Genomic DNA, 165,777 nt, shown 5'->3' on the forward strand with positions numbered 1-165,777 from the left:
CACCGCGCTACGACATGCGATCCTCGCCACATGACGAGACACTAGTATTGGCGGCGGAGATTGCTCGGGAGGATGCCTAGCTCTTCGCGGTATTTGGCTACGGTACGGCGGGCGATCTTGAGATCCTTTTCCTTGAGGCGGGTGACGATTTCCTGGTCGCTGAGTGGCTTTGCGGTGTCTTCGGCCGCCACGAGCTGCTGGATCATGTCCTTGACGCTGGTGTTTGAAACGGCTTCGCCATCGGCGCCTTTGTAGCCCGGCGTGAAGAAGAACTTCATCTCGAAGATCCCGTGCGGGGTCTGCATGTATTTGTTGGCTATGGCTCGAGAGACGGTGGTTTCGTGGACGCCGACGATCTCGGCGACCTGGGTCATAGTGCAGGGACGGAGTTTGGAAACGCCTTCTTCGAAAAAGTCGCCTTGAATCTTTATGATCTCGTTGGCGATTCGCTCGATGGTTTGCTGGCGTTGTTCGATGGAGTTGATGAGGAATTTTCCGGACCGCATCTTTTCCTGGATATACTCCTTCTCCTTTTTCGAGACTGAGCCTTTTGCGATCATTTCCTTGTAGGTGGGGCTGATGCGGAGGCGTGGAATGTAGTCGGAGTTGAGGGTGACTTTCCATTTGTCCTCGTCCCATTCGACGATGACGTCCGGCATGATTGAGCGGTTTGTGTCCTCGGCGAAGCGTCGTCCTGGCGCTGGATCGAGGAGGGAGATTTCCTCGATGGCTTCTTGTACCTCCTCGACGGAGATGCTCATGCGGCGAGCGATGTCGGGAATTCGTCGGCGTGAGAGCAGCTTGAAGTGCTCTTGGATGATTTCGTATGCGTGCGATCTGCGGCGGCCTTTGGCTTCAAGCTGCATGGAGAGGCAGTCTTGCACGTCGAAGGCGGCGATCCCTGCCGGGTCGAATGATCGGAGGATGCGGTGTGCGTCCTGCATTTCTCCGAGGGAGAGGCCGGAAAGCAGGGCGAGATCGGAAAGGGAGGTGGAGAGGAAGCCGCTATTATCGATACTGCCGACGAGGTATTCGATGGCTTGGCGTTCGTTTGGCTCGAGATCTGCGAGGGATGCTTGGTCGAGGAGGTGTTCCTGTAGGGAGGTCTCGGATACGAGGGAGTTGAAGAAGTGCTCTCTTTTTTCCGCGTCCTCGCTGGTGTAGGTCTGGGCTCCTCCGACTTGGGACATGTAGTCCTTCCAGTCTTCGTCGAGTTTGTTGAGGATTTCGAAGTTTTCGCCGAACTCGAGTTCCTCGCTTTGGGAGCTGGAGTCGTCGCTGCTGTTTTCGGAATCGCTTGGCGCTGGCTCGTCGAGGCTGGGCGTGTCCATCGACATCTCCTCGAGGGAGGGGTTGGTTTGAAGTTCTTCGAGGATTTCCGTCCGCAGATCCATCTGGGCGACTTGCAGGATCTTGAGCGATTGACGGAGTTGGGGCGCGAGTACGAGCGTCTGTGTCTGCTTTTGTCGTAACTCTTGGTTGAAACCTTGCGCGGCCATAAATTCTAGTGTCTGTTGTTTGAGATAGGTTCTTTGATGGATTCGAGAAGGCTCGCATAGCCAAATCGGCTCGAATCGATAGCAGTGAAAGAGTTTATTTTGGGAAATGCAAGCCGCTTGAGCATGTTGAGCATGATTTATGCTGTAGCTTCACTGTCTGATTAGCTTCGCGTGATCCGGGATGGATTGACAGGGGCTGAGGACTGGCTAGAGGATCGTGGGATGATTACACTTACACCAAGGGCAGCGACTAAGATTCAGGAACTTCAGGCTGACGCAGAGGAGGGGCAGCTGCTTCGCGTATTTGTAGAGTCCGGCGGTTGTTCTGGATTTCAGTACGGCATGTCTTTCGACATGGCCAAGGACGAGGACAAGCAAATCGAGAGCGAGGGTGTGACCATCTTGATGGATGATTCGAGCCTCGCGTACATGGATGGCAGCACCATCGACTTTGACGACGGTTTGCAGGGCAAGGGATTCGAGATTCAGAATCCGAATGCAGAAAGCACCTGCGGCTGCGGAAAGTCGTTCAGCTAGATAAGGAATCTAGAGTTCTTTTGAGGCGAAATTTGGTTAATTGGCCGATTTCGCCTTTTTTGTACCCTGCTGACATAGGGTTGTCAGTTGAGTGGGGTAGTCTGCATTCGTCCCCTGCGAAGTGTCGGGGCGAAAATGCTAATCCAAAAACTGAATACCCAACCAAATGAGTGAACCAACTGTGAATTTCTCTCTTACCGTCAAAGACGGTAACAAGGCCTTGGACTTTTATGCCAAAGCTTTTGGAGCCAAGGAGCTCTATCGCATGCCGACCCCCGCGGGTGGCGTGGCTCATGCCGAGTTTCAGATCGGCAACTCGAAGATCTATCTTTCGGACGAGTCTGAAGACTGGCACGCTTTTGCGATGCCCGAAGGGGCTAAGGCTTCTTGTTTGTTTTCGATTGCGGTAGAGGGATGTGATGAGGCTTTTAGGAAAGCGATCGATGTGGGGGCCGAAGCTCTCAATGAGCCGGCTGATATGTTTTGGGGAGCTCGGTATGCGATGGTGAGAGATCCATTCGGCTATCGGTGGGCGTTGACGCAAGTTGTTGAAGAGCTGACCCCGGAGGAGATGGATCGACGAGCGAAGGAAGCGATGGGCGTGGTTTAAGGGTAAGGTGGTCTCGCCGAGACCGCCGAATTCAAATTTACTTTCTGCGGCTGCCTCGGCGAGGCAGCCCTACCTTTTCGCTATGTGGAGGGCGACCATGCCGCAGGTCATGGGGATGGCTTGGATGTCGGTGAAGCCGGCTCGCTCGAGTTCGGCGGTTATGCCTTCGCGGGGAGGGAAGGCTTCGATGGAGTCGCTGAGGTATTGGTAAGCGCTGACGTCCCCGGTGAGAGCCCCGGCAATGTTAGGCAGAAGCGTTTTTAGGTAGAAATAGTAGAGGGGGCGAATCGCTTTTGTTGGTTGGGAGAACTCTAATATATATAGGTAGCCATTTTCGGGGCGGAGGATTCGCTTCATTTCGAGCAGGCCTTTATGGCGATCGCCGAGATTGCGGTAGCCGAATGAAATCGTGACTGCATCGGTGCTGGCGTCCTCGAGTGGAAGGTCGAGGCAGTCGCCGACTTCGAAGCTCATGTTGGTGAAGCCGGCTTTGTTTTGCTTCTTTCGAGCTTCGACCAGCATTGGCTCGCAGAAGTCGAGCCCGTCGATCCGGATGTCGGGATCGAATTCTTTGCGAAGCTCGAAAGCCACGTCGCCGCTGCCAGTTGCAAGATCGGTGATGTTGGCCGGATTTCGCAGCCAGACCTCGTCGACCAGGCGGTCGCGCCAAATCGTATCGATACCAAGGCTGAGGGCCCGGTTGGCGAGATCGTACTTGGCCGCGATGCGGCTGAACATGGAGTTTACTTTGTCGGGATCTGGCATGAGGGAGACGGAAAATGGCCGCTGGGGACAGCGGCCGCTACCTTTTTATTCGCTATCTTCTTTATTATAGCTGGCGACCACCCAATTGGAGAGGGCTTTTTCGGCGTCTAGGATCACGTCTGCATCCACGGTGAAACTCTTCTGGCCGGTGTTGCGGCTAATCAGAGTGAGGCCATGGTTGAAGTCTTGGAATTTGCGTTCGCAGAGGCCGCGGATCGTTTTGTCGGTCTCGAGAGATTCTTCGATGAGGGCATCGATTGCGTCATCTGTGAAATCGAGTGTGAAGCCGTACTGGGCTTCGAAGCGACCGGTGTACTCCTGTATCTCTATTTTCAATACTTCGTGTTGATCGTGGAGGTTTTCGCGGAGGAGTTCCTTGAGATGTGTATCGGGATCTTCGATGGTCTCCTTGTTTACCTGCAGGCTTTTGATGCTGGTGGAGGGGAGTTCGAATTTGAATCCGCGGAAGGCCCGCTCGAGGATTGTCATCAAGCCGCGAGCTCCTGTCTTCTCCTTGTAGGCTCGTTCGGAGACTTCTTGGAGAGACTCGTTGTCCATCTCGAGCGATATGCCGTAGCCTTCGAAGTCGGAGATGTACTGGCGGAGAACGCTGCCTTCGGACGTTGTCATGATCTCGAAGAGATCGTTTGGTTTCAGTGGCTGGCAGGCGACTCGAACGGGAAGGCGGCCAACGAACTCGGGCTCGAAGCCGTAGTCGATGAAGTCTTTTGTCTCGGTTTGATCGAGGAAGTTCTCGTCTTCTTCATCGTCGGCTTGAACGGCGCCGAAGCCCATTGATGTGTTGCGGAGGCGTTTTTTGATTGCCTCGTCCATTTGGTCGAAAGCACCGCTAACGATGAAGAGTATGTGCTTGGTGGATACTGTGCGTTTGCGTTTTTTACCGCGTTGTAGATCCATCATCGCCTGCATTTGCCCCATCATGTCGGTCTGGCTCTGCAGGTTGACCTCGGTGTCCTCCATGAGTTTGAGGAGGTTTATCTGTACCCCACGGCCGGATACGTCGCGACCGCCTGCTCCAGTGGTCTTGTTGGCGATCTTGTCGATTTCGTCGATGTAGACGATTCCGTACTGGGCGAGTTCGGTGTCGCCGTTGGCCACTTTAACCAGGTCGCGGACGAGATCTTCCACATCGCCGCCGATGTAACCGGTTTCGGAAAACTTGGTGGCGTCGGCTTTTACGAAGGGGACGCCGACGAGTTTTGCCACGTTCCGCATCAAGTAGGTTTTTCCGACGCCGGTTGGGCCGAGTAGGATGATGTTTTGCTTGGCGTAATCCTGGTCGGCGAGGTCAGGACGCTCGAGACAGCGGCGCACGTGGTTGAAATGATCGCAGATCGCGACGGAGATGACTTTTTTCGCTTCGTTTTGCTGAATGACGAAACGGTCGAGGTAGTCGCGAATTTCGCGGGGCTTGAGGTTGAAGGCCTCGATTCGCTTGAGGGCTTCAGCTCTTTCTTTGGCTTCTTCGTCCTCTTCCTGTGGTGGTTGGGTGCCGGTTTGAGCAGTCGCGCCGCTTTCGCCCCCCATGGGGCCGCCAAAGGGCATGAATGCCTTACCTTGTTTGAACAGATCCTGCAGATTCTTCTGCAATTCTTCCATCGGATCTTTCGGTTTGTCGTCTTTGCTCATTGTGTGCGGATATTTGATGGCTTTGGGGTTGACGCAACCTAAAGTGTGGAAGTACCTTACCCTCAACTATGTAACGAGTTTTAACTCCAATTGCCGCCATGTCCAACAACCTAACAAAACGCGATATCGTTCTCCGCATATTCGAAAAGACGAAGGACGTCCCTCAAAGCAAAATTCAGGATACTGTCCAGATGACTCTGGATATCATTTTGGACGCGTTGGCAGAGGGTAGAAATGTTGAGCTTCGCAACTTCGGCGTGTTCGAGGTGCAAAAGCGTAAAGCTCGTGTAGGCCGTAACCCTAATCGCCCTGAAACAGACGTCGTAATCCCGACTCGTGCTGTTGTTAAGTTCAAGGCCGGTAAGGTGCTTAAGGCGAAAATCAAGGATATCGACCTCGAGCAACTGTAGTTGTCAGCGATTCCAAGTGATCTATTTCGAAAACGGTTCCCGGATGGGGAGCCGTTTTTTTTATGTGAGAGAGGAGGGCGGCGCTCCGTCGTTGCCTTATCGATCAGGTTGTTGGCAATGACGGAGCATTGCCCTCCTTTTGTGTATTGCTTTCGGCGGCTGGGCTTGGGCATAGTCGCCGGCTTTAATTTTCGTAGACATGGCCAGCTTTAAGACATTGCCCGGATTTCGTGAATTCTACCCTGAGGATTATGCTCAGCGTAAGCACATCTTTCAGATTTGGAGGCAGGTGGCGCGTCGCTTCGCGTTTCAGGAGTTTGACGGCCCCGTGCTCGAGTCGCTCGAGCTTTTTACGACCAAGTCTGGTCCGGAAATCGAGAGCCAGTTGTTCTGCTTCGAAGATAAGGGCGGACGTCAGGTGTCACTGCGTCCGGAGCTCACCCCATCGCTCGCTCGTATGGTTGCGGCGCGTGCGAATGGTCTGAAGCGTCCGATCAAGTGGTTCAGCATCGGCGATAATTTCCGTTACGAGCGCCAGCAGAAGGGGCGTCTTCGTTGCTTCACTCAGCTGAATGTCGATTTGCTTGGTGAGGCTGGTCCGAGTGCGGAGATCGAGTTGATCGCTTTGCTCGTCCAGAGCTTGCTTGGATTTGGGCTGACTGAAGAGGATTTCTACGTGCGTCTGAGCGACCGCAATCTGTGGATGCTTTATCTCGCTACGCTTGGCTATGATGAGGATGCGATCGGCGGGATTCTTGGCGTTGTCGATAAGTGGGAGCGCATGCCAGAGGAGAAATTGATTGCCCAGTTGCAAGAGGTGGCAGGCGAGAAGGCTGCGGAATTGAAGGCATCGGTAGATGCGTTTTTGAAGCTCGATTCGGTTGATGCGATCCGCGAGTGCTTTGCCGGAGTCGAATCGTCTGACGAGGCGAAGGCCGAACTCGATGCTCGTTTGTCTGATTGGCAAACCTTGCTCGATGGTCTCGGTGCGATGGGGCTGACTGGCTTTATTAAGATCGATTTGAGCATCGTGCGTGGCTTGGCGTACTACACTGGATTCGTTTTCGAAGCCTTTGATAAGAAGGGCGAGTTCCGCGCTCTAGCGGGTGGAGGTCGTTACGACGCTCTCGTTAAGAAAATGGGTGGTCCTGACATGCCGGCGGTAGGTTTTGGAATGGGGGATGTGGTCCTTGGCGAGCTTTTGAAGGCTCGCGGCAAGATGCCTCAGTTCGTGGAGTCACTCGACTTTTTCATCGTGAGCGGAGGCGACGCGGAGAAGCTCACGGCTCTTTCTGATGTGGCTTTGCTCCGTCAAGCAGGCTACTCGGTCGAGTATCAGCTAAAGCCGCAAGCGTTCGGAAAGCAGTTCAAGGCGGCAACCGGCTCTGGGGCTCGTTTCGCCCTTATCTATGGCTCCGAGGAACTTGAGAAGGGTGTCGTGAAATTGCGTAATTTGGCGGATCGCTCTGAGCAGGATCTGCCGCGTGACCGTTTGTTGGAAGCGGTTCGCGAACTTGTATAGTTACTTGCGGAATGGCCTTCGAACGAGATAGGGAGCGTCGCGGAGGTTTGAATACCATCTTGGTATTGGTGTCGGTCTGCGTTCTCTTTTTCTATCTGTTCGCTAACGTCGTCGTGAAGCAGAATCTGTTTGTGCCGGGACCGGCGAGTTACGAGCTCGAGGAGGGAATCCGCATGGTTCAGGTCGATGACGAGGTGGAGGTTGCGGTGTTTTGGGGCGCGACTCCGGGAGCGAAAAAGACGGTTTTCTACTTCCACGGTAACGCGGAAGACATTGGGGACGTCGCTTTTATCCTTAACAGTTACAGACTGCAGGGAGTGAACGTTCTTTGTTTCGATTACCGTGGCTACGGGCTTTCTGGAGGAACTGCGACGGAGAGAAATTCGATCGCGGATGCGAATGCTGTTCTTGACTACGCGATTTCGAACTTGGGCGTGGATCCCGATCAAGTTGTGTTTCACGGCCGTTCCCTTGGGGGAGGCCTAGCCGCTGATCTTGCAGTTGAGCGAGGGGCGGCCGGTTTGATCCTGGAATCTACTTTTTTGAGCGTCTACCGTCTCTACCTCCCGATGGAATGGCTTCCAGGGGATAAGTTTACCAATTACAAGAAGGTTTCGGATCTCGAGTGCCCAACATTCATTCTGCACGGGAGAGAGGATCAGGTCGTCCCGTTTCAGCAGGGAGAGACGTTGGCTGAACTTGTCCCCGGTGAACTGCTGAAGGTGCATTGGTTTGATGGAGTAGGGCACAACGATCTGGTACATCGAGAAGGTTCAACCTATTGGGCGGCGATTCGGGCTTTCTTGGCTGAATTGTAGGCCCCGAAATCTAGGGAGAATACCCTTGTGATCGCAGGTATTAGAACCTGCTCCATTCTATATTTGCTTTTTAGAAGTCATCACTTTTGATGGGGCCTCTTTTTTTCAGATGAAAATCCTAGTAGCAGATAAAATCTCGTCGATTGGTGTCGACTTCCTGAAGCAGCAGGAGGGGTTCGAAGTTGTAGAGGCATACGGTCTTTACAAGGAGGACTACTCCAAGTTCCTGGAATTAGCGAAGGGCTCCTCCGCTATTATCGTGCGATCCGACTCCAAGGTTACTAGGGAAGTAATCGAAACAGCGGCTCCCGAGCTGAAGGCGATTGGCCGTGCCGGTGTTGGTGTCGACAACATCGATGCTGAGGCGGCGACTGACTACGGTGTGGTTGTTATGAACACGCCTGGCGGAAACACGATCGCGACTGCCGAACTCACTTTCACGCACATGCTCTGTGGTGCGCGTCCAGTTCCTCAAGGTGCTCAGTCCATGCGCGAAGGCCGCTGGGATCGTAAGATCCTCGGTGGTAGCGAGCTCTTCAAGAAGACTCTCGGTGTTTGCGGCATGGGCCGTATCGGCGCTGAGGTTGCGAAGCGTGCAAAGGCATTCGGGATGGAAATCCTCGCTTACGATCCATACCTCTCTGCTAACAAGGCGGAAGCGTTGGGCGTAGAAGCTGTCGAGCTGGAAGAGCTATTCGCCAACTCGGACTACATCACCGTCCACATGCCTTTGACCGACGCGACTCGCGGAATGATCAATGCGGAGTCTATTGCGACTATGAAGGACGGCGTTCGTCTCTTCAACTGTGCGCGTGGCGGTATTATTAATGAAGAGGATCTCCTCGCAGCTCTCGAAAGCGGCAAGGTTGCAGCAGCAGGTCTCGATGTTTACGCGTCTGAGCCGCTTGCAGAAGATCACCCATTCCGTTCTGCTAAGAACCTCAACCTCACTCCTCACTTGGGTGCTTCTACAGAAGAAGCGCAGGAGAGTGTTGGTCTCGAGATCGCGGAAAGCGTAACTAGCGTTATCCGTGGTGGCGGTATCCGCAACGCGATCAACATGCCATCTCTCGACGAGCAAACTCTCAAGACTGTTGGTCCATACCTCGATCTTTGCTCCGCTCTTGGTTCTCTCGTTCAGCAGCTCGCTCTTGAGAAGATCGAAAAGCTCAAGATCACATACTCCGGCAAGATCGTTGACCTCGATGCGAATTCTCTGACTCGCGGCATCATCAAGGGCTTCCTCAAGGACATCAGCAGCAACGCGAATTTCGTAAACGCTCTGGTCATCATGGAGCGTCTCGGCCTCAACGTCGACGTTCTCAAGTCGTCCGAAGAAACCGACTACACTGAGCTCATCAAGGTTGAAGCTGAGTGCGCGAACGGCGAAAACGTTTCCGCTGAAGGTACTCTCATCGGCAAGGGCAACTCTCCACGTGTTGTTGCGATCAATGGTCGCGAAGTGGAAGTTGAGCCACACGGCTGCATGCTCGTCATCGCTAACAGCGACGAACTCGGCATTGTTGGTAAGATCGGAAGCATCATCGGCAAGGACGGCGTTAACATCGCTGCAATGTCCCTCAGCCGTAACGAAGTTGGCGGCGTCGCTCTTAACATCGCGTCTCTCGATAGCGATCTCAGTGACGCAGCCATGGACGAGATCAAGTCCATCGAAGCAATCAAGCAGGCGAAGGTCGTTCACCTGTAATTGCTTTTCGGATATAGCGAATGTCCTTCGATCCCATAGTTGCAATCGCTGCCGCAGGAGCAGGGTACCTTATCGGTTCCCTGCCTTTTGGCTATTTGGTGGCGAAGGCTAATGGCGTCGATATCTTCAGCGTTGGCAGCAAAAATCCAGGTGCGACCAACGTTAAACGCTGCGTGGGCAAGAAGGCGGGCAATATCGTCTTTTTGCTTGATGCGGTTAAGGGATTCATCGCCACCGGTTGGCCGATGATTCTAGAAGGACAATCAATCTACTATGGATTGATCGGCCTTGTATTCGCGGTGGTAGGACATTCGTTTTCGCTCTTCATGAAATTTCGTGGAGGGAAGGGCGTGGCAACTATGCTGGGAGGCGTAGTTGCTCTCATGTGGCCGGCGGCACTCGTCGGCGTACTTGTGTGGCTCGCTGTATTTTACTCCTCCCGTTATGTGTCTTTGGCGTCGATCTGTTTGGCTATTAGCCTGCCGATTACCAACTTGATAATTGGTGAACCTGCGATTCTGACGTGGGTTTCGCTAGCTCTCGGTTTGCTCGTGGTCGTGCGGCACAAAGATAACATCGTCCGCCTGATGAAAGGCACGGAAAACAAGTTTGCTAAGAAATAGATGAGCGATCGCGTGATAAAGGTAGGCCTCTGCGGCTTTGGTGTCGTGGGGCAAGGGGTGTTCAATCACCTGCAGAAACGTGAGAACGACTTGAGTGACCAGCTTGGCGCGAAAGTCGAAGTGGCTCGTATTGCAGTGCGTGATACAAGCAAGAAGCGTGATTTTGATTTCGATTCTTCAATCTTGACGACCGATCCCCTTTCGATTGCGAGCGATCCAGAGATTGACGTTGTTTGTGAGTTGATGGGCGGAACCGGTATCGCACTCGATGTGACGCTCGAAGCACTCAAGGCAGGCAAGGTTGTGGTCACTGCCAACAAAGCTCTCATTTGCGACCACGGTGAAGCCGTGTTTGCGGCAGCGGAGCAGGGTGGAGGACAGATCTTGTTCGAAGCGAGTGTGGCAGGTGGTATTCCAGTGATCAAAGCGATCAAGGATGGTCTCGTAATCAATCGCTTCAGCTCGATCTACGGTATCCTCAACGGTACTTGTAATTACATCCTAACTCGCATGACCAACGAAGGGGCTTCCTATCAGGATATCCTTGTTGAGGCGAAGGAGCTTGGTTACGCCGAGGCAGACGAGTCTCTCGATGTGGATGGTATCGACACAGCCCATAAGGCTGTTGTTCTAGCTTACCTCGCGTATGGCCGTTGGGTTCCTTACAAGGATATCCTTGTTCAAGGCATTGCTGAAGTGACACAAGAGGACATCGCGTTCGCGAAGGAGAATGACTACGCGATCAAGCTGCTGGCGACGATGGATGTGGCTCATGCTTCGGGTAAGCTCTACATCTCTATTCTTCCAACACTCGTATCCAAGAAGTATGTGCTTGGTAGCGTGGACGGCGTTTTCAACGCGGTTTCGATTCACGGAGATGTGGTTGGAGAAACCGTTTACATTGGTCCAGGTGCCGGACGCGATGCGACTGCTAGTGCGGTGATCGCTGATGTGGTTGATGCAGCAAAGTTACTCGTCGCAGGTGGAAGCCAGTTTGTTGATCCAGCCCCACGAGGTGGAGAACGGATCGAGTTGGCTGAGCCGGAAGAGATCAAGTCACGCTACTACGTGCGTCTGCAAGTTGCTGACAAGCCGGGCGTGATGGCAGAGGTAACTTCTTTGCTCGCGAAGAATGAAGTTAGCCTTGCCAGTGTTACGCAGAAGGAAGTCGAAGAGAACGCGGCGAGCGCGACCTTGATCATGACTACTCACATGACGACAGAACAAGCGATCCTCGATGCGGTGAGAGCCCTCGAAGAAAGCTCCAGCGTGGAAGGTAAGCCTTTCACCATGCCTATCAGCAGCTTCGAAAGCTAAGCTGTATTCAATTTTTAGAACCGTATCCTAATGGCTCGTATAGTTAAAAAATTCGGTGGCACTTCCGTAGGAGATGTAGACCGCATTAAGAATGTGGCGAACATCATTAAGGAAGATGTCGAAAAGGGACACCAAGTTGCGGTGGTCGTATCCGCTCGCTCTGGTGTTACCAACGAATTGATTGCCCGCGCAAAGGCGATCAATGAGCAGCCAGATGAGCGCGAGATGGACGTGCTATTGGCTGTGGGAGAGCAAGAGACCATCGCGTTGACCGCTATGGCTTTGCATGCTCTCGATATCGAGGCCATTTCCATGACCGGTGCCCAAGCCGGTATTAAGACCGACCCAGCTCACACGCGTGCTCGTATCAAGAGCATGAATTGCGAGAAAATAGTTACGCATCTCGAAAAGGGTAGCGTTGTGATCGTAGCTGGGTTCCAAGGCGTAAACGACGAAGGAACTACCACCACTCTCGGTCGTGGCGGCTCTGACCTTTCGGCTATTGCCCTCGCAAGCGGTCTCAACGCTGACCTTTGCCAAATCTATACTGACGTCGATGGCGTCTACACCGCTGATCCTCGAATCGTTCCTAATGCGAGCAAGATCCAGGAAATCAGCTATGAAGAAATGCTCGAGATGGCGAGTCTCGGCACCAAGGTGATGCAGGCCCGTTCGGTTGAATTCGCCAACAAGTATAATGTCGTATTCGAAGTACGATCCAGTTTTGACACCTCAATCCCAGGCACAATCGTGAAACAGGAAGTAAGCTCAATGGAAGACGTCGTGGTACGCGGCGTAGCGCTCGACAGAAACCAGGCCAAGATCATGGTCAGCAACATCCCGGACAAACCTGGCTCTGCAGCTCAGATCTTCGAGGTTCTCGGTTCGTCGAATGTTGTAGTGGATATGATCGTACAAAACATCGGTCGTAACGGTGTGGCGAACATGACCTTCACCGTTCCGCGCGATGATTCACAGCGTGCTCTCGATGCGGTTGAGAAGGTTCTCAACGAGCTTGGTGGTGGTGAGGTTTCCGTGTTTGGTGACATCGTAAAGCTCTCCGTGGTCGGTATCGGTATGCGTAGCCACTCCGGTGTCGCGAGCCAGCTCTTTGCTGCGTTGGCAAATGCGAAGTCCAATATCCAGATTATCAGCACTTCCGAAATCAAGATCTCTGTAGTAATCGATGAAGAAGGCGCGGATGAAGCAGTACGTCTCGTTCACACTGCCTTCGGTCTAGATAAATCTGAGGGCTAAATCTCGTGAAATTCGTTAGCACTAGAGGCCAGACTGAACCGCACAGCTTTTCTGAGGCGGTTAAGATCGGACTTGCTCCTGATAAGGGCTTGTTCGTTCCGGAAAAGATGCCGGACCTCAGCGAGGAGATTCCTACCTGGGAAGGTCTCTCGTATCCGGAGGTGTGCTACGAATTTTTCAAGCACTTCGCCACGGACATTCCTGGTGATGAATTGAAAGCTCTGATCGAGAAGGCGTACAGCCGTTTCGATCATGAAGAGCACGCTCCGCTCATTAAGCTGAGCGACAAACTTTACGTCCAGGAGCTCTTCCACGGTCCAACGCTCGCGTTCAAGGATTTCGCTCTGCAGTTGCTCGGTTGTTTGTACGAGCGTCAGGTTGCGAATACTGGCGAAAGCATCAACGTACTCGGAGCTACTTCCGGTGATACAGGTGCTGCAGCGATAAACGGCCTGCTCGGGAAGAAGGGCGTTAACATTTTTATCCTGTATCCAGATGGTCGTGTGTCTCCGCTGCAGGAGCGTCAGATGACGTGCTTGGAAGAGGATAACGTTTTCCCGCTCTGTATCGAAGGAAGCTTCGATGATGCCCAAGCGGCGTTGAAGGATGTGTTTGGCGATAAGGAGTTCAGTGAAGAGGTTCACCTCTCGGCGGTTAACTCCATCAATCTCGCCCGTATCCTCGCCCAGTGCGTGTATTACATCTACGCATACTTAAAGCTGCCAGCTGAGCGTCGTGAGCGTGCGACATTCGTAGTTCCAACCGGCAACTTCGGCAACGTACTCGCAGGGTGGATGGCTTCGCGAATGGGGATGATCGTTGATGGGTTCCGCGTGGCGACGAATCAGAACGACATTTTGCACCGTTTCTTTGCTGAGGGAGATTACTCGGTTGGAGACGTTTTGCCAAGCCACGCTCCGTCGATGGACATCCAAGTGGCGTCTAATTTCGAGCGCTTCTTGTATTTCTCCTTGGGCGGAAATGCTCAAATGACGCGTGAGATCATGGAGAGTTTCAAGAAGGATGGAAACTTCCAGGTCGGAGGAATGGCGATCACTGAGTTCATGACGAGTACTCGCATGGACGACGCTGAGATCGCTGAAGTCATTTCTAAGGTGTATCGCGAGCACGACTACGTTGCTGATCCGCATACAGCATGTGGTTTCAAGGATCTTGATCATCTCGAAACTGCGATTATCCTTTCTACAGCACATCCAGCCAAGTTCCCGGATGTCGTTGAAAAGTGCACCGGCAAGGAGCCGACGCACGAAAGCTTGGAAGCCCTAAAATCGAAGGAGATTCGCAAATTCTCCGTCGCACCAGATGAAGCGTCGATCAAGGCCTTCATCCGTTCCAAGCAATAGATTTATCCCAATTTACCTAATCCAAGAGGTTTTATTATGAGCAAGCCAACCATATTGATGTACGATACCACGTTGCGAGACGGCACCCAAGGCGAGGGCGTCTCCTTTTCTGTGACGGACAAACTCCGAATTGCGGAGAAGTTCGACCAGTTTGGTATTGATTATATTGAAGGTGGTTGGCCTGGCTCCAACCCGCGTGACATGGCCTTCTTCGAAGAAGCGAAGAAGCTGAACCTGAAGCACTCTAAAATTGCTGCCTTCGGCTCTACTCGTCGTGCAAACCTCACTGCGGAAGAAGACCCACAGCTTAAGACTTTGATCGATGCTGGGACTCCAGTTGTTACCATCTTCGGTAAGACTTGGTTGTTGCACGTGACTGAAGTCATCCGCGTGAAGCCGGAAGAGAATCTGGCGATGATTGAGGACAGTGTTCGTTTCCTCAAGTCACACGGCCGCGAAGTCATCTACGACGCGGAGCATTTCTACGACGGTTACGTAGACAGCCCGGAGTACGCGATGCAGACTCTCGAGGCTGCGGTACGCGGTGGTGCGGACAATCTCTCCCTTTGTGACACCAATGGCGGCAAGCTGGTTAGCGAACTGCAGGAAATCACAAAGGCGGTCGTGGAGCGTTTCCCAGAAGTTTCCGTGGGCGTTCACTGTCACAATGACTCTGGTCTTGGCGTTGCTCTTTCCCTCGGTGGTGTAGACGCAGGCGCGACTCTTGTTCAAGGTACTTTCAATGGTTATGGTGAGCGTGTTGGTAATGCGAATCTCACTACGATCATCCCAAACATCGCTCTTAAGATGGGGTATCCGCTCAATTGTACGGACCATCTCAAGAGCACGCGTGAACTCTCAATGTTCATCGCGGATCTCGCGAATTTGGAGCACGACAATAAAGCGCCATTCGTTGGTTTGTCTGCTTTTACTCACAAGGGTGGGGCACACGCGGACGCTACCAAGAAGGTGAGCTATAGCTACGAGCATGTTGACCCAACTAAGGTCGGAAATCGTCAGCGGGTACTCGTATCCGATATGGCAGGACGTAGTAGCCTGTTGATGAAGGCTCAGGAGCTTGGATTCGATATCGATCGTAACTCTCCTGAAACAAAGGTGATCATCGATAAACTCAAGGAGCTCGAGTATAATGGTTATGAGTTCGAGTCGGCAGACGGATCGCTCCGTCTTTTGCTCGATCGTTTGACCAACAAGCACAAGTCGCACTTCGAGTTCGAAGGGTACCGCGTGATTGTTGAAAAGCGTTCGAAGGACGAGAAGCCAGTTTCGGAAGCGACCATCAAGGTGAAGGTTGACGGTGAACCGCGTTACGTGGTGGCTGAAGATCCAGGCCCTGTTGGTGCTTTGGACAAAGCTTTGCGTGTCGCTCTGGGCGATGCATTCCCGAACCTCAAGAAACTTGCTCTAAAGGACTATAAAGTTCGTATCCTCGACTCCAAGGAAGGTGCGGAAGCAAAGACTCGTGTCCTGATCGAGTCTAGTGACGAGCATGAGCTTTGGGGTACTGTTGGCGCTTCGAACAACATCATCGAGGCCAGTTGGCAGGCTATCCGCGATGCAGTCGAGTACAAGATTCTGCTCGACGATAAGGATAAGGAATAGGCCTGCTTCCTACAGCAACGGTGCGATTAAGCGACTGAGGTCTTCTGCGAGACCTTTTAAGTAACGCTGACGCACTAGATCCTCTTTTTTAAGCTGGGTACAGCGTGATGAAACGTCCTGTATCCAGCTTTTTACTTCATCGATATCTTGCGGCGAGTAGAAGAATGCGGCGACTTCGAAGTTAACAAACAGACTGCGTAGGTCCATGTTGGCGGATCCTGTCATCGCCATTTTCTCGTCAACTAGCATCGCCTTGCCGTGTAGCATTTCTGGTTCGTATGCTAGGATTTGAACTCCTGCTCCGGCGAGTTCATGGAGGAAGTGTTTGCGGGCGAGGTCTGTGATGCGGTGGTTCGATTTCTTTGGTACGATCAATCTGACTGCTTTTCCGCTTCGCGCTTTCACGCTGAGGGTGCGCAGAAGAACTTCGTCTGGTATGAAATAGGGGGTGACAATTGTGACCGAGTGCTCTGCGTCTTGGATGCTAGCTAGGACTTTCTCGTAAAGCGGATCGTCTGGAGTATCGGGACCGCTTGCCATAATTTCGATTGTGGAGGTACCTCCTTCGACGGGGGGTAATGTTGGTTGCTGAATTGCTTTGTATCCACGTTTTCGCGACGCGAAAGCCCAGTCTTCTTCGAATATTGTATTGAGTGCCGTCACTGCGGGGCCAGTGATTGAGACTCCGAAATCGGTCCAGCGGCGTCTGGATTGAGTGGGGCCCATGTATTCACGACCGATATTTCGCCCGCCAATGATTGCGGTTGATTTGTCGAAGATGGCTATTTTGCGATGGTTGCGAAGGTTGCTCGCTCCAGGGAATGCGATGGGAAACACTGGCATGAATCGCTCGATACGTCCGCCGGCTTTTTCGAGGTCTAAAATGTAGAGGGTCTTTTTTCCCCAAGAGCCAAGGGCGTCGAGTAGCAGTCGAACGTGCACTCCTTCTTTCGCTTTTTTCGAGAGTTCTTTTACGACGCGGCGCCCGACGGCATCGTGGCTGAGGATGAAGGTTGTTATGTCGATTGAGGACTTTGCGTTTTGTATCGAATCGATGAGTACGTTGTAGGCGTCTGTCGCGTTAGGAATGAACTTTGTGCTATTTCCTTGGGCGACTACGCCGAATGGAGAGATTGTGAGTGAGTCATCCTTAGGCGTGAGTTGATGGAGTCTTAGGGATTTCTTGTCGCGACTTAGCTTCTGAATCTTTCGCCCGCCGATTAGCAAGAAGAGGGGAACTCCGATATAAGGGGCTAGAATGATTATAAGTAGCCAAGCGAAGGTGTTGCTGGGACGTCGCTTTTCGCGCATGAGGCGAGCGATCAAAATGATACCGAGACCGAGGCCGATGATGGCGCCGAGGTGGGGGAGGATGGTATCGAGCAGGATTTGAGGGCTCACGCTAGGTTGGTTTATCCGAGTGGTAGGGCGATTCCTTCGTGTTCGAGCATCCACTGCTTTCGCCAGACTCCGCAAGCGAAACCGACGAGGTTGTTGTTGGTGCCGATAACGCGGTGGCAAGGGACGACGATGGGGATGGGATTTCGGTTGTTGGCTCCGCCTACGGCTCTGGATGCGGTGGGTTGCCCGAGCTCAAGGGCGATTTGGCCGTAAGTCTTGGTGGAGCCGAATGGAATCTTAGATAAGCGATCCCAAACTCTTTTTTGGAATTCGGTGCCTTCGGGAGCGATGGGCACCCTAAAAATCTTCAGTTGCCTTTTGAAGTAGGCGTCTAATTCCGTAGCGAGAGCTGTTAGGTGGGGATTGCTGTTCGAAACGTTTGGGTTCTCTCTTTTCGTTTCGTCGAGAAACTGGATGCGGCTGATACCAGCATCCGTTGCGGTAAGGCGCAGCAGGCCGATTGGGCTTTTGAAGAGAATCTCGTCCACTCTGCCCAGCACATTGCTAGGTTTTGCCGTAGACGCAAACTTTAGTCTGACAAGGGGCGCGACTAGTAGGCGCTCTTAGGAGGGAAGATAACAGCCTTTGCGGTACGGATCACAATCTTGAGATCGAGCATGAAAGACCACGTATTGATATACTTGATATCGTGGGCTATGCGTTGCTTGAGGTGCTCGGGCTCGTTGATTTCTCCTCGGAGACCAAGTGATTGGGCAAGTCCCGTAATTCCTGGTTTTACGAAATGGCGAGTGTAGTAGACCTGGAGCTTTTCGGAGAACTCGCGATCGTGGTCGATCAAGTGTGGTCTTGGACCGGATACGCTCATCTCTCCTAGCAGTACGTTGATAAACTGTGGAAGTTCGTCGAGGGAGGTCTTTCTGAGGAGGGCCCCGAAGGCGTAGATGCGGGAGTCGCCACGAGTCGCTTGCTTCGCTACGTTCTTCGCGTTTGCATCTGAGACGTGCATGGTCCGGTACTTGATAATATGGAACGTCCGCTTGGTCATTCCGGTACGCGGCTGAGCGTAGAAGATGGGGCCGGGGGACTGTTTCCTTTGGAGAGCCCAGACGATAAGGGTGAGCGGCGGGAGCACGAACGCGACGATCGGGAGCGATATGGCGATGTCGAAGCAGCGTTTCAGCACGCGGTTGATAGGATTTTCCAGCGGTTCGTCCTCGTAGGTGAGGAATGTGTAGTCTCCTTCGTGCTCGACGATGATGCGCTGTTGGAAATCGGCCTGCCAGTTGTTGTAGATGCGAACGCGGCAGCCTGCCTTCTGGCTGATGGCCATGGCGCGCTGGGCGCTTTGCGCGGAGAGGGCGCGATCAACCACCACGACTTGTGAGATCTGCTTTTCCTCGAGGGTATCGGCTAGCTGGTCGATGGTGCCGAGGCAAGGGATGGGCTGTTCGCTTTCTGGCGGGCAAGGATTCTCGCCCACGTAGCCGACGAGCTCGATGCCGTAGTTGGCTTTGTTTGTGATCCAGTTGTCGAGGCTGGCGAGCGATTCGGTTGATCCGACGATGATGGTGGGGATTACCTGTGTCTTGAAGCTGAGTCGGCAAAGGTGCTTGGGCAGGATCTTGTTCATTGCGAACAAGAGGATGAATGATCCTGCGAAGTAGGAGCTCAGGAAGAGTCGGCTAACCTCAGTGTCTTTCAGGGCAAATACGACCGCGAGCTGGAGCAGCATAATTCGGATTAGCTGCTGGAAGGTGAGCCGGAACGTCTTGTACCAGCCGAGACTGACGAAATCTTCCGCGTAGCTTTTAAGCAGGCGCATGTTCACGAACGACCCGATCACGATTCCCGCCATGTACAGATTGAAATGATCCAGTCTGAGGCGGTAGCCGAAATATTCGAAAAGGTGTCGGGTGAAAAGGAACAGGAAGAGCAGGCAGGCGGTTTGCCAGAGGCCGTGCAGATTGAGTATTCCTTCTTGGCGGTTCTTGAGCATGGTAACGTCAGGCGTAAAAAAGACGTTATCAGACTCTTAAGTATTAGGCGCTAGCGCAATTGAAAATGTGAGTGTTGCCTAGTTGTGCATGGGGCGGATTACTCTGGATTCAGGGGAACCCTGATAGAGTATTCAGAATGGGCGCCTAGTGTGGGGCGTCAGGTTACAATAGGGTGACGGCCGCTCCTCGAGCGGAAGTCAAATGGTAACGGGACTTTTTCTGCTGCTGTCCGGAAGGGCAGCTAGAGGGCCTTTTTGTAGTTTCGTCCGTCCGCTGTACGGAAAACGAGGTCGGTTTCGGTGAACCCGACGAGTCGGAGATCGTGCTCGAGATCGATAACGTCCCCGATGCGACGAATTTTGCCGTTTAGGAATACGCGCGTGTCTTTGCCTGCCTTGCGAATGCCTTGGATTGAGTAGGCGTCGACGATGTCCTGAATTTGGGAGATTGTGGAGAGCTTGGCCTGCGTGTCCGCTGGTGGTTGCTCTTGGGTTTCGGGGGCTGCAGTTGCCGGGGCGGTGCTCTCCGAAGCGGATCGTTTTTCTCGTTCCGCAAGCATTTGCTGTACGGTGGAAAGCTCTTCTTGTGTCAGGCTGGTGAGGATGCTTTCCCTGGGGTCTTCCTGTTCGGCAGGGGCGCTAGGGCTTGGGGCGGGTGCGCTTGCCAGGCTGGTTTGAGCGGGGGCTTCGGAGCGAGCTAGGTCTTGGTTTCCTTGTTCAAGGAACCCGTTTCCGAAGTAGAATATGGCGGTGACGGAGGCGGCAAGCAGCATGCCCATTCCGGTGAAACCGATCAGCAGAACGGCTAGATTGCTGTTTTGTCTGCGGTGAGCGAACTGAGCGACCATGGGAGCTTGTGGCGTGTTTGCTCCTTGGCGTTTTTGTTGTTCGAGCTTAAGGGCTTGATTGATGAGGCTCATGGTTCCGTCTCGGTTTGGTTGATTCGTTAGCTAACTAGCTAAGAAACGGCTTCCGAGACGCTTTATTAAGCTCAGGCCCTTCTGGCGCTGGGAAAATCGGACTGAAATGAGCGAATTGCTCGGTGAGAGCTACTTGAAATCGAGAGTTTTGATTTCTTTGAGCGCGGCCCGGACATCCTTCCAAGTGACGACTTCGCTGCTTCTGATATAGGAGGAGAGCAGGGATTTATCGCAGATGTTGTTCACTATTCTAGGTACGCCCTTGGATTTCCAGCTGATCCAGCGCACGGCCCAGCTCGTGAAGAAGGGGATGCCTTGTCCTCCGGCCATAGCGATGCGGTGGTGGATGTATTGTTCGACTTGCAGTCGATTGAGGGGGCGAAGTTCGGTGTGGACCAGGATGCGTTGGCGGAGTTGGCGGAGTCGCTCTTCGGCGAGGATCTCTTTGAACTCCGGCTGCCCCATAAGGATGATCTGAAGGAGCTTTTGCTTGTCGGTCTCGAGATTGGAGAGGAGTCGAAGTTGCTCGAGCAGTTCGAAGGTCAGGTTTTGAGCTTCGTCGATGATGAGCAGGATGTCTTTGCCGGCTTGGATCTTCTCGAGCAGCAGGTCGTTTACCTGCTGGACAAGCCCGCCGCGGCTGCGGCTCATGGTACCGGTTGCCCCGAGCTCGGTCAGGATCGTTTTGAGGAGCTGAGTTTCTGTGATACGGGGATTTAGGATCAAGGCGATCTCGTGTTTCTCCTCGTCGATCTCGTTTATGAAGTGGCGGCAAAGGGTTGTTTTTCCGCAGCCGACCTCTCCTGTTAGTACGATGAAGCCCTTCCGTTCTGCCACTCCGTACTTGAGATGTTGGAGCGCTTCTTGGTGCGTTGGGCTTAGGTACAGGAAGTTGGGATCGGGAGTGATATTGAAGGGCATCTCCCTGAGACCGTAGAAACTTTGGTACATTGCGGGAAAATTTCCGTGAATTGCCTAGGCCTTACAATTATTTTTTTGCAATAAATCGCTGGTTCCCTGTAGTTACGGACTGATTCAAGAGATGAGAGCCAGTCGATTTACAAATATCCTTTTTGCGTTCCTGTTTGTAGGGGCGGGTGTGTTTGCGGCGGTTTTCTTGTATCGAGATTACCAACACTTCGATAATCTGCGTTCGGAGAACGTGCAACTTTCGAGTCGCCACGCTGCATTGGCAGAGGAATCTGCCAAAAGGGAAGGCCAACTGGACAAGTTGCAGGGGGACAAGGAGTATATCGAGTCGGTTATCCGTACTAAGCTCAACTACGCGAAGGAAGGTGAAGTGATCTTCCGCTTCGAGCGCTAAGGCGTATTCGGGGATCTTGGCGCGTTTTTGTGATTAGAAGATTGTTGCCATTTCAGTTCCGGACTGAGAAGCATGCTGCCTTAGTAGCATTGAATTATGGATAATAAGCAGCGATTTGAGTCTCAGGGACAAGGTCAGGTTTTCCGTTTTTGGGACGGATTAAGCGAAGAGGAGAAAGCGAACCTGGATTCGCAGGCGTCCGAGATCGATATCGAGGAGCTGGACCGTTTGGTCGCGACTCTCGTTAAGTCGGAGGAAAAGGAAGAGGGGATCGATTTCTCCGCTCTTGAGCCAGCTCCTTATGTGTCGATTCCGGCTGATCTGGATGAGGACGAAGAGTGGCAAGAAGCCAAGCGGATTGGCGAGGAAGCTCTCCGAGCTGGCAAGGTAGCGGCGTTTACCGTTGCCGGCGGTCAAGGAACGCGACTTGGATACAATGGACCGAAGGGCACGTATCCAGTCACTCCTGTCAAAAACAAGACGCTTTTCCAGGTATTCGCGGAAAAGATACAAGCGGCTCGGGTCGCCTACAGCTGCAAGCTGCCTTGGTTTGTGATGACCAGCGATATCAACCACGAGGCGACAGTTTCGTTTTTCGAGAAAAACAAGTATTTCGGTCTAGCTGAGGGCTCGGTGACCTTCTTCCGCCAAGGCCGTATGCCGGCGGTGGATAGCGAGGGTAAGATCATCCTCGAAGCGAAAGGGAGCATTGCCATGAGCCCGGATGGGCATGGCGGGGCGCTTCGTGCTTTGGATCGCAGCGGTTCTTTTCAGGCTATGGTAGACGATGGTATCGAGGTGCTCAGCTACTTTCAGGTGGATAATCCGTTGGTGCAGCCGGTTGACCCGTACTTTATCGGTTTTCACATCAAGTCCGGTTCGACGCTTTCTAGCAAGATGCTGCCAAAAGCGTACGAAAAGGAGAAATTGGGTCACTTCTGCGTACTCGATGGCGTAAGCCAAGTTGTCGAGTACAGCGATATGCCGGATGAGCTCTGCGCGCTTCGGGATGCGGATGGTCAGCTTTCGTTCCGTGCGGGAAGTATCGCAATTCACATCATATCGGTAGATTTTGCGCGTTCCCTTGTCGCTCCAGGTAGCACAGTGGCGCTTCCGTTCCACCGAGCGGACAAGAAGATCCCGTTCGTGGATGCCGATGGCAACACCCAGAAGCCGGATACGCCAAATGGTATCAAGTTTGAGATGTTCATTTTCGACTCGATCCCATTTGCGGAAAAGCCGTTGGTGATTGAGACGACCCGTTTGGCGGATTTCAGCCCTGTGAAGAACGCGGAAGGCGTCGATTCTCCAGAAAGCTGCAAGGGTGACCAGATGACGCTTTTCCGCCAGTGGTTTGATGCAGCGGGGATCGAGTTGCCGGCCGATTTCGACCAATCGATAGAGGTTTCACCTCTATTCGCTACCGACGAGGCCGGGTTTGTTGCGGCTTGGAAGGAAAACCCGACCGCTCTGGATCTTTCCGCTCCGATCTACATCGGCTAGAGCAACGAATTGATAGTAAAGCTCTTTCCCATTTGCCCCGGAATCTTCCGGGGCTTTTTTGTCTAAAAATTGATGAGAGATGAGGAGGTTCGGCTTGCGGTTGGAGCGTTGAGTTGGTTGGGTCCGAGTCTACCCATTCAACCTCCCTGCCTTTTTAATGTCCTTATCCTCGATTACCTGTTTGGTAGTTGAATCAGATTCGCAACGAGCGGAACAGATCCTCGATCACCTAAAGTTTTCGGATAGCGTAGAATTTCTTTGCTATCACGCGGCTAACTTGCGCGAAGCGAAACGCTCTCTCGTTCGGACGAAGGCGGATTTGGTGATTTCGAAGGGTGTTTTGCCGGAAGCGGACCATTTGGATATCTTGTCTCGGTTTCGATTTGGAGATGCAGAACCTTTGGTGATTTGCCTTCTGGAGGACGAGGAGCAGTCGGTCATTCTAGATGCTTCGAAGAATGGGGCGGACGACTATCTCTTCTACAAGGATTTGAACGAGGCGAGTCTCTTGGAGTCGATCACCCATGCCTTTGAACGGCGAGAGTTGTTGGACGAGTTGAAGTCTGTTCAATCTGGTCCGGGAGAGGGGAAGGCTGTTTATCGCGGCCTGCTGCATTGTTTGGATGTCGCCTTGTTTGTGGTTTCGCGTCCGGACGGAGAACTATTGTTCAACAACAAGGTTGCTGACGCTTGGTTTGGCGAATCGAAGTCGTCGACCTTGATGGAGCTGTTCGACTACGGCATTTTAGAAGCGGACGCGATTGAGGTGGAGGTCGCGACTGAAGCGGTCGCGGTGCCCAACGCGGAATTGCGAGCGGTTCAGCTGGAATGGAAGGGGCGGGATTGTTCGCTGGTGACGCTGCGGAATATTTCTAAGCGAAAACGTGCCGAAGAGGCGTATCGTTCCAGCCAGCGGCGATTGGATCTGGCGATCAAGGCTTCGAACCTCGGGTTATGGTCATGGAACCTGCGGGAAAACCAGCTGCATTTCAGCGAGCAGTGGAAAGGGCAGCTCGGTTATTCTGGTAGTGAGTTTCCAAGTACGGTTTCGACTTTCAGGGAGCATCTTCATCCGTCGGATGCCGAGGAAGTGGAGACGGTTTTTTCGCAAGTGCTCAGGTGTGAGATTTCTGAGGTCGAGCTGAAGTATAGGATGCGTTGTAAGGATGGCGGCTATCGTCGTTTTCTTTGTCGGGCGGAGTGTTTTCCTGATGACTCTGGGAGACTTTCTAGTCTCGTTGGATCGCACGTTGACATCACGGAGGCTGCGGGAGCGAGTTTTGAGACTTCGTTGAGTGGCAAGCTGAGTGTGCGTATGGAACGGATCGCGGCGGAGATTGAAGATAATGCGAGGCAGCTTAAGGAGAACTTTCGTGGTGACTCAGCAATCGTGGAACGTATCCAGGAATTGGAGAGGTTGTCCTCGAGCTTTACCTGCCTCAATGAAGTGCTGCAGTTGGATGCCCCCAATAGTGATCATGCTTTGGAGCCGATCGATTTAAGCTCGGAACTGGAGGAGCTTTATCGAGCTCAATCGAGTTTATTGCCTGCAAAAACGGAAATCGTGCTCGCCGAGCAGGAGGAAATTCATGTCCATGGCATGTCTCGCCGGAACTTGCTTTTCGCTCTAACCGAGGCGTTGGTTTGTGTGCGGGACGCGGTTAATCCTGATTTTCGGAGCCGTATCCGCGTATCAACTTTTCATGACGCTGGAAAGGGAGGCTGTGCGTGCGTGCAATTGCGCTACATGGGCAACGCCATCAGTAATGCCGAGTTGCTAGCCCTCTCGAAAACTCCACTTGTTTCGGTGTCCAGTTCGGTTGGTACTTCGACTGCTGAGCTTAGAGTGTACTTCGGCTCTGAGGATAAACCGAGAAATGAAGCGGACAAAGAGCGCTCGCTTGCTTTGCTCGCTGAAGATGAAGGTGTATTGAGGTTGGCGATACGTACCATGTTGGAGTCTTTGGGCTACGAGGTCGTGATCGCTAAGGATGGCGAGGAGGCGGTGGAAGAGTATGCTCGTCTGAAGACGGAGCTCGATCTTGTCTTGGTTGATATGCAGATGCCTTATGTGGACGGATATGGAGTTGTTTCTTCGATTCGCGCGACGGACGAGGAGCTGCCGATAATCCGAATGAGCGGAGATACGAATGACGAGTACGCTGATCGCCTTCCGCTTGATGATGATTTTAGCACGTTCTTGTCCAAGCCGTTTGGGATTTCGGATCTCAAGAACGCGGTCGATACAATCGCCAAAAGGGCGATCGTTTAGGTACGAAAAAGCCTCACGCGTTTGGGCGTGAGGCTTGATTGAAACTGTTTGCTGCTCCGTCGCCTTTAGATGAGCGAAAGGGCAGGTGTTTCGAGCAAGGTCTTGAGGGCTTGGAGGTACTCCGCACCGACTGCTCCATCAACTGCACGGTGGTCGCAGCTAACGCCGATTGTCATGATCTGGCCAGGAACGATCTCGCCGGCTTCGTTGACGATTGGCTTGGTCTGTGTGGCACCGACTGAGAGGATGCCGGCGTTTGGCGTGTTGATGATGCCGTAGAAGCTGCTGATACCGTACATGCCGAGGTTTGTGACAGTGAAGGTGCTGTCGGACATTTCCGCTGGGCTGAGCTTCTTGTTGCGAGCCTTGCCGATGAGTTCCTTGGCTTCGATGGCGATCTGCTTGAGTGTCTTGCTTTCCGCGTTGCGGATAACGGGAGTGAGCAGGCCGTCTTCGATAGCGACGCCGAAGGCGAGGTTAACCGATCCGTTTTGGCGGATGGTGTTGCCTTGCCACGCGCGATTCATGGTTGGAACGCGGCGGAGGGCTTCGGCTGATGCCTTAAGGATGAAGTCGTTAACGGTGAGCTTGATGCCGCCGCCGTGCTCGGCGGGAACGTTGGCGAGGTCGGCGTTGATCTTGGCCCGAGTTGCTAGGAGGTTCGCTGCATTGACTTCTATCTGAAGGTAGAAGTGAGGAGCGTTGACCTTAGACTCTACGAGGCGAGTAGCGATAACGCCGCGCATTGTAGAGACGGGAAGATCTGCGTCTTCGGCGATCGCGAGTCCAGGTAGTGTAACCGGCGCAGCGGCTACAGGTGCTGGGGCTGCTACAGGAGCGGCAGCTCCGCCAGACTTAGCGTCGATAACGTCCTGCTTTACGATACGGCCGTTTGGTCCGGAACCGATGATGCCAGCGAGGTCGATGCCTTCTGCCTTTGCGAGCTTCTTGGCAAGCGGGGAAGCCTTGATGCGGCTATCGCTTGAAGGGGTAGAAGCAGGTGAAGAGGGAGAAGTAGAAGAAGATGCTGCGGGAGCGGCTGCTTCTGCGGGAGCTTCTTCGCCAGCGGCTGCAGGAGCAGCGGCTGCAGGAGCAGCGGCTGCATCTGGAACTTCAACTTCTTCTCCTTCTTCGCCGATAGCGGCGATAGGAGCGCCGATTGCGACTTGGTCGCCGGCCTTCGCGATTTGCTTGAGGAGGATGCCGTCTTCGAAGGCTTCCAGTTCCATGGTTGCCTTGTCGGTTTCGATTTCAGCAATCACGTCGCCGGACTCGATGGCGTCGCCTTCGTTTTTGAGCCAGTTTGCCACTGTTCCGACCGTCATTGTGTCGGAGAGCTTCGGCATGTCGATGAATGTAGCCATTGTCTAAAGTAAGGATTAAGAATTAAGAGCGAAGAGGTGATTACATGATGCCGAGGACCTTTTCTACGACCGTAGATGCCTTGGGGAGCTGTTCGGGCTCGAGGGCTGGGCTGTAGATGGCGGGAGCATCGATGGTGGAGATACGCTGGATCGGCGCGTCGAGGTAGTCGAAGGCCTTGTTCTGGATGGTGTAGGCGATTTGAGCGTCTACGCCACAGAATGGGCGATTCTCTTCCACGAGAACTGCGCGGTTGGTCTTCTTGACCGACTCGAGAATGGTTTCCTCGTCGAGTGGGCGGATGGAGCGGAGGTCAACGACTTCAGCACTGATGTTGTGTTCTTCCTCGAGGACCTGGGCTGCGGTGAGAGCGACAGGAACGGATGGGCCGTGGCAAACGATGGTGACGTCGGTACCTTCCTTCTTGATGTCGGCCTTGCCGAGTGGAATGACGTACTCTTCTTCCGGTACTTCGCCGGTGGTTCCGTAGAGGAGGGTGGACTCCATCACGTAAACTGGGTCGTTGTCGCGGATCGCAGCCTTCATGAGCCCCTTGGCGTCGTAAGGTGTCGCTGGGCAAACCACCTTGAGACCGGGCATGTTGGCGATAAGGTTCTCCGGAGTGTGGGAGTGAGTCGCACCAACGTTGGTGCCGCCGTTGGCAGGACCGCGGATAACGATCGGTACGTTGATCAGGCCACCTGACATGTAGCGTACGCAGCCGGCGTTGTTGATCATTTGATCCCACGCAACGTATGCGAAGCTCCAGAACATGAGCTCCATAACGGGGCGAACGCCGAGCATGGAGGCGCCGATACCCATGCCGATGAAGCCGGCTTCGGAAATCGGAGCGTCAACGATGCGCTTCGGGCCGTAGCGCTCGAGGAGACCTTCGGTCACCTTGTAAGCGCCGTTGTACTGGGCTACTTCTTCGCCGATGATAACGACGTTTTCGTCGCGCTCGATTTCTTCGGCGAGCGCGTCCTTGATTGCCTGTCTGTAAGAGATCTCTGGCATTTTAAATCGTGTCCTGTGTGAAAATTAGTCGTTGAAGAAGAGGCGACCTTCGGAGGTGCGCTTGTCTGGATTGTCCGCTTCCCAGTATACGTCCTCGGTGATGGACTCGACTGGTGGGAATGGGCTCTCGTCTGCGAATTGGGCTGCTACTTCAGCTTCTTGCTTCGCTTCGGAGTCGATCACCTTCATCTCGTCCTCGGACATGATCTTGGAGTCGAGGAGGTAGAGGCGGTAGACGTTGAGCGGATCGTGATTCTTGCGGTAGTCGTCGATCTCTTCCTTGGTGCGGTACTTCTTGGCGTTCGCGTCGGCGACGGAGTGGCCTTGGTAGCGGTAAGTGTGGATCTCGAGGATGGTTGGCTTGGATTCTTCGTGAGCCCGCTTGATGGCGCGGCCGACACCGTCGCGGATCGCGAAGATGGATTCGCCGTTGATGTTTTCCCAGGCCATGTTGTAGCCCTCGGCACGAGCGGCGAGACCCTCCTTCGGGTGTGAGGAGGAACGCTCTTGGGACGTACCCATGGAGTAGCCGTTGTTCTCGATGATGAAGATTGCTGGAAGATCCCAGAGCGCCGCGATGTTGTAGGCTTCGTGCACGGCGCCTTGGTTGATCGCTCCATCGCCCATGAATGCCATGGCGGAACCGATGTTGCCCTTATACTTTACGCCGTAAGCGAGGCCAACTCCGAGAGGGATCTGGCCGCCGACGATTCCGTGGCCGCCCCAGTAGTTCTTGTCGGGAGCGAAATAGTGCATGGAGCCGCCCTTGCCCTTGGAGCATCCGGTCGCCTTGCCGAGTAGCTCGGCCATGCACTCGTTCATGTTCATGCCAACTGCGAGGCCGTGACCGTGGTTGCGGTAGGCGGTGATCATGTGATCGTGGTCGCCCATGAGGGAGGCGCAGCCAACTGCGATGGACTCTTGTCCAATGTAAAGGTGGAGGAAGCCGCCGATCTTTCCTTGCTGGTAGACGCGGAGCGAACGCTCTTCGAAGCGACGGATGCGAACCATGTCGCGGTAGAACCCGAGGAGCTCATCCTTTGAGAGGTCCTTGTTGATAGGCAGTTTCGCTTCTTTAGCCAGATTTGAACTCTCTGGCTTTACGCGTTTCTTTGGCGTGGTTTTTGCGCTCACTTTTCTGTTTCTAATTCTCTGTGTTGGAGAAGGAAGTTCTCGGAAAAACTGGGGATTGAAGGTGTTGGCCGCTTCGAGACAACAACAAAGCTTCTTATTGAAGAGGGATTATTTGGTAGGAAACGCTCACGATTAGTCGTTTTGCGGCATTTCATGAACGGAATTGTCGGAAGGGATAAGGCCTTCGATCTCGAATTCCAGAGGTTTGCCCGGTTGACAGTCGACCTTGAGAGCCACGAATCGGTCATGGAAACGGTCATAAATTTCCCATAGCCCCTGGCGGTCGGTTTCGGGGATGGCGAGCGAGTCAATTTCTTCGCGCGTGTAGAACGCGAATGCGCCTTCGTCGATCTGTTCGGGCAGGGTGTCGAGCGCTTTTGAGCAGTCGAACAAGAACATAAGCCAGTGGCCTTTGCCTTCGTAGGCTTTTTCCGCGGCCATGCAAAACAGGTGTAAGTCCTTCTCTGTGAGTTCGATGCCGGTCTCCTCTTTCGCTTCACGAATGGCGCACTCGAAGGGGGACTCGCCGGTGGGCATCTCGAGTTTGCCGCCGATCGGGCTCCAAAGGCCTTTGTTCGGTTCCTTTGCTCTTTGGAGCATCAGGAAGCGGCCGGTCTTGTCCTTGAGGAAAATGAGAACGCTGATCTTATATTGCATTTGTCGCTAGGCGAGGGGAGTAGGGGCGAGGCGCGAGTTGGGCAAGTTGAATTGGGGAAACTCCCGCAAGAATTGAGATTCGCTTGATCTCTGAGGGATATGCAGGGATTGGTTTGTCGATGATGCGGTTTGTTTGTGCCTTTCTTTTACTGCTGATTGGAAGCTGGCCGGCCTTGGCGAGGGCGGCGGAAGTCGAGCTGGTGAAGCTGGATTTCGATCTGGTTGAAGCGCCTGGTGGGCGTGACCCTTGGTATCAGATCGCCTTGACGCTGAGCGTCGAACGCGGCGAGCGCGCTAGTGGAGCGAATCCGCGATTTATGGACGATTTGGAGGTTCGCTTTTCGTTTGCGACATCAGCTGAGACTCAGGCTGGATTACGCTATCGTTTTTATTCTGCTGCGGCTGAATATCCAACTCTAGAGGTGGGGCGGCATGTGGTGCGGTATTATTTGCCCCCAGAGCTCGTCAAGCGCGATCGCGTGCGTGGTGAGCCGTTTGCGTTTGTCGCTGAAGTGCTTGCCGGAGAGGATGTTGTAGAATCGGTTTTGTCGGACAATCTGAAGGATCGTTCGAACTTGGCTAACTTCAGGGAGCGTTTGAGATCAGGCGAGAATTCGGTTTTGAGGTTGCAGGACGAGACTCCTTTCGCTTGGTCGAGCCCCCGGGACACTCCGGTTGCGAAGCGACGTCAATTTTAGGGCTTGAATTTTCGCCCTGTTTATCGCCTAGGGCAAAGTCTGTAGCCTGTTTGGCGCTTAATTGTAAGTCCCTATTATTTAACGATTTTAGCTTGTAATGGCTAGTTGTTAAAAAAGAATGAAGTCTCGTAGTCGACTCCCTCTATCCGCATGCCAAGTCCACACTTCCTAGCGATCAGCCTTGGGGCTAATCATCTCTGCTCGGTTCATCTGAAGATGAATCCTAGCGGTCGCTGCGAGCTGTTGGACTACCAGATCGACGCGGTGGAGTTTTCGTCGCATGACCCGCTGCTCTGGCTGAAGGCCACTTCTTCGCATCTTGACGCGGTTGCATTGAGATTTCGCGGCGAGTTGTCTGCAGGGTTTTCGATCCCTGGCCATGTGGCTTTGTGTAAGTATCTCAAGATCCCTCAGGTCGCATCCAGCAAGCGCTCGAAGATTGTAGCGTTTGAGGCGAAGCAGAATATTCCTTATCCGATCGAGGAGGTCACTTGGGGGCATGAGGTTATTGAGGAGGACGACTTGGACTTCGATGCAGTGATCGGGGCCTCGCGTACCGAGATTGTGGAGACAATCGCCCGTTACAGCAAAGACTCTGAAATCAACCTGCGAGGGATCGAGCCTTCCGCCACGTCGCTTGTGAATGTCTTTCGCTACAATCACGCGGAGGAAAAGGGGTGTTTCTTGATGGTGTCTGTTGGAGCGAAGTCGACGGACTTGGTCTATGTTGACGGAACGCGATACCATAGCCGAAATGTTCCGTTTGGGGGGCAGTCTATCAGCAACGAGATCGCCGAGCTTCTAGGGGTAGGCGTGAGCGAGGCTGAGCGTATTAAGATATCGGCTACAAGATCGGAGGTCCTCTCTTCAGATGAGTACACCGCTTTTGAAAATGCTAAGCGAAATTTCGAAACGCGATTGGGGACGGAGATCGTTCGGACGTCGGCTGTTTTAAAGCGGCAAGGGTTCTCTTTTGTTCCAGAGGGAATATTTCTGGTAGGAGGTGGCTCGGCGTTGCCAGGTCTCGATTCGCTTTTGGAGAAGAAGGTAGGAGTGTCTGTCAGGCCTTTGGATGCTCTGCGGCGGATAGCGGTTTCTGAAGAACTGTCGGCCGAAGAGCTAGAGCGGGATTCGATATTTTTGTCAGATGCAATCGGCATGGGGGTTGGGCGGTTTATGCCTGATGGCGCTTCGCTAGACTTGACGCCCCGTAGCCTCGTTTGGCAACGCAAGTTCCGACGCCAGCAGCCTTTCTATATTTTGGCAGGGCTGGTTGCTTGTGGCGCAGTGGGGCTTCCTATCTTGAATACGGCTCTTGAGTTGAGAGCGTATGAGCAGGAGTTGCAGAACTTGGATGTGCAGATTCAGCCGTTGCGTCAGATCAACCAAAAGATCTACGACAAGACAGAGCAGATTAAGCAGATACGCAGTGTTGTGGAAAAAGCCTCCACTATCGCGGAGGCTCGATCGACTTGGCAGAAGGTATTGAACGATCTGCAATCGCGACTCGCGGCGGTGGAGGATGTCTGGTTGGACAATCTGAGATTGGAGCGTCCTGGCAATGTGCAATCCAGCGGTCGCGGGGTGGCGCGTATCCAGAATAAGGATGCGAACACAAGGATTCAATTGGTCGGGCGCTTGATTGATGTCTACAATCCCGTCTCAAGTGTCAGTCCGCACTCGTATGAGCGTGTGAAGAACTTGCTGGAGAGCTTTAGAAGCTCGGATTTTGTGGCAGCCCTTGAGGATGAGGACTTCGATTATTCGGTTCCTGGGATACTCAAATTTGATTTCACGCTGGTGGTAAAGGAGGAGGTCCCGCTTTGAGGGAATCGCTGTTATGAGTTTCTTCCGGAAAAATCCCATCTTTTACACTGTGCTCCTGTTGCTGTCGGGGGCTTGTATGGCGGGCTTGTGGTACTTGGCGACTTTGAGGGGCGACCTTGCTGGGTTTAAGGCTTCGTATGCGACTAAGGCGTCGCAGTATGATCGCTATCTCGCAGCTCGTCCATCTCCCACGCGTTCAAACCTGGAAGCGCTGGAGGAGAACTACCGCGAGTTGTATGAAGTCTTCGAGCGGACAATGGGTAGTTTGAATTTGAATACTTTCGATGAAGCTGGATTTTACGGGAGTACTCCAGTGTCGAGGGCTGACTGGTCTTTCGAACTGCACAAGTACAAGGAGAACGCTCGCTATGCTGCTTTGAGTAACTCGATCGAGTTGTCGGAAGAGGTCGATTTTGGTTTTGACGATTACGCGGCAGGTGGACCGCCACCGGAAAATGGCAAGGAAGTGCATGAGCAGATTGTGATCGCTTCTAACTTGCTGGAGACTCTGTTTGATTCGGGAATCAGATCTTTCGTGAAGGTTCAGCGCGGGATAAAGCCAAACAGCGGTGCTGGGGCTTCGGTGGGAGGACGTCCGGCTGATCGCTTGTTTGGAGACGGGGAGAAATTCGCAGTCGTGCCAGGTCAGAGTTTGAGCATACCGGGGACTATTGATAGCTACGTTTTCAGGCTGGTTTTTCGGGGACAATCGATTGCTTTGCGTGGTTTTTTAAATCGCATCGCTAATTCGCCCCTTCCGTTTGTTGTGCGTGGAGTTGAAGCGGGTCTGGCTAGCGAGGGGGGCGAGAAGGTCGGACTGGAGACTTTGGCTGAGAACCCGTTTGCTCAAGATGCTTCCGGAATCGCTAGCCAAGTAGCAGGGGTTCCGATCATCTCAGACAATACCTCGTTGTTCGTGGTGACAGTGGAGTTTTTGCAGTTGTCTGTTGAGGTGCCAGCTCCTGATTCTGAGGAGGGGAATAACAATGCCTAGGCTTAGAGTGACAGAGTTTCTAGACAAAATCGTGCTTCTGGTTGCGATGATCGTTTTTACTTGGGTAGGAACCCGAGCGATCATCGAGGTTCGAGAATTGGACGGGATTGCAGGGCAAGGGCGTGAGCTACTCTCGGAGCAAAAGGTTAATGCTCCGACATACGAGCTAGCTGCTCCGGATGGGAGCGGCGTCAATTGGCGACCTGCGGAGAGTCAGAGCAGGGGTGATGATTGGTTGTTTGATGTTTTTACCCCGCCGGTGATTTACTATGATCCGAACTCTCGGGAATTCGCCGTGACCCCTCCGAGTATACAGACTGTTGATACAGGAGAGAATCTTTGGGCTGCGTTTGATGTTGAGCTTCTGGAGGTTCGTCAGCGCCCATATAAGTTGCAGCTCGTCGGCTATGCTGGCTCCCAAGGGAGCTACATTGCTTATTTTGAGAATACGGAAACGGGTGCTCTCGTCTATTTGAAAGAAGGACAGGAAGAGCCGGAGCTAGGGGTTCGCTTGACCGCTTTTCAGGAGCAGCAAATCGAAATTAAGAAAGAGGATGACACGCCGGTGGTTGAAAATGTCGGTGTTGCTCGAATTGCGGATTACGCGAGTGGCCAGGAAGTTAGCCTCACCAATATGGAGACGAAGATGTTTTCGGATCTTGAGGCCAAAATCAGATTGTTGCCGGGAGGAGTTGTTCGCTATGTGCAAATCGGCAGTAGGCTGGAGCTCGAGTCGGGCGACTACATTGTGGAGGATCTGTCCGCCCAGCCACCCGAAGCCATGATCACCAAAATTTCCAAGGACGGAGCCCGGCGCTTTTCGCGTACGTTAACCCCTGCGGCTCCCACTGAACTAAAACCCAGAGGGAGTCGCCAAAAAGAAATTCCTCAAAGCCCTTTCGCGATTAGGCCGCGATCCCAGAGCAAGAAAACGAATGGATAATCGTTTGCTCAACGGCCGTTGCAAAATCCCACCAGCCACATGATTAAGAAAACTCCTATACTCAGAACCTTCGCGCGTTTCCTATGCAGCTTTGTCGTGCTCCTGTTCGCGAGCAGCGTGTATGCGGACGATGATACGGAAATGAAGATCAAGCTTATGACGGAGGCGTTGCAAGCTCGTGATTCGGGGAACTTGCTCCTTGCCAAAGCGAAGCTGGAGCAGCTCGTCGAGATCGCTCCCAATGACGCATCCGTAAAGCGGATACTCGCAGGTGTCGAAAACATGATCGCCAACGATGGTGCTAGCGGGGATCAAGGGGTGTCGGCTCAGGAGGATCGGCATGCGGCGTTGCAGCGTGAAGCTGAATACCTCGCCAGTTTGGAGTCCGAGCGAATCGAGAAATCCATGCAAAGCTCTCGCGAGATGCGCGAGGTGGCTCGTCGTCAAGCGAACCGTGGGGAATACGATGCTGCGCTTCGCACTATCGGGATCGCTATTTCGGGACTCGACCCAAATCCTATGACTCAGGTGTTGATTGAGGAGCTCAAGCGCGACGAGAGGGAGTTTCTGCGTCAGCGTTCACAGTATTCCGCAACGACGGCCAATGGTTCCCCAGACTCGATCTCCCTGCACGAGGCGAGCCCTGATTTCGTGAAGCTGCAACAGCAAATCGAGGTGCTCAATCTCCGTGGCCGTAGCCAATTCTTCGCTGGGGATATCGAAGGGGCTGAGGCTACGTTTAAGCAGATTGAAGCGCTTGATCCGAACAATTCGATGGCGAAGGATTTCCTGATCAAAATTGCCCGCGAGCGGCAGGAAATGGGGCACTTGAATAAGTTGAAGACTCGAGAGCAGTTATTGCAGGAGGTTTCGAACTCTTGGCAGCGCCCGAGTATCTATGAGGAGCGCCCTGGTATCGAGACTGTAGATACGGTAGTACTTCCGTTGACGGAAAAGTTGAATCGTATCATTATCCCAAGCGTGAATTTCACGGAGGTGGAATTGAGTAAGGTCGTTAATACACTGAGTGCGATTTCAGAGCAATTCGATGCGACCGGATTAGGTGTGAAGGGAGTGAATCTCGTATTGATCGACCCGGAACGCGCGGATCCCACTGTAAATATCACGCTTCGTAATCTCTCGTTGAAGCGAATCTTGGACTTTATCGTGGATTCGGTTGGCTTCCAATATGAGGTGGAGGCGGATGCGGTTGTAGTGCGTCCTGGCGGAGAGAACACAAATCTGGATACGGAGTTTTTCCCAATCTCACGCTCGACGGTTATTCGCATGACTGGAGGGTCCTCCGGTGGCGGTGTTTTTGATGATCCATTTTTCAACGACGACGGTTCTCGCGTTCGTGAACAGGGAGTCGCAAATGATGCTCAGACGATTCGAGGCTTCTTGCAGCAGGCTGGTGTGGACTTCTCGGGTATCGAAGGGTCGACTCTTGCTTACGATGGTTCGGCGATGATCGTGACTCAAACGCGTCGAAATTTAGAGCGTATCCGAAATATCCTTAACCGCTACACTGATGTGAAGCAGGTTGAGATCGAAGCTAAGTTCTTGGAAATTCAGGAGGGCACTCTGGAAGAGCTCGGCTTTGACTGGATTGTGGACGAGCGTGGTTCTCCTGGGGATCCGCAGTACGAAACGGGTGAGGTTTATCAGACTTCATTTCGGACGCTCGCGGAGGCAGCATCGCCAACGAATGCGAGCAGCGCGATCATCGTGAACGATGAGGTGATCGATAATATTTCTCCCCCGGAGTTGCCTGGTTCGAAGTTGTTGGGAGCTGGCACTGTGCCTTTCACCAGCGTAATTGGAAGTATTGATGGGGTGGATTTGAATGTAACGATCCGCGCTCTTTCTCAGCAGTCTGGCTCGGACCTTTTGAGCGCGCCTAAGGTAACGGTACTTTCTGGCAATGAGGCGAAAATCAACGTGAGCCAGGAGTTTCGTTACCCAACGAGATTCTCAGATACTGAGAGTGATGTGGGGAGTACGCGTGGCGATTCTGGTAGCGCGGGTGTGACGATTACACCTGGGACGCCGGAAGATTTCGAAACTCGAAACATCGGGGTCGAGTTGGCGGTGACGCCTATTGTTGAGGAAGACGATTACAGCATCACGCTTGACCTGAATCCGCGCGTTACTGAATTCGAAGGTTTTGTCGAGTATGGCGGGCCGAGTATCGCGATGACTCAGGATCGTGTCGTTAAGACTCCGTCTGGCTTCTATCAGCCGATTTTTGCAGTTCGCGAGGTTGATACTAAGGTTACGATCTGGGATGGAGCGACTGTTGTTATGGGCGGGATGACGCGCGAGGATGTTGTTTCCGTCAGTGACAAGGTTCCGTTCCTTGGGGATATTCCGTTCATGGGAAGACTGTTCCGTTCGGAGGGAGAGAGCTCGGCGAAGCGGAACTTGTTGATCTTTGTGACGGCGAATCTGGTAAGCCCTGGCGGATCTCCAAAGCGTCAGACGCTAAGGGGCGTGCAGCCTGGGTCTCTATTTCAGAATCCGACGCTTGTTACTCCAGGAGGCAGCGAGTCCCGCAGCCAGTAGATTTTTCAAGCCCGGCCTAAAGTGGTCGGGCTTTTTTGTGATTTGAGTTTGAGTCGGAGTGTCGGCTCGCTTGAGCTGCGTCATGGCGAAATACCTTTTAGTAGATGGCTTCAACATGGCGTTCCGCGCTTTCTATGCGGTTAAAGAACTTCGCCGTTCTGATGGTTTTCCTACCAATGCTTTGTATGGTTGGGTACGTTCGATGTGGAAGCTTCTCGATGATCAGAAAGCAGACCACGTCACGGTGTTCTTTGATCTAGGAGGGGCTCAAGAGAAGTTGGAGCTGTTGCCTGAGTATAAGGCGAACCGTGGGGAGACCCCTGAGGAATTCGAGCAGCAGGTGCCGATAATCAAGGAACTGACTCGAGCTATGGGATTTGGCCTTGTGGAAGAAAATGGAGTGGAGTCTGACGACCTTTTGGCGGCGTATGCAGTTCGCTTGGTAGAGAGCGACCCGCAGGCGACTGTGCAAATTGTAAGTGCCGATAAGGATTTTGCCCAGTCCGTTACCGAGCGTATCCATCTTTTGCTACCACCACCGACTGCTAATCCTCGACTCGGCTGGCGGGAACTCGATCCTGATGGCGTAGAGGCGAAGTGGGGTCTGCGTCCCGAGAAGATGGTCGATTACTTATCCTTGATAGGTGACACGTCCGATAATATTCCTGGAGTTCAAGGGTGCGGTCCGAAAACTGCAGTGAAGTGGTTGACTGAATACGGTGATATTGACGGGGTGATGGCAGCTGCAGCTGATATCAAGCCACCTCGATTCCGCGAACTACTTCCAACGCTTCAGGAGCGAATGGATATAAACCGAAAGATTATCGGTTTTAACCTAAGTCATCACGAAGGTCGTGAGCTCGATACCGGGAATCTAGACGTTGATTCGCTATGCCGTATTCTCCAAGAGATGGAAATGAAGAGCCACCACAAGGAGGCTCTTGAGCGTTACTCCCAGGGCGAGCTCTTTTAGTACGAAAGAGTATCTGAGCCTGGCGTGTAGCTGGCCAGGAACTGTGACATCTCGTCGACTGTTGCTTTGGCTGTCAGGACGAAAAGGTGGTCATTGTCCTTCCATTTGCTCATGGTCCAGCCGTTGTCCTTGGAAGCGTATCCAATTTGTTCTGACGCTTCGAAGCTTGGGAAATCCTGCTCTTTCGCGATGAAGAGATGATAGACCGTGTCGGCATTGAAGCACATGAGCGCGACACGTTCGTCTGACCAGTCGAGCGGGCGGCAGCCAATCCCTTCTTGGGCCAATAGCTTAGGCGGAAGGTTCTCAGGTAGGTTAAATCCGTTTTCGGTAAGCCAGCTTTTTAGATTACTCGTGTCCTTATCGAAATAGGATAGCCAAGGACCATCGACTGAATATTCGAACGCACGTTGGGCGAGTGGGCCGGTGTAGTCGTCGCTGCGATCGATGCCGTATTGGAAGTAAATTCCGAAGCCGAGTACGAAAACCGCGGCAATCGAGAACCATCTTCTAGCGGCTCGGAAGCGGATACGCTTCTTCTCCTGATCCGCCATCGTCATCTTTAACGCAGAATGGAGATCGGCTGGTACTTCGAAGCTCTTGAGCGAATCGCTCATGGCTTTGTCAGTCTCTTTCTGGTTTTTCCACCAGTTTGCTAGCTCCTGGTCTTTGGCTAGGAGTTCTTTTGCGGCGTTGAAGCGTTCGTCACCTACTGGCTCTTCACCGAGTGTGTGGCTGCTTAGAATCAGTTTTGCTTCCTGCTTATCCATTTGAAGACTTTCTCTTTGTGTCGGAGAAGGGGACGACTTTTTCGTTCTTTTTCGGTTTCGTGAGTTGAGCGCGGAGCATTTCCTTTCCGCGTGCGAGCCGTGACATCACGGTGCCGATTGGGATTTCTAGGATGTTGGCAATTTCTTTGTACGAGTAGGATTCCAGGTAATAGAGGGAAACTACTTGTCTGTAGCCGTCTTTCAGCTCGAGCAGGCACTCCATTACATCTCGGGCCTCGGCTGCTCTGACTTGGTCGCTGCTTTCGTTTTCTACGACTTCGGGCGGAGCGGTTTCTTCCCATGAGTCGAAGCGATTGCCGCGTTTGGCAATTCGAAGGAACTCGCGGTAGAGAGTCGTGTAGAGCCAGGACTTGATTGCGGCAGTGGAACGGATGGAGGCACGCTTTTTGGCGAGTCGCAAAAACGCTTCCTGCGTGAGGTCCCAGGCGTCATCGCTCGAGCGCGTCAAGCTCATGGCGAAGCGGTATAGGTTCTGGTAGTGGTCGTCGACGACCGATTGGAGTTCTGGCGGCATGTTGTTCGCGTCTGTTTAGGGAGAAGCCCTTTTATGTGACTGAGAACGTTGGGAAGGGTGATTTATTCCGTAGTTTTTTGCGAGAATGGAAATTGGTGTGCCTGGGGCGTGTTTTTATTCGATTGCCTAGGGCAAGCCTGTTGGTATCAGCGTCTTCTGAAATGAGTAAGCCGCCGATTCACACTGTAGATATTGTGCTTCCGCTCGAGCAGTCGGAGGACGTCGAGGTGTGGAAGAAAAAGGCGGGCCGAAAGCTCAAGATTCATCCCAAGTCGATCGAGGATATACGCCTTCGTAAGCACTCGATCGATGCTCGTAAGTCTCCGGTCAAGATTCAGCTGCGATTGGAGGTTTCCACTAGTGGGCCATTGCCGGAGGATCCCGTTCTGACTCCGAACTACGAGACGATCGGGGCAAATGCTCGCAAACTCGTCATTGTAGGAAGTGGACCTGCGGGCATGTTCGCTGCTTTGCGAGCGATTGAATTGGGTTGGAAACCGATTTTGCTCGAACGAGGGAAGGATGCGATCAAGCGCAGATTCGATCTCGCCCCAATCCTACGCGAGGGGCGGGTGATCGAGGATTCAAATTACTGTTTTGGCGAAGGCGGGGCGGGTACGTTCTCAGATGGGAAGCTCTACACCCGTGCGACGAAGCGAGGACCGGTTCGATTCGTGTACGAGACCTTGGTTGCCCATGGAGCTCCTCCCAGAATTCTGACCGATGCCCACCCGCATATCGGGTCTAATCTCCTGCCGAATGTGGTGCGGGCGATGCGAGAGTCCATCATTGCAGCTGGCGGAGAGGTTCACTTTGAGACGAAGGTCAGCGGACTGCTCAAATCAGCTGATCGAAAGCGTATTCGGGGAGTCGTTTCCACGGATGGGCGTGAGTTTACTGGCGAAGGAGTGATTCTAGCGACGGGGCACAGCGCCCGAGATATCTATCGTTTACTCCATCAAGAAGGTGTTCGTCTGGAGCAAAAGCCGTTTGCGGTAGGAGTGCGGATCGAGCATCCGCAGCCTTTGATCGACAGTATCCAGTATCACTACGAGCGCGGGACGGAGCGTCCTCGGATTCTGCCTGCTGCCAAATACCGACTTGCGACGAAGATTGAAGATCGCGGGGTTCACTCTTTTTGCATGTGTCCTGGTGGATTTATCGTGCCGTCGGCGACTGAGAACGACGAAGTCGTGGTGAATGGAATGTCGCTAGCTCGCCGAGATTCTCCATTCGCAAATTCTGGTCTGGTTGTGACGGTAGAGCCGGAAGATACGAAGGAGTTCGTACCTGAGCATGGAGTTTTGGCAGGAATCGCATTTCAAAAGGAAATGGAAGTTGTCGCTTCGAAGGCTGGGGGCGGCGTGCAAAAGGCTCCTGGGCAGCGAGTGACGGATTTCCTTAAAGGGAAGGTCTCTGGAAGTTTGCCAAAGACCAGCTACTTTCCAGGACTAACGAGTGCGCCTCTTCACGAACTGATGCCGCAGTTTGTGGCGTGGCGGATGAAGGAAGGCTTGGAGCAGTTTGGAGCTTCGATGAAGGGATACATTACAGAGGAGTGTGGACTGCTTGGTTTTGAGACGCGTACGAGCTCTCCGGTGAGAATCCCGCGGGATGAAGGCAACCTGCAGCATCCGGAGCTCTCCGGTTTTTATCCATGTGGCGAGGGTGCGGGATTTGCAGGTGGCATTGTGTCGGCAGCTTTGGATGGAGTTCGGTGTGCGGAATCGGCTTGTTCCGTGGGCACCAAATAAGAGAATGGACATCGCTCAGGAGTTGCCATGGTCGAGGGGAGTGAGGCTGCTCAAGTCGGATCCGAATGGGCTGCTGGCAGTTGAGAAGCCTGCGGGAGTTCTTTCGCATCCGAACAGGAAAGGCGACGCTGGAAGGGCTTTGCTCGACGCTCGCTACGATGAGAAGAGGCAAGCATTTGTCTTATCGGGTGATGAAGGGCGTGGAGAGCGGTTGGTTTATCTCTTGAACCGTCTCGATTCGGCGACCTCTGGGATTGTACTTCTGGCGTTAGGAGAGGGAACGGCTCAGGCGGTGCTAAAGGCGTTTGAGGCGAAGCGAGTGAAGAAGACTTATCAAGCGCTTGTGTTCGGAATGCCGCGCGGAGGACCTCCGATCTGGCGAGATCGATTGTCGGTGAAAAAGGCGCAAGGCGGAGTTCGGGCGAGTGTGGGCGGCGGATTGAGTGCCGAAACCAAACTCGTGAAAGTTGAGACAATGCCGGGAATGCCGCCGATGTCCCGATTGACCTTGATGCCGATCACAGGGAGAACGCATCAGTTGCGTATTCAAACTTCTAAACGGCATGTCCCAATTGTGGGTGACCGAACGTATGGTGATTTTCAAAAGAACAAGCTCGCGGCGAAGAAAGGGCTTAAACGACTTTGCCTGCACTGCGTGAAAACTGAGTTGGACTATCAGCTTTCGGGGCGAAGCTATAACTTCAGAGTGTCTTCTACGGTGCCCTTTTAGCTCTCCATTTGCGGACTCGGTTTAGTGTGGAGCTAGGATCGTTGACGAACCAACCGTATCCGTTTCGGCGTTCTTCAGAGATTGCTTTCAAGCTCGTGTGAATGGATCCATCGCGGTCGCCAAAGAGGGGTTCATTTGTTTCGAGGTCATAGAAACGAGCCCAAAGTGGAGAAGCTGTTTCCGAAGGTAACAGAGCTTTCTGCCCATTTTCGTCTTCGCCAAACGTGTATCCATTAATTTGGGAAGCCTGTAGCCAACCCACTGCCGAATCGATAGCTGCAACTATCTCGGGGCTTGGCTCATCTATGGTCATGAGAAAGTCGATGAGTTTGGCCGTTTCCCTAGAGCTTATTGCCTTCATCTCGTAAGCTCGCGCTCGAGCTGGGGTCAGTGTTCGGGCATGGTATTGCTGAGCCCAGCCTAATTTCGTTCCGTCCCGCCTGATTTGGGCATCCAGAACGCAACTGATTCCGCGCTTGAATGTTTCCGCTAATGATTGTCTCTCCTCTTCGGGCAGCCATTCGAAGTCAGGGTGATTCTCTTTGATGTCCGATAGGAGGTGTAGAATGTGGGCGGTGGTATTGTCGTTGAAGGTGATATGGTCGTGATACCTGCCGATGAGTGGATAGATCTGTGGCCAACCTCCGTTGGGGTATTGGGAATCTTGGATAAAGTATAGCCCGTTTAGGACAGCCTCCCTGTCGGCCTTGAGCTCCATGTGTTTGTAAGCTCGGGCGAGAAGGCGGATTTGAGGAATGGTAGCATTGTTGTCGAAAGTGGATACGTAGCGAGGTTCGGGACCGAATGCTTGGCCCGTTTTTCTCACATCACCTTTGTAGTCTATGCTCTTGGACCAACCACCAGAAGGGCATTGGTAGCTTCTGACTGTGGAAAGGTAGGCGTGCGAATTATCCAGCTCGAACCAATGTTCGTCCACAATCTTGAGGCTCACAAAGCCGTCGCCTTTGGGGGCTGGAAGTTGTTCGATGAGGCCTGCTTCTTTCAGTTCGCTCTCTATCGTCTTCTCTAGTTGCAAGCGGTAGGTTTGGGATCGCAGTTCGTAAACATGCCAGTCGTCGTCCAGATTCAGGCTCTGTCCAAAAAGCAGGTTTCCCAGAGAGGAGAACAAAGCTAATTGTAGAACTTGGAGTCGGGGGATTATCACGATCAAACGTTAAAGCGATTCGTTTTTTAATTGCAACCCAACTGGTGTTGGATTTTGTCGAAAAACCCCTCAGAAATACTTTTTGAACGACACCCAATGGACCGAAAATCCTTATCATTTCTCGCTGTCGGATTCCTATTCGGAGTTTTTGTGAGCAGCGTTGTCTTTGCGTATGTGAGCTCGAGTAGGGCGGGCGGATCCGATGTCCGTCTTTTGAAACTTGCTCATGGCTTGGATACTTCACATCCGGTTCATCTCGGCATGGTCGAGATGAAAGAGCGGCTCGAGGATCTATCTGGAGGCAAGATGACGATCGATATTTACCCGAGTGGTGTGCTGGGCTCTGAGGTGCAATGCATCGAGCAACTGCAGGGCGGAGTGCTCGCGATGACTAAGACCTCAACTGCCGCAATGGAATCATTTCTCCCAGAGTTGGGTGTCTTTGGAGTTCCTTATCTCTTTAATAATCATGATGTTTATTGGGATGTCTTGGATGGGGATATCGGGCGTGAGCTTCTGGCGGTTGGCGAGCGGATCGGGTTGAGAGGGCTTTGCTACTATGATTCGGGGAGTCGAAATTTTTATAGCACGAAAAAGCCGATCCGCAGCCCAGATGATTTGAAGGGGATGAAGATTCGCGTGCAGAACAGTCGAATGGCGATTGCGATGATCGAAGCGATGGGTGGTTCGCCAACGCCGATTGCCTGGGGGGAGCTCTATTCAGCCTTGTCCCAGGGGGTCGTAGATGGCGCTGAAAACAATCCGCCGAGCTTCGATTCGAGTCGCCACTACGAGGTGAGCAAGTATTTCACGCCCGACGCTCACACACGTGTGCCGGATTTGTTGATGATAAGCGCCAAGGTTTGGCAGTCGCTCAGTAAGCAAGAGCAAGAGTGGCTGCAGGAGGCTGCGGATGAATCGTCCCTCTTTCAGCGAAAGCTATGGGAGGAAAAGACTAAGGAGTCGCTAGCCAAGGTAGTGGAGCATGGCGTCGAGATTGTGGAGTGTGATCCATCTGAGTTTCAGGCAGCATGTGCTGGAATCGCGGATACACTGAAGGGAACGCCTGTTGAGGCTTGGCTCGAACGTATAAAAGCAGCCCAATCACAATGAGTGCGTCAGAGAATCAGATCCTGTCGGCTGCGGTGAGTGTTCGGAGGGGGCTCACGCGGATCCTTCAATGGGTGGTCATCGTTTTGATGGCTGTGTTGGTGTTGGATGTCATCTGGGGGGTGATTTCTCGGTATGCATTTGGTCAGCAGGCTAAGTGGAGTGAGGAGCTCGCTCGCCTGCTGCTTGTTTGGGTTTCGCTCTTTGGTGCGAGTGTTGCTTTCTCGATGAAAGCACACCTCGGGCTCGATTACTTTGCGGAGAAGCTTCATCCGGACGCAAAGAAGCTAAACGCCATTTTGGGAGCTGGGATCGCCCTCGCTTTCGCGATCATAGTATTTCTGATCGGTGGTTGGACTTTGATGCAGAAGACGCTGGCGAGTGGGCAGCAGATGGTTGCGTTGCCGTTTCCTATGTGGGTGAAGTACGCGGCGCTTCCCTTGAGTGGCGTTTTTATGGTGGTCTTTCTCTTGGAGCAATTACTCGAGCGCTGTTTCGAACCGGCCGTTTCGAGTGACGAGGAAGGGGGCTTTCGTGCTTGAGGTTATCCTAATTCTTGTAGTCGTTTTTTCGGTACTGCTGTTCATGAATGTACCGATCGCGGTGGCGATCGCGTTTGCGTCACTGTTGGCGATGTTGATAGACGGGCATGACCCGAGTTTGATGGTCGCCTCGAAGATGGCGAACGGGATCGATAGTTTTGCTCTTCTCGCCATTCCTTTCTTTGTTCTCTCTGGGCTGTTGATGGGGAAGGGTGGAATGGCTCGGCGATTGATGGATTTCGCCGCGGCAGTGATGGGGCGTTTCCCAGGTGGTCTTGGCTATGTGAATACGCTTACCTGTATGCTCTTTGGTTCCATTTCCGGGTCAGCAGCGGCTGCGGTGACTTCTATCGGAGGTTTCATGCTGCCTGAAATGCGGAAGAAAGGTTATAACAACGAGTTTAGCGTGGCGATCACTACGACTGCGGCAACGACTGGATTATTGATTCCTCCGAGCAATATCATGATCGTTTACGCTGTGGCGTCGGGATCGGTATCTATTGCCGCGATGTTCATGGCGGGAGTGGTTCCGGGAATCGTCGTTGGGCTTCTGTTGATGCTCGTTTGCTATATCGTGGCCAAGACGAAGGGGCTAGGACGCGGCGAAAGCTCAAGCATAGAGCAGGTGTTTAAGGCGTTTGGCCGAGCGATCCTGAGTATGCTTTTGCTGGTGATTGTCATTGGCGGAATTCTGGCGGGTGTGTTTACGGCAACCGAGGCTTCGGCCATCGCGGTGGCGTACTCGTTTTTGCTTTCGGTAGTTGTGTACCGGGAAGTTAAGTTATCTGAGCTCCCTGACATTCTTTTGCAGGCGGGGGTGACCACCGCGGTGATCATGCTCTTGATTGGAGCAAGTGCGGGTATGTCTTGGATCATGACGATTGCGAACATACCACAGACGGTATCTGCGGCACTGTTACAGGTTTCTGAGAATCCTCTGGTAGTGATGCTTCTGATCAACCTGCTGCTATTGTTCGTGGGGACCTTCATGGATATGACTCCAGCTGTACTGATCTTCACGCCAATCTTTCTGCCGGTAGCGAATGAGCTAGGAGTGAGCGATACTCAGTTTGGCATCATCATCATCGCGAATCTTTGTATTGGGCTTTGCACTCCACCGGTCGGAACCTGTCTGTTTTTGGGTTGCGGTGTGGGGAATACAACCATCGCTAAGGTAACGCCGTTCATGATCCCATTCTTCATCGCGATGTTCATTGGATTGCTCTTAATCACATACGTGCCGCAAATTTCCTTGTGGCTGCCGGGAATTCTTGGTCTTTAGGCCTTTTGAAGAATTCTAGATATGGCGGACGCAAAAGACGAAGAGAGCAATATTAGATCAGTTGGGGACTTTGCGAAGTACCTCGGGCTTTCGCGTTGGACTGTATCTCGAATCCTGAACGACCATCCGGGGGTACACGAAGATACGCGAAAGCGCGTCATCGAGGAGATGAACCGGATCGGATTTCAGCCGAACATGATGGCTCGTAGTCTTAAGGGGGCGAAAACGGGATTGGTTGGGGTCTGTTTCCAGGAGATCGAGTCGCCGCTCTTGGCGAGAAAGATTTCAATCCTCCAGGAGAGTTTGAGAAGCCGAGGCCTTAGGGCCGTGATGGAGATCACCTCCGGTATGGTGGAAGCGGAGAGGGACATTATCAGCCACTTCTTTTCCTTGCGTGTGGATGGCGTTATCCTGGTAGGGTCGGAGCTCCAGTCGGATGATGCTATATTTGCCCGTCTCTCTCGCGAATCGATTCCAGTTGTTACAGTCGACCCGGTGAATGATATCCCTTTGCCAAAAGTCGAGTTGGATCGTCACCAAGCTATGCACCTGACTTTAAGGCATTTGCACCAGAGGGGACACCGTAAGTTTGGTATTCTTGGCTTGGAGAGTGATCCCGTATATGGAGCCCGCCGAATGGAGGGGCTTCAACAAGCTGCCGAAAAGTTGGGGCTTGATTGGGAGTCTTCGTTTTTGGCACTCAAGAAGGAAAACTGCACCGACTGGTCATATCAATACGGCTACGATCTCGCTCAAGATTTGTTGCAACATGAGGACGCTCCGAGGGCGTTAATCGCAATGAATGATCGGGTTGCGATTGGGGCAATGAAGGCCATTCGTGAATGGGGATTCGAGGTCGTGAAGGATTTCTCGGTCATCGGATTCGACAATCTTGAGATTGGGCAGTGGTCAGAACCAGCTCTCACGACAGTAGGGCAAAACGTTAACGTTTTGATCAAGGACGCGGTCGAGCTGATTCAGGAAATGATCGATGGTGGAGTCGCCGCGAACGGTGAGATCTCAAGGATCGTTCAGCCTAAATTAATCGTCCGCAGCTCGAGCTAGGAAAACATGGATCTGTAGAAAATGCTCTTAATTTGTCAAAAACCCAACACGAGTAAGATTTTGTTTGATTTTGTGTGCTCTAGTGGATTTAGGAATCAGTCAACGTTAGATGCGAAGTGCATCGTCGCTTTTAAAAACACCTCATTTTATTACGCATGAAGACTCGAATTCTTCTTACTACCACCTCTTATCAGGACATTCCCGGTCCCCATCATCAGATGTTGGAAGACTCCGGATTTGAAATAATCCGCGAGCGTGGCCCTCTCTCCGAGGAGCGCATGATCGAGCTCGTGGGGGATATCGATGGTATGATCTGCGGTGACGATGCGATCACATCTAAGGTGATCGATGCAGCTTTGCCTCGTCTCAAAGTAATTTCTAAATACGGCATTGGCCTCGACAAGATTGATACTGGCTATGTCGAAGAGAAGGGGATCCCTCTCACGTTTTGCCCGGGCGTAAATCACACGACGGTTGCCGAGCACACTTTTGGCCTGATGCTATCGCTCTTCCGTCACATTGTCGAAGAAGCGAACTACACGCGGAGCGGTAGTTGGACGCGTCTCTCAGGCCATGAGATCATGGGTAAGACTATTGGTATTGTAGGTTTGGGGCGTATCGGCCGCGAAGTGGCGATTCGCGCGAAAGCCTTCGGTCTCAGCGTGGTTGGTTACGATATCTACTGGCCGGAAGAGTTTGCGAATGAGTTGGGAATCAAACGCGTCGACAGTATTGCTGAGGTTTTCAAGGAAGCGGAGATTCTTAGTCTGCACACCAATCTGACAGATGAGACGGAGAACATGGTTTGCGCGGAGAGTATCGCGACTATGAAGGATGGCGTTGTTATTCTCAACTGTGCTCGTGGTGAGCTCGTGAATACGCAGGACATGGCTGCGGCCCTCGAATCTGGGAAAGTCGGCGGCTATGGTGCGGACGTACTCGATGTTGAGCCACCTCCAGTGGATCACATTTTGCTTAGCGCCCCTAACTGCGTGATCACACCGCATATCGGCTCTCGCACCCATGAGTCGGTCCAACGCCAAGCGGGCATGGCGACTCGCAATCTGTTGAATTTCTTCGCGGGAAAACCAGCGGAAGCTCAAGCAAACAAGGCACCTTGGCCAAACGCATAAACGTTAATTTGATTTAGCAATGTCAGAAGAATTTAGAGTAGTACCTGTAGAAACGCATAACGCACTTGTAGAAGCTGCGTACAAGCATCGCGGATACACGCAGGAAGAGTCAGCTTACGCGGCCAAGTTTGCGGCCTATGCTTCTCAGCATGGGATCCGTACGCACAACGCGCTCAAGGCTCTGCACCTTGACCATCTCTTTGGCTCTGGATCCCAGGGGTGTGTTCCTGCGGCAGAAATCGAAAAGCTGGATACGAAGTTTGAGGCCAGCCAGATCTGGAATGCGAATCGCAAGCTTGGGCAAGCGACTGCTTACGAGGCTCTCGAAACCTGTATTGAGATGGCTGACAAGTACGGCGTGGCTCAAGTGTCCGTCGACAACGCTTTCCATTATCTTTGGGGCGGTGGCTATGTGATGGAGGCTGCTAAGCGTGGGTACATCGCTTACACAAACTGTACAGCGGCGCTCGCGGAAGTCGTACCTTTTGGTGGAAAATTCCCGACGCTCGGTACAAACCCACACAGTTGGGGATTCCCAACAACGGATGCAGTTGGGTTCCCGATCGTGATTGATTGGGCGACTTCAGTAATCGCGATGGGACGTGTGCAGCAGCTTGCTCGCGAAGGAGCCACGCTTCCTCCTAATGCGGCGGTGGATAAGGATGGAAATCCAACCACTGATCCGAAAGAAGCTTCTGCCTTGATCCCATTCGGGGCTCACAAGGGGTATGGTTTGAGCCTGATTAACGAGATTGTGGCCGGATTCATTGGTGGATCTCTGCCCACGGTTCGTAATCGCGCTTGGGAGCAGGAAGAAGAAAAGCACACCGCTTGTTTCTATTTCCAAGTCATTCATCCTGATGCTCTTAGTGCAGGTGCCTTCGCGAAGGGGCGTGATCAGTCAACCAATGTAAAGGCGGTTATCGATGACATTTTGGGACATGGTAACGAGAATTGTCTCCTTCCTGGTCAAATCGAAGCCGGGGCAGCCCAACGAAGTGAAAAGAATGGCGGTCTGCTTTTCAGCGAAGCTGAGATTGACGCTTTCAATGAACTCGCAAATGAATGTTGCGCGCAATCTTGGGATGTCTCGAGCTTTGAGATAGCCAAGTAGGAAGCACATTTAACACCTATTACTAAAAATCACCCATCATACCATGAGCATCGAAATCAAATCTGCTGAGTCTTGCAAATACGACATCGTCTCCCTTGGCGAGGTCATGCTTCGCCTGGATCCAGGCGAAGGTCGCGTACGTACCGCACGTCAATTCCGCGCCTGGGAAGGTGGCGGAGAGTACAACGTAGCGCGTGGCATGCGTAAGTGCTTCGGCCTGCGTGCCGGCGTTGTAACTGCATTTGCGGATAACGAAGTTGGACACTTGGTCGAAGACTTCATCATGCAAGGAGGAGTCGATACTTCTTGGATACAATGGAAGCCATACGACGGCTTGGGGCGTGAAGTACGCAATGGATTGAACTTCACTGAACGCGGATTTGGTATCCGTGGTGCAGTAGGCGTTCCCGACCGTGGTCTTACGGCTGCGAGCCAAATGAAGGCTGGCGATATCGATTGGGAAAAGCTCTTCGGCGAGGAAGGCGTACGCTGGTTCCACACTGGTGGTATTTACGCGGCTCTTTCCGACACGACTCCAGAGGTCGTGATCGAAGCGGTTAAGATCGCTAAGAAGCATGGAACGATCGTGTCTTACGATCTCAACTACCGTCCTTCTCTCTGGAAGAGCATCGGTGGTCACGCTAAGGCCCAGGAAGTAAACCGTGAAATCGCGAAGTACGTCGACGTGATGATCGGAAACGAGGAAGACTTCACAGCTTGTCTCGGTTTCGAAGTCGAGGGTGTGGACGAGAACATCTCCAAAATCGAAATCGATGCCTTCAAGTCGATGATTGAGAAGGCTGTTTCTGAGTTCCCGAACTTCAAGGCGACTGCGACTACGCTTCGTGCGGTTAAGACTGCTACCATCAATGATTGGGGGGCGATTTGCTGGCATGATGGTGAGTTCCATCAGTCGAAGGCGTATCCAGAGCTCGAGATCATGGACCGAGTTGGTGGAGGCGACAGCTTCGCTTCTGGCCTCATCTACGGTTTCCTCACGACTAATGATCCAGCCCAAGCGGTTAACTACGGTGCGGCACACGGAGCTTTAGCGATGACGACTCCGGGCGACACTACAATGGCTACTGTGAAGGAAGTCGAAAAGATCATGGGCGGGGGTGGTGCCCGCGTTGATCGCTAAGTTTTAAGAACGAATCTACAAGTCGCGGGCCTCGGCCCGCGCATTTTATTTTATGAGCGACTATCTAAACTCTCTTTTTGGTTTGAACGGCAAAGTGGCTGTCGTGATCGGCGGCACTGGCGAGCTCTGCGGAGCGATGGCGGAAGGTCTTGCAAAGGCTGGAGCTAAGGTGGTGCTGGTGGGACGAAGCCTAGAAAAGGCTGAAGCTCGAATTGCCCGAATTGAAGAAGCTGGCGGTTCCGCAGTTTTTGAGAGTGCAGATCTTGGCTCTAAGGCAGCTATTGCGGAAATGCTTGATCGCATTGTGGCGAGTCAAGGTGGTGTAGATATCCTGATCAATGGAGCAGGCGCTAACTCGCCAACGCCTTTCCTTGAGATCCCGGAGGACGAGTACGATCGTATATTCGAAATCAATATGAAGGCCGTTTTCCTCGCTTGTCAGGTGTTTGGTGACTACTTCCTCAAAAAGGGCGAGGGTGGTTCAATTATCAATGTCGGTTCAATGTCCGGCTTGATTCCACTGTCTCGCGTCTTCACTTACTCGGCGACCAAAGCAGCCGTTCATAATCTTTCGAAGAACCTGGCTCGCGAATGGGCTCCTCACAACATTCGCGTCAACACCATCGTTCCTGGCTTCTTCCCAGCGGAGCAGAATAAGAAGGTTCTAACTGAGGAGCGTGTATCGCAAATCATGGGACACACACCAATGAAGCGTTTTGGTGAAGCGAAAGAGCTGGTTGGAGCGACTCTACTTCTCGCTTCGCAGGGTGCGGGTTCTTTCATCACTGGCACTGAAATGGTGGTCGACGGCGGATACGCTGCCATGACCATCTAATTTAGGAGAGCCTCCAATAAATCCATTCCTTCGTAGCCTTGTATTTTTTACGCTCAAAACACGTTGTCTCACCTAACAATACCCTCCGGGTATTGCGCGGATCGAAAGCCGCATTTTGACCTGTAAATACTACATCGCCTACTCGAAAGCGACTTACTGGAAACTCTCCAATAACTTCAAAATTTAGATTTAGATGTCCTTCATCCACGACGACTTTCTTCTTCAATCAGATTCTGCTCGCGAGCTGTACCACAACTACGCGAAGGACGAGCCTATTCATGACTACCACTGCCACTTGCCGCCGCAAGATGTGGCAACGAATCGTCGCTTTGGAGATCTCGCGGAAATCTGGCTGGAAGGGGACCACTACAAGTGGCGTGCCATGCGTAGTAATGGAGTGGCGGAAGAATTGTGCACAGGGGATGCGGATCCGTATGACAAGTTTCTCGCTTGGTGTCGTACCGTTCCGAATACACTCCGCAATCCACTTTATCACTGGAGTCATTTGGAGCTGAAGCGTTACTTCGATATCGATACCTTAATCAGCGAGGATACTGCAAAGGAGATTTGGGAAGCGGCGAATGAGAAACTGAAGTCGGAAGAGTTCAGTGCTCACGGTATTCTCAAGAATTTCAAAGTGAAGGTCGTTGGGACTACGGATGACCCGATCGATTCTCTCGAGCATCACAAAACGATCCGTGGCCAAGGTTTGGATACGGCAGTGGTTCCAACGTTCCGGCCAGATAAGGCTTTGAACGTTGATCAAGCCGAAGCGTTTAACGCTTGGGTCGATAAGCTGGCAGAGACTGTTGGTAGCTCGGTTTCAAGTTTGAGCGAACTTCTAACGGTATTGAAATCGCGTCACTATTTCTTCCACGAAATGGGTGGGCGTTTGTCCGACCATGGATTGGAGCGCTGTTTCTTCGCGGAAACCAGCGAATCAGAGGTGGCGGCGATTTTCGATAAGGCGCGTGGCGGTACAAACGCGAGTGAGGCGGAAAAGGAAGCCTTCGCGTTTTACGTGATGCGTGAAGTCGGTCGTTGGAATGCGGAAAAGGGCTGGACGATGCAGCTGCATGTCGGGGCGATCCGGAACAACAACTCGCGAATGTTCCGTAATATCGGCCCGGATACTGGCTTTGATTCCATTGGCGATTTTCCGCAGGTCCGTACGATGAGTCGTTTCCTCGATAGTCTGGACAGCACGAATCAGTTGCCGAAGACGGTTATCTACAATCTCAATTGGTCGGATAATTACGCCATGGCGACCATGCTGGGGAATTTCCAGGATGGAAGTGTCCCGGGTAAGATTCAGCTGGGAAGCGGCTGGTGGTTCCTCGATCAGAAGGAGGGGATGGAAGCTCAGATCAACGCTCTCTCGAACCTAGGCCTACTCTCGCGGTTCGTGGGCATGTTGACGGATTCACGCTCTTTCCTTTCGTACCCTCGCCACGAGTACTTCCGGCGTATTCTGTGTGATATGCTCGGCAATGATATCGAGAAGGGTGAACTCCCTAGGGATTTCGATCTCGTTGGCGGCATGGTGAAGAATATCTGTTTCGCCAATGCGGAACGATTCTTTGGCGTGCAATTGCCTTAGGAAATCCGCTTGTTTCCGCTGCCGACTCCTGGGGTTGGCTTTAGTCGTAAGAATATACAGGGATTTCTTCTAATCTCGGTGGCTGGAATCGAATTCCTGGTTATGGGTTAGGGGCGTTCTCGGTTTGGTTGATTCGCCCTAAGTAGTTCGGACGGAAGTGGGGCGGGCTGAGTGGCGTGCAAACGATTTTAGCGGAGCAAGACAGTCGGCATGAGAAAGCAGGAGACGATAAGGACGGGGAGTGTCAATTTTGAGATTGGCCAAAAGAAGATTCTTCTGGTCGAGGACAACGAGTCCGATGCGCGTCTAGTGGAGGTGATGCTGGAGCGTACTGCAGAGGCGGGATTGTTTCAGATGGTCAGAGCTCGAACGCTTCGGGAGGCTCGGGCCTTGTGCGGGGAGCATTGTTTCACTGTTGTGCTTTTGGATCTTGGATTGAGCGATTCCTTTGGTATCGAGACTCTGGAGGCTATCCTGCCTGTCGCGAAGTGCGCGGTGATCGTGTTGAGCGGGATGAATGATGAGGAGTTGGCGATCAACGCTCTGAATTGCGGAGCCCAGGACTATCTGATGAAGGACGAGCTGCGTGAGCGTTCTATCAGTCGTTCGATTCGTTATGCGATCGAGCGTTACCGGCTGAGTCAGGAACTGGAGCGTGAGAAGAGGAAGGCTGAGGCGGCGAGTCGCGCGAAGAGCGAGTTTCTTGCGGTCATGAGCCATGAGTTTCGCACGCCTATGAATGGGATTATCGGGGGCCTGGAGATTCTGAAGTCCAACAAGGGTGCTGGGGCGTCGGAAGAGATTGTGGAGATGATGGGCGAGTGCGCCTTTAATCAGCTCGAACTGATCAACGATGTACTGGATCTGAGCAAGATCGAGTCGAACAGTCTAGAGCTCGATATGGGGCCAGTGTGCCTTTCGGATGTTATCCAGTCCACTTTGAGCACCTTGAGCTTTAAGGCTTCTAGCAAGTCGATTGGCTTGGACACTGAAGTGGATGACGATGTCCCGGCGGTTTTTCGTTCGGATGCCCGCCGGGTCCGTCAGATTTTGCTCAATCTGGTAGGTAATGCAGTGAAGTTCACGGACGAAGGACGGGTGTTGCTGCGGGTCCAGGTAGACACCGGGGGAAAGGTTCATTTTTCAGTTTCCGATACGGGGATCGGGATAGAGCGCTCGCTTTTGAGTTCGATATTCGAGCCGTTCGTGCAAGCAGAGTCATCGAAAGACCGGAAATATCAGGGAACAGGCTTGGGCTTGGCTATCTGCCGTCGCTTGTGCGGGATTTTGGGTGGAGATATTTGGGTGGAGAGCGAAGAGGGAGTTGGCTCGACCTTTCACTTTACGGTCAAGGTGGAGACTTTGGATTTGGAACGTGACGTTGAAGAGAGTTCCAATCAGGTCGTAGCTGGTGGCGACCGAACTTTGGCTGAGGTTTGTCCGTTGCGTGTTTTGGTGGTGGACGACAATGATTCGAGTCGTTTCGTGCTGGAGAAGGCGTTTGCTCGATTGGGGTACCATCCGGAGTTTGCGGGGGATGGGAAAGAGGCGATTTCGAAAGCGACGCAAGGAACCTTTGATCTCATTTTGATGGATTTGCAGCTTCCCAAGATCGATGGGTTCGAGGCGACTCATCGGATCTTTGAAATCGCTGAGATGGCTCGTTCGAAGCCGTTTATTTCTGCGATGAAGTCCTCCGCCTTGCAGCGGGCGAATAATGAGGAGATGGCCGAAGATTGGGATGGGATGATGACCAAGCCGATTTTGGATTCCGAGTTGGAGAGCATGATCAAGTCCGTCTATGCCAAGCGTGCGTATTCGGCCTGAGGGAATTTCATTGTATTTCGTTCTCCCATCGCGGGTTTGACAGTGCTGACATCGAGGGACAATGTATCGGCTTCTCTTGCCTGTTCATCGTATAACGACAGTGGATACGTAGATGGTCGTCCGCCATATTCAAAATCGCATTTCGCTTAAGTTGGCCTTCGCTTCATTCGTGGCGATCGTACTTTCGTTTTTGATTGGCTTGGAAATCGCCCGTCGGATATCGGAGGCTGATTTGGAGAAGGAGGACAAGCTGATCGCTCAGCTTGCGTTGCACGTGGTTGAGTCTCCCAAGCGTGCCATGCGGATGGTGGCTCTCCAGGAGAGTCTTTCAAGTTGGAGGGGAAGGCCTGAACTCCTTGCTTTGTCCGGATCGAAACCGGAGCTTGTGGAAGGACAGGGACGACTCTTGCCAGGTGGGAATTGGAAGGATGTGAGTGATTTGCCGAGCGTGGACTTGTCATTGGCTGTGGAAATGGCAGGTGGGTTTCATCGCGTTGCGGAAGATGCATTTACCTATCAGTATTTTGCGATCGATTCTGATGTCGCCGATAACTGGATACTCGTGGTTGTGCGTCGCCAGATTTCTAGGGATTGGTTGTACGAACTGGAGCGCTACCGGTCGTTTCTTTTGTTGGGGTTCGGAGTTTTTGTAGCGTTTGTTCTCTACACGTATCGTGAGCACGGTCGCATTGTGTTCCGTCCGCTTTCTCGATTGGCGGAGGAGATGGAGAGTCGGATTAACAAAGTTTCGGGTGAGGGAACGGACTTCAAGGCGGAGGGGGATGAGATCCAGTTGCTGACTGCTCGTTATACCGAGCTCGTCTCGCTTGTGGATGCGCAACGTCGGGAGCTGAAAAAGAGTAGCGAAGAATTAAGGAATCTGCTGGATACGCTTCCTGCCTACATTTGGTACAAGGATGACAAGAACAACATCCTGCGGGTGAATAAGTCTGGTGCGGAATCGGTAGGAATGAGTATCGAGGAGCTGGAGGGGAAGGCGGTGAGGGAGGTTTTTCCCGAAGATGCTGAGGATTATTACAAGGATGATTTGGAAGTGATCCAGAGTGGGCAACCAAAACTTGGATACATCGAGAGTTACTCCCCTCAGAATGGGCCCGCTCGCACGATTCGTACGGACAAGATCCCTTACGTCAATTCGAATGGGAAGGTGACGGGGGTTGTGGCTTTAGTGACTGATATCACGGAGTTGGTCGACTTGCAGGAGGCTAGGCAGGCGAGTGAGCGATTGATGAAGCGTTTGTTGGAAATCGGTAATTGGGAGGCGACCGATTTTGAGGAGCGGATACTGGCGGCGCTGAAGGATACTTGCGAGGTCTTGGGGTTGAGAACGGGGGTGCTTTCAAGAATCGAGGGGACTTCTTACCGTATCGAGCAGGTTTTCGATACAACTGGGAACTTTAATGCGGGAGAGTCGTTTCCGCTCGAGGATGTCTACTGCAATATTGTGGTTATGACCGGGCGTAGCATCGCTACGACCCATATGGGCGGGACCAGTTGGCGAGATCTGAAGTGTTATGCGAATGTACAGCTCGAGAGCTATATCGCCGCGCCGATTCGACTCGGGGGAGAGATTGTGGGAACGATCAATTTTAGCGCTCCGGAAGCGAGGAGGAAGCAGTTTTCTCAATTCGAGATCGATAGCGTGCGAATGATGGCTCGCTGGGTCGAGGGGTTGATGCGGCGCGAGCGAATGCTGAACCAGTTAAACAGGCAGACGGATGAACTGCGTTTAATTTTGGATACAACGCCGGCGTATATCTGGTTCAAAAACGACCAGAACGTTATTTTAAGAGCGAATCGTGCGGCTGCGGATTCGGTGAATATGAGTGTGGATCAGATTGAAGGGATGGAGGTTAAGGAGCTCTTTCCCGAGGATGCTGACCAATTCTATGAGGACGATCTCGCTGTAATGGAAAGCGGTGTCCCGAAGCTAGGTTATATTCAACCGTTCACGTCTCGAGAGGGGCAACAGCGTTGGTCAAGTGTGGATAAGCTGCCTTATGAGTTGTCGAATCGGCAGCGTGGCGTGATCGCGGTGGTGACGGATATTACGGAGCTGGTGGAGGTTCAGAATGCGTTGAAAAAGGCGGAGCAGGAGTTTCGTACGGCTGTTGAAGCGGCTCCGATTGGAATGGTGATTGTTGGGAGCGATGTTTGTGTCCAATTGATGAATACGGAGGCGGAACGTATTTTTGGATACGGGAGAAGCGAGTTGATCGGCGCTTCGTTTGAGCGATTCTTGGAGGATGCACAGTTGTCTGCCTTGCGGGAAATGTTCAAGAACGAGATGGCGAGAGGGGCTGAGCTGCAGTTTGGCTCTGATGGAAGTTTGTTGGCTAAGCGTCCGGACGAGAGAGTTGTGCCGATCGAGATTGTGTTCAAGGGATTGGATCTCGCGTCAGGTCCTTGCGTCATGGTTTCTGTCGCTGATATCTCGTCTCGCCTCGCGTCGCAGCAGGCGCTTAAGGATAGCCAGGAGCGTTTTCAGTTGGCGGCCCAGGGCGCGAGCGTCGGAATTTGGGACTGGTATGACATTGCAGGACAGAAGGCTTGGTGGTCTCCGAAGTATTTTGAGTTGTTGGGGTACAAGCCTGACGAGATCGAATCGAGTCTGTCGACCTTCGAGAAACTGATTCACCCGGATGACAAGGAAGCCACTTTGGATCGGGCGATGGCGAGTCTGCATGAAGGGGGCATCTTTTCCTCGGATTACCGGCTTCGGTGTAAGGATGGGGTGTATCGTTGGTTTTCGGGTAGTGGGATGGTGCTATTGGATGAAGAGGGGAACGTTCGGAGGATGACGGGCACGATTCAGGATATAGACGATCGGAAGCGGGCGGAGGAAGAGCTCTCGGATGCGGTGATCGAGTTGAAATCCGCGAACGAAGAGCTATCGAATTTCGCTTATCTGAGTTCTCATGATCTTCAGGAGCCTTTGCGTACGATTTCGAGTTTTATCAGTCTCCTGAAGGAACAGTATGGTCCGCAGCTGGACGAGGAGGCGAACGAGTACATGGACTTCACGTTGGTTGGGGTCACGCGTTTGCAGAATATGATTCGGAGCCTGCTTCGCTACAGCCGGCTGAGTTCGAAGCTTAAGAGTTCGGCTGAGGTTCAGCTGCGTGAGGCGGTGGAGATGGCGCTTTCGGATCTGAAGACTCGGATCGAGGAAACGGGAGCCGTATTCAAACTGGATGACGCGATGCCGTCTGTGACAGGTGATTTGAATCAGGTATCGTTGGTGTTCCAGAATTTGTTTAGCAACGCGATCAAGTTCAATCGTACCTCGACTCCAGAGGTTTCGGTATCGAGCTCCTTTATGGACTCTGGCGCTTTGGGAGTGGAAGAGGCGAAGAGTGGAGCGTATGTTGTGGTGGAGGTGGGCGACAATGGGATTGGAATCAAGGAAAAGTACCAGAGGCGGATCTTTTCGATTTTCCAGAAATTGCATCCTTCTGGGGAATACGAAGGGAGCGGAATCGGTCTTTCCATGGTACAGAAAATCATGCAGAGCCACGGCGGCTACGTATGGCTGGAATCTGAGGAAGGCGAGGGAAGCCGCTTCTTTTTGGCCTTTCCGATTAACGGTTCGAATTAGCGTTTTTTGAAAAAGCTGCTATTGGTTTGTAAACAGCTTCAAACCCTTGACTTAGACCCCTTAGAAGAGAAAAAGCGAAGTATGACTGAGAATGCCCGCCCGATCGAGATGTTGCTCGTGGAAGATAACGAAGCCGATATCCGGCTGACCCAAATCGCGTTGAAACAAGCGAAGCTGGCCAACTCCCTAAACGTGGTTAGGGATGGCGAAGAAGCGTTGTCCTATTTGAAAGCAGAGGGGGAGTATGCCGGACGCACGCGCCCTGATCTGGTATTGTTGGATCTAAATTTGCCTAAGCTGAATGGGGCGGAGGTGTTGAAGGAGATTCGCGAGATGGATGAGTTTAAGTCGCTGCCGGTGGTTATTTTGACGACCTCGGATGCGGATCAGGACATTTTCAAGAGCTACGAGCTGCACGCGAATTGTTACATCACAAAACCTGTGGATCTGCGAAAGTTCATGGGGGTGGTAGAAATGATCGAGGACTTTTGGGTGCGGGTGGTTACCTTGCCTCCTTCCGACTCGGAAGAGGAGTAGTTGATAGAGTTTAAGACATGAAATAGGGATGGCCGAAGCGGACCATCCCTTTTCTTTTTCTCGATTCGAGGTGTTGTTCTAGAGCTCTTTGATTTTGGCTCGAACTTCTGCGGCTTCTTGATCGCGACCGAGCTTGTCGAGGATCTTGGCCTTCAGCTCATAGGTTTCTGGGAGTTTACGTCCCACCCAAGGACGGTTGATGGCGACGTCTGCCCACTCGAGAGCGAGTTCAAGTTCCAGCTCGTTGGCCAAAAGGTAGTTGGCGGCATCCATCACATTCTGGTAGCGGAAGCCGACTGCGTTGCTCATTTCAGCTTTGAGTGACTCGACCATGATCGCGTCCGTATCGACGGAAACGTTGATCGGGATTTGCTTCTTTTCCCAGTTCAGGGAGAGGATGGCGGAGTTTTTACCGACTTTGGAGAAGCTGTAGGTGAGTTGCTCGGTATGTTCGGCGGCGGTGGCTTTGACCTTGGCGCGCAAGGCGTCGTTCTCGGGATTGTAGAAATAGCTGCCCCAGGCTTGATAGTCTTTCGAGAGGATTACGGTGACGTCATCGTTTTCCTCGACGATCAGATGCAGTCCATAGCTGCCGGCCGGGATGTTCTTCCCCTCGATTTGAGCGTCGTGAGCGATGGTGAGCACGGTGTTTTGATTGGCTCCGGCCCGCCACGGAGCGGAAGTGGCTCCCGCCCATCCTAGATTGCTGAGGCCGTAGGGGACGAGCTTGCCCCAGATTGGGCGACCGTTGACGCTGGGGCGACTGTAGTCGACCGTGAACTTGGTAATGCCGACTGTCTGGCTGACGCTGGCTGCGGGACTGACTTGTGGTACCGTGGTCATCTGGGCGTCTGCCGTCAGGACGCCGAGGAGAGTGGCGGCGAGGAGGCTTAAGGAAGAACGGTAAAGGTTCTTTATAGAGCGAAGGATCATGGTTATTAGGGGTTCAAGATTTTTAGGAATTCCTCAAGAGGGGTAGGAAGGTGTACACCATCCCTCTGTATTTCCCTGTTGAAATACCAACGAATAAGTCTGTCTTCAATTGCATTCTGATGAAACACCTACCAGCCAAAGATCGATATCAGCAAATTGAATACAATCGCTGTGGACGCAGCGGTCTTAAACTTCCTCTCATTTCGCTGGGGCTTTGGCATAACTTTGGCAGCGAGGACGATTATGCCAATGCTCGGAAGCTCGCTCTCTTTGCATTTGACAAGGGGATTACCCACTTCGATTTGGCGAATAACTATGGTCCGCTGCCCGGGTCGGCGGAAAGCAATTTCGGCAAGATCCTCAAGGAGGATCTGGCGTCCTATCGCGATGAGCTGATCATCTCTTCGAAGGCGGGCTATACGATGTGGGAGGGGCCGTATGGAGACTGGGGATCGAAGAAGTACATGGTTGCCAGTCTGGACCAGAGTCTTCAGCGTCTTGGAGTGGAGTATCTCGATATCTTTTACTCGCATCGGGCGGATCCTGAGACGCCGATCGAGGAGACGGTGGATGCTCTTGAATACGCAGTCCGTTCCGGAAAAGCCTTGTACGTGGGTTTGTCGAAATACGATCCAGAGCAAACGAGGTTGGCTTACGAGGAGCTTGGGCGTCGTGGAATTCGTTGTCTGATTCACCAGCCGCGATACAATATGATTGATCGGGGGCCGGAGGGCGGATTGTTCGATTGCCTGGAGGCGCTCGAAATGGGGGCGATCGTATTCAGTCCCTTGGAGCAAGGGATTTTGGGTGGGAGGTATTTGGATGGGATTCCATCCAAGTCTCGTGCGACAAGAGGGCATTTCTTGACCGAAGAGAGGGCCTTGAATTGGCAGAGGCTTTCTCGAGCTCTCAATGAAATTGCCGGTGAGCGTGGCCAATCGCTCGCCCAGATGGCGATTGCGTGGGTTTTGAGAAAGCGGGTCGTGACTTCAGCCCTGATTGGGGCGAGTTCGACGGAGCAGATTGCCCAGAACGTCGCGGCTACGGAGAAGCTTTCGTTTTCGGAGCAGGAGCTTGCCCGTATCGATCAAATTGTTACAGAGCTCGCCTAGGACGCTGTGCTAGGCTTCCGCTTCGGCGTCGCCGAGTTGTTCGAGCAGGTGCTTTGTTAGCTTGATGTAATCTTCGGCGAGGTTGATCGAAGCGTCTTGCTTTGACATGAGTACGGTTGGAATACCGAGCATTACGGCACGTCCTACCGTTACCGAATGTCTGACAAGGTCTGGGTAGATGTGAGTCTTTTCCGAGACCTTGCCTTGGGTCTTGAAGCGGTCGATTTGGGAGTTGAAGCGTTCGAGTGGCACGTGGATTTTGGTGCCCGGTTTCACTGCATTGAGGGCGATGCCCACGATTTCGGGTGATGGGGATCCTGCTGAAAGGCGTTGCGTCTCGGTGTCGGTCTTGAAGCGAGCGAGTTTGTCCACGAGGAGGTGAAATCCGATGATGCTCAGCGCGTCAGGATTGGATGGCACGAGTACGTGGTCGGATGCGAATAGGGCGCATTGGGTGGTGTAGAAGAAGTTTGGGGGGCAATCGAAGAGGATGAAGTCGTAGTCGTCCTCGACCTCGCTCAAGGCTTCGTAGAAACGGCGATAGAAGGGTTTATTCTCGATTTGCGGCACCTCGTGCTCGAGGTCCATGAGTGTGAAGGAGGCTGGTGCAAGGTCGAGGCGTGGGAGCATCTCATCTCCGTCTGTATCGCGGATGGGACTACGTTGAATGCAGTCGGACATCTTGGCGGACGGGTCCTTGAAAAGATTGAGCAGAAATTTCTCAGGGGTTTTATTTAAGCCATTCCAACGATCGAGTCGCATGAGCCAGATGCTCGCGTTGCTTTGAGCGTCGAAGTCGACGATCAGGACGCGTCGTCCCATATAAGCGAGGCAGGCTCCCATATTCACGAGGAGAGATGTTTTTCCTACGCCGCCCTTGATGTTCAGAAAGCTTATTTTCTGTGCCATGTCTAATTTCGTATGTGTGACAGTCCGCTCGAAGTGGAGTCGAGAACTGCGTTGCTCGCAAAATAAAATGCTGTCTCGCTTGGCTTTAACAATTCTTTAATCGAGGTGGTGGCGATCAAGTGTTTACAGATTGGCCGCCTCATCTACACTGATTTTGTTTTCTTGATGGCAGACTCGAATACAGACGGATCCATTTTCACTGAAATGGCGGCGCGCAGAAGCCGCTCGGACGAATTGCAAGCTAAAGCGATTGAGCAAGGGCTAGTTGTGGAGCAGGTAGTGACTGCGGCCCCGGAGGAATTGAGCGTTGAAGCCGAGCCCGATATGAAGCCGGCGTTTGATATGGAGAGTTTCGAGTCTTCGCTAGTATCTGAAAACGAATTACAGCCAGTTGAGACTGAAGAGACGCCGGAGTCGTTACTTGAGATTCCCGCGGATCCTGTTTCCGAGACTTTGACGGAGGCCGAAGAGCCTATCCGGAGTTTGGATACGGAGCCAGGTGAGCATTTGCCGACTGAGGTTGAAGCGACACCTGAGGCTGAGGTGACTGAAGAGTTCGAAGCTTCGGATGGGGAAGCCGATGTAGATGAACCCATTTTGGCTGAGGTCGAAGCTGAAGTCGATGTTGACTCTTCGTCTGAAGTGGAGCTGGAGGCGGAGGAAGAGCCAGTATCTCAATCTGCAGAAGAAACCGTTGCCGCCAAGGAGGTCGTGGAATCGCCTGAGGGAGTTGAAGCCGGTGAGATTTCTGAAGAATTGCCAGAAGAGGAAGGATCTGCTTCTCAAGAAGATCTGATCGAGCAAAGCGGCGATTTGCTAGGTGAAGCTCCGGAGCCTATCTCGGATGCGGAGGTGATCATGGCTGCGGAGGAATTGGTCGATAGAATCGGTTCGGTGGTTGATATTCAGAGTTTGCCAAAGACGCAGCCGTCTCGGGTTCTTTCGAAAGTCGCTAAGTCTGAGGAAAACGAGGAAAAGAAAGCGGAACCGGAGGCGATCCGATTACCCGAAGAAAACGAAGCTCCGAAGTCGGTGGAGAGTGCTGCAGAGCCGGAGCCGAGCCCGACGAAACCGAAGAAGAAAAAGAAGAAGGTATCGCTTCTAGATAGCTACTTCAAGGGGCTGTAAGCGAAAGGCGAACTCTCCTGTCTACATTTTCAAGGTCGCCTAGTACTTGAGTTCTTGCTCAAGAAAGTTTCGCAGCTCTGGCGTGTTTGGTGTATCGAAGATGTCTGAGCTGGAACCGTATTCGGCGACTTCGCCGTTTGTGATAAAGGCGATGGAATCGCTCACGCGTTTTGCGAAGCTCATCTGGTGGGTTACGACGATGCAGTCTGTGCCATCCTGTATTAGCTCTTCAATTACGTCGAGGACCTCCGCGCTCATGTTGGGGTCGAGGGCGGAAGTGGGTTCGTCGAAGAGTAGAAGGGCAGGGTCGTGGGCTAGGGCTCTCGCGATTGCGACGCGTTGATTTTGACCGCCGGAAAGCTCGGACGGCTTCTTGTGGCTGTGTTCTGAGAGCTGGAGGCGGTCGAGTAGTTCGTTTGCTCGTGATTGGGCGGCTGTTTTGTTGAAACCGTGGACTTTCTCGAGGGGGAGGGTTATGTTGGTAAGGGCGTCGAGATGAGGGAACAGGTTGTATGCTTGGAAGACTACGCCGATCGATTTGCGGTATTCTAGGAGCTTTCGTTCATCGTTTGCTAGGAGTTGGCCGTTTAGGGAGATTTGTCCGCTATCTGCTTTTTCCAAACCGGCGATCAGGCGAAGCGTGGTGGATTTCCCTCCTCCAGAGGGGCCGATGAGGGTGAGGCAACGGCTTGAGTCGAGTTCAAGGTTTAGTCCCTTCAACGCGGAAAACTCGCCGTAGCGTTTGCTGACATTTTTAAGCGAGAGGTTCATGAATCGAATGCGAGCTGCTTTTCGAGGCGTCGAGACAGGTGGAAGATGGGAAGCGTCAGAATGAGGTAGCCTATGGCTAGGGGGAAAAAGCTCTCAAAGGCGCTTAGAGTCGAGGTGTTCACCTCTTGAGCGTTTAGCGTGAACTCGCTGATGGCTATGATGGAGAGGAGCGAGGAGTCCTTGATCAGGTTTGCGAATTGTCCAGCGAGAGCTGGAAGGCTGCGCCTGAGGGCTTGCGGAAATACGACGTAGCGGAAGGTTTGGTAGGGGGTGAAGCCGATGGATTTTGCCGAAAGGAGTTGAGAGCTGCCAACGGATTCGATGCCGGCTCGAAATATTTCGGAGACATAGGCTCCGCTAAAAAGAGAGAGAATGAGAATGCCGACGATGTAGCGATTTTCGAGATGTATCGCATCGGCGAATACGTAGAAAATCATGAGCATCTGAACGAGCAGGGGCGTTCCACGGGTAACTTCTACATAGATTTTAAACAAGTAGCGTAGGGGAAGAAAACGAGAACGCGTGGCAAGAGCGGAGATTCCTCCAATCAGGCAGCTCGTGATCAATGCGGCTGCGGACACGCCAACTGTTACCAGCCAACCTTCAATGAATTTTGTCCGATACTTGTAGACGGAGCTCCAGTTCCAGTTGTAATCAAGAGAGGCAAACGCTGCGAAAGCGAGAAGGCAGAGAAATGAAAGGGCTAGCGCAAAGCTGAGCACTACGCCCAGATTGCGTGTCGGTTGGTTGGGTTGATCCCCTTCCTGAATCAGGAGTCCTTTCACCGGCTAGAATAGGAAGGGATAACCGAGCTCCTTGAAAGCTTTCTTTTCCTCGGAGAGGTAGCGGTCGCCTAATTCTTCGAAGCCGCCGTCCGCTTTGAATTTCGTGAGAAAGGCGTTCACCGAGTTTACGAGCTCTTGGTTGCCTTTGCGGATTCCGATGGCCCAGTGTTCCGTTTTGAAAGGCTTTAGAATCGGGCGTGTCGTGTCCGGATGCCGTTTCCAATTTCTGAACGTGGACATCTGGTCGTAGATGAAAGCGTCGGCCTTGCCTTGGGTGACCTCGACGACTGCGCTTGTTTCTTTTTCGAGGGGGAGCACTGTCGCGTGCTTTACGTGGTCGATCGCGTAGAGGTGTCCGGTCGTTCCTTGTTTTACAGCAATGGCGTTTCCGCTTTTGTCAGCGTCCACGATCGAATTTATGTCAGATTGTTTGGATACGAGTAGACAGAGGCCTGTCTCTAGATAAGGAGTCGAGAAATCGATCGATTGGGCTCGCTCCTCGGTCGCGGTCATGGAGGAGATGATGAGGTCGATCTTGCCGGTTTTTAGTGACGAGATGAGTCCGGCGAAAGCGATGTTTTCGATTCTGACGGGGCGACCGAGATGTTTGCCGAGTTCCTTCGCGAGATCGACGCTCACTCCGGCTGGTTCGTTATTCTCGTCAGACATTTCGAATGGAGGGTAGGACAGTTCCATACCGACGACCAAGGTATTGTCCTCCGGGCCTGAAGAACAGGAAGTGAGGAAAAGGCTGAGAAGAGCGAGGAGGAGGACGTTTTTCATTTGATGAATGCCTAGCGTTTTCGCCAGAGAGTCGCTTGGGCGATGCTGTATTGGTTTTTTCGGGAATGCTCGCGGATCAGAAAGGGCATGTCGAGGGCTTCGAGTTCATCGAATTGATTCGATAGGATCTGTTGCAAGGTTTCGTAACTCCTCACGGCTTTTCCGTCTTCTCGGAAACCTCCAAGCCACTTTTCTTTTTGGGTGTACTCTTCGAGCCAGGTGTAGGGAGAGGTGATGGCGAGAATTCCGCCCGCGTTGAGGTGTGTGCTGATCATGTTGAGGCACCTTGCTGGATCTGGGAGCCGATCGATCAGATTGGCCATTAAGATAAAGTCGAAAGCCCCAAGCTGGGGCGGGAGGTTCATGGCGTCCCCTTGTTGGAAGCTCAGTCGTTCCGGGCGAGTTGATTGGGGGCGGGCGAGTGTCACGGTCTCGCTCAAATCTCCTTCGATGGTGATTTGAGCTTCGATCGAGGTGCCATTGCTGATGCGTTCTGCCGCTTCGATGAGGCCGTGAGAGAAGTCGATGCCGATGGTCTCTTCAAAAAGAGCCGAGAGTTCGCAAGCGCTTCGACCTACCGCGCAGCCTAGGTCGAGAGCCCGGCTGTGTTTGACCGGGTGGCGGTTTGCCAGTTGAGCGCAACGTTTTGCGAAGTCTAGCGATTCGCTTGGTCCGTTGAAGTATTCAGGAGATCCGTAATGGAAAAGCAGATACTCTGAAATGGCTTTATCGGTTTCGTAGAAGCTGTCGGTGGTAGGCATGCGTGAGTAGTTTGGCCCGAAGGCTAGGTTTTTACGCGAGGTAACGGTTCGTGGTTAGAACGAAGTCAGGCTTGCTGGGATTGCGGACTGAGAAATTGAAATAATTGGCAAAAAGTCGAAATCAAAGGATCTTCTGCTTGCTATCTTTATCGTTGCTCAACTCGTTGATTCTAAAGACGATTTGTACCTCAGATCCCATGAGTCTACCCGATATACCAGACGAGGAGCTAAATCAGCTCACTTCCACCGCGCTCTCTAACGTTTTTGAGACGATGCTCAGCAGCGAGGTCCAGTTTCAAGGAGCTTCGGACCATTCTGGAGTGAAAGCTCCTTTCCCGAATCTGGGTGGTGCCGAAATGAGCATGATCTTTGTGGGCTCCGTTGGGTTTGTGGGAACGGTCAATGGCGTGATCTATCTTTACATGAAGTCGCATTTTGCTGAGGCGGCAGCGAAGAAGATCACCGGCCTGGACGATGACGATCTCGATTTCGAAATCATCTCCGACGTTTGTGGAGAGCTGACTAACGTTTTTGCGGGCGGATTCAAAAACGCATTGGCGGACCGGGACTATAATTCGGTACTGACGATCCCCACGGTTTTGAGTGGGGACGAGCTCTACATATCGACCTTGGGTGTCGTGAAGCACCTACGGCACAATTTTCTTTCCGAAGGAGACGAGATAGTGGCCGATCTCGTACTTGCGGAAAACTAGGACGCTTTCAGTCGTGTCTGGAGGGCAACGCTCTGTCGTTGCCGTGGAAGCTTAAACAAACCGGTTGTTGGCAACGACGGAGCAACTGTGTCTCATGCAAGCTGTAAGTTGAGTTTTTGTCATGGCTTGGGGATTGTCAGGGTCTCGCTTTGCTCGACGTAGGGTTCGTTGCACGAACGAAGGATCTGACGGACCTAATGCCGAAGGCACCTGTTCAACGGAGGTGACCTGACAAGCTTGTTTCTGTTGGTTCGGGTTGTAGGCAACGACGGAGCGTTGCCCTCCGGACACAATAGCAAAGGGCCTTCGCTACTAGTTCGACTGGCTGGGGACGGGCACGCCTTTGAGGGTGCTCGAAATGAATGGGATGAGCTGCTTCTTGCGGCTGACGACGCCTTGGAGATCGTAGATCGCCCCCTTCTCGACGGCGGGGTAGGAGATCCGCTCGATGAACTCGTTGTCTCCGGATATGAGGAGGAGGGAGTTGTGGCGGTTGATGTCGGTTACCAGCATGCAGGCGAAGGCGACGTCCTCGTTTGATGCGAACTTGCGTAGGGCCGCCGAAAGCTCCTCGGATTTTTCCCAGAAATTTTGGAAGCCAAGCTCTTCTATTTGAGCGACGGAGAAGCGCACGCCTCCTTCTTCGTAGAACTTTTGGTCTGCGATCACGACTTCTTCTGGTTCGACCGACTTGATGACTGAGCCGCTTGAGAATAGCTCGTGGGCGAGTTCGGCGGCTTTTATCCCGGCGATCTGCTCGAGCCAATCCACTATGTCCGCGTCTTTTTCGGTGGCGGTTGGACCTTTAAGGTTGAGCGTGTCGGTGATGATTCCGCTCATCATTATGCCAGCGATTTCGGGCGTGGGCTCGAGGTTGTGGCGTCTGAAGAGGTCGGCCACGATGGTGCAGGTGGAGCCGACGGGTTCGTTGATGAAAAGGATGGGCTGTTGAGTGTTGAGGGATCCGAGGCGGTGGTGGTCGATGATCTCGGTGATGTTCACCTCTGCGGCTCCTGGGACCGCTTGGGTCATCTCGTTGTGGTCGACCAGTACGAGGTTTGTGCTCTTGGGCTTGAGGATGTCCGTTTTGGTGAAGAGTCCGGCGAGCTTGCCGTCGTCCTCGGTTACGAAGAAGGCTGGCGCGTTGGCGCTGGCGATACGGCGGCTGACGCGAGCGATGCGATCGGAGGGGGAGAAGGTGTTAAACTTTGTGTCTACCAGGTTCTTGATTTTGGTAGCGGTACGGATTGTCCAAGCGGTAGTGGCAGAATCGTAAGGGCTGATGATGAGGGAGACTCCGTTGGCTCGGGCTTGTTCGACGACTTCCTCATCGACGCCGAGTCCACCCGTGATGACGAGGAGGCGAACCCCTATTTGGATGGAGCGTTGCTGGATGTCCCAACGGTCGCCGACGATGATGATGGATTGGTCGGCTGGGATGACGTCTGAGCCTGACATCTTCCCGAAGGAACGAATGTCCATGGCCCCGATCTTCACGTACATGTCTTCCAGCGAGTCTCCGTCGCGTAGGTTTTTGACATCGGCTTGGAGGGCGTGCGCGACGTCGGAGATGCTGGTGAAAACGTGGCGCATGGAGCGCGGCTCACTGAATTTCGGCACGAAGTAGTCGCCCATCTGGAAAATGGAGATGGAGCCTTTGAGTATGTCCTCGCTGTCGACGACGGGCAGCACGCGCACGTCGTGCTCGTCGATAAGCTGGAGCGCTTCGGACATGGTGGCGTCTTCGTGGACCTTGACGACGTTGCTCACCATGATGTCCCTGACGCGAGGCGATACGTCGCCGAGGAAGAGGGGAGTGGGCTGATTGAACTTCGCTAGGATGGTGTCGATACGGGCGTTGGTGTTGCCGCATCTGGCGGGGATGTATCCTTTTTGCCCGCTCAATATTTTGAAATTGGCGTAGGCGATTGCGGAGCAAACTGCGTCCGCGTCGGGATTCTTGTGGCCGATGACGTAAGTAACTTCCTGTTGTTCAGATCTGGGCATAGCTTGTAGGCTCGCTGGAAACATGCTCCCTTCCGTCGTCCATTCAATGCCCAAATGTGGATTTTGCGGACGCAAAGCCGCATATAGCGGAATTTTTCACTTTCGCGCCCCTAGAGTCGCCGAAAGAGATTGAAGCCGAGCGAGCTTGGGAATCTATTGGGCGCCGATGAATCAGGATCTTATCGCGAAAGTTACGTCACTTGAAGAGAGCGGAGGATTGTTGTCCTCGGCTGCCGAGAATATGAAGACTTGGCTAGCGGGAGGTTTCCTGTCCGAGATTTCCGTGGCGAGTATTGGCGAGTTGCTCGATTCCGGTAATGCGGACGAGCTAAACAACCGCTTCTACCGTGAAATCGCTTTTGGGACGGGAGGCATGCGCGGCCGCACGATCGGCTTGACTGCCACGACTCTCGAGAAGGGAGATATGGATACAAGCGGTAGTCCCGCTCATCCAGGCGTGGGCTCCAACATGCTGAACGAGTACACTGTTGTTCGAGCGACTCTCGGCCTTTTCGCTTACGCTAAAGCGTATCACGATCGCGAAGGCATCAGTACGCCGCCGAAGTTCGTGATCGCTCATGATGTGCGTCATTTCTCGCGTTTCTTCTGCGAGCTTGCGGCATCTGTTTGGGCGAAGAAGGGGGGCGAAGCTTTCATTTACGAAGGTCCGCGCTCCACGCCTCAGCTTAGTTTTACGGTTCGTCACACGGGCGCTACTTGCGGTGTGGTGATCACTGCGAGCCACAACCCGCCGCACGACAATGGTTTTAAGGCGTACTTCTCGGATGGCGGACAAGTGGTTCCGCCAAACGATACTGGAATCATCGACCAGGTAAACGCGATGCCGCTCGATGGCTTGCAGGAATACATCGGGATCGATCTTTCGAAGGTGACCGTGCTCGGCCCAGAGCTCGATGAAGCGTACGCGCAGTGCGTGGCGAATTGCGTCATCGATCAGGACGTATTCAAAAAGGCGGACTTCAAGGCGGTGTTCACGCCGATCCACGGAACGGGTGCTGTCGCTACCTTGCCTGCTCTCAAGAAACTAGGTTTGGAAGCGCTCGTTGTGGAAGAGCAACGCGAATTCGATTCCAATTTCCCTACTGTAAAGTCGCCAAACCCGGAGAACTCAGAAGCGCTTGCGCTCGCCACGAAGCTCGCTGAAGAAAACGGTTGTGACGTGCTCATGGCGACCGATCCGGATGCGGACCGCATGGGTGTAGCCGTGAAGGGGCCGGATGGAAAGATGGTTTTACTCACCGGCAACCAGATCGGTTCCATCATGGCGGAATACCGTATCTCCAAGCTAAAGGAAATGGGCTGGATCCCGCAGAATGGCGGAGATAACTGCGCTCTCGTTAAGACCTTCGTCACCTCGCCACTGCAGGATACCATTGCGAAGAATCATGGTATCAAGGTTGTTAATACGCTAACTGGCTTCAAGTGGATCGGGGAAAAACTTCGTATCTACCAGGATGAAGCGTGTGAAAAGGGCGGGGTTGCCGATTACGACTCTCTCTCCTTGAAGGAGCGAGCTGACCTTCTGCAGAAGCACAGTACTTTCTACGTCTTTGGAGGTGAAGAAAGCTACGGCTATCTTCCAAACGATACTGTTCGTGATAAGGATGCCAATGCAGCGTGTGCGCTGTTCTGCGAAATCGCAGCGAGTTTGAAGCTGCAGGGAACTTCGATGCTCGAGTACCTCGACGCGATTTACCTGAAGAACGGTTACTTCTTGGAAGGGCTCGGCCAGCTCGTCTATGAAGGCGCTGCAGGTGCGGCGAAGATCGCTCGTATCCTCGAAACCTACCGTGCGGCGCCTCCATCGGAGTTCTTGGGGAGCAAGGTTGCCAAGTTTACAGACTTTGGTGTTGAGGATGTCTTCGATCCCGATGGCAAGGAGATTCCAAAGCAGGACCTCTACTTCGTTGAATTGGAAAATGGATACCGCTACGCAGTTCGTGGAAGTGGTACGGAGCCGAAGATCAAGTTCTACATTTTCGCGAAGGAAGACGTTTCTGGCGCGGATGAGCTCGAAGCGACCAAGGGAAAAACCAAGGCGACTTTGGAGGAGCTGAAGGAAGCCATCCTCGCTGATGCTAGCGAGCGTGCCGAAAGCTAGAGCTTTCTGGTTCTGATTCTCATTTTTAAAGACCGCTTCCGATGGGAGGCGGTCTTTTTTTACCGAAACCCTCAGGGGGTCTTTTTTGAGGTCGTCTTTCCTCTTTGCCAGGAAGGGGCGATCAATAGGGCTCGAGGATCGGCTTGCAGACCGGTTTCGCCGCGGTGGATCATGCCGACAAGTGTGTCGACCGCGGCTTCGCCGGTATGGTCGTTGTGTTGGCGCATGCCGCTCCAATCAGGATCGCTCTTACGCCATTCGAGTTGGATGAGGCCAATGTCTTCGGGGGCTTTGAGTTTTAGCTTTTCAAGCCAATGGGAGACGTCGTTGTAGAGGGTGAAGATGACATCTGGTTTCTGCTCTTCCATCCACTTCGAGAAGGCGGGGAAATCGTCATCCTCGGGGCCGTTTTGATAGAACGGCTCGAGGCGGGCATCTCGGTCGAGCCGCATTTGCCCGTAGAGGTAGCCGGAGCTAAAACGTCCTTCGACGAGTCGGTCGATGGTTTCGTCGAGCACTAGCCCTGGGCGTTTGTAGCCGAGTCGAAGCGCGTTTTCCACTGCTTGCAAGGCAAGTCCATGGTGGTCGACGGAAACGTAGGGCAGGGTCGGGTTGCGTGTGCGCACTCCAGTTACCACTAGTGGGAGGGCGTCAGCGACTGGAAGAAGCTTTTCTGGGAACTGGCAATCGTGCATGAGTCCCACGGCGAGTGCCCCTTTGATTCCTCGAGCGAGCATGATCGATTTTAATCGACGTGCCTTGAGGTCCGGATCGTTCATCCAGAAATAGTCGATTCGGTAGCCCAATGAGTCTGCTCGCTGCTCGATGCCTTCCACGTACTCCGGAATGGTGGGGTGGTTTTTCAGAGAATCAGCTTCGGAGTGCGCGTTTACGAGGGCTATGGTAGCGCGGTAACTATCTCGATTTCGAATCTGCGACAGCAATTGGCCGAGGGCTGGATTCAATTGATAGCCAAGGCGATCCGCAGTGGCACGGATTTTCTCCTTCATCGCAGTCGAGACTTCGGGACTGTTACGAAGGGCGAGCGACACGGTCGCTTTGGAGACTCCTACCTCCGCGGCGATGGTGCTCATCGAGACTTTTGAGGGCATTTCTGACAAGGGGCTTGAGTTAAGCGCTGCTCATGGGGCAGCCGCTACACGAGAACGGTTTAACGGTTAAGGAATCGGTATCTTTTGCAACCCAAATGAAGCGAGTAAACCTCTTTTCATGAAGTTTTCTATTGGCCTCGATTTTGGAACGAACTCAGTGCGCTGTTTGATTGTGAGAACGGACGGTGAGGGTGAAGTTTCCTCAGCTGTTGTTAATTACCCCTCTGGTCACCAAGGTATCCTTTTAGATTCGAGCGACCACCATCTCGCTCGCCAAAGTCCTGCGGATTACTTGAGCTCGCTTGAGAAGGCGACGATTGATGCGATTGCGGCCGCTCGTGAGACTTATCCGGATTTTGATCCAGCGAATGTGATCGGTATCGGAGTTGACACTACTGGATCGAGTCCAATGCCGGTGGACGAAAAGAATCAGGCCTTGGCTGAGTATCCAAAATGGAAGGACAATCTCGCTGCTCAATGTTGGCTGTGGAAGGATCACACATCGTACGAAGAAGCGGCAAAAATTACAGAGATAGCGGGCAAGGAGCGTCCTCAGTATCTGGCAAAGTGTGGCGACACCTATTCTTCTGAGTGGTGGTGGAGTAAGATCTGGCATTGTTTGAACGTGGCTCCGGAGGTGTTCGATGCTGCTTACTCTTGGGTCGAAATCGCGGATTGGATTCCCTCGCAACTCGCCGGGGTGAGTGATCCGAAGCAAGTTAAGCGTGGTGTTTGCGCGGCTGGACATAAGGCGTTTTACGCGGATGAATGGGGCGGACTGCCGGACAAGGAGTTTCTTGCAATGCTTGACCCAAAGATCGCGGATCTGAGTGACCGGCTGTATGCAAAAGCTCATGACGCGTCTGAAACTGCGGGAACGCTTTCGGCAGAGTGGGCGACGCGTCTTGGTTTGCCAGAGGGCATACCGCTGGCAATCGGAGAGTTCGATGTTCACTACGGCGCGATCGGCTGTGGCGTAGAAGAGGGTACTTTGGTTAAGGTTATCGGAACTTCGACTTGCGACTGCGCGGTTGTGAAGGCGAGTGGCGATGTGCCGGACGTCCCCGGGATTTGCGGCATTGTTCGCGGTTCGATTTTGCCAGGTTACTTCGGTGTCGAAGCTGGACAGTCTGCGGTGGGCGATCTTTTCAAGTGGTGGGTAGAGGGCGTGTGCCAAGGTGATGATGCGACGCATATTGAACTCACCGAGGAGGCCGCTAAGCTTTCTCCCGGGCAGAGTGGCTTGCTCGCCCTCGACTGGAACAACGGAAACCGAACGATCCTTGTTGACCAGCGACTCACTGGCTTGGTGCTTGGTCAGACTCTTCACACGAGCCGTGCCGAAATCTACCGTGCTTTGATTGAAGCCACCGCGTTTGGCGCTCGTATGATCCTTGAGCGTATCAGCGAATATGGAATTGCGGTAGACAAAATCGTTTGTGCCGGCGGTATTGCGGAAAAGAACGCGATGCTGATGCAGATCTACGCTGACATTACGGGTCGCGAAATGCGTGTGTCGGCTTCCTCGCAAGCGTGCGCCCTTGGAGCCGCGATCGGTGCGGCAGTTGTCGCGGGAGCCGAGGCCGGCGGGTTCGACGACTTTGAATCGGCTCAAAGCGCTATGGTTGGCGTTAAACCTGATTGCTACAAGCCAGACCCAGAACGCCATGCTCAGTACAACAGACTTTTTGCCTTGTATAAGAAAGTTCACGACAACTTTGGCGGCGTTGAAGCCGTGGACCTTGCCCCGGTAATGAAGGAGTTGCTGGATATCAAAGAAGGCAAATAAGCGAAAATCCTATCTCCTCAATACCCTCAGAAATAGTAAATGAAATCAGCATTTGAGACAAAAGAAGTCTGGTTGGTTGTTGGTAGCCAGCACCTTTATGGACCAGAAACACTTAAGCAGGTCGAAGCCGACTCTAAGGTCGTAGCCGAGTCTCTCGATTCGGACGCGAATGTCCCTGTTAAGGTTGTTTTTAAGGCACTGGTAACTACTCCAGATGAGATCAAGAAGGTTTGCTTGGAGGCCAACAACGCTTCTCAGTGCGTAGGCCTCACCCTTTGGATGCATACGTTTTCTCCATCCAAGATGTGGATACGCGGGTTGAATGCTCTCAAGAAACCGTTCTGTCATCTTCACACCCAGTACGCTCGCGACTTGCCATGGTCGTCGATCGATATGGACTATATGAACTTGCACCAGTCCGCGCACGGTGGTCGTGAGTTCGGGCACATTTGCGCTCGTCTTCAAAAGGAGCGTGCGGTGATCGTAGGTCACTGGGAAGATCCGAACGTGCGTGCAAAATTCGCTCGCTGGACTCGTGTCGCAGGAGCTTGGGCTGCTAGTCAGGAGCTGAAGGTTGTTCGTTTTGGCGACAACATGCGCCAAGTCGCGGTGACCGATGGTGACAAGGTTGAAGCTGAATCAGTATTTGGATACAGCGTAAACACGCACGGTGTGGGCGATCTCGTCGAAGTGATCAACGGAATCGGCGATGCGGAGATCGACGCCCTTTGCGGGCAGTACGCTGATGAGTACGAGCTTTCTTCTAAATTGGTTGATGGCGGTGAGTTACGCGCTTCGCTTCGTGAGTCTGCTCGTATCGAGCTTGGTCTGCGTTCCTTTTTGGAGGCGGGTGATTTCGGCGCGTTTACGGACACGTTTGAAGACTTGCACGGCATGGTGCAGTTGCCGGGCCTTCCTGTTCAGCGTTTGATGGCTGATGGTTATGGTTTCGGTGGTGAAGGCGATTGGAAGACTGCTGCTCTGGTTCGTACGATGAAGGTGATGGCTAGCGGAGCGGATGAGGGAACTTCCTTCATGGAAGACTACACCTATCACTTCAATCCAGCCGGTAACCGTTGCCTGGGCGCTCACATGCTTGAGATCTGCCCATCGATTGCAGATGCTAAGCCTTCTTGTGAGATTCACCCGCTTGGTATCGGTGGAAAAGCTGATCCTGTGCGTCTCGTTTTTAATGGTAAGTCGGGGCCTGCAATCAACGCATCGGTGGTGGATATGGGGAACCGTTTCCGTCTGCTCGTGAACAAGGTGAACGCGATGCCGCCTGAGCAAGACCTTCCGAAGCTCCCTGTGGCACGTGTCCTCTGGGAAGTGCTGCCGAATCTTGAGGATGGCGCTGCTGCTTGGATCTACGCTGGGGGCGCTCACCACACCGGTTTTAGCTACACGGTGAATGCGAACGATATGGAGATGTTTGCGGCTATGGCAGGTATTGAATATTTGCTGATCGACGAAGATACCAAGCTTCGTGAGTTTAAGAACGAGATTCGCTGGAACAATGCGGCTTACGGTCTTAAAGGTCTGTAATTGCTTATGAATTACAAAGACATCAGGGAAGAGTGCGTTGCGGCGAACAAGGAGCTGCAATCACTTGGACTTATCGATATCACTTTCGGAAACGTTAGCGTGCTGGATCCAGCCGCTGGCGTTTTCGCCATTAAACCGAGCGGCGTTCCGTACGACGCTTTGACTCCTGAGCAGATGGTCTTGCTCGATCTCGAGGGTAAGGTAGTGGAGGGCGATCTTCGCCCATCTTCGGATGAGCCGACGCATCGGCGTCTTTTCATCGAGCTGGGCGATAAAGGAATTACTTCCGTGGTGCATACGCATTCTCGCAATGCGGTCGGATTCGCTCAGGCGGAGCGGAGTATCCCTTGTTTGGGTACGACTCATTGCGACTACTTTCGCGGTCCCGTTCCGGTGACTCGTGCGATGACTGTGGAAGAGGTGGAAGGAGCTTACGAGTGGGAAACTGGAAACGTGATTGTCGAGTTGTTTTCTGAAGTGAATCCCCTGGAGGTTACCGCAGCTCTGGTTCGCAACCACGGTCCCTTCGTTTGGGGCAAGAACGGGGCCAAGGCAGTTGAGACCGCGTTTGCTCTAGAGATCGTAGCCGATATGGCGGCGAAGACTCTGGCCCTTAATCCCGAAGCGGCAGGAGCTCCCGCTCATTTGTTGAAAAAGCACTACGACCGCAAGCACGGTCCGGGCGCTTATTACGGGCAGAAATAGTTTGTCTGCCTTCGAATCCCTGTACCCCTAAAATGAAAATAGCTAAATCTGTTCTATTGGTATTGGTGGCGACTTGTATCGCCGCTCTGACAAAAGCTGAAACCGAAAAGGGTTCTATCAGCTTCGCTCCATACGGGAAGGTAGATGGTAAGGATGTTAACCTCTACACGCTCAGTTATGGCGACCTGACGGTCGATATCACAAACTACGGTGGCATCATTACCCGTATCCTCGTTCCGGATCGGAATGGGGCGATGGGTGATGTGGCCCTTGGTTACAACTCTGTCTACGAGTACATCGAGGAGACTCCGTATTTTGGGGCCCTGATCGGTCGTTACGGGAATCGTATCGCGAATGGCCAGTTTAAGCTGAACGGAAAAACCTACAAGTTGGCGAAGAACAATAACCCAGGTGGGATTGGCTGCAATCTTCACGGGGGCGATAAGGGCTTTGACAAGGTGGTTTGGGAGGCGGAAACCTACTTCGAAGGCGGATTGCCAAGCTTGAAGCTTAGCTACTTGAGTGTCGACGGGGAGGAAGGGTTTCCTGGAAACTTGAAGGTCGAAGTTACGTATTCGCTAACCAAGGACGCTGGAATCCAGATGGATTATTCTGCCACTACGGATAAGGCGACGCCGGTGAATCTGACCAACCACAACTACTTCAATCTCCGTGGCGAAGGGGCGGGTTCGATCAATGGTCACGTGATGCAGATTTATGCGTCAAACTACACTCCGGTTGGCGCTGACTTAATTCCAACGGGAGATATTGCCTCTGTTGCTGGTACGCCATTCGACTTTACCAGTCCTGTGGCGATTGGCGAGCGTGTGGAGGATGAGCATGAGCAGTTGGCTTTTGGCGGCGGGTACGACCATAATTGGGTGCTCGATAACCAAGATGGCGATATGGCCTTGGCCGCAAGTGTCTACGAGCCGAGCTCGGGGCGAGTGCTGGAGGTTTGGACCGAAGAGCCAGGGCTACAGTTTTACGGTGGTAACTTCCTCGATGGAAGCATTGTAGGGAAGAGTGGTCGCGCGTACGAACATCGCGATGGCTTCTGTTTAGAGTCTCAGCATTATCCGGATTCGCCTAACCAGAAGAACTTTCCAAGTACGATCTTGAAGCCGGGTGAGGTTTACGAGACGTCGACCGTTTACAAGTTCAAGACGAGGTAGCGTTTGAGGAGGCGTGGGACGGTGCCCACGCTCTACCTCTAAAAAGTAGGAGTTACTTTTTCTCCCAAACGGTTACTTCAGCTACGTTGTGGTCGAAGGTGCGAGCCGTTTTGCGGAGCACGTATTCGACATCTCGGGAGTTTCCGAGTTGTTTGAAGTTGGCTGAAAGGATGCGGTCAAACGCGTCGCGGGTCGTGACGTTTTCGCCATCGACTTTGAACCCTCCGAGCCAGTTCTCTTGCTCTGTGATGTTCGTTTGCCAGTCGTAGGTCGAAGAGATCACGAGGAGACCTTTTTCGTTGAGGCGGTCATGTACCGACTTCAGGAACTTCTCCGGGCTGTAGGTCCTCTCGAGCAGTGTATCGAGTAGGATCAGATCGTAGCCGGAGTATATCTCTTTTAGGTTGGAGAGGTCGCCCTGCATGAAGTCGACGTTGTCTCGGACGCAGTCTAGACCAAGCTCCTGTAGGTTGGCTTGGTGGAATGAGACGATCTCACCTTCCTCTGGCAGGACGTACTGGGTGTAGCCTTTGTCTTTCATCTGCACGCCGATACGGATCATGCGAGCGGTGAAGTCGATGCCAGTGACGTGTTCGTATCCAGCGGCGAGTTCGAAGGCGGAGCGACCTGTTTTGCAGCCGAGAGCGAGGGCTTTCCCGCGTGTGCGTTTGGTGGCGAGATCGAGGCAGATTTGGGCGATCTTTTCGGGATAGTTGGCGACTCCGAAGTACTCTTTTCCGTAATTGAATTCGCAGTACGGAATGACTTCAGGGTCTGTTTCCCAGGAATCGTCTGGGATTTCGACTGGAGCTTCGCTCACGATGTAGCGGAAGCCGGCGTGCTGATAAAAGTGACGACGGAACGCGTAGCGCGAATCGCGCATTAATTCGTTGCCGGTAGATATCCAGGAGCCGCCTTTGATCATGTTGTGTTTTGTGTCGAAGGTCGGAGTTGAGAAATCGTCGTAGAGCGGGTGGATCTCGAATCCAGCGTATCCGCGAATGGGTGTCTCAGTGTGCTGCCAGACGTTGCCAACAACATCATAGAAACCGTGCTTAAATTCATGAGTGTCGACAGGAACGGAAGACGCAGGTCCTTCTAAATTGAGATTGCCGGGGACTTGTTCCCATTCTGGAGCGTCAGGGAGTGCGACGTAGTCTAGGAGTCGATACCATTCTTCTTCCGTGGGAAGGCGAACTGGTTGGCCGGTTTTTTCCGCTTTCCAATTACAGAAAGCTTTCGCCTCTAAGTAGTTTGTTTCTGCAGGCCACGACCAAGGCATGTCGATTTGATCGAGCATGGTGCGGAATTTATAGGATCCATCCTCTTGGGGGAGCCAGAAGCGAGGGCAGGTTGCCTTTTCGTAGCTTACCCAGTTCCAGCCTTCTTCGGTCCAATAGCTTTGAGTGGAGTAGCCTCCGTCTTCGACGAACTCTAGAAACTCTTTGTTGGATACGAGGTACTTGCTTGCGGAGAAATGTGTGATGTCTTTCGAGTAGCTTCCGTATTCGTTATCCCAGCCGTAGTACGCGTCTTCACGGGATTTGCCGAGCTTTACTTCTCCGGCGGGAACTTCGATCAAGCTGTTTGAAACGGGTGAGGTGTCTTCGGAGCTCGGCTGCCAAAGCGGATGTTGACTGTCCAGCTGCTCGAGCGGTAATTGGCGAATCAATACGGAGCTGGTTTCGAGGTGAATTCGTTCGTGCTCTATCCCCATCATGATTGGCCAGAATGGGCTCTCCCAGCTGATCGGCAGATTGACAGGAAGTTCGGTAATGAGGTTGTCGATACAGTCTCGGACTTGGCTGCGATATTCGCGAACTGCTTCAGGATCGGGCCATTCGTAGTGCGCCTCATTGAGATCGTCCCATGACATCTCGTCGACGCCGATGGCGAATATGGATTCGAATTTGGGGTTGATGCGGTCGACTAGCTTGGCGAGGACCAGCTTGTTCATGAAGAAGGTAGCGGTGTGGCCGTAATAGAAAATGAGCGGGTGGCGCAGGGCGTCGGCTCGGGTGGTATAGGCTACCTTTTTTATCATTGGCTCGAAGAGAGCCTCGTAGGCATCGTATGTTTGGTGAAAGTAGCGGCGGATTTCTTCGCGTTTTTCTTCAGGGTCTCCCTCGGAAAGGTTGAGGGTGTAAGGTGTTTTGATCTCCGAGGTAAGTGAGTCAGTTATCATAGGGTTCTGCTGGTTGGAGTTGTCCTAGGGGTACGAGCAAGGGAGGCGAGTGGCTGCACGCGAATAGTGCTGGCACCGAATTGTGACAGACGGGAGTGCCTAGCTTAGGCAGCTTTGGTCGCGATACAAGGTCGCGCCCCACATTCTATAATTGGGAATGGGGAGGATTAGAAATCGCTTTCGATTTCGGGGATCTTGTTGTCGGTGCGCAGGACGGTGACGGGAACCTTGTTCTTGATGGCAAGGTTTTGCTCCTTGAGGAAGCGGGCTCCCACGGCTTCGCAGGCTTCGCCTACTGTCTTGCAGGGGTGCTTGCGGCCTTTTTTGGAAATGTTGTATTCGTAAGTGGCGCGGATGAGGCGATCCATGGTTTCGCCTACCGGATCGTCTTCAGGGATCTGGGCGACCCAGCCGACGTAGTCTTCGTCGGGGATGGTGCCTCGTGGGTCGGATACGACGATGACGAACTGCTTTTTGACTGTCGGCTCCTTGTTAGCCTTTTCCGCTTCTGCCTCTGCCGCAGCCTGCTCCTCGATTTGCTTGAGCACGGTTTGAATCATGTCGGGCTCGAAGTTGTTATTGGAGAGGACTTCGTGAATCAGTTCTACGGAAACTTTTGGCATGGTAGGAATTGGGATTTTTTTTACTCGTATCGTGGTACGCGCTCTGCTGGCGTTTGAGCGGACAAGCTTCTCAGATTCCTCCTCCTCCCACACCATGCAAGAAGATATTTTCGACATCGTTGATGAAAACGATCAAGTCGTAGGCCAAGCGACGCGTTCCGAGGCTCACGCTAAAAAGCTGCGGCACCGAGCGGTGCATGTGCTCATCTTTAATGAAGAAGGGGAGATCTTCCTCCAAAAACGGTCGAAGAACAAGGACACTTGGCCGGGGGCTTGGGACTCGTCTTGCTCGGGGCACGTGGACGCGGGCGAGGATTATTTGACTGCGGCTCACAGGGAGCTCGAAGAGGAGCTCGGCTACAAGCCGGAGAACGAGTTGGAGATGCTATTCAAGTTGCTGCCTTGCGAGGATACTGGGGAGGAGTTTATCCACGTTTATCGCGTTAGCGGGAACGGACCCTTTCGTTTGAACCACGATGAAATCGAGATCGGGGAGTGGAAGCCGATTTCGAAGTTACTGGAGGGGGTCGACTTCACTCCCATGCGCTACTCGAGCGCTCTCCGTTTGATTTTGGTGCGGCTGCAGGCCTTGCAGCTGCTTCCTGCGAACAGTTTGAACCAATAATCGAAGAATGGCTGATATCCATCCGACTGCTATTGTTTCCTCCGAGGCGAAGATCGCTCCAGACGTCGTTATCGGCGCCTACGCAATTGTTGAGGGTTCCGTTGAAATCGGAGCTGGTTCGCGCCTCGAGTCGCATTCCATCGTCAAAGAAGGGGCTAGATTGGGAGAGGGCGTTACGATCGGAAACTTCGCGGTGATCTCGGGGTTGCCTCAGGACCTGAGCTTTGACGCCTCTACCCCTACGATTGCCCGAATAGGAAAGGGGACCACGGTGCGGGAAGGCGTGACGGTCAACCGAGCCACCAAGGAAGGGAAAGAGACGGTGGTCGGTGAGGATTGCTTTTTGATGGCGGAGGCTCACGTGGGCCATGATTGCCAGGTCGGCTCGAATGTGGTGATTGGCAATTCCAGCTTGTTGGGCGGACATGTTTTCGTGGGTGATCGCACTTTCATCGGTGGAGGCGCGGCTGTGCACCAGTTTTGCAGAGTAGGAGAGGGCGTGATGTTTGGCGGCCAGTCGACGACGACGATGGACGTGGCTCCGTTTACCATGTTCGCCGAGCGTAACGCTTTGTTTGGGCTGAATCTGGTAGGATTGCGCAGGCGAGGATTCTCTCGCGATACGATAGCGATGCTGCAACGTTGCTACCGTAGTGTTTTTATGGGGACCGGGAACGTGCGCCGCTTGGCTGAGGAGCTACTGGCCGGGGAGTATGGCGAACGAGAGGAGACGCGTCGCTTTTTGGAGTTTTTCGCAGGCGGAAGCCGAGGTTTCGCTAAACCTGGGCGTGGCGCCTAGAAGGGGCTTTCGATGAAGCGAATCGCGATTTGTTGTGGCGATCCTTCGGGCTTGGGGCCGGAGTTGATCGAAAGGTGTTTGCTCGAGAAACGTTATCCGGATGCGGCGTTCACTGCGTTTGGTCCAGCCCGCTGGGGTGCGCGGCTTGCGGCCAGCACGTTAAATGCGGTGGAGGCGGTGGCGCTTTCCGAGAAGGATTTCGAAGCTGGGAAACCTTGTCCGGAAGGGGCGCGGCTAGCGATCGCGGCTATGGAGGCCGCTGCTGCTTCGTGCGTCGGGGGGCGTGCCGATGCGGTGGTGACTGGACCGATTTCCAAGGCCTTGTGCGCGGATGTTGGATACGAATTTCCCGGCCAGACTGAGTTTTTCGCTGATCGTTGGGGAGGGGAGCCGACGATGGCATTTGTTGGCGAGCGCCTTAAGGTGTGTTTGGCCACCTGGCATATCCCGCTCGCTTCGGTGCCGGAAGCTTTGGATGAGCGGAGTTTCAAGCGAGGGATCCGCTCTGCAGCGCGTTTGGCTCAGCGTCTTGGGAATTGTTCCCCGCGTGTTCTTGTGTGCGGCTTGAATCCGCACGCGGGCGAGGGGGGCATTCTTGGTACGGAAGAGCGGGAGCGGCTGAACCCTTGGATTGAGGAGTTGCGAGACGAGCTTCCAGGCCGCATCGAGGATTGTATTCCAGGAGACACCGCTTTTGCCCGGGCGATGAAGGGAGAAGGCGATGTGGTGGTCGCTATGTATCATGACCAGGGCTTGGCTCCGTTTAAGGCGGTCGATTTTGACAGCGGCGTGAACGTGACTCTCGGGCTCAAGCATTTACGTGTTAGCCCGGACCACGGAACAGGATTCGAGATTGCAGGCACAGGCGTCGCAAGCCCCGGCAGCACTCACCATGCGATCCGACTTGCAAGTGAGATGAAGGGGGAGTCGGACTTGATTTTAGGCTGAGACCTGTCGATATTTCCGGACGTGTCTGAAGAAACAGCAGTTCAATTGCCCGAGGGAGTGCGGATTGGCGATGATCGTTTGATCTATTTGAGTGATCCGGCCGTGAAGAAGGTTTGCAAGCTCGCCGCCAAGGAAGATGGAAAGCCTTTCCTCCGAGTTGGGATAGCTGGCGGAGGCTGCAATGGCTTGTCGTACAAGATGAGGTTCGTCGAGAAGGCGAAAAAGGGCGATATCTTGGTTCCTTTTGGCGAGGCCAAGGTGATTGTCGACAGCAAGAGCGCTCTTTATCTTAAGGGAACGCAGCTTGATTATTCGGATGCCCTTATTTCTGGCGGTTTCAAGTTCAGCAATCCGAACGCCAGTTCTAGCTGTTCTTGCGGCGAGAGCTTCAGCGTCTAGTGGTATCTGCGGATTGTTGTCCGCTCAAAAACGTTTTGCTGCTTGGATTTCAAGAGTTTAGGCGTGAATATTGTTGAACATCTTGGGAAAGCCGCGATTAGATGGCTGCTCAAGTCGTTTTAATCGAAGAAATTATTTAATGCCAAAGCCAAGAGGTAGACGTAGACCCCCACGTAAATTAGACCCATTCGCCCAAATTCGGCGAAATCACCGTATCCGGGTGCCAAAGATCCGTGTCGTTGGACCGGACGGAAAACAGTACGGAGTCATGGATACGAAAGAGGCTTTGGAAGTGGCTCAAGGAGCGGGACTTGATCTCGTGGAAGTGGCTGCCCAAGCGAAGCCCCCTGTTTGCCGTATTATGGACTTCGGCAAGTATGTCTACGAGCAGCAGAAGAAGTCTAAGGACAACAAGTCGACCTCGAGCAAGGTGAAGGAAGTAAAGTTCCGTCCTCGCGTTGAGCAGCACGACTATGAGACCAAGCTTCGTCGGGCAGAGCTCTTCCTCTCGAAGGGCAATAAGCTCAAGCTCACTCTCTCTTTCCGTGGTCGTGAAATGTCTCACACGGAGATTGGCTTCGAGACGATTCGTCGAGCTATCGCTGATCTAGAGACGATGGGCCATGCGGACAATACGCCTAAGCTCGTTGGAAGAAACATCAACGTAATGGTCTCTCCACTACCGGCGAACAAGCGTAAGCCGAAGTTCCTTCGTGAAGATGACGACCACGATGAAATCGAAGCGACCGAGCACCACGACGAAGATCATGGTGACGAGGAGGAGTCTCACGATTAATCAGAGCGAAGCGAGGAGTAACCAAGCGCGTATATTTATAGATCAAGATTCTGATGCGAATTTTTAATCGAAGCGGCACGCTCTTCATTGGAGGCGTTGCCGCTTCTTTGTTTTTGATAGGCTGCCAATCTACGCAATCCTCTCGAGTGGAGGAGGTCGAGGAAGCCCCTGTGGCTTCGCCGCCGGTAGAGGTCGTGACTGAAGTTCCGAGCGAGCAGGATATCGTCCGTTCTGGCGATGCCGAGATGCGGGAACTTGAGGAGGACCTATTGCTGAGGAAGAAAACCGGGGACGAGAAGGCGCGATCTTTGAAGGCCATTGCCAAGCGTCTGAATGCGAAGTTGGAACGATTTCCGGAAGAGAAAGAGTGGAAGCTGAGCAAAGAGGGGCGGACTCTCGTTTTGAAGGAGAATAGCCGGATCGCTTTTCTAGATGGCATAAAGGTGTTTCTGGATCGGAGTTTAAAAAAATCCGGTGCCTATTGGAGTTTGGGAGAAAGCGATGAAAAGATCATTCTGGAGCCTGTTTTCGGAGTGTCTGCGACCGTTTCGCAAGTCAGCACTGTTGTAATCGATCCCGGACATGGAGGGTCGCAGGATGGAACCAAGAACGAGTCTCTTGGCGTTTTAGAGAAGGAGATGACTTTGGATGTTTCGCTGCGTCTGAGTGAGCACTTGGAAAAGGCGGGCTTCAAGGTTGTGCTAACGCGCTACGATGACCGGCTTGTGGGCTTGGACGATCGTGCAAAGATGGCGAACGGCCTGAAGGCGGATCTTTTTGTGAGCGTGCATTTTAACGCGGCGCTAAACAAGGAGGCGAAAGGGCTGGAAACGTATTTGCTGACTCCAGCCGGTGAGCCTTCGAGCTCGAGTAGTGAGCCGGGCGGCGACGTTGTGGCCTATCCTGGAAACCGCTTTGATGCGGCGAACTTCGAGTTGGCCTATCGTATTCAGAGTTCGCTTCTGGAGCGCTTAGGGAGGGAAGACCGCGGAGTGAAGAAAGCTCGTTTCCGAGTGTTGAAGTCCCTCGATTGCCCGGGAGTGTTGGCTGAGTGTGGCTTTGTTTCGAATCGAGACGAGGGCCTGCTGGTGAGCACCGCTGGCTACCGGGAGAGAGTGGCTCAAGCTCTGGCAGACGCCATTCTAGAATACGCTAAATCGAGCAAGGAGGAATCCTAGTCGTGGAGCTCAAATCGATCCTGTACGTCGGGCTTGGAAGTTTCGTGGGCGGGAGCCTGCGTTATGCAACGATCTGGTGGATCGACAAGAAGGCGTCAGGCGACTTTCCCTTGAGCGTATTGGCTGCTAATGTGGTTGGCTCGTTTCTGATCGGCCTTCTTCTTCCGATGTATTCGAAATTCGGATGGGGGCGGGATGCGGCAGTGCCTTTGTTTCTGTCCGTTGGGATGCTTGGCGGCTACACGACGTTTTCCACGTTTTCGTTACAGACGCTTCGCTTGCTGCAGAGTAGTCATTATGCCTTAGCTGGGTTGAATGCGGCAGCGAGCTTTGTCGCCTGCTTGCTCGCGGTCTTTTGTGGTTGGAAGTTGGGGCAGGCGATTTGGGGGTAGTGCGGTGCTTTAGCTCGCGTAAACGTGGTGTTGATCTTGCATCAAGTACGCGGGCTAAAGCACCGCGCTACGAAAAAGCCGCGTCCCAGAAACTGGATACGCGGCTTAGAGAAAGTGAAAGTCTGCTAGACTAGATCGAATCGATAATCTTATCGGCTAGACCGTACTCGATGGCTTCTTCAGCGCTCATGTAGAAGTCTCGATCCGTGTCGGTTTGGATCTTGTCGAGTGGCTGGCCGGATGCTTCGGAGAGGATGCGGTTGAGCTCTTCGCGAGTCTTTTCCATGTCTTGCGCGAAGATATGGATATCTACCGCAGGGCCTTGGAACTGACCGCCGATGAGTGGCTGGTGGATTAGTACCTTAGCGTGCGGATAGAGGAGACGGTTGCCCTTCTTTGGAGCTGAGAGGAGGATCGAGCCCATAGAGGCAGCGAGGCCGGTTACCACGACCGTGACTTCCGAGGAAATCAACTTGATTGTGTCGTAGATCGCGAGTCCAGCTGTCACAGAGCCGCCTGGAGTGTTGATGTAGAAAGTGATGTCCTTACCAGGGGCGTCTGCCTCGAGGTAGAGGAGCTTCTCGGTTACGTCCTTAGCGGATTCGTCGGAAACTTGACCCCAAAGGAAGATCTTACGCTCCTCGAGAAACTTCTTTTGAATCTGTGGGCCTACTGGGGAATCTTGTGTTTTGTCGTCTTTTTCGGGCATTTGATAAAATTGATATGTAGTTGTTGGTAGCCAACAAGCTGCGATTGGCAAGGAATTCGACGCGAAAGGCGAGAACTGAAGCTTCTGAAAGCACGTCTGCCAAAACAAAAAGACTGCAACAGCTTCTCGGAGGTTCCGGGGAAGCGGTTGCAGTCGAGAGTGTACGTAGATCGCGTAGCCTAGACCAAGCCGAGGATCATGCGACCTTCCTCGCTGATCATGCTCTGATCCCAAGCCGGTTCCCAGACGAGATCGACTTCAGCTTCGTCCACGCCCGGAACGAGCATAACTTTGCTGCGTGCGTCTTCTGCGATTGCGGGTCCCATGCCACAGCCAGGAGCTGTGAGAGTCATTGAAACAGTGACTTTGTTGGCACTGTTCTCCGTCGCCCCAACGACCATGGAGTAAACGAGTCCGAGATCCACGATGTTGACCGGGATTTCCGGGTCGTAGACATTGCGGAGCTGTTGCCAGATCGCTTCCTCGTCCGGAGTTTCGCCCGATGGTTCAGCAGCTTTGCTTTGCTGGGCGGCTTCTTCGGCTGCTGCGGCTTCAGCGGCGATATCGGAGCCGAGGGCATCCGCATCGCGACCATCGATACGGGCAAGCCCGTAGTCGGTCATCACTGTATAGCTGCCACCCAATTGCTGGGTGATATGCACCTTGGCGAGTGCGGGGAGCTGAATTGGCTCGCCGCTTGGGATTTGTACCGCCTCAACCTCGCGAGTGAGGCTGCGTTGCTGCTGGTCTTCAGTTTGCATGCTCATTTGTGACTAGTGATTCTCGTTGGGTCAGGCAATAACGAGATTACTTGGTCTGGCGCTTCTTGAATTTGCTCTGGATGATTTGACGGGCGTTTTCCGCAACTGTTTCACAGGAAATGCGCTCGAGGATTTCTTCGAAGAAACCGTAGACGATGAGTTCTTCTGCTTTCGCACGAGGGATACCGCGAGCGAGCATGTAGAAGATTTCGTCGTCTTCGATCTGGGATGTAGTGGCGCCGTGGCTACACTTTACATCATTGGCATCGATTTCGAGACCTGGAAGTGAGTTCGCTTCCGCTGTTCCGCTCAAGAGTAGATTGCGGTTGGTCTGGTAGGCGTCGGTTTGCTGAGCACCTGGATCAACCTTGATCAGTCCGGAGAAGATCGTGCGAGCGTTGTCGATGAGCGCGTTTTTGAAGAGCAAATCCGAAACCGCGTGAGGTGCGGAGTGCGTCTGCAGTGTACGCTGGTCGATTTCTTGCTCGTTGTCGGCAACGGCGAGAGAGAGCATTTCTACCTTTGAACCGGAACCCTTGATTTGGCCGTGGGTTTCGGAGCGGTAGCGACGGCAGCCAACATTCACGCTGATGGTCTTAACGTTGGAGTCCTTGCCAGCAATGTTGGAGTTGATCTGGAAGCCGAGAGTTTGCTCGTTGAAGTTTTGGAGCAAGGTGTAGTCGACGGTGGATCCGACGCCGGCGAAGATGTGGTTTACGCCACAAGAGAATGCAGCAGTGTCCTCCGTCGCTGAAAGGTTCGCTTCGACGAGCTTCACTTTTGCGAAATCCTCGGTGATGACGAGGGTGTGCGGGAAGATGGCTGAGCCGGCGTTGATGCTCCAGTTGTAGACGACGAACGCGTCTTCGATTTCTACGCCCTTAGGAACGTAGAGGAGGGCGCCGTTTTCCATGAAGGCTTGGTGGAGAGCAGCGAACTTCTCGGAACCAAGATCGGCCTCCTGCTTCATGAAGTAATCCTTCAGGAGGTCGCCATGTTTGGCTACCGCTTCCTTCAGGGGGGCCCAAATAACGCCCTTTTCCTCGAGCTCTGGAGAGAGTCGGTCAGCTTGGAGTGTTTGGTCGTCACCGAATACGAAGCGCCCTGAGAACTTTTCGATGAAGTTTGAGCGTTCTACGAGTGCAGCTGCATCACTGATGCTAGGCAGGGCTGCGAATCTCACGTCAGCCAACTCGAGTCCCTTGATCGTGGCGAAGCGCCACTCTTCGTCACGACGGGTCGGGTTGGCGAGGCTTTCGAACTTCTCGTAAGACTCTGTCTTGGCGTTCTTCCACCAAAAGGGAGCTGTATCCAAATCTTCGATATGACGAGCGAATGCTTCTCTAATCGGATTCTCCGCGTGGCTGCTTTCGCTCATAGGAGTGTTTTCTGTTAGTGAACTCACTTACTTTAGGTAAATAGATGTTAGGTATTTAGTCATTTAGGACTTATTGCTGCGTTATCCGACGGAGCCTTCCATTTCTAGTTCGATGAGGCGCTTGAGCTCGACGCTGTATTCCATCGGGAATTGGCGGGTGAGATCATTGACGAATCCGTTTACGCTCAAGCTCATTGCTTCACCTTCGCTTAGGCCGCGCTGCTGCATGTAGAAGATCTGTTCCGCGGAAACTTTGGATACGGATGCTTCGTGCTGCACAGCGTTCTTATTACCGCGAACGGTGATGGCTGGGTAAGTGTCGGTGCGGGAGTTCTCATTGATGAGAAGCGCGTCACACTCGGTGTTGTTCTTACAGCCTTTGAGATTCTTCGGCATGTGGACTTGGCCGCGGTAAGTAGAGCGACCTTCGCCAACGCTGATGGACTTGGAGATGATGTTGCTGGTGGTATTGTCCGCAGCGTGGATCATCTTGGCTCCGGTGTCTTGGTGTTGGCCATCGTTAGCGAGAGCGATGGAGAGAACTTCACCGCGAGCTTCCTTGCCCTTCAGGACAACGCCTGGGTATTTCATGGTGAGACGGCTGCCGATGTTGCAGTCGATCCACTTGACGGTAGCTCCTTCGTGAGCGATGGCACGCTTTGTAACGAGGTTGTATACGTTTGATGCCCAGTTCTGGACGGTAACGTACTCGATCTTGGCACCCGGCATCGCGACGAGCTCAACCACCGCAGAGTGGAGGGTGGCAGTGTCGAACTTCGGAGCGGTGCAACCTTCCATGTAGGTGACCTCGGAGCCTTCGTCAGCGATTATGAGAGTACGCTCGAACTGGCCGAAGTTTTCCGCGTTGATACGGAAGTAGGCTTGAAGTGGGTGGCTAACTTTTACGCCTGGTGGAACATAGATGAAGGAACCGCCAGAGAAACAAGCACTGTTGAGAGCGGAGAACTTGTTGTCGCCAGTTGGGATAACCTTGCCGAACCACTTCTTGAAAAGCTCTGGGTGTTTCATGAGACCCTCAGTAGAACCCATGAAGATGACGCCCTGCTTGCCGACGCTTTCCTTGATATTTGAGTACGCGGCTTCGGAGTCGAATTGAGCTTCAACACCAGCGAGGAACTTACGTTCGTTCTCTGGAATGCCGAGACGCTCAAACGTTTCCTTTACGTCGTCGGGTACGTCGTCCCAGCTCTTCTTCGCACGGTTGTCGCCGGCGAGGTAGTAGCGGATGACGTCGAAGTCGATGTTGTCGAGGTCCTTGGTTGCCCAATTGGTAGGCATTGGCTTGGACTCGAATACTTTGAGCGCACGCTTACGGAAATCGCGGATCCAGTCTGGTTCGCCTTTGACGTCGCAAATGTAATCAATTGTCTTCTCGGTGAGGCCAACACCTGCGTCGTACTTGTGCTCCTCTTGAAAGCGGAAATTCCCTTTCTCGCGATCGACTTCGATCTCTTCGTTTGGTGTAACCATGATTTGGGTACTTGGTTGAAGGTTTTAGGTACTGGGTGTTAGGAGGCGGCGACTTCGCCTGCTAGTTCCTTGACCCACTCGTAACCCTTGCTTTCGAGTTCGAGTGCGAGTTCCTTTGGACCGCTCTTTACGATGCGGCCGTCGTACATGACGTGAACGACGTCGGGTACGATGTAGTCGAGGAGGCGTTGGTAGTGAGTGATAACGAGTGCCCCGAGGTTTTCGCCACGCATAGAGTTAACGCCTTCAGCGACGATCTTGAGGGCGTCGATGTCGAGACCGGAGTCTGTTTCGTCGAGAACCGCGTACTTAGGCTCGAGCATTGCCATTTGAAGGATTTCGCAGCGCTTCTTTTCGCCGCCGGAGAAACCGTCGTTTACGGAGCGGGAGGTGAACTTGCGGTCGATCTTGAGCATGTCCATCTTCGCGTAGAGCGCCTTGTAGTAATCAGGAGCATTGAGCTCTTCGTCGTCTGGAAGGCGGGCATTGAGAGCGGCGCGGATGAAATTGGCGATAGTGACGCCTGGTATTTCCATCGGGTACTGGAAAGCGAGGAAGAGGCCTTCGCGAGAACGCTCGTCGGCTTCGAGTTCCATGATGTTTTCGCCGTCGATAATAACCTCACCGCTGGTGACTTCGTAGTCAGGGTGGCCAGCCATCGCTTTTGCGAGCGTGCTCTTACCGGTGCCGTTCGGACCCATGATAGCGTGTACTTCGCCCTTCGGTACAGTGAGGGAGAAGTCCTTTAGGATCTGCTTGTCGCCGATGCTTACGTTGAGGTTCTTGATTTCGAGTGTATTGCTCATGGCTTTTAAAATGATGAAAAAATTAGTGCTTATGAAGATTGTGCGGCTTTTCCGCGGAAGGTGATATCGATGGAGCTAACGTCGAATCCTTCTGGGAGAAGGTGAGTCAGCTTTGAGATGGTTTCAGGATCGAGTTGCACATCGTAGATGGTGCCGGACTCGTTGTCGTGAAAGTGAGCGTGCTCCGTTAGGTTAGGGCAGTAGCGAGTCGATTCGCGCTCGAGATGGACCTGTTTGACGAGGTCGCATTGTACGAGGGTATCGAGGCAGTTGTATACTGTTGCGAGTGAGATGGTAGGCATCTCGCTCTTCGCTCGGGCGAAGATTTCGTCAGCTGTCGGGTGATCACGCTTCGAGAGAATAGCATCGTAGACGATCTCACGTTGTCGCGTGGAACGAAGACCCGAAGCGGCTAGCTTCTGGTGTAGGATCTCTGCTCTGGCTTCGTTGTTCATGCGAAATAGGTTTCGTGTCTTCAGTCAGAAGGACGATTCAGCCCGTCTTCTTATTTAGAATAAATCTAAGTCGCAGTATCGAAATGGAATAATTCTAAATATCAAGTGAAAATTGGAATCGTTCCAAATAAAGGAGAAAAGGGTAATTGGTTCTCTTTGGTTACGCCAGTGGAGGACGGCGTTTAGCGATCCATTTGGAAAAAGGGCCGCCCCGTTTGAAAAATGGAATAAACAGGTTATACCTGTTTATTATGTCACCACAGTTTGAATTGAGCGAAGCGACGCTAGGTGAGTTGGAATCTCGCTTGGACGCTGAACACCCGACGATCGAGTCTGTTATCGAGGGATTGCTTGCAACCTCGGGAGGCCAGCTCGTTGGTGATCCATTTTATGCCTTCACTCAATCGAAGGTTTTCAGGGCCTTGAATACCGATGCTGATCGCTATTTAGCTCTTCTCTCCAAGTTGCATGAGATGCACGGACCAGATTTCCGCGATTTCATTGCGGCACAGAACTTAAAGCGTCGCTACTTTGGCAATTCCAAGGAAGAGGTCTGCTCAGCGTCTCAATACAATCAGGCCCGTGAAATTCCGAACTCCAAGTACTGGGCAATTATGAATATCGACAAGTCGACCAAGCGTCGATTTCTCAGGCGGCTGTTGATCTACATCGGTTATGAGGACGCGATGGTCGCTCACGTGCAGGAACTGATCAGCGGGCGTTGATGTTCGGCTCGCGAAAGGAGTTCTTATTGCAGGTTTTCTAGTTGCCTAGAGTTTTCTAATTGAATCGTTGAGTGAGGCCTCGCCGGCTTGTACGACTTGGCAGAGGACTCCCCGCAGTCGGTGCGGCTTGTTTTCGGGGAGATTGATCCATTTGATCGAATCTTTGCCGTGTCGCTCGTTCCACTTAGAGCAAGCGGTGTTGAAGACATCGGAAACTTCGAGGATCGCAGTGCCGACTTGGAGACGTTGGCCAACCGGCATGTTGGCTTCGGAGAAATCCATGTCGGCGACGATGTTATCGCCAGGGTAGGTCATACCGTCGGGATCGCGGCGGATAAGCTGGAGTACACGAGAACCGAGGATGCAAACCTGGATACGCGGATCGGGCTTGCCATCGTCGGTGTAGATCCAGGTCTTTCGTATCCAACGGTCACCTACGACACCTTTCTCGGGATCGAAACTAATCGTGGATACAAACTCACGCTCGCCCTCGTTCGGTCTAACGCATAGCGTGAGTATGGGGGCGTCGTTCTTAGGGGCGGCGAGGACCCAGTCTCGGCGGGCGTTTAGGAATTCGAGGGTGGCGTGTTGTGACATGCTTAATCGCGGCACAAGGCCGCTTCCCACAAAATTAGAGGCTGTGAATGGCGGCCCCGTCTACGGCGAGGCCGGCTTCCTTGATGGCTTCAGAAATGGTTGGGTGGGCGTGGACGGTGCGACCGAGGTCTTCCGCACTGCCACCGTACTCCATGTGGGTGACGATCTCAGAGATCATTTCACTGGCGCCTTTGGCCACGATGTGGCCACCGAGGATCTTGTCAGTTTCGGCACAGGCGATGATCTTAACAACGCCGTCGGTTGCATCAGACGCGATAGCACGACCGTTGGCCTGCAGTGGGAATTTACCTACCTTTATTGCGATGCCTTTTTCCTTGGCTTGAGCTTCGGTGAGACCGACTCCAGCTACTTCAGGTTCGGTGTAGATAACATTTGGAATAACGTCGTAATTCACGTGCCCTGCTTTACCGGCGATCATTTCAGCGAGGGCGACGCCTTCTTCTTCGGCCTTGTGCGCGAGCATTGGGCCACGAACGATGTCGCCGATCGCGAAGATACCGGCTGCTGAAGTTTTGAAGTGGTCGTCGATTTCGATGAAACCGCGTTGGTCTGGAGTAATGCCAACGGTCTCGAGTCCAAGCCCATCTGTGTACGGTTTGCGGCCGACTGCGACGAGGACCTTGTCTGCTGGAACGGCAATTTCCTTGCCCTTCTTTTCGGCGATGACGTTGAGCTTGCCGTCGATTTCCTTAGCCCCTGTTACTTTAGTCTTGGTGTGTATGGTGAGGCCTTGCTTCTTGAAGCTGCGCTCGAGGAGCTTGGAGATGTCGGTGTCGCAACCAGCAGCGATATTCGGGAGAAATTCAAGAACGGTCACGTTTGAACCGTAGCGGGCCCAGACAGAACCGAGCTCAAGACCGATCGCTCCGGCACCGATCACGACGAGATTTTCTGGGACGGAGTCAAATGCGATGGCTTGGTCGGAAGAAACTATGGTTTCGCCGTCTTGCTTGAGGAATGGCAGATCGACGACTGCAGAGCCGGTAGCGAGAATGATGTTGGTAGCGGAGAGTGCTTCCTTGTCGTCGACGGCGATCTTGCCTTCGCCGAGTAGCTTGCCGTGGCCTTCGAAACGAGTGATGCCGCGTTTTTTAACGAGCATATCGACGCCGCCGGTGAGCTGCTTCACGACCTTGTCTTTCTTGTCCATGACGGTCTTGAGGTTGAGAGAAACCTTTCCGTCGATTTCGACTCCAGCTGCTGCCGCATTGTGAGCGGCGAATTCGAATTGCTCGCTTGTGTGGAGGAGGGCTTTGCTTGGAATACAGCCAACGTTGAGGCAGGTGCCGCCGAGCGCCTTGCGTTTTTCGACAAGAGCGGTCTTCAGTCCGAGCTGGGCACAGCGGATAGCGGCAACGTAGCCCCCAGGGCCACCACCGATTACGGCTACATCGAATTGTGAGTCTGAATCTGACATGATTATTAAAGTGGAGAGTTTCTAAGACCAAGGGTCTTGATCGGAAAGGTATTTTTCGAGTCTGGGGAGAACTATGTTGAACCAAGCGTTCTCGAAATAGGAGTAAGCTTGGTCCCATTGTTCGCCTTCGCCCCAGCCCGTGTGAATGAGCGTGAGTCTTGTGGAATCTTCGTTGAGAGACTCGAAGCGGAGTTCAACAACGGTTTGCTGGTTGCGGACTTGGTCGAGGTGTGGCGGCGCGTTCCATGAAAAAGTGAAGCACTTAAGCGGTTCCTTGCGAAGGATTTTGCATCGCTCGGAACCGCGAAGGCCCGGTGGGGCGTCCATCATGAAGTAGATCTCGTATGGATCGCCCGGTTCAGTGCCGATCAGGCTGTTCTGTGAAAAGAAGTTTCGAACGCCTTCATCTGTTGTCCACACGTTCCAAACTCTGGCTACCGCTGCAGGGAGCGTGTATTCGCGTTGGAGCTTGCGGTCGTAGGGGGACATCGTGGGCGAGTGCGGCGTGCCCGGCGGTCACGCCCTACCTTTAGACTCCTAGGAGGAGGCGGGCTGGGTCTTCGAGGGCTTGCTTGACCTTGACGAGGAATGTTACGGCTTCCTTGCCGTCGACGATGCGGTGATCGTATGAGACGGCGAGGTACATCATTGGGCGAATCTCGACTTGTCCATTAACTGCGACAGGGCGGTCCTGGATCGTATGCATTCCGAGGATACCACTCTGAGGAGCGTTGAGAATCGGAGTGGAGAGCATGGAGCCGAAGATGCCACCGTTGGTGATGGTGAAAACCCCACCGGAGAGGTCGTCGATGCCGATCTTTCCTTCGCGAGCCTTTGTCGCGTAGTTGATGATCTCTTGCTCGATCTCAGCGAGGGATAGCTGGTCGCAGTTGCGTACCACTGGAACCATCAGGCCCTTTGGCGTGGAGACAGCGATGCCGATGTCGTAGAAGTGGTTCTGGACGATCTCGTTGCCGTCGATCTGGGCGTTGAGGCCTGGAACTTCCTGAAGGGCGTTGACGACTGCCTTCACGAAGAGGGACATGAAGCCGAGCTTGATGCCGTGCTTCTTAACGAAGGAGTCCTGATACTGAGCACGGAGCTTCTTGATCGCGGACATGTCTGCCTCGTTGAAAGTCGTGAGCATGGCCGCTTCTTGCTGAGCGGATACGAGACGCTCGGCGATCTTGGCGCGGAGCGGAGTCATGCGCTTGCGAGTGGTGCGTTCGCCTGCGGGGACTGCAGCGGCTGCTGGTTTCACTGGGGCTGGAGTCGCTGGCTTTGCTGGTTCTGCCGCTGGCATGCGGTTGGTGGGCTCTGCCTTGAGCATATCGCCCTTGGTAACTCGGCCGCCTTTGCCTGTACCGGTGACTGTTGCCGGATCGATGTTCTCTTCGGCGGCGATGCGACGAACGGCGGGAGAAATGGCGTCGGATTGCTCGGCTGGAACTTCGGCGGCTGCTGGAGCAGGTTCTTCTGCTGCAGGTGCGGCGGCTGGCGCTTTGCCACCTGCGGGGGCTTCAGCTGACTCGTCGATAGAGGCGATGATTGCTCCGATTTCCACTTCGTCTCCCTCTTCGGCGGAGAGGCTGATTACACCGGCTACTTCGGCGAGGCCTTCGGAGGTAATCTTATCTGTTTCGAGTTCGTAGAGGACTTGGTCCTTCTGGACGTAGTCTCCGTCCTTTACATTCCAGGCAGCGATGATGCCGGAGGTTATCGATTCGCCGAGGGCGGGTACTTTTACTTCTGTGGCCATTTCGGAAGGTGAGCGTGTGTAAGTGGAAAGTGGATGCGATGCGGAAATGGCCATCGAGGACGATGGCCGCTACCTTAATTTGAACTAGAGGGTGAAGGCGTCTTCGAGGAGTTGGGCGAGTTCCTTCTTGTGGAGGGCCATGACGCCAACGGCTGGTGACGCTGATTCACCGCGGCCTGCGTAAGCAGGTTTCTTGCCGAAGATCTCTTCAAGGCGTGGCGCGATGAAGGAGTAGGCTCCCATGTTTTGGGACTCTTCCTGGCACCAGACAATGTTGGTCGCCTTGCTGTATTTTTTTGCAATCTTATCGAGCTTGTCGGTGTTGAGTGGATACAGCTGTTCCACGCGTATGACTGCTGTCGACTTGTCCTTGAGCTCGGCCTGCTTCTTGCGAATGTCGTAGTAGACTTTGCCGGAGCAGAGAATGACGCGTTTGGTCTTGGAGGCGGTTGCTTGATCGTCGTCGAGGATCTCTTGGAAACTGCCGGACTCGAAGTCCTTCCAAGGGGATGCTGCGTCTTTGAGGCGGAGCATGGACTTCGGAGACATAATGACGAGAGGCTTGCGGAACTCGCGCATCATTTGGCGACGCAGCACGTGGAAGTACTGGGCGGAGTTGGTCATGTTGCAGAACTGGATATTGTCCTCGGCGCAGGCTTGGAGGAAGCGTTCGAGGCGGGCTGAGGAGTGCTCAGGGCCTTGACCTTCGTAGCCGTGCGGCAGGAGCATCACGAGACCGGAAACACGCCCCCACTTGGACTCGGAGGAGGCGATGAACTGGTCGATGATGACTTGGGCTCCGTTGGCGAAGTCACCGAACTGGGCTTCCCAGATGCAGAGCATGCGTGGGTAGTCGAGCGAGTAGCCGAAGTCGAAACCGAGGACTGCGGCTTCAGAAAGAAGAGAGTTGTAAACGCAGAAGCGGGCTTGGTCCTTCTCGATGTTAAGGAGTGGAACGTAGCGCTCGTCTGTCTGCACGTCGTGGATGACTGCGTGGCGGTGGCTGAATGTGCCGCGTTCGGAGTCCTGTCCGGAAAGGCGGACTGGAGTGCCTTGCTGGAGGAGGGTGCCGAAGGCGAGCGCTTCGCCGTAGCCCCAGTCGATCGGCTCGTTGTTTTCGAATGCGGTACGACGGCTGTCGAGGAAACGCTTGATCTTGCGGTTTGGCTTGATGTGAGTCGGAAGGCGAGTGAGGCCATTGACTACTGTAGCCAAATTTTCCCTACTGACGGATGTGTCGATTGGGTCGAAGCTGTATTTCGGCTGGAAGACAGCGTTGGAGCCGGCGAGGGCGCGCTTAACTTCGATCTGGGCTTCGGCCGACTTCTTTACGCGTTCTAGGGAGTTGGCGAGGGAGGTTTCGTACTCCTTTTGAATCTTGGCGATTTCTTCGGCGGAAAGTGTGCCGTCCTCGATGAGACGCTTGGTGAGGATTTCGCTGACCGGCGGGTGCTTCTTGATCTTGTCGTAAAGATCGGGATTGGTGAACATCGGCTCGTCGGATTCGTTGTGACCGTGCTTGCGGTAGCAATACATGTCGATCACAACGTCGGCACCGAATTTTTGGCGGTACTCGATGGCGAGCATAGTCACGTAAACGACTGCGATTGGATCATCGCCGTTTACGTGGAAAATGGGTGCTTCGATCATCTTGGCCACGTCCGTACAGTAGCGGGTGGAACGGGCTTCCTTGGGAGTCGTGGTGAAACCAATCTGATTGTTGACGATGATGTGGAGGGTACCGCCGGTGCGGTAGCCTGGAAGCTGGGAGGAATTGAGAACCTCGGTAACGAGACCTTGACCAGCGAAGGCGGCGTCACCGTGGACGAGGACAGGGAGCACCTTGTCGCGGTTGGTGTCGTTGAGGATGCGTTGGCGGGCTCGAGCCTTGCCTTCGACGACTGGATTTACGGCCTCAAGGTGAGATGGATTGGAGGCGAGTCGGATTTCGACGTAGTGGCCTTCCTTGGTTTCGATGACTTTCTCGTAACCAAGGTGGTACTTTACGTCGCCATCGCCGCCGACGGTGTCGGGGATGTACTCTTCGCCGAACTCTTCGAAAACGAACTCGTAGGATTTCTTGAGGGTGTTGGTGAGGACGTTTAGGCGGCCGCGGTGCGCCATGCCCATCACGACTTCCTTTATACCTAGGCGTCCGCAGTGCTCCAGAACGTTGTCGAGACAAGGGATGAGTGTTTCGCCGCCTTCGAGAGAGAAGCGCTTCTGGCCGGTGTAGCGGGTATGGAGAAAGCTCTCGAAAGACTCGGCTGCGAATACCTTGCGCAGGATGCGGGTCTTGATGAGGTCGGAGAAATCGATCTGGCCTTGCAGTGGCTCGATCTTCGACTGTACCCAACGGCGTGCCTCGGTGTTCTGCATGTGGATGTACTCGAATCCGATGCTGGAACAGTAGGTCTTTTGCAGGGCGTCGATGATGTCTCTGAGCTTTAGCGGCTGGCCGTCGAGGAAGTGACCAGAGTTGAAGGTGCTGTCGAGGTCGGCTTCGGACAGCCCGAACTCCTCTATGGCTAGATGTGGATTGGCTGGAACGAATTCGTCGAGCGGATTGATTTTGGCCTGAGTGTGGCCAAGGCTGCGATAGGCGTAGATGAGGCTCGAAACGTTCATCTGCTTGGCCGCGCTCGCGTCTGAATCGACGGAGGAAGTTCCCTTGGTGGCGGCTCTGCGCTTGGGGGCGGTTTGAAGGGCAAGCTCGAAGCCTTCGAAGAAAGCCTGCCATTTCTCATCTACTGAAGCGGGGTCCGCTTTCCACTTTTCGTAGTTGAGATCAATCAAGTCAGCGTTTGAACGCGTTGCGAATGTGACCATTCCTTATATTCCCTGTCTAGGTATGATGATGAGCCGTTGGTTAAGAAAGATAGACGGTTAAGCTTACCTAGGTAGAGAGTAAAGCAAAACGGGGCACATTTAAGGGCTGTTTATGCACCAAACTCGCGATTCATGAGCGATTTATGGCTTTTGCGATACTGAATTGCATAGCTGGTTGGTAATTATGCGGAAAAAACGCTTAACAAAGAGAAGCTTGCGGACGGGGCAGTCTGCGTTTGATTGGTGGGAAAATGATTGAAACGCAGATCAAGGAATCGCTGTTGAAGCTCCAGAGTTCGATCGATGGAGCGGATGGCGCAGGAATTAGGGAAAGTATGGCTGAGATCGATACGGCGCTGAAAGAGCACCGTCGGGAGATTGATGCTCAGTTGAAGCATTTTTTGAAGAACCGCAGCTATATAAAGGCGCTCATGTATTTGAATGGGGAGTCTGACATTCCGAAGGGGAAGTGCAGTGGTCGAAAGGACTTTTCTTAAGATGGGAAAGGGAAACAAGAGAGTCTCGACTGACGGCGGGGATGGATTGAGCTCCAATCCTTTTGGAGGGCTTGATTTGGGAGGCTTGCCGAGCGCTCCGGAAGCCTCGTCGCCTGTTCGGCCCGCTAAGGAGGAGAAGACTGCGAAGAAGAACCGCGGCCGTCTCGATGTGAAGTGCGAAAAGGCGGGGCGTGGTGGAAAGACCGTGACGGTGGTTTCCGGTTGGAAGGGGATCGCCAACGAGGAGAAACAAGTATTGGCGAAGTCGATACAAAAACGCTGTGGCGTCGGTGGAGCCGTGAAGAACGGCAACATCGAGATCCAGGGCGATAAGCGCGAGGAAGCGAAAGCCGTACTGGAGGATGCTGGCTTTCGCGTCGTGTTTGCTGGCGGGTGATTTGGACTTCGGCGGAGCGGCCGTCCCACCTAATCGAGCTTATTCGGAAACGGTTGCTGTCCGGAATGCTGACATAAGTTCTGTGGCGACGTCTGAGCGGTTCAGGGCGTAGAGGTGGATGCCCGGCAGTCCCATTTCGATGAGGTCCTGGATTTGCTCGGTTGCCCAGCGAATGCCGATTTGGCGGACGAGTTCTTTGTCTTCGCCAGCATTATTTAAATGGGACTCGAGTTCCTTGGGGAGGGATGCTCCGCACATGCTCGTAATGCGTTTGATCTGCTTGACCGAGAGCACCGGCATGATGCCAGGGATAACAGGAACTGAGATGTCGAGCTTGTCGGCTTCTTCGAGAAAGCGGTAGAGGTCGGCATTGTCGAAAAAGAGCTGGGTCGTTATGAATGAGGCGCCCGCGTCTACCTTTGTCTTGAGGTGACGCAGGTCCGTAGCGAGGTCGGGAGCCTCCGGGTGCTTTTCGGGATAGCCAGCGACTCCGATTGCGATGTCCGGGTGCAGTTCCTTGATGAAGGCGACGAGGTCCGACGCGTACGCAAATCCGTTTTCGGCGACCACAAAGGAGTCGGCGTCTTTCGGGGGGTCTCCACGAAGAGCCATGATATTGCGGTAGCCTGAGTCGTAGAGTCCGTTGATCGTTTCCGCGAGTTCGTCGCGGCTGGCTCCTACGCAAGTGAGGTGTGGCATGATGTTGAATTCATGCTCGTCGCGAAGGAGCTGGCAGGCTTGGGCCGAGCGATCGCGAGTGCTTCCTCCTGCTCCGTAGGTGACGGAGACGAAATCAGGCTGGTAAAAGGCAAGGTCATCGCCGGATTCGACGAGCTTTTCGAGCGCTTCTTCCGTTTTTGGGGGGAAGAACTCTACGGAAAGAAGTGGGTGATCGGCTGAAAATAGCTGGCTGATGGGAGTCTGGCTCATGTGAAAAGGGAAATTGGATTAGAAAATATCAACGTATCAGGATTTGTTGATATGATTTTTATGGGCTGTAGTTCAAGCAGAAATTGTAAAATGAGGGAGCTGTAGAGATGCGCAACCTCACGATCTGAAATTGGGGTTGGGGATGGCTTGCTAGGGCGGTCGAAGTTTTAGGGATTGCCAAGGAGGAGGGGGCGTCTTTGCGTGTGCGGTATGTCGACACAGCAAGTCATTAGCTTTAATTACACGCTTCGCAACAAGGCCGGTGAGGTTCTCGACCAGAGCCCAGAGGGGCGTCCGTTGGAATTTCTCTCCGGAGTGGGCCAGATCATCGAAGGCTTGGAAGAGCGTTTGGTTGGAATGGAAAGCGGTCAGAAGGAGGAGGTCATCGTGCGTCCTGAGAAGGGGTATGGCTTCCGTGACGAGGCTCAGATCGATGTGGTAAACATCGCTCAGCTTCCAGTGGACCAGGTGAAGGTTGGCGACTATTTCCAGGCTGGGCAGGATCGCCATTCACCGATCGTTCGCGTGGTGAAGGTAGAAGGCGATAATATCACTCTCGATGCCAACCATCCACTTGCGGGTGAGGATCTGGTATTTGATGTCGATGTTGTCGGAAAGCGTGAAGCGACTGAAGAAGAGCTTTCACACGGTCATGCTCACGGAGCAGGTGGCTGCTGTGGTGGTGGCGGCGGCGGCGGCTGCGGTTGCAGTGGCGAAGAAGCTCCTGCGGAGCCGGCGGCCGAAGAAGGCGGTTGCTGCGGTGGCGGCGAGCAAAGCCAAGGACAGAGTGGTGGTGGTTGCGGTTGTAGCCACTAATCCCGTCTAGATAGATTTTGAAAAAGAAAGGACCGCCCAATCGAGCGGTCCTTTTTTTGTAAATAGGTTGATCGGCCGTGCTGCCTTTAGCGGTTTAGTTGAAATCGACGAGCTCGACGTCGAAGACAAGGATGGAGTTTGGCGGGATGACTGGCGGGCTCCCGCGTAGGCCGTATGCGATCTTGGCTGGGATGATGAGTTTGCGCTTTTCACCCTTTTTCATGAGTAGAAAGGCTTCATCCCAACCGGAAATGACTCGTCCGTTGCCGACAGGGAACTCGATTGGCTTGTCGCGTTTGAAGGAGCTATCGAACTCTGTTCCGTCCAAGAGTGTTCCGCGGTAGTGGGCGCTGACCAGTTGACCTTTTTCGGGAGGAACGCCTTCGCCTTCCTTTTCCACGATGTAGTGAAGACCGCTCTCTGTGGATAACGCTTCGGGGAAGAGCTTTTTGATCTCCTCGACTTGGAAGCCATGGCTGAGAGTTGGCTCTTGGGATTCGAGATAGCGTACGCGTTCTTCCAGGTCGGAGACTTTCTGGTCGTTCTTGCCACATCCGGCAAGAAGGAGAAGGGCAGCAGCTGCGGCTGCAAAAGTGATTTTTGAAGTAATCTTCATTTGATTTTAGGGTGGTTGATAATTGAATTGGCAAGGTATCCGGAATGTCCGGACACGCTCAAGCCCTATGTCAGATTCGGAGTCCTCCAGTGCCAATTTCCAGTCTTCGCCTTTACGGCGGGCTGATGTGCGCTTCAGCAAGCACCCACGCGCAAAACGCTATTTAGCGAAGGTCGATCGGGAGGGGAACATCGTGTTGACCGTGCCAAAGCGCGGAACTCAGCGAGATGCCCTGGCGTTCGCGAATGACCATAGGGATTGGTTGTTCGAGGAGCAGCAAAAGGCTCGAGCAGCTTTGGTTGATCCGAAACGATTGAGAGGTCTTCAAAGAGGAGATCGGATTTGGTTTCGCGGCGAAAGGGTCGAGCTTTCGATCGAAAAGGATTGGGGCCGGCCCTTGCTTTGTTTTGCGGAGCGCAGGGTTTACATTGCGGACGAGGACATGGATTTGAGGCGACCGTTGAAGGGCTTTCTCAAGGAGATGGCTAAGCGGGAGTTTCCCGCTCTTGTGCAATCCTATGCCTCGAAGTTTGGCTTGGAGGTAAAGAAGGTGGTGATTCGCGATCAGAAGACACGGTGGGGGTCGTGCTCGACGAGTGGCACTATCTCGCTCAACTGGCGCCTCATACTGGCCAGCGAATCGACGCGTGACTACGTTATCATACATGAATTGATGCACATGAGACGTTTCGATCACTCTCCCGAGTTTTGGGCTCTGGTCGAGGAGGCTTGCCCTTCCTATCGCGAACATGAGCGTTGGTTGAAAAGGCATCAGGAAGAGCTCGCATGGTGAAGGTGCCGAAGTCAGCAAGATTCCCGGTAACCTTGTGATCTACAAAAGTGTATCGAGTGGTGAGACTGTCACTCCTCGGCAGGAATCAACTCCCTCCTCTTATGAATAATCACGTTCGAATTGTCGCTTATCTCCATATCGCATTTGGCGCGCTTTCTTTGCTGGCCGCGATTGTCACTTTTATCGCTCTTGGTGCAGTCGGTGGACTGGTGGTCGTGCAAGGGGAAATTGGGGCTGCCGGGATCCTAGGAGTCGTCGCGGTGTTTGTTGCGGGCTTGCTTTCGGTATTAGCGATTCCGGACCTGCTGGGAGGTTGGGCGCTTTTGGTAGGGAAACCTTGGGGACGACCGTTGGTGATTGTGATTAGTTTTCTAAGTTTGCTGAACATCCCCTTTGGCACGGTGGTGGGAATTTATTCTCTTTGGGCTTTGTTGCGGAAAGCGTAACGGAACCCGAGGCTTAATACCGCTCGGCAAAGAGCTTTGATCTTTTCGCTCTAAATAGTTGTGCCCGTTAGGGACAACGGGCTCTACCCTTCGGGGCTTGGGGGAAGAAAGAAAAAAACTCCGCGTCCAGCTGTGCAGCCGGAGGGCGGAGTTGTTCAAAGTCTCTTGGACTAGGAATTTGTGTCCGTAAAATAAATACGGAACTGATATTTAGATCATGCAGGCGGTTTCGCAGTCGGCATTGAGCATGAGGTACTCGTCGAGGCTAACCATCGATTCGGAAACGACGCGTGGCATGTAGTCGCCGCGGATGAGTCGGTTTTTAGCGTGCAAGATGATGTCGAGGACCGGGTCGATGCTAATGTGTGCGTAGCGTGGATCGTCGAGCTGGACCTTGATGTAGGTCTCCAGGTCTCTCAGTGTGAGTTGCGTGTCTATGCACAGTGTCATGGTTCCTCCTTATCTCTATGTTGCTTTGTGAATTTCGGGTTGGATTGATTTCCTTTCCCAGACTATCGTCTAAAAATCTAAATTTGTTAAGTCTGGGGACAGTTAAAGAACCGTGAAGTTCACTTTGTATCCATAATTTTGAGATTCTATTACAAGGCTTTTACGAATACATAGGGTAATATGGATTCACTTTTTGGGTACTTGTTAAAATTTTGCGAAGGAAGGTCCTCTGTACTCTGTTGGGGATGAGACTCGTAGGTGAGTCCGATTTTGTTCCATCTATATTTTGGAAAATGTTGTTTCGTCCGATGAGTAGGGTGCGCTAGCTTGAGAACGCTTATGACAGAATACCCCTACCAGATTTCCCCAGTTGAAATGAAGGCCGCTGCACTGAAGATGCCGGCTTCGCCGGAGATTTTTGTTAAGCTGGGGCGATTGCTTAAGGATAAGGACACGGAGATGTCTGATGTCCTTGGATTGGTTCAACGTGATCCGACGTTGGTGGCTCAGGTGTTTCGTATCGCTAACACGGCTTATTTCAATACTGGCGATCCGGTCGAAAATCTGGAGGAGGGAATTAACCGAATTGGCTTTCAGGAACTGCATCGGGTAATCGGCGTCGCTTCAATTTCCGGGGTCTTCAAGTATTGGAATTTAGCATACAAGGTAAGTGGGGATGTTATCTGGCATAACGCGCTGGCGACTGGATTGGCGATGGAGGAGCTAGCTGCCGTCAATGGAGAAGATCGAAGCGATGCATATACGGCTGGCGTCTTGAAGTCGCTGGGAAAGCTTCTGATCGACAATTGCGCAAAGACTCATTCGAAGCCGCCTATTTTCGATACGGATTCAGGAACGCCCGTGTTGATGTGGGAGGAGAGCGTGTTTGGAACGACGAATCCCAAGATGGCTGACTTCGTGATGGAATCTTGGAGCTTTCCGGAAATGCAGCTGGCCGCGATTCGTTTCCAGTATCAGCCCGAGTTGGCTCCGGAGGGAAGCCGATACGCCCGCATGCTGAATATCGCGAGCGGCATAGCCGAGAAGCTTGGCAAGCCTGTCCCCGGGGAGTCTAGTTATTGGGAAATGGAAGAGTCGGCTTTTGCGGAAGCGGGACTGGATGCAGGCGACATTAAAAGTGTAACTGGCCGGAGTTCGGAGAAACTTAAGCGACTCCTGAAAGCTCTTGGTGAGTAGGAGTTCTGCTTAGCAGCCTTTGCATTAGATTGAGCTGGATGCGTGGAGTCATCCAGCAAAGGCTGAAAGCGAGTGAATTGATATCCCGTGATGTGACTGGCATCTTAGGGATATGGAGATGGAGGATTTCCTGAACGAACTTCTCTCCCACGTACTTCCCTATTGCGGGGAGGAATGTGTTTTCTGGATCGAGATCGCACAAGACGCCTTGAAGCGTGAGAATTGTTTTCCGGTATACGAGTAACTGCTTTTTAAAACGAATCCCTTTCAGAGCCAATCGATCTATCAAGGCTGTGACATCTTCCAAATGAGGATAGCCTATGAACGGCAATTGGAGAATGCTGTTGTGCGATTCTTCTCTTATAGTTTTTAGGTCTTGGTCAGTTTGCGAATGGGATAGGTTTTGCAGCGAGTTCGAGAGAAGTTCGTCATCTCGTAAGAATAAAGCGGATACGATTCGGAGGATTTGGTGACGGTCCTTGGGGGCGATTCTCTCTACGAGTGCCCAATCGATCAATTTGAGGTTTCCAGTCTTTTCGTCCACGATCAGGTTTCCTGGATGTGGGTCGGCGTGTAGGAAAGATGCTTTCTCGGCTTTTTGAAAAAGAGGTTGTGCGATGAATACTTGAATGAGGCGGTTGGCGAGATGACGACGTTCTAGGCTTCGATTTGTGAAGGCTTCGGTTACTTTAACGCCTTCTTCGTAAGACATTGCGGTGATCGTGTCGGTACAGAGTTCAGGCGAGAGCTCTGGTATTTGGATTCCGGTTACGTTCGCGTATTCCGATTTCGCTTCCTTTAAGTTTTTCTGCTCGTTACTGAACTCGAGTTCTGGAAGTAGGTGGTCGCGAATGTCGGCGATGATTTCTGCAAGGTTTACTGATGATAATAGATCGAGTTCCTTGCTTTGATCTAGGTTCTGGATGAGTCCGTCCCATATTGACATCTCTTCCCAGAAGTATGCTCCGATATTGGGTTTGAGTACTTTGAAAACGCCTTCTCGTCGATGGTCTGACTCTGGGGGGATAAACGAGAAGCGAACGACTGCGGCAACGCTCGCTTCGGAGTGGATGAGCTCTTCGACCTGGATCGAGTAGCGTTCGATTTTCGAGCCGAGCTGATCGCGAATCGTTTTGAAGATGTAGGTGGGATCGACGTCGCGAATCGAGTTTTCGAGCTGGATGAGAGCTTCGCGAAGCTCCGGGGCCAGATTTCGGTTTCGGGAAACGACCTGCCCGAGCTTTTGGAGCGTAGGCATCTCCGAGAGGAATATGAGCAGGCGTTGTTGCGGAGTGAGGTCGAGGTCAGTCAGCAACTTCTCAAGCCTTGGGACAAGGCGGCTTGGGGAGAGGTGGTCTACGAAATAGCGGAAGGCGGAGCTGAGTACTGGTTTCCATTGTGCGTAGCATGATGGAAGCAGGTTTTCTACGTGGAGCAGCTGACAAGCGATGCGACCTAGCTCCTCGTCGTTTGCGTCTCTTTCCACTTTTCTCGCGAGAGAAGAGGAGAGTTTTTTGAGTGCTCGTTTTTTAGGGTAGTGCTCCGTCATCTAATCATTCTCCTGACGCCTTACGGCAGGAGAATGATATCCCAAGGAAATAGGTTCTCAAGGGAGACTAGCTGCCTCCTCGCTTTTAGAAGGAAACGTAATTGGCAAAGTAGAAGGTGTCCTAAAGGGGACTACTCCAATTCTGTATTGAAGTGGCCGCGGATGTTTTTGACAGCGTACTTGGTCAGCACGTTGCCCTTACTGCCTCTGCCTTTAACGAGGAGCTCGCCGAGGTCGTAATCGAACTCTTTGACGCGAGCGCTGCAGGTCGGGGTGAGGCGGACCTTGATAGGGCGGGTTTTGCCGTCGGGATTCGCTTTGAGGTAGTGAACCTTGGATCCTTTTGTTCCCTTGGTGAGGTCGTAAACCTTGTCGCGGGTAACGGCGTTGACGATGAAACGTTTCACGTAGCTGGCTCCGCGAGCGCCGTCGCGGTAGACCATGTCATAGATCGTGTCCTCGTCGCCTTTCTTCCAGAGAGCGACATGCAGGAGGTCTTTGCCGACGAAGACCTTGTCAGCGGCACGAGAAACTCGGAAGGTGCCGTCAGCAGAGAAGGCGATGAACTCGTCGAACTGGGAGGCGTCGCAGAGGAACTCGTCCTTTTTGAGAGAGAATCCGATGAATCCGTCCTCGCGGTTAATGAAGAGCTTTTGCTTCGGCAGGGCGACTTCAGTTGCCTTGATGGCGGTGAAGCTTTCGATACGCGTTTTGCGTTCGCGGCCTTTGCCGAACTTGTCCTTGAGCATCTCGAAGTAGTTGATCGTGAACTTAACGATCGTCTTGAGATTGCGCTTAGTGGCCCGCATTTCCTTCTCGGTCTTCTTGATTTCCTCGTTCGCCTTGAAGGAGTTGAACTTGGAGATGCGCTTGATGCGGATCTCGGTGAGGCGCGTGACGTCGTCGTCGGTGACTTCGCGCTTGAGCGTGTGCTTGAAAGGATCGAGTCCTTTATGGATCTCGGAAATGACCGCTTCCCAAGTCTCACACTCTTCGATGCGGCGGTAGATGCGCTCTTCGATGAAGATGCGTTCGAGCGAGTCGAAGTGCCATTTCTCCTCAAGCTCGGCGAGCTTGATCTCGAGTTCGCGGCGGAGGAGTTCCTTTACGTTGGTCGCGGAGCGGCGGAGGATTTCGCTGACGCCGATGAACTGTGGTGTATCATCTTGGATGATACAGGCGTTTGGAGCGACGGAAACTTGGCAGTCTGTGAAGACGTAGAGGGCGTCGATGGTTGCATCCGCGTCGGAGCCCGGTGGGAGAGTGATGAGGATCTCTGCCTTTTCGGAGGTATTGTCCTCGATTTTCTTGATCTTGATCTTGCCCTTGGAATTGGCGGACAGGATGGAGTCGATCAGCGAACCAGTGGTGCAACCAAATGGGATTTCGCGGATGGCGATCTGGTATTTTGAGATCTTCTCAAATACGGCGCGTACGAGGACGCGGCCGCCACGTAGGCCGTCGTTGTAGTTGGAGAAGTCGGCAATGCCACCTGTTTCGAAATCTGGATACAGCTCGAACTCTTCCTTGTTGAGGAAGGCGATAGCGGCGTCGATGATCTCGATGAAGTTGTGCGGGAGAATCTTACAAGCGAGTCCGACCGCGATACCCTCGGCTCCTTCGGTGAGGAGAAGCGGGAATTTGACGGGGAGGTGTATGGGCTCCTTGTTTCGGCCGTCGTAGGATTGTTGCCAGTGGGTTGTCTTGGGATTGAATACGACTTCGCGGGCGAAGGGGGAGAGGCGGGCTTCGATGTAACGAGCGGCAGCCGCGCCGTCGCCAGTGAGGGTGTTGCCCCAGTTCCCTTGGGTGTCGATGAGCAGGTTGCGCTGGCCCATGCCGACCATGGCGGAGTAGATGGAGGCATCGCCGTGCGGGTGGTAGCGCATGGAGTGGCCGACGACGTTGGCGACCTTGTTGTAGCGGCCGTCGTCGAGCTCCTTGAGGGAGTGCATGATGCGGCGCTGCACGGGCTTGAGACCGTCGAAGAGAGCGGGAACGGCACGGTCGAGGATGACGTAGGAAGCGTACTCGAGGAACCAGTTCTGGTAGGAGGTGGCGAGCGGGGCTTTGTCGTTGCCGGTGGTGTCGTGCTCGGCGTGGACGAGTTCAGTGGATGACTCGTCTTCTGGTTGTTCTTCGAAATCTAGTTGGTCTTGGGTGTCGTCGGACATGTGGAAAGAGGTGTTTAGGAGTTAGGTTTTTAGGGGGTAGGGATTGGCGAGGTGTTGTTCCTACAGCCTAATTCCCTACTGCCTAAGCGACCTAGGACGCTTCTTCGACGAGGTCTTTTTCGACGTGGAGGTTGTCGATGATGAACTCTTGGCGTTTTGGCGTGTTCTTGCCCATGTAGAAGGTGAGCAGCTCGTCGATGTTGTGGAGGTGGGCCATGGTGACGGGATCGAGCTTCATTTCGGGGCCGATGAAGGTGGCGAACTCGTCGGGGGAGGCTTCTCCGAGTCCCTTGAATCGGGTGATCTCGGCGGTTTTTCCTAGCTTGGTAAGGGCTTTGTCCTTCTCGGCCTCAGAGTAGCAGTAGACTGTCTTCTTCTTATTTCGCACGCGGAAGAGCGGGGTCTGCAAGATGTAGAGGTGCCCTTGGCGGACGAGATCAGGGAAGAACTGAAGGAAGAAGGTCAGCAGCAGCATGCGGATGTGCATGCCGTCGACATCGGCATCGGTGGCGATTACGACCTTGTTGTAACGGAGGTCGTCGAGGCCGTCTTCGATGTCGAGGGCGGACTGGAGGCAGTTGAACTCGTCGTTTTGGTAGACGATCTTCTTGCTGAGTCCGAAAGCGTTGAGTGGCTTACCCTTTAGGGAGAACACGGCCTGCGTGTTGACGTCGCGGGTCTTGGTGATGGAGCCGCCCGCGGAATCACCCTCCACGATGAAGAGCGTGGCTTCGTCGGCTTGCTTGTGCTTGGTGTTGAAGTGGGCCCGGCAGTCGCGGAGCTTTTTGTTGTGCAGGTTGACCTTCTTGGCCTTCTCGCGGGCGAGCTTGCGGATGCCGGAAAGCTCTTTGCGTTCCTTTTCGGAAGCGACGATCTTTTGCTGGATCGCCTTGGCGGTCTCCGGGTAGCGGTGCAAGTGGTCGTCGAGCTCCTTCTTGATGAAGGTGTTGACGAAGTTGCGGATCGACTGACCTTTGGGGGCGATGTTCTGAGAGCCGAGCTTGGTCTTGGTTTGGGACTCGAAGACGGGCTCTTGGACGCGTATTGAAATCGCGGATATGATGGAGGTGCGGACGTCGGCTGGGTCGTAGTTCTTGTTGAAGAACTCACGGATGGTTTTGACGATCGCCTCGCGGAAGGCGGCTTGGTGAGTGCCTCCCATGGTGGTGTGCTGGCCGTTTACGAAGGAGAAGTATTCCTCACCGTAGTGGGTGCCGTGGGTTATGGCGACCTCGATGTCGTCACCCTTGAGGTGGATGATCGGGTAGAGGATGTCGCCGGAAAGATTGTCCTGGAGGAGGTCTTTGAGGCCGTTCTCGGATTTGTAGATCTCGCCGTTGAGACTTAGAGTGAGGCCGGTGTTAAGGTAGGCGTAGTTCCAGAGCATGGCCTCGACGAACTCGAGGCGGTATTTGAAATTCTTGAAGACGGTACCGTCGGGGACGAATTCAACGTAGGTGCCGTTCTTTTCCTCTGTCTTTACTTTGCGGCTCTCGGTGACGAGTTCGCCGAGTTCGAAATCGGCCCGCTTGGTTTTGCCTTCGCGGAAGGCGGCGGCGGTGAAGGTTTGGGAGAGGAAATTGACTGCCTTGGTACCGACGCCGTTGAGGCCGACAGACTTTTGGAAGGTCTCGCTGTCGTACTTGGCTCCAGTATTAATCTCGGACACACAGTCGACGACTTTGCCGAGCGGGATGCCACGTCCGTAGTCCCGAACCGTGACGGTGTCGCCTTGTATGGTGACGTCGATACGCTTGCCGTGGCCGGAAGTGTGCTCGTCGATCGAGTTGTCGATGATCTCTTTGATCAGTACGTAAATGCCGTCGTCTGGGGAGGAGCCGTCTCCTAGCTTGCCGATGTACATGCCTGGACGCAGGCGGATGTGTTCACGGGGACTTAGGGATTTGATGCTCGACTCGGTGTAGTTCGATTCTGCCATCGGCGCAGATAGGAACGGGAGGCTAGGGCGAGATCAAGGGATTTTTCTGGAAGATTGGGGGATGGGGTGCTGTTCGCTATTGTGCCCGCTGGGACAGCGGGCGCTACCTCAAGTCTTTGACCATGGGGATGTCCTGCTCGTTTTCGGGGTCGAGGGAGCAGGCGGAACCGGCGTCGAACTGGAATCCTTGGCTGAGATAAAAGCCGACGGCTGAACCTGTTGGGGTGGTGTGAACGCAGAGTTGTTTAGCGCCAGATGCTTTGGCGGCGTCTTCGATCTCGAGATAGAGGGACTTGGCGATGCCGCTGAGGCGGTATTCGGCACTGACGTACATGGCGATGATCTGATCGACTCCTTCGTGAGCGTCGTGTTTGATCATGGCGATGCCTGTCATGGTGTCGCCGTCGTAGGCGCCGATCGCCTTCGCTCCGCCATCGAGCTCTTTTTTCCACCAGGAAATGAGTTTTTCCCAGAAGGCGGGATCGCTAGCGAATTCGACCGAATCGTCGTAGGCTTCCAAGTTTTGACCGGCCTTCCGGTACATTCGCTCCACGGATTCGGATCTGTCGATCTGGTGGACGGCTTCGAGGTCGGATTTGGAGAGCTTTTTGAGTTCGATTTGGGTCATGCAGGGATTCGGCGAAAGAAGAGGTGGCTTGCTCGGTGCTTGCAAGAAGATTAACCAAACGGTAACCGGGGCGCATGATTCTTCCGGTAGAAGACGAATTTAACGATGTATTGAGCAAAGCGCAAAAGGCGCAGGGAATTAGTACCGAGGTGCTGGCTGAGCGTTGCGGCGTTTCCGAAAGCCTGATTCGGGCGGCTCGCCGCGGAGAGTTTGACGAGAAGGCGGTATCCGCTCTGGGCGAGGAGTTGGGACTGAAGGTTGATGCCTTGCTGACTCTGGCAAAAGGGGAATGGCGGCCCAGCGACGTCGCTGAGATCGAGGGGTTCTCAATGGTGTGTAGCCCGTTCTACGATTGGCAGGTAAATGCGTTTTTGGTGTGGGAGGCAGTCTCGAAGCGCGCGGTGGTTTTTGACAGTGGAACGAAGGCGGAGCCCTTGATCGAAGAAATTGAGAGGCGAGGCTTGGAATTGGAAGCGATCATTGTGACGCACGCTCATTGGGATCACTTCGATGGGGCGCCCGAGCTCTTGAAGCGATGGCCGGAAGCCAAGGTTTTTCTAGGGGCGAAAGACGGGGAAATCTCAGTGCCGACGTTGGGAATGGAAGAGGGATTTTCCTACAAAATGGGAGCGATCGAGATCGAAGGTTTCGATACGCCGGGCCATACGGCGGGAGGCATGACGTTTATGGTGAAGGGGCTGGAGCGGCCGCTCGCGATTGTGGGCGACGCGCTTTTTGCCGGTTCGATGGGGGCGGCGAACACTTCCTATGCTGATGCGTTGAAGTCGCTGCAGAAGATCTTGTCGCTGCCTGAGGGGACCGTGCTCGCCCCGGGACATGGTCCGTTGACGACTGTGGGTGAGGAGCGAGAGATGAATTGTTTTGCTGCTTCATCCTTGCATTGGGATTCCTGCAAAAGCTAGATAGCGGCCATGTCTGACGCGAAGCGCACCCCTCTTTACGATTTCAATGTAGCCAATGGCGGGCGAATGGTGGATTTCGCTGGCTGGGAGATGCCGGTCCAATACCAGAGTATTGTGGAGGAGCACAAGGCCACTCGAGCTGCGGCGGGTCTTTTTGACGTGAGCCACATGGGCGAGGCAACGATCGAGGGGCCGCAGGCTGAAGCGTTTTTGAACTACGTGCTGACGAACGACGTTTCGTCGATGGACGACGGCAAAGCTCTCTACAGTTTGATGTGCCATCCAGAGGGGGGAGTTGTGGACGATCTGCTCGTTTATCGTAAGGCGGAGAACCGTTACCTGCTTTGTCTTAATGCTTCGAATACAGACAAGGATATTGCTTGGCTGACGAAACATGCTTCTGCATTTGATGTTTCCGTTTCTGATGTTTCTGCCGATTACGGCTTGATTGCTCTGCAGGGGCCGAAGGCTTTCGAGATTTTGCAGGGGCTCAGCTCGGTGGATTTGGGCGGACTTGGCTATTATCGTTTTGTTGAGGGAGAGATCGCGGGAATCCCCTGCATCATCAGCCGAACGGGGTATACCGGAGAAGTTGGCGTTGAGCTTTTCGTTGCGGCCGAAAAGGCCGCGGAGCTGGCTGAAGCTCTTCTGGCGGCTGGTACGGAGCATGGGCTCGTTTTGGCTGGATTGGGGGCGCGCGATAGTCTTCGGCTCGAGGCGGGGTATTCACTTTACGGACACGAGATCGACGATGAAGTGGGTCCGGTTGAAGCCAAGCTGATGTGGACGGTAGCTCTTAAAAAGGATGGCGACTTTATCGGGAGGGAAGCGATTCTCTCCAAGAAGGCTGAAGGTCCTGCCAAGAGAATTGTTTTCTTCAAGACGGGTGGTCGCCGTATCGCTCGTCCGGGGACGGATATTGTGAGTGGTGGTGAAAAGGTTGGAACTGTGGTTTCCGGAACCTTTTCTCCCATTTTGAATGAGGCGATCGGTTCGGCGCTGGTGGACGCTGCGGTGGCACGATCTGGCGACTTGGCGGTAGACCAACGCGGAAAGGCATTGCCGATCGAGCGGGCGAAGCTTCCGTTTGTGCCTCTAAATCCGCAGGCCTAGCGGACGTGTTATTTACCTGATTTCGATCTTGTCCGATTCAGGATCCGAATTGATCATTTGCGACGAATTTCTAAGAACCCTTCAAACTGAGACTGAAAAACTGATATGAGTATCCCAGCTGACCTTAAGTACACCAAAGACCACGAGTGGTTGAAGATTCTCGATGGAGATGAAGCGATCATCGGCATCACGGATTTTGCTCAAAACAGTCTGGGCGACATCACGTTCGTGGAGGTGCCGGAGGTCGAGGACAGTTTTGATGCGGGAGAGAGTTTTGGTGTGGTAGAGTCTGTAAAGGCTGCCTCTGATCTCTACATGCCGGTCGATGCGGAAGTCTTAGAGGTAAATGAAAGCTTGGAAGACGCTCCGGAGAAAGTGAACTCGTCGCCGTATGAAGACGGCTGGATCTTGAAGATTAAAATCAAGGATACTGCGGCTCTCGCCGAGTTGCTCGACGCGGCGGCTTACGAAGAGATCGCGAAAGACTAGAGACGCCGTTTGAGCTCTGAATTAATGAAAAAAGCCCGAGGATGAGTCCTCGGGCTTTTTAGGTTCAGGATTCCTGTTAGCGGTTAGCGAATACAAATGTCTGTGAGAGCCTGATCTTTACGGGACGTTTGTTCCGAGTCGGTGGCTCGAACTTCCATTGTGAAATGGCGTCTTGTGCGGCGACTAGGAGTTGGACGTCTGGGTCGCCTTTCGTTTCGACCAAGGCCGGCATTCTTACTTGGCCCGCTTCATCGACGTAGAAATTGAAGCTCGCTTGCGACTCTTCGTACTCGTCGACGAGTTGTTGGGGGACCCTTGGCGAGGGTTGGTCTAGCGGGAACGGAGATGTATCTAGATCGTTGATACTTGTTAATCCTCTGTATTGGGATCGATATCCGGACATCTGGTTGATGCGTTGGGCAAGCATCTCCGAGGGGAGCGACATGCTGAGCACCGCGCCGCTGCTTTTGAAGTTGATGTTGAGGTGAGTGATGATGGATCGGGGTTCACCGTTTACTTTCGGCGCGGAGAATTCCCATTTTTCGATTACTCGTTCTACTGACTGGGTAAAACTCGGATGGGTGGACTCTACGATGATCCAGTCTCGAAGTTCTCCGTGATGGTCTACGTCGACCGATACCTTCACGAAGCCTTCCAAGTACCCGGCCTCTGTGAGGGCGTGTGGGTAGCTGGGAAGCTGTGTGACGTCTATTTGAAGGTCGACGCCGTCCTCGCTTGATAGGACCCATTTAGAGTCCGCGTAGGTAGATAATTGTGTAAGCCCGCAGATGATACAGGCACTGAATAGCGACTTTGCCAGTTTCATGATTGATTCCTTGTTTAGGGGTTGTCGGATTTTGTTTTTGGGGCCCAATCTGTTTACAACCTAGCGATTGGCATTACTTCATAATATAGGGCAATTTATGTCGTTTTTCACCTTTGCTGGCTTTGATTTTGCGCAAAAAAATCCCGCCTGGGAAAGGCGGGATGGGAGTGATGAATTGGCGACTTTGGGTATGTTGTTTATCGCTTACTTCTCGTTTACGGGGCGGAAGTGAAAGGGTTGGGCGGCTTTGGCGACGACGGCTTTGCCTTTGCGTTGTGGCGGCTCGAATCTCCACTGGGAAATCGCGTTTTGAGCAATTATCAATAGGCGCTCGTCCACTTTGTCGTCTGCTTCGCGCAGGGTGGGGATTCTGACTCTTCCTTCGGTGTCGATATAGAATTCGAAGACTGCGGTTACCAGGTCTCTGTCTTCGAGAAGTTCGGTATGGAAAAGCGGTTTCTCGATTTTGGTCGGGATGGGGATGCGATCGAGCTCGTCTAGGGTGTAGATGCGATAGAAGTCGGAGCGGTTCATCATGTTGATGAACTTGTTTTCCAGCGAATAGTATCCAAAAGATTCGTACACGACGCCTTGGCCGCGCTTGAAGTTGACCTTGAGCTTGCTGGCGATGGCTGCGGTTTCGCCATTTACGAGAGGGGCGGAGAACTTCCATTTCGGGAGGACTTTTTCGACTGCCTGCCCAAATTGGATGTGGGTGGCTTCGAGAAGAAGGTAGTCTTCAAGTTCGCCAAATTGATTGATGACGATGGCAAGAGTCGCGCTCCCGTCTTCGTAGCCGACATTCTTTAGGTAGGGAGGGTAGATCGGCTCGATTGTTTGGTGGATCTCGAATTCGACCATCGGTGCCGCGTTCGCCTCGTAGCGGTCGATCTGGTTTTCGACTTGCGCCTGCGTTAGCGGCAAAGCGCAGAGGCTGAGAGCTAGAAATATTGAAGAAAGTTCGCGGTTCATCGGTTTGAAAACTCGGAAAGGAGGCTGTCTCCGATTCTCGAGGGTTAGTGATGTGAGAATTTACTCCGCGGCAAGCTGGAACCCTTCAGATGTTCTTTTTTTGAAGGGTTGCGCGTCCAGAAGGCGTATGTGATGGTTGGGCGCGTCAATTAACAGAACGTGTCCCAGACTGACCCCAAAATGAGAAAGTTCGAAGACCAAGAAGTTGATAAGCTGTTTGATCGTTGGAAGGACGACTTCGAACCGGACCCGGGACTGACCGCTCGCGTGCGAAGCGCGCTTGGACAGCCGAGAGGGCGTGAACGCGACGAGAAAAGTCTCGCGATCTGGTTTGGAAACGCGTTTTCGCGCCCAGGATTAGCGGCGGGATTCGCTGCCGTTTTTGTACTGGTAGGGATGGGGCTCTCTCAGCTGCTCTCGTCGAGCGGTTTTGGTGGAGGGGCTCAGGATATGAATTTGAGCTATCGCCTGTCCATTGATCCGCTCTACCGCTTGCAGGCGATGGCGGGCGCGGACGAGTTTGCGAATCAGCCGATTCAGCCCGCTCAACACTCGCCGAACGATGCTCCTGTTCTGCTTGCCGGGCTCGGGTGGCTGCAGGGGGAATTGGATTTGTCTGAGCCGCAATACGAGCAAGTGACCGCCTTGCACGGCGATTACGAGATGGCTTTCGACGAGTTGTTCGGGGAGTTGCTGGAGAGCCATCGGGCTTATCGGGCTTTTGACAAGCAACGCATGAACAGCGATGTGATCGACTATTTCCAGCTCTACGAGCTGCTGCAGACGCAAAAGGATTTGAGCGAGAAAAGTGCCCGGCTGACCGAGGAACTTCTCCTCAAGGTGGAGCAGATCATCGAGCCTGAGCAAAGGACCCGCTACCGCGAACTCTTGGACCAAGTTTACCCCGGTTTCTCTCCGAGTGAGGGAAGCAAGACGGATGCGTAAGAACGCGGCAGAAGACCATGAGCTGATGCGAGCTTTGATCCGGGAGGATTCCGGAGCGTTGGAGCGTATCATCGAAAAGTGGGAAAGACCGTTGTTCTCCTTCGCTTTTCGCTACACGCAAAACGAATTTGTTACGCGAGATATCGTGCAGGAGACTTTCGTGCGGATATTCACAAAGCGGGACAGCTACGACTTCAGTTATCCTTTGGCCTCCTGGATATTCACCATAGCTGCGAACTTGTGTAAGAATCGGGCTCGATGGCAAAAGCGCCACCCTGAGGTGTCGCTCGATACAGGCCTAAGTTCGGGTGATGGAGGTGAAGAGGCTAGCTTACTTGAGGTGGTGCCGGCAGAGGCAAGTCTACCTGCGGAGGATATTGAGAAGGAGGAGGATCTAGACCTTCTCAAAAGGGCCGTGATGAGCCTGCCTCATGATTTGAGGACGGCGGTGCTGCTGCATCACTATCAGGATCTGAGCTACAAGGAAATCGCCGAAGTGGTGGGCTGTTCGGCCCGCGGGGTGGAGACTCGCTTGTATCGGGCTCGCAAGATATTGAGGCAACGGGTGCAGGCTTCTGTCGAGAGGGATGAGTCGTCTCAAAAAAAAAAGGTCCGGTTTGAAACCCGGACCCTGAACGAAAGTTTGGGACAGCTAAGCTGCTCGCCTTAGCTCTATTTTTTAGAAGACAGGGCTGAAGCCGAGGCGCATCTTTTTGCGCAGGGCGATGCATTCGGCTTCGATTCGATCTTCGGTCGCAAACACGCGTTTGCGTAGGCAATTGTCTCTGGAGCCTTCGTTTAGGAGGCATTGGACGCTGACGTCTTCGATGAGGGCGCGTTCTTCCGCTTTCAGTTTGCCATGAAAGACGAACTGGAAAGCGAGGCCGGCCGAGTGGGGGGAGGCTTCGATTTTCAGGTCGACGACATCGCGGCAGTAGCTTGCAAGGAGGCAGAGCTCATCGGCGAATTCGACCAGTTTGAGAGGGGCTCTTTCGTCGAGATTGGCTTGGACTTCCTGCTCGTTGATTCGGTTCGAAAATCCGTAGGAGATGCCCATGGCTGGCAAACGCTCGGCGGCCCAGGACTTGAGAGCGTGAGGGCTGGACAAGCTGGCGATTCGGGTGGCGTTAGCGTAGCGTTCGTGCTCTTCGAGGAAGAGGTCGAGCGTTTCGTCGATAGAGACGGGTGTCTCTGTGTCTAGGCGTTCGGAGAGTCCACGCAGGACTTTTCCGAGGGGGATGGAGTCGGTCTTGGGGGTGGTCGTCGTCAAGGAGGCGAATCCTCCCGGTTTTTGAAAATCTACCGTCATAGAAACTACATTTGGTTGGTTGTGCCTGTAGTGGGCAGGGATTCGGAATTGCGTCGTATCCATCTCCGCAGGAATCCGTGCTCTACATGGCCTCTGCTTCTATTAATCGGATTTTTGTGTGGTTTTCAGAGTACGTGAGGCTTTGAAAATTCTATAAAGTTGCAGAATTTGGGATCTTTTGGGGGGCACCCCCCGCCACTTCAGGGGATCTTTGCTTCGTGTTGGTGACCGACTCCTCAAGGCGGTGCGGAGATTGCTCAGGCGGGGTGTTTCTTTATCCTAAGAGTTATTTGAGGAACGAACCGAGGGTGCCAAAAGGCCGCGACGTGTTAGACGTCGCGACCTGGAATTGACACATCGAGAGTTCAAGCGATCTAACGGAGTTGAAGCTCTTTTGAGATGTCGGCTATTGACCAAGCCGATACGCCGCAGTCGTCGTGGATGCCGTAGAACACTCCCATCGGGTAGCGGGCTGTTGGTTTCAGGTCGATCGCGACGCCATCCGTATTGAGGGTGCGTTCTCCGCTGAAGGTGCCACGATAGGACAAGTTCTTCCGATCGTAGACGTGGTAGTGGTTCGCCTGTTTGCCTTGGTCGGTGAAGATCCAGTAACCCTTGCCTGCTATGGTTTCCCAGAGGGCGATGCCTTCGGGTTGGAACTGGAAGGTGCCTTGTCCGAGGCGTTTTCCGGTGTCGTTGCCTTCGAGGTCGAATACGTGTATCTCGAGTCCATGCTGTTCATCTTCGTCGGCTACCATCAGCTTGCCGGAGGCTTCGTCGCCCATCAGCGATTCGACTACGTCGAGGGCGTGAGGCCCTTCGTGCTCGCCAAAGGCATTGATCAGTTTCGTATCCACACCTTGCCCGTTGATTACGATCTGGAACCGCTTTACGCGCTTGCGGATACCGGCTGGGTTCGGCTCAGGCTTTTCTCCTGGGAGAACCTTGTTGTAGTCGTCGCTCACATACGCTTGAAACGATCCCTCTGCGATTTTTCGAAGATAGATGCCGTACGGTTTTATCAGCTCCTCGGAACCGAACGAAGTGAGGGGGGTGAAGTCAGGTAAGCGGAGGATTTGGACCCGGTGGTTGTCGCGCTCCACGACGAAGAGAAAATCGTCAGCTGAGGCGATGCCATTGGGCCGCAAAAACTGTCCAAGCTCCGACCCGGGAGTCCCGAATTGGGAAATCGGGAAGCCGTTCTTTGCGTCGTAAACGTAGAGTTTGTGAGCCGCCTTGGAAGTGGCGATCAGCAGTCGCTCTTCGCTATCCGGTCCATGCCAAACGGCGATAGAGTCGACGTTGCTTTGGGTGTCGATCGGCGTGAAGAAACGTTCCGCGACCGTGACTGGGCTCTGCCTGGCCTCGGCGGTTGCCGAGGCTAGGAGAGCGAGAGTCAGGTATGATGCAATTCGTTTAACTAGCATCTTAGAGCTTCCAGCTGTAGCCGAGCTTAGCTGAGAAAGAGTAGGTTTCGAACTGACGCATGCGGCTTGGAGAGCCGTAGTAGGCTTGGAATGGCTCGTCGTTGAGATTGATCATTTCGAGGAAGACGGAGCTTTGCTCGTCGATCTTGTAGACCGCCTTTGCATCGAGTTGGAAGTGGGAGTCAACGTACTCATCCTCGATTGGATCGCCTTCAGCGGAATCGAGGTACTCGCCACGGTGGGTGCCTGCGAGGCGGAACATGAAGTGCTCGTTTTCATAGGAGAGGGTAAGATTGAAGATTTCTTCAGGTTGCTTGAGCAATGGTGCTTCTTCGCCTTCTTCTTCGTAGATCGCATCCGCGTTGCTGAAGGTGAGGTTCGTATCGATGCTGAAGCCTTGGAGAGCTTCCGCTAGCAGGCCGAGTTCCTGATTCCAGATGAGCTCGAGCCCGAGGATCGTCGCGTTTTCGCCATTTTGCGGAGTGCTTACTTTGAAGCCGTCTGCGTTGTCGAAATTCGTCATGTACACGAAGGAGTCGATATCCTTGTAGAAGACGTTGGCAGCGAAGAGTCCTAGCTTCTCGTTGTATTTCTCGAAAGAGAGGTCGAGATTAATGGATTCGTATGGATCGAGGTTTGGGTTGCCTCTTTCTACTTCTTCGTCTGTACGGTTGGTTTCTGTCGAGATAGAGGAGTCGCTGAACTTTGGGCGAGCGATCGTGTTTGAGGCAGACGCTCGGATGATCGTGGTGTCGTCGAGTGCGTATCGAGAGTTCAAGGACAAGAGAATGTCGGTGTAGTCGTTGTCGGAGCTGATGCGATTCAGCTCGTAGAGTTCTTCTATTTCGCCGTCGATTTCTTCTTCCCAAGTGACGAGCTCGAATCCTGTTGTTTCGAAGTCGGTTTGCTCTACGCGAGCTCCTCCGGTAATCGTCCACTTTCCGGTTTCGATTTCGGCCATGCCGTAGGCAGCGAGAACGTCTTCGGTCGTGTCATAGTCCGCTAGGGTTGAGTCGATGTCGGATTCGTCATCGTACTGGAGATTCGAGAATTCGCTGTTGAAGAGGTTGCGAACTGCTTGCGGGTCGTACTGGAGATAGGCGCTGCCTCCGGTAAGGTAAGGGTAACGGCTGCCGGTTGTTGTGAGGCCAGCGGCGGTTGGCGTGTCTCCATCGCCGTCCCAGCTGTAGATGGCTACGTCGTTGTCGCGGTTCTTGTCTTTGGTGCGATATTTGAAACCGAACTTTACGAAACCTGGGTTGTCGCCGAAATCGAGGAAACGCATCGCATCGAACTTAAGGGCGATTTCCTCTTCTTCTGTGAGGTTGTTTTCCGCAACGAACTCGTCGAGTTCGAAGTTGGCTGGATCGAAGATGTCGGAACCGCCGTCAACTGTGACGCGAGGCTCGAAGGAGTTGGAGAAATCGTAGCTGAAGTCGCTGTCTTCGCCATTGCGGAAATCTGTGTCGAGTCGATCTGGCTCGTTTTCCTCCGCGGTGGAGAGTGAGGCCTTGTAGTTGAAGCGCCAGTCGTCGACGCGCGTTTCGCCACCGAGGGAGAACGCGAGGATTTCTTGTTCTTCGAAACGGTCCTTGAGATCGCGGTCCGTTTTGTTTGCTCCTGTCACGGAGGCGGTGGTATCGCTCAGTGTCTCGATGGTGCCGCGTTCTGGCTTAATTTCCGTGCGGTGGCGGTATTCTTCGTCGCTGAAGTAGTTGTAAGTTCCCCGAGCATACAAGCGGGTCGTGTCGTTCGGGAGGTGCTCGAAGTTGAGGCTTAGGGATTTGCGCTCGCGAGTCACGTCGTATTGGCGGAACTCGATTTCTGGGGCGAAGAATCCTGTAGAGCCGTCTTCAGCTTCTTCGCTTGCGCTCCAAGGTCCGTCGACTTCGATGTTGTCGGAGCCGAATTCTCGTTCTTGGTAGCTGGTGGATACGACGTATCCAGAATTTCCTTCACTACCGAAAGTGTCGGTGTATGTGCCGGCGAACATGAAGGATGTTTCGTCAACGAGGTCGTTGTAGAGAAGCTGCGCCTTGGCGGAGGCGAAACGTTCACCCTGGTCGAACGGGCTAAGCGTCTTGATGTTGACGCTACCGCCAATGGCGTCGCCGTCCATGTCGGGCAAGAAGGTCTTGCGAATTTCGAGCTGGTCGAGGAGGTCAGTTGGGATGACGTCGAGGGCGACCTTGCGTGTGTCGCCTTCCGGAGAGGCGAGCGCGACGCCGTCGAGCGAGATATTGTTGAGGTCTGAATCTATGCCTCTGATCACGACGTAGCGGCCTTCTCCTTGGTCGCGTTCAATGGATACGCCCGATACTCGTTGAAGGGCTTCGGCCGCGTTTTCATCGGGGAACTGACCGAGAGCGTCGGAGGCAACCGTGTTGACGAGGTTGGAGGAGTTGCGTTGAAGGTTGAGGGCTCGCGCGGAGGCGGACTTTACTCCTGTAACGACAAATGGATCGAGATCTACGATGTCTCGGCCGAGTTCAGCGGAGAGAGTCGCGATGCCACCTTCTTCAACGGTGACGCTGACGGTCTCGTCTCCAAGTCCAAGGTAAGAGATGCGCAAGGCGTAGGTGCCGGGAGCGATGTTTTGAATGACGAACTTGCCTTGTTCATCGGAGGCTGTGCGTATCCCGTTGTCTAATACGGTAATGCTTGCTCCTTCGATCGGGCCATAGCCGTTGTGGGCGGAAACATCGCCGACGATGGTCTCGGCTTGAGCGATGTTGAGCGCGAGGCCTGCTGACAGGCTTGCGAATAGTTTTCCAGTGGTGAGCTTCATAGCTTAGGTAGGTGTAGTTTGTTGGTAAGCGAATCGCTTCTGTTCGGATGCACACGTTAGCGAGCTATGACTGTCAACGCGGATAGGGGGCTGTTTCTATCTTGTTGCCTGCCTGAAATCCGGCTGTAACGAAGCCGCACGTTTCGGGGCTGTTTTCGAGTTTTTGTTACGAAAAGGAGTCCGGATTTGAGAATCGCTTCAGTCGTGTTAGGGTTTGGCTATGATCATACCTAAGACCCCAAAACTTACCGATGCCCAATTGGGTGAACTTCGCTCGATTGTAGGCGACTTTGACTGTTCGATCCAGGTTATCGAGGGCGCGGGGCAAAACGTGTATGCGATTGTTGGGGACGAGCGGCACGAGTTGATGATCAATCGGATCGAGGGGCTCCCGTATGTAGACAGGGTGGATACCATCCAGTCGCCGCATAAGCTTCTGGATATTCGGTCTGAGCTGAAGAACCACCGGGTGTCTTTTGGCGGTGTCGAGCTCGGCAAGGAACTGCTGTTGATCGGGGGGCACTGTACGGTGGATCCAAAGGAGCCGAACAAGTATTTCGAGACGGCGGCTGCTCTGAAGGAGGTTGGAATTCACGCGTTGCGAGGCGGCGTCTGGAAACCGCGAACCAATCCTTACTCGTATCAGGGGGATGTTAAAGCTCTTGATATCTTGATGGAGGCGTCGGCTCGCACGGGCTTGCCGGTCAATGCGGAAGTGATGGATGAGGAGCAGCTAGACATCGCTCTGGATGCAGGCGTGCACATGCTGCAGGTGGGGACTCGGAACGCCTTGAACTACTCGTTGCTACGCCAGATAGGGCAAAAGGTAGCCGGGCGCGATACGGTGGTGCTGCTGAAGCGGGGGCGGCACATGGGGCCGGTAAACGAGTTTATTTCCGCGGCGGAGTATATTGTGACCTTTGGCAATCCCAACGTGGTGCTTTGTCCGAGGGGGACGCTGCCGGGGCTTGAAGGTTATCGGAATCATCCGGACGAGTGCATCACGCCGCTTCTAAAGGAACGCACTTGGGCTCCTGTCGTGGCGGACCCTTCGCACGCGGTGGGCAAGGCGATGTATGTAGAGTCGTGTAGTATGGCCGCGGTGGCCTATGGTGCTGACGGACTCTGTATCGAGTCGAACGTAGACCCGAAAAACGGCTTGGGAGACGACCCGAAACAAGCGATCACGCCGGAAGCATTTGGAGCTTTGGCAAAGAAGTGTCGCATGATTTGGGATATGAGACGGGTCTGAGAGCGAGGCGTTTGGAAAACGTTTCGAGTTCTTGCTTGAGGCGGGTTACGGAGGTGATGCATGGTGACGGCATGGAAGATTCCCTCGAATCGAGAATCGCTTTCGGCAAAAAGGTCGTGCTTGAGAAGGTCGAGTACTTTCGGGCTCAGTTTGGCGATGTGGCCAGCCAATGGAAGTTCGATGGCTCGCGTGTGACGGAAGCGGATTTGCATCTTTCTAAGGTGTTCGCGGAAGCGATGCAGGAGGCGTTTCCTAGCGACCAATTTTTTAGCGAGGAGCTTGAGCACGGCGAAGAGGCGATCGAGGTTCGTCCCGGTTTCTCTTGGCTTCTTGATCCGATTGACGGAACGAATAACTTTGCTCGCAGCATTCCGAACTGCTCGATCTCGCTGGCCTTGTTGAAGGACGGGAATCCGATTTACGGATACATCTACGACCATGGTACAGGCAAACTGATTCATGGCGGCGTAGGCTATGGGCTTTGGCTTGATGATCAGAGGGTCCAACGCAAGGAGTCGGACGTGAATGGCCAAAGCTTGATCGCGACTCAAACCTTAGCTTCAGATGAGGCTCTCAAGGATGATGATGCGATCCGGATGTCCTTCAAGCTGCGTGCGTTTGGTAGCAGCGCGATTCACATGGGTTACACTGCATTGGGGTGGCTCGATGGAGTGATCGCGCATCGGGTGAAGGCTTGGGATATCGCAGGCGGGATGCCTCTGCTTGCCGCGGTTGGCGGAAGTACTCGTTTTTTTGATACGGAAGTCTTTCCTCTGAAGACCTTTAATTCCAAGGGCAAGGGCTTCAGTCATATCGCGGGTTCGCACGAACTTTGCGATCGGATCGAAAAGACAATTGGTAAGTCGACGCAGTACCGCTGGTAAGCAGATCGGACGACCGTGAAAAATGTAACGTTGCCTTTTTCGCGGTGGCGTTTGGCTGGAGTTAGAGCATTTTTCTTATGAACAGGCGCTAGGTTGCGCTGACTGACCCAGTCAGCCGCAATGCAGGATCAAGGGTCCACGGCGGCCTGCAAACTATGTTCTTGAACTAAACATGGGGAGGCCGGCCTATCTTCCGATCATAGGAAGAATACGCCAATTCAAAAGAAAAGTGCTCTAGAAACTCCAGATTTGTGGGATCAAGGTGACGGCGATGGCGAAGCAAATGATGTTTAGCGGTCCGCCGACCTTTATGAAGTCCGAGAAACGGTAGCCACCAGCACCGTAGACGTAGGTGTTGGTTTGGTAGCCGATTGGTGTTGAGAAGCTTGCTGAGGCGGCGATCGCGACCGTCATGAGGAAGGGTTTCATGTCGACGCCGAGTGTTTGTGAAATGCCGACGGCGAGGGTCGCCATGAGGACTGCGGCGGCGTTGTTGGAAAGAACCTCAGTGAGGATGTTCGTCAGCAAATAGAGGCATGCTAGCATGACGTAGGGACGAACTTCCTCGGTGGTGAAGAGGGTGACTGCCGATATTAGGTGATCGGCCAACCAGGTGGAGGCTCCCGTTTCGGCCATGGCCATACCTAGGCTGAGCATGCCGAAAATGATAAAGAGGATGTTCCACTGTACCGCTGCGTAGCCGTCTTTGGGGCGGAGGCAGTTGGTGAGGAAAAGGAATGCGCAGGCGATAACGGCGGCGACTTCGATTCCCGCGAATCCCGATGAGGCGCAGGCGACAACTCCGGTGATGGCGGCGATGACGGCGAAGCTTTTGCGTTTGTCGGATTTGGAAGGGACCGCCCGGTTTTCCATGAGGATGATATCCTCGCTGCCGCTCATGTTTTGGATGGCTTCGTCGGTACCGAGGAGCAGGAGGGTGTCGCCGAATTCGAGCCTTAGAGTGCCCAGCTGGTCGCGCAGATTTTTGCCGTTTCGGTGGATCGCGAGAACGACGAGTCGGTAACGTTGGCGAAAGTTCACCTCTTCGAGGGTTTTGCCCAGAATCTCGGAATTGGGACCGAGAATTCCTTCTACGATCAAGCCTTCATGGGCGTTGATGTGCTCGAGTCCGAGCTCCCGTTCGGCGGCGAGGTCGATGCCTTCGATGCTGCGGGCTTGGGCAAGTCCAGAGGCGCGGCAGGCGAGGAAGAGGCGGTCACCGTCCATGAGCTTGATTTCGTGCATGCGGCCTTGGAGGGAGACGCCTGAACGGACGAGATCGATGACGCGCACGCCGCTGGTGCGTTTGAAGCCTGCTTCCTTGAGCGTTTTTCCGATGGCGGAGGAGTCTGAGTTGACGAACGCTTCCGCGATGTACTCGCGGCGTTCCTCTTCGGAGAGGATCGAGGTCAGCGTTTCACGCCATGGGAGTAGTTTGTTGCCGAATACGAGCAGGTAGAGGATTCCGGCCCCGAAGAGCGGAATGCCGATGAAGGCGAATTCGAACATGCCGAGGGCCTCTCCGCCCACTCCTTCGGCGACGCCGCTCACGATGATATTGGTGCTGGTGCCGAGGAGAGTGCAGGTGCCTCCGAGAATGGAGGCGTAGGAGAGCGGGATAAGGACCTTTGAGCCGGCTACACCGATCTTGCTGGAGAGCGTGAGCACGATCGGGAGCATTACGACGACCACCGGGGTATTGTTGATGAAGCCGGAGAGTATCCCGACCAAGACCATGATGATGAGCAGGAAGGGCCGGTAGGTGAGCTTGCTTAATCCTTGCAGCTTCTGGCTCATCGAGGCGATCAACCCTGTCTTATCGAGGGCGGCGCTAAGGATGAACATCGCTCCTACGGTGATGGGAGCTTTGTTTGAAAACACTTTGAAGGCTTGCTCGGAAGAGAGAATTCCGGAGGCGAGCAGGATCGCGAAGACGGAAAGGGCGGTGACATCGGCAGGCACCTTTTCCCAGACGAAGCTGACCAGGGTCAGTACTAGCAGGACGAATACGAATGCGATTTCCCAAGTCATTGGAAGGTATTAGCGGGGCAGAGGATCTGTTTTTAGCTCGCTGTGCAGCTAGGTCAAGCTGCGGCTGGCTGCGGGTACCAGACGTATAGGAAGAAGTAGACGAGCACGCCGGTGATGGATACGTAGAGCCAAATGGGGTAGGTGATGCGACCCCATTTCCTATGAAGTTCGCGTCGGTTCTTGATACCGAGGTAGGCTGTCCGGAAAACGAGCACGGGGATCGCTGCTGCTAGCAATACGTGGGTAAGCAGCATGATGTAGTAGACGTAGCGAATTGCTCCTTCGCCGGCGAAGGGCGTATTGGCGGCTCCCATGAGCCACTTGTGGTAAAGGTATCCTGCGAGAAAGGCCCCGGACACGAGGATGGACGCTCCCATGAAGAAGCGATGAAGTCCCTCCTTGCCGAGTTTGATTGAAGTGATCCCGGCGATGATCAGTACGGTGGCGACCGCGTTTAGGGAGGCGTTGAGAGCTGGGATGTCGCTGGTTTCCATGATTCGACTCTAGAAGAGTATCCAGCGGTCAATTACGAGCGTAAAAAGGACTGCTGGCAGGTAGAAAATCGAATTGAAGAAGAGCTTGCGCGCAGAGCTGTCGCGGTTGGAAGCGGTTGCGAAGGTTATGGACCTCACGAGCATCCAGATGCCGAATACGGCTGCCACGGTGGTGTAGAGCCAGCTGCAGAGCCCGAGGAAGATAGGGAGAACGCTCACGGCGAGCAAAGCGACAGCGTTGATAGTCGCCCAAATGCCCGCTTTCCGCCCGCTCGGGTCGACTACGGTGAGCATGGGGAAGCCGGCGGATTCGTAGTCTTTGCGGAACGTCCAAGCGATCGCCATAAAGTGAGGGATTTGCCAGAAGGAGAGGATTGCGAAGAGAATCCAGCCCAGGGCGGAGATGCCACCTTCTGCTGAAGCCCAGCCAATGAGCGGTGGCAGCGCGCCGGGAAGGGCTCCGATTTCCGTGGCCCAGCGGGTTTTTAGCTTCAGGGGGGTGTAGATCGCGGTGTAGGTGAGAATGGTGGCGAAGCCGAGGGCGCCAGCGAGGTAGTTCGCCCCAAAGGTGAGGGCGGCGACCCCGATGATGGATAGGGCGACGCCGAGCCACAATGCGATGGAAGGAGAGACTTGGCCGGCTGGCAGAGGGCGCTCGCGGGTGCGCTTCATGAGAGCGTCTGTCCCGCGTTCGATATATTGGTTGAGCGTCGCGGCTCCGGCGGCGCAGATGGCGGTGCCGCCTAGGAAGAAGATGAGAACGCTCAGGTCACGCTCCGGCAAGGCGGCGAGGTAGCCGACGAGGGCGGTGATGACGGAGAGCAGGCTGAGGCGAGGCTTGGTGAGCTCGTAGTAAGCGGACCAGGCGATGGCTTTGTTTTCGGAACGCTCGGACAAAGTGGAAGCGGGAGTCAGGTCGACTCTTTCTGTAGGTTCTAGGCTCACGCTTATGCTGTTTGGCCGACTGTCGACGGTGGTTTGCCTGTCCGGCTGTTAGCGGCAGCGACCGGTGTGGCGGCCTGGTTAGAAATTGGTTTCGAGCTTCTGTACGTCATTGACCAGCAAAGGGCTAAGGTGAAAGCCCCGTTGAGCATATGCAAGGTCGTGACGTGTTCGTTGCGCACTTTCCAGATAACGAGCGCTCCAAGCAGTACTTGTATTAACAGAAGCGCTAGCAATCCGGCGGCCGACTTGCCTAACGCTTTGCGTCCGGCGGCGTCTTTCCAGACGCGGATGCAGAAGAGGACGATGGCGATGGTGACGATGACTGCCCCGACTCGGTGGGCGAAGTGGATGCCGATCGCGAAATTGAAAACGGGAGGTATGAGGGTCTCGTGCGGCGTGAGCGGAAACGTGGGAATGGCTAGCCCTGCATGGGCGTGACGCATGATGGCGCCGACTATGAGTTGGAGGACGATGGTCCCGCATGCCAGGTAGCCGTAAGTGAGGAGACTGCTGGAGGGCTGGGCGCTGAAACCAGCGTTTTTTTCGATCCAGGAGCGACTGTTGGAAATGACGAATGCGACGAGCAGGCAAAGGAAAAGCTGAGCGAGCGTGGCGTGGGCGACGGCGAAGCTTTGAGCGTAGAGGTTGTGGTCGATCTGCAGGTTGAGGGTGTCGAGCTTTACTCGAAGACCGCCTAGCAGCCCTTGGAAGATGACTAGCACGACCAGCCAGTTGCCCATCTTTCGCGAATTTTTAGCGGCTTTGCCGAGGTGAGCAGCGACGCAAAGCCCGATCGAGAGAAGTCCCATCACCATGCCGAGGAGCCGGTGAGAGTGCTCGGCTGCCATGTCCTTGTTTTCCAGCCAACCGTCCGGGTTTATGGAACCGTTGGAGAGCGGCCAATCGAGGAATGCCATTCCTGCCCGAATCGTGGTGGTGAAACCGCCAGCGTAGAGGAGGAAAGTGATCCAGACCAGCGACGCGAAACCGAACCAGAACAGGGCTGGTCGGTAGCAAGTTTTCTCTAGGCTGTCGGCTTTTGCTGGCATCTTCGTTACGGATCGTTTGTTTACCGTGGCGTCATGAATAGCAGTCCTGTGCAATATCCTTCTTTCGGGTTTCATCGTCTCGCGAAGAGCCCCTTTTTCCGAATTTTGCTGGTTGCGTCGGCTTTGGCAGGGCTTCTGGGATGTGGTCAAAAGGAGGAAAGTCAAGAAGATGAAAATGAGGAAGGGCACGCTCTTCTAGGAGTGGTTCAGGCCGTAAACCCCGAGACTCTTGAAATGACGGTGGCCCACGAGGAGATCCCCGATTTCATGCCTCCGATGACGATGGTCTTCCGGGTAGGACTGGGAGACGTGAAGGTTTTTAAGAAAGGCGACCAGATTCGAGCTCGTATGGTACGTGACGAGGATGGCGGATTTAGGTTGATCAAGATCTGGAAGATCGACGACGAGTCGGCCGAGGTGATGCGCCGGGTGAATAAACGCCTGGCCAAGCAGGTAGACGATCTCGGGAGCGGCTACTATCTCGCGGAAGGCGATGCGTTTCCGGAGTTCGCTCTGCTCGACCAGTATGGAGAAACCGTCACGCCGACCCGCTACAAGGGGAAGCCGTTTGTGCTGAACTTCATCTTTACTCGCTGTACCGATGGGGAGATGTGTCCGCTTTCCACCTCAAAAATGGCCCGTTTGCAGAAGATGGCAGCCGAAGAGGGCTTGCAGGATTTGGAGTTTGTCTCGGTGACTCTCGACCCGAAGTACGATACGCCTGGTGTTTTGCGTGCTTATGCGGATGGCTACGGGATCGACGGTTCGAATTTTCGTTTCGTGACCGGAGAAAAGGAAATGGTGCGTCGCTTGATCAAGAGCATGGCGGTGACTCACATCGAAGATGAGGACGACATCATCCACTCGCTCGCGACGGTCCTAGTGGGCAGGGATCGTGAGATCGTGAAGCGCTCCACGAAAAAAGCGTGGGATCCAGAAGCGTTTTTGGAAGCGGCGAGGGTGCTTTAGTCCCAGACGATCCCCTCGCATTTGATCGGGGACTCGCCGGAGAGGTCTAATCCGAAATGGCTTGAAAGAGTTTCGGCTAGATGCTCGGGCGATTGGACTAGCTGCGTTTTGAGCAGACCGTTTTGAGATCGAATGGTCAGTTCGCGATTGAGAAGAACGGTGCGGGTGCCGTTTTCGACCTTGCAGACGATTAGTCGCTTCTTGAAAGCTGAGGTCGGGTGGGTGCTGGTAAACCAATTGGCGATTTCGTAGTCGATCGATGAGGCAGGGGCTTCGTTGATATGGTAGACCTCTTGCCAGCATTCTTTGAGATAGATCTGGTGTTTGAAAACGCCGGCTTGTCGTACGATTCGGCGCGGTTCGTAGGCGTCATGCTGAGTTTGGTCGTTGTGAAGGAGAATCGGCTCGATTAGACCGATTCCGCCGAATCCGACGTCGGCGAGATAGGATTCGCCGCCGATCTGCACTTCTAGGACTTTGTGAGTTTGCCCGGTTTGGGTCTCTTCAGGCGTTTGCCATCGCACTCGACTGATTCTTGGCGTGACCTTGAACCCGATCGTTCGAAGAACCGCTGCGAAGAGCCCGTTTTGCTCGTAGCAATAGCCACCTCTTCGGTTGTGAACCAATTTTTGTTGGATGGAGTTGAGATCGAGCTTGATCTCTCGTTCGAACAGCACGTCTAGGTTTTCGAAGGGAATCGCCGCTAAGTGCAGCTGGTGAAGTTCGGTCAAAGTTTCCAAATCCGTTGAGGGAGTCCCGGTGAATTGGATACGTTGGAAATAGGCGTCTAGGTCGATGGTTTCAGACATTTGCTGGAAATGCTCGTTGCAGCGCGGAGCTGCTTACTCGTGGCGGAGTGATTCTACTGGATGTAGGTTCGCTGCGCGGAGGGCGGGCAGGAAGCCGAATCCGATGCCGATTAACGAGCAGACGCCCACCGCGACTGCGATCCAAAACCAGGGGAGGATTACGGTGGCGTTGAACTGGACGGCGATGATGTTGCCGACGACGATACCCAGGGCGATGCCGATTGCGGCTCCGACCTCTGAGAGGAAGATTGCCTCGAGGAGGAATTGAGCGAGGATGCTCTTTTTTCGCGCTCCGAGAGATTTTCGCACGCCGATCTCGCGAGTGCGTTCGGTCACGGATACGAGCATGATATTCATTATCCCGATACCCGCGCAGACGAGAGCGATTCCGCTGATGAGGAGTCCACCGGTTCCTACGATAACCGCGATTTCGGCAAAGGCAGCTCGAAGGGCCGCGTTGGAGGTGATTTCGAAATTGTTCTCCTCTTCTGGTTGGAGTTCGCGAGCGAAGCGCATGTTGCCAATTACGATGTCCTCGACTTCGTCGATTTGGTCGACCGAATCGGCTTGAATCGCGATCTCCATGCTTCGTCGGCTATGCCAATTATTCTGCACGAATTTGGTATGGGGAATGAGGGCGATGCCGTCCATGGAGTTGCCGAAGATCTCGCCTCGTTCGGCGAGAACACCGACGACGATGTATTTTTCGCCGTCCATGTTGATCTGCTTGTCGATGGGGTCTTCGTTGATGAAGAGTTCATCCAAGATCTCTCGACCAATGACGACGACGGGGCGATTAAACTCGATGTCAGCTGGGGTGATGTTGCGTCCGAAATCAAGTTCGTACTTATTGGTGATGAGGAAATTCTCGTTTGTGCCAATAATTCGGATACGCGGCTGGGTCTTTAGATCCCGGTAGGTCGCCCGTTCGTTTCCGTCGCTCGCGGACAGGGTTGTGGGAATGCCGATCGCATCCATTTCCTGTTTAAAGATATCGGCTTGGCGGGGAGAAATTGGTTCGCGACCACGGTGTCTGCGGCGTGATCCGTGTCCGATTTGTATAGCTGGATCCTTCGTTACCTGAAGCACGTTTGCCCCAAACACGTTGAGGCTGGTGTCGATACTGTGTCGGATGGCGGAGAGGGCGGTCATCACGCCTACGACGGAGAATACGCCGATGGATACACCAAGGATGGTAAGAGACGAGCGAAGGAAGTTCGCTCCAAGAGAAGCGAAGGCTTGCTCGATCAAGTCGCTGAGACGCATCTTTCGCTTACTCATGACGCAAGGCGTTTGCGGGTTCTAGACGAGAAGCCATCCAAGCGGGGATGAATCCGGATAGGATCCCAGTCGTGACGGATAGGGAAACGGCGAGGATCATTAAGTTGAAGGAGAGGCTCGCGGGGAAATTGGGCGCGTAGTGGTCGAGAATGGTCTTTGATCCAAAGGCTAGTAGGAGCCCCACCAGCCCGCCGAGCAGGCAGATCGACACAGCTTCCATGAGAAACTGGGTGAGTATGGAGCTTCGCCTCGCTCCGATCGCTCGGCGTGTACCGATTTCTTTAGTACGTTCCTTTACGCTCACAAAGGTGATGTTCATGATACCGATGGCGCCCACGAAGAGCGCGAGTCCGGTAATGATAAAGCCGGCGACTGCGATTCCCGCCTTTACGGGGCCGATGGTGTCTTCCACTGCGTCGGATGCGTTGACATCGAAATCGTTTTCTTCGCCAGCTTCAAGTCCGCGTACGCGACGCATGGCTCCGATTATCTCATCGCGCGCTTCTTCTCGATCAATCTCAGGTTGTTTGACGACACGAATGGAAGTGCCGTTCCAGTAGCGGTGGCCGATGAAGAACTTCCGAGCGGTGGGGAGCGGAACGATGGCTTGGTTGTCGAAACTTTGCAGGCCGAGAAAACTCCCTTGGCTTTCAAGGACGCCTATCACGGTGAATTTGATGCGGGAGATTTTGACGCGTCGGCCAAGAATTTGATCTATTTCTTCGTCGGGAAAGAGGGCTTCCATGACGCCGGATCCTAAGATGACAACGTTTTGCCCGCTTGAGGCTTCGGTTTGAGTGAAGAAGCGGCCTTCTGCAATGTCTGCGGTGCTGATGTAGCTAAAGTCGGATGTGGTCGCAGTAAACTGGATACCGTTTGCGGTTTGATCCTCGTACGACATGTTGCGTCGAAATCCGATGGTGGGTACCGCGATTACGAGTCCGGTGTTTGGCGTTTGGGATATGATCTCGTTTATTTCGTCGGCATAGTAGGATTCCATGTTCTGGCGCCTGATGTATTTACGCCAGTCATCGCCGACATTTCTCCAGGGGAATTTTTCGATGTAGAAATGATCGTCGCCTAGCATGGCTAGGCTGTTGCGGAATCCTGTATCCAATCCGTTCATACCTACGCCGATCAGGATGACCGCCCAGACTCCGATGATAACGCCTAGGGCGGTTAGGAGCGAGCGCACTTTGTGCTCACGCAACTGCTCGCCTGCGATTCGAGCGCTTTCCTCGAAATCGTTTAGGGTGCGTCTGATGCGTGAGCGTTTCATTGATGTGGGGGCTTCGTGGCGATAGCCGTTACCTCTTTACGGGTGTGTCGCTTTCGATGAGTCCGTCGCGGAGGCGGACGAGGCGGCGCGCGTGTTGAGCGATGTACTCTTCGTGAGTAACGAGGATGATGGTGTTTCCTTTTTCGTAGAGGCCCTCGAAGAGCTGCATGATTTCCTCTCCGGTTTTTGAATCAAGGTTTCCTGTTGGTTCGTCGGCGAGAATGATGGAGGGCTCGGTTACAAGCGCTCGGGCGATGGCGACGCGTTGGCGTTGTCCACCCGAAAGCTCGTTTGGCCGGTGTTCGATGCGGTCGCCAAGGCCGACTTGTTCAAGGGCGTGTTGAGCGCGTTCGGCTCGTTCCTTTTTCGCGAGGCCTGCGTAGACGAGGGGGAGCTCGACATTGCGAAGAATGGTGGCGCGCGGTAGGAGATTGAAACTTTGGAATACGAACCCGATGCGGCGATTGCGGATGTCGGCGAGCGAGTCGTCGTCCATTTTGGCGACATCTTCTCCTCCGAAATAGTATTGTCCCTCGGATGGTGTATCCAAGCAGCCAAGCATGTTCATGAGGGTGGACTTGCCGCTGCCAGAGGGGCCCATGATTGCCACGTAGTCGTTTTCGTAGATCCGTAGATCCACACCGTCGAGTGCGTGGACTTTGGCTCGGCCGAGATCGTAGATCTTTTTAACGCCGGTGATCTGGATGATGCTTTCGCTCACTTGGCGTCTTTTTTGCCTTTCTTCTTTTCGGCGATCTTCACGGCTTTCTCGTGTTCGAGCTCGCGGGTTAGGACGCGGTAGCCGCCGGTTACGATCTGTTGGTCGACTTCGACTCCGGATTTGATTTCGATGAAACGGTTGTCCGCAAGCCCGGTTTCCACGCGAGCAAGGGTGACTTGGTCGCTGTCGAAGACGAAGACAACGCGTTCGAGACTGTCCCGCTTTTTGTTGGATTTCTCGGGGGCTTTTTTGTTGTCGCCATCTTCGGGTTTCGATTCGTCCGATTTTTCGCCGAGCTGCTTTTTTACCTCATCCTTGGAGCGCACGGTGACGGATTGTAGTGGCACTTTGATGACGTCGCTCACTGTTTGGGTTTCGATGTCGGCGGTAGCTGTCATTCCAGGGCGGATACGGTCGTTCGGATCGGTCAGGCGAACTTTAACTTCGAAGGTTGTGAGCTGGTCGCTGGCGTTGTTTCCGCCTTTTGCAGAGTTGGCGATTTCGGATACCTCTCCCTTGAATTCGTCGTCGGGAAGGGCATCGATTTCGATGGTCGCGGGATCGCCGATTTTGACTTGCACGATGTCGGTCTCGCTGACGTCGACACGGATTTCCATGTGAGAGAGGTCGGCTACACGCATGATCTCTGTTCCGGCGAATTGGCCTGTCCCGACAACGCGATCGCCGAGTTCGGAGCTGAGGGAGGTGATGGTGCCTCCGATGGGGGAGTAGGTAGTGGCCTTCGCAAGTGAGTCGCGAGCTTCTTTGAGTTGCATCTCCTGTTGTTCGATACGGGAGAGGGTTGCCTCGTAGGAGGCTTGGCTGATCTCTCGCATGGTCTCGGCCTCGTCGAGTTGCTCTTGGGTTGTGAAGCCTTTTTGGAAGAGGTTGGTTTGGCGTTTTAAGTCGAGCTCAGCCTGGAGCATGCGTGCTTTGGCTTCGGAGGAGTTCGATTTGCTAGCTCGCAGAGCGGCTTCCTGTTGGAGGACTTGGGCTTCGAGCCGGTCGGGATTGACGCGGACCAGCAGGTTTCCTTTTTCCACGGTTTGCCCGTCTTTAACTCCAAGTTCGATGATTTCGCCTGCGACTTCTGAGGAAATGCTGACCTCGACTTCGGGGAAGACTTTTCCGGTCGCCGTTACAAGGCTGGTGATATCACCACGCTGAGCTTTTTCGACTGTGACTTCGGTGATCTGGTCGCCCTTGTTGAATTTTGTGGCGAAGGTGATGCCGGCCCCGATGAGCACGATTGCGGAGATCCAATATCGCTTTTTCATGAACTAGTGGAGTTTTTTAAAGAGTGGATGTAGTGGGAAATCAGTTACGGTCTGGGCTCGAGGGGGAATTCCATTCGATACTGTGCCTTTCCAGGGTGGAGCCTTCGACTCGGGCGAGAGCAACTTCGGCCTGGATGGTCGCGAGTTGGGCGTCGAGCAAGCTGAGCTTTGCTTGGTCGAGGTCTCGCTGGGCTTCGAGAAGGATGCGAAAGGTGGAGAGCCCTTCCTCGTACTTGCTTTGCTCTTGTTCGAAGGTCGCTTCTTGTAGTGCGACGACGAGCTTGGCGGCGGAGAGCTGTTGGCGTGAGGTGTCGAGTTCTCGCCATGCGGAGCGGACGGTCCGGAGGAGGTCTTGTTTGATTTCGGCCAGGCGAAGTTCTGCTTGGTCGATGCGGTGCAGGGTTTGGCGAAGTTGGGATTTGGCTCCCCGTTGGCCCCAGGGGAGGTTGAAGACGAGACGGATGCCCCAATCGTCGCCCCTTCGGTCGAAGGCTTCCTCGAAGGAGTCTTTTGCGCTTTCGGGAGAAAGACCGATGTAGGAGCTGGAGAGCGAGAGGTCTACTTGGGGGCGTTTCGCGTTTTTCGCGAGGATGCGCGACTGCTCGAGTTGCTCGAGGATTTCCTCTTGGATGTCGCTGTCGAAGTTGTTGTCGAGGGCGTTTTGTAGGACGATCTGAAAGTTGTCTAGGGTCGCCTCATTATTTGGTAATTGGGAAACTGATACGTTGGTGGCGAGATCGACGGAGTCGTCTAATTCGCCGGTTAAGGAAAGGAGAGCGTCGGTGGCTTCGAGGATGGATTGCTCGGAGCGAATGATTTGTTCTTTGCGTTGGGCGAGGTTGGCTTCGGCTTGGAGTGTGTCGATTTTGGTTGAGAGTCCGAGGCGTTCCCGTTCGCGAGACTCTTCGAGGAGTTTCTCTGAAAGTTCGAGGTTAGACTGGTGGAGATCGCGGCGTTGGTAGGAATCGGAGAGGCGCCAGTAGCTGGATTCGATGTTTTGCAGAAGATCGTAGACGGCGTTGCGTGTTTCGAGGTCGGCAACGCGGGCTTGCGACTTGGCCCGACGGACCGGGGCCAGGTTTACGTCTCGCCCGAAGTCGCGCAAGAGCGGTTGGGTGAATTCGAGGGAGAGCGAGGCGCGCTCGCTGAGTTCGCCCCCGACGAGTTGTCCGAGTTCGGGATTGAAGCTGGAGCCGTCATTGCGAGATTGGTTGGCGCTAGCGGTGAGTTGTCCGCCGGAGGATACTCGTTTGCTCACTCCGAGGGCGTAGGAGCGCGAGTCCGAGGTGGTTTGGTTGGTGCGTCCTTCCGAGTTTTCCCACTCGAGATCGCTTTGACTGAGGTTGGCGCGGGAAAAGACGGTTGGATCGAATTGGGACTCCTGGCTTGTGACCGCTTCTTGGGCGATCTCCGGCTCTAGGCTTTGGATTCGGAGGCCGAGGTTGTTTGCCAGCGCTCGGTCGATGGCGGCACGTAGCGTCAGCTCTTCTGCGAAGGAGTTGTGTGCGAGGAAGGGGCAGGCGAAAGCCAGCGCAGTGGCGAGGGGGAAGAATTTCACAAGAGACGGAAGGGTAGAGTGTTTTGTGACTCTTTGGGAGAGACGACTCTTATCACTACACCAGTATTTCTAATTGGTTTCGTGAAATTTGTCGTCTTTTCCTAATAGAGGCAGACTACTATCCAGTCGTCACTGCAAGCGGAAACGGTTCGAAGGTTTTGCGTTACTAGTGTAACCTCAATTCAGAGCGAATTTTCAAAGGGCGCCGTTTGGCCTAGCTCGTTTGGGCTCTGCGGTCTTTAAGCTCCCGGTTCATCTGATCGTTTAGCTTGTTTCCGATGGGGTAGAGAAGAAGGAATCCAACTGCTACCGCGAATGGGAGGGCTGAGTAGAGCGTGGCGGTGACCTTGATTGCGAACTGGCTATCGAGCGTGTCAGCCGCCCCCGAAACGTATCCGTGCCACTCCATTACCTTTGCCCCAAATGCGGCTCCGAGGGCGAGGCCTGCCTTTAGGGCGAATACGATGCCCGCGAAAACGAAGCCTGTCGCCCTGCGGCCGGTTTTCCATTCGGAGAAGTCGGCGGTGTCCGCGATCATGACCCATAGTACGGGAACGGTGGGACCGTAGGTGGCTGGCCAGAGCATGGAGAGGAAGAAGAGAAGGCCGACCTGGTCCGGGTTTACGAGGAAGATCGAAGCGGTTACGAGGGTGGTGCCGCTCAGGCAAACGATGAACATCGGCTTTTTGCCGAAGGTGTGCACGATTTTCTTGGAGAAAGCGATGCCGATGAGGGTTATGACATTGCCGCACATGCCGAAGACGCCGATAGCGACTGCGGTGCCGTTGGAGTGGTCTGGCTTTACGAGGAGGCCAATGGTATCCAGTATTCTCTTACCCAAGCCGAGCTCTCCGTCGCTCGGCGCGACAAACCCCATCTTGCTGATGAACTCCACAAGTTTGGTTTCCTCCATGTAGAAGCTCATGAAGTAGTACATCGGACCGCCGCGGAAGGCGAGGGTGATGAAGATGAAGAGGGTTACGAAGAAGAGGATGATCCAAGGGCGGTTGCGCTTGAGGTTTTTGATGTCGTCCTTGATGGGGACCGATTTCGTTTGGGGAACGCGCTCTCGGGTGGTGAGGAAGGTCCCGATGAAGAATAGGAAGGAAATCGCCGCGAAGATCCCGATGGTGATGGACCAGCCTTTCGCTTCGTCGCCTCCGCCGAACTTGGCGACCCACGGGATGGTGAAGGATTGAACGACGAAGGCGGCTGACATGGCGGTGAAGAACCGCCATTGCTGGATGCTGGTTCGCTCTTCCGGATCGCCTGTCATGACGCCAGCGAGGGCGGCATAGGGGACGTTGTTCATAGTGTAGACGGCCATGAGCAGGAGATAGCAAATGACCGCGTAGGCTGCGAGACCAGTCGGGCCGAGGTCAGGTTTGGTAAAAGTCAGCCAGAAAACGCCCGCGAATGGGATGGCTGACCACAGGATCCAAGGGCGGAATTGCCCCCAGCGAGACTTGGTGCGGTCTGCGATCATGCCCATGGCTGGGTCAGTGATGGCGTCGAAGAGGCGTCCGCCGAGCAATAGCCAGAAGAGCAAGGTGGGGCCGAGGCCGAAGACCTCGATGAAAAAGGGCTGCTGGTAAGCGAGGAGGACTTGAAAGACGAAGTTCGCGGACCCGTCCGCCAAGCTGTATCCAAATTTTTCGCGCTTCGAGAGGGTTACGTTCGATTCAATGCTCATAAGTTCCGGTGTGTGAGGGGGATGCGATTGAAGGTCTTCTTATGCTCGTTGCCAAAGTTCGTAGGGACTGTTGGCTGTGTGACGAATTCGCTCGGATTTGGGCCAATCTCGGCTGAGTCCTGACAATCTAAGTTTTTTTCTTTAGAATGCGGTTACGGTGGATCCAGCAAAGAGGAAACTGGTCCCATCCGATGCTTCCTGCAGTCTCTTTATATAACATATTCGCTCGTGGAGAATTAGGCGCGGTCTTTGCTCGTTGTAAAATGCTCCTCCGGGGGTGGCATTATTTCCGATTTTGCCTTTGTATTGTTGTCCAGAAAGGCCGTAGTAGAGGCTTTCGATTTCAAACCATTTCGAATTGAAAATGAGTACTGTTGCAAAAAAGAAACCGACCGCTAAAAAGGCGGCTAAGAAAACTGTCGCTTCTGCTCCTACGGATATGAAGCAGGCAATTCTCGATCACCTCAAGTTTACGCTCGCTCACAATCCAACTGCGGCGACTAAGCGGGACTGGTGGACTTGTATTTCCCTCGCTGTGCGCGACCGGATCGTGGATAACATGATCAAGACGCAGCAGACCCACTTCGAGAAGAACGTTCGCCGCTGCTACTACCTCTCCATGGAGTACCTGATGGGGCGGATGCTGGTGAACAACATGTACAGCGCTGGCGTTTACGATGAGGCGCGTTCCGCTGCGGAAGAGCTGGGCGTCAATTGGGATGAGATTTGCGAAGAGGAGCTCGACATGGGGCTTGGCAATGGAGGTCTGGGGCGTCTTGCCGCCTGTTTCCTCGACTCGCTCGCGACCCTTGATCTGCCAGCGGTCGGCTACGGCATCTACTACGAGTTTGGCTTGTTTAAGCAGTCTTTCGAGAACGGCCACCAGATCGAGCATCCGGATAGCTGGAAGATGTTTGGCACGCCGTGGGACATCGTTCGCCCGGAGTACACTCAGACGCTCAAGGTCTACGGTAATGTAGAAACTCAATTTGACGAAAAGGGCGACCCGCATCCGATTTGGGTAAACACAAAGTCAATACAAGGTGTCCCTTACGATATTCCAATTAGTGGATACGACACGAAGACGGTTAATTTCTTGCGTCTTTGGTCTTCGCGTTCGTCGGAGGAGTTCGATTTGGAAGAATTCAACAAGGGCGACTATGTGGAGGCGGTTCGCGAGAAGGCTGTTGGTGAAACGATCTCCAAGGTACTGTATCCAAACGACAAGACAGAAAACGGTAAGGAACTGCGCCTTGTGCAGCAGTACTTCTTCGTTTCTTGCTCCCTGCACGACATCATCCGTCGCTACTTCAAGAACAATGAAGGTTGGGATGGTTTTGCGGACAAGGTTGCGATCCAGCTGAATGATACCCACCCGGCGATCGGGGTTGCTGAGTTGATGCGCATCTTGGTCGACGAGCAGAATCTGTCGTGGGATCATGCTTGGGATATTTGTACGAAGACCTTTGCCTACACCAATCACACGCTTCTTCCTGAAGCGTTGGAGAAGTGGAGCGTGCCTCTCTTTGAGAAGGTTCTACCACGTCACCTGCAGATCATCTTCGAGATCAATCGTCGATTGATGGATACGATTGAAGCACGCTGGCCGGGCGATAACTGGATGAAGCGCGATTTGTCTTTGATCGAAGAAGGTCATCCGAAAATGGTACGCATGGCCCATCTTGCGGTTGTGGGTAGCCACACGGTGAATGGGGTTGCGGCGATTCACTCGGAGTTGCTCAAGTCCGTTCTGTTCCCTAGCTTCAACGCATTGTATCCGGGCAAGTTCACAAACATGACCAATGGCATTACGCCTCGTCGCTGGTTGTTGGCTTGTAATCCGAAGCTTTCGAAACTGATCGACAGCAAAAAGATCTCGAAGGATTGGCCGAAGAATCTCGACGCCTTGCGTGGGCTGGAGAAGTTCGCAGACGATAAGAAATTCCAAGACTCGTATATGAAAATCAAATACGAGAATAAGGTTGCTCTTGCGGAGACCATCAAGGAATTGTGCGACGTAGAGGTTGATCCAAACGCTTTGTTCGACGTGCAGATTAAGCGTTTGCACGAATATAAGCGCCAGCATCTTAACCTTCTGCATATTTTGACGCTTTACCGTCGTCTGTTGCACAATCCAGATCTGGATGTCGCTCCGCGTGTATTCATTTTTGGAGCGAAGGCAGCGCCAGGCTACTACCTCGCAAAGACGATCATCAAGGCGATCAATTCTGTCGGTAAGGTGATCAACAATGATGAGCGGATTAAGGGTAAGCTTAAGGTTGTCTTCTTGCCGAACTACCGTGTATCGCTTGCGGCGAAGATCATTCCTGCTGCCGATCTTTCAGAGCAGATCTCGACCGCGGGTAAGGAAGCCTCGGGTACAGGCAATATGAAGCTGGCCTTGAACGGCGCTTTGACGATCGGTACGCTTGATGGAGCGAATATCGAAATTGGCGAGGAGGTCGGTGACGACAATATCTTCATTTTCGGTAAGACCGTTGAGGAAATTCAAGCCTTGGACGTACAGGGCTATGATCCTATTTCGCACTACAACGCAGACGAAGAGTTGAGAGCGGTCGTCGACTGGATCGGTTCTAGCTACTTCACACCGGATGAGCCGCATGTACTGGAGTCGCTTAAGAGCAGCTTGCTCGAAGGCGGCGACCCGTTCAAGGTCCTCGCTGACTATCGTTCCTACATCGATTGCCAGGATCGGGTGAGCGATGCCTTCAAGGACGAGAAAGCGTGGGCTCGTATGGCCATCTTGAATACGGCTCGCGTGGGCAAGTTCTCAACGGACCGTACGATGAGAGAGTATGCGTCTGAGATCTGGAATCTGCCGCCAGTGAAGATCAAGTAGCTTGCTTTGCTCGTCTCGAAATTTCAGCCGTCCCCACCTAGGGGACGGCTTTTTTCGTCTATTGGGGAAGCGTTCGACTGGTGTTTACTTTGGTAGCGGAGGTAGTTTGGAAGGCGTTGGTTGAGAAGGGGATAAAAAGGAAGCTTGGCAAGGGGGAGGAACTCGACAACGTTTGTTGTGCATTTACTTAGGTGAGTGGATCCGCTGACCGATTGCCCCAAAACAGACTGTATGAACCTTACGAATCGTTTTTTCGCTACTCTGAGCTGCATCCTGCTGGTTGCCACGACCCTGATGAACGGGCAGGACCGGCCGACTATCTCTCAGGAACTAGACGGCTTTTTGACTCCGACTGCCGCTATTTTCAGCCCCGATGGCCGCTATCTATTTGTTCTCAATCATTCTCAAGGTGAGAATGGCACGCTCCGAAGTCAGAGCTATATCAGCAAGCTCGCTGTGAAGGAGGGAGGAGAAGTCGTACCTAACGAGATGCGCTTCGTGAAGAATCTAACGGCTCCGATCGATCTCGATTTTTCACCGATCCGTTATGCGAACATACCGAAGGGGGCTATCTTTTTGGCCTACGGGACTCCTCTGGTGCAAGACGAGGCGGGGCGGCCGATGCGCAATCTGTCTCGGGTTTCGATTGGAATCATGATTATCGATCCCAATACGGGGCGCCAAATCAAGCGAATCGACCTTGGCCCGAATAGCCGGATCCGTCTCAAGGACGAGCTTTCCCTTCTCTCGCCATCGAGCCTTTGTTTTGATTCCAAGGGAAATCTCTACATCGGAGAATCCGGAGTGGGTGGCCACATGTTTGAGCGGAAGCAGCTTGGGCGTCCAGGTATTTGGCGAATTGAAGCAAGCGCGGTGGAGGAGTTGTTGAACGGGCATACGCCGCGCGGGCAGGTGGATCTGATTCGTACCACTAGTCTCCCTACGGACATGACTTTCCGCGAGAAGGAGAACATGCTCTATTTTGTGACGAACCACACGCAAGGTCGTCCAAGCGGATCGGTTTTTCGCATCAGCGCGGGGCAGTACCAAGGTATTTCGTCCATGCAGACGATCGTTAGAGATCTGAGTGCATTGACGGGTATTCAAATCATGCCGAAAGGGCGAGTGCTGCTGGCAGGCAATTCCGGCGAGTTGATGTTTCCTCGTGGGAAGAAGGATACACGTCCGTTGCGTTTCCGCCCACGTCATGAGTTTTCTTCTCCTGGCAAGATCGCGTTGCTGCAAATGAAGAATGGTCCAATCGTAATCGCCGTTCCGGAGCAAAGCAGCGAGCAGAGCGGAGGAAAGGGCCAGCGAGTGAGTATCGTAACGCTACCGGCAGAGTAAGTTAGCTGGGATTGGGAAGGGGAAAGGGAATGTTGAGGCGCTTGTTCGTTTTCGCTCTGGTGTCGCTGACTGTAGCGGTCGCTGTGGCGAAGCGGGTGCCTTGGCCGCACGAAAACAGCGAGCTCGAACCGGATCCCGATATCGTTTGGGGCGTACTGGATAACGGGTTCCGCTACGCGTTGCTGCCGCACGATGCGAAGGAGGGGCTCGTGAGCATGCGTCTTTTGGTGGGGGTGGGCTCTCTTGACGAGGAGGAAGACGAGCGTGGCTTGTCACACTTCATCGAACACATGGCTTTCGAGGGGACGAGGAACTTCAAGCCCGGTGAGCTTATAGAGTTTTTCCAGCAGCTTGGAATGAGCTACGGAGTGGACGTGAACGCGTTCACTTATCACGACAAGACGGTTTACCACCTTGAGCTTCCGCAAAACGATGAAGAGTTGATCGGGCAGGGGTTGCGATTGTATCGAGATTATGCGGACGGAATCCTTTTCGCCCCGGAGCGGGTGGAGAACGAACGCGATGTCATTCTAAGGGAAAAGCAGGCTCGTAGTACTCCGAGCGCGAAGATCACGCAGGCGTCGTTCCGCTTTTCATTCGCGGGTACGAAGTTGGCCGAGAGAAATCCAATCGGCTTGGAGTGGGTCGTCGAGGAAACGTCGGTTGAGCAGCTGAAGGCATTCTATGAAAAATGGTACCGACCGGAGCTGATGACCTTGGTCGTGGTAGGGGATTTCGATCAAGCGATGTTCGAAAGGAAAATCGAAGAGAACTTCGCTTCGCTGAAGGCTCCGAAGGGGCGGATTCCGAATCGGAAGATTGGCCGATTGGCCCGTACAAAGCCGTTTCGCACCGGACATCTTTATGTGGAGGGGGTTGAGCGATTTACCTTGGAGATTTCTCGCTCTTGGATGGACTCGCGAAAAACGGATGGCTGGAGCCGACGTGAACTGGATGCGAGGCGTTCGTTTGCGACTTCGCTGTTTAACGAGCGTTGCCGAGTGCTGATCGACGGGATGAGCGATAATTTCGCGAACTACAACCGAGTATTTGGGATTCCGTATTGCCAGTTGAGCATTAGTTCTGGTGGCGATTTCTGGTGGGATGCGTTTGTATGGTTGGATCAACTACTAAGGCAGGCCTTGATGTATGGTTTTACTAAGGAGGAGGTCGACTACCTCAAGCATACTTGGTTGCAGAGCAGTCGCTCCGCTGCGTTGCGGTACGAATCTGCTGAGCCTCGGATGCTGATTGACGAGTTGGTGGATAGCATCTCGCAAAACAGGGTTTACCTCTCTTCGGAGGAGGTTACTGGGCGGATGGATCGCTATATCGAGTCGCTGTCGTTGCAAGAGATCAACAAGGCCTTTGCGGAGGTTTGGAATTTGAAGCGCTTGTCCTATTTCATGGCCGGCGAGATTGATTCGCCACTTAGCGAGAAAGCTTTGAAGCGGAGGTTTCAGGATGAGAGAAGCTACGCGGTACTACCGTACATCCCTAGGCTACCGGAGAAGTTTGAATACACTGATCTGGGTGAAGCTGGTGTTGTGGTTGAAACTGAGGAACTGAAAATCGATGGGGCAAAGTCGTATCGGTTTTCCAACAACGCTCGATTAACCTTTTTGCGAACGGAGAACGAGAAGGATACAGTTCGCTCGCTGGTACGAATCGGTGGCGGTATGTTGGCGTTTTCCGACAGCAATCCCGGTACGCATGCTCTGGCCATGTCATCGCTTTTTCGTAGCGGTTTTGGCGGCTATGACATTGATGACGTGTATAAGGAGCTGCGTTCGAATGTGAACTCTTTCGTTTTTGGAGTCGATGACCACGACGCCTTTACGTATCGTGCTTTGACGCAACCTGACGGTCTGGACGAGTTCTTCAAGATTGTAGCGGAGTATCTGCTGGACCCTACGGTGGATGATGAGGCCTTTGATTTAGCGAGATCGAAACTAAAGCAGAGTCGGGAGCTGGAACCGGATGGGATGAACGAAGGCTACCGTGATTTGCATCGTATGCTTTACCCAGAGCAGCCGCGTTTTCACGCTCCCTCGTTGCGGGACCTTGTGGATGCTGATCGGGTTGCAGTGCAGGAATGGGTCGAGGAACCGTTTCGGGAGGGGTACTTGGAAGTTGCGGTTGTTGGAGATATCGAAGAGCAGGCGTTGCTCGAATTATTTGCTGAGACGTTTGGCGCCTTGCCTAGCCGTAGGGAGAGCAAGGCGGACTTTGAGGAGGTTAGAGCTTTGAAGCTAGATTCAAATAGCGGTAAGCGAACCATCGAGTACGCTAAAGGCATGGGCGATAACGCTGCGTCTGTAATTGTTTGGACGATACAGGACGATATATCGGTTCGTGAAAGCGCTGCGCTCTATATCTTAAGCAATGTGTTGGAAACGCGGATACGAGAGCAGGTTAGAGAAGGGATGGGTGCAAGCTATTCTCCTTCGGTTCGGTATGTTACGTTTCCCGCCTATGAGACCCTGAGACATATTCGAGCGGACGTTGATTGCATGAAGGGGGACGCGGATGCTCTGCTAGATGTCGTGCTAAAACTTTCAGAGGAGTTGGCGGCCGAGATTTTAGATGGGGATGAATTGCTTACAGCAGTCGCCCCGTTGGAAGAAGGCTTGCGGCAAGCATGGAGCGACAATTCCTATCTTTTGGAGAATGTGCTTTATGGGGTGCATGAATACCCGAAAATCATCGACAACGCGATTTTGTATCGGGACGGATTGCTTTCTTCAATTACTCCTGAGGAAGTACAAGCGATAGCCCGACGCTATTTAAGTTCTGAAGCTGCTCTGGCTGTCTCAATTGTGCCGTCTGAACATTCGGAGATTGCTGAAAATCCTGACTGGGAAGAGCAGTCGAAGGTCGGTAGGGTCGAATAGATCGCGACCGAATTGGGAGTTGACATAGTCTCTTTAAATAAAGAAAAAACTTTATTTATGAAGATTGCACTCGTTAGCTCTAGCCTGAATCCGAAAAGTCGCAGCCGTTTGATGGCTTTGTCGGTACAAGAGAAGTTTGAAGCCCTGGAGGGGGTTGAGGTAGACTTGATCGATTTGCAGGAGCTGGAGTTGCCCTTGTGCGATGGGGGAGCGGCTTATGGCGATGCCAATGTGGTGGAGCTGAACGAGCGAATGGAAGCGGCTGACGCGTATGTCTTGGCGACTCCGATTTATAATTTCGATAGCAATGCTGCTCTAAAGAACTTGATCGAGCTTGCCGGGCGTAAGATGGAAAACCGTGTAGTCGGTTTCATTTGCGCGGCGGGAGGAGCGATGAGCTACATGTCGATTATGGCTTTGGCCAACAGTTTGATGTTGGACTTCCGTACGATCGTGTTGCCGCGCTTCGTATATGCGTCTCCTGAGGATTGGGATGGCGACGCGTTGAAGGCGCCGGTAGCGGAGCGGTTGGATCAGTTTGCGGATGCCTTTGCCAGCTTGGCTGGGAAGCTGGCCGATTAGAGTAGCTGAAAGTCGGACTCGGCTTCTAGGTTTAGGCTAACTCGGGCGTTGCCGAGATTGATGGCAATTTCGAGGAAGCCGCCTGAACCGAGATAGGCTATCGCTTCTCCTTCCTGCACGTCCGAAAAAGTCTTTCCGAAGGGAATCTGTAGTCCGTTGTTCAATACGACGGTATCGGGTTGTGGGCTAGACTTCGCTATACGCAGGTTGGTGATCCCGTTTCCGAAGCGGTCGAAGTAGATTACGCTGCCATGGGTCGGCAGTTGTTCGACTACTGGGAACTCGAAGCCATCGTGGGCGAAGCGGGCCATGGCAAAGCCAATATCGTTGGGGCTCGCTCCTTGGGCTAGGTAGGCTGCTGCGGGGGCGAAGACGTCTCGGCCATGGAAGGTATTGCTTTCTTTGTGCTCGTCTTGGAATCGATGGGACTCGATTTCGTAGACTCTGCACATGTCGGGCTTTAGAAGTCCTAGGACGCCGTTGTCGGGAGCGACGAAATGGTAGTCTCCATCCCAATGCACGATAGGTTTTCTCTCTGAGCCGACGCCCGGATCGACCACGCAGAGGAAAATGGTGCCGCGAGGGAAGTCGGAGTAACACTGGGAAAGGACGAAGGCGGCTGATTTGATATTGCCGGGTTCGATCTGGTGGGTGATGTCGATGGTTTTTGCCTTGGGGCAGATGCGAGCGATGACTGCTTTCATCGAGGCGACGTACCAGTCGGAGGTTCCGAAATCGGTGAGGATGGCGATGATGGGTGGATCGAGAGGCATGGGTAGTGGGTATCGTCCGAGAAACGTTTGAGGTTTAGCTCTTTAGGGGAGTTGGCGAGGGAGCTCAGTTATGCTAGCTTTGCCAACATGAGACTCAATGCGTTTTTATTGGCCGGGCTGTTTGTGGGAATGGGGGCGGTAATCGTCTCGGGAGCCGAGGAGGGCGCACCAGCGTTTCGAGAGCCTTTGTTCTTTTCTGAGGTCGATCGCGAGAATCGAACGCCGCAAGCGGTTCGCGTTGGCGGGGTAGTCTTTGTCTCTGCCATGACAGGGCCTGGCGAGTCGGCGGAGGAGCAGGTGCGAACGATCTACATCCGGCTGCAATCCGTGCTCGGCAACTACGGGCTGACGATGGCGGACGTGGCGCACGAGAGGGTGTACTTCAGTTCGGATGAGGCTTTGCGGAAGCTTAAGGCGATGAGGGGGCGTTATTATGGAGGTAGTGCGGGCCCCGCGACATCGTTCGTGCGAGTGGCGGGATTTGAGGATCCGGGGACGTTGGTATCGGTCGAGATGATGGTAGTCGCGAGTCCGGGCGAGGAATAGTCAGGATAGGTTGCGAGGGCCTTGCTTTTTTTTGCCCATAGGTAATTCTGCAGTGATATGAGCTACGAACCTTCTGATGAAATCCTCGAAAAGTATGCGGATGTGATGATCAACTTCGCTCTCAATAGCGGCGAAGGCGTTAAGCCAGGTGAGGTGGTGCAATTGCGTGTGCCGGAGGTTGCCAAGCCGTTTTTGGTCGCTCTTAGGCGTGCGGTCTTGAAGGCGGGGGCGCACCCGATCGTCTTTTTCACGCCGGATGGCATGGCTCGTGAATTCTTCGAACTTGCTAGCGACGAACAGCTGGAGTTCTTCGCTGAAAAATACCACCGTGGCACCGTTGACCAGATCGATCATACGGTGGCGATCCTGGCTGAGACCGACAAGAAGGAGCTCGATGGGATCGATAGCAAAAAGATCATGGCGGCTCAAAAGGCGATGAAGCCGTATATGGACTGGCGTCGCGAGAAAGAGTCGGCTGGGAAGTACACTTGGACGTTGGCCATGTGGGGAACTCAGGAAATGGCTGACGAAGTTGGAATGACTCTTGAGGAGTACTGGGAGCAAATTATCGATGCCTGTTACTTGAAGGAGGAGCAACCTGCTGAAAAGTGGAAGGCTCTTTATGAAGAGCTTTACTCCTACAAGGATAAATTGGACGCATTGAAGATCGAGAAAGTGCGTATTGAAGCGGAGGATACTGATCTTTGGGTGACTCTGGGCAACAATCGTAAGTGGTTGGGGGGATCTGGAAGAAACATCCCAAGCTTTGAGTTGTTCGTCTCTCCGGACTGGAGGGGAACTGAAGGGCGTATCCGTTTCACGGAGCCGCTTTATCGCTACGGCGCGTTGATTGAAGATGCGTATTTGGAGTTTAAGGACGGGTGCGTTACCAAGGCGACAGCTTCGAAGGGCGAGAGCCTGCTCAAGGAGATGGTTGCGGTTGAAAACGCGGATAAGGTGGGCGAGTTTTCTTTAACCGATCGTCGCTTCTCCCGAATCACAAAGTTCATGGGCGAGACGCTCTATGACGAGAACGTTGGTGGTGAATTTGGAAACACGCACATCGCTGTGGGGGCTGCCTATCGTGATTCCTACACGGGAGATCCCTCTTCTGTAAGCGAAGAACAATGGGCTGAAATGGGATATAATAATTCCGTCGTGCACACGGATATTGTAGCGACTTCGAATCGGAAGGTGACCGCTTATTTGCCGGACGGCAGTTCTCAGGTCATTTACGAGGACGGTCAGTTTACGATTTAGTTTCCCGATTTATGATCAAACGCTTTGCCAGAATCTTCTGCCTGCTCGGTTTGGGCGGATTGCTATTAGCTCCCGTAGGGAATGCGAAGCGGTTCAATATTTTGGTAAATGCGACAGCCTCGGACGAATATGTCGAGCGTGCCGAGGCGATGGATTACCAGACCTTTCATTTCATAAAGGGAAAGTTTTGGGGCGGTTCGACGCGAGATAAGGGGCTGGAGCAGGCGCAGTTCGAGGATCTGGCGGAGTCGCTATCTGTTCATTTGAAGAAACGTAAGATGTACCCAGAGCCGGATCAAACTCGGGGGGATCTGTTGATCATGATTTCCTGGGGACGCACTTCGTTGGGGCCAAACTACCGGGAGTTGCAAGGGATTACGGGCTCGGGTGACGCGATGAGCCAGGGGAGTCCGGAAGGGCCTAGTGAAGGTGGCGAGCTTAGTTCCGCGAGTAGCGAGCAGATGTTGAACGAGGGAGTGGGATCCTTGCGTTCTCGGAACCGGGTATTGCTAGGTCTGCACGGTGATTTGATCGAGCCCACTATGTTTGGAGGTTCGCCAGATCAGCATCTCTGGGATGCGTTGGATGAAGAGCGCTACTTTGTGATCTTGAATGCGTTTGACTATCAGCACCTGAAGGAAAGCAAGGAGCTCAAGCAGCTCTGGTGCGTTCGCTACAATACGCGAGCGATAGGGATTGGGTTCGAAAAGGCTTATGCTTCGATGACTGAAGCCGTGGCTGGCGTGATTGGATTGAATTCAAACGACGTCGTGGTGGTGAAGGGCGATACGGAGGGTAAGGTTTCGCTTGGAGAGCTCGAGGTGATCGAAATGAGCGAAGAGGAACAAAGAATCGTGGGTGAGTAGCATGAGTGTGCTCCGGCTTGTTCACGTTTTGATTCTCCTATCCTCTTTTCTGATCTCGGTTAGCTTAGGCCGTTCGCAGGATGCAGATCGTCTTGTCCTTGAGTTGGAGGCTTCGTTTCAACGGGACATTGTCGAGGCTTGGTATCCAAAAGTGGTGGATCGCGAGTATGGCGGGTTCTTGACGACGCTTGACGAAAAGTGGCGTGTATCCGGAAATCAGAACAAATTTATCGTTACGCAATCCCGGCATGTTTGGGTGTTGGCTCGACTATCGATTTTTTTGGACGACCCCGAATTTACTAGAATGGCGATCGAGGGGGCTCGCTTTTTGAACGATGCCATGTGGGATCCGGAATTTGGTGGCTACTACGAGCTGGTGGACCGAACGGGCGCTGAAGTGCTCGATCGTCGTAAGTCAGCCTATGGGATGTCGTTTGCCATTTATGCGTTGTCGAACTTGTATGAGGCAAGCGGTGAGGATGAGGTGCTGGCTCAGGCGAAAAGAGCGTTCAATTGGATGGAAACGTTTAGCTGGGATTCAGAGTTTGGAGCTTATGTTAACTCGTTGGAAAAGAATGGAGATTGGGCGCTTAGTAGTATCGATGGAATAGATACGAAGTATGTTGGCTTGAAGGACTATAATTCATCGATCCACATGCTGGAGTGCTTGACGAGTTTGTATCGCGTTTGGCCGGATGAGCGGGTTCGGGAGCGATTAGATGCGATGAGGAATATCGTTCGCGATAGGTTTGTCCAAGACAAGGGGTACCTGCATTTCTATTTTACCCGAGACTGGCAGAAGTTGAGTTTGAACGGACGAGATAAGGAGGAGGTGATTGCTAACTTTTACACGGACCACGTTTCTTGGGGGCATGATGTGGAAACTGCGTTTCTGCTGCTTGAGGCTTCGCATGCTCTTGAGGGTGAAATTGATCCACGTACGTTGGGAGTCGCGAAGTCGCTTGTGGATCATGCGTTGGAGACGGGGTGGGATGACGACGTCGGATCGCTATTTTACGGTGGTTACTACTTTGACGAAGGAGGTCCTTGCGCAGTGATTCGCCCGGAAAAGGAATGGTGGGTAGCCGCGGAGGGGATGAACGCCTTTCTTCTGATGGCAGGTCTGTTTCCAGAGGAGGAAAAGTACCAGAAGGCTTTTGACAGGCAATGGTCCTATATCAAGCGGGCTCTGATAGATCCCGAAAATGGCGGTTGGAGAGGCTACGGTTTGGATGGTTTGTCGCCACAGATTGACACTCCAAAGGCTCACGTTTGGAAGGCGTCTTACCATGATGCTCGGTCGTATATGAACTGCCTCGAGATGCTGCGAGGGGAGTTTCCGCTGTTGCAGCATTGAAGTTGCTTGCCCGGAATCGGGCTTGACAGGATCCCCGCTTGGCGACTTCTTCGGCTCAACTTCCTCCGGTTTCGGCCGATTGGAAGGTCTCAATCACTCTGATGAACGCATCTATCAACAGGACAAACAACCTTCTCAACCTCGTGCTAGTGAACGTGGTCGTAGTGGTCGTGGTCGGATGGATCGCGTCAGCGAGAGGTTGAGTAAGCAACGAGCTTTTTCGAAACAACCCCGCCGGCGCAACCCGGCGGGGTTGTTCGTTTTAGGACATTTTCGCCGGAGGCAGTCGGTTTCAAAACTTAAATTAATCCACTGAATCCAGAAATGAACTATACAGGCGCAGAAATCCTAATCAAGTTGCTCGAACGTCAGGGCACCAAGCGAATCGCAGGCATCCCTGGCGGTGCGAACCTCCCTATGTACGATGCTCTTTCGCGTAGCGAGAGCATCCGTCACATCTTGGCTCGTCACGAACAGGGGGCTGGCTTTATTGCCCATGGGCAAGCTCGAGTCACTGGCGAAGCGGCTGTCTTCTTTGCGACTTCAGGTCCAGGAGCGACCAACACGATTACCGCTTTGGCGGATGCTAAACTGGATTCAACTCCGATCATTTGCATCACGGGGCAAGTTCCCAAGTCGTTGATTGGTACGGATGCCTTTCAGGAGATCGACACCTACGGTCTCAGCGTTCCGGTCACGAAGCATAGTTATTTTGTTCAATCGGCGGAAGAGTTGCTGAAAGTCATTCCTGAGGCATTCAAGGTTGCGACTTCGGGCCGCCCGGGACCGGTTTTGATCGACATTCCGAAGGACGTTCAGATGGAGCGAATCCAAGTTGCAGAGTGGCCTGAGCCCGGGGGCTGCGAGTTGGAGTCGGAAATTGAGGATGCTTCTATCGAGCAAGCGGCTCGTATGATCGACGAGTCGATTCGTCCTATCATTTATCTTGGAGGTGGAGCGATTCATGGAAACGCAGGCGAAGCTGTTCTTGAATTGGCTGAGCGTATCCATGCTCCGGTGACCACGACTTTGATGGGCTTGGGCGCGTTCCCAGCAAGCCATGAGCAATTTATTGGCATGCTTGGGATGCATGCGGCCCGCTACACCAATATGGCTTTGGAGGAGTGTGACCTCTTGATTGCTTTGGGCGCTCGATTTGACGATCGGGCGACTGGAAAGGTCGCCCAGTTCTGTCCGGATGCGAAAGTCGTCCATATCGATATCGACGAAGCGGAACTGCATAAGATCAAAACGGCTCACGTTGCGATTCAGGCCGACTTGAATGCTGCGTTGAAAGAGCTGATTCCTGCTACTGAGTCACGTCGCCGCGAAGATTGGATGCGACGCGTTGCTGAGTTGAGAGGCAACTACCCGTTGGAAATGCCGAATGCGGATTCGGCGACTTCGGCCTATGGGATTATTAGAAAGACCCAGTGTATTTGTCCTGAGGATACCATCGTAACGACAGATGTTGGTCAGCACCAGATGCGGGCTGCTCAAGCGTTTTCTTTCGACAAGCCTCGTCGTTGGTTAACCTCGGGCGGGCTCGGTACGATGGGGTTTGGGCTTCCGGCTGCGATTGGAGCGGCGATAGAAGCCCCAAATCAGCAAGTCGTTTGTTTTTCCGGCGACGGCAGTTTGATGATGAACATCCAGGAATTGGCGACAGCTGCGGAGGAGGGCGTTAATCTGAAGGTCGTTCTCTGCAACAACAACTCGCTTGGTTTGGTTCACCAGCAGCAGACGCTTTTCTATGGGAAGAACATTTTTGCGTCGAACTACAGCAGTCACATGGACTTCTGCATGATTGCCAGAGGTTTCGGGGTTGAGGCTTACGACTTGGCAAAAACCGAAGAACCTGAGGCTCTCTTGAAGGAGGCTTTGGAGGCTCCGGGTTGCGCTTTGATCAACGTTCCGATCGATGTTGAGCATCGTGTTTTCCCGATGGTTCCTCCCGGAGGCGCGAATTCCGAGGCAATCCATGAGCAGGCTGAGAAGGAAGTTGCGATATGAGGTGGCCAAAATGAGCGCTTACGCAGAATGGCGGTACGACGAGTACCGTCAGGTTGGAAAAGACTACGGCCAGCCCGAAGAAGCGGAGGCTTACGATAAGTCGCACGCCCAGTTTCGGGATGTGGACGCGGAGAATCGGCAGTTGCTCGAATTGCTGGAGCTATCGAGTTCAGCCCGAATCGCGGACTTTGGCTGTGGCACGGGTGCGTTTGCAGTTAGAGCGGCGGATCAGTGTGAGTCGGTTGTGGCGGTCGATGTTTCAGAGGCGATGTTGAGGCAAGCTCGAGAACGGTCTGAGGCTGCGGGAACTTCTAATATCGAATTCCAGCGAAGTGGCTATCTAGATTTCGCAGCCGACGAGGAAAGCCTCGATGCTGCGACTAGTAGCTTTTCGCTCCACCATTTGCCGGATTTCTGGAAATCGCAGGCATTGGTTCGGATCAATCGAGCTCTGAAACCAGGCGGATTGTTTTTTCTCCGAGATGTCGTTTATCGTGATTCTGGGGAGATTTCCTTGGTGAACGGATTCGTAGAGAAGCAGGCCGAGCTAGGTGGCGAATTTCTTCGCGAAGATGCGCTCGGGCACTTTCGGGAGGAGTTTTCGACCTATGACTGGATTATGAAAGGCTTGCTGGAAAAAGGCGGTTTCGAGGTCGAGTCACAGAATTGGGAACACCCGGTGGTGGCGACTTACCTGTGCCGTAGACTTTAAGGCAGTTTCGCCGCATGGAGGAGGGGGGCGATCTGTTGCCATCATTAGGCTAAAACTCCACGATGCAAAAAGCCCGCTTCCAGTTGTGGAAGCGGGCTTTGTTGTAAAAAAAATCGAGAAGAGGATTAGTCGATGACCGTGGCTTTCACGATCTTCTGCTCTTCGAATGGCTTGTCCATTCCGTCGCGATCGACGGATTCGATTGCTTGGACGATATCGTAGCCTTCCTCGACTTCACCGAAGATCGTGTGGCGCATGTTGAGCCAAGGCGTCTTCGCGGTGGTGATGAAGAACTGGCTGCCGTTCGTGCCAGGACCAGCATTCGCCATGGCGAGGAGTCCGGTCTTGTCGAACTTCACGTCTGGAGTGCACTCGTCTTCGAAGGTCTTGCCCCAGATGGACTCGCCGCCGCGGCCGGTACCGGTTGGGTCGCCGCATTGGACCATGAATTCCGGGATGACGCGGTGGAATATGATGCCATCGTAGTAGCCATTCTCGACGTGAGTGGCGAAATTCTCGCAAGCCTTGGGGGCGATTTCAGGGTAGAGCTTCAGGGTGATGGCTCCCTGGTTCGTTTCTAATTTGATCTTGGTCTTTGCCATTAAAGGTACGAATTGCGCACGTTTGGGGATCCGCAAGCAGAAAAGAGCAATTCACCCTCCGGAGGTGGTCGTACAAATCCACGGCTTTATCTGGAAGGAGCTCCCTCGGAAATCGGAGTTATTTCTCGGTTGTATTTCCTGTTTCGAGCTCTATTCGTTGGCCGCTTATGGGCAAAAACTGGCTAGAAGGAGTAGAAGAGGAGTACGACGTGGTCGTAATCGGCAGCGGTCTGGGAGGGCTGACAAGCGCCAATATCCTCGCTAAGTGCGGGCACAAGGTCCTGTTGCTCGAGCACCACTACCAGTTTGGCGGACTTGCGACTTGGTTTAAGCGCCCAGGAAAGCATATCTTTGACATCTCCTTGCACGGTTTTCCGCACGGGATGGTGAAGTCTTGCCGCAAGTACTGGACCAAGGAGATTGCTGATTCGATCGTCCAGTTGAAGGACGTTCGCTTTATCAATCCGCAGTTCGATGTTTGGACAACTTTTGACCGCAAAGATTTCACGCGAATCCTAGTGGAGGAGTTCAAGCTGGAACTGGAGCAGGTGGAAGGTTTCTACGATCACCTACGTCAGATGAATTTCTACGATGATGACCAGCGTACCACGCGTGAGCTGTTCGAAGAGTTCTTTCCGGGGCGGAAGGATGTGCATCGCCTCCTCCTCGAACCAATCGCGTACGCGAACGGATCTACGCTAGACGAACCTGCGATCACCTACGGTATCGTTTTTTCGAATTTCATGAGCAAAGGTGTCTTCACTTTCCAAGGCGGTACGGACGTGCTGATTGGAAAAATGGTGGAGGAACTCGAGCGAAATGGGGCGACGCTTCGGAAGAATGTATTGGTCAAGGAAATACAGACCGAAGAGATTGATGGCCAGCAGCAGGTGACTGGAGTCGTGATCGAAGGGCGTACACGTGACTCGGAGCCGAACAATATTTTATCGGTTCGTTGTAAGGCAGTGGTTTCAAACGCGAATGTAGTCACTACCGTCAAAAAGATGGTAGGAGAGGAGAAGTTTTCGAGGGAATACATCGACGAGCTTGATGCGGTGCGTATCAACAGCAGCTCTTGCCAAGTGTACATGGGGATTCGGGAAGGGGAGACCATTCCTAATATCGGGGATTTGGTTTTCACCTCGGACGCTGAGATCTTCAGCAGCGAAGAGTTGGTCGATCTACACACTACCAGCCGGACGTTTTCGGTGTACTATCCTGAAACGCGTCCCGGTTCGGACCGCTACACGATTGTCGCCTCTTTGAACGCTAAGTATGTCGATTGGGATAAGCTCAGCGAAGAGGAGTACGAAAAGCACAAGGAGCGTTTGATTGAAGAGTCGCTGGTGTCGCTCGAGAAGTACATCCCAGACGTGCGTTCTAAGATCGATCATTTGGAGGCGGCGACGCCTCGTACCATTAATTACTACACACGCCATCCGCAGGGGACTTCTTTTGGAACAAAGTTCGAAGGGCTCAAGTGCTCCATGGAACTTCCTGAGCAGATTGGTGGACTCTATCATGCGGGGTCTGTTGGGATCATCATGTCAGGTTGGCTTGGCGCGATGAACTACGGCGTGATCACTTCCAATAAGGTGGATAAGAGGATCGTGGCGATGAAGGCCGCTTCGGATTCTGTATCCTAAACTCAAGCACAAATATCGTTTCATGGCTACAGAAGAAGTCCTCAACGCAATTCCCCACCGTCCTCCATTTCTCTTTGTTGATGAAGTGGTAGAGCAAACTGAAGATTCGCTCACCGCACGTCGCCATATTCCGGAGACTGAAGCCTTCTTCGAGGGGCACTACCCGAACAACCCGATCATGCCAGGCGTACTAATCTCGGAAGCGGTTTTCCAGACAGGCGCTATTTACATGAGCCGCTTGTTTGCGGACCTCTTGGAGGAGAACCCAAACATGGTTCCGGTGCTTTCGAAGATCGAGAACGCTCGTTTCCGTGGCATCGTTCGTCCTGGGGATACGCTTTTGATTACGGCTAAGTTCAAGGAAAAGGTCAGCAACTTTGCGTTTATGGATGGTAGCGTGAAGACAGAGGATGGCCGTAAGGTAATGAGCGTTTCCTTCTGTGTCGCGCTTGCTGCAGCAGAGTAGAGCAATGGGATTTCTAAACCTCGCAGGCAAAAACGTGCTCGTGATGGGCGTGGCGAATCGCAAGAGCGTCGCCTGGTTCATCGCCAAAACTTTGGAGGAGGAGGGTGCGAACGTCATTTATAGCGTACGCTCGGAGGCTCGCAAGGAGACGACTGCAAAGCTCCTCAAAGACAAGCCAGTCTACGTTTGCGACGTAGAGAACAAGGAGGAGATCGCCAAGCTGGCCGATGAGGTCGGTCGCGACTTTGGTACCTTGCATGGTATCGTGCATTCGATCGCTTTCGCGAACTACAGCGAAGGCTTTAAGCCTTTTCATGAGACGAAGCGCGATGACTTTTTGCAGGCGACTGCGATTTCCGCCTTTTCTGTCGTCGAGGTTTCGAATGCGTTTAAGCCCTATTTGGACAATCATGCGTCAGTCGTGGCTATTAGCATTTCGTCGCTGACAATAACGGCTGAAAATTATGGATACATGTCGCCAGTTAAGGCGGCTTTGGATTCTGCGATTCGCTATTTAGCAAAGTCGTTCAGCAAGGATACGCAGGTGCGTTTCAATACGGTGAATCCGGGCACGCTCAAAACGAGCGCGTCGGCAGGTATTCCGGGTTATTTGGAAAGCTACCTCTTCAGCGAGAAGCTTACGTTCCGTAAAGAAGCCCTGACGACGCAGGAAGTCGCTAATGCTGCGGTATTCCTATTGAGTGAGCGCTCAAGTGGCATGAATGGCACGGGCATGACCTTAGACGCGGGTATGGGTATCAATTATTTTGATGCGGAGGTCATTAAGCTGGCGATGCGTCCGGAGGAAAAGGAGTCGTGAAAGGCGACTCGATGAGCTACGCGGGCTAAAGCGCCGCGCTACGAAATGAAGATCCGTTCTGCAGTTATTGATTCGCTTTCTTACGTCTCGCCGCCGACAGCGTGGTCGAGCGAGTTGATCGAGCAAAAGCTAGCTCCACTCTATGAGCGTCTGCGCTTGCCGGAAGGGCGATTGGAGCTGATGACAGGGATTAAGGAGCGTCGCTTCTGGGAAAGCGATGTTCGCCCCTCAGAGATCGCCGCTGAAGCTGGACGAAAGGCGATTGCAGAGTCCGGATTAGCTCCCGAACAGATGGAAGTTTGTATTCATTCTTCGGTTTGCCGAGACATGCTCGAGCCTGCAACGGCTTCGTTTGCTCACCGTCTGATGGGATTGAGTCCTAATGTGCAAGTCTTTGACGTTTCGAATGCGTGCCTTGGGTTTCTCAATTCGATCTCGTTGCTTAGTTCGATGATCGACTCGGGCCAGATCAAGGCTGGAGTGGTCGTTTCAGGCGAGAACGGCAAACCATTGCTCGAGCGTACGATCCAGATTTTGCTCGAACGCGATCTGACGCGAAAGACGATTAAGCCCTTTTTTGCCAATTTGACGATCGGCGCGGGCGCGGTCGCAGCGGTCGTGTGTCACGAGTCGCTTTCTCCCAAGGGGCATCGAATTCTTGGAGGTAGTGTCATGGCGGATACTTCGGCGAACGATTTGTGCCAAGGCGATTCCAGCAATGCTGGGGGAGGATTGGAAATGCAGACGGATTCGGAGGAAATGCTTCAAGCTGGAGTTTCGCTGGCGAAGCGGACTTGGGATGCATTTAAGGGAGAGCTTGGTTGGAATGAGTCGACCGCTGATCGGGTTGTCTGTCATCAGGTTGGTGCGGCTCATCAGCGATTGCTGTTCGATACGCTTGGTCTACCGCATGAGAAAGACTTTTCTAGCTATCAAACCTTTGGAAATACGGGTTCCGCGGCCCTCCCGATCACGCTTGCAAAGGCGGCTGAGGAAGGTGCGGTGAAGGCTGGCGATAAGGTCGCTCTGCTTGGAATTGGTAGTGGCTTAAACTGTTTGATGATGGGGGTGGAGTGGTGAGCTCTTTGACGATACCGGACTGTTTGAAAGAGGAATATCCATTCGAGGCGAAGCGGCTCAAGCTGAGTTGCGGTCACGAGATGAGCTATGTCGATGAAGGCGAAGGCTTTCCGGTTCTCATGGTTCACGGAAATCCGACTTGGTCCTTCTACTACCGGAACGTAGTCAAAAAGCTGCGTGGAAAGTTTCGCTGCATCGTCCCCGATCACATTGGTTGCGGATTGAGCGATAAGCCCGGGGACGCGTATTCTTACCGTCTCGAGCAGCGGATCCAGGATCTCGGTGAATTGATTGATCATCTTGGGTTGGAGCGATTCGACATCGTGGTTCATGATTGGGGCGGTGTTATCGGGTTGGGAGCCGCTTTGAGGCGATTTGAGAAGCTTAGGCGTGTTACTATTTTGAATACGGCTGCTTTCGTTGATTCACGGATTCCGTCTCGTATCGCTCTTTGTCGTGCTCCTTTGTTCGGAAAGTTGCTCGTGCAAGGATTTAACGGTTTTGCGGGGCCGGCGGTAAGCATGTCGGTGCACAAGAAGCCGCTTAGCAAGCTGGAGACGCAGGGGATGCTGCTTCCGTATCGCACTTGGGGAAACCGGCGGGCTGTTTACGAGTTTGTGAAGGACATCCCGATGCATGTTTCGCACCCCAGTTTCAAAACGCTTATCGAGGTGGAGAACGGTCTCCTCAAGCTCAGACAGAGAGATGTGACTATTCTTTGGGGGGGCAGGGATTTTTGCTTTAACGACCATTTTTATGATCGTTGGAGGAGATTCTTGCCGGATGCTACGGCGTTTAGGTATCCAGATGGTGGGCACTATATTCTTGAAGATGAGAAGGACTCCTGCTGCGAGGCGATCTATCAGATGGCCGACTACGACGAAGATTAGATAAACTCTTTGAACGGTGGTTGCGTTCGAGGGACTTCAGGGTACCTTAAATGTCAAAATCGTTGAGGGGCCTTTTTTATGGAGCTGCATACCTACTATTCGAAACTTGGCTTGTTGCGGGTGACTTGGGGATCGAAGATAGATCTTCGAGCGCTGAAGCATCATTTCGAATTGTTGAAGGTGAATACGCATTATGCGCGTGATTTGAAGGTGATCACATCCTCTCCTGTCGAAGAGATTGGAGTTCCGCTGACGAAGGATAATATGCTTTTGGTGAAGCAATGGCGGGAAGAATCTCTTGAGGATTACAATTCGATCACCACGGCTTTCTACGGACTAAGCCCAATCCCGTCTGCCTACATCAGCTATTTCAGCGAGTTTTTCGATTCGAAGAAATCTCTTCTGCGACAGTTCGCCAGCGAGAAGGACGCGATGACTTGGCTGATGCGCGATCAGAAAGTGCTCTAGGGCCAGGGGGGAAGTGGCTACGCGAGTGATCGCGGCACAAGGCCGCTTCCCGCAATCAGTTAAATCCCCATATGCAGCAGTTTCCACTGTCTTTGCGGATGAACCAAAAAAAGGACGACCGTTTTGAGGTCGTCCTGTTTAAATTTACGCTCGTCTGGCTAGATCGTGTTCACGGCGGGGGAGCCGTCTCGGTAGCTGACTTCAGCGGTTTCGCGCAGGTAGTCTGCGGTTCCGCCGCGGAGGGCTTGTAGTTGTTCCGGACGATAGCGCCAGCTCCAGTTGCCGATGGCCTCGCCAGGCGTATTGAAGCGAGCTTCTGATCCGAGGCTCATGAGATCTTGGATGGGGACGATGACGAGTTTCGAAACGCTTTTGTAAGCGGTGCGAAGAAGATCCCAGCCAATCTCGCTACCGTCGACACGGAGGTATCGGCGAATGTGGTCGCGCTCTTTCTCCGTCGCTTCGGCGTACCATCCGAGTGAGGTGTTGTTGTCGTGGGTCCCTGGATACAGCACGGAGTTTGACTGCAAGTTGTGCGGGAGGTAGAAGTTGTCGCCGCCGCCTCCAAAGGCGAATTGGAGGATGGCCATGCCTGGAAGGCCGGTGTCGCGTCGGAGTATGCGAACGTCGTCGGTGAGGTCGCCAAGGTCTTCGGCGATGAGCTTGCAGTTCTTGATCTTCTTTTTGACCGATTTGAAGAAGTCGAGACCGGGGCCCTTTTTCCATTCGCCGTTTTTGGCGGTTGGCGAGCCGTAGGGAATGCTCCAATACGAGTCGAAGCCACGGAAGTGGTCGATGCGGACCACGTCGTAGAGCTCGAAGCAACGTTTGAGGCGATTGACCCACCAGGAGTTGCCGTCTTTAGCGAGGGCTTCCCAATCGTAGAGGGGATTGCCCCAGAGTTGGCCGTCTTCTGAGAAGTAGTCCGGCGGGCAGCCTGCAACTGCTGTGGGCAGGAAGGTTTGAGGATCGAGCTGGAAGTACTCTGGGTTTTGCCAGACGTCTGCGGAGTCGAGGGCGACGAAGATGGGGATGTCTCCGATAACTTGGATTCCTCGTTCGTTAGCGTAGTCGCGCAGCGCTTGCCATTGGCCTTCGAAGAGGTACTGGAAGAACATCTCTGCGTCGATTTTGCGGGACAGCGTTTGGCGGAGGTCGCCTTTGAGCGCCTTTTGGAAAGAGCGGTACTCTTCTGGCCAGGCGTACCAAGCTTGGCCGTTAAAGTGCTCCTTGAGAGCTTGGAAGTAAGCGTAGGGTTCGAGCCAGCTTTGGTGCTTTTTCTTGAAGGTTGAGAACGCTCCATAGGGGCGGATCTTTTGCTCGCCTTGCACGAAGGTTTCGTAGACGGCGTCGAGGACCGGCCATTTGGCGTTATAGAGTCCGCCGTAGTCTACGATGTTGTCCGGGAGCGTGGAGAGCTCGGCGAGGATCTGGGAATCGAGCAGTTTCTTGGCTTCGAGCGCGTTGAGGGAAATGAGATAGGGATTGCCCGCGAAGGACGAGAACGACTGGTAGGGCGAGTCGCCGAAGCCTGTTGGACCGAGCGGGCAGAGCTGCCAGTACTTGAAGCCGCCTTCGGAGAGGAAGTCGATAAAGCGGTAGGCGTGATTGTTGAGGGTGCCGATTCCGTACTCGCCGGGAAATGAGGTTGGGTGGAGCAGGACTCCTGCTGCGCGATGGTCGAGCCAGTTAAAGAGTGGATCTTTCACGTTGGTAAATAGGTTTTATGAAGAAGTGCGGCACATAATGCGCTGCGTTCGCAGAATACAAGCCCCCAAGGAACGGCTTTTGCAGAATTTGCAAATGCGTGACCTTGTTTTGACTTGGCGGATTAGGTGTAGCGCTGATGGGGAAGCCTGTAGCTTATACCGTGCCTCGGAATTGTGAAAGAGGCCGGAATTGATTTAGGGATACGTAAGGTTCGCCGATTGTAGAGGTGATCAGACTCAAGGAGTTTACAAGTAAGAGAAACGGAATACCGATCCAAACAAACGGAATTTCCACGAGTCGATCAACCAAGCCGGGCTCTCTAGGGAGGCCGGCTTGTTGCGTTTTTGAAAGAGGTGAACAATGGGGGGAGGAGAGGTGTTGCCGTTGATATTTTAAGGAGATCGGGCGATGCGGCAATGACGGAGCATTGCCCTCCGGCGCATGGGAGGGGAGCAGGTTTCCGCTTTTGTGTTATGGCTTTAGGATTGCCGGAGGTGGGGGCGGGCCGCAGAAACAAGCCCCGATGGAAACGCTTTTGACGCTAATTCGGGCATTGATCGGAGTCTTGGGGCTATTGGCTCTTTGTTGGTGGGCAAGCGAGGATCGAAAGCGGATCGACTGGAAGCTGGTGGGATCGGGCTTGGTATTGCAGTGGATCTTGGCGGTGCTGATTTTGAAGGTGCCGGTGTTTCACGATGCGGTGGCTGGGGTCTCTGCGTTTTTCAGCAAGCTGATTGGGTTTAGTGATGAAGGGGCGGTGATGGTATTTGGGAGTATGCCCAAGGATGTGCCGGTTTTTGGCATGGCTTGGACGGTTCTTTCGGCGATCGTGTTTTTCTCGGCCTTTTCGGCGATCCTGTATCAGCTGCGAATCCTGCAGGTGATCGTGTTTGGGTTTGCTTGGCTTTTGAGCAAGACTCTCAGGCTCTCTGGGGCCGAGTGTTTGGCCGCGGCTGCGAATGTGTTTATTGGTCAAACTGAGGCTCCTCTCGTTGTTAAGCCGTATTTGAGGAAGATGACCCGATCTGAGATCAATTCGCTAATGACAGGGGGCATGGCGACGATCGCCGGAGGTGTGTTGGCAATCTATATGGCGGCGCTTGGAGCGGGAGATGAGGCCGCGACGATCGCTTTTGGGAAACATCTGTTGACTGCTTCGATTTTGAGCGCGCCGGCAGCGCTGATAGCGGCCAAGATTGTGGCTCCGCAAACTGAGAGCGTGAACGGGCAAGTGGCTTTTCCCAAGGAGAAGGAGTACGAGGGAGTGTTGGACGCGGCGACCAAGGGGACGTCGGACGGACTGAAGCTGGCGCTCAATGTGGGAGCGATGCTTGTCGCGTTTACGGGACTGGTGGCTTTGCTCAATTATGTGGTGGGTGCCTGGATCGGAGAATGGACGGGATTGAATGCTTTGGTGGCTACTTGGACGGAAGGGAAGTTTGAGGCTTTCAATTTCAGTTTTGTGATTGGCGTTTTGAGCGCTCCTTTTGCGTGGCTGCTGGGCGTACCTAACGCAGATTTGCTGGTAGTGGGGCAGTTGTTGGGGGAGCGTCTGGTCTTTAACGAGCTCTTTGCTTATTTTCATTTCGCTGAGCTGCGCAGTTCCGGGGTTATCAGTGATGGAAAGTCAGTGCTTATTCTCACCTATGCTCTGTGTGGCTTTGCGAATATCGCTTCCATCGGTATTCAAGTGGGCGGGATTTCGGCACTGGAGCCTGGACAGCGCGCGAACCTTCTTCGTTATGGATTTCGTTCGATGGTGGGCGGCATGGTGGCCTGCTATTTGACGGCTATTGTTGCGTCTACCGTTCAATCGAGCATTAACTGAGTCTTTCGGAAAATGAGCAGTAAGAAGGTATATCTTGGTGGTTGTCTATTTGATCTAAGGCACCTCGCGGGCAATGCGATGCTGAGCGAGCAAATCGGGCTGAAGTCGGAGGGGCGGTATAGTGTGTATTTGCCTCAAGACTACGAGCCTGAGCATTTGGGAGCGAAAGCGATCCGCGATAGCGATTTCGAGGGGCTGTTGGCTTGTGAGGCTGCAGTGTTTCAGTTCGATGGGACGGAACTCGATTCTGGGACGGTGGCTGAGTTTATGACAGCCAAGTTCGCGGATATTCCAGCGGTTTTGTTGCGTACTGATTTTCGACGCGGCGGCGATCGAAATGAGGATCCCTGGAACTTAATGTGCAGCTTTTATCCGAGAACGGTATCTCTGGTTGTCGATTCTATACACTTGTATTCGGAGTGTGGGCACGAGGAGCTTGGTGGGGTGAAAGCCTCGCAGATTGCTACCGAGAAACTGGGAGCTCTCGTTGTGGAGAAGCTGGATCAGGTTTGTGCTCAGCCTGCGGTGGAGACTCAGGGAATAGGGCGTGATCTAGCGATCCGCCGGTTGTTGGGGATGTAGGTCAATATGAATTTAGCGGTACGTCAGCGTGTCGAGTTGGATGACGAGGAGATTCGGGAACTGCTGAATCTCTGGCAACGAGTTTGGCCTCTGGCGGAGTTCGATGAAGAGTCGGATCTTGATCGTGTTCGGGAGTTTCGGGAGACAAGGCTGGGAACGACAGATCGGGAGGAATTGTTTCATGTGCTCTGCAACGGCGGGCGAATCGTTGGCGTGGCGCGTAGTTTTTTGCGTGAGATCGAGTTTATCGAATCCGGTGAGAGGATAAGGGTCTTGGCTTTGGCGGGAGTTTGCAGTGAGCCGGAGGCCAGGGGCGTTGGAGTCGGAAAAGCGGTTGTAGAAAGCGCATTTGCTAGAATCGGCGAGGACGTGCCTTGTTCCTTGTTCCAAACCGGAGTGCCCGGATTTTACGAGAAGCTAGGAGCTTTTCTGGTGGAGAATGAGTTTGTGAACTCGAAATCCGCAGACGATTCGTCTGCTCGTCCTTGGTGGGATCCGTATGTTATGGTCCTTGGAGAGAGGGGAAAATGGCCTGAAGGGCGAGTTGACTTGTTGGGCGCGGCCTATTGATTGGTGGAATGGGGCGAAACTTTATCGAAAAGCGAATTATTTCCAAGGGGATCGAACTCTGCGAACGGCGTATTGATAGCCAGGGTACGCCGATTACTGCGGATGATTTGAAGAATATGGAGGTCCGTACCTTTTCCCCATTTATAATGATATTCTATATCATTGTTGGACTCGCGTTCGCTGTATTCGGAATCTGGGTTCAGATTGAGACGCGGAGCATGATTCAGTCAATTCTGCCGGTATTGTTTGGAGTGGGGAATTGCGCGTTTGCGATCCATGGGCGACCGAGGAAGGTGGGGGACATGTCGGATGAGATCGACTTGATGGATTTGACGGCGGAGATCGTGAAGCGTTTTGTCGCTAAGCAGGATGCTGGAAGGCAGAGGGAAGGCTAGGGTTGCAATCGGGTTGCGATAAACTAATTCTTTTATGCGACCTACTGAGATATGAAAGTTCACACGATTGAGATAGCGGCGGCCATTGAGGAGGAACTCAAAAAATTCCTGCAAGATTGGGGCGGTGGCTATCCCATGAAGTTTACGCGTTTCGTGGATCTTGGCGGGCGCCAGACCGACCTTTACGTATACACGGCAGAAGAGGGATCTCCTCCGTGGATGATCATTCGCATCAAGTCGGTCATGAAGTCTGATCAAGGCGAGTGTATTCAGGTTTTTGTTAATGTCGCTGGGAAGGCTAACCCGCTTGAGGAGGTGCTTGTGTCGCCAGAGATTTGGAAGCTGCCGGCTCTAGCGGATCGAGTGCTTACATTTGCCAAGAACGACATGCTGGTGAAGATTGCTGAGGGCGGCGAAACCTTGCCGGAAGGGAACTCAGGAAGTCCTGGCAGTGAGCTTGGAGCCGGGCCTGCCATGGATGACGACGAGGATCTCGAAGATCTGGATACGGCAGGAATATTGGCGGGAGACGGCGGCGCTTCGGATAGCGACTTCAATCCGGCGGATATAATTGCCCAAGCGAACTCTGAAGACGGGGGGGACGATATCGACCCCAGCGATCTGATTGCTCAGATGAATGCCGAGGGCGCGGGTGGAGATGACGCGATCGATGATCCGAGCTCCCTTATTCAGCAGATGAATGAGGAAGCGGACGAGGAAGAGAAAAGCGAGTAGCTCTGCACGCCTTAGAAGGCGGCTACGACACGATTGAGGTTTGTCTCAATCTCTTCGGCGCTTTGCTCGAACTCTTCTGCGGAGAGGCCTGTGCGTGGCAGGTAGGATTCCCAGTTCGCCCAGTAGTTTGACTCTCCGTGGAGGCCTTTTCCGATACGCTCGGCGACGCCGTTGGCGAGATTGAGCAGGTGGATGAGCGGTAGTTTTCGAGGGGCTTCTTGAGGCTCGTACTGGTATTGTATCGTGTGAGCGGTCTCTTCCGAAAAGTTCCAGGAAGTGAGGATGAAGCCGGCCACGGTTGGATTTGTAATGCCGAAATTGTTTTGTTCCCACTCGATGAGCGGGAGTTCGGATTCGCGGGAGAAGCTTGGGTAGGCTGGGTTTCCTTTGACGCAGTAGTCGATGACCATCTTGCCCATGTTGCGGAGAAGGCCGATTGTGTAGGCTTCTTGGTCGTCGTAGCCGGTCTTGCGAGCGAACACTTCCATACCGATTCCGCAAGCGAGCGAGTTTTCCCAAAGCTCGGTGCCGGTGATATTGTAGGTCGCGTTGCTCTCCGAGAAGAGTTGTTGGGATGCGGCGAAGCCGACCAGGCGAAACAGTTCGCGGAAGCCGATCCGGTTGATGGCTTCGTCGAGGGTGTCCACGGCGATTCCGGCTGAATACATGGCGCTGTTGCTCAAGCGAAGGACGCTAGCGGTGAGGGCGGAGTCGGCATTGACTAGGTCGGTGATGTCGCTCAGGTCCGTTTGCGTATCGCGCAGCATGTTGCTGAGCTTGCCGAAGATGCGCGGCGAGGAAGGCAAGTGAGTGGCAGCTTCTTTTAGCTCGGCAGGAGAGATTGTATTCATTGATGGCACTTGGGCTGTGGTATCGGTTTTGTCAGGTTTTTCTGTAGACGAAGGCAGGTAAGAATACTGCTACAAAATGGCCGAATTGAGTGAGTTTACGAATTGTTAGCGTACAGCTTTCGAAGCGAGGATGCGCTTGAGTTTTGAGCGTGAGGCAGGATGCTTTGCGGGCATGGCTTTCGAGTATGTGATGGAGCGGGAACTCGCTTTCAATGAGACGGATATGGCAGGGATCGCCCACTTTTCCAATTTCTTCCGTTGGATGGAAATTGCGGAGCATGCCTTTCTTAAGTCGCTAGGTGTAGAGCCGGTGGTGCAGGAGCGGGATCAGTTTTGGGGTTGGCCCCGAGTTCGCGCGAGTTGCGAGTACCATGCTCCGGTGCGTTACGGGGACCGTTTCGAGGTGCATCTCTTTGTGAAGGAGATAAAGCAGAAGTCGGTGGTGTATTTCTTTCGCTTCAAGAAACGTGGCCCGGATGGGAAGATCGTGCCGATCGCGAAGGCGGAGATGACATCGGTCTACGCTGGCTTTGATGTTCCGAGTCAAACCATGTCTGCTCTCGATTTGGAGGAAGCTCTCTTGAGTCGTCTGGAGGAAGCGAAGCCTGAGGTGATAAAGGCTGCTCGCAGCGAGGGTAAGTTGATCTAGCTGAGAACGTGGCGAAGCGTCAGGTTTCGAGTTCTGTCTCTTTTCTGTCGGGCCTGAGCGCCTGGAGTTTGATCGTTTTTGGTGGATTGAGTCTCGCTGCTTCCTTGTTGGGGCACTCGTTGGGTGGAGCGATTGTGGGCGTTGCCCTGCTCCTGCACGGAGGGGTTGAGTTGCATCAGAGAGGGGCGTTGGGCTCCTGTCGAAATGAGCGAGCCCCGGTGTTTCTCGCCTGTAATCAACTGGCTTTGGCGTTCAGCGTTATCATGTACCTCGCATGGCAGGTCCTCTCGCTCGATGTGCAAGAGATCGATGCGATGTTAGCTCGCGAACCGATCCGCAGCCTTTTGGCACTTTATCCGGCTGAGTTGAGGGAGCGATTGTACCAAAATCTGCCAGCTATTCTGGTGGGTGCCTACGCGGTCGCGGGTTTTTTGGTGCTGCTCGGTTGCTTAGGAATGGCGACGGTGTATCTGCGGGTAGGGCGTCGAAAATCGTAGCGCGGTGCTTTAGCCCGCGATCACAGTGCAGGATTGGACCATCGATGACGCGGGCTGAAG

At 53.5% G+C, this 165,777-nt stretch carries 150 protein-coding genes; 87 read left to right on the forward strand and 63 right to left on the reverse strand.

The features are described 5' to 3' along the window. Window positions 1-41 precede the first annotated feature (41 nt). Window positions 42-1,499 (reverse strand): RNA polymerase factor sigma-54, encoded by a 1,458-nt coding sequence (rpoN, locus tag JIN87_RS05365; protein ID WP_200354503.1) that lies wholly within the window; start codon window positions 1,497-1,499, stop codon window positions 42-44. A 222-nt stretch (window positions 1,500-1,721) separates the two neighbouring features. On the opposite strand from rpoN, the gene erpA reads away from it, so the two are divergent. Further along, window positions 1,722-2,036, forward strand: a complete 315-nt coding sequence (erpA, locus tag JIN87_RS05370) for an iron-sulfur cluster insertion protein ErpA (protein WP_200354504.1) — start codon at window positions 1,722-1,724, stop codon at window positions 2,034-2,036. Between the two features lie 166 nt (window positions 2,037-2,202). Continuing rightward, window positions 2,203-2,646 (forward strand): VOC family protein, encoded by a 444-nt coding sequence (locus tag JIN87_RS05375; protein ID WP_200354505.1) that lies wholly within the window; start codon window positions 2,203-2,205, stop codon window positions 2,644-2,646. 69 nt (window positions 2,647-2,715) lie between these two features. On the opposite strand, the gene ubiE is transcribed toward JIN87_RS05375, so the two are convergent. After that, on the reverse strand, window positions 2,716-3,411 hold the full coding sequence (gene ubiE, locus JIN87_RS05380; protein WP_200354506.1) for a bifunctional demethylmenaquinone methyltransferase/2-methoxy-6-polyprenyl-1,4-benzoquinol methylase UbiE: 696 nt from the start codon (window positions 3,409-3,411) through the stop codon (window positions 2,716-2,718). A gap of 45 nt (window positions 3,412-3,456) precedes the next feature. After that, on the reverse strand, window positions 3,457-5,061 hold the full coding sequence (locus JIN87_RS05385) for an AAA family ATPase (protein ID WP_200354507.1): 1,605 nt from the start codon (window positions 5,059-5,061) through the stop codon (window positions 3,457-3,459). A 98-nt stretch (window positions 5,062-5,159) separates the two neighbouring features. On the opposite strand from JIN87_RS05385, the gene JIN87_RS05390 reads away from it, so the two are divergent. The 9 genes from JIN87_RS05390 to cimA all read left to right on the forward strand — a co-directional run bounded on the left by JIN87_RS05390 (window position 5,160) and on the right by cimA (window position 15,703). Beyond that, window positions 5,160-5,471 (forward strand): HU family DNA-binding protein, encoded by a 312-nt coding sequence (locus tag JIN87_RS05390; protein ID WP_200354508.1) that lies wholly within the window; start codon window positions 5,160-5,162, stop codon window positions 5,469-5,471. A 199-nt stretch (window positions 5,472-5,670) separates the two neighbouring features. Beyond that, complete coding sequence (gene hisS / locus JIN87_RS05395; protein WP_200354509.1) at window positions 5,671-6,993, forward strand: histidine--tRNA ligase; 1,323 nt, start codon at window positions 5,671-5,673, stop codon at window positions 6,991-6,993. An 11-nt stretch (window positions 6,994-7,004) separates the two neighbouring features. Next, the gene (locus JIN87_RS05400) at window positions 7,005-7,811 is read left to right on the forward strand and encodes an alpha/beta hydrolase (protein WP_200354510.1); all 807 of its coding nucleotides are present in this window, start codon (window positions 7,005-7,007) and stop codon (window positions 7,809-7,811) included. A gap of 109 nt (window positions 7,812-7,920) precedes the next feature. Continuing rightward, window positions 7,921-9,519 carry a phosphoglycerate dehydrogenase gene (gene serA / locus JIN87_RS05405; RefSeq protein WP_200354511.1) on the forward strand — a complete coding sequence of 533 codons (1,599 nt, stop codon included), beginning with the start codon at window positions 7,921-7,923 and terminating at the stop codon, window positions 9,517-9,519. A gap of 20 nt (window positions 9,520-9,539) precedes the next feature. Then, window positions 9,540-10,142, forward strand: coding sequence for a glycerol-3-phosphate 1-O-acyltransferase PlsY (gene plsY, locus JIN87_RS05410; protein ID WP_200354512.1), 603 nt, complete (start codon window positions 9,540-9,542; stop codon window positions 10,140-10,142). After that, window positions 10,143-11,459, forward strand: a complete 1,317-nt coding sequence (locus tag JIN87_RS05415) for a homoserine dehydrogenase (RefSeq protein WP_200354513.1) — start codon at window positions 10,143-10,145, stop codon at window positions 11,457-11,459. Between the two features lie 30 nt (window positions 11,460-11,489). Then, the gene (locus JIN87_RS05420) at window positions 11,490-12,716 is read left to right on the forward strand and encodes an aspartate kinase (protein ID WP_200354514.1); all 1,227 of its coding nucleotides are present in this window, start codon (window positions 11,490-11,492) and stop codon (window positions 12,714-12,716) included. Between the two features lie 5 nt (window positions 12,717-12,721). Then, window positions 12,722-14,080, forward strand: a complete 1,359-nt coding sequence (thrC, locus tag JIN87_RS05425; RefSeq protein WP_200354515.1) for a threonine synthase — start codon at window positions 12,722-12,724, stop codon at window positions 14,078-14,080. 36 nt (window positions 14,081-14,116) lie between these two features. Then, on the forward strand, window positions 14,117-15,703 hold the full coding sequence (cimA, locus tag JIN87_RS05430; protein WP_234033244.1) for a citramalate synthase: 1,587 nt from the start codon (window positions 14,117-14,119) through the stop codon (window positions 15,701-15,703). A 9-nt stretch (window positions 15,704-15,712) separates the two neighbouring features. On the opposite strand, the gene JIN87_RS05435 is transcribed toward cimA, so the two are convergent. From JIN87_RS05435 to JIN87_RS05455, 5 genes are all read right to left on the reverse strand, one after another. After that, window positions 15,713-17,104 (reverse strand): phospholipase D-like domain-containing protein, encoded by a 1,392-nt coding sequence (locus tag JIN87_RS05435; RefSeq protein WP_200354516.1) that lies wholly within the window; start codon window positions 17,102-17,104, stop codon window positions 15,713-15,715. Between the two features lie 11 nt (window positions 17,105-17,115). Then, a complete protein-coding gene (locus tag JIN87_RS05440; protein WP_234033252.1) occupies window positions 17,116-17,601 on the reverse strand; it encodes a methylated-DNA--[protein]-cysteine S-methyltransferase in 486 nt (161 codons plus the stop codon). 53 nt (window positions 17,602-17,654) lie between these two features. After that, window positions 17,655-19,061, reverse strand: a complete 1,407-nt coding sequence (locus tag JIN87_RS05445; RefSeq protein ID WP_200354518.1) for a sugar transferase — start codon at window positions 19,059-19,061, stop codon at window positions 17,655-17,657. A 242-nt stretch (window positions 19,062-19,303) separates the two neighbouring features. After that, on the reverse strand, window positions 19,304-19,981 hold the full coding sequence (locus tag JIN87_RS05450; RefSeq protein ID WP_200354519.1) for a hypothetical protein: 678 nt from the start codon (window positions 19,979-19,981) through the stop codon (window positions 19,304-19,306). 129 nt (window positions 19,982-20,110) lie between these two features. Continuing rightward, window positions 20,111-20,932, reverse strand: coding sequence for an ExeA family protein (locus tag JIN87_RS05455; protein ID WP_200354520.1), 822 nt, complete (start codon window positions 20,930-20,932; stop codon window positions 20,111-20,113). 91 nt (window positions 20,933-21,023) lie between these two features. Here JIN87_RS05455 and JIN87_RS05460 point away from each other — a divergent pair, with 91 nt between their 5' ends. The 3 genes from JIN87_RS05460 to JIN87_RS05470 all read left to right on the forward strand — a co-directional run bounded on the left by JIN87_RS05460 (window position 21,024) and on the right by JIN87_RS05470 (window position 25,080). Beyond that, the gene (locus JIN87_RS05460) at window positions 21,024-21,305 is read left to right on the forward strand and encodes an FtsB family cell division protein (protein ID WP_200354521.1); all 282 of its coding nucleotides are present in this window, start codon (window positions 21,024-21,026) and stop codon (window positions 21,303-21,305) included. A gap of 96 nt (window positions 21,306-21,401) precedes the next feature. Then, entirely contained in the window at window positions 21,402-22,808 is a 1,407-nt protein-coding gene (locus JIN87_RS05465; protein WP_200354522.1) for a UTP--glucose-1-phosphate uridylyltransferase, read from the forward strand. 157 nt (window positions 22,809-22,965) lie between these two features. After that, a complete protein-coding gene (locus tag JIN87_RS05470) occupies window positions 22,966-25,080 on the forward strand; it encodes a response regulator (protein WP_200354523.1) in 2,115 nt (704 codons plus the stop codon). A gap of 65 nt (window positions 25,081-25,145) precedes the next feature. Here the strand turns inward: JIN87_RS05470 and JIN87_RS05475 are convergent, their stop codons facing one another. The 4 genes from JIN87_RS05475 to JIN87_RS05490 all read right to left on the reverse strand — a co-directional run bounded on the left by JIN87_RS05475 (window position 25,146) and on the right by JIN87_RS05490 (window position 29,250). Further along, complete coding sequence (locus JIN87_RS05475) at window positions 25,146-26,444, reverse strand: dihydrolipoamide acetyltransferase family protein (protein ID WP_200354524.1); 1,299 nt, start codon at window positions 26,442-26,444, stop codon at window positions 25,146-25,148. Between the two features lie 40 nt (window positions 26,445-26,484). Continuing rightward, complete coding sequence (locus tag JIN87_RS05480) at window positions 26,485-27,459, reverse strand: alpha-ketoacid dehydrogenase subunit beta (protein ID WP_200354525.1); 975 nt, start codon at window positions 27,457-27,459, stop codon at window positions 26,485-26,487. Between the two features lie 24 nt (window positions 27,460-27,483). Then, window positions 27,484-28,593, reverse strand: coding sequence for a pyruvate dehydrogenase (acetyl-transferring) E1 component subunit alpha (gene pdhA, locus JIN87_RS05485; RefSeq protein ID WP_325176368.1), 1,110 nt, complete (start codon window positions 28,591-28,593; stop codon window positions 27,484-27,486). A 132-nt stretch (window positions 28,594-28,725) separates the two neighbouring features. Continuing rightward, complete coding sequence (locus JIN87_RS05490) at window positions 28,726-29,250, reverse strand: NUDIX hydrolase (RefSeq protein WP_200354526.1); 525 nt, start codon at window positions 29,248-29,250, stop codon at window positions 28,726-28,728. Between the two features lie 83 nt (window positions 29,251-29,333). On the opposite strand from JIN87_RS05490, the gene JIN87_RS05495 reads away from it, so the two are divergent. The 6 genes from JIN87_RS05495 (at window position 29,334) to JIN87_RS05520 (ending at window position 37,250) form a co-directional block, all read left to right on the forward strand. Further along, window positions 29,334-29,948, forward strand: a complete 615-nt coding sequence (locus JIN87_RS05495; protein ID WP_200354527.1) for a hypothetical protein — start codon at window positions 29,334-29,336, stop codon at window positions 29,946-29,948. Between the two features lie 150 nt (window positions 29,949-30,098). Then, window positions 30,099-31,775, forward strand: coding sequence for a pilus assembly protein PilM (gene pilM, locus JIN87_RS05500; protein ID WP_200354528.1), 1,677 nt, complete (start codon window positions 30,099-30,101; stop codon window positions 31,773-31,775). Window positions 31,776-31,824: 49 nt separating this feature from the next. Next, window positions 31,825-32,769: an Amuc_1100 family pilus-like protein gene (locus JIN87_RS05505; RefSeq protein WP_200354529.1), complete on the forward strand. Its 945-nt coding sequence runs from the start codon at window positions 31,825-31,827 to the stop codon at window positions 32,767-32,769. After that, a complete protein-coding gene (locus JIN87_RS05510; protein WP_200354530.1) occupies window positions 32,762-33,712 on the forward strand; it encodes a hypothetical protein in 951 nt (316 codons plus the stop codon). Before JIN87_RS05505 ends, JIN87_RS05510 begins: the two co-directional genes overlap by 8 nt. A gap of 39 nt (window positions 33,713-33,751) precedes the next feature. After that, the gene (locus JIN87_RS05515; RefSeq protein WP_200354531.1) at window positions 33,752-36,277 is read left to right on the forward strand and encodes a hypothetical protein; all 2,526 of its coding nucleotides are present in this window, start codon (window positions 33,752-33,754) and stop codon (window positions 36,275-36,277) included. 82 nt (window positions 36,278-36,359) lie between these two features. Continuing rightward, on the forward strand, window positions 36,360-37,250 hold the full coding sequence (locus JIN87_RS05520) for a 5'-3' exonuclease (RefSeq protein WP_200354532.1): 891 nt from the start codon (window positions 36,360-36,362) through the stop codon (window positions 37,248-37,250). Here the strand turns inward: JIN87_RS05520 and JIN87_RS05525 are convergent. Continuing rightward, entirely contained in the window at window positions 37,247-38,020 is a 774-nt protein-coding gene (locus tag JIN87_RS05525) for a hypothetical protein (RefSeq protein ID WP_200354533.1), read from the reverse strand. The two genes, JIN87_RS05520 and JIN87_RS05525, sit on opposite strands and share 4 nt — an antisense overlap. Beyond that, window positions 38,013-38,555, reverse strand: a complete 543-nt coding sequence (locus JIN87_RS05530) for an RNA polymerase sigma factor (protein WP_200354534.1) — start codon at window positions 38,553-38,555, stop codon at window positions 38,013-38,015. Before JIN87_RS05530 ends, JIN87_RS05525 begins: the two co-directional genes overlap by 8 nt. Window positions 38,556-38,716: 161 nt before the next feature. On the opposite strand from JIN87_RS05530, the gene JIN87_RS05535 reads away from it, so the two are divergent. Next, window positions 38,717-40,309 (forward strand): NAD(P)/FAD-dependent oxidoreductase, encoded by a 1,593-nt coding sequence (locus JIN87_RS05535; RefSeq protein ID WP_200354535.1) that lies wholly within the window; start codon window positions 38,717-38,719, stop codon window positions 40,307-40,309. Between the two features lie 4 nt (window positions 40,310-40,313). Then, on the forward strand, window positions 40,314-41,039 hold the full coding sequence (locus JIN87_RS05540; protein WP_200354536.1) for an RluA family pseudouridine synthase: 726 nt from the start codon (window positions 40,314-40,316) through the stop codon (window positions 41,037-41,039). Here the strand turns inward: JIN87_RS05540 and pelA are convergent. Further along, complete coding sequence (gene pelA / locus JIN87_RS05545; protein WP_200354537.1) at window positions 41,023-42,168, reverse strand: pectate lyase; 1,146 nt, start codon at window positions 42,166-42,168, stop codon at window positions 41,023-41,025. The genes JIN87_RS05540 and pelA overlap by 17 nt on opposite strands. Before the next feature lie 267 nt (window positions 42,169-42,435). Between pelA and JIN87_RS05550 the strand changes: the two genes are divergently transcribed. The 12 genes from JIN87_RS05550 (at window position 42,436) to JIN87_RS05605 (ending at window position 58,009) form a co-directional block, all read left to right on the forward strand. Continuing rightward, complete coding sequence (locus JIN87_RS05550) at window positions 42,436-43,317, forward strand: TRAP transporter substrate-binding protein (RefSeq protein ID WP_234033245.1); 882 nt, start codon at window positions 42,436-42,438, stop codon at window positions 43,315-43,317. Beyond that, window positions 43,314-43,856, forward strand: coding sequence for a TRAP transporter small permease (locus JIN87_RS05555; protein ID WP_200354539.1), 543 nt, complete (start codon window positions 43,314-43,316; stop codon window positions 43,854-43,856). Before JIN87_RS05550 ends, JIN87_RS05555 begins: the two co-directional genes overlap by 4 nt. A gap of 43 nt (window positions 43,857-43,899) precedes the next feature. After that, window positions 43,900-45,138 carry a TRAP transporter large permease gene (locus JIN87_RS05560; protein WP_234033246.1) on the forward strand — a complete coding sequence of 413 codons (1,239 nt, stop codon included), beginning with the start codon at window positions 43,900-43,902 and terminating at the stop codon, window positions 45,136-45,138. Between the two features lie 21 nt (window positions 45,139-45,159). Next, the gene (locus JIN87_RS05565) at window positions 45,160-46,203 is read left to right on the forward strand and encodes a LacI family DNA-binding transcriptional regulator (protein ID WP_200354541.1); all 1,044 of its coding nucleotides are present in this window, start codon (window positions 45,160-45,162) and stop codon (window positions 46,201-46,203) included. A gap of 155 nt (window positions 46,204-46,358) precedes the next feature. Then, window positions 46,359-47,336 (forward strand): phosphoglycerate dehydrogenase, encoded by a 978-nt coding sequence (locus tag JIN87_RS05570; RefSeq protein WP_200354542.1) that lies wholly within the window; start codon window positions 46,359-46,361, stop codon window positions 47,334-47,336. Between the two features lie 19 nt (window positions 47,337-47,355). Further along, window positions 47,356-48,450, forward strand: coding sequence for an Ldh family oxidoreductase (locus tag JIN87_RS05575; RefSeq protein ID WP_200354543.1), 1,095 nt, complete (start codon window positions 47,356-47,358; stop codon window positions 48,448-48,450). A 43-nt stretch (window positions 48,451-48,493) separates the two neighbouring features. Beyond that, window positions 48,494-49,591 carry a sugar kinase gene (locus tag JIN87_RS05580; protein WP_200354544.1) on the forward strand — a complete coding sequence of 366 codons (1,098 nt, stop codon included), beginning with the start codon at window positions 48,494-48,496 and terminating at the stop codon, window positions 49,589-49,591. Window positions 49,592-49,643: 52 nt separating this feature from the next. Beyond that, a complete protein-coding gene (locus tag JIN87_RS05585; RefSeq protein ID WP_200354545.1) occupies window positions 49,644-50,426 on the forward strand; it encodes an SDR family NAD(P)-dependent oxidoreductase in 783 nt (260 codons plus the stop codon). Window positions 50,427-50,619: 193 nt separating this feature from the next. Beyond that, window positions 50,620-52,026: a glucuronate isomerase gene (uxaC, locus tag JIN87_RS05590; protein WP_200354546.1), complete on the forward strand. Its 1,407-nt coding sequence runs from the start codon at window positions 50,620-50,622 to the stop codon at window positions 52,024-52,026. 210 nt (window positions 52,027-52,236) lie between these two features. Then, on the forward strand, window positions 52,237-53,853 hold the full coding sequence (locus JIN87_RS05595) for a hybrid sensor histidine kinase/response regulator (RefSeq protein ID WP_200354547.1): 1,617 nt from the start codon (window positions 52,237-52,239) through the stop codon (window positions 53,851-53,853). A 112-nt stretch (window positions 53,854-53,965) separates the two neighbouring features. Continuing rightward, window positions 53,966-57,472: a PAS domain S-box protein gene (locus JIN87_RS05600; protein ID WP_200354548.1), complete on the forward strand. Its 3,507-nt coding sequence runs from the start codon at window positions 53,966-53,968 to the stop codon at window positions 57,470-57,472. A gap of 81 nt (window positions 57,473-57,553) precedes the next feature. Further along, complete coding sequence (locus JIN87_RS05605; RefSeq protein WP_200354549.1) at window positions 57,554-58,009, forward strand: response regulator; 456 nt, start codon at window positions 57,554-57,556, stop codon at window positions 58,007-58,009. 78 nt (window positions 58,010-58,087) lie between these two features. On the opposite strand, the gene JIN87_RS05610 is transcribed toward JIN87_RS05605, so the two are convergent. After that, window positions 58,088-58,942 carry a DUF2911 domain-containing protein gene (locus JIN87_RS05610; protein WP_200354550.1) on the reverse strand — a complete coding sequence of 285 codons (855 nt, stop codon included), beginning with the start codon at window positions 58,940-58,942 and terminating at the stop codon, window positions 58,088-58,090. A gap of 119 nt (window positions 58,943-59,061) precedes the next feature. On the opposite strand from JIN87_RS05610, the gene JIN87_RS05615 reads away from it, so the two are divergent. Beyond that, the gene (locus tag JIN87_RS05615) at window positions 59,062-60,054 is read left to right on the forward strand and encodes an aldo/keto reductase (RefSeq protein WP_200354551.1); all 993 of its coding nucleotides are present in this window, start codon (window positions 59,062-59,064) and stop codon (window positions 60,052-60,054) included. 9 nt (window positions 60,055-60,063) lie between these two features. On the opposite strand, the gene JIN87_RS05620 is transcribed toward JIN87_RS05615, so the two are convergent. Then, a complete protein-coding gene (locus tag JIN87_RS05620) occupies window positions 60,064-60,963 on the reverse strand; it encodes a ParA family protein (protein WP_200354552.1) in 900 nt (299 codons plus the stop codon). Window positions 60,964-61,128: 165 nt separating this feature from the next. Here JIN87_RS05620 and JIN87_RS05625 point away from each other — a divergent pair, with 165 nt between their 5' ends. Then, on the forward strand, window positions 61,129-62,091 hold the full coding sequence (locus JIN87_RS05625) for a hypothetical protein (RefSeq protein WP_200354553.1): 963 nt from the start codon (window positions 61,129-61,131) through the stop codon (window positions 62,089-62,091). 39 nt (window positions 62,092-62,130) lie between these two features. Here JIN87_RS05625 and JIN87_RS05630 read toward each other — a convergent pair whose 3' ends face one another. The 4 genes from JIN87_RS05630 to JIN87_RS05645 are packed head-to-tail and all read right to left on the reverse strand — an operon-like array spanning window position 62,131 to window position 65,191. After that, window positions 62,131-62,862, reverse strand: coding sequence for an amino acid ABC transporter ATP-binding protein (locus JIN87_RS05630; RefSeq protein WP_200354554.1), 732 nt, complete (start codon window positions 62,860-62,862; stop codon window positions 62,131-62,133). Next, entirely contained in the window at window positions 62,859-63,647 is a 789-nt protein-coding gene (locus JIN87_RS05635; protein ID WP_200354555.1) for an amino acid ABC transporter permease, read from the reverse strand. Before JIN87_RS05635 ends, JIN87_RS05630 begins: the two co-directional genes overlap by 4 nt. Before the next feature lie 3 nt (window positions 63,648-63,650). Continuing rightward, window positions 63,651-64,430 carry a transporter substrate-binding domain-containing protein gene (locus JIN87_RS05640; protein ID WP_200354556.1) on the reverse strand — a complete coding sequence of 260 codons (780 nt, stop codon included), beginning with the start codon at window positions 64,428-64,430 and terminating at the stop codon, window positions 63,651-63,653. A gap of 11 nt (window positions 64,431-64,441) precedes the next feature. Next, window positions 64,442-65,191 (reverse strand): putative 4-mercaptohistidine N1-methyltransferase, encoded by a 750-nt coding sequence (locus JIN87_RS05645; RefSeq protein ID WP_200354557.1) that lies wholly within the window; start codon window positions 65,189-65,191, stop codon window positions 64,442-64,444. Window positions 65,192-65,388: 197 nt separating this feature from the next. On the opposite strand from JIN87_RS05645, the gene JIN87_RS05650 reads away from it, so the two are divergent. Next, window positions 65,389-65,904 (forward strand): chemotaxis protein CheX, encoded by a 516-nt coding sequence (locus JIN87_RS05650; RefSeq protein WP_200354558.1) that lies wholly within the window; start codon window positions 65,389-65,391, stop codon window positions 65,902-65,904. A gap of 312 nt (window positions 65,905-66,216) precedes the next feature. Here the strand turns inward: JIN87_RS05650 and JIN87_RS05655 are convergent, their stop codons facing one another. After that, window positions 66,217-67,911 carry a putative manganese-dependent inorganic diphosphatase gene (locus tag JIN87_RS05655; protein ID WP_200354559.1) on the reverse strand — a complete coding sequence of 565 codons (1,695 nt, stop codon included), beginning with the start codon at window positions 67,909-67,911 and terminating at the stop codon, window positions 66,217-66,219. Window positions 67,912-68,077: 166 nt separating this feature from the next. On the opposite strand from JIN87_RS05655, the gene JIN87_RS05660 reads away from it, so the two are divergent. Further along, window positions 68,078-70,033: a phospho-sugar mutase gene (locus JIN87_RS05660; protein WP_200354560.1), complete on the forward strand. Its 1,956-nt coding sequence runs from the start codon at window positions 68,078-68,080 to the stop codon at window positions 70,031-70,033. A gap of 71 nt (window positions 70,034-70,104) precedes the next feature. On the opposite strand, the gene JIN87_RS05665 is transcribed toward JIN87_RS05660, so the two are convergent. Then, window positions 70,105-71,145 carry a LacI family DNA-binding transcriptional regulator gene (locus JIN87_RS05665; RefSeq protein ID WP_200354561.1) on the reverse strand — a complete coding sequence of 347 codons (1,041 nt, stop codon included), beginning with the start codon at window positions 71,143-71,145 and terminating at the stop codon, window positions 70,105-70,107. 118 nt (window positions 71,146-71,263) lie between these two features. Here JIN87_RS05665 and JIN87_RS05670 point away from each other — a divergent pair, with 118 nt between their 5' ends. From JIN87_RS05670 to JIN87_RS05685, 4 genes are read left to right on the forward strand one after another with little or no spacing between them, the layout of a single operon-like run. Then, a complete protein-coding gene (locus JIN87_RS05670) occupies window positions 71,264-72,934 on the forward strand; it encodes a ribulokinase (protein ID WP_200354562.1) in 1,671 nt (556 codons plus the stop codon). A 39-nt stretch (window positions 72,935-72,973) separates the two neighbouring features. Next, the gene (gene araA / locus JIN87_RS05675; RefSeq protein ID WP_200354563.1) at window positions 72,974-74,479 is read left to right on the forward strand and encodes an L-arabinose isomerase; all 1,506 of its coding nucleotides are present in this window, start codon (window positions 72,974-72,976) and stop codon (window positions 74,477-74,479) included. A 6-nt stretch (window positions 74,480-74,485) separates the two neighbouring features. Next, window positions 74,486-75,184, forward strand: a complete 699-nt coding sequence (araD, locus tag JIN87_RS05680) for an L-ribulose-5-phosphate 4-epimerase AraD (protein ID WP_200354564.1) — start codon at window positions 74,486-74,488, stop codon at window positions 75,182-75,184. 32 nt (window positions 75,185-75,216) lie between these two features. Next, complete coding sequence (locus JIN87_RS05685) at window positions 75,217-76,359, forward strand: aldose epimerase family protein (RefSeq protein WP_200354565.1); 1,143 nt, start codon at window positions 75,217-75,219, stop codon at window positions 76,357-76,359. A 52-nt stretch (window positions 76,360-76,411) separates the two neighbouring features. Here JIN87_RS05685 and ovoA read toward each other — a convergent pair whose 3' ends face one another. Both ovoA and JIN87_RS05695 read right to left on the reverse strand, forming a co-directional pair. Next, window positions 76,412-78,544 (reverse strand): 5-histidylcysteine sulfoxide synthase, encoded by a 2,133-nt coding sequence (gene ovoA / locus JIN87_RS05690; protein WP_200354566.1) that lies wholly within the window; start codon window positions 78,542-78,544, stop codon window positions 76,412-76,414. A 167-nt stretch (window positions 78,545-78,711) separates the two neighbouring features. Next, window positions 78,712-79,167, reverse strand: a complete 456-nt coding sequence (locus tag JIN87_RS05695; protein ID WP_200354567.1) for a hypothetical protein — start codon at window positions 79,165-79,167, stop codon at window positions 78,712-78,714. Between the two features lie 94 nt (window positions 79,168-79,261). Here JIN87_RS05695 and JIN87_RS05700 point away from each other — a divergent pair, with 94 nt between their 5' ends. The 7 genes from JIN87_RS05700 to crcB all read left to right on the forward strand — a co-directional run bounded on the left by JIN87_RS05700 (window position 79,262) and on the right by crcB (window position 84,304). After that, on the forward strand, window positions 79,262-79,792 hold the full coding sequence (locus tag JIN87_RS05700) for an NUDIX hydrolase (RefSeq protein ID WP_200354568.1): 531 nt from the start codon (window positions 79,262-79,264) through the stop codon (window positions 79,790-79,792). A gap of 7 nt (window positions 79,793-79,799) precedes the next feature. Next, window positions 79,800-80,591 (forward strand): acyl-ACP--UDP-N-acetylglucosamine O-acyltransferase, encoded by a 792-nt coding sequence (lpxA, locus tag JIN87_RS05705; protein WP_200354569.1) that lies wholly within the window; start codon window positions 79,800-79,802, stop codon window positions 80,589-80,591. A 12-nt stretch (window positions 80,592-80,603) separates the two neighbouring features. Beyond that, on the forward strand, window positions 80,604-81,539 hold the full coding sequence (pdxA, locus tag JIN87_RS05710; RefSeq protein ID WP_200354570.1) for a 4-hydroxythreonine-4-phosphate dehydrogenase PdxA: 936 nt from the start codon (window positions 80,604-80,606) through the stop codon (window positions 81,537-81,539). A 21-nt stretch (window positions 81,540-81,560) separates the two neighbouring features. After that, the gene (locus JIN87_RS05715; protein ID WP_200354571.1) at window positions 81,561-81,938 is read left to right on the forward strand and encodes a HesB/IscA family protein; all 378 of its coding nucleotides are present in this window, start codon (window positions 81,561-81,563) and stop codon (window positions 81,936-81,938) included. A 139-nt stretch (window positions 81,939-82,077) separates the two neighbouring features. Next, entirely contained in the window at window positions 82,078-82,734 is a 657-nt protein-coding gene (infC, locus tag JIN87_RS05720) for a translation initiation factor IF-3 (RefSeq protein ID WP_234033247.1), read from the forward strand. 53 nt (window positions 82,735-82,787) lie between these two features. Beyond that, on the forward strand, window positions 82,788-83,912 hold the full coding sequence (locus tag JIN87_RS05725; RefSeq protein ID WP_200354573.1) for an N-acetylmuramoyl-L-alanine amidase family protein: 1,125 nt from the start codon (window positions 82,788-82,790) through the stop codon (window positions 83,910-83,912). Between the two features lie 2 nt (window positions 83,913-83,914). Next, window positions 83,915-84,304 (forward strand): fluoride efflux transporter CrcB, encoded by a 390-nt coding sequence (gene crcB / locus JIN87_RS05730; protein WP_200354574.1) that lies wholly within the window; start codon window positions 83,915-83,917, stop codon window positions 84,302-84,304. A gap of 130 nt (window positions 84,305-84,434) precedes the next feature. Here the strand turns inward: crcB and JIN87_RS05735 are convergent, their stop codons facing one another. The 6 genes from JIN87_RS05735 to JIN87_RS05760 all read right to left on the reverse strand — a co-directional run bounded on the left by JIN87_RS05735 (window position 84,435) and on the right by JIN87_RS05760 (window position 89,904). After that, window positions 84,435-85,013, reverse strand: a complete 579-nt coding sequence (locus JIN87_RS05735; RefSeq protein WP_200354575.1) for a ClpP family protease — start codon at window positions 85,011-85,013, stop codon at window positions 84,435-84,437. A gap of 179 nt (window positions 85,014-85,192) precedes the next feature. Next, the gene (gene sufT / locus JIN87_RS05740; RefSeq protein ID WP_200354651.1) at window positions 85,193-85,774 is read right to left on the reverse strand and encodes a putative Fe-S cluster assembly protein SufT; all 582 of its coding nucleotides are present in this window, start codon (window positions 85,772-85,774) and stop codon (window positions 85,193-85,195) included. A gap of 46 nt (window positions 85,775-85,820) precedes the next feature. Next, window positions 85,821-87,152 (reverse strand): Fe-S cluster assembly protein SufD, encoded by a 1,332-nt coding sequence (sufD, locus tag JIN87_RS05745; RefSeq protein WP_200354576.1) that lies wholly within the window; start codon window positions 87,150-87,152, stop codon window positions 85,821-85,823. Window positions 87,153-87,233: 81 nt separating this feature from the next. After that, complete coding sequence (sufB, locus tag JIN87_RS05750) at window positions 87,234-88,643, reverse strand: Fe-S cluster assembly protein SufB (protein ID WP_200354577.1); 1,410 nt, start codon at window positions 88,641-88,643, stop codon at window positions 87,234-87,236. A 38-nt stretch (window positions 88,644-88,681) separates the two neighbouring features. Continuing rightward, window positions 88,682-89,449, reverse strand: coding sequence for a Fe-S cluster assembly ATPase SufC (gene sufC, locus JIN87_RS05755; protein ID WP_200354578.1), 768 nt, complete (start codon window positions 89,447-89,449; stop codon window positions 88,682-88,684). Window positions 89,450-89,478: 29 nt separating this feature from the next. Beyond that, window positions 89,479-89,904 (reverse strand): Fur family transcriptional regulator, encoded by a 426-nt coding sequence (locus JIN87_RS05760; RefSeq protein WP_200354579.1) that lies wholly within the window; start codon window positions 89,902-89,904, stop codon window positions 89,479-89,481. A gap of 251 nt (window positions 89,905-90,155) precedes the next feature. Here JIN87_RS05760 and JIN87_RS05765 point away from each other — a divergent pair, with 251 nt between their 5' ends. Continuing rightward, window positions 90,156-90,629, forward strand: coding sequence for a hypothetical protein (locus JIN87_RS05765; RefSeq protein ID WP_200354580.1), 474 nt, complete (start codon window positions 90,156-90,158; stop codon window positions 90,627-90,629). Between the two features lie 45 nt (window positions 90,630-90,674). Here JIN87_RS05765 and JIN87_RS05770 read toward each other — a convergent pair whose 3' ends face one another. The 5 genes from JIN87_RS05770 to JIN87_RS05790 all read right to left on the reverse strand — a co-directional run bounded on the left by JIN87_RS05770 (window position 90,675) and on the right by JIN87_RS05790 (window position 97,252). After that, window positions 90,675-91,226 (reverse strand): MOSC domain-containing protein, encoded by a 552-nt coding sequence (locus JIN87_RS05770; protein ID WP_200354581.1) that lies wholly within the window; start codon window positions 91,224-91,226, stop codon window positions 90,675-90,677. A 34-nt stretch (window positions 91,227-91,260) separates the two neighbouring features. Then, window positions 91,261-92,664 (reverse strand): dihydrolipoyl dehydrogenase, encoded by a 1,404-nt coding sequence (lpdA, locus tag JIN87_RS05775; RefSeq protein ID WP_200354582.1) that lies wholly within the window; start codon window positions 92,662-92,664, stop codon window positions 91,261-91,263. A gap of 21 nt (window positions 92,665-92,685) precedes the next feature. Then, the gene (locus tag JIN87_RS05780; RefSeq protein ID WP_200354583.1) at window positions 92,686-93,153 is read right to left on the reverse strand and encodes an SRPBCC family protein; all 468 of its coding nucleotides are present in this window, start codon (window positions 93,151-93,153) and stop codon (window positions 92,686-92,688) included. Window positions 93,154-93,193: 40 nt separating this feature from the next. After that, a complete protein-coding gene (gene odhB / locus JIN87_RS05785; protein WP_200354584.1) occupies window positions 93,194-94,423 on the reverse strand; it encodes a 2-oxoglutarate dehydrogenase complex dihydrolipoyllysine-residue succinyltransferase in 1,230 nt (409 codons plus the stop codon). An 84-nt stretch (window positions 94,424-94,507) separates the two neighbouring features. Beyond that, window positions 94,508-97,252: a 2-oxoglutarate dehydrogenase E1 component gene (locus JIN87_RS05790; protein WP_200354585.1), complete on the reverse strand. Its 2,745-nt coding sequence runs from the start codon at window positions 97,250-97,252 to the stop codon at window positions 94,508-94,510. Between the two features lie 251 nt (window positions 97,253-97,503). Here JIN87_RS05790 and JIN87_RS05795 point away from each other — a divergent pair, with 251 nt between their 5' ends. Further along, complete coding sequence (locus JIN87_RS05795) at window positions 97,504-97,749, forward strand: hypothetical protein (RefSeq protein ID WP_200354586.1); 246 nt, start codon at window positions 97,504-97,506, stop codon at window positions 97,747-97,749. Between the two features lies 1 nt (window position 97,750). Beyond that, window positions 97,751-98,146 carry a translation initiation factor gene (locus tag JIN87_RS05800; protein ID WP_200354587.1) on the forward strand — a complete coding sequence of 132 codons (396 nt, stop codon included), beginning with the start codon at window positions 97,751-97,753 and terminating at the stop codon, window positions 98,144-98,146. 39 nt (window positions 98,147-98,185) lie between these two features. Here the strand turns inward: JIN87_RS05800 and metF are convergent, their stop codons facing one another. Then, window positions 98,186-99,076: a methylenetetrahydrofolate reductase [NAD(P)H] gene (gene metF, locus JIN87_RS05805; RefSeq protein WP_200354588.1), complete on the reverse strand. Its 891-nt coding sequence runs from the start codon at window positions 99,074-99,076 to the stop codon at window positions 98,186-98,188. A 210-nt stretch (window positions 99,077-99,286) separates the two neighbouring features. Here metF and JIN87_RS05810 point away from each other — a divergent pair, with 210 nt between their 5' ends. Further along, on the forward strand, window positions 99,287-99,892 hold the full coding sequence (locus tag JIN87_RS05810) for an FKBP-type peptidyl-prolyl cis-trans isomerase (protein WP_200354589.1): 606 nt from the start codon (window positions 99,287-99,289) through the stop codon (window positions 99,890-99,892). Window positions 99,893-99,986: 94 nt separating this feature from the next. Here the strand turns inward: JIN87_RS05810 and JIN87_RS05815 are convergent, their stop codons facing one another. Continuing rightward, complete coding sequence (locus tag JIN87_RS05815; RefSeq protein ID WP_200354590.1) at window positions 99,987-100,508, reverse strand: FKBP-type peptidyl-prolyl cis-trans isomerase; 522 nt, start codon at window positions 100,506-100,508, stop codon at window positions 99,987-99,989. A gap of 67 nt (window positions 100,509-100,575) precedes the next feature. Between JIN87_RS05815 and JIN87_RS05820 the strand changes: the two genes are divergently transcribed. Further along, window positions 100,576-101,301 (forward strand): M48 family metallopeptidase, encoded by a 726-nt coding sequence (locus JIN87_RS05820; protein ID WP_200354591.1) that lies wholly within the window; start codon window positions 100,576-100,578, stop codon window positions 101,299-101,301. Window positions 101,302-101,402: 101 nt separating this feature from the next. Then, window positions 101,403-101,747 (forward strand): hypothetical protein, encoded by a 345-nt coding sequence (locus JIN87_RS05825; RefSeq protein ID WP_200354592.1) that lies wholly within the window; start codon window positions 101,403-101,405, stop codon window positions 101,745-101,747. 210 nt (window positions 101,748-101,957) lie between these two features. On the opposite strand, the gene JIN87_RS05830 is transcribed toward JIN87_RS05825, so the two are convergent. Beyond that, window positions 101,958-102,197: a hypothetical protein gene (locus JIN87_RS05830; RefSeq protein ID WP_200354593.1), complete on the reverse strand. Its 240-nt coding sequence runs from the start codon at window positions 102,195-102,197 to the stop codon at window positions 101,958-101,960. A 339-nt stretch (window positions 102,198-102,536) separates the two neighbouring features. On the opposite strand from JIN87_RS05830, the gene JIN87_RS05835 reads away from it, so the two are divergent. Further along, a complete protein-coding gene (locus JIN87_RS05835) occupies window positions 102,537-103,394 on the forward strand; it encodes an HDOD domain-containing protein (RefSeq protein WP_200354594.1) in 858 nt (285 codons plus the stop codon). Here the strand turns inward: JIN87_RS05835 and JIN87_RS05840 are convergent. The 4 genes from JIN87_RS05840 to JIN87_RS05855 all read right to left on the reverse strand — a co-directional run bounded on the left by JIN87_RS05840 (window position 103,363) and on the right by JIN87_RS05855 (window position 109,684). Then, window positions 103,363-104,880: an AarF/UbiB family protein gene (locus JIN87_RS05840; protein ID WP_200354595.1), complete on the reverse strand. Its 1,518-nt coding sequence runs from the start codon at window positions 104,878-104,880 to the stop codon at window positions 103,363-103,365. The two genes, JIN87_RS05835 and JIN87_RS05840, sit on opposite strands and share 32 nt — an antisense overlap. 194 nt (window positions 104,881-105,074) lie before the next feature. Further along, window positions 105,075-107,117 (reverse strand): DNA gyrase/topoisomerase IV subunit A, encoded by a 2,043-nt coding sequence (locus JIN87_RS05845; RefSeq protein WP_200354596.1) that lies wholly within the window; start codon window positions 107,115-107,117, stop codon window positions 105,075-105,077. A 91-nt stretch (window positions 107,118-107,208) separates the two neighbouring features. Further along, the gene (locus JIN87_RS05850) at window positions 107,209-109,056 is read right to left on the reverse strand and encodes a DNA topoisomerase IV subunit B (RefSeq protein WP_200354597.1); all 1,848 of its coding nucleotides are present in this window, start codon (window positions 109,054-109,056) and stop codon (window positions 107,209-107,211) included. A gap of 103 nt (window positions 109,057-109,159) precedes the next feature. After that, complete coding sequence (locus JIN87_RS05855; RefSeq protein WP_200354598.1) at window positions 109,160-109,684, reverse strand: GNAT family N-acetyltransferase; 525 nt, start codon at window positions 109,682-109,684, stop codon at window positions 109,160-109,162. Between the two features lie 74 nt (window positions 109,685-109,758). Here JIN87_RS05855 and JIN87_RS05860 point away from each other — a divergent pair, with 74 nt between their 5' ends. From JIN87_RS05860 to gcvH, 3 genes are all read left to right on the forward strand, one after another. Next, a complete protein-coding gene (locus tag JIN87_RS05860) occupies window positions 109,759-110,607 on the forward strand; it encodes an MBL fold metallo-hydrolase (protein WP_200354599.1) in 849 nt (282 codons plus the stop codon). Window positions 110,608-110,616: 9 nt separating this feature from the next. After that, complete coding sequence (gene gcvT / locus JIN87_RS05865; RefSeq protein ID WP_200354600.1) at window positions 110,617-111,720, forward strand: glycine cleavage system aminomethyltransferase GcvT; 1,104 nt, start codon at window positions 110,617-110,619, stop codon at window positions 111,718-111,720. A gap of 105 nt (window positions 111,721-111,825) precedes the next feature. Continuing rightward, window positions 111,826-112,209 carry a glycine cleavage system protein GcvH gene (gene gcvH / locus JIN87_RS05870; protein ID WP_200354601.1) on the forward strand — a complete coding sequence of 128 codons (384 nt, stop codon included), beginning with the start codon at window positions 111,826-111,828 and terminating at the stop codon, window positions 112,207-112,209. A gap of 76 nt (window positions 112,210-112,285) precedes the next feature. Here the strand turns inward: gcvH and JIN87_RS05875 are convergent, their stop codons facing one another. Then, window positions 112,286-113,035 (reverse strand): TonB family protein, encoded by a 750-nt coding sequence (locus tag JIN87_RS05875; protein ID WP_200354602.1) that lies wholly within the window; start codon window positions 113,033-113,035, stop codon window positions 112,286-112,288. Between the two features lie 204 nt (window positions 113,036-113,239). Beyond that, window positions 113,240-114,007, reverse strand: a complete 768-nt coding sequence (locus JIN87_RS05880; protein WP_200354603.1) for an energy transducer TonB — start codon at window positions 114,005-114,007, stop codon at window positions 113,240-113,242. A 180-nt stretch (window positions 114,008-114,187) separates the two neighbouring features. Between JIN87_RS05880 and JIN87_RS05885 the strand changes: the two genes are divergently transcribed. Both JIN87_RS05885 and JIN87_RS05890 read left to right on the forward strand, forming a co-directional pair. Then, entirely contained in the window at window positions 114,188-114,952 is a 765-nt protein-coding gene (locus tag JIN87_RS05885) for a hypothetical protein (RefSeq protein WP_200354604.1), read from the forward strand. Continuing rightward, a complete protein-coding gene (locus JIN87_RS05890) occupies window positions 114,945-115,622 on the forward strand; it encodes an RNA polymerase sigma factor (protein ID WP_200354605.1) in 678 nt (225 codons plus the stop codon). The genes JIN87_RS05885 and JIN87_RS05890 overlap by 8 nt, the downstream gene beginning before the upstream one ends. A 9-nt stretch (window positions 115,623-115,631) precedes the next feature. Here the strand turns inward: JIN87_RS05890 and JIN87_RS05895 are convergent, their stop codons facing one another. The 3 genes from JIN87_RS05895 to JIN87_RS05905 all read right to left on the reverse strand — a co-directional run bounded on the left by JIN87_RS05895 (window position 115,632) and on the right by JIN87_RS05905 (window position 120,476). Then, window positions 115,632-116,261, reverse strand: a complete 630-nt coding sequence (locus tag JIN87_RS05895; RefSeq protein ID WP_200354606.1) for a hypothetical protein — start codon at window positions 116,259-116,261, stop codon at window positions 115,632-115,634. 374 nt (window positions 116,262-116,635) lie between these two features. Beyond that, window positions 116,636-117,688, reverse strand: a complete 1,053-nt coding sequence (locus tag JIN87_RS05900; protein WP_200354607.1) for a phytase — start codon at window positions 117,686-117,688, stop codon at window positions 116,636-116,638. Window position 117,689: 1 nt separating this feature from the next. Beyond that, window positions 117,690-120,476: a TonB-dependent receptor gene (locus tag JIN87_RS05905; RefSeq protein ID WP_200354608.1), complete on the reverse strand. Its 2,787-nt coding sequence runs from the start codon at window positions 120,474-120,476 to the stop codon at window positions 117,690-117,692. A 220-nt stretch (window positions 120,477-120,696) separates the two neighbouring features. Here JIN87_RS05905 and JIN87_RS05910 point away from each other — a divergent pair, with 220 nt between their 5' ends. Further along, on the forward strand, window positions 120,697-121,728 hold the full coding sequence (locus JIN87_RS05910) for a hypothetical protein (RefSeq protein WP_200354609.1): 1,032 nt from the start codon (window positions 120,697-120,699) through the stop codon (window positions 121,726-121,728). Beyond that, a complete protein-coding gene (locus JIN87_RS05915) occupies window positions 121,695-122,612 on the forward strand; it encodes an inositol monophosphatase family protein (RefSeq protein WP_200354610.1) in 918 nt (305 codons plus the stop codon). The genes JIN87_RS05910 and JIN87_RS05915 overlap by 34 nt, the downstream gene beginning before the upstream one ends. A 234-nt stretch (window positions 122,613-122,846) precedes the next feature. Here JIN87_RS05915 and JIN87_RS05920 read toward each other — a convergent pair whose 3' ends face one another. The 4 genes from JIN87_RS05920 to JIN87_RS05935 are packed head-to-tail and all read right to left on the reverse strand — an operon-like array spanning window position 122,847 to window position 127,131. Continuing rightward, complete coding sequence (locus tag JIN87_RS05920) at window positions 122,847-124,643, reverse strand: SLC13 family permease (protein ID WP_200354611.1); 1,797 nt, start codon at window positions 124,641-124,643, stop codon at window positions 122,847-122,849. Between the two features lie 53 nt (window positions 124,644-124,696). Beyond that, entirely contained in the window at window positions 124,697-125,137 is a 441-nt protein-coding gene (locus tag JIN87_RS05925) for a DUF420 domain-containing protein (RefSeq protein ID WP_200354612.1), read from the reverse strand. 9 nt (window positions 125,138-125,146) lie between these two features. After that, window positions 125,147-126,082 (reverse strand): heme o synthase, encoded by a 936-nt coding sequence (gene cyoE, locus JIN87_RS05930; RefSeq protein WP_200354613.1) that lies wholly within the window; start codon window positions 126,080-126,082, stop codon window positions 125,147-125,149. Window positions 126,083-126,084: 2 nt separating this feature from the next. Then, entirely contained in the window at window positions 126,085-127,131 is a 1,047-nt protein-coding gene (locus JIN87_RS05935) for a COX15/CtaA family protein (RefSeq protein WP_200354614.1), read from the reverse strand. A gap of 33 nt (window positions 127,132-127,164) precedes the next feature. Here JIN87_RS05935 and JIN87_RS05940 point away from each other — a divergent pair, with 33 nt between their 5' ends. After that, window positions 127,165-128,100, forward strand: coding sequence for an SCO family protein (locus JIN87_RS05940; RefSeq protein ID WP_200354615.1), 936 nt, complete (start codon window positions 127,165-127,167; stop codon window positions 128,098-128,100). Here the strand turns inward: JIN87_RS05940 and JIN87_RS05945 are convergent. From JIN87_RS05945 to JIN87_RS05975, 7 genes are all read right to left on the reverse strand, one after another. After that, a complete protein-coding gene (locus JIN87_RS05945; RefSeq protein WP_200354616.1) occupies window positions 128,097-128,909 on the reverse strand; it encodes an arylamine N-acetyltransferase family protein in 813 nt (270 codons plus the stop codon). The two genes, JIN87_RS05940 and JIN87_RS05945, sit on opposite strands and share 4 nt — an antisense overlap. A gap of 33 nt (window positions 128,910-128,942) precedes the next feature. Beyond that, window positions 128,943-130,190 (reverse strand): ABC transporter permease, encoded by a 1,248-nt coding sequence (locus tag JIN87_RS05950; protein WP_200354617.1) that lies wholly within the window; start codon window positions 130,188-130,190, stop codon window positions 128,943-128,945. Next, entirely contained in the window at window positions 130,183-131,469 is a 1,287-nt protein-coding gene (locus JIN87_RS05955) for an ABC transporter permease (RefSeq protein WP_200354618.1), read from the reverse strand. The genes JIN87_RS05950 and JIN87_RS05955 overlap by 8 nt, the downstream gene beginning before the upstream one ends. 28 nt (window positions 131,470-131,497) lie before the next feature. Further along, window positions 131,498-132,190 (reverse strand): ABC transporter ATP-binding protein, encoded by a 693-nt coding sequence (locus tag JIN87_RS05960; protein ID WP_325176369.1) that lies wholly within the window; start codon window positions 132,188-132,190, stop codon window positions 131,498-131,500. Then, on the reverse strand, window positions 132,187-133,467 hold the full coding sequence (locus JIN87_RS05965) for an efflux RND transporter periplasmic adaptor subunit (protein WP_200354619.1): 1,281 nt from the start codon (window positions 133,465-133,467) through the stop codon (window positions 132,187-132,189). Before JIN87_RS05965 ends, JIN87_RS05960 begins: the two co-directional genes overlap by 4 nt. 40 nt (window positions 133,468-133,507) lie before the next feature. Further along, a complete protein-coding gene (locus JIN87_RS05970; RefSeq protein WP_200354620.1) occupies window positions 133,508-135,025 on the reverse strand; it encodes a TolC family protein in 1,518 nt (505 codons plus the stop codon). Between the two features lie 214 nt (window positions 135,026-135,239). After that, on the reverse strand, window positions 135,240-136,718 hold the full coding sequence (locus tag JIN87_RS05975) for an MFS transporter (protein WP_200354621.1): 1,479 nt from the start codon (window positions 136,716-136,718) through the stop codon (window positions 135,240-135,242). A 364-nt stretch (window positions 136,719-137,082) separates the two neighbouring features. Here JIN87_RS05975 and JIN87_RS05980 point away from each other — a divergent pair, with 364 nt between their 5' ends. The 4 genes from JIN87_RS05980 to JIN87_RS05995 all read left to right on the forward strand — a co-directional run bounded on the left by JIN87_RS05980 (window position 137,083) and on the right by JIN87_RS05995 (window position 144,401). Beyond that, complete coding sequence (locus JIN87_RS05980) at window positions 137,083-139,578, forward strand: glycogen/starch/alpha-glucan phosphorylase (RefSeq protein WP_200354622.1); 2,496 nt, start codon at window positions 137,083-137,085, stop codon at window positions 139,576-139,578. A 231-nt stretch (window positions 139,579-139,809) separates the two neighbouring features. Next, on the forward strand, window positions 139,810-140,925 hold the full coding sequence (locus tag JIN87_RS05985; protein WP_200354623.1) for a hypothetical protein: 1,116 nt from the start codon (window positions 139,810-139,812) through the stop codon (window positions 140,923-140,925). Between the two features lie 29 nt (window positions 140,926-140,954). Beyond that, complete coding sequence (locus JIN87_RS05990) at window positions 140,955-143,819, forward strand: M16 family metallopeptidase (RefSeq protein ID WP_200354624.1); 2,865 nt, start codon at window positions 140,955-140,957, stop codon at window positions 143,817-143,819. A 57-nt stretch (window positions 143,820-143,876) separates the two neighbouring features. Further along, a complete protein-coding gene (locus tag JIN87_RS05995; RefSeq protein ID WP_200354625.1) occupies window positions 143,877-144,401 on the forward strand; it encodes an NADPH-dependent FMN reductase in 525 nt (174 codons plus the stop codon). Here the strand turns inward: JIN87_RS05995 and JIN87_RS06000 are convergent. Continuing rightward, entirely contained in the window at window positions 144,398-145,174 is a 777-nt protein-coding gene (locus JIN87_RS06000) for an SAM hydrolase/SAM-dependent halogenase family protein (protein ID WP_200354626.1), read from the reverse strand. The genes JIN87_RS05995 and JIN87_RS06000 overlap by 4 nt on opposite strands. An 87-nt stretch (window positions 145,175-145,261) precedes the next feature. Here JIN87_RS06000 and JIN87_RS06005 point away from each other — a divergent pair, with 87 nt between their 5' ends. The 6 genes from JIN87_RS06005 to JIN87_RS06030 all read left to right on the forward strand — a co-directional run bounded on the left by JIN87_RS06005 (window position 145,262) and on the right by JIN87_RS06030 (window position 151,928). Beyond that, window positions 145,262-145,720 carry a RidA family protein gene (locus JIN87_RS06005; protein ID WP_200354627.1) on the forward strand — a complete coding sequence of 153 codons (459 nt, stop codon included), beginning with the start codon at window positions 145,262-145,264 and terminating at the stop codon, window positions 145,718-145,720. A 57-nt stretch (window positions 145,721-145,777) separates the two neighbouring features. Then, the gene (locus JIN87_RS06010) at window positions 145,778-146,980 is read left to right on the forward strand and encodes an aminopeptidase (protein WP_200354628.1); all 1,203 of its coding nucleotides are present in this window, start codon (window positions 145,778-145,780) and stop codon (window positions 146,978-146,980) included. 11 nt (window positions 146,981-146,991) lie between these two features. After that, window positions 146,992-147,846 carry a hypothetical protein gene (locus JIN87_RS06015; RefSeq protein WP_200354629.1) on the forward strand — a complete coding sequence of 285 codons (855 nt, stop codon included), beginning with the start codon at window positions 146,992-146,994 and terminating at the stop codon, window positions 147,844-147,846. 1 nt (window position 147,847) lies between these two features. Next, window positions 147,848-149,203: an AGE family epimerase/isomerase gene (locus tag JIN87_RS06020; protein ID WP_200354630.1), complete on the forward strand. Its 1,356-nt coding sequence runs from the start codon at window positions 147,848-147,850 to the stop codon at window positions 149,201-149,203. Window positions 149,204-149,527: 324 nt separating this feature from the next. Beyond that, on the forward strand, window positions 149,528-151,216 hold the full coding sequence (gene ilvB / locus JIN87_RS06025) for an acetolactate synthase large subunit (protein WP_200354631.1): 1,689 nt from the start codon (window positions 149,528-149,530) through the stop codon (window positions 151,214-151,216). 10 nt (window positions 151,217-151,226) lie between these two features. Further along, window positions 151,227-151,928, forward strand: coding sequence for a class I SAM-dependent methyltransferase (locus JIN87_RS06030; RefSeq protein WP_200354632.1), 702 nt, complete (start codon window positions 151,227-151,229; stop codon window positions 151,926-151,928). 125 nt (window positions 151,929-152,053) lie between these two features. Here JIN87_RS06030 and JIN87_RS06035 read toward each other — a convergent pair whose 3' ends face one another. Next, window positions 152,054-152,530, reverse strand: a complete 477-nt coding sequence (locus JIN87_RS06035; protein WP_200354633.1) for a peptidylprolyl isomerase — start codon at window positions 152,528-152,530, stop codon at window positions 152,054-152,056. A 167-nt stretch (window positions 152,531-152,697) separates the two neighbouring features. On the opposite strand from JIN87_RS06035, the gene JIN87_RS06040 reads away from it, so the two are divergent. From JIN87_RS06040 to JIN87_RS06065, 6 genes are all read left to right on the forward strand, one after another. Next, a complete protein-coding gene (locus JIN87_RS06040; RefSeq protein WP_200354634.1) occupies window positions 152,698-154,176 on the forward strand; it encodes a phytoene desaturase family protein in 1,479 nt (492 codons plus the stop codon). A 22-nt stretch (window positions 154,177-154,198) separates the two neighbouring features. Beyond that, a complete protein-coding gene (locus JIN87_RS06045) occupies window positions 154,199-154,642 on the forward strand; it encodes a 3-hydroxyacyl-ACP dehydratase FabZ family protein (RefSeq protein WP_200354635.1) in 444 nt (147 codons plus the stop codon). Between the two features lie 4 nt (window positions 154,643-154,646). Then, entirely contained in the window at window positions 154,647-155,462 is an 816-nt protein-coding gene (locus JIN87_RS06050) for an enoyl-ACP reductase FabI (protein WP_200354636.1), read from the forward strand. A 45-nt stretch (window positions 155,463-155,507) separates the two neighbouring features. Then, window positions 155,508-156,542: a 3-oxoacyl-ACP synthase III gene (locus JIN87_RS06055; protein ID WP_200354637.1), complete on the forward strand. Its 1,035-nt coding sequence runs from the start codon at window positions 155,508-155,510 to the stop codon at window positions 156,540-156,542. 23 nt (window positions 156,543-156,565) lie between these two features. After that, on the forward strand, window positions 156,566-157,432 hold the full coding sequence (locus JIN87_RS06060; RefSeq protein ID WP_200354638.1) for an alpha/beta fold hydrolase: 867 nt from the start codon (window positions 156,566-156,568) through the stop codon (window positions 157,430-157,432). A gap of 78 nt (window positions 157,433-157,510) precedes the next feature. Next, a complete protein-coding gene (locus JIN87_RS06065) occupies window positions 157,511-157,900 on the forward strand; it encodes a hypothetical protein (RefSeq protein ID WP_200354639.1) in 390 nt (129 codons plus the stop codon). Window positions 157,901-158,058: 158 nt separating this feature from the next. On the opposite strand, the gene malQ is transcribed toward JIN87_RS06065, so the two are convergent. Then, entirely contained in the window at window positions 158,059-159,609 is a 1,551-nt protein-coding gene (gene malQ / locus JIN87_RS06070; protein WP_200354640.1) for a 4-alpha-glucanotransferase, read from the reverse strand. A gap of 524 nt (window positions 159,610-160,133) precedes the next feature. Here malQ and JIN87_RS06075 point away from each other — a divergent pair. The 5 genes from JIN87_RS06075 to JIN87_RS06095 are packed head-to-tail and all read left to right on the forward strand — an operon-like array spanning window position 160,134 to window position 163,720. Next, on the forward strand, window positions 160,134-161,438 hold the full coding sequence (locus tag JIN87_RS06075; protein WP_200354641.1) for a NupC/NupG family nucleoside CNT transporter: 1,305 nt from the start codon (window positions 160,134-160,136) through the stop codon (window positions 161,436-161,438). A 12-nt stretch (window positions 161,439-161,450) separates the two neighbouring features. Then, window positions 161,451-162,020: a nucleoside 2-deoxyribosyltransferase gene (locus tag JIN87_RS06080; RefSeq protein WP_200354642.1), complete on the forward strand. Its 570-nt coding sequence runs from the start codon at window positions 161,451-161,453 to the stop codon at window positions 162,018-162,020. A 6-nt stretch (window positions 162,021-162,026) separates the two neighbouring features. Beyond that, window positions 162,027-162,590 (forward strand): GNAT family N-acetyltransferase, encoded by a 564-nt coding sequence (locus tag JIN87_RS06085; RefSeq protein ID WP_200354643.1) that lies wholly within the window; start codon window positions 162,027-162,029, stop codon window positions 162,588-162,590. An 8-nt stretch (window positions 162,591-162,598) separates the two neighbouring features. Then, window positions 162,599-162,985, forward strand: coding sequence for a hypothetical protein (locus JIN87_RS06090; protein ID WP_200354644.1), 387 nt, complete (start codon window positions 162,599-162,601; stop codon window positions 162,983-162,985). A 51-nt stretch (window positions 162,986-163,036) separates the two neighbouring features. Further along, window positions 163,037-163,720 carry a hypothetical protein gene (locus JIN87_RS06095; RefSeq protein WP_200354645.1) on the forward strand — a complete coding sequence of 228 codons (684 nt, stop codon included), beginning with the start codon at window positions 163,037-163,039 and terminating at the stop codon, window positions 163,718-163,720. Window positions 163,721-163,731: 11 nt separating this feature from the next. Here the strand turns inward: JIN87_RS06095 and JIN87_RS06100 are convergent, their stop codons facing one another. After that, window positions 163,732-164,571: an HDOD domain-containing protein gene (locus tag JIN87_RS06100; RefSeq protein WP_200354646.1), complete on the reverse strand. Its 840-nt coding sequence runs from the start codon at window positions 164,569-164,571 to the stop codon at window positions 163,732-163,734. A 130-nt stretch (window positions 164,572-164,701) separates the two neighbouring features. On the opposite strand from JIN87_RS06100, the gene JIN87_RS06105 reads away from it, so the two are divergent. Together JIN87_RS06105 and JIN87_RS06110 are read left to right on the forward strand one after the other, a co-directional pair. Next, window positions 164,702-165,220 (forward strand): acyl-CoA thioesterase, encoded by a 519-nt coding sequence (locus JIN87_RS06105; RefSeq protein ID WP_200354647.1) that lies wholly within the window; start codon window positions 164,702-164,704, stop codon window positions 165,218-165,220. Window positions 165,221-165,228: 8 nt separating this feature from the next. Further along, window positions 165,229-165,717 (forward strand): hypothetical protein, encoded by a 489-nt coding sequence (locus tag JIN87_RS06110; RefSeq protein ID WP_200354648.1) that lies wholly within the window; start codon window positions 165,229-165,231, stop codon window positions 165,715-165,717. Window positions 165,718-165,777 lie beyond the last annotated feature (60 nt).

It is taken from the genome of Pelagicoccus mobilis (assembly GCF_016595505.1).
GTDB lineage: Bacteria > Verrucomicrobiota > Verrucomicrobiia > Opitutales > Opitutaceae > Pelagicoccus > Pelagicoccus mobilis.

What these genes read in the sequence shown, in the direction of transcription:
- JIN87_RS05515 (WP_200354531.1), top strand. Translation starts at nt 33,752, where the DNA reads ATGATTAAGAAAACTCCTATACTCAGAACCTTCGCGCGTTTCCTATGC.
- JIN87_RS05640 (WP_200354556.1), bottom strand. Translation starts at nt 64,430, where the DNA reads ATGAAAAACGTCCTCCTCCTCGCTCTTCTCAGCCTTTTCCTCACTTCC.
- JIN87_RS05385 (WP_200354507.1), bottom strand. Translation starts at nt 5,061, where the DNA reads ATGAGCAAAGACGACAAACCGAAAGATCCGATGGAAGAATTGCAGAAG.
- JIN87_RS06040 (WP_200354634.1), top strand. Translation starts at nt 152,698, where the DNA reads ATGGGCAAAAACTGGCTAGAAGGAGTAGAAGAGGAGTACGACGTGGTC.
- JIN87_RS05565 (WP_200354541.1), top strand. Translation starts at nt 45,160, where the DNA reads ATGGCGGACGCAAAAGACGAAGAGAGCAATATTAGATCAGTTGGGGAC.
- JIN87_RS05900 (WP_200354607.1), bottom strand. Translation starts at nt 117,688, where the DNA reads ATGCTAGTTAAACGAATTGCATCATACCTGACTCTCGCTCTCCTAGCC.
- JIN87_RS06105 (WP_200354647.1), top strand. Translation starts at nt 164,702, where the DNA reads ATGCGCTTGAGTTTTGAGCGTGAGGCAGGATGCTTTGCGGGCATGGCT.
- JIN87_RS06065 (WP_200354639.1), top strand. Translation starts at nt 157,511, where the DNA reads ATGGAGCTGCATACCTACTATTCGAAACTTGGCTTGTTGCGGGTGACT.
- JIN87_RS05560 (WP_234033246.1), top strand. Translation starts at nt 43,900, where the DNA reads ATGAATGTACCGATCGCGGTGGCGATCGCGTTTGCGTCACTGTTGGCG.
- sufT (WP_200354651.1), bottom strand. Translation starts at nt 85,774, where the DNA reads ATGCAAACTGAAGACCAGCAGCAACGCAGCCTCACTCGCGAGGTTGAG.
- JIN87_RS05800 (WP_200354587.1), top strand. Translation starts at nt 97,751, where the DNA reads ATGGGAAAGGGAAACAAGAGAGTCTCGACTGACGGCGGGGATGGATTG.
- JIN87_RS06090 (WP_200354644.1), top strand. Translation starts at nt 162,599, where the DNA reads ATGGGGCGAAACTTTATCGAAAAGCGAATTATTTCCAAGGGGATCGAA.
- JIN87_RS05950 (WP_200354617.1), bottom strand. Translation starts at nt 130,190, where the DNA reads ATGAGTAAGCGAAAGATGCGTCTCAGCGACTTGATCGAGCAAGCCTTC.
- JIN87_RS05780 (WP_200354583.1), bottom strand. Translation starts at nt 93,153, where the DNA reads ATGTCCCCCTACGACCGCAAGCTCCAACGCGAATACACGCTCCCTGCA.
- JIN87_RS05570 (WP_200354542.1), top strand. Translation starts at nt 46,359, where the DNA reads ATGAAGACTCGAATTCTTCTTACTACCACCTCTTATCAGGACATTCCC.
- odhB (WP_200354584.1), bottom strand. Translation starts at nt 94,423, where the DNA reads ATGGCCACAGAAGTAAAAGTACCCGCCCTCGGCGAATCGATAACCTCC.
- araA (WP_200354563.1), top strand. Translation starts at nt 72,974, where the DNA reads ATGAAATCAGCATTTGAGACAAAAGAAGTCTGGTTGGTTGTTGGTAGC.
- JIN87_RS05935 (WP_200354614.1), bottom strand. Translation starts at nt 127,131, where the DNA reads ATGCCAGCAAAAGCCGACAGCCTAGAGAAAACTTGCTACCGACCAGCC.
- JIN87_RS05845 (WP_200354596.1), bottom strand. Translation starts at nt 107,117, where the DNA reads ATGTCCGACGACACCCAAGACCAACTAGATTTCGAAGAACAACCAGAA.
- JIN87_RS05415 (WP_200354513.1), top strand. Translation starts at nt 10,143, where the DNA reads ATGAGCGATCGCGTGATAAAGGTAGGCCTCTGCGGCTTTGGTGTCGTG.
- JIN87_RS05955 (WP_200354618.1), bottom strand. Translation starts at nt 131,469, where the DNA reads ATGAAACGCTCACGCATCAGACGCACCCTAAACGATTTCGAGGAAAGC.
- sufC (WP_200354578.1), bottom strand. Translation starts at nt 89,449, where the DNA reads ATGAGCAATACACTCGAAATCAAGAACCTCAACGTAAGCATCGGCGAC.
- JIN87_RS05555 (WP_200354539.1), top strand. Translation starts at nt 43,314, where the DNA reads ATGAGTGCGTCAGAGAATCAGATCCTGTCGGCTGCGGTGAGTGTTCGG.
- JIN87_RS06100 (WP_200354646.1), bottom strand. Translation starts at nt 164,571, where the DNA reads ATGAATACAATCTCTCCTGCCGAGCTAAAAGAAGCTGCCACTCACTTG.
- JIN87_RS05920 (WP_200354611.1), bottom strand. Translation starts at nt 124,643, where the DNA reads ATGACTTGGGAAATCGCATTCGTATTCGTCCTGCTAGTACTGACCCTG.
- JIN87_RS05890 (WP_200354605.1), top strand. Translation starts at nt 114,945, where the DNA reads ATGCGTAAGAACGCGGCAGAAGACCATGAGCTGATGCGAGCTTTGATC.
- JIN87_RS05910 (WP_200354609.1), top strand. Translation starts at nt 120,697, where the DNA reads ATGATCATACCTAAGACCCCAAAACTTACCGATGCCCAATTGGGTGAA.
- JIN87_RS06005 (WP_200354627.1), top strand. Translation starts at nt 145,262, where the DNA reads ATGAGACTCAATGCGTTTTTATTGGCCGGGCTGTTTGTGGGAATGGGG.
- JIN87_RS05580 (WP_200354544.1), top strand. Translation starts at nt 48,494, where the DNA reads ATGAGCATCGAAATCAAATCTGCTGAGTCTTGCAAATACGACATCGTC.
- JIN87_RS05820 (WP_200354591.1), top strand. Translation starts at nt 100,576, where the DNA reads ATGTCAGATTCGGAGTCCTCCAGTGCCAATTTCCAGTCTTCGCCTTTA.
- JIN87_RS05520 (WP_200354532.1), top strand. Translation starts at nt 36,360, where the DNA reads ATGGCGAAATACCTTTTAGTAGATGGCTTCAACATGGCGTTCCGCGCT.
- JIN87_RS06010 (WP_200354628.1), top strand. Translation starts at nt 145,778, where the DNA reads ATGAGCTACGAACCTTCTGATGAAATCCTCGAAAAGTATGCGGATGTG.
- plsY (WP_200354512.1), top strand. Translation starts at nt 9,540, where the DNA reads ATGTCCTTCGATCCCATAGTTGCAATCGCTGCCGCAGGAGCAGGGTAC.
- JIN87_RS06080 (WP_200354642.1), top strand. Translation starts at nt 161,451, where the DNA reads ATGAGCAGTAAGAAGGTATATCTTGGTGGTTGTCTATTTGATCTAAGG.
- JIN87_RS05660 (WP_200354560.1), top strand. Translation starts at nt 68,078, where the DNA reads ATGAATCAGGATCTTATCGCGAAAGTTACGTCACTTGAAGAGAGCGGA.
- JIN87_RS05835 (WP_200354594.1), top strand. Translation starts at nt 102,537, where the DNA reads ATGACAGAATACCCCTACCAGATTTCCCCAGTTGAAATGAAGGCCGCT.
- JIN87_RS05875 (WP_200354602.1), bottom strand. Translation starts at nt 113,035, where the DNA reads ATGAAACTGGCAAAGTCGCTATTCAGTGCCTGTATCATCTGCGGGCTT.
- JIN87_RS05530 (WP_200354534.1), bottom strand. Translation starts at nt 38,555, where the DNA reads ATGCCGCCAGAACTCCAATCGGTCGTCGACGACCACTACCAGAACCTA.
- JIN87_RS05480 (WP_200354525.1), bottom strand. Translation starts at nt 27,459, where the DNA reads ATGCCAGAGATCTCTTACAGACAGGCAATCAAGGACGCGCTCGCCGAA.
- JIN87_RS05925 (WP_200354612.1), bottom strand. Translation starts at nt 125,137, where the DNA reads ATGGAAACCAGCGACATCCCAGCTCTCAACGCCTCCCTAAACGCGGTC.
- JIN87_RS06045 (WP_200354635.1), top strand. Translation starts at nt 154,199, where the DNA reads ATGGCTACAGAAGAAGTCCTCAACGCAATTCCCCACCGTCCTCCATTT.
- JIN87_RS05390 (WP_200354508.1), top strand. Translation starts at nt 5,160, where the DNA reads ATGTCCAACAACCTAACAAAACGCGATATCGTTCTCCGCATATTCGAA.
- sufB (WP_200354577.1), bottom strand. Translation starts at nt 88,643, where the DNA reads ATGGTTACACCAAACGAAGAGATCGAAGTCGATCGCGAGAAAGGGAAT.
- JIN87_RS05535 (WP_200354535.1), top strand. Translation starts at nt 38,717, where the DNA reads ATGAGTAAGCCGCCGATTCACACTGTAGATATTGTGCTTCCGCTCGAG.
- pdxA (WP_200354570.1), top strand. Translation starts at nt 80,604, where the DNA reads ATGAAGCGAATCGCGATTTGTTGTGGCGATCCTTCGGGCTTGGGGCCG.
- JIN87_RS05905 (WP_200354608.1), bottom strand. Translation starts at nt 120,476, where the DNA reads ATGAAGCTCACCACTGGAAAACTATTCGCAAGCCTGTCAGCAGGCCTC.
- JIN87_RS05880 (WP_200354603.1), bottom strand. Translation starts at nt 114,007, where the DNA reads ATGAACCGCGAACTTTCTTCAATATTTCTAGCTCTCAGCCTCTGCGCT.
- JIN87_RS05885 (WP_200354604.1), top strand. Translation starts at nt 114,188, where the DNA reads ATGAGAAAGTTCGAAGACCAAGAAGTTGATAAGCTGTTTGATCGTTGG.
- lpxA (WP_200354569.1), top strand. Translation starts at nt 79,800, where the DNA reads ATGGCTGATATCCATCCGACTGCTATTGTTTCCTCCGAGGCGAAGATC.
- JIN87_RS05895 (WP_200354606.1), bottom strand. Translation starts at nt 116,261, where the DNA reads ATGACGGTAGATTTTCAAAAACCGGGAGGATTCGCCTCCTTGACGACG.
- JIN87_RS05525 (WP_200354533.1), bottom strand. Translation starts at nt 38,020, where the DNA reads ATGGATAAGCAGGAAGCAAAACTGATTCTAAGCAGCCACACACTCGGT.
- JIN87_RS05625 (WP_200354553.1), top strand. Translation starts at nt 61,129, where the DNA reads ATGGCAGACTCGAATACAGACGGATCCATTTTCACTGAAATGGCGGCG.
- JIN87_RS05665 (WP_200354561.1), bottom strand. Translation starts at nt 71,145, where the DNA reads ATGCCCTCAAAAGTCTCGATGAGCACCATCGCCGCGGAGGTAGGAGTC.
- JIN87_RS05975 (WP_200354621.1), bottom strand. Translation starts at nt 136,718, where the DNA reads ATGAGCATTGAATCGAACGTAACCCTCTCGAAGCGCGAAAAATTTGGA.
- JIN87_RS05860 (WP_200354599.1), top strand. Translation starts at nt 109,759, where the DNA reads ATGATTCTTCCGGTAGAAGACGAATTTAACGATGTATTGAGCAAAGCG.
- JIN87_RS05445 (WP_200354518.1), bottom strand. Translation starts at nt 19,061, where the DNA reads ATGCTCAAGAACCGCCAAGAAGGAATACTCAATCTGCACGGCCTCTGG.
- JIN87_RS06095 (WP_200354645.1), top strand. Translation starts at nt 163,037, where the DNA reads ATGAAAGTTCACACGATTGAGATAGCGGCGGCCATTGAGGAGGAACTC.
- lpdA (WP_200354582.1), bottom strand. Translation starts at nt 92,664, where the DNA reads ATGTCAGATTCAGACTCACAATTCGATGTAGCCGTAATCGGTGGTGGC.
- JIN87_RS06055 (WP_200354637.1), top strand. Translation starts at nt 155,508, where the DNA reads ATGAAGATCCGTTCTGCAGTTATTGATTCGCTTTCTTACGTCTCGCCG.
- JIN87_RS05940 (WP_200354615.1), top strand. Translation starts at nt 127,165, where the DNA reads ATGAATAGCAGTCCTGTGCAATATCCTTCTTTCGGGTTTCATCGTCTC.
- JIN87_RS05685 (WP_200354565.1), top strand. Translation starts at nt 75,217, where the DNA reads ATGAAAATAGCTAAATCTGTTCTATTGGTATTGGTGGCGACTTGTATC.
- JIN87_RS05700 (WP_200354568.1), top strand. Translation starts at nt 79,262, where the DNA reads ATGCAAGAAGATATTTTCGACATCGTTGATGAAAACGATCAAGTCGTA.
- JIN87_RS05470 (WP_200354523.1), top strand. Translation starts at nt 22,966, where the DNA reads ATGTCCTTATCCTCGATTACCTGTTTGGTAGTTGAATCAGATTCGCAA.
- JIN87_RS05855 (WP_200354598.1), bottom strand. Translation starts at nt 109,684, where the DNA reads ATGACCCAAATCGAACTCAAAAAGCTCTCCAAATCCGACCTCGAAGCC.
- uxaC (WP_200354546.1), top strand. Translation starts at nt 50,620, where the DNA reads ATGTCCTTCATCCACGACGACTTTCTTCTTCAATCAGATTCTGCTCGC.
- ilvB (WP_200354631.1), top strand. Translation starts at nt 149,528, where the DNA reads ATGAACTATACAGGCGCAGAAATCCTAATCAAGTTGCTCGAACGTCAG.
- serA (WP_200354511.1), top strand. Translation starts at nt 7,921, where the DNA reads ATGAAAATCCTAGTAGCAGATAAAATCTCGTCGATTGGTGTCGACTTC.
- JIN87_RS05600 (WP_200354548.1), top strand. Translation starts at nt 53,966, where the DNA reads ATGGTCGTCCGCCATATTCAAAATCGCATTTCGCTTAAGTTGGCCTTC.
- JIN87_RS05595 (WP_200354547.1), top strand. Translation starts at nt 52,237, where the DNA reads ATGAGAAAGCAGGAGACGATAAGGACGGGGAGTGTCAATTTTGAGATT.
- JIN87_RS05465 (WP_200354522.1), top strand. Translation starts at nt 21,402, where the DNA reads ATGGATAATAAGCAGCGATTTGAGTCTCAGGGACAAGGTCAGGTTTTC.
- JIN87_RS05790 (WP_200354585.1), bottom strand. Translation starts at nt 97,252, where the DNA reads ATGGTCACATTCGCAACGCGTTCAAACGCTGACTTGATTGATCTCAAC.
- JIN87_RS05830 (WP_200354593.1), bottom strand. Translation starts at nt 102,197, where the DNA reads ATGACACTGTGCATAGACACGCAACTCACACTGAGAGACCTGGAGACC.
- ubiE (WP_200354506.1), bottom strand. Translation starts at nt 3,411, where the DNA reads ATGCCAGATCCCGACAAAGTAAACTCCATGTTCAGCCGCATCGCGGCC.
- JIN87_RS05655 (WP_200354559.1), bottom strand. Translation starts at nt 67,911, where the DNA reads ATGCCCAGATCTGAACAACAGGAAGTTACTTACGTCATCGGCCACAAG.
- JIN87_RS05985 (WP_200354623.1), top strand. Translation starts at nt 139,810, where the DNA reads ATGAACCTTACGAATCGTTTTTTCGCTACTCTGAGCTGCATCCTGCTG.
- JIN87_RS05770 (WP_200354581.1), bottom strand. Translation starts at nt 91,226, where the DNA reads ATGTCACAACACGCCACCCTCGAATTCCTAAACGCCCGCCGAGACTGG.
- JIN87_RS05670 (WP_200354562.1), top strand. Translation starts at nt 71,264, where the DNA reads ATGAAGTTTTCTATTGGCCTCGATTTTGGAACGAACTCAGTGCGCTGT.
- JIN87_RS06075 (WP_200354641.1), top strand. Translation starts at nt 160,134, where the DNA reads ATGGAAACGCTTTTGACGCTAATTCGGGCATTGATCGGAGTCTTGGGG.
- JIN87_RS06085 (WP_200354643.1), top strand. Translation starts at nt 162,027, where the DNA reads ATGAATTTAGCGGTACGTCAGCGTGTCGAGTTGGATGACGAGGAGATT.
- JIN87_RS05475 (WP_200354524.1), bottom strand. Translation starts at nt 26,444, where the DNA reads ATGGCTACATTCATCGACATGCCGAAGCTCTCCGACACAATGACGGTC.
- JIN87_RS05795 (WP_200354586.1), top strand. Translation starts at nt 97,504, where the DNA reads ATGATTGAAACGCAGATCAAGGAATCGCTGTTGAAGCTCCAGAGTTCG.
- JIN87_RS05815 (WP_200354590.1), bottom strand. Translation starts at nt 100,508, where the DNA reads ATGAAGATTACTTCAAAAATCACTTTTGCAGCCGCAGCTGCTGCCCTT.
- JIN87_RS05980 (WP_200354622.1), top strand. Translation starts at nt 137,083, where the DNA reads ATGAGTACTGTTGCAAAAAAGAAACCGACCGCTAAAAAGGCGGCTAAG.
- JIN87_RS05585 (WP_200354545.1), top strand. Translation starts at nt 49,644, where the DNA reads ATGAGCGACTATCTAAACTCTCTTTTTGGTTTGAACGGCAAAGTGGCT.
- JIN87_RS05760 (WP_200354579.1), bottom strand. Translation starts at nt 89,904, where the DNA reads ATGAACAACGAAGCCAGAGCAGAGATCCTACACCAGAAGCTAGCCGCT.
- JIN87_RS05460 (WP_200354521.1), top strand. Translation starts at nt 21,024, where the DNA reads ATGAGAGCCAGTCGATTTACAAATATCCTTTTTGCGTTCCTGTTTGTA.
- JIN87_RS05825 (WP_200354592.1), top strand. Translation starts at nt 101,403, where the DNA reads ATGAATAATCACGTTCGAATTGTCGCTTATCTCCATATCGCATTTGGC.
- JIN87_RS05725 (WP_200354573.1), top strand. Translation starts at nt 82,788, where the DNA reads ATGCGAATTTTTAATCGAAGCGGCACGCTCTTCATTGGAGGCGTTGCC.
- gcvT (WP_200354600.1), top strand. Translation starts at nt 110,617, where the DNA reads ATGTCTGACGCGAAGCGCACCCCTCTTTACGATTTCAATGTAGCCAAT.
- JIN87_RS05575 (WP_200354543.1), top strand. Translation starts at nt 47,356, where the DNA reads ATGTCAGAAGAATTTAGAGTAGTACCTGTAGAAACGCATAACGCACTT.
- JIN87_RS05645 (WP_200354557.1), bottom strand. Translation starts at nt 65,191, where the DNA reads ATGCCTACCACCGACAGCTTCTACGAAACCGATAAAGCCATTTCAGAG.
- JIN87_RS05695 (WP_200354567.1), bottom strand. Translation starts at nt 79,167, where the DNA reads ATGCCAAAAGTTTCCGTAGAACTGATTCACGAAGTCCTCTCCAATAAC.
- JIN87_RS05810 (WP_200354589.1), top strand. Translation starts at nt 99,287, where the DNA reads ATGTCGACACAGCAAGTCATTAGCTTTAATTACACGCTTCGCAACAAG.
- JIN87_RS05650 (WP_200354558.1), top strand. Translation starts at nt 65,389, where the DNA reads ATGAGTCTACCCGATATACCAGACGAGGAGCTAAATCAGCTCACTTCC.
- JIN87_RS06030 (WP_200354632.1), top strand. Translation starts at nt 151,227, where the DNA reads ATGAGCGCTTACGCAGAATGGCGGTACGACGAGTACCGTCAGGTTGGA.
- JIN87_RS05965 (WP_200354619.1), bottom strand. Translation starts at nt 133,467, where the DNA reads ATGAAAAAGCGATATTGGATCTCCGCAATCGTGCTCATCGGGGCCGGC.
- JIN87_RS05615 (WP_200354551.1), top strand. Translation starts at nt 59,062, where the DNA reads ATGAAACACCTACCAGCCAAAGATCGATATCAGCAAATTGAATACAAT.
- JIN87_RS05455 (WP_200354520.1), bottom strand. Translation starts at nt 20,932, where the DNA reads ATGTACCAAAGTTTCTACGGTCTCAGGGAGATGCCCTTCAATATCACT.
- JIN87_RS06000 (WP_200354626.1), bottom strand. Translation starts at nt 145,174, where the DNA reads ATGCCTCTCGATCCACCCATCATCGCCATCCTCACCGATTTCGGAACC.
- JIN87_RS05510 (WP_200354530.1), top strand. Translation starts at nt 32,762, where the DNA reads ATGCCTAGGCTTAGAGTGACAGAGTTTCTAGACAAAATCGTGCTTCTG.
- cimA (WP_234033244.1), top strand. Translation starts at nt 14,117, where the DNA reads ATGAGCAAGCCAACCATATTGATGTACGATACCACGTTGCGAGACGGC.
- JIN87_RS05735 (WP_200354575.1), bottom strand. Translation starts at nt 85,013, where the DNA reads ATGCCCGAAAAAGACGACAAAACACAAGATTCCCCAGTAGGCCCACAG.
- rpoN (WP_200354503.1), bottom strand. Translation starts at nt 1,499, where the DNA reads ATGGCCGCGCAAGGTTTCAACCAAGAGTTACGACAAAAGCAGACACAG.
- JIN87_RS05375 (WP_200354505.1), top strand. Translation starts at nt 2,203, where the DNA reads ATGAGTGAACCAACTGTGAATTTCTCTCTTACCGTCAAAGACGGTAAC.
- JIN87_RS05490 (WP_200354526.1), bottom strand. Translation starts at nt 29,250, where the DNA reads ATGCAATATAAGATCAGCGTTCTCATTTTCCTCAAGGACAAGACCGGC.
- JIN87_RS05945 (WP_200354616.1), bottom strand. Translation starts at nt 128,909, where the DNA reads ATGTCTGAAACCATCGACCTAGACGCCTATTTCCAACGTATCCAATTC.
- JIN87_RS06035 (WP_200354633.1), bottom strand. Translation starts at nt 152,530, where the DNA reads ATGGCAAAGACCAAGATCAAATTAGAAACGAACCAGGGAGCCATCACC.
- JIN87_RS05450 (WP_200354519.1), bottom strand. Translation starts at nt 19,981, where the DNA reads ATGAGCCTCATCAATCAAGCCCTTAAGCTCGAACAACAAAAACGCCAA.
- pilM (WP_200354528.1), top strand. Translation starts at nt 30,099, where the DNA reads ATGCCAAGTCCACACTTCCTAGCGATCAGCCTTGGGGCTAATCATCTC.
- metF (WP_200354588.1), bottom strand. Translation starts at nt 99,076, where the DNA reads ATGAGCCAGACTCCCATCAGCCAGCTATTTTCAGCCGATCACCCACTT.
- JIN87_RS05420 (WP_200354514.1), top strand. Translation starts at nt 11,490, where the DNA reads ATGGCTCGTATAGTTAAAAAATTCGGTGGCACTTCCGTAGGAGATGTA.
- JIN87_RS05765 (WP_200354580.1), top strand. Translation starts at nt 90,156, where the DNA reads ATGTCACCACAGTTTGAATTGAGCGAAGCGACGCTAGGTGAGTTGGAA.
- JIN87_RS06050 (WP_200354636.1), top strand. Translation starts at nt 154,647, where the DNA reads ATGGGATTTCTAAACCTCGCAGGCAAAAACGTGCTCGTGATGGGCGTG.
- JIN87_RS05610 (WP_200354550.1), bottom strand. Translation starts at nt 58,942, where the DNA reads ATGATCCTTCGCTCTATAAAGAACCTTTACCGTTCTTCCTTAAGCCTC.
- JIN87_RS06015 (WP_200354629.1), top strand. Translation starts at nt 146,992, where the DNA reads ATGATCAAACGCTTTGCCAGAATCTTCTGCCTGCTCGGTTTGGGCGGA.
- JIN87_RS05605 (WP_200354549.1), top strand. Translation starts at nt 57,554, where the DNA reads ATGACTGAGAATGCCCGCCCGATCGAGATGTTGCTCGTGGAAGATAAC.
- hisS (WP_200354509.1), top strand. Translation starts at nt 5,671, where the DNA reads ATGGCCAGCTTTAAGACATTGCCCGGATTTCGTGAATTCTACCCTGAG.
- JIN87_RS05995 (WP_200354625.1), top strand. Translation starts at nt 143,877, where the DNA reads ATGAAGATTGCACTCGTTAGCTCTAGCCTGAATCCGAAAAGTCGCAGC.
- JIN87_RS05630 (WP_200354554.1), bottom strand. Translation starts at nt 62,862, where the DNA reads ATGAACCTCTCGCTTAAAAATGTCAGCAAACGCTACGGCGAGTTTTCC.
- gcvH (WP_200354601.1), top strand. Translation starts at nt 111,826, where the DNA reads ATGAGTATCCCAGCTGACCTTAAGTACACCAAAGACCACGAGTGGTTG.
- erpA (WP_200354504.1), top strand. Translation starts at nt 1,722, where the DNA reads ATGATTACACTTACACCAAGGGCAGCGACTAAGATTCAGGAACTTCAG.
- JIN87_RS05850 (WP_200354597.1), bottom strand. Translation starts at nt 109,056, where the DNA reads ATGGCAGAATCGAACTACACCGAGTCGAGCATCAAATCCCTAAGTCCC.
- sufD (WP_200354576.1), bottom strand. Translation starts at nt 87,152, where the DNA reads ATGAGCGAAAGCAGCCACGCGGAGAATCCGATTAGAGAAGCATTCGCT.
- JIN87_RS05990 (WP_200354624.1), top strand. Translation starts at nt 140,955, where the DNA reads ATGTTGAGGCGCTTGTTCGTTTTCGCTCTGGTGTCGCTGACTGTAGCG.
- ovoA (WP_200354566.1), bottom strand. Translation starts at nt 78,544, where the DNA reads ATGATAACTGACTCACTTACCTCGGAGATCAAAACACCTTACACCCTC.
- JIN87_RS05620 (WP_200354552.1), bottom strand. Translation starts at nt 60,963, where the DNA reads ATGGCACAGAAAATAAGCTTTCTGAACATCAAGGGCGGCGTAGGAAAA.
- JIN87_RS06020 (WP_200354630.1), top strand. Translation starts at nt 147,848, where the DNA reads ATGAGTGTGCTCCGGCTTGTTCACGTTTTGATTCTCCTATCCTCTTTT.
- JIN87_RS05540 (WP_200354536.1), top strand. Translation starts at nt 40,314, where the DNA reads ATGGACATCGCTCAGGAGTTGCCATGGTCGAGGGGAGTGAGGCTGCTC.
- araD (WP_200354564.1), top strand. Translation starts at nt 74,486, where the DNA reads ATGAATTACAAAGACATCAGGGAAGAGTGCGTTGCGGCGAACAAGGAG.
- JIN87_RS05400 (WP_200354510.1), top strand. Translation starts at nt 7,005, where the DNA reads ATGGCCTTCGAACGAGATAGGGAGCGTCGCGGAGGTTTGAATACCATC.
- infC (WP_234033247.1), top strand. Translation starts at nt 82,078, where the DNA reads ATGCCAAAGCCAAGAGGTAGACGTAGACCCCCACGTAAATTAGACCCA.